Genomic DNA, 230,686 nt, shown 5'->3' with positions numbered 1-230,686 from the left:
CAGAGAGCCGGATGTCTTTTGCAGACGAATAACCGCTGTTTGCTTTGTCCACCAGTATATTTGTACCTGCAATGATTTCTTCAGTTGAAGCCGAGACTTCTTCAACAGAGACACTCAACTCCCCTGTGCCTCCGGATATTTCTTTTGTTGACTCATTTATGCTCTCCATAGCGGAGGTTACTTCTTCTATGGTGGCGGATAATTCTTCGCTTGATGAATTTATTTCAGTTGTATTTCTGATAATTTCAGAAATCAGGTGCCTTGTGTTGTCTGTGGCTTTGTTGAGTGCATTTGCAAGTCTGCCTATTTCATCTTTGGAGTCAGTTGTAATGCTCCTTGTCAAATCCCCGCTTCCGAGGGCTTCACTGAAACTTAAAACCTTGTTTATTCCTTTTAAAATGCTTTTGGAAATCAAAACCCCTGATAATATTGCAATTAAAAAACCTATAATTACAATGGATAAAATAGCCTTAAAGGATTTATCAAAACTTGCAATATTGTTCTGTTGATCCTTTTTTGCCAGATCAACGGTCAGAGATATGTCTTTATCCAGGATATCCGATATTTCATCCCTTATGGAAAACACGTGGGGATATAGCGCTTCTGCCTTTGAATATTCACTTTCATGGACTAAATTAATAATTTCTTTCCTGGCGCTTTCATACTCATTTAACAGTTTTTCAAATTGTGTAAATAGATCTTTGTTTGTCAAACCGGTTTTTTTATAATCTGCTATGAGTTTGTCATTTTCAGTATCTATCTGTTCAATTTCTTTCTCCAGAGAACCGATCCGTATTATGTCTCTTTCATAAAGAAGCCGTAAAATATCTATTTGTATTTTTAAAAGATTTTCTTTTAGATTTCTTAAGTGATTGACTCCCTGCAAGTTTGTTTCATACATGGCATTTCCCCGCAGGTTTATATTTTGCATTTCTGAAATGCCGATATATCCTACAATGCCTATGAGAACTGCAACTAAAATAAAACAGGACAATAGCTTTTGAGAAATTTTCATATTTTTAAAAAAGTACACTATTAATTCCCCCTACTTTTTTGCCTTTTAACTGCTAAAGCACGCTATTTCCCAAACTCTGCTATTTTATTGTAAAACCACCGTCTATAAGCAGATTGTGTCCGGTAATCATGCCGGCTGCACCACTGCAAAGGAATGCTATTGATCCCGCAATTTCATCCGGTTCGGCAAAACGTTCCGAAGGCATTTCTTTTTTAAATGCATCTCCTACAGGTCCTTCCCAGGCTTTTTTGCCCAAATCCGTAAGAACTACCGTAGGTGATACCGCATTTACTCTGATGCCGTATTTTCCCCACTCATATGCCATTACCTTTGTCATTGCTATGATACCGCCCTTGCTTGCACAATAGGCCACATGCTTATCCAGCGCAATTACACCCGCCTGTGATGCCATATTGACAATAGAGCCTTTTTTGCCCGCAGCAATCATATATTTTCCGACAGCCTGAGCCATCTTAAATGAGGCCGTAAGATTTATGTTTATCGTCTTTTCCCACATATCGTCACTCAAGGTTTCAGCATTGTCAAGAGCAACTATTCCGGCACAGTTCACCAAAATATCAACACTGCCGAATCTCATTACAGCTGCATCAATGACAGCTTGTCTGTAATCGGCTTTTGTAATGTCACCGGCAACCCCTATGCAATTCTGACCTAACTGATCAGCTATTTTATCTGCTTCCGGGTTGAGATCAGCTAAAACACAGTTAACACCTTTTTCTGAAAAAAAGCGCGCCGTAGCCAGCCCTATTCCGGCTGCACCTCCTGTTATTATTGCCGTCCTGCCCTGCAAGGAGAAATTTAAATCTGCTCCGCAGTATTCTAACATAATTAGCCCCCCATAACTATTTTTGTTTATCTTCAATATCTGTGATTATAAAGAAAGGGAGCTCCCTCCCCTTCCTTATAATCAATCAGCCTGAATTATTGTGCTCTCTGCTTGAATTCCGCTACATTATCCTTTGTAACAGGTTCAAAGTCGATCCAGTATTCCTTGTCAACATTTTCGCCCTTGGCTTTTGCAACCGCAATTTCCAGAGCCTTGCTTCCCTGTCCTGCACCATCCTGGAATATTGATGCTATCAAGGTTCCTTTTTCCACTGCATTCAAAGCATCTGTTATACCGTCAACTCCTATGGTAGGAATATCCAGCTTCTTTGCTTCTATTGCCTGCCTTGCACCCAGTGCCATTTCATCATTTTCACCTACGACCGCATCTATTTTGTCAAAAGCCTGCAGCCAGTTTTCCATAACTGTCATAGCCTCAGAACGTGACCAGTTGGCTGTTTTTTCTGCAAGAACCTTAATATCGGGATACTTCTTAAGTACATTCTGGATTCCCTGGCTGCGTTCCAGCTGGGCAGACTGTCCAAGAGGTCCGTCAAGTATGACTATGTTGCCTTTGCCTCCGAGCTTATCAGCTATAGCCTGCATTTCCAATTCGCCGGCATATACGTCTTTTGAGCCGACATAGCTTGTAAGTTTATCGCTGTCAACACGGGTGTTGACTCCGATGACCGGTATATTCGCCGCTGCCGCCTTATCAACCGCAACTGCACAGGCCTTTGCATCCTGAGGATTCAGAATGATAGCATCCACACCGTCTGAAATCATTGTTTCAACCTGATTTATCTGTGTATTCGGATCATAGTTACCATCATAAATTTTAAGCTCTACTCCTAATTCCTCTGCTTTCTTCTTTGCTGCATTTGAAAGTCGGACTGTGAATTCATTTTTGAGACTGTACAGGGTCATTCCGACAACAATTTTCTTATCTGCCGGTTTGCTTGTTTCGGTAGCCTTAGCTGTGTCTGCAGATTTGGTTGATTCGGCCGTACTCTGACTTGTACTTGAAGAACAAGCTGCAAAGGTAGTTAGCATTATTGCAGCTATTAGCAATACTACGAGTCTTTTCATTTTTTTCATAACTATTCTCCTTTAAATTTTTATTAGTAATAAACCGTCTTATAAACGGCTATTAGTCATTGGAACTGTTTAAGCTATCCATCATAACGGCTGCTATTATTATCAAGCCTTTTATGATCAACTGCCAATAGGAGGATACTGCCATCATATCCAGACCGTTATTTAAAACTGCTATTATCAGAACGCCTACAAGAGTTCCCCATAATCTTCCTCTGCCTCCCGCCAGACTGGTACCGCCCATTACAACCGCCGCAATAGCATCCGTTTCATAGTTTTGTCCTGCCATGGCCAACCCGGAAGATACGCGTGAAGTTAATACCACACCTGCAAGTCCCGACAGAACACCGGCTATCATATATGCAGACCATTTGATCTTTTTAACATTTATACCTGATACGCGGGCAGCTTTGGCATTTCCCCCTACACCGAATATATATCTTCCATACCTGGCCCTGTATATTAGGATACTGCATATTACAAATACTACCGCAAGTATTATAACGGGTATGGGTATGATCCCTACGCTTCCTCCTCCGATTTTCAGAAAGCCTTCACTCAACCCGGGTACCGGCTGTGCATTGCTGGCCAGATAGGTAACTCCTCTGGCAACGCTCAGCATACCAAGTGTAGCTACAAAAGCCGGTACTTTCAACCACGAGATTACTATTCCGTTTACACTGCCAAGTATAAAACCTATTCCCAATCCCACAAGAACCGCTACAAACCAGGGTATGTTTTGATTCTGGGCAACCAGCGCCGCAAAAATCCCTGATGCACCCAATATTGAGCCCACCGACAGGTCAATTCCCCCTGTCAATACTACGAAGGTCATCCCAAGGGCAAGCAAACCATTTATGGATGCCTGGCGCAATAAGTTGAAAATATTGTTTACATCTAAAAACTTGGGCTTTAATATTGCAAATATGGTTATTACCGCAAGTAATCCTATCAAGGTTGCAAATTTTTCGAAAAATTGACCTGCAGTCATTTTTTTGTAGTTGATTATCTTTTCCATTATTATGCCCATGCCCAGCGTTTCGCATAAACATCATGACAGAAACGACATGGGCTAAGGTAACCCCCTTCATTTATTAATTTTACTTCATTCCAGCTTCGTCCCGCTTGGACACGTTATTATCACATTTTAGACACGGCAAGTCTCATTATGTTTTCCTGTACGAATTCTTCCCTGTTCAGTTCTCCGCCTAATTTACGGTTGCTGAGCACCACAATTCTGTCTGCCATGCCCATTACTTCCGGCATTTCCGATGAAATCATTATGATGGAATTTCCCTTTGCCACGAAATCGCACATGATCTTGTAAATTTCAGATTTGGCGCCTACATCTATTCCTCTGGTGGGTTCATCCAGTATCAAAAGTTTTGGCTTCCTTATAAGCCATTTGGCCAGTACCACTTTTTGCTGATTTCCCCCTGAAAGTGATGTTACCAGCTGTTCCTTGCCATATGACCTTATACGCAGAGAAGCAATCTGCTTCTGAATTACATCGTCCTCGGATTTCATGTCGATTAAGAAGTTTTTGTCAAAATCCTTCATGGAAGCCAGCGTGATATTATGTGCCACGCTCATGTACGGTACAAGACCTTCACCTTTTCTGTCCTCGGTAACAAATGCCAGGCCGTTTTTTATAGCCTCTCTGGGTTCCCTGGGATTGAGCTTTTTACCCTCGAAGATTATTTCGCCTTCATCTGCGGGAGTGAGTCCGAAAAGAGCCTGCATTACTTCGGTACGTCCGGCTCCCACCAAGCCTGCTATCCCAAGTATCTCCCCTCTTCTCACATCAAAATTTATATTGTGGAATTTATTTTGAAGTGTCAGATTACGGACTTCCAAGACCTTTTCACCTATTGGCACGTGCACTTTTGGAAAAATCTCGCTGAGCTCACGTCCCACCATATTTCTGATAAGAATATCATTGTTGATATCCTTTGCCTTCCATGAATCCACGTATGCCCCGTCTCTGAGAACAGTGATTTCATCGGAAATACGGAAAACCTCATCCATTTTATGCGATATATAGATAATTCCTTTTCCTGCCTTCCTGAGGTTGTTTATTATTACAAACAGATTCTCCACTTCTTTATCTGTAATTGCCGATGTGGGTTCATCCATAATAATGATTTCCGCGTTATAGGAAATTGCCTTTGCTATTTCTATAAGCTGCTGGTCGGCAACCTGCAGGTTCTGAAGCTTTTCTCTGGGACTTATATTTTTAATATGAAGTCTGTCCAGCAATTCTTCCGTTTGCTTATACAACTGCCGGTAATCGACAAATACACTTTTTCCGGGTTCACGTCCGAAATAGATATTTTCAGCTACTGTCATTCCGGGGATAGGTGACAGTTCCTGGTGGATCATGGCAATGCCTAAATTTTGTGAATCTGAAGGAGAGTTGATTTCTACACTTTTGCCATTTATACAGATACTTCCTTTATCACTTTTCGTTATTCCTGCCAGGATTTTCATGAGTGTAGATTTACCGGCCCCATTTTCACCCATAAGAGCATGTACCGTACCTTTTTCCAATTTAAAATGTACATCCCTCAATACATTTACCCCGGTAAAACTCTTGCTGATATCCTTCATTTCCAGTAAGCTCAATAATTACACCTCTTTTCCCAACCTTCGCATTTCTTCTTTCATTTCATGGTTTAATTATATAATTGGATTACCGGTTTGATAGGTTAGTTATTTTAATATAAAGTTTGATTTTTTACGATTTTAGATACGGTAAAAGATACGGCAAAAAAAATACATGAACTATTTTCAGTCCACGTATTTTTTATATTTGCTTTACTGTAAGGAATTCTGCCTGTATGCGGCAGGGCTCATTCCAAAAACATTTTTAAAAGCCACGGAAAAATATTTGGGATTCAGATATCCGCAAAGACCGCTTACTTCACTGATTGGAATACCGGTATCCTCAAGCATTTGTTTTGCCATATTCATTCTTATATTGGTAATGTATTCGTTAAAGCCCATTCCCGTACCTTTTTTGAATAACGCACTCATATATGCCGGCGTACGTCCGAATTTTTCTGCAACTATATTCAAGTTAATATCCCCGGCGGCATTTTCCTTAACATACTGCAATACATCTACTACAAGTTTTTTATTGGATACATCGATTTTAGCTTGGCATGCTATTTCATACACCTGGTTCAGGTATCTGATGATCTCCTGTTTCATCTGCAAAAAACTCCACAATTCATAAAAAGGAGCCGGCTGAACAATATTCTTCATTCCGGTGCTGTTGTACTTGTTAAGCTGGCGGTCAACGGTTTTTATCAGCTGCGCATAGCTTTTCTCAACAGCCGAAAGCGACTGTATGGATGGAGGTAAGGTTATCAGTTTTTCAAAAACGTTTATGATTTCGGCAATCCTAATATTCTCAAGGGGATGAATTAACCTGCCCAAATCCTCTTCTTCATTCTTTATTGAAACAGGTATGTCTGAAAACAACTGTACGTTACTGCCCGTACGATACAACTTAAAATTTAAAGCCTCAGCCGCCAGATTAAAGGATTTGTACAGCAGTATCGAACCGTACACCACATCACCGACACCGGTAAATACCTCTACAAATAAATATTTACGGATCAAGCTGTTGATCTTGCCCAGTTCATGCTTTACCGAAGAAAGCATGGACTCTCTTTTAATACCTTCAAATATTGCTGCAATTCTTCCTGATTCATATTGAACTGAAATGAGAAAATTCCCGCTTACATCCTCTGTCAAAACTTCGTCTACTATATTTTTTACTGCAAAATCGATGAATTCTCTGTTTTCTTCAGTTACCTGATATTGTATAATGGCACACAATAAAAGATTTTCATTAAAACGGATACCTAAATCATAAAGCTCACCCAGGTGTTTTTTTGCCTCTTCAGAATCCGGACAGTCAAGTAAATATCTGAGCAGTTTTTGTTTTACATTCTCGGTCACTTTTCGGTTTTCACTCTCACGTACCAATTTTTCGTCTATCCGGTGTTTTTCAGTTGTCAGGCTCTTTACACAAGCTCCCACCATAGAAACAAATTCCTGCTTTTTAATAGGCTTAAGTACATACTCTTTAACGCCTAATGTAATGGCAGATTTTGCATATTCAAAATCTGCATAGCCGGAAAGGATGATAAACGTAGGTGAATATCCATTTTCCCTGATATTTTTAATCAGGTTAAGCCCATCACAAAAAGGCATACGGATGTCTGTAATGACTATCTGAGGCAAATGTTCCTTGCAGAGTTTATGTGCCTCAATTCCGTTTTCAGCCTCCAAATAGCAAATATCACTGTCCAGTTCCCTTTTGAGTATTGTGACAATACCCTTACGTATAACATCCTCGTCATCTGCCACCAATATCTTGAACATTTGCTTCCCCTCCGTTTTGCACATCCGGTTCAACAACTATGGTTACCGTGATTTTTGTTCCGTCATTCTGCCGGCTCTCAATGGACAGTCCGCTTCCTGCAGGACATATCATTTCCACGCGCTGCTTGACATTAATGATTCCAATTGAGTTCTTGGACCTGTTATTTGTATCGGAAATAGATTTGTTTTCCCTGATACAATTATAAATCTGATCAAGACGTTGTTTTTCTATTCCTTTTCCATTATCTTCGACACATATAATCAATCTGTCTTGTTCCATCAAAACATTAACAAATATTTTCCAGGGCGGAAGGGTATTTTTAAACCCATGAATAAAACAGTTTTCAACCAGCGGCTGTAGTATAAACTTGGGAATCATAAGATTTTTCAATTCCTCACTGCATTCCATTTCATAAACAAGCCTGTCGTTAAAACGCATTCTCATGATTTCTATATATTGTTCAATATTGTTAAGTTCTTCACTGACCTTTACTTCCGGACTCTCCCAGTGTAAGCTGTAGCGCAGCAGATCCCCCAGATTTGCCAGATCGCTTGCCACCGTATAATATTCGTCTATTTCACACTGCATTCTCATATTTTCCAGAGTGTTATATAAAAAATGCGGGTTGATTTGAGCCTGAAGAGCATGTATCTCTGCTTCTTTTTGGGCCTTTTCCTTCTGAATCATTGAAGTTATCAAGCCTTGAAGCCTTTCTGCCATATGGTTGAAGCTTTCTGAAATTCTTGAAATCTCATTAAAACCGTCCACTTTTATACGCACATCAAATCTTCCCGCTTCGATATGTGTAATCATTCTGTCCATCTCTCTGAGCCTTCTGAAGAAAAGACGTGCTGCAACATTTGTAAAAAGAATTATGAATACCATACTGCCAATAGCAATTAAAAGCAAGAGAGTATCAACGCCTGATGTGGACTCCAAAATTTTCTGCCTGTCCATTACGGCAACTCTCATCAAGCCTGTAACATCATCCCTGTCGTAAGCAATAAGATAATTTGCATCGCCAAGATTAATATCGGATACCCCGGATTTTTTCTGAAAATTAAGACGTGAAAATTCGTCGGCCCTCTGATCATCCGAAGCAAAAACCAGTTTTCCATTCCTGTCAAAAATGAGATATTTCACCTCGGAATCCTGACTTGCAAGTTCTCCGGCGTTGGCCAGCTTGCTGATTGTCATGTCAACTTCAATGAGTCCGATACATTCTTTGGTACGGATATCTAAAATTTTCTGATAAATAGGCAGCACCAATTCTTCTTTATTCTCAAGCTCTTCATAATTCACAAGATTGCCAAGGGATCTGTCGTATACACGTACATTTCCATAAATATGCTCGCTGCCGTTTTGCATAATTTCAGTATAATAGTCACGGTCATATAATCTGTCCATGTTATAGGACCAGTCCACATACTCATCGATCTGACTGTTTTTGGAATAAATGACCAGCCTGTTAAATTTATTTGTATACACATGGCGTATATTGAGAAGTTCATTCTGAACACTATATACATAGTAGTTCTTTTCATGTGCACTTAAGTTGTTTTCGGGATTTAAATAATACTGGAACTCCTGACTGAAAATCAACTGGTTGAGCGCACTATTCATAATGCCGATGTTGGCATTCATATTTGATTCAATTTTTTTAAGATTCTCCTGGACCTTTTTATTTGCTTCCTCCAGAAGATTATTTCTCACAATTTCAAAATATGATGTGGTTATAACTATAGCAGGAATTATCATTATCAATGAGAAAACAATTGTAACCTGCCATACCAGACTAAGACTGGTAAGCTTTTTCATCAATACTCTCATCTATATACATCATCCTATCTAATCATTTCTGAAATTCCGTATCGGCAGCTGGATTCATCATATCATCTGACATATGTGAGAATTTGTTTACATAAATTATATTATATATGATTTAACCAAAAAAATCATTAAAAACAATTGCTTTACTTTTTCATTCTACTATCATATTTTATTTTTTTCAATCGATTTTTTTTATATCTTGTTGAATATTTTCTTTTTTTATCATATTCAATATCTTTTTTATTGCTTTTTTCTGTTCTTTAGATTACACTATGCTTAAGTCAATTACCCCGGCTGATTACCCGTAATCCGGGACTGTAAACGGCTTTGCAAAAGAAAGGACGGTCATGCCATGTTAGCGATTGAACGGCATAACAGGATATTAAAACTGCTGGCTGATAACGTACATATTACTACTAATGAATTAAGCGAATTATTGGAAGTTTCGGCTGCAACAATCAGAAATGATTTAAACAAACTTGAAAAAGATAAATTAATTCTAAAAACCCATGGTGGCGCTACCTTACTTTCTCCAGCCATGCAGAGGCCTCAAAACATTTTTCCTTTTAATGAGCGGGAATTTAAAAACAGCAGTGAAAAAGAAGCCATAAGCAATATGGCATTGAGACACATTGAGGAAGGTCAGTGTATTATCCTGGATGCAAGCTCCACAGCTCTGGCAGTTGCCAGAAAACTGGGCCGTTTTTCCAGACTTACCGTAATTACAAACGGAATATACACCATGCTTGCCTTAAAGGATATTCCAAATATTACGGTTATTTTTATTGGCGGAATTGTGACAAAAAACTCAGGATCTACAGAAGGGCTGCTGGGTTATGATTTGTTAAACCATATCAATGCCGATACCGCTTTTGTATCAGCCCATGGATTTACTTTAAAAGAAGGATTAACAGACTTTAATATATATGAGGCAGAATTGAAAAAACAAATGGTCCTCCACTCCCGTAAACGTATTGCTCTTTTGGACCACACGAAATTTGAACATATATCCACGGCAAGCTTTTGTTTTTCCAAAGATATTAATTCAGTCATTACAGATGAACAAATCGATCCTCAATTGCTGTCACAGTATAAAAATAGCGGTATAAACATTGAGGTGTCACCGTTATCTTAGAGAGCTCAACGAAAAGCTATATTGGAAATATAGCTTTTCGTTGCACACATAAAAGACAATGTGATATTTCCCTATTAACTTCAATCAATGGCCGCACACAAAGTTAATTTATTTTATTGCGGCCTCTCCGCGTTCCTTTGTCCTGACACGGATTGCATCCTCTACATTATATAAGAATATTTTACCGTCGCCATATTCGCCGGTGGATGATACCTCAATAATACTTTGGATAATTTTTTCTACCTGTTCATCAAGTACTACCAACTCTATCTTTATTTTCTGCAGGAAATTATAATCAACTTCCGTTCCGCGGACGTATTCTTTCCAGCCTTTTTGGTTGCCGCATCCCATAATTTGTATGATGCTCATACCATTAAGATTGTATTTGTCCAAAACAGTCTTTATTTCTTCCAGCTTTTCAGGCCGGATATATGCCTCGATTTTTTTCATTGCGAAAACCCTCCTTAAATTCGTTAGTCCATACCATTAAATGCAGGATAAGCCGATTCCCCATGTTCCGAGATATCAAGCCCCAAATCTTCAGCCTTCTTGGACACCTTAATACCTTTGGTACAAAGTGAAGCAATTCCGCACGCAATAAGTGTTCCTACGATGGCAATCACTATGGTTATTCCAATTGCTGCAAGCTGACGGGCGAATAAATTCACATTTCCAAAAACAAGGCCATCCCAGGCTGCTGCGGAGTTAATTGAACTTTTTGCAAACAGGCCGGTTGCAATACCGCCCCATATGCCGCCCATACCGTGACAGGCAAAAACATCAAGGGCATCATCGTAACCCATCTTCGGTTTTATAACACTGATAAAGAAATAACTGATTGGGCTTACCAATGCACCGATTATGATCGAGGCCCATATGGGGACAAAACCGGCGCCGGGCGTAATTGCAACCAATCCGATAACTAAGCCGGTAGAAGCGCCCACAAGAGTAGGTTTTCCACTTTTGATCTTTTCGATCAAGAGCCACGATAGCATGGCTGCCGCCGCAGATGTATTTGTGGTCATAAAGGCATGTATTGCAAGCTCATTGGCTGAAAGCGCACTTCCGGCATTGAACCCGAACCAGCCAAACCAGAGCAGTGCAGCACCCAATACGACAAATGGTACATTATGGGGATGGTATACGGCCTTGCCGAAATTCTTGCGTTTGCCAAGAATAATTGCAAGGACCAGGGCACTGACACCTGAACTGATATGAACAACATTTCCACCTGCAAAGTCAACAGATCCGATCTTAAACAGGAATCCACCGCCCCATACCATATGTGCAAGCGGATAATAAACTATTATAGACCATATTGTAGTAAAAATTACTGTAGAAGAAAACTTCATTCTTTCAGCAATAGCACCGGTAATAAGCGCAGGCGTTATAATGGCAAACATCATCTGAAACACTGCAAAGGCAAGTGTATTTGGATATGCCAGAGTAGTATCGGCAAAACCGTCAAAATTTAAACCAAACCAATTAAGATTTCCAATAATACCGCCGATATCACCGCTGAATGATATTGAGAAACCTACAAGAACCCAGAGGATTGATGACAACCCCATAAGTATAATTGACATCATGATTGTATTAACGATATTCTTTCTTTTTACCAAACCCCCGTAAAAAAACGCCAGTCCCGGAGTCATTATCATTACCAACGCTGATGATGTTAAAATCCAAGCTACATCTCCGTGATCCATCTTAATTATCTCCTTTTTAAATAAAATAAAAAGCCAATAATACCTAAAGTATTATTGGCCTCATTGCCACAAAATAAATATTAAATTTTAATTACCTCTTCCGGAAGTATATATATTATAATATGCCGATTTTGAATATTTGTCAACTACGAAAATTCATTTTGTATTTTAAATTCTCAAAAACTACTAATCCCATTTAAGAGGAATACTTAATTTATATGCGGTGTGTCTCATTTTAATGCCATTGTATATTCAAGAGTATAATTAACCTGTAATTAAAAATATGCAAGTCTATCAAGCCCACATGTCATTTATTAAAGTCATTCTGCATATATACTGTTTGAATTATTGCAGAATGATTGAATTTTTTGCCTGAAAAGCCAGGGCATTTAAGAAAATACCCTGGCTTTTCAGATTTTGGGGTTGTATATTGACGATCAAACTGCATCCTGTTCTATCTTATATAACTGACTGCATATCAGATCGATTGTACCGTTTATTGTGGCCAGCGCACCATTTGTTACAGCCTCATCAGGTATTGAAATTCCAAATTCCCTTTCAATATCCATATAAATATAAACAAGATCCCTTGGTGCCAGCCTGAACACATTTCCCAGCAAATGCCTGTCAAAATCCTCATTAGCTACCGTTTCCAGATCAAGGCCAAATCTATTGATGAAAATATTGCTTAGTTTTTCATTTACACTTTGACGGCTTAATATATTTTTCATGCTTTACCCTTCCTTTCTCTTTTACGGCCAAAAATATATTATATGTTAAACCAGGTCAACCTCGCCATAGTATGACAAAGTATCAATCAGGCAGTTTGCAATATTAGTCCCGTCTTCCTTATTCAGCACATTGAAAACAGGTGTATTTAAAGTTTTGTATCCCGCCTTCTTTTTGTCTATAAAGCTTGAATCCATCAGCAAATAGGACTCGCTTCCTGTTTCTCTTGCCACATCCCAGTCGAATTTAACATTGGCTAAATTGAAACATGTGATATCAAAATCCAATTTATATTTCATCGATGTAAATAAATTATTGAAATATTCGGGCAAATATTCCTCATAAAAAGTACTTAAAACCACCGCATCGGCTGAAACAGCCTGAGATATTTCAAATGCAGTTATTCCGAACCGCCCGGCAAAATTTTCACTCAACCTCATAACACCACCTGGTATACCAATGATTATGATATCAGGTTTCTCATTGTTCTCCATATCCTTTATATAGTGATTAAAGGCCAGAATCTTTGTTCGCTCGGACCAGCAGGAATTGTACATTATTTGCGGAAATGAATGAAATCCCAGCATTTCGCAATAATTTCTTGTTCCTACCTGACTGACCCTGTACCCCGCGTTTATAAAAGCAGCTCTTAATGACAGTTGAATTTCGAACTTGTGTGTCTTTTCATGTACGCCGGTGACAAATACCACCGGAGTATTTATTTTCTGAAGCTTATAGTAATCGGAGTCCATGTTGAAAAATCTGTCCCCCATGTTGCTGAAGAACTTTAGCTTGACTTTGTATTTCAGGCATATTTCTTCTAATGCCTCTATATTTTCGTCCTCCAAATCAGACAGGAAGACTAAATCTTTACCTTGTTCTGCTGCAATCACAACTTTTGGCAGAATATTGCCTTCAAAATCCAGCTTGTGGTCTGATTCCGAGAACATTACCGTATCGCAGCAGGGCAAAAGTCCTTCAAAGTCATTGCTGACATTTATACCAAGCTTATCCCCTCCATCTGCACCAGAGGCATCTCTTCCATTGAAGCCCCAGCTCTGGGGTGATACCAATGCCACTATATTGTAGTCCGGCAACATTTCAGGATGTCTTAAGATAGGAGTGAATTCCACATCATAAGGATATACCAGTGTTCTCTTTTCATTCATTTTTAGATACCTCCTGTTTATATAGTAACCATCCACTTTCTTGCTCCGAAATCAAAATTGTTTTCCTTTAAAGTGCATATATCTTTCAGATCACTTTCGATATTATTACGGACTCGGACACAATTCCTGGTCTTTAATTCACTTGACAGACCGTTTCCTGTATCCGCACTGGCACAGCATAAAGTGCAAAATCTGAAAGCCCAGCAGTTTTTGCATTTTTCTTCGCTCAGAGCACCAACATTCAATAATTTTCTTATCTTACTCAAATCAAAACCCGTATTAATCTCTCCGATTTTCATTACCTCTGAAGATTCACTTACCCTTTCGCATGGAAACAAAGCTCCCTCCGCGTTGACAAACAACCTCTGCATTCCCGGAATACACGGTCCGCCGTGATGTGACTTATCAGGCAGGCCCTGGGACGGTTTCAGATGTTTATATGACTTCTCAAGACTTGTATAATCAGTAGCTACCAGTTTTGACAACTGCTTTTCATCAAAGGAAGTAACTTTTGAGAGAAGTACCTTAAAATGCTCATACCCCAATTTACTATTGTAGTCTTCTGTTTGCGCTATTTCATTTTTTGAATAGTAGTCAACAATTGATGATGCAAACAGGTTAAGTTCCTTTACGGTATCACAATCGGTAAAAAATTGGTTAATACAGGAGATGTCATTTTCCTGATCCAGAACAGTACTAAACGCAATCTTTTTATAATATTCAGGATATTTTTCCTTTATCATATCAATATTATTGATAACCTTGTCAAAAGTGCCGCAATTATTGAAAGCAAACCTCCTGCTCTTATCATGGATTTCCTTTGGGCCGTCCAGGCTGATTCTCAATACGACCTTGTGTTGTTCCAGGAATTGAACAATGTCTTCAGTAAGCAGTGTTCCGTTAGTGGTTATATTAAATAATGTCTCCTTACCCTCGGACATGTTCTCAACATAAGATATACATTTTTTAATCAGCTCAAATTCAATAAGAGGTTCTCCGCCATAGAACCCTATTGTAATGGTTTTACTGTCGCTGGAATGTTCAATATAAAAATCAATAGCTTTTTTAGCCAGCTCGAAGTCCATTCTCTTCTTTGAGTGTCCCCTGTTCTTGTACCCGCCGGAGTATACACAATAATCGCATCGCAAATTACATTGCTGTGTAACTTGCAGTGTAACCATTTTAATTTTTCTGTTCAAGTAATATACCAATATTTCGTCGGCAGGATGGATTATTTCACGGATTCTTTTTGATGACAGGAAACCATCCTCCAGCAATTTATCCGGTAAACCGATACCATCTTTCAATTCATACAAACCTGCCTGTACATATTTAAGGTTTTCCCATATCTGCCTGTCGGTTTTTATTATCACATTTTTATTCACATCATATATATAATAGCCTCCAGGTGTTCTGAAGAGATGAATAAAAGGTCCGCTTTCTTTCATAGAGGTCTCCTTTACTTTTGTTGAAGCTTACCCGTGATGTCAGGTAAGCTTCAACAAAAAAATTTAACTATATTGTTTTTTGCAACAGCTTTTAATAATGGCTATATGTACCGCCTGAACTTTGAGTACTGGATCTGGCACTATCCTTGGCTGAATAATCCCAGGAATACTCACAGGTCGGACAACCGCAAGAGCAATAAACCTGACAGGTTGCGTATGCTTCTACTGTTTCCTGTACGGCATTAAACTTCTTTCCGAGTTTTTTCATAGTTTTCACCTCCTTATAGTTTTTACCGGAACTAAAGTCCGCGATTTCTTTAGTTTCAGTATTATGTGAACCCCACTGTCCCCCAGGATGACAGCAGGATTCAATCCGGTTAAACTACTGCTTTGATAAACCTAGCATTTATTAATAAATCCCTGCAAAACAAGCCGGTACGTGCGGCTCAACACGGTTTCACATACCCTGCTAAACAACTTTCTCTATTTAAATCACAGTCTTATCAACCGTATCTTATGCCCGGCTTACAGCACAATAAGAATACACTCTACGGCCATAAAACTCCAATATGTTACTGATGTCTTTATTAGTATTATTCATGATATCAGCAAATTCAGTGTTATTAAAATAGGAGAGCTTGAGTTTTAAAGAATGATTGAATGCTGTTTTTAAGCGAGTGAATGGGAAAACAGATTTTATGTATGAGTAATAATTGGTTTCTATAAAGTCTCTGCATCTTACTGTTAACACCAGACCGAACACAGCCGCAGAAAGCACTGCAACCGTATTGCAGTTCGGAGCTGACACTCGGCCACCTGTTATTTTCATCCCAATCAGCGGAATAAAAATAGATATTCCCGACGATGCAATAATACAAACTGATACTGATATAATGCTTATCTTTCTTTCGCAAAGCTGTAAAAGTTCAATAAGTCCGATTAAAATTAATTTATTCTCTGTATTTATTAACATCTCAAAACACCTATTTTCTTTTATGGGTTTTGTTACTGTATGATATAAATATATAATATATGTCATAATTTGTCAACCATTATTTTCCTTTTAATATTTATTATGTTAATAATGTAACATATTGTTATGGTTTATGCCAAAAAATGTAATAAAAAAGAACTGTCCTTAAAACTTATTAACTCATAGTTTTAAGGACAGCCAGATCAGAAAATGTTATAAAGTATTAAAACTCATTAATTTATTGTATTATTGCTTAGCAGTGATTGTAAAACAATTGCAAACTTTCCTCTGCTGCAATTAAATTTCGGATTGAGCTGAGTGCTTGTGCCATCTTTTATTATTCCCGCTTCTACAAGCTGCTTAACAGTATTCACAGCCCAGGCGGACAGCTTATTCTCATCTCCGAAGCCCTTATATTCTGTCACAGCAGTGCCTGCTGCCGGCAACTCACCAAGGTATTTTTTCAAATTGTATACCAAGGTGTACAGCATTTCACGGGTTAGCGGCGCATCAGCATCAATTCTGTTATAGCCCACTCCGCCGGTGAGACCGATTTCCCTGGCTTTTGCATAATAGCCTGCAAATTCGCCTGCGGCATCCGAGAAATTATCCTCCGGCTCTGCAAGAGGCTTGATGTCATATGCTTTCATAAGCATTACTATGGCCTCTCCACGGGTTACAGCACGTTTCGGGTCAAAGCCGGTTCCCGTTGCAATCTCTCTGGCACCGAGATAAGTGACTGCATCATAGTAGCTGTCAGTTGATTTTACATCTGAAAAACTTACCTTGTTATAGCCTACGGCAAATTTTGAAAAATGCGCTGTTATAAACTCAACAGTTCCGTTATGATAATATCCCCTTACAGGAATCAAGCTGTTATTGCTGTCAATGTAATAAACCAGGACGGCATTAGGATCTTCATCCTGTTTAAGTGTATAAGGAATACTTACGCTTACCGCACTGCCATTAAAACCAGAAATTGTTGTGCCGCCCCTGGATACGGTAAATTCAAAAACAGGGCGGTCGGCTATTCTGTCAGCTGCATCGGCTGGTATACCGGCCAAATCGGCAGCCGCAGCCTTTGAAATTTTTATTTCAATTATGCCTGTTCCCGTTTCCGAAATTGTTTTCATAGCCCTGCTGTCAAACAAAAGTTCACCAATGCCTGCAGAAACCTTAATTGAAGCATTCCCGTCAGCTTCTAAAATCTTACCTAATGTATCTGCCGGAAGTTCAAGAGTTGCAGCATTGGCATTTGAAGGTACATTAACTGCAAATATGACGACTGTCGGCTTTACACCGTCCTTAATTTTGCTTAGATCTTTCAAAATATCTTCTACCGTTTTGCCGGTAACTTTAACATTTGCACTTCCATCAGCATTCACAGCAGCAGTTAATTTTACCGTAACATTGGATTCTGCCTTTGTACCTGCAGCCGGAGTGCTATTATATGAACTGCCGGAGTTGCTTCCGCCGCCCGATCCGGTGTTTGAGCCACCGGAATTGCCTGGATTGCCTGGTTCTTCTGGTTCACCGGAGCCGCCTTTGCCTGTGAGAGTGAGCACACCAAAAACCGAGGTGTCCTGATAACCTGAACCTGATTGATCATTCCAGGCTGCTACACTTTGGCGCGCACTATTTTGTGCATCATTGACCTGAGCGTCAAAACCGATTTTTATACCGTTTGCCGGAGTTAAAGTTTTAAACGGTATCTTCATTTCAACTGTATAATTGGTTCCTGATACCCTTGCAGCCGATTCAAAGCCTTCCGATATTTCAGCTGGGTTGAAGGAGGTCTCGTTGTCATAATTTACTCTGTATTGCCCGTCATCCTCCTGATAAAATGAAGTTTTACCGTTGTTCTCATCTACAAAGACTTCTACCGAATCCTGTTCATATTCATTTATGCTGCTTTTATCAAGCTGTTCATCACTGACCTGAATCAACACATACAGATTATTGTCGTCCCAGAGGGTCCTGGCAATACCCGTAGCTCCCTGCCATGCCATTTGATACTCATTGATTGCCAATGCAGGTGTATTACTCCATATTGAATCTATAGTACCGTCTATTACCGGAGTGCCGAAATTAGCTGTTGACTGTTTTGCACCTACCGGTGTGGTGGGTTCATGTTCCGACATGTATTTATCAGGATCAACTACGCCGTAGTATGCCAGCTTTGCCTGCAGATTCCTGTCAAACAGCAGTGGATTCTGGGATGACCTCCAGCTTGTACCATCGTCCATTCCCCATATTGTAACACGTTCAATATCCGCAGCATGGGCTTTAAAGATTTTAAACAGCTGCGCATATAAATAGCCCTGAGCTTCTGCAAGCTTCTCGGAGAGCTGGGAGTTTTCTCCTGCGGTAATGTCAAGCTCCGTTATACTTACTTCTACACCAAGAGAGATAAATCTTTCCAATGACAGTTCAACGTTAACAGGGTTGGTTTTTATGTTATAGTGTGCCTGCATACCGATTCCATCAATAAGAAGTTTGCCCGGATGATTTTCAGCGTATTTATCGTTGATTTCTTTTACCATATTGTAAATAGCCTGTGATTTCTTTTGATTATCTTCATTATAATCATTATAATATAGCTTGATATTCCAATCAGGATGTGCATCCAGAACTTCTCTGGCGGCTAAAAATGCCTTCTCAACGTAATCCGGACCGATAGCCTTCTCCCACATTGAGTCATTTCGCAGAGAGCTCCTCCAATCCGACGGATTGGGTGGATTGTCACCCATAGCTTCATTTACTACATCCCAGGATATAACCTTGTTGCCGAAGTGCTCAACAACCGTTTTTATATGAGTTGTCATATTTTGGAGAGCTTCTTCACGAGGCAGAGGTACCTTATTGCCGCTTCCATCTGTAGCGGTATTCATCCATTCACCGGTCTGATTATGCCATACCAGTACATGTCCATGCATTTTCATTCCCTCTGACAGTACTTTGTCAACCATTGTATCTGCTGCTGCAAAAGTATAGTTACCTTTTGTAGGCTGCAGATTTCCCGGCTTCATATCATTTCCTGCAGTTGCTGAATTATTATGCATTTTAAGAAGTTCCAGCCTTACTCCGCTGAGATCCTCTCCTGATATTGCAGTTCCTATTAAGAAGTCATCCTTATACACATCTTTGATGGGTGCAATATCCTTTTGTATTTCAATGGGTCCCGCTTGTGTTTTTTCAAAACTGATATCATCGATATAGAAAGATGCGGTAGCATTATTCGAACTTTCTATATATATAGTCAGGTATTCGTCAAGTACACTGTTGTAGAGGTGTTTTCCTTCGTATTTTACCCAGCCGTCATTTGTCGAGATTGTTTTTGCCTCAAATATAGAATAGCCAGGATTACTGCTTCCAACCTGTGTAGAAAGCTGGATCTGTGAGCTCTCCGGTTCTATCAGCTTAACCCATGCTGTAACTTTATATTCACTGCCCTTGTCAACATATTTTTCTACACGTAATGATGGTCCGTGCCAGGTATCCGTTCTGCCTTCAACTTTCAGCGAATATGTACCGCCCTCTGTATGATTTGCTTCATTTGTTACTGTTAATTTTTCTCCACCGCTTCTGGCAGCAAAACCTCCGGAAGTTTGGTTTTCAAAGGTTATTGTTTGAAACGGCAAAGCAGGATCCCTTGGGGGTTCTTCCGTATCTCCACCGATAACAGTTTCGGTAATCAATATATCTCCTATGTAGAATGGAACTGTTGCTCCTGTAACATTTGACTGGACTCGTACCGCGGAATCTTTAGTCGTATCGGCTGTAAACTTCTTTGTCAATGTGAACGCTTCCCCGGCAATCATATCAGCACCTGCAAGCCAGCCATAGCTATCTACGGTCTGAAGGTATGCCTGCGCTCCGGCAGGGACAGCCTCACCTGCGTCAACATAGCCTTTTACAGTGACGGTATAAGTTTTTCCATTCTGCATTCCGACATCAGCAAATTTAAAATCTGCTGCATCATAATTATTTATTCTGTTACTCACGTATAATGCTGCTCCGTCATCATTTCCCTCAAACACCTTATCAGTAACCTGAGTTAAATTGGCGCCGCCTGACTGTACTGACTTTCCAGCACCGGTTGCAAAATCTTCATGATATATTTCTTTTTCTGTCGTCGCAGGAGGTGTATTTTCAGCAGTAATCAATATATTCCCAATATAGAAAGGGACTGCTGCTCCTGCATCATTCGATTGAATTCTGATTCTATCATACGTGTTATTAACCGTATAATTGGAGGTTATGGTAAAAGCCGCACCTGTCGTTATTACAGCTTGACCCATGTAATCGTCATATGCTTCAGGTGACGGATTTACCGCTTGTGCTACTATAAGTCCTCCTGGAGATACTTCCACATTAGGATCAACATAACCGTTGATAGTAATATTATAAGTTTTGCCGTTTTCCAAGTGCAAATCAGCAAACTTGAAATCGGCCGCATCCCAACCATTAGCTCTGTTACTCACATATAATGCCGCTCCGTCATCATTTCCCTCAAACACCTTATCAGTAACCTGAGTCAGTTTAGCTCCACCGGATTGTACCGCTTTGCCGACTCCACCTGCAAAGGTTTCATGGTAAACAGTTGTACTCTCGGCATACACCATGCTGTTAACCGGCATAAGTGAAATAACCAGGCAAAGCACCAAAAAGACTGCCGCTGCCTTCCTCCAATTCCTGAAAATTGTACTACTCAACTTTAACCGCCTCCTCTAAAAATTTTTACTATATATTTATCAAGTATTTACCAGCTGCGACAGTTATCCATGACCGCAGTACGATTAACTACAGAAAGTTGCCATAATATCTGTAAATCCCCGTTCAGGCGGCTGTTCTCATAATTTTCAATATAATATTTGCCGGATTACCGTCAAAACTTTAGTGGTATTCCGCAAATATGGTAAATACAAACTTAATAACCATATCTTAAAAAATACATTGACGAAACTGTAATGATTATATTGAGAAATTTTTAAATCAATAGGTTGATTGTTAAAGCATAGAAAAGAAATAAATCATAAAATTTTTTACATAGGTTTTAAAACAAGTCTGGACTCTCGACTGAAATTCCGGGGTTTTGCTGCAGCCGACATAACCTTCAATATCTCGGCTGCAGCAATCTTGGGAGGTTATTATATTGCATTGTACCGGCTTTTGGAATGTCAAACAGCCACGGTGCGTCCGATACATAATTAGCATTACCAAATGCGGTAGTTCCCGCTAAGTGCCAGCAGCGCAAAGAAATACAAAAGATTATCATAATATCTGCGTTTTCCGGTTCGAAGAGGCTGCTCCCAAAACTTTCTGACAAAATATTCCCGGAACTCACCGCGTGAAGCAAGTGACGCCTGTGCCAGAGTCGCCAGCAATCCCACAGGGTGCAATACCCCTGCCGGTGTACCGTCAGCCTCGTGAACCAATTCACCGGAATTGGCAACCGGTGTTCCGTCAATATAATAGACAATATCTTCTTTACCCTTCGCTGTCTTTCCAAAAAACTCCTGGATATTTTCAGCTTGTTTACGGGACCACTCATCAGCAGCAAACCATTCGTAATCCAATGCAATATTGGCAGCAGTACGGTAGGCATCACTGTAAAACAGATTATGGTTTGCCTGGTTGTGGGGTGTACCGTCATACTCGGCATACTCAGCCGATAATCCGGTTATGGGGTGGCATGCTTTCTTCAGATATTCCCTGCTAAGCCTGGACGCCTCTCTAAAAAATCCGGAGTCCTCGGGATTTCCCCAAAGTGCGAATAATTCATAAAAATGTGGAAGATGATAGGAAGGATCTGTGAAATTACAATTTGGAATAAAACGAATAAGCTTTGTCTGAGGATCAAACATGGGGGCCTTAATTTTATGCACCATTTCGTGCAATAAACTTCTGGCTTCCCCGGTATAATTAAATATACCTTCCCCATCTCCCCACCGTCTTCCTGCAAATAAAAGTGCCATGGCAAAAAATTCTTCACCATCAGGTGCCGGGCCTTCGAAATTAAGTTTACCGTCCAATTGTGCCGACCATCCGAAATAACCTTTATATTCGCCATGGTCAAGATACATATAAGTTTTTGTCCACTTCCATATCCGGTCAAAAATATCCTTGCGGTCCATTTGAACGGCAATCATCATACCGTAGCTCTGTCCTTCAGTGCGGACATCCATGTTGCCGGTATCTACCAGATAGCCCATGTCCTCACCGGTTTCATGATAGATACGCTGATCCCCGCTGCCGAAAAACAACGTATTAAAAGTGGAATAAATACGCTGTTGTACCTTGTCTTTAGAGTAACCATACTCAGCAAACAGGTTTGAATAATTGCCTGTCTGAAAAGAATTTGACATATAGTATTTTCCTTTCCTTAACGAATTAAAAAACTACTATGCTATCGAAAGCCTTCTTTGGATTGTGCTCATCGTCAAACAGTAATGGCCAGTTCCTGCGTCCTTTGACCGGAAAATCCGATAACCAGGTGTCATCATCGGCTATACCCCAAAAAGTAACACCGGTAAACAAGTCCCTGTATTCCCTCAGGAGTTTAAAAATCTCTCCATATCTTTCTGCCTGCAATTCTAAAAGCTCGTTGTGGACTTTTTCATATGCTGTCCTGTCGTCGAAACGGAACATTGAAATGTCCAACTCAGTTATTTGCAGGCTTACACCCAATGATGCATAGAGTTCAACGGCTCTTCGTATTTTATCCGGTTCGGGCGCATATATATTCCAATGCCCCTGCATTCCGATACCGTCTACAGGTATTCCGCGGTCTATGAGCGACTTAACCAGGTCATAAATTTTCCTGGATTTAACAGGATCACATTCATTATAGTCGTTATAATACAATTTTGCCGCCGGATCGGCCTCACGTGCAAACCTGAAGGCATATTCGACATAGTCATCCCCAATAGCGGCAAGCCAGGGCGCCTGGCGGAGGACAGGCTCCTCCGCGTTGTCGGACACTGCCTCGTTAACCACATCCCACGCATAAGTACGGCCCCTGTAGTGTCCCATTACAGTATAAATATGCTCTTTCATACGTTTCAGCGCCAGACTTCGCGATACCGGCCCGCCGCCGTCTTTGAAAAACCAATCAGGCGTCTGGTTATGCCATATCAGTGTGTGGCCGCGAAGTGACAAATTATTTTCCTCGGCAAAATCAGCTATAATATCGCCTTGTTCAAAGTCGTATAAATGCTCTGTCGGATGAACAAATTACGGTTTCATCTGATTTTCCGGTGTTATGCCTGAAAAATGATTAACTATAAGCTCCTTATGAGTATTAATCGAAAAGGAATTCACTGCAGCTCCTATTGGAAAGTATTCCTTATAGGTTTTACAAAGACTTCCGAACATTATCCCTTAACTCCCCCCAATGCAAGACCATTAACAAAGTACCTTTGCAGGAACGGGTATACCAGAAGTATCGGCACGGCGACAACAATAGTAATTGCCGCCCTGATGGACTGAGGCGTCGTTACATTACCCGCTCCGGACTGTGCCGCCGCAGCGCCGACCCCTGCCGAAGTGTTGCCCGCATTCATAGCGCTTGCGAGAAGCTTTTGAAGTTCATATTGCAGAGTGGATAGACTCTGCTTTGCCGAATTGTACAGGAAGGTGTCAAACCACGAATTCCAGGAACCAACTGCAACAAAAAGTGCTATTGTGGCCAGGGTCGGAACACATAACGGCAGAATGATCTGGAGGAAAATCCTGAATTCCCGTGCACCGTCTATTTTAGCCGACTCGATAAAGCTCTCGGGTATTGATCTGATATAGGTTCGGATTACTATAAGATTAAACGCACTTATAATATTCGGCAGCCAATATACGGTAAAGGTATTTATCATATGCAAATCTCTTATAAGCATATAATTAGGTATCAAACCCGCATTAAAGTACATTGTCATAACAAAAAGCACAGTTATTGACTTCCTGAAAATAAACTCCCTGCGGCTTAGCGCATAAGCCAGCATAGAGGTAAAAAACAGGTTGGTGATGACTATGACTATGGTTTTTAAAACACTTATCATAAACGCTCCATAAATTGTATCCATGTGGAAAACAACACGGTAATTCTGGAGAGAGAATATTCTCGGCCATAGATATATACCTCCGCGCACGGTATCCATACCTTCATTGAAGGATATGGCAAGCGTGTTAAGCATCGGATATATCATTGCAACGGAAAGAAGTATCAGAAAAGTGGAATTTAATGTTGTAAATATAACGTTTTCAGCGCTAAGATTTTTTTTGCCTATTTTCATTCAGCTTCCCCCCTTATATCAACTTTTCTTCGCCAAGACGTCCGGCTATAAAATTCGCACCGGCGATCAGAATTATACTTACTCCGGTTTTGAAAATACCCGCTACGGTGGCTAACGAATAATTGCCCATCTTAATACCATAATTAAGAACAAAAATATCAATTGTCTCGGCTTTTTCGATTACCAGGCCATTTCCAAGGAAGTATTGAATCTCAAAACCGGCTTCCAGAATCCAGCCTATGCTCATAATGAGCAGAATAACAATAGTTGGCTTTATTGACGGAAGAGTTACGTTCCACATTTTGTGGTAGCGGTTTGCTCCATCAATCTCAGCAGCCTCATACAGGGCCGGGTCTATTGCTGTCATGGCGGCTAAGTAGATTATGGTATTCCAGCCCAGTTCCTTCCACAGATGTGAACCTGCCACCACACCCCAGAAATAATCCGGATTGGATAAAAACTGTACAGGTTCGTTAATAATGTGAAGTTTCATCAGCACTATGTTGACAATACCACCGCTTGAGGGAAGTGCTAGGGCACTGGAAACCAGTCCGGCAACTATAATCCACGATAAAAAGTGCGGCATATAAGTTATATTCTGTATTATTCTTTTAAATCCAAGATTTCTAACTTCATTCAACAATAGTGATAAAACAATTGCACCTAAATAACCAACTACAAGTGTAAGAATACTTTGCGCCAGCGTGTTACGTATATCTCGTATAAAGCGTTCTCCATTTATGCCGGTAAATAATTTGACAAAATTATCGAATCCAACCCATTGCTGATCAAATGTGTTCCTGATGGCAGGTTTGAAATTTTGAAAGGCCATTGTCCAGCCGGTTATCGGCACGTACGAAAACAGTATTTTGTATAGCAGGAGGGGCACACTCATAATAATCAGTTCACGCTGTGAGATTATGGTACCCCAGATATTCCTGCGATTTTTCGGAAGAGCCAGCGTTTTTGCCCGCATCTTTTCTACCTCCTGTTTATCTAAAAAAAGGGGACTTGCATCCCCTTTTTCCAGATTAATTATTGTTAAAACGTCAAGACTCTAAAATCACTTGAATTATTTTGTAGCCCAGTTTTTGATTCTGTCCTGGATTCCTGCATTTATGGCATCTTCATATGCTTTTACATTAATTTTGCTGATTGCAGTTGTGTATTCGGACCAAATACTTTCAAATTTATCCGGACTGGCCATTATAGCCTTTGGCAGGAACTGCAGTGCAGTATCCCTCAACTGTTTGTCTGCCATCTGAGCGTCGCTTCCGTCAGGAAGGGCTATATTCCAGGCAGGATAGTAAACAGGATTTTCCGGAGGCTGGTTGTTGAAGTCTCTCCAGGTCTTTTTGTTATACTTGGTCAGGAAATCCTGATCATACTGTTTCAAGGTAGCAAAGAATTCTTCCGGCTGATCTTCAGGACTATAAGCATTTCCATCGGAATAAGTACCGTTATGCTTTGGCATTATGTCTGTAAGAGCCATTAATCTGTTGGATGATCTCCAGATAAGGTCTGTTGAATTTGCACGCTGCTGTTCGTTTCTGGTGAATTTGCCGTCGGCGCCCTTCTGATAATCTTCACCTTCAACACCCCAAGCCAGGATCTTCTGCCAGTCTTCATTCATCATTGTGTTTATAAATGCAACTGCAACTTCAGGCTGCTTGCAGGATACCGATACACCAACACCCTGGTTGATGTTCATAACATCTCTGTCTGCATAGTAAGGAGCTTTTCCGTCAAGTGTAGGCATTGTTGCAACCCAGGTCCGTTCAACCTTGTTTGCTGCAACAAGAGCATCATGAGCATTACCGTAACTCCAACGCTGGTCATACATACCGAGTACACGACCGGTTGCAAGCTTTGCGAGGTACTGGTCAAGGGTCTGTGTGAAGCTTTCCTTATCAACCATTCCTTTGGCATTCATTTCATTCAGGTACTTATAGTATCTCTTGGCAACATCCTTATCGGCAAATATTGCCGCAACGTTGTTCTCATCAACTATAACACCGCCATTGTTAGGTGCGCCTGCAAGATATTCCGGCGGATTTGTCAATCCCCATTCTCTTCCCTGGGCACAAAGAATTTCAAAAGCAATGGTGTCCTGTCCGTCTATCTTTGGATATTTATTCTTGTAATCTTCCAGCATCTTGAAGTATTTCTCAAGAGTCATATTGGAAAGATCAGGATATCCTTGATCTGCAAGAACGGCTTTCTGAATCCAGAATCCGGATGCACTGTAGTTTACTCCACCCACTATATCTCCGTAAAAACGGTTATAGTTCGGAATCTGATATATGTGTTTTCCCTGGCCGCCATCATAAGCTATTTTATTCCAGTAAGGCTTAACATGCTCATACAATGCGCCTGCGGCTTCAGGCTTCAAGTAGTCGTCCAATGGTATATACGCACCACCGGTAACCAAACGTGCATTTTGGTCGGTTGAACCGATGATATCCGGGTATTCCCCTCCTGCAAGCATAACACCTATCTTCTGATCCTGGTTATCCGGAGTAATTATCTCATAGTTAAGCGTTACGCCAAGCTTATCCTTTAACATCTTTGTGAGCTTGTTGTCGGCCGATGGTGCCTGCTGACTGGTGGTAATCCAGATGCTCAGTTCTACAGGATTATCCGGTGAGAGCACCGGTAAAGAACTGCCCGATGAAGCAGTAGTGGATGGCGCACTGCCTGTTGGCGCCGCTGATTGAGTACTAGTTGCCGAGTCACTGCCGTTACCGCATGCGGACATTGCAACTGCAACAGCCGCTGCCAAAACTAGTGATGCAAACCGTTTCATAAATCATCCTCCTTAAATTTGTAATACGGGCACTAATAGCAGTCTATTTGACTGTCACACCCGCTTCTTGTATAATTGCATTATATTTAGAATTTAGTTTAAAGTAAATTATCAAATTAGGGATAAGTATAGGACATTTTTACAAGGGGCTGGTCAAAATATTCAAAGTAGTGCTTGTGGATGATGAGCCATCTGTGATAGAAGGATTACGCATTTTTGTAAACTGGAACAAGTTAGGCTTTGAAATAGCAGGAGAAGCACCTGACGGTGCAGCCTCCTTTTCCGTTATACAAAATATTCGGCCCGATCTGGTTATATGTGACATACGTATGCCTGGTCTAAACGGTCTGGAGCTTATAGAAAAAGTAAACAACGAAATAATCCCTGCTCCAAAATTTATAATTCTGAGTGGTTACAACGATTTCTCCTATGCCCAGAAGGGTATACAGCTGGGCGCGCTGGGTTTCCTGACCAAGCCTTTGGACTCGGAAGAAATTGAACGGGAACTGCTGCGGGTGGTAAGTATAATAGATAATGAAAGAACTGCCCGGCAGGAAAATCTTGAGCTTATCCGCTTTACTGCCAATCAGCTTTACAATGATATTATGGACGGCAAACGCAGTGAAAAAATCAAACGCAAGGCACGGTTTATTTTCGATATTCCTGATAATTCAAAAATCTGTATTGTTCAATTCATAACCGATGGGGGCGGTAATCCAACCAATTATCCGGTGAGCAATATCTATGACCTGCTTATGCGGATTACCGGAATAAAGAATGAGAACTGCATGTTCTATAACGGTAACGGGAGTTATATCATTGTCATACATGACGGTATGGAAATCTTCACATCTGAAGCAGCTCTTACCGAACGGTTGAAAAAACACTTAAGCAGCCTGGACCCGAAGAGTTACGGCTTTAGGTCTTTTTGGGCACTGGTAAGCGGAACAAGCACAGAGGGAGTCATTGACAGCATTTTTAACTGCGGTAAGCGGCTTGAACAGCTTCATACCTATTGTCTGCTTCATCCGGATAAAAAAGTAGTTTATTATAGCGGAAATGAAAAGAAGAAAAGCTTAAAAGACCATACTAAAGCCGATGCCGAGATTGATTTTCCCGAACTCCCCTTTGACAGGATAATCAATTCACTTAAAGGCAATGACATAAGCCAGGTATCGAATTCCGTCAATGAATTTTTTGACAAGCTTAACAATAGCGGTGTATCCCGCCGCCTTTACTGTATTTGCCTGTACAGGCTGGCGGATTTAGTCAGAAAAATGTCTTATGCGTATGGAGTTGACGGTAACAGTGTAATTTTGAAATTCACCAGATCCATCAACAGTATGAGTCCAAATTGCATAATCCTGGCTCATGAAATGTGCGAATTTATCTTTAAAAAGCAAAACATCAACAATGAAAAACCATTGTTTCTGCTGGAGAATGAAATTATTGACTTCATTAAGGATAATTACAGGGAAAGTCTCTCTTTACAAAGTATTGCCGAGAAATTCTCATTGTCACCCATTATTATCAGTAAAATAATTAAAAGGAAAACAGGCGAAAAATTTAATGATTATTTTAATTATTTACGTATAGAACACGCTAAAACACTCATAGCTTCCGAAGATATGAAAATAACCTCAATATGTGAACAATGCGGCTATTCCGATTATAGGTATTTTACTGAAAAGTTTAAAGAATTCGCGGGAGTCTCACCCTCGGAATATAAAAAGAAATACTCTTGATTATCAAGTGTTTTATAATGGAAAATATAATAAATAAAATTTCCGGGAGATGCAAGGAATATGAGAAAATTTTTTCTGCAATTTGACAATGTCAGTATAAGGCGTAAATTCATACTGGTTTATATTTTCTGTATTTGTCTTCCGGTTGTGGCCGGAACTATCATATGGATGGCTTTTACTTCACAATCCATGCAGCAGAATGTGATACATTATCTGGATCAGACCTTTGAGGGGGCAGCCAGTGATTTTAATATATTAACGCAAACCGCTGTTAATGTGGCCAACCAGGTAAATGCCGACAACACCCTGCTTAACGATTTGTCTAAAAGCTTTTCTACTCCGGTGGAGCACTATGATCTTTACTGGAGTTCCCTGAGGAAAAGATTCAACATGTACCTGGTGAGTAACCCGGAAATTGTGGAAGTATCGCTGTATATTGACGATCCGCACTTTATTAATACGGATTATTTCCGTGTTCTGGATGATAAAGCCCGAAATACCCAATGGTACAAAATGGCTTCTCAAACCGACAGCGATATTATGGTGTATCCCGGTTCCACTGCTATAGCTATCACCCCGTACAGCAACAGGTTAACGATTGTCCGTAAAATAAAATCTCCAACATATTTGAACAATGCCACAAATTACCTGCTAATAGAATTAAAACTGGACCGAGTTATTACAAAGGTCAAGGATGAGGGAGGAAGCGTAGATGTCTACCTGACTGCCCCAGGCGACAACATAATCTGGAGCAACCAATACACCAATAAATTCAATCTTAAAAATCCTTCGGTATTGCAGCTGCCGCCCGACAATAACTATTACATCCTTCAGAAAAGCATAGGCCCTGCTCCTTATTTTGAAGGCTGGAAGATAACCGGTGTTTATGATAAATTTGTAATTTTTAAAAAGCAAATTGTGGTTCTAATTTATATTCTACTGATTACCCTGTCCCTATCAGCGTTCTCAGTCTTTTTGATCTGGGCGGTATTGAATTCCATGCGCTACCGTTTGTCGGCCCTGTCCCGCCATATCAAAAAAGTCAGCGAAGACCACCTTGAACCCTTAATGCTTGAAAATACGGGCCAGGACGAGGTCGGTCTGCTGATTATAACCTATAACAAGATGATAGCTGAAATTAACGGTCTGATAAATGATGTTTACAAACTTGAGATGCAAAAAAAGAGTATAGAAGTTGAAAATATACGCGCCGAGTACCAGTATCTGCAGGCACAGGTCGACCCCCACTTCCTGTTCAATACTCTCAATGCAATACTTGTTTTCTGTGTAAAAAACGGTTACACTGAGCTTGCAGGTGTTATATCGAGCCTGTCAAAGCTCTTCAAGCGTATGCTGACTACCGGCGGCGATTTGATTCCTGTGACCGAAGAATTGAATTTTATAGAAAAGTACCTGGATATTGAGAAGTTCAGATTCGGTGATAAATTTGAATATGAAATTCAGATTTCCCCTGAAGTAATTGAGTCAAACCGTTTTATACCTAAAATGAGTGTTCAGCCCATTGTGGAAAATGCCTGCAAACATGGCCTCCAATCATCAATCGAAGATAACCGCAGACTGGTTATAAAAGCAGATATTATAGATATGGCCCTTGTTATCTCTGTCAGAGACAATGGCTCGGGCATGGATAAGGAAAAGGTTGCAGCCATCTTCAACAAGTTGGAAAATCCCAAATCCGAACTGAACCTGGAAGCGGACAGTTTCGATGAAACGGAAAGCGGTGTGGGCATACAGAATGTCTACCGCCGTATGATGATGAATTACGGTGAAAGATTCCATTTTAAAATATACAGTGCACCTGACCAGGGGACGGAAATCCTCCTCCGCATAGAGGAGGTTTGATTTTCTATTTCCGCTCGTATTGCGTGGGCTTTTTATCGGTGATTCTGACAAAATGCGAGAAAAAGTTATTGTAATTATTGTAACCGGTTGTAGAAGCTATATCGCTCAATTTCATATCGGTGGTTTCAATCAGCTCTATGGCTTTTTCGATTCTGAGGCGATGCTGGTATTCACTTATGCTGACTCCAAATTGCTTATTGAAGGCATCGCCCAGATATCCCGCTTCAAGAAAGACCATTTCTGCAAGAAGGGAAACGCTTATTTCTTTCTGATAATTATTATCAATATAGGTTTTTACTTCATAGAGGAAACTGCGGGAATTTCTTTTTCTCTCCTCCAGCATTAAACCCACTACCTGCGAGACAATATCGGTAATATAGCTCTTTAAGCTTTTAAAATCCCATTTGCCGCTCACTCCTGACGGCAGCACGGTATCAATGCCAATATTTCTTTTATAGGCAACGTGAAGTATGCGGTAAACACAGCTGTTTACCATAATACAGGCATTATTTATATTTATATTCCGGGAAACAAATATATCAAACAATTCATCAATTAGCTGCATGGCATCCTCATAATTCATGAGCTTAATAGCTGTGGTCAATTCCTCGTCAAAATTGTCCCGTACGGCTTTCCATACATGGTCTATTTCTTCGTTGACAAAATCATTGCTTTGGTCGGAAGCAGGCAAATTGCGGCTTGATTTAAAGGTTTTGATATCAGCCTGTGAAAAACCGTATCTGGTCAGGAACTTTTTATCAAGTTTGCTCTTGATTTTGCGCAGTACCGTAATTATTTCGTCCCTGTCCAGCGGTTTCAGCAAATAGTCCAGTACCTTGTGCCGCATTGCCTCCTGTGCATAGGAAAAATCCGCATAACCGCTTAAAATAACGAATTCGGTATCAGAATGGATTTTTTGCGTTTCATAAATAAGCTCCAGCCCATTTATACCGGGCATACGTATGTCAGTTATTATCAGGTGAGGGTACAGTTCTCCAACCTTTGAAAGGGCCTCCTGCCCGTTTGAAGCTTCTCCGCACAGCTCAAAGTCAAGCTCGTTCCAGGGTATCATAAGTTTCAGTCCCTCAATTACTGATGGTTCGTCATCAACTATAAACACTTTAAACATTAAAATGTACCTCCGAATAAAACTTGTCAGTACGTAATCACTTATTAATCTATACCATAATAAGACAAATTTCAACTTAAAAACTTACTTTTTTTACAAATTGTCTTCCTGCAGAGCTGCCCATCCTTTCAATAGCTTCATTTTATATTTTTGCCTAATATAATATTCTGCAATATGTAATTTTATTACATCAGAAACAGACTGTTTTCTCCAATAGAAAGACTGTTTCTTGAATTATTTTATGAAATGTGATATTATGCCATTTTAAAACAAATCCGTCAAATGTATATGTGTGTGATTCTTTTCATAACTTTGGCTATCATTTTATATTAAGAGGGTTGTTCTTTATGGAAAAAATTTTACTGGAAATTGCTCTTATTCTGATATTTACCAAAATAGGAGGACTTGTAAGCCGGAAGTTTAAAATGCCTGAGGTTTTAGGCGCATTGGTAGCAGGTGTTATTCTGGGGCCGGCAGTATTAAGTCTTGTTGAATACACTGAAAATATTAAATTGCTGTCCGAGCTGGGCGTTATAATGCTGATGTTTCTGGCAGGGCTTGAGACCAATGTGGATGAGTTGAAAAAAGCAGGTAAAACCTCCTTCGTTATTGCCCTGTCGGGTGTGATCATTCCATTGGTACTCGGTACGGCAGCAGCATATCTGTTTTTCACAAACTTCTGGGAAAATTTATTTGTGGGAGTAATCCTTACTGCAACAAGCGTCAGTATTTCAGTTGAGACCCTTACCGAACTGGGAAAGCTGAACACCAAAGCCGGAGTAAATATACTCGGCGCCGCAGTAATTGACGATGTGCTGGGACTGATACTCATCTCCATAGTACTTGCTGTTTCACAGACTCTGGGGAGCGGCGCTTCGGGTTCCTCGGCAGCTGTAAGTCTTATTTTGACCTTTGCCAAGATAATAGCTTTTTGTTTGATAAGCGTAATTATGATAGCGGTGGTACCAAAGTTTATTAATAAGATATCCTTCGGCAGCAGGCACAAAAGGGATCTGCTTCCCTACTCAATAGCCATGGCCCTGCTGCTGGCATTCATATCCGAAATATTGGGAATCGCAGCCATAACCGGCGCATATATTTGTGGTTTGACACTCTCACAGTTCATACATAAGGAGTACATTGAAAAAAATGTGAAAGCTATTTCCTCGGGTTTCCTCTCATTAATATTCTTCGCAAGTGTAGGTATTGCCGCCGATATTAAAGGCCTGGATGCGGAGGTTATACTGATCACACTGGTAATGTTTGCAATTGCAGTGATTGGAAAGCTTTTTGGCTGCGGCGGTGCTGCCAGGCTCTTTAAAATAAGCAAAAGGGAATCACTTCAGATTGGTGTCGGTATGATATCAAGAGGTGAAGTAGCAATCATAACGGCAAATATCGGTATGCAGAACCATATTATTTCCGAAGAGATATACATTCCCACTCTAATAGTTGTAATACTTACTACCGTCATCACTCCGGCGCTGCTGAAAATAGTTTTCAATTCAAAGAAAAATCCTAAAGAATCGGTTGCATAATTTAACGGGTTGTATTTTTATTTGGCTGCTTATAATATTCCCATAATTTTTGGGTACCATAAAAATGGATACTATCATTATATTTAGCGTGAACAAATCTTGCAGATTTTCACGCAGACGGGAGAATCAAATGCAGAACCTGATAGAAAAAACCCTTTTAAAACCTGTGGAATCTTACTGGATCGGTACAACACCCTCTACAGACTATCCCTCCCTGGAGGAAAATATAAAAACAGACATACTTATTGTAGGAGGAGGAATAACCGGATTGACCAATGCATATCTGCTTCAGCGGGAAGGTTTCGATGTAACTGTAATTGATTCCTTCCGGATAGCAATGTCCACCTCCGGGCACACCACGGCCAAGATAACCTCGCTTCATGATTTGAAATACTCATCGCTCAAAGAAAAAATTGGAATTGAGGGTGCCAAAAGGTATGGTGAGATAAATGAAGAAGCAATTTCCCTTATTGAGACTATAATAAGTGAAAATAATATACACTGTGACTTCAGTCACCAGTCAAACTATGTATATACACTTGAGGACAGGTATCTTCAAGCTCTGGAAGATGAAGTAAAAACCGCCCGGACTTTGGGGCTGCCTGCCGACTATGAAACCTCCCTGGAGCTTCCTTTTCAAGTGAAAGGAGCAGTTTGCTTTAAAAATCAGGCACAATTCCATCCCCGGAAATATCTTCTGGAGCTGGCAAACCTTATCGTGCAAAAAGGAGGGCATATCTTTGAGAACACCACGGCCATAGATATCCATGAGGATAAGGAATGCAGGACCTCGACCAGAGATGGCCTTACTATAATGTCAAGTAAAGTGATTATAGCAAGTCATTTCCCCTTTTATGACGGCGGCGGCTTCTTCTCTGCCAGAATGTACCCGGAGCGCTCCTATGCCCTGGCTGTGAAAGCCAAAGTTAAACTTTCAGGCGGAATGTACATTTCTTATGAGCAGCCCACCAGGTCATTGAGAACACATCCCCTGGAGGATGAAGAACAACTCCTGATCATCGGAGGAGAACATCACAAAACAGGAAAGGATGATGACGAGAGGGAGCACTATATAAATCTTATCAAATATGCCGAAGATACCTACAGTGCCCTGGAAGTTCCCTACCGCTGGTCGGCGCAGGACTATACCGCCATGAATGAAATACCCTTCATCGGCCATATTACCGGAACAAAATTAAATATATTCATTGCCGCCGCTTATCAGAAATGGGGTATGACCACAGGTACGGTCTCTGCAATGATTATCAGGGATATTCTCACAAAAGGTAAGAGTGAGGTTGAGGAAATATTCAAGCCTTCCAGGTTCACCCCGGTTGAATCTGCCAAAAATTTTGTAAAAGAAAATCTGGATGTTGCCAAGAGCCTCATATCCGGAAAAATCAATATGCCTCCCGAAGATGTAGATATTGAACCCGGTGAAGGTAAAGCCCTAATGTATAACGGCCATAAGGCAGGAGCTTATAAGGACATGGACGGCAATTTGTATATTGTGGACACCACCTGCAAACATCTCGGCTGTGAAGTGCACTGGAATTCTGCCGAGCACACCTGGGATTGCCCCTGTCATGCCTCACGCTACGGCGTAGACGGAACCGTAATAGAAGGTCCCGCGCTGAAGCCCTTGGACAGACTGCTGTAGGAACCGTGGCAAATATTAGATTCTTAACCTCTTAATAACAATAAATTAGCATAAAGTTAACTCCATAATGCTACAATAAATGACAAATACTAATATCCAAAGGTTGACTTATGACTAATAATCCAATTGAGGAAGAAATATCAAAAATACTTGATAATAAGCAGATTAAAACGGTATTCCAGCCAATCATCTCCCTGCGTGACGGCTCTCTGCTGGGATATGAAGCCCTGAGCCGTGTTAAAGGCGATTCCTTTATAAAAAGCCCTGATGAATTATTTTTCTATGCCGGGCAGTGCAACAGACTGTGGGACCTGGAGCTGCTTTGCCGCACCAAGTCCCTTGAGTCGGCCTTTTTGAACAATGAGCATCCGATGAATACAAAATTATTCGTTAATGTCAACCCCAATATCATGCATGATGTGAAATTCCGTCAGGGCTTCACAAAGGAATATCTGAGTCAATATGGCATAACGCCCGAGAATATCATATTTGAGATCACAGAGCGGAATGCGGTGAATGATATGAATAGTTTCAAAAGTACAGTAAACCACTACAAGGAACAGACATATAAAATTGCAATAGATGATGCCGGTGCAGGTTATTCAGGGCTTAACCTTATAAGTGACATAAAACCGCACTATATAAAACTTGATATGAACCTGATCAGAAACATCAACGAGGACAGTATCAAATTTGCATTGGTAAAAAGCATGATCGAATTATCACATATGGCCAACATCCATCTGATAGCAGAGGGAATTGAAACCAGGGAGGAAATGGCAACCCTCATAAATCTGGGTGTTCACTACGGTCAGGGCTACTTTATACAAAAGCCCGCTGAAGAAATGATTTCCATATCTTCTGAAGTCATTGAAATATTAAAGGATGTAAACAGGAAGAAAAATCATACCTTCGGTAACCAGGTAAACAGTATTTACATAGAGAATCTTACTACAGATGCTTATACAATCTCCCCGTCAACAAGCGTTGAGCAGGTATTTGAAATATTCAAAAAAAATCCCTCGATACTTGGTTTATGCATAGTAAAAAACAATACTGTCATGGGTACTATATGCAAAGCAAGGTTTACCCTGATGCTAAGCGGACAATACGGTTTCAGCCTGTATCAGAAAAAACCCATAACTGATCTTATGGAAACGGATTTTCTGGCAGTTGACAGCCAGACTCCCATAAGTGCCGTATCGCATATTGCAATGTCCCGGCCGGCAGACAAGCTTTACGACTTTATTGTGGTCACAAAAAATTCCGAGTACCGGGGTACTGTTACAATCAAGGACCTGCTGCAAAAGACCACCGAAATCGAAGTGGTAAATGCAAAGCATCAAAACCCCCTTTCAGGACTTCCGGGTAATTTGATCATAGAACAGAAGATAAATAAATGCATTCATTCCGATGATAAATATAGCATATTATACCTTGATATAGATAATTTCAAAGCTTATAACGATGTTTACGGCTTTGAAAACGGTGATTTGGTAATAAAGCTGCTTTCCTCAACAATCATGAAAAACGTCAGCGGCAGTCAATTTACCGGCCATATCGGCGGCGATGACTTTGTAATAATCCTGGATAATTACGACATGGAACCGGTATGTAAAGCTGTTACTGAAGATTTTGAAAGAGATGTCCTGAAATATTATACTGAAAATGATATTAAAAACGGCTTTATTATAACCCAGAACAGGCATGGGCAAACTGAGAAATTTCCTCTTATTTCACTGACCATTGTGGGAATTTCAAATAAAAATAAGAAGTATACCGATCAATACCAGATATCAGAGCAGCTGGCATACCTTAAAAAGCAGTGTAAACAGCATAAGGGTGGTTGTCAATATCTGCTGTAAAAGACAAATCTATTTTTGAAAAGCCGGCTGTTCCGTCAGGTAACGACAGAGGTATATCAGCCCGTTAAAACATGTTCCTTTTCTTCCTCTTTTACAGCAGCAGCCGGCATTTTGACGGAGTTTTTCACCTCTGCCCGCCTCAGAACCATAAACGGCAGATAAAAAATTATCCACAGGACGCAGCCCAGCATAAAAGTCGGTATCAGATACCATGGACTTCCTACTAATCCGGCAAAGCTCTCCATAGGAGACCCTGCCGCCGGATATCTCAGAAAAAAGTAATTCCCGCCGGTGAAATGGTTAACCGGTATCATCATCAGGGCAAAGCACACAAGGATGGCCATGACCCTGGGAAGTTTCCTTATATCCGGCCTGAAGTCCATGCAAAAAACCATAAACAGCGGTATAAGGCAGATAATGCCGTGCACCACCATTGTCTGCATATATATGAATGACACTGCCGGATAATAGTAAACGTCGGGCGTCAGCAGCGTCATCAGGGCAGGAGCCAGTCCAATGGCATAGGAGTATTCCTGCAGGAGGCTGTTCCCTGTGAAAGCCATTACCGGCAGTATGATTGACATCAGGCTGCATAAATGCAGGGGCAGGGTATAGCCCCAGGAAAACTCGCCTATACTTTTATACCATAGCATTTGAGCCAGTTCCAGGAGCGGAAGCAGCATGGACATGCATTTAATTGCCTTCCATTTAGCTTTTGTTGTCCTATTCTTAAATAATAAAATTATTAAAACCCAGGCACAGGCAACCATAGCCAGCGCCAGCAGGTGCTGTGCAGAAAACAGCTCATTTCTCGATTCCTTTGGTATCCGGTCAATATATGTAAAAAAGTACTTGAACATGGTGCCCCCTTGTACATGCTTCTATGGATATATATTCCATACATCTAAAATTTATTATAAGTAATTGCATTGATTGACACTTGTAAATATATTGCTTAAAATAATTATAGCATTTTAAAAAAATAATATTATGAGAAACCAAATTGTGCCATTGCGCATCTGATGAATATTCAGCTTTAAAATGCACATTTGGAGCGGAGGTCAAGATGAGACGAGATGAGATCAGTAAAGTAATTCTGCCTGAAAGCGAAATTCCCAGACAATGGTACAACATCATTGCAGATATGCCGAACAAACCGGCGCCCTATCACAATCCCGCAACACTTAAGCTAATAGAAGCGGACGATATGAAAGCCATATTCCCCGATGAAATTATAAAACAGGAAATGACTTCTGAACGTTATATTGATATCCCTGATGAAGTTCGTGAAATGTACCGCCAGTTCAGGCCCAGCCCGTTATATCGCGCCAGAGGTCTTGAAAAGCAGCTGGGTACCACGGCACGTATCTATTACAAATATGAGGGAACCAATGCCACAGGCAGTCATAAGCTGAACACCGCCATTCCTCAGGCTTATTATAATAAAGCAGCCGGAATAAAGAGACTTGCCACAGAAACGGGAGCAGGTCAATGGGGCAGCGCTTTAAGCCTTGCAACAAGCCAGTTCGGGCTTGAATGCTCGGTATACATGGTAAATGTGAGCTACCAGCAAAAGCCCTACAGGCGTTCCTTCATGAAAACCTTCGGGGCAAGCGTTGTTGCAAGTCCGAGCAGCCTGACCGACTGCGGCAGAAGTGTTCTCGCAAAGGACCCGGACTGTTCCGGAAGCCTTGGTATCGCAATCAGTGAAGCAGTGGAAGATGCCGCAACACATCCTGACACCAACTATGCACTTGGGAGTGTGTTGAACCATGTCTGCCTGCATCAGACCATAATCGGAATCGAGGCAAAAAAACAGTTGGAAATGCTGGATGAGTATCCCGATGTTATTTTTGCCTGCTGCGGAGGCGGAAGTAACTTTTCAGGCATTGCCTTCCCATTTCTCCAGGATAAGTTTAAAGGCAAGCAGCTGAGAGCTGTTGCAGTTGAACCGACAGCCTGCCCTACTCTCACAAAAGGCGTTTTTGCCTATGACTACGGGGATACCGTAAAAGTGGCACCTATAACAAAGATGTATACCCTGGGTCATGATTTCATACCTGCCGGTATACATGCGGGCGGCCTGAGATATCACGGAGATTCTGCCATAGTCAGTCAGCTCTACCACGACAAAATCATCGAGGCCAGGGCCTACGGACAAAAATCGGTATTTGAAGCCGCCGTCACTTTCGCAAGAGCCGAGGGCATCGTACCTGCCCCGGAATCAGCTCATGCCATCCGCGCAGCAATTGATGAGGCAATCCTGGCAAAAGAAGCCGGCAAGGAAAAAGTAATACTGTTCTGTCTGAGCGGCCACGGTTATTTTGACTTTGCCGCCTATGAAAACTACTACAGCGGCAAGCTTGACGATGTGGAGTATTCACCCGACGCAGCAGAAGCAAGTTTGAAGAACCTGCCAGCCATAGAGTAAGCCTTCACAGCAGGATGCCCCAAAACAATTTGCGTAATTGTTTTGGGGCATCCTTATTTTATTAAGTTAGTACCGAAGTTACCGGTCGATATAAAAAATTACACAAGTAATTTGTTTGTCTATCTGTCTAAAATCAAGGATTTGAAAACTGCCAGGTATTCTCTCAGCAATACGTTGGGATATATGTACCAGGGAGTACCTGCGCTGATCCCGTAAGGTTTGAGGCCTGCCCTGCGCGCCAGCAGCTTTGACCTGAACATATGAAAATCGTTTGTTATTATCATAACCCTGTTCAGTTGGGTGCCAAGCTCCTGTTCATATAATTTCTTTGAAAAGACCATATTCTCATATGTACTTGTAGAATTTTCCTCTTTAATTATAAGCTCCTCCGGCGTACCGTGCCTCACCAGATACCTCTTCATGGCCTCTGCTTCGGTTATGGTCTCACCCGTTCCCTGTCCGCCCGAAACTATTACTGTTGTTCCGGGGTTTTTAGCAATATATCCAAGAGCATTATCAAGGCGCTGTGTCAATACCAGCGTTGGTGTCTCCCCCTTAAGACCTGCCCCCAGGACTATGACACAGTCAACTTCTGCGTCCTTCTGTGAAATTGCGGAGGTCATCAGTACAGTTGTTACTATTATGAAAGAAATAAACCAAACAGCAAATACCCCCAGTATAAATTTACCGATTCTGTTATATAACTTTTCCCTTTTTTTATATAACTTGCTGTTTGTAAATATAAGTGCTGAAATTAAAGCCAATCCGCCCAGTCCGGGAAGCATTATTCCAAAATCCATACCCCCGCTTCTGCTTCGAATAATTATCGTATCCAGAATTCCTGCAACAGCAATAAGCAGCAAGCTTATTTTTGTCAGCCTTTTCTTCCCCACCGTATCACCTTTCCCCGTTGGTAATCAACCATCCGGTCTTTCGTGTCCTAATTTGCTGCCAATTCATACTTATTGCCGTCGGCAGATTTGACAAATATGCCGTTAAAGCTGAAATGATCGCTTTCGGTATTGGGCACTCCTTCAACAGTAACTTTAAGCTTGCTGATATCCGGCATATTCAGGATGGTCATGACCAATATATTGGTATAGGTTATGCCTCCGGCACTTCCTGCATTGAACCTGGCAGCAACCTCCCTGGACAGATCAACCGTAGCAAGGCCGTCTTTCAATTCCGCTTTTTTTATGCTCAGTCCTGTTGTTTCAAGCACCTTATTGATGGCAGCAGTAATGTCATCCTGATATAACTTTTTGTCCACGGTAACATTTACTATTTCCTTTGGATTGTCATAGTCATCGGCATCATAATTATAAAGCTTAAGATCAATGGTTTGCCCGATCTGACCGGCACTGTCCGTTCCTGTTTGCTCTGATGACGACGCCGTAGATGTTGAAGCTGCATCCCCGGAGGTCACTTCTGCGGAAGTGTTCACAGCAGGCTGGTCTTTGTCCTGATTATAAACCTTTGTAGTATACAACAGTACTCCTACAAGTATAATAATAAAAACGAACAGTATTAAAGTTAAGAACTTCAGTTTCTGAGTATTATTATTCATAAAATCCCCTCTTACACATCGTAATTTTTTATTTTAATGTAATACAGGCCTTAAAATAAGTCTTTGCTCCGGCTTCATCAGCACCCTCCACGTATACGGCTCCCGAGTCAAGTCCGGAAATGTCTTTATAGAACACTATGGAATCCCCTGCCAGGGCTTCGCTTATATAACTTACCTGAATTGTATCAACAGCGTATTGTCCATGTTTCTCTATGGAAAAACAATCTGTTATATAATCGATATATTTGGAATTGTTAAGATGTCCGTTTATATCAATATCACTGTATCCGATTGTCTTTTTATACACCTGTTGAAGCTGCCCGTTTGCCTTTATTTTACCCATCCGTCCATCAATGGCACGGATCTGGTTAAATTGAGGAAACCTTCCGGGAAAAAGCTCGGTCCTTCTGATCTCCCTGGACTCTACATCCATTATAACCCAGCTTGAAATGGCTCTTCCAATAATATTGCCCTCTGAATCCTTTACAAAAAAATCTCTTTCAAACTCAAGTTTTTTAGGCTCCAGCGGCCAGGTTTCAACCGTCAATTTTTCGCCGAGGGCCGGAAATTTTTCCATCTGAACAAGTATTTTTACCAGCACCCAGGTTACACCCTGTTCTGCAAGGAGCTTTTCGACACCCAACTCCAATTTTTCGGCATGAAGGCTGGCAACATCCTGAAAATAATTGAACAGGGAACTCAGTTTTATTTTTCTGTAGTAATCTGCATCACCATAGTCGACATGGTATTCTTTTTTATATATTGAAACAGTATCCATACCTCACCTAAAATCCCAATCGTAATAAATACTTGCCAAAAACATGGTCCATGGGAACACATCCTATCACTCTGCTGTCCTTACTTTCATTCCTGTTATCACCCATTACGAAAATACTGTTTTCAGGGACGGTTATCTTTTCATCCGACTGGTATAACATTGGCTCTTTTATGTAGGACTCGTCCAGGGCCTCCCCGTTTCTGACAACCTTTCCTTCTTTGAATTCAAGTACATCTCCCGGCTTGCCTATCACTCTTTTCACCCAGAAAATTTCATCCTCATTGCCGGTTATTTTTGATACTATCAGATTGTATTTGAGAGGATCCATTATATTATCTATAAATCTGCGTTCCCTGCCGATCCTGCTGTCAATAATGACAATATCCTCATAATTCGGAATGCCGTGAAAAATATTCTGAGTTTTATTTATTATGATCTTATCTCCGTTATGCAGTGTATTTTCCATGGATGGACCATTTACACTTGTGGGCTGAAATAAAAATATTATTACAAGAAGTGCCACGATTATTGAGATAAGTATTGTTCCCATCCAGCTGAATATTTCCTTTAGAATTTTCATATTATCTCCATTTCCGGTATGGGGAATGTTTCTATACCGTTTATTGTCATTTTGTCTTTCTCCCCATTTGAATAAAAAAATAGTGTCGTCAGTAAAAAAACATACCCCTTAGTATACGTAAATGCGACAAAATTGTTTGAATTCTGCTGACTGAGCCATCCAAATTATTCTAATTATAATATATTTGAACAGCTATTTATACACTTAAACTATTAATTTTTTTTTAATATTTGATGTCAGTATTGTAGCATGCCTGTAACAGTACCATACTATTCAAGCAATGGATTGCACACAAAGCGCTTACAACCAGCACATAATTTAACCTGTAATACTTTTTTACCATAAATAGACTTAATCATCAATACCAATTGGTACGCGAGGACAACTTCATAAAATAGGATGCACGGTTAAAAACAATTATGATAAATTGTTGACAAAACCACTTTGCATGAGGTGATACAATTTACATAATTGTTTTGGGAGCATCCTATTTTATGAAGTTAGTTCGAAGCTGCCAGTTAATATAAAAAGTTACAATGGTACCTGTTATTTCACTTTTATTCCAAAAATCTTTCTCGCATAGCTTCCCACAACGATAGTATCGTTATATATTGCCGGGGAGGATTCCACGTTGCCCTGCAGTGAAACAGAGTCAAGGGTTTTCCCGTTCATAGGATCTACAAGATGCATAAAACCGGCAAAATCACTGTAGACCATATAGGTTTTGCCGTCGGAGCTCTTAAAGTCCAGCGGTGAGCACCAGCTGTAAGAGGTAAGTTTTTTCTTCCATATTTCCTCTCCTGTCTTCTTGTCCAGTGCTACCATTGTACCGTCACTGTTTGAGCCGGTAAAACAGATATTGAAAATAACCATATTACTGATGTCATCTTTGCCGATAACAGGAGTCCCAAGTGCTCCTCCGTTAATATAGTAATTGTATACACACTGGTAATTCTTCTGCCATATCAATTCACCTGTCAATGCATTGAGCTTTCTTATATTACAGTCTGCAACCGCGGCCTTTCCGTTCTCTCCGCGCTTGTCAACCTGATTTGCCGTATAAAGGAATACTCCTTCTTTGGTTTCCTCAATAACTATTGATGCATCGGTATCGTCTTTTGCATCATAGATCCAAACCGGTTTCATAGTGTTCAGGTCAAGGCACTGGAGCGTTCCGCCATTGTCACAGAAGTACATGTAATTTTTATATATGGCAGGCGAGTTCTCTATGCCCTGTTCGTCATTAAAGGGACTTCTGTAACGGTATTTGGTCAACTGGGGAGCTATGGAAAGTGTACCTGCAGACTTGTCAAATTTAGTGTTAAGCTTCACTCTGTAAACCAGGCCGTTTTCTCCCACATTAAGCAGAGTATCGGTTTTGCGGTCCAGAAGTGCCGAAGCATCATTTGCGCCCCAGCCTCTGAAGGCAACTTCATCTCTTCCGAAAATGGAGTAAAGTTCCTTTTGATTAAGCAGGTTGATTATTCTGAATTTGTATTCTGTAAACTTTCCGCTGTTTTCGTTGATACCCATTCCGGTATACAGCACCGGATAGCCTCTCGGGTCTATCATACCGGTACCTTTAATGGGGTATCCGACTTGTATTTTTTCCCTTGTAGGCTTCCCCGTTTCAAGATCCAGGAAGTAAATATTACCGTCCAGAGCAGGGTAAATAACCTCCACCAGATCCTTGGACTTCATTTCCCCGTTTATATTCATCATTTTTCTGGTATTCTCAGGCCAGTGAACCAGAAGCGGCTGCCCGGTCCAGCCCGTTCCGGGCCAATAGCTGTTATGGGCTGAAATAGCACCCAGCCCGTCTTTCTCCCACACTATCTCAAGCTTTTTCTGACTGACTGTTCTGGTACCAAAAGAGGCACTGTCCCTGTAATTGTTGCCCCTGAAAGTTGTAACTCCCTCCAATTCCGAATACTCTTCCGAAGAACCAAAGGAAATTTTGTCCTTTTTCCCGGGTGTGTACTGCTTCAAAGGGGTATTAATCCTGAATATCCAGGATTTCATATCCAGACCGCCGGCAAAGGTATTGTCAATGGCAAAATCAGGGTATGCCTTTTTGCCTCCGAAATCCGACTCCTCAGTCCAGGAGGATTTTAATTTTTCCGGATCGGTCATCTCCTGGGGCATGGGATCTGCCACAGGTTCTTCTTCGGGCCCTTCCTCGATCTCTCCGGTAGAATCTGCAGAATTAACACCTGCGGAGGAATTTGATGACGTTTTTACGGTATCGGAATCGAAGTTAAACACCTTGCTGAGTCCGATCCATACTCCCGTCATAATCAGCGCCAGGACCAATATTGTCAATAATGCCCTTAACCTGTTTGTTGCTCTTCTTCTGTATCTTTTCATAACTTCCTCGCTAAGCCGTTTATTTTATTCTTACACCATATATTTTCTTTGCGTAGGTTCCTACAACTGCCATATTGTTATAGACTGCGGGAGAGGCCTCCACGTTCCCTCCTACTGATATCTTATCCATATCTTCCCCTGTCTTCGGATCGATCAGATGCATATCTCCTTTAAAGTCACAGAGCAGCATGTAGGTTTTACCCTCTTCAGACATGAAATCCACAGGAGAACTCCAGCTGTATGCCTCCAAATGTCTTTTCCAGACTTCCGCACCTGTCTTCTTGTCCAGTGCCACCAGAGTGCCGTCACTTGTTGAGCCGGTCAACGCAATATTAAATATTACAATGTCACTTATATCATTCTTGCCAACTACGGGCGTTGCTAACACACCGCCGTTAATATATGACTGGTATGCACAGGAATAGTCCTTCTGCCATACAAGCTCTCCGGTCAGTGCATTAATTTTGCGGATATTGCTGTTGGCTCTGGAACCTTCCCTGCCTCTCTTATCTATTTCATTGGCAGTGTAAAGGAAAACTCCCTCGTCTGTTTCCTCCAGTGTTATGGTACTGTCGGTATCGTCACCGCCTTTGTAAATCCATACCGGTTCCATTTTATTTATGTCCAGACACTGAATGGTACCGCCGTTGTCGGCAAAGTACATCAGATTGCGGTAAAAGGCAGGGGAATTTTCAATTCCCTGTTCTGAGCTGTACGAACTTTTGTAACGGTATTTTGTAAATGAAGGGTCTATTGATATTGTTCCTGCCTTGCTGTCAAATTTGGTATTCAGCTTTGCCTTATACACCAAACCGTTTTCACCGCAATTTATTAAAGTATCGGTATATCTGTTCAGCAGAGCTGAGGAATCGTTTGCCCCCCAGCTTCTGAAAGCGACAGGATCATTTCCCGGGAACGAATAGATCAGCTTTTGATTAATCAGATCAAAAATCCTGTATTTAAAAGCACCGGTCTTACCGTCATTCTCATTGAGTCCCTGGCCTGTATAAAACAGGGGATACCCTCTCGGGTCCACCATTCCGGTACCTTTTACAGTAAACCCTATATTCATTTTGGGTCTTGAAGGCTTTCCGGTCTCCATATCAAGGAAGTATACATTTCCGTCAAATACCGGGTAAATTACCTCAACCAGATCCTTGGATTTAAGCTCTGCATTTATGTTCATTATCCGCCTTACTTCATCCGACCAGTGAACCAGCAGTGGCTGGCCTGTCCAGCCGGCGCCCGGCCAATAGCTTCCAACACCTGAAACAGCGCCGATGTCATGTGTCCAGACTATCTCAAGTTTTTTTTCCTTAACCCCGGCTTTTCCCCATGATGGAGCCGTACGGTAATTATTTCCTCTGAAAGCCGTAACTCCTTCCAGCTCCGAATAGTTTTCCGGAGAACCGAAAGCTATATTATAAGGCGGCGCATAATCTTTTACCGTCTTGTTATTGACCAATGCCCAGTAAGTTATTTTGCCGCCATCCTTGTAGGCTTTCTGAGCTGAACCGTCACCCAGAGTTTTTTTGCTTATGAGACTGGCCGGATTTTTCCACGAGATAAGCAAGTCATTGGGATTTGTGCTTTCTGCAGGCTCCTTGACAGTTTCTTCAGCCTGGCCCTGGCTGGCCCCTGCTTGAGACCCATCGGCCGGTTTTGTAGTATTTACCGCACTAACATGTGCTTTTGACGAATTTGCAGAATTTGTGCCCGCTGCCGTATTCAGCCAGGGCAAATTCCCGCTGAACATCAAATATAGGGCTGTTAATGCAACAAGCAATATTGTAAAGAAAACTGTTATCGCCGGTAACAGACTGTTCTTTTTTCTTCCTTGTGAACTCATTTTTACCTCCGTAATAACGTTTGTCATGTTAAATTTACCTGACAAACCCTTTTGATATTATATCAGAATAGACTTCAAAATTATATTTCTTTTTGACTAAAAATTTCTTAAATATCAGTATGCATTTATTAAGATTTTCTAAAGGAAGCATCCTGCCCCATGCTATATAGTTTGTTAATTTATTGTAAATTGTTACATAAAAAAATTGTTAAAATTCACCTTGTTATGTATAATAATTTTTATCTTTCTATCCATTTCCGAATACATTTCCTAAAAAGAGTACAGATTAAAATTATCTTGTTTTATTTAAAATTAATTGTCATTTGAAATTGGTAAAGCTTATACATTTAAATATATTGACTGGTAGTATGCAACATCTAAAACGTATATTGTCCAATGTATGAATTTAGATGTTTCAGACCACCAGAAGGGGGAAGTCATATGAAAAACTATTACAATTACTCAGCCCAGGAGGTTTTAAAGGAACTGAATACCAACCTTAACGGTTTATCCGATAAGGATATCGCCAGCCTGAGAGAGAAATACGGTTATAATGAACTGCAGACCGGAAAAAAAGCAGGAGTCATCAAAATTTTTCTGGGGCAGTTTAAGGATTTTCTTGTAATAATCCTGTTGACTGCTGCGGTGGTTTCACTCTTTCTGAAGGATTATGAAAGTGCCGTCGTTATATTTGCAGTTACTATTTTGAACTCTGTTTTAGGGACTGCCCAGCATTTCAAAGCCGAAAAATCCCTGGAAAGTCTTAAATCTCTCTCTTCACCGGTCGCAAGGGTTATAAGGAACAAAATGCGGATTGAGATTCCCTCCAGGGAGGTTTTGGCGGGAGATATCCTGTTACTTGAAGCCGGAGACTTTATAAGTGCCGACGGAAGGATCATTGAAAATCACAGTCTGCAGGTAAATGAGAGTTCTCTTACCGGTGAATCCGAAAGTGTTATGAAGACAGCCGATACAATATCAGCCTCCGACGTGCCCATAGGGGACAGAAAGAACATGGTGTTTACCGGCAGTCATGTCACTTACGGAAGGGCTGTCGTAGCTGTCACACACACCGGTATGTCGACAGAGCTGGGGAAAATAGCATCTCTTATGGATGCTGCCGAAAACAAGCTTACTCCGTTGCAGGTCAGCCTTGACAAATTCGGAAAGAAGCTGGCTGTGGCCATTCTAATTCTCTGCGGTATCATTCTTGCAGCAAATGTTGTGAGGGGCTATCCGGTTCTTGATTCCTTCATGTTTGCCATAGCCCTTGCAGTAGCGGCCATACCCGAGGCACTCAGCTCCATAGTGACAATTGTACTTGCCATAGGCACCCAAAAGATGGCCAAAGAAAATGCCATTGTCAGGAAGCTTCATGCCGTAGAAAGCCTGGGAAGCGTGTCGGTCATATGCTCGGATAAAACAGGTACACTCACCCAGAATAAAATGGTTGCAAAAAAGGTATTTGTGGGCTGGAAGATATTTACCTCGGAAAAACTTGACATGGAGGACACACTCCAGCGTTCAATTGTAAAAATAAGCATTCTGTCCAGCGATGCCACCATTACCGACGGGACTGCCGTAGGAGACCCCACCGAGGTTGCCTTTATCAAACTGGCAAATGATTACGGCTATGAGGAGGAAGATGTCCGTGATGAATATGCAAGGCTGTCGGAAGTACCCTTTGACTCCGACAGGAAACTGATGAGCACCCTGCACAGCATTGACGGACAGTTCATGATGTTTACCAAAGGTGCTCCCGACGTTATTTTAAGCAGATCGAAAAGCGTTCTGACAGAGCATGGCGATAAACCCATAGAGCAGGAAAATATAGAATTTATTGAAAAGGTCAACAGGGAATTTTCCCAGGAGGGCTTGCGGGTACTGGCATTTGCACGAAAAGCCTTTGATTCCCATGTAAAGCTTTCAATGGAAGATGAAAAAGATTTGACCTTCGTTGGCCTGGTAGCCATGATCGACCCTCCGAGAGAGGAGTCAAAGCAGGCGGTAGCCGATTGCATACGCGCCGGTATAAAGCCTGTTATGATAACCGGTGATCACAAGATCACAGCATCTGCAATTGCAAAGCAGATTGGCATTATGGATGAAAAAAGCCATGCAGTCGAAGGTGTGGAAATAGAAAAGATGTCCGATGAAGACTTGAAAAGCAAGGTTGAGGATATTTCGGTCTACGCCCGTGTATCCCCTGAGCACAAAATACGTATTGTCAAGGCCTGGCAGGATAAGGGAAATGTCGTGGCAATGACGGGTGACGGCGTAAACGATGCACCTGCGCTCAAGCAGGCCGACATCGGGGTTGCAATGGGCAAGGTGGGTACCGAGGTTGCCAAGGATGCGGCTTCAATGATTCTTGTGGATGATAATTTCGCAACAATTGTCAAGGCAGTCTCAAACGGAAGAAGTATCTACACCAATATCAAGAACTCAATCAAGTTCCTGCTGTCAGGTAATACGGCAGGCATCCTGGCCGTACTGTATACATCGGTTTTAGCCCTGCCGCTTCCGTTTACAGCCATTCACCTGCTGTTTATCAACCTGCTGACCGACTCAATGCCGGCAATTGCACTTGGGCTGGAGCCGTACAGGAAAGATGCTTTGAATTCCAGGCCAAGGGATATAAATGAACCCTTGCTGAACAGGAGTTTTCTGCTGCAGGTTGTTCTTGAAGGTGCAGTAATAGCCGCAAGTGCACTTGCAGCCTTCTATTACGGTTTAAATACTGGGAATACTGCACTTGCCAGTACCATGGCTTTTGCCGTTCTGGCGCTGGCAAGGCTGATACACGGCTTTAACTGCCGTTCCAGGTATCCCCTGTTTAAAATCGGCTTCTTTTCAAACAGGTATCAATGGGGTGCAGTGCTTCTGGGAACGCTGTTACTATTCCTGGTTCTCACCATTTCACCGCTTCAGCTTCTGTTTGAAATAGATCCCGGTGTTATCAGCCACCTTGGAATTATTGGCCTGCTGGCACTGGTTCCCTTTGTTGTCATCCAGCTCTATAAGACAATACGGACCGGTATTACAAAATAAAAATCATACAAAAACAGGAGGAAATTATGGGAAATTCTATTGTGACGGTGCACACTCACCAGTTTCAATAGAATTTCCTGTATTGCATTTATCTTATCAGGTTATAAGCTTCATTTTCCGGGCCAGCTCCACAGCCTCCACACGGCTGCCCACATTCAGCTTTGAATAGATATTGATCATAAAAGTTAATTGAGGTACCAGTGCATTAAAGCTCTTTCCATGTTCAATTGCCTGCACCAGGCTGATTAAATTTTTTTGCGGCAGAATGGATATGATTTTTTTCATGACTTCATTACCATTGTCAAAGCTGTAGAAACAACCTGCCAGAAGAGATGTTAAAACTGCTATTGACTCTTAAAATCATCACTTCTGATTGTCTGAATCTCAAATTCTCCATCACCTCTGTCAATGACTGCCGCATCAATTTTTCCGTGGTCGATTATTGTAATGCGCGTTGAGATCTCTTCAACCTCTTCCATGTAATGAGTTGTGTAAATGATTGTCGCTCCGTTTTCTCTTAATTCCTTTATGGATTTTAATATGGTTTCTTGACTGGGGATCTATTCCCACCGTAGGTTCGTCCAGAATGATGATTTTGGGGTCGTGTGCTATGGCACAGGCTATATTCAGTCTTCTTTTCATGCCTCCAGAAAAGGTTTTTGCCCTATCCTTCTTCCTGTCCCATAACCCCGCAAATTTCAAGGACTCGTCCACCTTTACCCTCAATTCCCTGCCTCTTACCCCGTATAATGCTGCAAAAAACTCAACATTCCTTTCAGCCGGCAGCTCTTCGTACAGTGCAAGCTCCTGGGGAACAATTCCAAGATTTTGCTTGTAAGCCTTAGCTATTTGATTGATATTCCTGCCTTTGAAAAAGACATTTCCCTTTTCTCCCTTTAAGGCTGTAATCAGAATATTTATTGTTGTGCTCTTTCCCGCACCGTTTGGTCCCAGGAGTAATTGAATCCATCTGCGATCACCTTTCCTTTAGTGTTTTTCATTATACTAGCATTTTTTTTATGCCCCGGATTTTGCATATATCTTTTTTACGGCCAACTTACATATAATCGCCATAAATATATATATTGGAAAGCCGTAATAGCTTTTCCAGCTCAGAATTTGATATATCCCTATCCTTATGAATAACGGCTCCAGGATGAAACAAAATATGCCCGACATAAGCACTGTGACGGCAATAAAACCCTTCCATGCCCCAAACCGCTGATATATCAGGGAATATATCAGCGGCAGACATGCAATATCGATTGAGGACATTGGAGGAAACAACGGTATCAAATCATACGGGTAGTCCCAAAGCGTAAATTCTTCTCCGATCTCATCCAAAACCAGAGTAAATATGATGATCAATGAAACATATAGGACCATTTCGCTCAATCTTCTTTTGTCTACAGTTTTCCACCAAAAAGTCATGGAAAATAAGACAAGAGCCAGCAGCAACCACCATTTTCCGTGAAAAACGATTCTTTCAAGCCAATCGTCAATACGGGTATCTGTTAATTTTTCCTGAACCTTGGCAGCTGATTGAATAAATAAAACTGTATAAACCATTTCATTCTCCCGGGATAAACACATATTTTTTTATGAATTTCTTCAACTTTTTATACTTTCTTCACAGACCTTTCAATATTTATGATTTTATTTGTGATGTACCAAACAGCTGTGGAAGCTATGATATATAACAGGAAACTAAAATGATACTCCCATCTCAGCAAGCGGTAAAAACCTATCGTTGAAAGCACCGGTTCCACAATAAAACTGATAACCGCTGAAGCCGTTGCTGAGGCAGCCATAAACCTTCTGCCGGTCCTAAAATATTGATATATGATGGAATAAACCAAAATCATCAGGATCAGGTTGATTGACGACAGCGGAGGAAATATGGGAATAACGTCTATGGGATACTCCCACAAGGTAAGTTCCTCGCCGTATTCGTTTATGCCAAGAGCCGTAATCGACATCAAGCCCGCATAGAGGCAAATACCGTGCAGGCCTGCCCTCATAGCTGTCTTCCACCATATTATCCAAAGCAGTATCAAAAGTATAATTAATAACCACCATTTAGGATGAAAAACAACATTATTTAACCAGTGTTCAAGATGGAGCTCCGTTAACTGTTTTTGAATTTCCACGTCCTTCGGTATGCCGGACATTTTTGTCTCCTTTTGTGGATTTTATAAAATTATTATTAACTGAATTTGTATTATCTATAAATAAACCATATAAAATACATTATGGCAGAATACTAATTTTGGGATTAACATAATAATGAAAAAAAGACTGCGGTAAAACCGGTTCATTCACTGGTTTTACTACAGTCTCTGGTCCTGAGGATTTATTGGTCAATTATCTTGCTACATAATGGGTATGCAGCAGTTTGTGGGCCTTATGCGCACCTGCTTCGCCCAGGTATTCGGCATAAAGCTTCTGAATTTCAGGGTTTTCATGGGACTTTCTGGTGACACAAGCTTTGTCTATGTCGTAAAGTCCTTTTATTCTTGCAGCTTTTACTTCCTCGGTGGTGGACTTGTCTTTTATGATGGGCTGTCCGCCGCCGTTGATGCATCCGCCTTCACAGCCCATTACTTCGATGAAGTGATAGCCGGCCTCTCCCGCCCTTATTTTATCAAGCAGTTTTGAAGCGTTACCGGTACCGTTGGCAACGGCAACCTTGATATCCATACCTGCTATGTTTACAGTTGCCTCCCTGATGCCTGACAGCCCTCTTACAGCCGTATATTCTATACTGTCAAGAGATTTTCCGGTAAGCTTGTCGGCCACCGTACGAAGGGCAGCTTCCATAACGCCACCGGTGTTGCCGAAGATTGTACCGGCTCCGGAATAGGTTCCAAGGATGCTGTCCCTCTCGCCGTCTTCCAGCTCGGCAAACCTGATGCCGGCCTGGCGGATCATTTTTGCAAGCTCTCTTGTGGTTATGACGGCATCAATATCTTTCAGCCCGTCAACCTGCATTTCTTCCCTGTCGGCCTCATATTTCTTTGCCGTACATGGCATTACCGACACAACAAACACCTTTTTGGGGTCAACGTCAGCCTTTACAGGATAGTAGGACTTTGCAACGGCACCGAACATCTGCTGCGGTGATTTGCAGGTTGACAGATTTTCAAGGAAATCATGGTAGTTGTGTTCGCAGAACTTGATCCATCCCGGTGAACAGGAAGTGATCAGCGGAAGCTTTCCTCCGTTCTTGATCCTGTTTAATAGTTCATTGCCTTCTTCTATTATTGTCAGGTCGGCGCTGAAGTTGGTATCAAATATCTTATCAAAACCGAGTCTTCTTAATGCCGTAACCATTTTGCCTTCAACATTCGTGCCCGGAGCATAGCCGAATTCTTCGCCAAGGGCAACTCTTACAGCAGGAGCAGTCTGAACTACAACATGCAGCTCAGGATTTTCAAGGGCTTTCCATACCCTGGCAGTATCGTCTCTTTCCGAAAGGGCACCCACAGGACAGATCTTTATACACTGTCCGCAGTTGATGCACTCCTGCCCCGCAAGACCTTCCTCGTAAGCAGTAGTGACCGTCATATGTGCTCCGCGGTAAGCAAAATCAATAACTCCCACATCCTGCATTTTTGAACAGACACTTACGCATCTTCCGCAGAGTACACACTTGTTTGGATCTCTGACTATGGGACCTGAAGTATCAAGACATCCCTTGTCAACTTTTCCCCCGTAGGGAAGTCTGTCTATGCCATTTTCATTACAGAGTGTCTGAAGTTCACACTTAAGATTTCTGTCACAGGAGAGACATTCCCTGTTGTGGTTTGACATAATGAGTTCAAGGATATTCTTCCTTGCCTCCCTTACAGTACTGGTAGCGGTTTTAACCACCAGACCCTCGGAAACTTTTGTAACACAGGCAGGATGCAAACCTCTCCAGCCTTCAACCTCAACTACGCATACTCTGCATGAACCGGGCTCATTTATGCCTTTCATGAAGCACAGTGTAGGTATATTGATATTCAGCTTTTTAGCAGCTTCAAGTATTGTAGTATCCTTTGGAACTTCGACTGCAATACCGTCTATAGTAACGTTGATCATTTCCATATTATTTACCTGCCTTTCCGGTCATATGGCATACACCAGCTCTGCATTTACCGTTTATATGCTCAAGGAACTCTTCCTCAAAATACTTGACAAGAGTTAACAGAGGTACGGGAGCGCTTTGGCCCAGACCGCAGAAGCTGGATGTCTTCATAGTCTGTGCAAGGCTCTTGAGTTTATTGAAGTCTTCCATGGTTGCAGTACCTTCTGTAAACTTTTCAACAAGCTGCACCAATCTATAGGTTCCTTCTCTGCAAGGAGTACATTTGCCGCAGGATTCTTCTTCAAAGAATTCCATGGAATTCTTAAGGTAATCAACGGCACAGTGACTGTCATCCACCACTACTACAGCCCCTGAACCTAAAGATATACCTGCTTTTTTCAGATCGTAGTAACAAATTTTAGTATCCAGCAAGCTCTCAGGGAAGCAGCTTCCAGACTGTCCTCCAAGATGGACAAATTTCAGCTTCCTGCCGTTGGTAATTCCGCCGCCCAGGTCATAAATGAGTTCCCTTAAAGTCATACCGAAAGGAATTTCATAAACTCCTCTGTTCTGAACATTTCCCGAAAGACACATTAACTTTGTACCGCCGCTGAACTCGGTTCCCTTTTTGCTGAAGGTTTCTCCGCCGTCCTTGATTATCCAGGGAATACATGAGTAGGTTTCTACATTGTTTAATATGGTAGGCATCTGATACAAACCGCAATTCTTGATGTACGGCGGCTTCTGTCTCGGTCTGCCTGTCTTTCCCTCTATTGATTCAACAAGAGCGGTATTTTCACCGCATACATATGCCCCTGCACCTGAAACAACCTTAAGCGTGAAGTCAAAACCTTCTCTTCCGAGGATGTTCTTTCCGAGGTAACCGGCTTTTTCAGCGTTGGCTATTGCGCTCCCAACTATCCTTTGAATAGCTGCATATTCACCTCTGATGTATATATATCCCTCTTTGGCACCCATGATATACGCGCCTATGGTCATACCTTCGATGAGTTCAAAGGGGTCTTCTCCAAGAATGTGCCTGTCTTTAAATGTACCGGGTTCACCTTCGTCACCGTTACAGACCATGTATTTGGGACCTTTTTTGATAGCATAAGCCTGTTCCCACTTTATACCTGTCGGGTAAGCAGCACCGCCCCTGCCAAAAAGGTTGGCTTTCTTTATTTCTTCAATGGCATCAGCATGCTCCATTGACATTGTCTTCCTAAGACCTTCATAACCACCTGCCGCAATATATTCTTCAACACTGTCGGGTTTGATTTTACCGAATCTTGCACTCAATACCTTATCCATTATGACGGCCCTCCCTATAAGAGTTTACAATCTCATTCAGCTTTTGAGGTGTGAGGTTTCCATAAACCTTCTCACCGATTTTTACTGCCGGAGATATGTCACATGCTCCAAAACACGAGGACTGTATCAATGTGAAAACTCCATCTTCAGTTGTTTGGCCGGGCTTGACCTTCAATTCTTTTTCCAGCATTGACAATAGGCTGCCGGCACCCGTTACATGACATGGAGCACTCTTACAGACTTCAACCACATATTTTCCCCTGGGTTCAGTCCCAAACATTGCATAGAATGTAATAACACTGTATACCCTGCTTAAAGGCATATCCAGTTCGGCGGCCACAAATTCAACCCATTCGTGTGGCAGTGAATTTGTACCCGAAATATTCTGCAGCTCCAACATAACTTGAATAAGATTGTCTTTTGAATTGCCAAAGCGCTTCAACACTTCTCTAACCTTCTCCATCTTAGCCTCCCATGAGCCGCAACCGCGGCATCAAAATAATAATTATATATAAGCTCCTAAATCCGCATCAGGCGAATAAAGGAGGCTAAATAGCCATTTTCAAACCCGTTACAGGTACTTTGTATACAATCTCATCACATAAAAAAATGAGTTTGTTAAATACCGTATCTTTAATATGCGAATTTTTTAACATTCTCAACTATATTGTAAGTTCTTAAGTTCACATTGTCAATTAGAGTTTGATATTTTTTTCACAGAATTTATTATTTAACATTTATTTAAATATTCTTTGTTATTTATTTATCATTCAAAATACCCTCAAACACTGATGAAATCTCATGTATACATGCGTAAAGCCTTTACTATTGCTAAAAAATGTATTAAAATAAATACATAATAACTGATTGGAGTGGTGGTCAATGTGCAATACCTGTTCAACTGAAACTAAACATCGCAATTCACGCCATACCGAATGTTGTACCTGCATGAACGGATACCCGAAGAAATGCAGCTGCGGAGGTCTTATACATGTGGAAGAAACCGAGAGTGAAAGCTTTGGTACTCTGCTGGTTTTCAGATGTGACAAGTGTAATTTCGTTTTTGATATTCAAGAGGAGGAGTATTGATCTTGCAGTACAAATAGGGACTGGTCACAAGAAATGCTAACGGCATTTTTCTTGCGGCAGTCCCTTGTTTTTTCTGATATTTCTGTATTTCTGTATTTCTATATTTCTGTGTCTCTGTATTGCTATTACTATGTTAATTTACCGATCAGCGGTTTTGCTTATTTTTATAAGCTTTCCCCTGTCGGGAAAAAACCTGTTCCACTCATACTCCAGCTTTAAAGTGTTTTTATGTTTTTGATCTTTTAACAGATCACATATTTTAGCGATGTCTTCCTTAGAACATTCCAGTTCCATATTCAAAGCCTTTATGAAAATTTCATGGCTTTCACTTTTAAAAACACCTGATTTTGAATAAATATTATTTGCTTCAAACTGGTTCTGCTGGTATACCACAACTGTGTCATGCCGCAAATTGAATGTATACACTATTTTTATAATTAAAATGATCAATGCAAATACTGCCAAAAATTTTACTGTCTTTTTTATCAATACCACTTTTTCATCTTTTGTTCTTTTATTTGGATTTTTCCGGAGGGTTCTTATGCCTCCTAAAACCACCATTGCTCCAAGCCCTGCAAGCAAGACAAAAGTCAGGACCATCCCGAACAGCTGGTCCGGCCGTTCTAAATCGTCCACATCAAAGGAATACAAAAACATAAATGCCATAAAGATAAAAAAGAATGATCCAATTACAATAGCCAGCCATCCGTCAAACCTTCTATGGCTGATCAAAAGCTTTTCGAACTCCCTGTTTTCTTCATCGGTCAGACCCATTATTATAACCCCCGGAAATAAACAAAATGTTACTCTTCTTCCACCTTCACACCTGCCATCTTCATAAGGAATATGGCGTTCCTTGTGTCTGAAACACCTTCACGAAGCTGATAGTCAAAATGAATACTATTGTCCCTGTAATACTCCTTGAAATGATAATTGCGGATTCTTCTGCCGCTTTCCCGCTCCATGTCCGCCAGCTCCAGGTCATGAGTCGATACCATTCCCCAGGCTCCCTTTCTGTCCAGCTGGCTTATGAGCATCCTGGCACCGGTGTGCCTGTCTGAGGAATTGGTTCCTTTAAATATCTCATCCAGAAGGAAAAATACCCTTTCTTCCCTGTCAACTGCTTCAACAATCAATTTGACTCTCAAAAGTTCGGCATAAAAGGAGGAAACGCTCTGACCAAGATTATCGCTGGTCCGCATGCAGGCATATACCTTCATGACGGGGCAGCTGAACGCTTTTGCGCAAACCGGCAGTCCCATGTACGACAATATCAGGCTCAGTCCTACAGTTCTCAGGAAGGTGCTTTTTCCCGACATGTTGGAGCCGGTGATGAGAAGTATGGGCTGCCCCCGGTCTATGTTGATATCGTTGCATTTCCTGCCTTTGGTGAGCAAAGGATGCCCCAGCTGTTCTGCAACGATTCCGCCTTTGAGCTCTTCCGACACCCTGGGCATAATAAAGTCAGGATTATCGTGGCGCATAACCGCCAAACTGCTCAAGGCCTCAACCTCCCCTATGATGTCAAACCATTTTTCCACATATCTGCCGCTGGTTATTTTCCATTTTTCCAGAGCCGCCAAACAGTGGAAATCCCATAAGGTGACAGTGTTAATAACGGTATAGAGAAAATTATACCTGTTTGCAATCAGTTCCCAGAGCTTGGACAACCTTTCGATCTGCTTCCAGGCAGGTTCATGAGAGGCTCCTTTGAGCTGCTCCCTTAAATTTATCAAATGCCGGCTTTCAAAGCTCTCTGCCTCGAACTGTTTAAGTACCGACCTGTAAACTTTAAGTGTATTGGAATACTTTTCAACCAGTTCAAAGCTTTTATTTCTATAATTGATCTTATACCCCAGCATCAGGAACTGGATGACAAAGCCGGCAATGGGCAGGTAAAAGGGTACAAGCTTCAGTACAGCCAAAACGGTTAAAAGCAGGGTTATTACCGGAAGTGCAGTTATGAGCAGCTTAAACCCCGAGGCGGAATACCGGCTGTTTGTGTCCTTTGCCCAGGCGAATACGGCATCAAGTTTGTCTATGATATCAATCAGCGATTTGGTATGTTTTTTCCCCTGCACCTCAGCATCGGTCAAAATGATATCTTTGTTGGAAATAAGAACATTTGAGTACATCCGGTGCCTGAAGGTAAGCTTTTCCGCCAGTTCTGCAACGGCCTCCTGCCTCATGGCTATATCCTCAGTCTTATCCAGCGGCTGCAAAAACATACCGGCAAGTTTTTGCCTGCCCGAATAGGTGGTGGTCATATTTATCATTTGAAACAAGGAACCTTTTCCGAACAGATCAAGGTCATGGGTATAATTGTGGCCGGGATCCACAAACTCTTCTCCCGTATCTGAGAATGACGTCCATAAACCCTTTGCCCTTTTAAGACACATATTGTTTATTTGCAGCATTGCCTGTGAATAGTTCCTATTCTTTATTATCCTGTTGTGTATTATTGACAGGTATATAAACCCGGCTGCGAAAATTGCAAGTACTGCCGCCATCACTATATACTGTCTCATAATATATAAAATTACCGCAAGCGCCGCACCGGCAAAGAAAACCAACAGCTTGTAATTGCCTATGGTATTGCTCCGGCCTGCATATATATCCAATTTTTTGCCGTAGGCGTCGGCTCTCCTCTGATATTTACTTTCAGGCGTGTACATTGACTCCTCCTGTAATGCTTGTTAATCTTTAGCTGCATAAATATATTATAGTTCCGGCAGTGCCAAATAATACTATCAGGCTTGAATTTACCGCCGGAGCGTAATATCAGAGCAGATTTCTGATTATACCCGTACCTGCGATAAAGGTTCCGATGGAAGCACCGATATTGGACATTATAACCACCAGCAGGGTTTTCAAAAAACGGTTTTTTAACACACCCTTCAAGCTGAAAATATCCTCCTGGATATTTTGAACATCCTGCACGGTAGGTTTTTTTATTGTGGCTTCCACCAATCCTGCAAACCAGCCGCAGGCCAGCATTGGATGCAGGGTTGTAATTGGAGCTGCAATAAAAGAAGTAATGATGCTGAGAGGATGGCCTAAACATAGGGCAGTAAACAATGACGCCAGCAAGCCCGTCCATAAAACCCATGCCGATAATTGCTGCAAGCCTGTTTGGATGTTCATGATAAAAGCATAGACAAAAAGTCCTGTTATCAGTGCGGGAATAATCCATGCTGTTATTTTTGAAATTTTGCTTTTGGGAGGAATAACAGAGATACTTTCAATATCCTGTTCCTTGAATATTTCCTTTTTCACTCCCGGAACGTGCGCACCGCCTAAAACGGCCACTATCTTTTGGCCGGGAGCATTTTTGATTTTAAAGGCCAGATATTGATCCCTCTCAGAAATGAGAATTTGCCCGACAGCGGGAAATTGCTTCCGCAGCCCTGAAATAGCCGACTCCAGCATATCTTCCTTTAGCAGCTCCTGTAAATCCTCACTGGATATTTCGGTGTCTTCTCCGAAGGAGAAAGTCAGGCTGAAAATTAATTTAAGTTTTTCCCACAGGCTCAATTTACGCCATATACGCAGCAAGGTGGTTTGAATATTGCGGTCGGCAAGTACCAGTTGTGCGTTGACGTCTTTTGCGGAGGCTATTGCCTCAAGCATTTCTCCGCCCACATTTGTTCCGAGTTTTTTTGCAAGCTTTTTCTGATAGCCGCTTAAAATCAGATTAGCTATAAGAAAGCCCACTTTTTTTGATTTTACTACCTTGACAATATCGGTACTCTCCCACCTCTTTGGATTTTGAATACTGTCATATCTCTGTTCGTCAAGTTCGATGCACACACTGTCCGGAGTTTCTTCGGCAATAACCTGCCGTACAAGCTCTGTACTTTCCTTTGACACATGGGCAGTCCCTACAAGTATTATTTCTTTATCACCATACATCAGTCTGGTTACGTTATCCTTATCCATATTAACTATCATTCCTTTCGCTGTGCTCAAGGCACAAAAAGTGATGAAAACTTATATCCTTTATCGCAATGTGGCGAATAAAGGAGGTTAATTGGCCATGTGCGCTTTCAAAGTATTGCTAAAATACTTTGAATATTTCGCACGGCCATAAGTTCACAGGTTTGCTTGGAAGACGAACGCAAGTGAAGTCTTTCAAGCAAACCTCCTAAGCCATTTTATGGCTTTGACATGTTATGGCTTTGAGCCGCACAGCGGCCATAAAAACAATGAAATATGTTCACTCCAATATCCACTGTAAAGTGAATATTGGAGGTTAATTGACCATGGCTCTCACCCAGTTTGACACCAGTATACTTTTATGTACATTTTAAGTCAAGCGTCAATTTTGCTAATTATTGGGAATTAAAAACAGCGGCCAGTTTGCTATTAAATAACTGACCGCCAAATACCTTACACACTATTTACTATTTGTTATTTATTACTTAGTAATATTATTATCCGGCTTATAATTTCTTTTGACTTGATTATATTTTATTCCTTGCTATTTATAACTTCCTTGAGCTCAAAATGTATATGGCCGTTTGTAGCCATTGCCTGATGCTCACGTATGTAGCTCAGTTTGTCACCCGACCATTCTGTGATACAGCCTCCCGCTTCCTCCAGGATAACCGACGCCGCGGCATAATCCCAGGGCCGGAGCTCCATTTCATAAAAGCCGTCAGTCCGTCCGGCTGCCACATTGCATATATCAAGTGCTGCCGAGCCCGAACGTCTTATATCTCTGCATTTAAGAAAAACATTTTTTGTTATTCTGAAGGTTTCGTCAGCCTTCCCCTTGTCATAAGGAGAGGTTCCGATGGTAATCAGGCAGTTTTCCAGTATTTTATTGTCACTCACGGTTATGGTCTTTCCGTTTACAAAGGCTCCCTCGCCTTTGCGGGCTGTAAACAACTCCCTTAGATAAGGATTGTAAACTATTCCGGCATAGGGCCTGCCGTCTGCAACCAGCCCCAGTGCTATGCAGGAATACTTATAACCGTACATAAGATTGGTGGTGCCGTCCACGGGATCCAGTATCCAGGTGTACTTCCCCAGTGTAAAGTCATTTTCATTTGTTTCCTCGGCAATAATATTACTTTCCGGCAGGATTTCTTTTAAGCCTTTTATCATGATTTCCTGAACCTTTAAGTCTATTTCGGTGACAAAATTGGCATCCCCGCTTTTTGTCAGAACCTTTTTATCATCCATGTCACATAACAAATACTCACTTACTTCCCTGACAAGGTTTACAGCTTCATTTATTGCATTATCCAGTATTTTATCCATATGCTAATTGAATTAACCTCCTAAGCCAATGGCTTTGAGCCGCAATAGCAGCCACAAAAATGTAATGTAATTTGTTCACTCCTCATCCGCTATAAGGCGAATAAAGGAGGTTAATTGGCCATGTGCGCTATATGATTTACTCAAAAAATTTTAAGCTAGCTCCTGATATCTTTTTATCTTTTTGGTTGTTGTCTTTTCGAACTCGTTATCCCTTAGCGTAAATTCCTTAACATACTTGTAGGTAACCAGTTCCCTGTTAATTCTCTTAACCTCGGAACCGATTATTGCATTCACGTCTGCCTGTCCGATAACACCATTCTTTACATCCTCCTCAATCTTCTCCCTGTCCGGCACAATCTGGGCGCAGACAACCACGTCATCCTTTCCCTCAGTACCGTAAACAAGGGACTCCTTTATATAATCACTTCTGTTGAGGAGAGTTTCAATTTCTTCGGGATATACATTTTTGCCGTTTTTGGTAACAATGACATTTTTCTGTCTGCCGGTTATGTGTATGAAACCGTCAGAATCCATAAAACCCATGTCCCCCGTATAAAACCAGCCGTCCCGTATGCTGGCATCGGTGGCCTCTTTATTTTCATAATAACCCAGCATGACACTGGGTCCCTTGACCTTGATTTCACCGATACCCTCACTGTTGGGCTTATTGATTACGACCTGCAGACCCGGCAGCGGAAGGCCTGCCGCATCGTCCTTGAACCAGCAGTCCCTGTTCAAGCCCACTATGGGTGCACATTCGGTAAGGCCATAACCCTGTACCAGTTTTATTCCTATTTCACGGAAGCCTTTGGATACCATAGGATCAATTGCAGCAGCTCCGCTTATAAATAACCTCAAGTGGCCCCCAAGGGCATCGTGAATCTCGGCAAAGAGCTTTCTTCTGATATCCGCACCGAAAACTCCGGCTATTTTACTCAGTCTGATTCCCAGTTTGAGTTTTCCCGGTCCTCCGGGTTTCTTGGCAACCTGATTCATAAGCTGCTTGTAAATGGATTCGAACACAAGGGGAACCCCGTTCATTACGGTACAGCCCGATTCCCTTAAATTTTTCACTATATGGCGCAGGCCTTCACAAAAAGCCACCGTGCTGCCCCTGTACATCTGGCACAGGAAGCCGCAGGTACACTCATATGTGTGGTGCATGGGCAATACCGATAAAAATACATCCTTATCGTCTATATACAGCATAGAGCACATGGCCATGAGATTTTCCGCTATATTTCTGTGGGACAGCATAACTGCCTTGGATTTATCAGTGGTTCCCGATGTGAACAATAGAATATCCATAGCTTCATTATCAATGACTGCGTCCAGATACTCTTTTCTTCCCTGTGCCAGGAGTTCCTTTCCTTTCTGCATCAGCCTGCCGTATGAAAGCTGACCGTCGGTATCCTCCTCGATATCCATATTGATAAAGTATTTGCAGCTGGTTATATTCTTTAAAATGTTTTCGATATTATTGGATACTCCTCCTGAAAAAATTATGGCATCCGCATGGCTGCGCAGCAAGCAGTTCTCTATCTCATTCTGCGGGAGCTCCTTGTCCAACGGAACAATAATCCCGGTTCCATTGCAGACAGCAAGATAGGAGGTTGCCCATTCATATCTGTTTTCACCGATCAAAGCAATTTTTTTACCTTTAAGCTCCAGACTCAACAAAGCTGTCCCCAGGGCGTCAATATCTTCCTTGAACTTTTTAAAGGATACAGGGACATAATCTCCCCCTGTTCTCGGCTTGACAAGGAAAGCGGCCTTGTCGGCATAAAGCTTTGCACTCTGTTCAATCATGTCCTTGAGATTAGAGATCTTTCTCACTTCATACAACGGTTTGTCTTTCATGGGTGGTACCCTCCAATATGCAAATTATTCCGCTTTTCGTAAACTTCGTAAAATATTGTATCACATAAAATGTTAACTTGACAGCAGAATATAAAATTATGATCAGTTATTCTTTTGCCCTCTGAAATAGCCAAGATACTCCATGCAAAATTCATCCCTACCCGCAATCATTTCTGCAATAAATACAGTACTCCGTATCTGTTGGTTTGTTATATCCACAATACCGCTGTCAAGGCCGGCGTAAATAGCCGTGTTAAGAAAAGCGGCATTTATGTCCGGCCTTTTGGGAAGACCGAAGGATACGTTTGAAACCCCGCAAATAATATGAATATCCGGCTGTGCCTTTCTCAGGGCTGCTATGGACTCTATTGTTGTTCTGGCATTTTCGTTATCAACGGCAAGAGCTTCCGCCAGAACATCAATATATATTTTATCCTTTGCAATTCCCGCTTCCTGAAGTATTTCAACCAGCTTAAGCGAATTTTCCACCCGCTTTTCAGCTGTTTTTGGAATACCGTCCTTATCTATGGGCAGGCATACAACTCCTGAATTATAGGACTTTACAACCGGTAAAAGCTCATTTATCCTATCCTGGAGAGTTATTGAATTGATTATTACTTCTCTTCCCGATATGAGCCCGATTGCCTTTTCAATCACTGCCGGAGAAGGTGAATCCAGCATAATACCGCATTCTGTACTCTCAAGCACTATACCGAGAACATATTCCATCATTTCAATTTCCTGCTCTCTGAAAATCGCAGTATTGATGTCAAGAAAATCGGCTCCGGCGTTTTGCTGATCTACGGCAATTTTTTTGAGTTCTTCAGTATTTTTCGCCTTCATGAGCTCAAATATCCTCGGGATTGAACTGTTTAATTTCTCACCAACTATTATCATACCTTTTTCTCCTTAATCCTCTTTATTAATTCACAAACCACATGTATTCTCTTAAGCGGTGTCATTATATAAAATCCGGAAACATGTTCATACAATTTATTTATACACTTCATTGAGTGTTCTATACCAAGAATTTCCGATTCTTCCCTGCTCTTGTCCCGGAAGCTTTCAACAGTAGCTGCATCTATGTCTATTCCCGGAACCTCGTTATTTATAAACTGTGCGTTCTTATACCCCACAATGGGCATTATTCCTGCAAACACAGGTACCTTTAACACTTCAAAAGCCTTGACCGCATTATTTACGGCGGTTTCAGTATATATTGCCTGTGTCAGGAAGAAGCTTATTCCATTTTCGATCTTTTTAACAGAGCGTCTTAACTCGGCATCGAAATTAGGTGCATTTACGTTCAAGGCTCCGCCTATTTCAAAGGAAGCCTCACCGAATACGTTGTCATTCAGGCTTGACACGTAATTTGCCAGATTTGAGGAGTTCATACTGTAGACTCCCTTAACGTCCTTTCTTTCAATGATGGCAATGGGATCACCTGTTACAAGCAAAACATTTCTGATGCCCTCGATATTTAAGCCCAGCAAGGTTGCCTTTATACCCAGCAGATTCCTGTCCCTGCAGGTAATGTGAGGCATTGCGGGCAAGCCTGCCTCCCGCTGCAGCCTGGCAGCCATCATTGAACTGTCCGCTCTTGATTTTGCCAGCGGCGAGTCGGCAATTGTTATCATATCCGCCCCCGCAGTTTTCAGCAGGAAGGCATCCCGCAGCATGTACTCCCAGTTTGTATCAAAGGGCGGATCTATTTCAACCAGAATGGGCTTCTTTTCAGCTATGAGCTTTTGGATCAAAGGCTTTCTATTTGCAGGTAGAACCTGTTTATCAGCCTGCTGCCCGGTATTGCCTGCTGCACTTCCGCTGCCGGCCAGCAATTTTGCGGTAACGGCTATGTGATGCGGTGTTGTTCCGCAGCAGCCGCCCAGTATTTTCACACCAAGCTTTTTCAGTTCCAGCATTTTTTCAGCAAAGTAATGGGAATTGTCAACGTAAACCGTCCTGCCTCTTTCCGAGGAAGGATATCCGGAGTTTGGCATGACAGTGACCAGCCTGCCCTTTATATCCAGCTGGCCCACCAGTCTGCACATATGCGCCGGACCACTGATACAGTTAAATCCACAGGCATTGACCAGACCGCTGGAACTGACCTTTTTAAATATATCCTGAAAAAACAACCCCTCTTTGGAATATCCGTCGGGGTAGACAGCAAAGGAAGCAATTATAACGGCATCAGGCTTTTTGAGTCTGATATGGGCAGCCAGTTCAAGAATAATATCATAACGCGAAAAGGTTTCGAACAGAAAATTTTCAGCACCGCATTGAAGAAATATATCAGCCAGCTTTTTGTATTCCGTCTCTTCTTCCTGTCCCTGTGGTATTGGAACGGGACCGATATCCGCAAAAACGGCTGTTTCCCTGTCTCTCACGGCAGCATTGGCAATTTCCCAGCCTTTTTTTATGATTTGCTCCACCTCTGACTGCTCACAGGTCAAAGAAAACCTGTTGGCTGCAAAAGTATTTGTCTTTATGGCATTTGCACCGGCTTCAATATATTCCCTGTGTATACGTAAAATCGTCTGGCCGTCGTTCAGGTTGGCAGTCTCACATGCAATGCTGTTGTCATGCCTGGAGGAATAATAGGTGCCCATGGCACCGTCAAACAGAAAATAATCTTTATTTTCAAATAGTTTCGTAACATTTAATTTCATAATATTCATTCCTTCGGATAATAAGGGATACCCGTGCCGGGCCCTGCCGGCTCAAGTCCTATACCCTTTGAAATATTATACGTTTAGTTATTGTGTCAGTCAAGGAATACATTGTTATAGTTACCATAAAAAACAAGAACATATTGTAGTTTAATGTTGAAAGGTGTAAAATTATAATATGAGTTTAGATATATTTGAAATAATAAAGGAGTGGTTTTGAAATGGATATTGAAGCTTTATCTGTGCTGAAGTCACAAGCCGCAGTCAGCGAGAAAGCAAGCCTTGCCGTAACAAAACTCGCAATGAACGCTGCTGAAGAGGACTCACAGGCTCTTACAAAAATGATGGAACTCAGTGTCAATCCCAATTTAGGAGGCAATTTTGACCAAAGTGTTTGATTATTTAAGTTAAACCCTGCAGTCATATCCTGCATTGTGAATTGATTGTAACCTAAATGATTTTAAAAAACAGCAAAACCATAAGCCGGTTCCATCCGGTCCTATGGTTTTTTGTTTTGCCGTGCAGTACCATCCGCACAAACAGTTGAAAACTGCTATCTCCTGAAGATACCGTCGGCTATTTTTCCGGCGGTTTCAGTAGCGGCCAATCCCCCCATGGCAGTTTCCCTCAGCTGGTAGGGAAGCATTTTCCCCACTTTGTACATGGCCTCCACAACCTCATCAAAGGGTACATTGCTTTTTATGCCCGCCAGGGCCAGATCTGCAGAAGTTACCGCATTAACCGCCTGGGATGCATTCCTTTTTGCGCAGGGCACTTCCACCAGGCCGGCAACAGGGTCGCATATGAGCCCCAGAATATTCTTCAAAGCTATAGCTGCTGCATTGAGGCTCATCTCGGGTGTGCCGCCGGCCAGTTCAACCACCGCAGCTGCGCTCATGGCTGCCGCCACACCGCATTCGGCCTGGCAGCCTCCCTCTGCTCCGGCTACAGTGGCGTTCTTTACAATGATTGCGCCTATGCCGGAGCAGGTGATCAGTCCCCTGACGGCGCTTTCCTCATCCAGACCCAGTTTCTCGCACACCGAGATTATGACGGCAGGCACTATTCCGCAGGAGCCTGCCGTAGGTGCGGCGCACACCCTGCCCATGGAAGCGTTTACTTCGCAGGAGGAAAGGGCTCTGGCCATCATCCTGCACATAAAATCCCCTGACAGGGTCCTGCCTTCCTCCGTAAAATCATTTATTTTCCTGGAATCGCCCGAAATCATGCCTCCCACTGTCTCCTGAGGTTCTGACAGCGCTTTTTGTGACGAGTCCTTCATGACGTTATACCTTTTTCGCATTGCATCTTTTATTTCCTGCTCCGACCTTTCCGATATTTTCATTTCATTCTCAAGAATGACATCGTAAAGTCTCAGGTTCCTGCTGTTTGCGAGCTCCAAAAGCTCACGGCCGTTACTGTACATAAACTCTCCTTATATTTAAAGTGCTTTATTATCCATAAAATTCATAACCTTTACATCATCCACATATTCGATTTGGGACAGTTGGTCGATGATAGCATGAGATATTTCGTCATCGGTTTCAATGATGGTGGAGGCTTCCGTCCCTTTCTCCTTGCGGCTGACCCTCATGACTGCGATATTTATGTTGTTTTGAGCCAGCAATGAGGTTATCTCACTGATAACACCCTTCTTATCCTTATTCCTTGTAATGATAACAGGATTTTCAGCTGCTATTTCCACTTCAAAATCGTCTATATTTGTAATCAGTATCCTTCCTCCTCCGATAGACGCACCGATGACCTTATGATACTTGTTATTGCTGTCTATGATTTCAATCAGCACCGAATTGTCATGTGCATTAGTCAGATCGATTTCCCTGAACTGGTAATCCACACCGTTTAATTCGGCAATGGTAAAGGAATTTCTGATATTTTCATCATCCTCCTTCATCCCCAGCACCCCTGCCACAAGCGCTTTATCGGTACCGTGCCCTTTGTAGGTTTTGGCAAAGGAACCATGGAGTCCGAACACAACCCTTTTTACATCTTCATTGGCCACCGTCCTTGCAATGCGCGCTATCTTTGCGGCACCTGCTGTATGCGAGCTGGAGGGACCGATCATTATTGGGCCCAACACTTCAAAAATACTAATCTCTATTACAATCACCCTTTCAAGTTATAAATCCCGAATCATATATCAATATATCAATTATATAAGAATTATATATGAAAAATATAATAAAGTACAAAAATAGTATCTGTAATTTATCAATTATTAAAATTTTATTATTGCTAAAAAAAATAAAACAAAGTATAATGAACATTGTTCATATTAAAGAGGAGATAATTATGCCTAAAAATTTAACAAATGTAAAAGAGGATATTTTGGCCGTAACCCGTCAAATGATCAAAGAAACAGGCTATTCCGAATTAAACATCAGGAATATTGCGGCCAGATGCGGCGTTGCAACCGGTACGGTCTATAACTACTATAGTTCTAAAAACCAGATTATTGCCGAAATCCTTATGAACGAGTGGAAACTTATGCTTAGAAGGATTGATCAAAATACTAAAAATACATCCCAGATAATCGACAAACTGGAAATTATATTCAACGAATTAAATTACTTTATGATCAACGTTCATGGTAAATGGTTTCAAGATCATCCCATAGAAAATACTGAAGAGATGAATGTAAGTAAACTCAATGAGAAAAGAGTTCTGCTGAGAAATCAGATATCGGAAAAGGTTTTAACCCTGGTAAATTCCTACTGTGACATGCAAAAAAGCTCACCGGAAACCCTGGATATTTGTGATATTATCTCTCACATCCTTATTTCCTATTCAAACGAAAGTGCCGGATTTGCTAAAATAAAACCTTCGCTTTGTGCTCTTATAAACCAATTGACGACAACAAATTAATTCAATAAAGGAGCTTCTTATGGTTCGACTTAATAATTCCGATTCAAAACCAAAATTGGGTATGCTGATGCTGCTTTATATGCTGGGAGTATTTATGGGGGCAATTGACACCGGGATCATAACACCCGCCAGAACAGTCATACAGGCCAATCTTGGTGTTGAAGACAAACTCGGCATATGGATGATAACTATTTTTACTCTGGCTTATGCAGCTTCAATCCCTGTTTCAGGTAAAATTGCCGACAGGATTGGAAGGAAGCATGTCTACCTTGTATGTATAACTTTGTTCGGAACCGGTTCTCTTATCTGCGGTCTTTCCTCCAATTTCGAAAGCTTTCCGATGCTGCTGACCGGCCGTGTCATACAGGCAATCGGCGGCGGCGGAATAATGCCTGTTGCAAATGCCGAGTTTGGCACCACCTTTCCTGAAGAAAAAAGAGGAATGGCCCTGGGGCTTTTAGGAGGAGTATACGGTTTGGCCAACATACTGGGATCCTCCCTGGGCAGTGCCATACTTGACATTTGGGGTATGGATAACTGGCAATACCTCTTTTATATCAATTTACCGATCAGTGTTACTATAATTGTTTTTGGGATAATATTCCTGCCTGTTAACAAAACTGCTGAAAAGCCGGGTAAAATAGACTTACTGGGTACCGTAGTCATAGTATCCATGATATTGTCACTGATTTACGGCCTGAAAAATATAGACTTTTTTGATTTCGTAAACACATTAAAAAACACAAGTGTTTATCCGTATTTAATATTTTTTGTTATTTTACTGCCCGCTTTTATTTTTATTGAAAAACGGGCACAGGATCCCATTCTTAACCTGAAATATTTCACATCACCCCAAATACTTATTACTCTTATCACAGGCTTTTTTGTCGGTGTCTGCATGATGGGTATGATATTTGTACCTCAATTTTCCGAGAATGCACTGCACATTGCCACCGGAAAAGGCGGATATTTTGTAACGGTATTAGGAATATTTACAGCCATAGGTGCTCCTATGAGCGGTAAGCTGGTGGACCGGTACGGTGCCGGTAAAATACTGACAGGAGGCTTCCTGGTATCACTTGCAGGTTCGCTGTTCCTGGCTTTTGCGGCAACAGAGGCCAACAGCCTGGCAACGGTTTTGGTCAGTCTTGCTCTGATAGGAACAGGTCTGGGCTTCGTAATGGGTTCCCCTTTAAACTACATGATGCTGGGCAATACCAGGCAGGAGCAGGCAAATTCAGCACTGGCGGCACTTTCACTTGTTAGGTCCATCGGTACTGTTATTGCTCCCTCCATAATGATAGGGTTTATTTCACAGGCAGGTATTGTAGCTCAGCACGAACTTGTGAATCTGCTGCCGCAGCCTTCTGTCCCCGCTATATCCCAGGCAGTGGAATTGAACAAAACCTTTGAGGAAATGAAAATGGACCCAAGAATGGCAGATATGCTCAAGGATGTGAAAATTCCCGATCTGAGTATGAACGCCGGCATGAAGTTTGATATAAACAGAGGTGAAGGACTTCCGGCTGACTTGCTGAAGTCCATGCAGACAGCCGATGTCACAAATATAAAAGACAAAGCAAAGGAAATCTCCTCATACATGTTTGACCGGAATACACCGGCGGTTATTGAAGATATCCGTTCCGGCATAAAACAGGGCATTGACGGTATCAATAAAGGGATTACAGGAATTGATACTGCCATATCCAGGATGGAAGCCATGCCTGATGCATCCGGGCCGGGACAGGTCGGTCCAGATGTTCAGGGTAGGGATGCGGCACTAACCGCCATGAAGGCGCAAAAAAGCAAACTGGCCGGTACACTGGTCAAAATGGAAGAACTGAACAATGTAATCCCCGGTGAATTTGAAAAGGCTAAAAACGACTACCTTGCAAAAATAGACAGGATCGGTCCTCAGCTTGAACAATCGTTTCAGACTTCGTTAAGTACGGGCTTCAAACAAATGTACCTTACTGTGGCAGTTTTCTGCCTGCTGTCAATTTTACTGCTGTTGATGTACCGTGATCCTGTTTCACATGAGCCTGTTTTAAAAGATTAAAAAATATTGCATGAGTCATTTAATAATTGATTTTAATCGAAAAAGTAAATAGGTATTGACATACTTTTTACGAGGCAGACCTGGCTTACTAATATGGAACCGGTCTGCCCTTGCAATTTTTCCCACAGAGCTGTTTTTCTTGACTAAACAACACAGTATGCCTTAACATATTACCAGAGATTAATTTTATGTAAACCAACAATATATATTAGTTATTTATTTAGTTACTTATTTATTTAGTTACTTATTTATTTTCAGTTGTTTTTAGTTGTTTATGGGTCATATGTTTCCGGGGGTTATCATGCACATCAAGTCAAATTCTTACATACGCCTGTTCAGTCTGCTGTTTTTATGTTTACTCGCTTTGTCTATTACTTTTCAGTCCTTTGCGGCTGCATGGGATCCGTATCTGCAATATATTCCTGCGGCTACTCCGGTGACCAAAAGCCAGCTCCGCGGCGCCTGGATAAGTACCGTTGCAAATCTGGACTGGCCTTCCTCCAAAACCAGGGCAATTGCAGACACAAATCTCAGGATTCAAAAGTCCAAGGAAGAATTAATAAAATTATTGGACAAAGCCGCAGCCCTTAACATGAATGCTGTTTTTCTACAGGTACGCTCAACAGGCGATGCCTTATATAAGTCCAGCCTGGCCCCCTGGTCCCGGTATCTCACCGGTACATTTGGAAAAGACCCCGGCTTTGATCCGCTGCAATTTGCCATAGATGAGGCTCACAAAAGAAATATGGAGCTGCATGCCTGGTTCAACCCCTACCGGATTTCCATGGATACCGGTAACGCCACAAAAGCTTCCCTGAATATACCTAAGAGTGTTTATAAGGAACACCCCGACTGGATCAGGACAGCCAGCAACAGATTTGTACTTGACCCTGGCATTCCCGAGGCAAGGAAATGGGTTGAGGACTGTGTAATGGAGGTTGTCAGGAATTATGATATCGACGGTGTCCATTTCGATGATTACTTTTATTATGAAGAAGTTAACAATGAGATGGGAGACGATTCCACTTATCAGAAATATAACAATGGACAGTTTGCCAAAAAGGCTGATTGGAGGAGAAATAATACATATCTTCTGATAAAGGAATTATCGGCAAGAATAAGCTCGGAAAAACCCTGGGTAAAGTTCGGAATAAGCCCCTCCGCCATCTGGAGAAACAAAAAGGACGATCCCGCAGGCTCCAATACCAATTCCTCCTATACCAATTACGACAAATGCTATGCCGACACTAAAAAATGGGTGGATGAAGAATTGATAGACTATATATGTCCTCAAATTTATTTTACCTATGCAAATCCGGCCGCTCCCTATGGCGAGCTTGCCAGCTGGTGGTCAAATGCCGTGAAGGGCAAGAATGTCCACCTGTACATAGGGCAGGCACTTTACCGGATAAATGAAGGAAACTCCACAAATGACAGGGATTTTTCAACAGATAACGGAGTACCTGAAATGACACGCCAGATAAAGTATAACACCGTTAAACCTGAGATTCAGGGCAGTGTTATGTTCAGGATTAACCACTTTTTTGAAAGCCCCATGCAGGCAGTAGTTTCCGCTCTCCAAAAGGATTTGTGGTCCACCAAAGTCCTTGTGCCTGCCATGCCCTGGAAAGGCGGACGTGCTCCGGCAGTTCCGGAAAATGGTACAATCACTTCGGCTTCGGATGGAATAAGGCTGACCTGGACTGACAACGATACGTCAACTGCATATTATGCAATTTACAGATACTCAAACACTGAAACCATAGATATAAACTCAAATGAAAGCGCCAGAAAACTCATTGCCACAGTAAGACGCAAGACCGCGGGTCTGCAGCAGTTTACCGACACTGCGGGAACCGGTCTGAATGGGGCTGTATATGTTATCACCGCTCTTGACAGGCTCCATAACCAAAGCCAGGCCTTAAAACTAAGCAATGGCTCAAAATACTTTAGCGACGTGGGCCAAAATGTTTACTGGGCTGTGGACTCAATAGACTATCTATATGAAAAGGGCATCGTATCGGGAGTTGGACAGAATAATTTTATGCCGGCAGCCAATTCCAGGCGCGGAGATTTTATCCTTATGCTTGTAAAAACCGCCGGCCTGCAGGCCCAATTCAGCAGTAATTTTACCGATGTGCCGGCCAATTCCTATTATTACAATGCCATTGGAACAGCCAGAGAGCTGGGTCTCACCGCCGGGACCGGAAATGGATATTTTGATCCCAAATCAGGCATTACACGGCAGGATTTGCTGGTACAGGTGTACAAAGCTGCCCAGGTTTCAGGTATTCCGCTGCAGCCGGCCGACGGGAGCCAACTGGCCGCATTTTCCGATTCGTCTCAGATAAGCGGCTATGCAGCCGAGGCTATGGCCGTAATGGTTAAGAACGGGATCATCAGCGGTTCCGGCAACAGGCTCAATCCAAGAGCCCAGGCCACAAGAGCCGAAATTGCAGTAATATTGTCAAAGCTGCTGCAAAAACTTAATTAGACAGGCCGGGATGTATAGTGCTTTCAAGTACTTTTACTTTTTGAAATACTTGCTCATGACCTGTGAGGATATTTTTGCAGCTGCCGTTCCGCCGTAACCGCCCTCCTCCACTATAACCGCAACGGCTATTTCAGGGTTTTTATACGGTGCAAAGCCGATGAACCAGCTGTGTGGGTTTTTACTTTCAAGGTGCTGTGCCGTACCGGTTTTGCCGCAGACCTGTATCCCGCTGACCTGTGCCCTTGTACCCGTACCCTTTGCAACAACATCTCGCATAAACCTCTTTATTTCGGCTGCATAGCCCGGAGAAGTGATCCGATCTATTTCATCGGGCCTGAATTCTTTAACGGTATTCCCGCTGTAATCAACTACCTTGTCCACAAGCACTGGCTTCAGCATCACTCCGTCATTTGCTATGGTCTGTGCTACCAGTGCCATCTGTACCGGAGTGGCCAGCACTTCTGCCTGACCTATTCCGGCCTGGGCAAGATTTCCTTTTTCAGATACATCATATTTAGGGAATCTGCTGTTGTCAATGATTATGCCATCTGTCGGAATATTCCTGTTAAATCCGAATTTTTCGGCAGTCTTGAATAAATTCTTCTCCAGGCGTATCCCGAGATTTCCGAAAAATACATTGCTGGATTTAACCATGGCCTGTTCAAAATTTATTTTTCCCATGGCTTTGCCCTGGTCGTTGCTCAGCGTGTAATCCGGGCCCAAAACCAGCTTGCCCTCGTCATTAAAGGTTTCCTTCTCAATTCCGTCTATATTTTCAAGAGCACTGACCCCTGTCACTACCTTAAAGGTCGAACCCGGGGGATAGAGCCCCGAAACGGCTCTGTTCAGCAGCGGCCTTTGTTCATCAGTGCTCAGCTGCTTCCAGATTTCCCCTAGTTTGTTCGGGTCATATGAAGGCTTGGACACCATAGCCAGGATTTCTCCCGTATCCACCTTAATTACCACAACCGAACCGCGGGAGGAACCCAGGGCATTATATGCCGTCTGCTGAAGGCCCAGGTCAAGAGATGTATAAACATCATCCCCCTTCTTGTCTACCTCCTTGAAGCCGTTGCCCACCCACGCCATAAACGATGCGGATATGTTGCTGGACAGATAACTGTCATAAAGGTTTTCAAGTCCCGAGATGCCGTATTGAGGGTCGTAATAGCCAAGCACATGTGCGGTGGCCGCTCCGCCCTTATAGGTTCTCTTGTACTGATTGTTCTTTGCCTTTTCACTGACAGACAGTTCTTTTCCGTTTTTATCATAAATAGTTCCCCTTACCACCTTGTTTCTTATGTCCCACATTCTCCTGTTGTCGGGCCTGGTGGCGATTTCAGGCCCTCTGAAGAGCGTGAAATATGAGAGATAGCTGATTAAAACGATAAAAACTATCAGGAAAATTATCATTACACGTTTTATATTGGTTGTCAGATTGTCCATTTATTCATCACCTTCGGATACCTTCTGAATTATGCTTAATGACAGAAAGCTGATCAGCAGGGAGGTTCCGCCATAGCTGACAAAGGGCAGCGTAATGCCTGTCAGCGGTATAAAGCCGGTAACTCCCCCCACGATTACAAGAGCCTGAGTGGCCGTCATTACACTGAGCCCTGCCGTCAAAAGCTTTGTAAAATTGTTTTCGGCATGGAGAGCGCTCCTGATTGATCTGTAAAACAGCAGGAAATGCAGTATCAAAATGGCAAGTCCCATCAAAAGCCCCATTTCCTCACAAATAACCGAGAATATAAAGTCCGATTCATTAACTGCCACATACCCCGGATGCCCCATGCCAAGACCTCTTCCAAAGAGTCCGCCCATAGCAATGGCGTACATGGATTGTACGAGCTGGTAGCTTTCGTTATAAACATAATCCCATGGATTGAGCCATATCATAAAACGCTTCCGGATGTGCCCGAAAACCGCATAGCTGGCCGCGCCCCCTGCTCCGAACAAACCCAGGGAGATCAGGACGTAAAGCTTTTTTGAAGTTGCAAGATAAACCATTGTTACCGATACTGCAAATATGATAAGGGCCGTTCCAAGGTCTTTCTGCAAAACCATAAAACCCAGCGAAATTATTATGACTATTCCTGGTTCGATAAGCTGTTTTCTGGATCTAATATCCGAAAGAGCTGCCGACAGATAAAGTATAAGAAATATCTTTCCGAATTCCGAGGGCTGAAAGCCGTAAGGACCGATTTTCACCCAGTTTTTCGCCCCTAGTATTTCCACACCGATAAATGTGGCCATAGCCATAAATGCTATAGTTCCGGCCAGGAATACGTATCTGTAACCGGCGTATTTTACAAGTCCCTTTTTGAGATAGAGCACAACAAATAAAAACATCACTATCCCTATTATAAGCCATACAAGCTGTTTGAGAGCTATTGTCCTGCTGAGCCGGAACAACATTATCATTCCGATGGAACAAAGCAGCATGGCCAGCAGGAATATAAGCCTGTCTCCCATTGGATAATACTTTTTAAGTACCCAGGAGGTCACGGCTACTATAACCGTTATTACCGCAAAAAATACGCCGGCCATGGGATCGATGGGCTTACCCAAAAAAGCCAGATTAAGAAATCCAAAAAATATAAATAAATATATAAGAAACTGTAAAGTTTTAAGTCGTTTTGTCATATCAACTTTCCAAGCCATACCATGGCTTTAAGCTCACTCATCATCAGTTACCGTCAGCACGGTCTGAGAAATACTTATCTCATCACCGGGCTGCAAACTTTTTTTATCCACCACGATACCGTTGATAAACGTACCATTTGTTGAGTTCAGGTCCTCCAGCATGTAACGTCCGTCTTCGAAATATATTTTTGCGTGATAGTTTGAAACCGACGGTGACGGCAGCACCATCTGGTTAAACTTGTTTCTGCCGATGGTAAGCTTGTTTCCGATAGGTACGCTGTCTCCTTCAACGAAATTTCCGCCGTCTCCGGGGTAAACTATCCTGAGCTTCCAGCCAAGATTCTTCCCGCCCGCCAGACTGCCTCTCTTAACATCCCTGGACATGATCTTCAGGGCTTGAACAATTATTATATATATAATGACAATAAGTACTATTTTCAACAAAATGCCGAAAAAACTCAAGTCAAGTAAGTCGAATCTCATACATACCTCCTTTAACCAGATTTTAAACCTATTATATACAAATACTCGCCATTTTACAAATTGTCTGCAATGTCACCTCCGAATCACTGATTAAATGAACAAGAAATTCATTTTTAATTAGTATTTAAGAAAAAACTAGCACTCATGAGGTATAATATTGTATTATTATAATATAATACATCTTTGGATATTTAATGAGGTGCGTTTATGCAGAGTTTTATTATACCGCTGTTGTTAATTCTGAATATATTCGGATTTATACTGGTATCATTAGATAAGTTTAAAGCTAAGAACAAATTGTGGAGAATACCCGAAAGATCCTTCTTTTTGCTGTCCATTCTCGGTGGAAGCATCGGGGTGTACATCGGATTATTCGTATTTCATCACAAAACCAGGAACTGGTATTTCATGACTCTTATGCCGTTTATAATTCTGGCACAGTCCATTTTCATCTATTATCTGCTCAATAAATAGAGGATCTTTTGTTTAAAGGAAGATACCTCTTTTTTTCTGCCCAGGCGGTACAGCCAGTAATAAACCTGTCTCATAATGAATAAGCATTTATAATAAGGCTTAAACGATAATAAGACATAAATGGGGCTATGTTTAAATGGGACTGGACAAATTTTATAAAAACTCTGCAATTCTTACCATGTCGAACTTAATAACAGGATTCATCGGATTTGCTTTTTCCATAATTCTTTCTAAAAAGCTTGGGGCTGAAGGGCTGGGTTTGTACGGTCTGATTATGCCGGTATATTCCCTGCTGCTGTGCCTCACAGCCGACGGTCTGGTCACCGCAGTCTCCAGAACCTGCGCCGTCTATAACAGTAAAAAGGATTACCGCAACCTCATCAGAACAGTAAAGGTCGCAATGGGTTTTATCGGGCTGTGGAGTATTTGTGTAGCTCTCCTGGTCTTTTTGAACGCCTCCAATATCAGTAATTTTTTTATAAAAGACAGCCGGGCTGCCGATGCAATAAGAATAATCTGTCCGGCCCTGGTTTTCATACCCATGTCGGCCATATTCAAAGGGTTCTTTTACGGCTTTGAAAAGTTTACAATCCCTGCAGGTATTGACATTCTCGAAAAATGCATCAGGGTAACCATTCTTCTTGCCACCATGGCCATACTTTCTGTAAAAAACATAAAGGGCGCCGTAACCACGGCATATTTTGCACTGGCCGTGGGGGAAGCCATCAGCATGATAATGCTGTTTTCCGCTTATAAGCTGTTTTCCGGCAAGCTGGTTCCGGTAAAGACCAGGGTAAAAAATCCCCTGCAGCTGCTGGTTGACATTCTGGTGATATCATGCCCGCTGAGCCTGAACGGCTTCCTGTCCTCCATACTGAACACGGCTTCCACACTCATTCTCCCGAGAAGACTGATAAGTACGGGAATGAGCTATGACACCGCACTTGAGATGATAGGAAAATTTATAGGTATGTCCCTGACAACGGTAAATCTCCCCTTTATAATTGTGGGCTCCATGATGACGGTCATGATTCCGGATATGTCACTGAGCCTGAGCAAAAAGGACTCCTGGAGCACCGAAAACCGTATCTCCCAGGTGCTGCGCATATCCTTCCTGGTCGGCCTCGGCACATTGATTGTCTCAGTCTGCATTCCCCAGAAGCTGGGACTTTTATTCTACGGCAGGGACGACCTGGGAAAGATGATAATGGCGGCCGGAGTCTGCAACTTCGTAAGCTATGTTACCGCCGCCACCTTTGGCATTCTGAACGGTCTCGGGAAACAGAATGCCAATCTCAGGAACTCCATTATCGTTTCTGTGGAAAGTCTGCTTCTGGTAATAGTATTGACCGGAATTCCTTCTCTGAACATTTTCGGTTACGGTATTTCACTGGTAATTTCTTCGGTCACCGGACTGGTGCTGAATTTATATGAAATCAGAAAAGTCTGCGAGTTCAGGATATCCTTCCTGAGAAGCTGGTCCTTTGCCCTCTTCGGCCTGGCAGGTTACCTCTGTGTAAAACTCATCAGCAATATCATTCCCGACAATCTGATAGTATTTGACGTCCTGCTTTCCACAGGAGTTTGTTTCCTGGTGATATTCTATCTGACAAAAATTTATAATTTCAAGCATAACCTTCTGTAACATCCGAATTTCTTCAGTTTTCACAGACCTGCGGCAAATAATCGGTCACAGGGCCTCATTTAATGCTATAATAACAGATATGTTATATTTTTATCATTATATGTTGGAGGCCAATATGTTTAAATATGTTGTATTCGATGTAGACGGCACCATGGTAGATACTGAAGAAGCAGTAATGTATGCCTACCAGAGTGTCATTTTCCAAAAGCACGGCAGATATTTCACCGAAGAAGAACTTCTGAAGGGCTATGGAGTTCCCACGCCAAAGTCCCTTGAGAGGTATGGCTTCACTGATATTGAAAGTGCAATGGAGGACTATTATAAATACCTTGTTGAAGGGTTCAAACGCTGCAAGGCTTTTGACGGCATCAATGAGCTGATAGACACTCTCAAGTCAATGAACCTGCCCCTGGCAGTGGTCACCTCCAGGTGCGGCTATGAAATAAAAATTGACAGTTGTCTGCAGAGTTTCATAGACAAGTTTGATGCGGTAATATGCTCGGATGACACTGAAAAGCACAAGCCTGATGCTCAGCCGCTGCTCAAGGCCATGGAAAGGCTGGGTGCTTCCCCGGAAGAGACCATATACATCGGGGATACTCTTTTTGACAGTCAGTGTGCTGGAAATGCCGGTGTAAAGTTCGCTCTGGCCATATGGGGTTCAAATAACGCAGATAATATTGATGCGGAATACTATTTGAAGACTCCCTCCCAATTGCTGGACCTGCTGAAATAGTATTCTACACTTTTTCAACTGCTGCCCGCTTTCTGTTCGTGATAAGTCTGAAGGCCGTCAGCACTGCTCCTATCAGGGCAATGAGTCCTGCACATACATAGGTTACCCGCATGGCAAAAGCAAACTCCGCCTCTTTTCCTGCAACAAAGGTTGTAACCGTGTAACCCAGCTGACGGCTCATAACACCATATAATATCAGCGTGGATACCGAAACCCCCACTACCAGCCCGAGATTTCTGACCAGTGCATTTATGCTCCCTGCAATTCCAACCCTTTCCCTGGGCACCGAGGACATTACCAGGGAGTTGTTGGGGGACTGGAACATTCCATTGCCCAAAGCCATTACCGCTATGATCAGCACCAGCTTTACCGGCTGAAAGAACTGGTTCAGGGTAGCCATCATGAAGAAGGCAAAGCAAAAGGTAAGGAGGCCTATGAGCGTCAGAAGCTCCGATCCGATTTTATCCGAAATATGCCCGCTGATGGGAGCCACAACAAACAGTACCAGAGGGTATGTCATAAGGTAAAGCCCTGACATGGACGGTGACAGTTTGATCACATCCTGCAAATAGAAGGGCAGGATTATGTTTGAACAGTTCATGGCCACAAAAAGCAGGAAGCCGCATAAAATACTCAGTGAAAAAAGCTGGTTTTTAAATATATTCAATTGCAGCAGCGGGCTTTCCTCTTTCCTCTCCACCTTTAGGAATATTATGAAGGCTATGACCGCCAGAGCAAAACCTGCTAGAATCAACGGCTTTGTGAAACCGATCTGCTCCCCCACCAGAAGTGCCGCAAACAGCGCTACAATAAACACCAGGAACAGCAGCGCCCCCTTTACGTCAAAACGGGCTTTCCTTCTCTCTTCATCCCTGGGAAGGATCTTAAGCCCAAGAATAAATGCAAAAATACCTATTGGTATGTTTATAAGAAAAATATACTGCCAGGCCGCCGCATCCACAATAAAACCTCCAAGAGGAGGTCCCACCAGGGTCCCCAGTGCAACAAACGATCCGGTTATGCCCAGCGCCTTTCCTCTCTCACCTGATGGAAAAACCCTTGTAATAATTCCCTGATTGGTTGCCATAAATCCGGCAGCGCCCACAGCCTGAATAATTCTGGCCAGTATGAGGATATACAATGAATTTGATATGGCACAAAGTAAAGAACCCACCGTAAAAATAACCGTTCCGATCTGGAATATCTTTACCGTGCCTTTAATATCTCCCAGCCTTCCGAATATAAGTATGGTTGCCGAAATGGCAATCAGATACACCGATACTATCACCGAAATAGAATTCATTCCAACCTTGAAGTATCCTGCCATAACCGGCAGGGCAACATTTACTATGCTGCTGTCAAGGCATGCCATAAAGGTCAGAAGTACAATATTAATAAGGATTAATCCCCTGTTTTTGTATTGAAGCTGATTCTCCATAATGTTCCCGGTCTCTCCATCCTGTTTATATTTTTAATTATTTGTCAAAAATACATCTGTAAACCTGCATTCACAATAAATTCATAATAGAATAGCACATAATCCTTTATATGGCAATCGGCAAAAGAAACGAACACATGCAAAGATATAATAATATATTTTACTGAATTTTAAAAATTTAACTCATAGTGTTATAGTGTTACCTTGAATGCCTCCGATTTCATAATATTATGTACAAACATAACACCCGAAAACAAGGTAATTCCGGCTATAAGGAATATCATCTGCATACTCCCCACCGATAAATTCCATACCTTAAACTCAAGCTTTTCCGAAAGGGTCAGAAAATATGAACCTGCAAGAGTGCCTGTAAAGCCTATAACTCCATTGACAGCCGACGAAAAGCCCAGAAAGACCGTCTTGTTATCAGGAGGTGAAAAGGTATACTGCAGGTTATTCAAGGATATGTTGATGCCGCCGATAGCTGCCCCTCCCAGAATGTGTGCCATGGGAAGAAGTATGGCTGCCGTGCTCTTGTTAATGAAAAACCATATTAAAAAGCTTGTTATTTGTATGAGAATCATTAAATTCATCAGGTAGAGCCAGGATTTCCTGTCGGCAAGCCTTCCCCAGAAATAAACCGAAACAACACTTGTCAGCGACGCCAGCACGGCCATTACGGTTATTAATCCGTACCCCAGCTTAAGAGTTGAAACCATGTAGACAGAGGTAAACGGGAATGCAAGCTGATAGCCAAAATTCCAAACAGCCATCAATATGGATATGGTCATATACTTTTTGTTTTTTAAAGGTATTCTGAATATGTTAATCACCGATATGTCTGTTTTCAATATTTCGTTGGGCGGCTCCTTCATACCTGAAAAAATAATAAAGTTGACCAATGTTATAATTATTACAAATATATACAATATAATAAATCCTCTGAGCTGATATCCGGCTCTGTCAAATTTGTCAAGCACCTGGCCCATTACGAGTGTGACTATTGTCACAGCCCCCAGTACAATTGCTTCACGGCGCCCGTAGTATACCCCCCTTATGCTCTCCGGAGTGATCTTTAAAAGCCAGGTCGCGGCTGAGGGCATCATGGCCGCCAGAAACAGGTTTGCAGTCAGGAACATTCCTATCAGCAATGCAATTTGATGGGAATTTGGGATATCAATAAACGGGATAACAATCATGGTTCCCAGCATAAGCCTTCCCAAAAGACAAAATAAAACCGTGATAAATTTCCTGTTTGCCATTCTCTCAAACATCAGCGGCGAGAAAACCGTAATGATTCCCGCAAACACGGGAATTGCCGAAACAATACCGGCTATCTGGTCGCTTGCCCCCAGATAGCCGGCAAAGCCCACCAGAAAAGAGCCGCTGGTCAGAGTCAGTATACTTCTGGCCGTACAGCCCTCATAAATGGATAAATTTCTCGAGCGGGCCATTTCTATTTCGCTAAGGTCCTCTCTATTAAAATAGAGCCTACCGATTTTTTCTGACAGTTTCATTGAATTCCCCCGACTAATACACCCTTGCAACTTTAAGGAATAAGTACAAATTCAGCCTCAAATATTTTAAGGAACAAAGCTGCTTCTAAAAAAATATAGCAAAGCACGTGTTTGACACATGCTCTGCCATATTAACATAACATATTTATAAAGCTTTGAAAATATTACTGTAGGCCTTTCTGTCCAGAATAGCTTTCTGTAGGGCAATATTACTTCTTACCCGGCTACCACACCTTTTTTTAGGATAATGTTGGCATAGAGTGCAGCTTCACTTGTTGCTACAACTGCATATGCCTTTCTGGCCCTCTCGTAAAACGCAAAACGTTCTATATTTTCAACCCTGTTATTCACCGGCTCGTATTTATTTATAAGAGACTTGTAGACCTCCCAGATGGGAGTTTCAGCGGTATCTCCGGGAACAACCTGCATCAGCGCCGCCTGGGCTTCCGAATAAGGGTCCAGCGGAAAAAACTTCAATATGGCCTCAAGCACCTCCGGCACCCCGTGCCCATCCAGCCTTACCAGCCTTTGTGCACAGCTGCTTGCCGGAAAGTTTCCGTCGGATATTACCAATTCATCACCATGGCCCATTTCCATTAATATTTTCAGCAATTCAGGTGATAAAACATCAGGGATTCCTTTCAGCATATAAACCTCCGCTTATCGTACAAACTTATAATTATTATATAAACCTCCAATTATTTGTACAATGGGCCATAAGCCTGGCAAGCCCTGTAGTCGGCGCCCTCCAGGTCCTTTGTGCCAAAGGCTGCAAAGCTGTGGGGCCTGTAAATATCCCTGTCATCCACATTGTGCAGTGATACGGGTATCCTGAGCATACTTGCAAGTGTTATAAGGTCCTTTCCTATATGTCCATAGCTGAAGGCCCCGTGATTTGCTCCCCAATTGGCCATTACAGAGTAAACATCCTCGAAACCCTTTGTACCCAGTCTTGGTACAAACCATGTTGTCGGCCAGGTTCTGTCGGTTCTTTCGTCCAGGATTCTATGGGTTTCATCGTCCAGAGTGACTGTATGGCCCTCTGCGATCTGCAGCACGGGGCCCACTCCCTGCACGAGGTTTATTCTTATAAGAGTTACAGGCATCTCATTCTGTGTTTTAAAGTGGGATGAGAATCCGCCACCTCTGAAATATCCCAGATTTGCAGGACACCAGTCTGTGGCTGCGGTAAGGTTTTTGATATCCTCGTCGGTAATTTTCCACCACTGTTTGATCAGCGCCTTACCTGCCTCATCCCTGGCAAGTCCGGCTCCATCCAATGCAGCCGCTCCTGAATTTATCAGATGAATAAATCCGTTTTGTGCAAGGCCTTCAGGCTTCCTGCCGGTAACTCTTTCCACCGCTTCGGGACTCCAGTAGGTCCTTACATCTGCAAATACGCTTGCCGTTCCGGTGAGCAGTTTTCCAAACAGCATTGCCATACCGTTTAGAGTATCATTTTCAGTCGCAAGGATAGTAGGCTCCTTCTTGCCGTTCCAGTCAAAGCTGGAGTTAAGTATTGCTTCAGTAAAATCTCCGTTAGGCAGCCAATCGGTCCACATTCTCTGCCCCTGGAAGCCTCCCAGAATGGCATTCCTGCCCATTGCCTCCTCATGGAAGCCCATTTCGTCCAGCACGGGATTCCCATAGAATATATCCTTAACTATAAGGGTCATTTTGGCTATAAATTCCCATTCCTTGGCTTTTTCCTCTTTGGAATGTCTCACATCTTCCGGATTGGGGTCATAACCCTCTTTGCAATTTTCCCTGATCCAGGCCAGTGCCTTATCATATTCCTTATGGTCATAGATTCCTTTGTCAATCCTTCTGAGAATTTCAGTCAGATCCACCCATTCGGCCCTGATACCAAAGTACTTTTGCAGAAAAGCGGGATCGCAGAAGGAACCCATAATACCCATTGACACCGAACCCAGATTGACATATGCCCTGTTCTTCATGAGCCCCACTGCTATGGCACATCTGCCGAACCTGAGTATCTTTTCCTGAACGTCCTCAGGGATCTCAGTATCCTCCAGATCCTGAACGTCCTTTCCGTATATGGAGAAAGCAGGAAGTCCTTTTTGTGCATGTGCGGCCATTACTGCGGCCAGATATACCGCACCCGGCCTTTCGGTTCCATTAAAACCCCAAACCGCCTTGACGGTCAGAGGGTCCATATCCATGGTCTCACTGCCGTAGCACCAGCAGGGAGTGACTGTGAGAGTCGCACAAACCCCTTCCTTTGAAAACTTTTCGGCACACTTTGCCGCTTCCAGCCCTCCGCCGATAGTGCTGTCGGATATTATGCACTTTACCGGAGTGCCGTCCGGATAAACCAGATTTTCTTCCAGAAGCCTGGCAGCAGAATAAGCCATATTCATAGTCTGCTTTTCAAGACTTTCTCTGACACCTCCCCAACGACCGTCTATTGTTGGTCTTATACCAATTTTGGGATAGTTCATATCTTCTCCTCCTGAGTTTGATTATTATAGTCCCGGGGAATTAACCGCCGGTAATATGTGAATTTAGATGTTGCAGACTACCAGGTACGCGGAATAATAGTTATTCCAGACATTATGCTGTTTGGGTTTATATTCAGTAGTTTCAAAAGATGATCTAATTACTTTTCTTCCTTCCTTAATTCCGCTGATTTCACCTCTTGCTATAAGCTGAACTGCTATATTTCCAATAGCGGTGGCTTCCACAGGGCCTGCAACCACTTCAAGGCCCGTGGCTTCGGCGGTCAGCTGGCAGAGGAAACCGTCTCTGGAGCCTCCTCCCACAATATGAAGCTTTTTGTATCCCTTTTTCAGGCAGACAAGCAGCTGGTCATAGGTATGCCTGTATTTCATGGCAAGGCTTTCATAAATGCACCTGATTATTTCTCCGTCGGTTTCAGGAACTATCTGCCCGGTTTTATAAGTGAATTCCTTTATTCTGAGAGGAATGTTCCCCGGTGACATAAAGATGTCCTCATCAGTGTCTATGAAGCATTTAAAGGGTTCTGCCGCCCTTGCCATCCTTTCCATGTCATCGTAGGAATAGTTCTTTCCTTCCTTTTCAAACTGACTTCTGGTTTCCTGAAGCAGCCATGTGCCTGTAAGGTTCTTTAAAAACCTCGTTGTACCGTTCACTCCTATTTCATTGGTCAGATTATACTCCATGGTTTCCCTGGTTATTACCGGTTCTTCCAGCTCTGTACCAAACAGAGCCCAGGTTCCGCAGGACATGAATAAAAAGTCCTGTTCGGCCGGAACCGCGGCCACTGCACATGCGGTATCATGCCCGCAGACTGCTATCACCGATTTGCGTTCAATATTCAATTCCTTCGCCATATCTTCTTTTAACAGGCCGATTTCGGTTCCGGAACTTATCAGCTCGGGAAAAACAGTTTCCTTCAAGCCCAGACTGTTTAAGATATACCTGTTCCACTGTTTGCCATAAGGGTCAAGAAGTCCGGTGGTTGATGCTATAGTGATCTCGGCGGCTTTTTTGCCGGTCAGGAGAAAATTCAGCAGATCGGGCATCATTAGCAGCTTATCAGCCTTTTTAAATAATTCCGGATTGTTTAAAACCTCGGAATAAACCTGGAATATGGTATTTATCTCCATTATCTGATTCCCGGTTAAATTGTACAGCTTATCACAGCTAATATGCTCCGATACCCGCCCAATGATCCCCTTTGTCCTTGGATCTCTGTAATTAACAGGTTTCCTGACGAGCGTATCATTTTTATCAATAAGTCCGTAGTCCACTCCCCAGGTGTCTATCCCGATACTTTCGTAATCCCTGCAAATGGTCAGCGCCTTTTTTATTTCCCCCAGCAGCAGGTCAATATCCCAGCATAAAAACCCGTCTTCATTTACCGGCTCATTTTTAAACCTGTGCACCTCTTCCAATGTAATTCTGCCGTCGTGGTAGCTCCCTTTTACGGCTCTCCCGCTGGAAGCACCAAAGTCGAACGCCAGTACTCCTTTTGACATATATTGACCTCCTACCTGTTGAATTTAACATAACCCGGATGCCGTCCTGTGACCCTGTACGAACTTCTCATGTTTATGAGCCTGTCTATATTTCCCCGTGAAATCTCCTTTTCACCCCCAAGCATCTGTGCCACAAAACTCGTTTTTGCCCATAACTCAAGTGTTTCCATTCTGTAATAGGCCGTGGTGGGATCAGAACCCACAGTCAGAGCTCCATGGTTTTCAAGCAGAATAACGTCGTGCTTTGGCAGTAAAGGTGCTATGGATTCAGGTACCTCGTCTGTGGACGGTGTTCCATAGGGCGCTATGGGAACAGCACCGATTGCGATTACACATTCTATGAGAGAGTATGTATCCAGGGGCTTATGTGCAAGAGCAAAACCCGTTGCCGTGGGCGGATGTGCGTGAACCACAGCTCCCACGTCAGCTCTCTCCTGATAGCATCTCAAGTGCATCTTGATCTCACTGGAGGGTCTGTAGCCCTCCAACGCCTCTAAAACCTCACCTTTTCCGTTTATTTTAACAAGCTTGCCGGGTTCCATAAAGCTCTTGCTTATACCTGTGGGCGTTGCCAGGAAAGTGTCTTCATCCAATTTCACGGAGACATTTCCGTCATTGGCAGCTACCCAGCCCTGCTGCCACATCTTATAACAAATATCGCAAATCTGTGCCCTTATATTTTGTTCGCTCACCTTATCCTCCTATAATATTATAATTGTTTTGCATAAGACAATTATATTTCCTTTTTTATATTTTGTTTATATTTGAACATTTTTTTGGTATCATTTAATTAATAACATGTAAATTATTTCATTTTAATTCATAATCGTTCAAATTTAAATCAATTCAGGAGGCTTTCATGTATTCAAAAGAGAGATTGGATAAAATAATTGAAATATTGAAGGCAAAAAAACATGTATCCGCCGCATACCTTTGCCAGCAGCTGTACGCAAGTACTTCCACCATCAGAAGGGATATCCTTGAGCTTGAAAAATCAGGTATAGCCAAAAGGAGTCACGGCGGGGTTACTTTCATCCAGGGCATCAATATTGAATACTCCTCCATATTCAGAGAAATGGAGAATAAAAAGGAAAAAAGCTATATCTGCAATCTGGCCCTGGATTTCATATCAGACGGCTATGCAATATTTCTGGATTCCAGCAGTACCGTCAGCAATATATGCCCCCTGCTTCAAAACTACACCAACCTCACCGTGGTGACCAACGGTGTAAAAACCGCCCTGGAGCTGGCACAGATGGATTCAGTGACCACTTTTATAGCAGGAGGCCAGCTGAAGCAGGGCTCCACCTCTGTTATCGGCGAACTGTCAGGCAGCTTTATAGATAACTTTCACGCAGATCTGTCCATCATATCCTGCAGGGGCATAAACGAAAACGGAGCATATGAGGCAAATCAGATGCAAGCCCTTGTAAAACAGCATATGATAAACAACTCCAAAGCGACTATACTTCTGTGTGACAGCAGTAAATTCGATCAGCCGCACTTTTACAAATTGAGTTCCTTCAGGAGTATTACCACCGTTATAACCGACAAACAGCCATCCTCAAAAATACTTAACAGTATTCTTGAAAATGGCTGTGAGGTGTTGTATTAGTATTGCTGTTGATGACGCTATTGTCGAAATCATAGAAATAGGTTTCGAGGACACCGGCAGCAGGGCCTTCTGCCCTGCTCACAGCCATACCTAGAGTTGAACTACGTAATATCCGGAGAATTGATCACTTATTTCGGCGAAAAAAAGATAACTTTCGGATCGGGGACATATAATGAAATCTCGGAAATATCAGGCTTTTCCAGCCAGTATTACTTTAGCCGGCTCTTTAAGGAGAAATACGGCGTAAGCCCCGGCATTTACAGGAAAATGATTTTAAAACAGCCTGAGTGAACAAACCGGACTCCAGTATCTCTGATTTTCATATCAGCCGTACATAAAAAAAGAACATATACCTTAACCACAAGGGTTAAATATATGCTCAAATAACTCAAACAGTATTGGAGACATCATTTTGCAGTATATGCCTTATCAGTCTTCAGAATATGTTCTGCTATCCAGTTTAAAACAAAGTCAAGGATTTCCAGCAGGTATTGTTCGTGATCCATGTCGATCTTTTCAAGGTCAACATTATTTATCTTCTCGATAAAATCATTATGTTCAACTTTGTGACTGAACAATTTTTTATACCCTATACTCATCATATACTCCTCTTCAGAAGTAAAGTGAAAAATGGTATACTCCTTTAATTCAGCCAGGAGCTTTAGTATACGGTCATACTTGTCAATAATGAGCTCGTTTCTGATGAGCTCGTGAATGTCTGTAGCTATCTTGAATAACTGTTGATGCTGTTTGTCGATTTCCTCAATCCCAAGCAAATAATCATCTTTCCATGTAATCATGTATAGACCTCCAATCTCTAAATGTACTCCAGCCTCTAAACGTATATATGCCAAATTATACTTATATATAATCCTTAAATCAACATCCAAATTACGACACGCCAATATATCTAGAACTCGTGTTCAGTCCCCCATACCTTCCTTTTCCGGCTATTTTTGTGATCATACATTTTCAAGTCTATTTCATGTATAAACTGTTCCATACTCATATCATTTTTATATGTGCCGTGTGCGCTGCTGTACTTCAGCATATATGGTTTTCCGCAGCGGATGTTATATTTTTCAACCATTTTTGCCATTTTAGCAATCAGCTCGCTTACCTTTGCCGGCGAAAGATCGTAAATTAAAATAAGGAACTCATCTCCTCCCATGCGGATAACAATTCCATTGTCGGAGTACACCTTTTGAAGCAGCCTGGCAAAGGTCCTCAAAGCGTGATCCCCCTCCATGTGCCCGTAGGAATCGTTTATATTCTTGAAATAGTCCAGGTCGATCAAAATAATGGATAATTGTTCATCCGGTCTTCTGCCATATGAATCCAGGCACTTTTTAAGAACCACCCTGTTTCTCACACCTGTAAGAGAATCTCTGTAAAGCTCTCTTTGCTGGATTATAATGAACATCATGATTATTGTGAAGCTGCTGCTGCACCAGATAAATGCCGTCTTCCCTAAAAACAGCTGTACAAGCACGCCCGCATTGGTCATAAGACTTATGGCCAGGATATAGGCATATTCAAATTTGAGAAGCATTTTTTTGCTCATGACGATCACATACACGCTGTATACAAGAAAGATAATGGAAATGACAAAAGGAATTATGTACCTGGAGAAACTTGCAGCTTCAAAGGTTCTTGTTCTTGAGGATATGATTGACGTGACGGTATTAAAAACAAGCATTATGTAAAAAGCATATCTCACCGCTTTTTTCAACTTGATGGGGGAAAGAAAATAAGCACATATAAACTTCAGGAATAAATAGGATAAAAGCGGGGACAAAATACATAAAAGACATGATAAAAAGCCTACCCAGAACAGCCCTACAGAGGCTTCGGTCAACACATTCAGCACTATTTCCAGGGTGATGAGAAATAAATTTAAGAAAAGGGAGGCAATATATATCTTGTTTATCAGAGCCTTTTTATCCAGCACACTTAAAGCGTATATCCCAAAAAGGAATATAACGGCACCGGATAAAATATTCATCTGCTGCTGAATTAAAAATTGCATAAGAATTGCTCCTTAATCCTGCACTTTTTTGCATAAATATAATAATATTTTACATTATATTTCAAATTTATTCAAACAAATTATTGTTACTTTTTACCACTTTTAGGGTATATTAATAGTTACCCGGAAAATAAAGCCCTGACGGGCAAATTTCATAACTTTTGTGCCTTGAGCACAGCGAAAGGAATGATGGCTAATATGAAAAATAAATCAATAAACAAAATTGCAATAGTCGGCACCGGCTTTGTGGGATCAACCACAGCCTATACCCTTATGTTAAGCGGACTGATTTCAGAGCTGGTGCTTATAGATATAAACGCCCGGAAGGCCGAAGGCGAGGCCATGGATATGAACCACGGAATGCCTTTCGTCAGGCCTGTCAAAATATACAGCGGAACCTATTCCGATTGCAGGGATGCCGATATCGTTGTCATTACCGGAGGAGCCAATCAAAAACCCGGTGAAACCAGAATCGACCTGGTGAATAAGAATACCGCCATTTTCAAGGATGTTGTGGGAAATATAATAAAGTACAATACAGATTGTATCCTGCTGGTGGTGACAAATCCCGTGGACATCCTTACCTATGTAACCTACAAGCTTTCAGGCTTTCCCAAAAACAGGGTCATCGGTTCAGGGACGGTTTTGGATTCGGCCCGTTTCAAATACATGATAGGGGAGCATATGGGGGTGGACCCCAGAAATGTCCATGCCTATATTATCGGAGAACACGGGGATACCGAAGTTCCCACCTGGAGCCTTGCTTCAATTGCAGGAGTGCCCATGGATGCATACTGCAAGGACTGCAACTCCTGTGACAGTGAAAGCTTTAAGGAAACCACCTATAACAATGTAAAAAATGCCGCCTATGAAATAATTGACCGCAAAGGTGCGACCTACTATGCCGTTGCCCTGGCAGTCAGAAGGATAGTTGAAGCAATCGTGCGGAATGAGAATTCCATTCTGACCGTGTCCAGCCTGCTTGAGGGAGAATACGGCCTGAGCGATATTTGTCTCAGTATTCCAAGTCAGGTTAATTCCGACGGTATCGCCAGAATTATTAAAGTACCTCTCAGCGAGGATGAAACAGCACTTCTGAATAAATCGGCGGCAGCGCTGAAGCAGGTTATTGAGGGGCTGAAACTGTAACCTGTTTTGCCAATTAATTTAATGGCGTTGTGCCGGTTAATTTAAATTATACTTTACATTTGTATTTTTTTATATCAACTGGTAACTCCCGTACTAACTTCATAAAAAAAGAATGCACCCAAAACAATTGCGAAAATTGTACCGCCTCATTTAAAGCGGTTTTGCCGTCGCTCAAACTCGACATCCTGTCTCGATTTGAAGCTCAAAGCAACGTCCTGTTGCTTTGCCGGCAAAACCACTTTACCTTCGTCGGCAATTTTATCGCAATTGTTTTTAACCATGCATCTTTTTTATGAAGTTATACTCGCGTATCAGTTGATTCCGATTAAATCCTTCTGTAAAGTAAAACAAAATCTTTAAGTCAGTATTTTCTTCAGTATCTCATTGTTCCTTAAAAGTTCCTTTGCCCTGTTCCTGTTCTCCTCAACATGAATGAAGGTATACCTGTTGGGTTTTATGGAGGGAGCAATGTCGATTGCCTTCTCAAAAGCCTCAGCCTCCATACCGAGAGTTGCAACATGGTCAAAGAAGCCTGTATCGCCCAGGAACTTTTCCACACGCTCAAACCTGTGCTGCTGAACCAGACTCATCAGGTATGTTGCAATTCCCACCTGGATTCCGTGGAGCTGAGGCTTGTCGAGTATTTTATCCAGAGCATGGGATATGAGGTGCTCACTTCCGCTGGCCGGTGAGCTGCTGCCCGCTATTTCCATGGCAATACCGCTCATGGTCAGCGAGTCAACCATCTCTTTCAGAAAAAATTGTTCGGTTATATTGGTGTAGGGCATTCTCACAATGCTGTTGACCGACTTTTTAGCCAGCATGGCGGCAAAATCGTCAACCCTTGCCGCATTGTTACGTTCTTCAAAGTACCAGTCAAATACTGCCGAAATCTTTGAAACTATATCTCCCAGCCCGGAATATATGAATTTGACAGGAGCATTTTTTATAACCGCAAGATCAACGATGATGCCAAAAGGCATTGCGGCATGCACCGAGGTTCTTTTGCCGTTTATGACCAGTGAACAGCCTGAGCTTGAAAAGCCGTCATTTGAGGTTGAAGTGGGTATGCTTATAAAAGGAAGGTTATTCAAAAAAGCGATATACTTGGCGGTATCCAGCACCTTCCCCCCTCCCACTCCGATGACAGCATCAGCTTTTGAAGGAATGGAAAAAGCATGGGGTATGAGCTTTTCAATGGTTATATCATCAAAGTCATAGGTTTCCAGAAGTGAAAGTGTCGTTTTATTCTTAATGGAAGAAATGATTTTTTCTCCAAAAAGCTCTCTTATGCCCTCTCCGAATAGCACAATAACCCTTGAAATACCGGCTCTTTCAACATATGAACCGACATTTTCCAGAATGTTGCTGTTTACCTCCATTATTGCAGGAATATCAATTCTGTGTATGGCTGTTTTCATATTGCCTCCAAATTCTTTACTTACATGCCGGCTGTTTATACGGTTTTTGAGGTTGTCTATTTCAGCATCCCCTGCCGGACCATATACTCATCAACCTCATTATATTTGTTAAAAGGAACAAATGGTACATTTTGTTCTGATAAATGCTTTTTCAGATCATTTCTTGCAAAAGCGCAATCGGCAGCTTTTGCCGCCCCTATATCAGGTTCGCTGTCCCCGGCAAAATATACTTTTTCATATCTTGCCTTCAAGGCTGCTACCACTTTCGCCTTATCTATGCCCCAAATACTGGAGTAAAACTCATTCTTTGGATCGGGCATTATGGTAATTCCTCTGTTTTGGTACCTGCCCTCCATGGAAATTACCGTGACATTCCGAATATTGAAATGTCCCAACAGCTTTTTGATATAATATGAGGTCCCGGCACTCAATATATAAAAATCCCCTCCAGAAGCCTCAACTTTTTTTATAAAGTCCATTGCATAAGGATCAAGCGGAAGCTCCAATATATCCTCCAGGATTTCTTCCTCACTTCTGTCCATGGAACCGAAAATCCTGTTCAGAAAGTCCACGTTTATCTTTTTTGTCTTTTTCCATTCCTCATAATAATCCCAGGCCCAATCTTTTAAATACTTATCCATAACTATATGGTAAAAGTCCCTGTCTGTGAGTGTTCCATCAAAATCAGATACAAATGCGAATTTTTTCATGATGTTTATCCCCCAATAGTTTGAATAAGACTAATTTGGACGGTCTTTTCCAGTGCTGCTTTTTTTGCTGCCAATATTCTTAATGTTCCTATTATTTTGATTTTTGATGCCCAAATTTGCTTTAAGCTTGCCAGGCCTTTCCCTTTCAGGCCTTTTTGAAATAGTTTTTGGCTGAGGCTTTATATGATTTACCCTTGGTTCGGAATTCATTATTACAGCAGGAGTATGATTTGCAATTGAATATTTATGTTCCTCAACTACAGGTATACGCTTTGATATTAATTTTTCAATATCTTTCAGATACTTCCTTTCCTCTTCATCACAAAAGGATATTGATACACCTTCCTGCCCTGCTCTTCCCGTACGGCCGATTCTATGAACATAGGTTTCGGGAGAGGCCGGCAGATCAAAATTAATAACATGTGAGAGTTTTTCCACATCAATTCCGCGGGCGGCAATATCAGTGGCCACCAATACCCTGATTTTCCTTCCCTTGAAAGAGTTCAATGCCAGCTGTCTGGCGCCCTGTGATTTGTCTCCATGTATGGCCTGCGCTTTAATTCCCGCTTTGACAAGTGTTTTTGCCACTCTGTCCGCACCGTGCTTTGTACGGGTAAATACCAGAACCGATTCAAATGTTTTATCCTTTAACAGATGTATCAATAAGGCTCTCTTGTCTTTCTTTTCTACAAAGTAAAGGCTCTGCATAATAGTATCCACAGTTGATGAGACAGGCGTAACCGATACTTTTACCGGATCTGTCAGCAATGAATTTGCGAGTTTTGCAATTTCCTCCGGCATGGTAGCTGAAAAAAGCAGAGTTTGTCTTTTGGAAGGTAAAATTTTTATTACTTTCCTCACATCGGGTCCAAACCCCATATCCAGCATTCTATCGGCTTCGTCAAGTACAAAATAACCGATATGTGATAAATCAATATATTTTTGATTGATCAGGTCAAGCAGTCTTCCCGGAGTGGCTATTAAAACATCAACGCCTGCCTGTAATTGATCTGTTTGCGTTTTCTGTGCTACTCCTCCAAAAACAACACAGTATTTTAACCCGGTAAATCTCCCGTAAGCTGCGAAGCTCTCCATAATCTGCATTGCCAATTCTCTTGTAGGGGTGAGTACAAGAGCCCTTATGGGCCTTGATTTCTTTCCTGCAATCTCTTCTGAAAGCAATTGAATTATGGGCATTGCAAAAGCCGCCGTCTTACCCGTTCCGGTTTGTGCGCATCCAAGCAGATCCTTTTTTAGCAGTATTGGAGGAATAGCCTGTTCCTGAATACTTGTCGGCACCTCATATTTTTCATGCTCTATGGCCTTTAAAATAGGCTCGTTTAAATTTAAATCCTTAAATATCATATGTCTCCTTAATATATGTTGGTTTTATTACTCTATAATATATCGGAAATAACATATATCTCCTTTATATTACCAATCTATAATAGCATAGCAGCCAGGTACTGGCAAATAGTGTTGCAGCCCGTGATTATTTTGTTAAGGCAATCTTAAAAATATACCGGGTTCAGGCGTCCAAACCTTTACCACATATTACCATAAAATAAATAAACATTGCAAAAACAGTAAATAATAATTATTATTGTATAGGTATGATAAATTTTAAGATTATAAAGTAAAGGAACAAAAATGGAAAATTTAAGTTTTAAGGATCTCAACCTTTCAAATGAAGTACAACATGCAATAGCCGACATGGGGTTTGAGGAGGCCACTCCCATTCAATCCCAATCTATTCCCCCAATTCTTGAAGGTAATGATTTAATAGGCCAGGCTCAGACAGGAACAGGAAAGACCTGTGCTTTCGGCATACCGGCCATTGAAATGATTCAGCCCCAAATTGATACCATACAGGTTTTGGTGCTTTGTCCCACAAGAGAGCTAGCAATACAGTCCTCGGAAGAGCTGAGAAATGTATTGAAATATAAAGACGGAATAAGAATTTTACCTGTATACGGCGGTCAGCCCATAGACAGACAGATATTGGCGCTGAAAAAGCGTCCCCAGATTATAATCGGAACTCCCGGACGTGTTATGGACCACATGAGACGCAGAACCATAAAGCTGGAAAATCTGAAGATGATAGTTCTGGATGAAGCGGATGAAATGCTGAATATGGGTTTCCGCGAAGACATTGATACCATATTGGAAAAGGTTCCTGAAGACAGGCAGACAATACTCTTCTCGGCCACAATGCCAAAGGAAATTCTTGATATAACCAGGAAATATCAAAAAGACCCGGTTCATATAAAGGTAGCGCACAAACAGCTGACTGTTCCCAGTATTGAGCAGTATTATCTGGAAGTCAAGGAATCTGCAAAGCTGGAGGTTCTTTCCCGCCTGATTGATACAAACGACATCAAGCTGTCCCTGGTATTCTGCAATACTAAAAAGAGAGTCGATGATCTGACCTCAAGTCTCCAGTCGAGAGGTTTCTCAGCCGAAGCCCTCCATGGCGACATGCGCCAGGAGCACAGAGACAAGGTCATGTCCCAGTTCAGAAAAGGAAACTTTGACATTCTGATTGCCACAGACGTAGCGGCAAGGGGTATTGATGTGGATGACGTGGAGGCCGTATTCAATTATGACATTCCAAGTGATGAAGAATACTACGTTCACAGAATCGGCAGAACAGGCAGGGCGGGCAGAACAGGCAAGGCTTTTACCTTTATTTCAGGAAGGGAAATTTATAAGCTCAGAGATATTCAGCGCTATACAAAATCTACTGTAAGCTTGATAAAGCCTCCCACAATAAATGATGTTGAAGAGAAAAAGATGTCAAATGTTCTCAAATTACTTAGGGAAAATCTGGGACATGAAGGATTATCCAAGTATCTAAGCCATATTGAGAGGTTTGTAAATACAATCAATTCCGATACTGAAGATCAGGATGATAGTTTCGTAACTTCTCTGGATGTAGCTGCCGCATTGTTAAAGATGTACGCCGAGCAGAGCGGAAATTTTCCAAATACCGTAAGTGAAATAGACGAAGCATCGGATTTCGATTCGGATTCCGGCAATGATATGGTAAGGCTGTTTATCAATATCGGCAGTGAGAACAAGATCCAGCCCAAGCATATTATTGAAGGCCTTGTGGAATCTTCCGGCCTTCCCGGCAAAATGGTGGGTTCCATAGATATTTTCGACAGGTACTCCTTTGTTGAAGTACCAAAGGAATTTGCCGCAGAGGTCCTGCGGTCCATGAAGAACCATACCATCAAGGGCAAGAGGATTAATATTGAGAAATCAACCCCGCGTAAAAAAGCCGGAAGAAGCAGTTCCGGTTTCGGCAGAAGCAGCGGCACCTACAACACCTTTACCGGTCATGGCGGCGGGAACGGAGGCCAGGGGCCGAAAAGAAAGTCGGGTCACCCTGGTTTTAAAGCTGCGGGCGGTAAATCCTATAGAAAAGACCGGTAATATATGTTTAAAATCGCATTTAAGTGGTAAATCTTATTTATGTAAAAACATTAAGGAGGATTACCAATATGTCAAAAGATTTTTATAATGCGGTTAAAGATAGACGTTCTTTTTATGGAATCAGCAAAGAGTCAACTGTTTCAGATACAAGGCTTCAGGAAATTGTAAATGATGCGGTTAAATACGCTCCTACTGCGTTTAACAGTCAGAGCGGCAGGGTCATGGTTTTACTCGGCGGACATCACGATAAATTATGGGACCTGACAAAGGAGGAACTGAGAAAGCTCGTACCTCCAGAAAACTTTAGTTCAACTGAAAGCAAAATTGATTCATTTAAAAACGGTTATGGTACGGTATTGTTTTTTGAGGATCAATCAGTGGTAGAATCACTGCAGCGCCAATTTGAACTGTACAAGGACAATTTTCCCGTCTGGTCTTTAGAGTCCGGCGGAATGCTGCAGTATATAGTTTGGACCGCACTTGAGCTGGAGGGTTTTGGTGCTTCGCTGCAGCATTATAATCCCCTTATAGATTCCAGTGTAAGCAGGGAATGGAATATTCCTTCCAACTGGAAGCTGCTGGCCCAGATGCCTTTTGGAAAGCCTACCGCTTCTCCCGATGAAAAGCAGTTTCAGCCGCTGGATTTCAGAGTAAAGTTTTTAAAGTAAAGTTTAAAGTTAACCTTATTGTGCACATATTTTAAATTTAAATAATCTTTAAGCAGACGGGGCCGTCTCAAGAGAATCAATTGAGACAGCCCCGTTTATATTATTGCCGGTTTTGTAATCCCGCCATTATGGATTTGGCCTTTTATGCCGCATTCTCAGTATTATCAACAGCATTGCCAGGAACAGCACCACCATGACCGAGGTTCCTGCAAGTGCGAACAGCAGGGAGCTTCTGTTTTCAAATATGCTCTTTGCCAGGGTGGGTTTGGTTTCGGTAAGCTCTTCATTTTGAAACTGATAGGATTTTATATTGCCCTTGCTGTCAATCAGGACAAAATCATTCTTAAGGTTCCAGCTCATTTTTTCATTGCTGACCAGCTTCGTCACCCTGCCAAGAGCATTGGGATCAGGCCCTGTCAGGACCAGAAGTGCTCTGCCGTCGGCATAGGGTGATTTCAGCAGCTGCAGCGTCCCTATGGATCTTGCATAATCAGAGGTAAGGATTAATTTGTCATTTGTCATAAATTCCGACCCGCTGCTGTTATACTTAAAGTAAAGTTTGTCGTTAATTTTTGATATGAGGCTGTTACCGGCAGGAGTTCCCGATGTGATGATATTATAGTTTGCCTCCTGCTCGTTGAATTCGCCCGCCTTTTTAACTGTCAGGCTGCCATAGGCATCGGCCGCAGCCGAATACAATGAAAGTGTTCTCCCCAGCAGTGTCAGTTCTGCTGCAGTCGGTTTGTCCGACAATACCAGCAAAACGTCGTTCAGGCTGCCCCCTTTCTGAAAAGGAGCCGGCCTGCTGTCAAAGCTGAGTCTGGTACTGTTGTCGGGGGGCAGGTAGATGGATGTATTCTTTGTGATATATGCCCATGGCATCTCATCCCGCCTTGTAGTACAAAAAAGGTCGGGTATTTCCAGATCAAAAGCAAACTTCATGCTGCTGCCTTTTGTGCCCACCACATCAGCAGGCATGAAGAAGGTTAGTTCGTCATTGTCGGCGTTCTCCAGCGCCAGCTTTTTGCTTCCCACAGGTATGTCTCCCCAGTAGACGGTGAGCATTGATCTATTGAAATCCAGATTTTTGCTGTACCTGAAATTTACCGTCACCTTACTTGCCGAGGATAAGATATAATCGGCAGGCAGGGGTAAAAACAGTGTTTTTTCCTGGCGGAAGGGCCCTATGAACTCAAAGCCCCCGCCGGTCATCTCCTGAAGGTTATATCTGTCGGCTTTCATATCACTTTGCGCTCTGGCATTCTTCCTTATTTCCGCAGTACCCTTCCTTATGAAGGTTATATTATCGCTTTCCTGACTTACACGCTCACTGTCTCCCAGGAAATAACCCGCTTCGGCCAGACAGTCGGCATCCTCGGAGGTAATGAGGAGCAAGGGATTGCCCCGGTCATCATTTACAAACAGGAGCATGACCTGCCCCTTTAACTGATTGCGGTAAGGCTGAATATATTTAGTGAGCCCGGCAGGCATATCCTTTGTCAGTCCGACCAGTATATGCCTGCTTTTACCGCCGCTCTGGGCTTCCTGCCAGGAACTTATTTCAAGATTATTATTATTTTTTGTATTCTTGCCCAGCCCGGTCATAATCATCATGGCAGCGGCTACCTCTTCATTCTGAGCCGTATCTGCAACGGTGACCACCGTATCCGCCCCGCTCTGGTTATCCGAAGATATGAAGGGATACGGATAAAAGTCGATACGGTTTTGGTGGGCCAGCAGATCATAGCCTACTTCCACACCGGAGGCTTCGGAGAAGGTAATCCAGTTTGCATTGCTTTCATCGTCTATGCAGCCCTGGTCATTGTAAAGCCTGGCATAACCGGATATGGTAAGGGTGTTTGTGCTGCTCTCCCTGTCATTTTTGATCAGGTTTGCCGGTATTAAAACATATATAAAATTCTTTTCATTATTTTTGTAGGTCAATTGGCAGGAATAAAAGGGTTGTTTGTTTATTGCAAAGGTCAGCGTGCAGGGTATGTCTTTTATCAGCTGGCTGACCCTGTATTCCAGCTTTACGCAGACATATTTCGTACTCCAGTATTTAGGCAGGCTGAAATACAGGTCTGCCGAAGAGTATATGCCCTTCAGTATCTGCGGTGCATCCCATGTAAAATCCGCAGTCAGACCGGCTTTGGGAAGTTTGGGTTTTGTGGATGCAGGCGCGCCGGCATTTTCGAGCATACTGCCGACACTGGACAGCAAAGCATCCTCCGAAGATATTATTTTATCCTTGTTATCCCGGCCGGAGACATCAGTTGCGGCCGCCTCGGCGATGGATGCTTTTGCGGCAGAGGCTGCACAGACGTCCCGAGCTGTTCCGCCTGCCGCAAAAACTACTGTTATCAATACAAAAATAGTTACTCTGAAGAATTTACTCCTTCTTCCTTTTAACACGAACATGAACATTGGCATTCTCCCCCGGTTCTCTATTATTTTCTATAGATCGTTCAGTTTTATACCACTTTATCTCTCTTTTAAATATGGCATCGTTTGCACTTTGTATTAAAGCATTCAATACTACAACCACCCATAGCTTGGAATAGGTAAAAAGCATCAATAGTATGAGCAGTGCCGACTCCATATTGAACTCATTTTTCTCAACTGCCAGGGTTATCAGCACATTTAAAACAAATACGAGTATGGCCATAAGCCAGAGCACACTGGAAAAGCCCCCCAGGGTGACATGTGCAAAACCCAAAACCGACAGGATGAATATCAGATCGGAACAGACAAGTGAGGACAGCATAAGGATGTAAACCAGTCCGTAATACAGGACATCCAGCCGCATAGCTCCAGCTTTCCTGTCAAATACATACTTGAAGTTTTCCTTCAGTACGTATATATTCCCTTTTGCCCATCTTGTCCTCTGCTTGAGCCATATGCGCAGCAGCTGCGGTTCCTGTTCCCAGGTCACCGACAGGGGCATCAGTTTAATTTTATATCCCATCCTGTATATTCTGAAGCTTATTTCGGTGTCTTCAGACAGGGCTTTTGTATCCCAGCCTCCGATACGTTCAATAATACTCCTGCGTATGACAAAGTTTGTGCCGGGTATTGTGCACAGCTTGAAGAAAAACCATCTGCCTGCCTGGTTCATACATTGATAAGCCAGGGTTTCTATATTTACAAAGCGGGTCATCAGGGAAGCATTCCTGTTCCTGGTTCTGAACTTTCCTATGACGGCGCCCAGCTTATCGTCCGACATGAGATTTTCCACCAATAGGGTGAGTGCATTGGGTTCGGGGGTATTATCGGCGTCATATATTGCGATTACACTTCCGCTGCTCACCGAAAATCCGATATTGAGAGCATTGGACTTTCCCTTGCCGCCCGAAACGTTATCGGTATTTATTACTATCAGCTTTCTGTCAGGATTTTTTTCCTGTATTTTTTTCAAAACCTCCGCAGAGTCATCAGAGGAATTGTCGTTTATTACTATGATTTCGTATTTATCCTTTGGGTAATCAAGAGCCAAAAGCGCCTGAACAGTCTTTCTTATTACAATGCTTTCATTATGAGCCGGAACCATTATTGAAACCATGGGATATTCCTTCAGCTTTATGTGTCCGTCGGTACGGTTGACCCGGATGTAATAGAGAAAGCCTCCTATGGACAAAACCACATTTATCAGCATAAGTCCCCAAATAGCAATAATAGCGTACAATGACAATATATCTATCAGTGTCAATCTGTGTCCCCCTTATCGGTATTTTGACCTGAATTGCTTTTGAACAGGAACCGCCTTCTGTTTTGATAGCGTGCAACTGCTATAAAGATAATAAACAGAATGGAAATTCCGCTAACAATTATCAGAAGCCTTTTGTTTTCCCTGGCCATGCTTTCGGCCAGCCGTCCTACCACTCCCCTGTTATATTCAAAATTTTCCTCATAAGTGAAAGGAGTGTATTTCAGGGACTGTACTCTGCCATTCAGAGTCAGTATATCTCCCCTGGAGTTGATTACCCTGTCATCGGTATAGACCGTATGAGCTATGGATCTCAGGCTTTTCAGCGGCACTGCAGAATCCTCAATGAGCTTTATCTGGTTTTCTATGGTACCCGTATCGTCATTCATATCCAGATACAGAGCCGTGCTATAGGTATTGACCATATTACTGCCTGTATCCCCGTTGAGGAGCGCCGGAGCTATAATATGGTGTCCGTCGGAATAAACCGTATTGTAGCCGTCAATATCCGACCAGTTGTTTCTGTCCTGGCCGGCGTACAAAATAACCGTACTGAATCTTCTCAATATATCCAGTCCCAGTTTTTCATGAATCCAGTTGTTTGGAGCCTCAATCGCCATGGGAAATACGCCGTATTTGTTATATGCCTCCACCGCAGAGGTTATTTTCCTGTTGACTTCCTCAAGGGAAGGCTCGGCAGTGTTAATCAACGGAGCTTTCAATATTATTCCGGCCCCCTTTGACTGGGCATATCTGAGTATCTCACAGAAATGCTTCATTGCGGGATATTCACTGTTCCGGTATACAGGCATTACGGTTATGGAATACGGAGTACCTCTTTCTGCCAGCATTTCTACAACCTTCAGCAGCCTCTCACCGTTAAAGAACGGGTACACATTATCAAAAACTATATACTGGGGGTAACTGTTGGGCAGATTTTCAAAGGGCCATTTCCACTTTGAAATCTGGTCTGAGAATGCTGCTTTCAAAATATCATTTTCATAATCAAAAACTCCCATACAGCTGAATCTGCCCGCACTGACAGATAATTCCGAAGCTTTCCCGTCTGCTTCGATATAACCGGCACTGTTTGCAAATGTACCCTGAACAATTGCCGCCCTCTCGGCCTTGAGCATACCTGAGCTTTCCTTCCCGGAACTGAAAGCATAGGAAAACCGCACTACAGCATCCTGTACCTGAAAAGAAACACAGTTCAGTTTCAAAGCCTTGATTATATCAGTAACATCTCCCCCGCCCACAACCATTATTTTATTGTTCAAACCCTGAAGCTCCCGTATAAACATAGGGTTTATACTATCGCCTTCATGATAAAACAAAATGCTGTCAAATTTATCAAGCCTTCCCCTGCTTTGGTCAACAGTACTGTAGGTGGTCCCATATCCCATGTAAGTCAGTATGTCGGCCATAGCCGCAACATTTTCATATGCCCTTTGAGTCATATCCTCATCATAGACAAAAAGTATGTCTTTTGCTTTCAGAACATTGACCTCCCGGGCATAAGCCCCCTTCAGCGGCATCATGAAAGATATGCAGAGGCATAAAATAAATATCAGGGTTCCTTTAAACGTCATACTGCAGTTCCTTCTCAACACTCTGTTTAAAGAAGACTCCGTCGTTTCCGATCTCCTCCCTGTATTGAACAAAAGCAATCTGCACCTCAACTTTGATCGAGGTATCGGTAATCCCGTCAAATGCATCTTTTTCACCTACCATAGACCTGATCCGGTTGCGGACCAATTCTCCTCCGGCGTCGTCACAGGTCAGAATAATTGCAAGACTTCCGTCACTATCTATACTGTATTGGTTGTCCTCCACCCTGATGGCATCACCAATTACCTCGGCAAGCCGCTGTTTAAGTTTATCAAAATTCTTTTTTGAAAGTATTCTCTTCAATTCCTGGGCATAGCGCAGCTTTATCAGCATTAGAGTCAACGGAAGCTTATTGCGTCTTGTATACCTTATCTGCTTATCAATATCGTAATAAAAGCTTCTCAGATTATACAGGCCTGTCAGTGGATCTATCATTACAAGCTCCTCAACCTGCTCTCTCAATATGCTGTTTTCCAGTTCAAGTTTGCTGCGGCCGAATATAAACAGTCTCATTGAGCCCACCACCAGTATTGGCAGTACAAGCCAGGCAAAGGAATAGCTACTTATAACCGAACCTCTTTGATACAGCATAAAAAGTTTGTAAGCCGTGAAGCAGATTATTTGGGACCCGACAATTATAAAGGAGGCCAGGTCGGCCGAAAACGTCACAAGTATGATGGCAATAACAGTGACAAACAGCATTACAGCGTTTTCAATCCGGAATTCCGAACCTCCGGCAAATAAAACCGCCAGGCTGAAAAACATAGATATTAAAAATGCTAACAATCCCAAATCCTGAACTAAAATTTCAAAACGTTTACTGGCCATTTCTCCTCCATGTACCTGCACACATGCTGCAGGCTACAATATTTTAAGTCTGTGCAGCACTTCCGCTAAACTGAGATAGATTATAAGGTCAAGGGAAACGCTGAAAAGAAAAAGGTTCTGAACCATTTCAGCATCTCCGCTGTTAACTATCGTAATAATAGCATTTGAAACACCCACGAAGAATATTACAAGCATAACCTCCAGGGGTATTGAACTTCTTTGCCGGTATCCTTTTATGATTTTAACCGACTTCTGTTTGAAGAGCAAAACAATTGCCACCAGTAAAACTATCAGGAATCCGATGGTTTTCGGTATGGAATTGGTTTTAAAACTGCTCCATAAGGACCAGAACAGGCTTTTTGCCATTCTGGGCATCCCTGCACCTTTCTCATAATTTCCGCTGAAGTCCCTTCTGATATTAAAAGCCGCTTTCACCGAAATATCCAGCATGGCAACCAGCGATCTGGGATGCTTAAAATAATAATAGGCTATTTCAGCTGAATTATACCTGTCATAAAATCCTTGTTTCAAGTCTTTGTTTTCGGGGTCCAACAGGGGATATTGTTCATTGCTGCTTGTGTCTGCAAGTATTGAATAGGAGCCGTCAATGCCGAATTCCCTCAAGGTCTCTTCGGGATCGGTTGACTGCAGCAGCACTCCCCTGGTCATTGCATTGTATTTCCCCGACAGAGTAAAGGAAGAAGGTGCGTATGCGGCAGAAAACATTACGCTCAAAAAAAGCAGAAGCACCGCCGCTATACAGCCTGTTCTCCAAAACAGGCCTTTATCGATAAACACAAATTTTACACCCAATATTCCTAAAAATAAACCTGTTATGGCGTATTTATTTTCAATAGTTGTCAAAACAATCCCAAAAATTGTATATATAATAAGATAAAACATATTATGTCTTTCCTGCTGCAATGCCAAAGCAGCACCGGCACAGAAAATTATGGAAATCAGCACCAGCGGTTCTGTATAAAAGGAGCTGAAGTAGGTTATGTAGGATACATCTGCAAATATGACCACACCTGCCAAACCTATTACAACACTTTCGGTAAAGGTCTTTACCCTGTATGCGGCCTGCTTTACCAGCAGAAAGATTGCAGGGATATATAACAAGCCGTATATTAAAGCCAGAAATCTCAAATCAAAAATATTGTCACGGGTAAACAACCCATCCAGCCCTTTTGCAGCATATATCAGGGCGCGCTGACCTGTCAGCCCGGCAAAAAAACCGCTTTCCGGGGCCAGGGACAGATACTCCCTTACGTAGTAATTAAAATACAGGTTTTCACCTGCGTCCTCTCTGTGGTATATCCCCATCGGATTAATCCTGCGGGCGAAGGAACCGTCATCCGACATGCCCAGAAACGGCGGCACAAACAGCATGATTACAAGCAGCAGCAGTACCAGCGCTCCTGCTCCCAGCCCAATGACAGTTATTGAGTACTTTCCCTCTCTGTTTTTGTTCAAACCTGCTACGGTTTTTTTTGAAAAGGCTGCAAGCCTGCTCAAGCCTGAAAAAATAAATCTTGCTGTTTTCCATTCATCTTTATTGTTTTTCATATTCATAACGCCTGCCTGGTGTCTTTTCCGGCAACGCTGTAAGAAAGCAGTGCGATGCATTGGTCAAAAGAATATATTCCTGTTCCGTCAGGATTTCCGAACGCACCGTTTACTTTGTTACCCGAATCAAATACACGCATTGTCTCCATTCTGGCTTGTGCCCTGTTTGCCAGTTCCTTGTCGCCGGCCGCTGCGGCTATCATGCCAACCAGCCCGTATATTGCGGTCGATTGGTAATTATAGCCGTCAACCACCGTTCCGTCGGCTCTATATCTGGCATATATCCCTTCACCTTCAACAGCTGTTTTTAACCATTCCAGAGTTTGTGGCTTCAATTGTCCGATTTTCGCAAGATGAAGAAGTGTGACCATTCCCTCAGCCATATTGATATCCTCTTTTTTATAGGTTTTCCCGGCAATAACATATTCAGGGTAATACACGGGAAAGCCGTCACCTATATAACCGTCCCTTACTATTGCCAGGGAATTGGTGTATATCTCCTTCCAGCGGGGATTTAGTTCTGCAAGGTATTGCATGGCCTCAAAATCTGCAAAACACAGTTTTAAGCTGTCCGATTTTTTCCGGTATTTAAAATCATATTGGTTTATGAGGTTTTGCTTATACGTATTGTAACGATAAAGTGCCCTCTCATAATTCCTAATGGTGTCGGCATAGCCTCCCCATAATTTTTCAGCGTTATACAGTGCCCGGAATATTCTGAGGTCATCCAGGGTCGAATTAACTTTTGCAGGCCCCTTGTCAGTGACCACCCACGCAGCCAGAGGATTATCGTGCATATTTTTATTTACATAATTGAAACTTTTTTCAAAAAGACTTTTATTTTCAGTGTTTACAGCATATTCCATCAATAAGCCCTGGGATTCGCTCAAAACATCGGTATATCTCAAATCCGACACTTTTTCGGGCAGGTAATTGGTCCTGACACCGCCGTCCCTGTTTATCATCTCCTTATCCAGAAAATTAAAAGTTTCATAAGCACTGCCGTGTACCGCGTAATCAACCATTGATTTCAAAAGCTCCGGCTTCATATCCTTCCCCGCATGCCACGCTCTCAACAGCCCCTGACCATCAATAACAAGGGTTGTAGGTATGACCTTGAGTCCCAGCTGGTCATATACCTTCAAACCCTCATCATATACGTTTTCAAAGGGTATTTGATTTTTTTTCAAATAATCCAGAGCCTGGGCTTTGGTTTCCTTATTATTATCAAGTTTATTTACCAATAACATCTCAACATTTGAGTATTGGGAAAGCCGTTCCCTTATATCACGCCACTGTTCCAGCTCACTGTTGCAGTATGGGCACCAGCTGGCCCAGAAATTTAAAATAACTGTTTTGCCCCTCAGGCCGGATAAAGCAATTTTTTCTCCGTTTTCCCCTGAAAAGGTCAGATTTGACAAATCCATATTAAGTGTGCATTTATCCGGGAGCAGATCCAGCTTGTCCGCCAGTCGGGTATTTGATGAAACTTCATTTTGTTCTGCCACCCCTCCGAGGGAAACATCAGGCTCTTCTTTTTTGTTTGCCGAAAGCAGCCATGCCGATATCAGACCTGCCGAGACAATAAGCATTACAATTAAAGCAATCTTAACTACCCTTTCAAATTTCCTTAAAAGATCCATTGTACCCTCCATGTGCCCTATAGCTTTCAAACCGGTATCCTTCCTGTATGGAGGAATAAAATTTACTCTTTATTATCCTCCTTGAGCTTTTCTTCTTTTTCCTTCAAATATGCCTCTGTTACGGTAACAGTGACATGACCCTTTTGTATTGCATCCAGCATGTCAAACCGGTTACCGGCAGCAGTATTTTTATCTTTGCCGGTAAACACCGGGGCTTTGCTCTCCTCAATACCGTGTTCCTGTTTTTTTGATAATTGTTCTCCAATTAACCTGTTTTCGTGTTCCAGTCCGGCTGCTTCACTTTGACTCCCGCAGCTCTGCTCTTCCCAGTGCCGGTGAAACCTGAATATTTCTGCCGCACCCACAGCCGCCAGTATTGCGAATACAGGCAATATACTGTAGTGATATCTGCTCTGGCTTTCGACTACCATATGAAGAAAAGCAATGCCGACAAAATACAATACCAATATATGCACGGTGCCCGCCTTTTTTCTGAACCACAGGAATATTCCGGCTATAAGGGACATATAAACACATATGATGTAATATATATTGTTCCAGATTGCCACACTATTTATAAATTCTTTTCTCTCGGGAGTTAAATTGTGCTGCTGTTCCATGAACAGTAAATTCCAATAGGAACCATAATCATCATTTGCCCAGAGAAGAGCATATTTTTGAAACAGCAGGTTGGCTATACCCTCAGGGTCTTCATTTATCCGCTTGAGGGCCTGCTCCAGAGATGCCTTGTGGGCTTCAACGGCTGAACCTGTTTCTATAAACCTGTCGTTGAGGAATTTTGCATCCTGCTCATTCCAGGCTCCTTTTGCTTCAACATTCAAACCCACCATCAGATTATATCCGAAGGATACGGTAGTACCCGGAAGCTTTCTGTCAATTGCCCGGGCGGTAGCCCCGCTGATCAGCTGGGAGCAGATTAAAAAACCGGCCAATAAAAAAATTGCCCTGATCCATCCCCTTGCCATGCAGGTCTTTATCAACCCGGCTTTTGTATTTGAGGCTTCAGCATTTCCGGCCTTATAGGTTATTGTACAGACTATTATGGCTATAAGCAGCACCACCGACACCGGACGTACTCCGCCTGCAACCGCCAGCATAATACCTAAAAGGATGTTCAGCACAAATATCCTTATATCCCTGTCCGAAGAGGAGGGACTGAACAAATATGCCGTAATCCATATGCAAAGCAGGGACAGGCAGGTGAAAAGCGGTTCGGAGGCCATCTGATTTATAAAGAGCACCTGTGAAGGCCAGAAAGCAGCCAGCACCATTGCCAGAACGCCCGCCGCCCTGCCGCAGACGAGTCTCGCAATCCTGTTCACAAAAAATACACTCAAGAGGCTGACAGCCAAATTAAAATGCAGGCCCGTTGTAACAGAGGCTCCAAACATCTTGAATATCAGCGATAGAATATACGGGTAGCCAATGACATGGGGAAACTGTGATATATAATCGCAGTATCCGGCTCCGTCTCTTTTAAGAGTGCCTTTTGCCAGCAAATCGGCCACATTGTAATAGGTTTGAAAGTCAGATTGGGGTTGGACCGGCAAATAACGGATAATCCATATTCTGACGGCTCCGGCGGCAAGAATCACAGCAGCAATAATCACAGCTTCAGCTATGGTGCCGGGTATTCTGCTCCGGAGCCTGAATCTGTATATATCAAAATGAGAGAGTATAATTGCCGCAGAATTGGATATGAGCCACAAACCGCCCATGGCTAAAAGGATTCCCCCATACCACAAAAACGGATATTTTGTTGAAACTCCTATGTTCAATATCCCGCCGAACAGACTATAGCATACAAATATACCAAAAAAAGTCAAGTATATATAAGTAAACCAGTTCCTGCGTGTCTCCATAATATACTTCCCCTAAACGTTTAATACCAACAGTTCTAGACAACAGTCTACCATAATTTACTGCAATTGAATAGTTTTAAGATTTGACAAAAATTTTCTTTTTTAGTCTGGATAAATGTCTCATTTGCTTATGTTTTGTAATACCGGGGCTAAAAGCGCATCAGAGCTTTGACTCCAGTTCGGCAAGAAGTTTAATATATTTTTCCTGAATATGCTCCCTTTCGGCTTCCTGCTCCAGCTGCTCGCCTTCGGCATTCAATTTGTCCATTGTCTCTTTGACCAGATTGTTTTGGGCGTACTTGTATACCACCCCATCCTCCTTGTCAATATGCCTGTGGAGCAAATGGGTGTAGGATATGGCATTTGCTATGACATCCAGACGGGCTTCATCGTCTCCCTCCATCACCTTTTTGAGAGCAGCTTCCAGCTCCTGCATGTGAAGTCTTCCAAGATCATGCTCCACCAGCATGCCATGGCGTACAAGCATTTCAGCAGGACGTCCCAATTCATTCATCATTCTGTCAAAAAGCAGTTTCTCTTCTTTTCCGTGATGATGCCTGTCGGCATAATTTCTTACAAAATCAATCATTTTGAAAAAGTCCCCGTACTGGATCTGTTCACCTTTCATTACCCTGTAACAGTACTTCCTCATCACCGCCAGCATTCTTTTTATATATTTGTGCTCTTCCACCATTACTTCAATCAAATCCATCGTATCTATCTCCTCTCTATCCTGTGCACTCCTTCAGACGCCGTACTGTATTGATAGTCATGGTTAATGGCGTTCACAAAAGCAGCGACCCATTCTCTCCTCAAATCATAAAAATGTTTGATATCCCCATTGACCCTTTCCCAGTACGGTGTATGCAGGCAGGTTGTCGTCCTCCAGACAAATTCCTTTTCGTTTGAGCTCATCACCTCATTGACCCTGTCACAGGGCATGCCTTCAAGTATAAAATCATTCAGGGCGTTGAATATCTCCTCCGGTGTGGCGGGCTTATCCTGATAAGCGGCAGCCGCACTTTCCCCCTGTCTTCTGAACAATTCCAGCAGTTCATTTTTATATGACATATCCTCTGACAAAATTAAAGTCACAAGTGATGCCTGGCGCAGCTCGGCACTTTCTATCCTTTCCTGCAGCCAACCGTGAATATTGGAGGTGTCTATAATATTTTCCAGAGGCTCCTTCCCCATGGAGGCACCATATTTCTCGCTGTTTTGGCCTGCCCATTTATCAGAAGGCAGACCTTTGTCCTCAGCCCATTTCATAATATCTTCCTCGACTTTCTCGGTCCAAAGGATTTTATTATATAACCAGAAATGAATCTTCCCTAAAAATAAACTCATATTTTTTCCCCTCTCAACAGGTAAATCAGCTTACCCGTTCCTCCTCACTTATTTTGAAAAGTACATACTGCTTATTCTTCACAAATAATGATAATTTATTATTTGATCTTTTCCCTGAATTATATACTCTCATTCAATTATGTAAATCAGCTTTATAAAATATAAACTTTATACCACACAAATATTTTTCAAATTGAATATTATATAAATATATTAAGTACAGAGAAGGTGTTTTTTTGGAATATTACATTAGAACCGAGGCCGATGTTAAAATATTTGTCCATGATATCAATCCGGGGGGCAAAACGACGATACTCTTTATACATGGCTGGCCCTTGAGCCACCGTGCTTATGAATACCAGTTCAACAAGCTCCCCGCCATGGGCTTCAGATGTATCGGAATGGACACAAGAGGTTTTGGAAAATCCGGCAAGCCCCACACGGGATACAGTTATAACCGCATTGCCGATGATATAAGGGGAGTGGTTCATGCGCTGGATTTAAAGAACTTTGTATTGGCAGGACATTCCATGGGCGGCGCCGCTGCCATCAGATATATATCCAGGTATAATGGATATGGAGTCTCAAAGCTGGCCCTTTTCGGCGCTGCTGCCCCAAGTCTTACAATGAGGCCGGGTTTTCCATATGGTCATCCCAAAGAGGACATAACCCAAATAATAGAGAGTTCTCTTAAAGACAGGCTCCAGATGCTGAGAGATACTGCTCCCATGTTTTTCTCCAAACCTATAACCCAGCCTCAATCCGACTGGTTTTTCCTGATGGGCTTTGAAGCCTCGGGCATAGCTACCGCAGCATGTGCAGTGACCTTCAGGGACGAAGCCCTTTTCAACGATCTGGATAAAATCCGGGTACCCACACTCATCCTGCACGGAATTCATGACCAGGTCTGTTTGTTTCCTTTAGCCGAAGTCATGCACCAGAGCATCAGGAATTCAGTGCTGATACCTTTTGAAAACAGCGGACACGGTTTATTTTACGAGGAGCAGGATAAATTCAACAGTGAACTGGCAAGGTTCATAGGGCAGGTGTAACATTGAAAACGGAGCTGTCTTAAAGATAAAACAATTTATTTTATTGCCTGGATCACATAATCCTCTATCAACCTTTGAGTGTCGGCACCGTCCCTGGATCTGGCATTGATATCTGCCGTAACTACTATAACCATATTGGTTTCAGGTATCATAACTATCTTTTGTCCCCCTGCTCCGTCAGCCCGGTAGGTATGATAGGTCTTTCGGGCGGTTTTGTTCTCCATGTCCGAAATCCAGAACAAATAGCCATAATCCACACCCTTACCGGCTTCAACCTTCCTTGTGATCGAAACTGCTGCCCACTCTTCAGGTATGAGCTGACTGCCGTCCCAATTGCCTCTGTTCAGATATAAATATCCGAATTTAGCCATATCCCGGGCTGTAAGATACAGACCTGTACCCCCTCCGTAGCAGCCCGCCGGGTCCATATCCCATCTTTTGACTTCAATATTTAATGGCTTGAATAAGTACTTATCTGCAAAGTCTTTTGTTTTCATGCCGGATTTTTCAGATATAACGGCCGACAGAATCTGGGTCAGTCCGGTGTTATAAACAAATTTGCTCCCCAGTTGGTCGGTAAGCGGCTTGTCAAGTGCATACCGGAGCCAGTCTGAGCTTGAAAAATAACCGTTATAGTTATTGTCAATGGACTCAAGTCCTCCTGTCATGGTCAGTACGTTTTCGATAGTAATGTCCCTCTTCTTTGTATTATCGACCGGGTCAAAATACTCCGGAATGAGTTCCGCAGCCTTTTGGCCGGTACCGGCAACCAGTTTTTCACGTATTGCTATGCCGGTCAAGGCCGACATCACACTTTTGGTTACCGAATAAACCGGATAGTAGCTGTTCTTTCCCGCACCGTTATAATACTCCTCGAATACAAGAAAGCCATTTCTTATAACCAGCAGGCTGTATACATTGGGATAATTCTCTTTTATTCTTGTATGGGTCCTGGCAAGCTGCCGCTCATCAAGGTCCTGATTTTCAGGAGTCGATGTGCTCCAATTCCCCGCAGGCCATTTTGCCGCAAGTGTGCCGGCAGCCTCAGTGCTCAAGCTCTCTGCCGGGATACCCTGCCCTTTGCTTTCCTTATTATCGCTGCAGCCTGCACATGTATAAACCAGGCTTGCCATTAAAATTATCAGGATGGTTCTTTTCATACCAACCTCCATGACCTTCAGCGGTCTGCTTTTTTAGCTCTAATTTAATATTAATTATAAAACCGGATATTTACAAGCAAAATATGGAAATCCATATTGTAAGGATTTGGATAATAATAGCTGTAACTATTCAAACCCATCGTACTCCTCAGCCTGCTTCTGTATCTCATTCAGCTTATCTGCATCAAGAGCTTTTAAAAATTCCAAAAAATACTCCTGCCACTCATATTCCGCAGTCTTATTCTGAGAAACAATGCAATTCAAATTCAAACTGCCGTCCCGGAGCTCCCCATGAAATAGTAAACTGGCCAATACAGCCAATTCAGACTCCTCCAACCCGGCAAAAAGCTCTTGATATTCATTTCCGAAAAAGCAATCGGTGTTCATAATATCAAGGAAATCATACAAAGATTTGATACCTGTTTTTATATGACTTATTTTGTCATCCATATTATCAGTCACTGTCAATTTGTTTACCAAAGCGTTAAACTCGTCATCCTTGATCCTTTCGCCAACTTCCAGCCACACCGAGCTTTTCCTCCGGTTTTCTTCATTATCGGTAATAATTATACTGTTTAAGGCATGATTTTGAGCCGAAAAAACAAGCCGTTCTTCAAACAAGGGCTTATACCGGTGTATATATTCAAGCATCCTGTCATCTGTGAGCCGAAATCGGGTTATCATTTGCTCCACAGCCTGTTCGGCCTCATTGCGGATACCCTCCGCACTTAAACATGACAATTTTTTGTCAAGAGTATGAGATTCATCTGCCCGGATGCTCAGGTTACCCGCCCTTTTACCTGCCATTATTGACAGTACGGCATTGTTGAATACCAATTCAAAAACGTTTATCAATTCAATTTTATAATTTAACTTCATAGCGGCGCCAAAATTTTGCAGCAGCTTATTTATTTCGTCTGATTTGAAATTCCTGCAAAAATCTGTTTCTATTTTAAAATTCTCTAAATAGTTTTTAATGTACAATACTCCCTGAATGCTCATATCATCAAACACCAGCGGATAATCAATGCTTCCCGCACCGTCATGGGCGCGGAAGATTATATTATAACTTTCCAGGAATACGGGAATTGCTTCGTTAAGGGTGAGATTATATGAATCAAGCGTTATGTCCAGTTTGTTTTTCCGTACTTTAAGGTATAAGGCTTTTATTTCGGCAAACCACTTTGCGGTCTGTTCCACGCCCTGTTTATAAATATCCTCCGTTACGCCGGTTTTCAGCTTGAATACAGCCTCTTCGGGACTTCGGCAGCCGAGGGCAAAAGCATCTATGGCATACAGCATGGAGCAGAACAGGCTTTCTGCCGTGTCCATCGCCACAGAAGTGCTGTTTCCATTTGTGTATCTTAATATCAGGTCTTTGAGCAGATTCATCAGATTTAATTGAATGCGGCTGATTGTGTCATGGTCCAGCATTTTGGTACGGTAGGCTTCGTTCAGGAGGGATACGGTATACTGATTGGCCTTAAGCCTTGTTTTATCAATATTATTTTTGAGATATAGTTCATTGAGTTCATCGGTTTTATTATTAATCAATGCTGAGCATCACCTTTCTCTAAAATATCTCTTTTTTGTTCCCGCTTTCTGAAAGCTTCGGCATATTCCTGCACCACACCTTTCAGAAATTCAACAGAACCCCAGCAGTAATTTTCAAATAATTCCCTGAGCAATGTTATCAGCTCGTCATCCGGTATCTTTTCCTCGGTCTCATTTTTTAAATAATAGAATAGCTCCTGTATTTCATTGATAATATAAAGATAATTCCCACTGTCGATAAAAGAAGAGGTGCAGAATTTCTCCATTATCTTCCCTGTCGCAGCAATGCCCAGGTCAACCCTCCCGTAATTGCGCAGTACCGTATTTCTCACTTCAACAATATTTTTGGCATCCTCTGCTGTTATAGTCAGTCCGTATTGCTTGGAAGTATTATTAATGTTCATCAGTATACCCGCATATTTTTCATTAAGCAGCGGATTGGCGGAATTTAACACCATGGGTAAAAACATATACATTTCTCCTCCTAAAAAATAAAAATTTTGCTCCAACCTATTGACATCGGTTTTAAATTATGCTATTATTAAATTAATTATAATGTTATATAGTAATGATATTATAGGCTTCTGCTGTGATATAGTCAAGAAGTTTTTTTATTGCAAAAAAACCCCGGCTTTTGCCGGGGCATGAGATATGGAAATAATCTTAAGGAATCATTTGTATCCTGGTTGTGGAATATATTTTTAATGAAACCCACAATGTGATTTGCCTGAGAATCAGACTACTTCCTGCCCCTTTTTCTTAAGCTGGTTATGTATGATTTCAACTATCTTATTGAAAGTATTAAACTTGCCGTCTACTATAACCTCCTCAGGTATGGTTATATTGTATTCTTTTTCGATATCAAAAAAGAGATAAAGCAGGTCTCTCGCTTCCAACCCTATTTCCTTATATAACAAGTTTCTGTCAAAAAAAGTACTTTCTTTTTGATAAACATCAATATTAAATCTTTCTTTAAAAATAATTTTTAATCTAAAATAAACATCTCTAGAATCAAATTTGTTATTCCTTCTCATTGTTTTCACTCCTTCAATTCATAATAATTACTCATTCATATAAATTTGCACCCTATCATTAATTGATTTTGCAGTTTGCACTTCATTTTGCCTTCCTGCTAAATATGCAGCTACCTCTTCATCTATTATACCCATTATGTTATTATCAACGTATGCACAATCTTCAATACTGTTAATTAAACTATCAAATCGATTTAAAGTTTTTTCTGATAAAGGTAGAGAAGTATATGGTATTTGCCCTGAAGAAAAATTTGCAATGCTCTTATCACTTCCGTTTTCTCCAGCACATTCATTTATAATATCTCTATATGCTTTTATATTCACAGGTAATCCAAAAATATCTTTTCCCGAATTCTGATACTTTTCAGATATAATCAATTTTATAAATTCAAAGGCTTCATCTTTATATTTACAGGATTTATTTATTGCTACAAACTTTTTTACATGAGCACTGGGTTGCTGTGTCAAGCTTTCAGTAGGATACGGAAAACAACTCATATCTGATTCAAGAATCTTGTTAACAGCAGTGTTGTTTATCCACATGTAGTAAACACTAATATCACAATTTACTAATAATAAAGAATTATTCTTTAAAAATTCAAAAAATAATTCTGGTGCTTTTAATTTAGTATCAGGTAAAATTGATAAGTAAGTTGACTTATATACTTTTAGCAATCTAACAAATTCATCTGTATCAAAGTACGATTCCTTTTTTGAATAATTGACATAATTTTGCCAGCAGCTTTCCATGATTGACTGAAAACTAAAAGAGTTACCAATAAAATATTTTTCTTTATTACTATTTATATCTATATACTTATTGCATAGCTTACCATATTCTTCCCATGACCATTTGTTTTCATTAATTTTAATATTATTCTTATGCAATAAACTATCGCTCGACCATATAAGTGGAACTGAAAAGGTAACTGGAATAAAATATCTCCTATCATTTATTACTCCGCAGTCTATTACTTTAGAATTATATTCTGATAAATTAAAGTCCTTATTCTTCCTTATGTATTCGTTCAAATCACAAAATACATCATTCTGAACAATTTTCCACAGAGAAGGATATACTGACGCATAATCAATTATTATATCCGGACCCTCCCCTGCCAAAATAGATGTTGAAGTTTTCTTTATGTTATTGTCAATATCATTTTTATCATTATCATTTATTAGGTTTGGATTAATAGTAATTTTGCTTGACTTGTTAAATTCTCCTATTGCATTCAAAGTAATTATATCGTGAGAGTATACATACATTTGAAGTATTTTTTTACCGTCAGAAGAAGATACTGAATCCTTTTCGTTTGAGCATCCGATAAGATTAACAAGAATAGCTAAAAGGATCAGAATTAAATAGATTTTATTTGTTGTTTTAAACTTTTTTAGCAATATTTCACCTCGTATTATATAGTCATAGCCATCCTTTACCTTTTCAATAGATTAGGCTATGCTGTTTTAAGATACTGTGGATTGTTTTTTTTCACCTACCATATGATGGTTTAAATGAGGCTCCAACCACAGTCTCTTTGTTTATTTGTTAATCAGTTAGATACCTCATGACGGTTTATTTAGAACGAGGTTACAATCGCAAGGAGCACCGTGGTTCTAAAACAGTATCAAATACATTTCAAAGGAGTATTTCTATGATTTACGTAGGAATTGATGTTGCAAAAGATAAGCATGATTGCTTTATCACTAACTCTGATGGTGAAGTGCTTTTTAAATCCTTTACCATTCCAAACAACCTAGACGGATCCAATGAGATTTATCAGAAAATTTCATCCGTTACAGAAGATTTGAATAATGTAAAAGTAGGGCTAGAAGCCACTGGACACTATAATTACAATCTTCTGGGATTTCTCATTAATAAAGGTTTGCCCACCTTCGTTATCAATCCGTTACATACCAATCGTACAGAAAAAGTTTAAGTCTTAGACAGACAAAGACGGATAAAGTAGATGCCCATACAATTGCTCTTATGCTAATGTCTGATGTGAACTTAAAGTCCTACTCAAACACATCTTACCACAATGAAGAACTCAAATCACTAACTCGTTATCGTTTTGATAAAGTGAAGGAACGGGCCAAACTGAAAACATCTATATCACGTCTTGTAGCTATACTGTTCCCTGAATTAGAAAAGTGGCTTCCGTCTCTTCACATGGCATCTGTTTATGCTTTGTTATCTAAGTTTCCTAGTGCTTCTTCAATAGCTTCAGAACACCTTACTCGATTAACTCATCTTCTTGAAGAAGCCTCAAAAGGTCGCTATCGCAAGGATATAGCCATTCTCTTCCGAAAAACTGCCAGAAAATCTATTGGCTCAAATATACCTGCAAAATCTTTGGAGCTTAAACACATAATCAATCTTATTCAAGAACTTGATACTGAGATTGATGAAATTGAAAAGGAAATCAAAGTCATTATGGATGAAATCGATTCTCCAATCCTTACTATTCCTGGGATCAACTATCGTATGGGTGCTATGATTATTGCAGAAATCGGTGATTTTAGTAGATTTGATTCTCCGGATAAAATACTTGCTTATGCAGGATTATCTCCATCTACGTACCAATCCGGGCAACTTGATGGTTGTTATTCCCATATGGAAAAACGAGGCTCAAGATATCTGCGCTATGCATTGTTCAATGCCACAAGATTTGTCTGCCATTGGGATTCAGCCTTCTCCGCTTATCTTGCAAAGAAACGTTCTGACGGTAAACACTACAATGTTGCTATATCCCATGCTGCGAAGAAACTTGTTCGTGTAATCTACCAGTTGGAAAAGACAGATCAACCATATATCAAGGCTGCCTGATTAACTAATTCTATATCTCCTTTTGAGCACCTGTTATGATGCTCTATTCGTCATGCAGTTTTCAAGGTACTGATTTACTAAAAATGCATTTCTGCACTTTATTCAAAAATTCGCCTTTTAGACTTGACTTTTAATAGTTAGTCTCACTTTCATACATTTCACCCTTATCCAAATCTCGCTATAGTATTTTGTATAAGGTATTTATTTGAATTCTTATTAACCATTACGCGCGCACTGTTAATAAAAAAATCAAATTTACTATTAAATTACACTCTTTCTCCAACAAGATTAATATTACCACTATTCAACTTCAAAACCTTATCAACCCTTTTTAAAATATCTGGTTTATGGCTTATCACAATTACCGTTCTATTCCAACAAAAGGATTATTGCTATTCTTTTGGTATACAGATTTAAGATTAAGGAGTCTTACTAATGAATATATCAGTTTCACATGCTAAAGAATATAAGCATTTATAAATGAACGTAAACAACAGCCCTCAAGCCATTGTTTTCCTTACAATAGCTTAATGATTCGGTATAGCTCTTATATTATTACTCAGGACTTATGCAATTGGTGCCAATAATTGATCGAGCCTTCTTCCAAAGAAAAATTATAATAATTAGACTAATTTCTCTAATGAAATTTGCATTGCTCACGATATTTGTGTAAAAATAGAATTGGAGTATGCTTCTCCATACGATTCAATTGCTGGTTTTATTATCTCTTGAGTAGTCGTAAGTGAGAATATTAGTGCCCTCTTTAGACCGTTGTTTATTATATTACTTTTTACCCATTGCAAAGGAGTTACAAGTCCAATAACCCTAATCTAGATTAGCTAGAACCCCAAAAAATTAAAAGCAATCCTGTTTCTTGAATAATTTAATTTTGCAATATAACTGTGAATGCGTATTTTGCTTCTGACTGCTCTCCACCAGTTAAAATCCTTGCTAAAGACCTGCTATGGGCTGATTAACTTAATGGAGTAAGATGAATAATCGGCGATTTTGAACAGTATTTAGCTTTTTTACAGAACTGCAATTTCTAAATAGATCTGCAATATATGCAAACACAAATTTCTAGGTTGATAGACCAGATTACTTATTAATGTTTAAAAGCAAGTAAGAAAATTCAAACTTCTCCCAAATAGTTCTTAAAATCAGCGTTTCTACTCCATCTCTATGATTTTCAAAGTTCGGATTACTTGCTTTTTTCATAGGACCATCCATAATTTCAAAAAAATAACAGTAAGTAATAATCATTCTTTTTATCATTCGGGCATTTTGAAAAAGTTGCCTGTTAGTGAGATTAAAAAAGCGAGTAATTAGTCTAAATTTCTCAACATTCAGTTTATTATTATTATTGTTCATTTTTACATATTCTGCCGTCTATAAAATTATAATTTAAATTTATGGAATAATCAACCATATTATTCCATAAATTTCTATTAATTTACACTTTTTTCGACCCTTATGTAAACAAAAAAATAATTTTCAAATTAATAATAAATGTGATATAGATTTGGTACTATCTCTACCAAATTTCTGTTAAAACAGAGAAACAGCGTAGCCTTGCGGCCACACTGTTCCATGTTAACAATACTTCCTGATTAAAACCCCGGCTTTTGCCGGGGGTTAATCATTTTTATCTTGATTTTTTATGAGCTTCATCTTTTATTTCTTCACGCATTCCCTGAAGAGCGTCCCTTCTTCTGTCATTCTTTTCTTCAAGCTCACTTTTCTGGGTCGGGTCATCCACTTTTGACATCATATCTTCAGCAGCTTCCATATTTCTGATGGTATGATTGATATTGAATTGTATCCTGTCTGCGTTGTTACTTCTGTTATCCGGTTTAGGCTTGTTCATCCGTTATCTCTCCTTTGTCCTAGTTTTCGTGAACTTTTATTTCAGCTGCTCCCGATTGCTCCATTATCGACTTTACTTCCTGTGCCTTATGCCTGGCAGCTTTTACATAGACTACAATGCCGGCGTCATCATGCAAATCGCTCAGGTCATTGACACTTTCCACAAATGCTTCCAATTGGCCGGGATCGTCCTGGTCGGTCTTTACCACACTGCTTGCCCGGTTGTCTTCCACATCATTCCGCATGCTTTGGAATTTTTCTTCATCCATGGCGCTGATTATCATGTCTCTCCTTTGGATACCGCTGTTTTTGAGAGAGTCAACCAGACCGCCAACCTTGCCAGGGTCAAGGAACCTGCCAATTATATGAATAACAATCCCTCCCTTGAACTACTAAAATCTTTTCATTCTTTTATATTTTGTCCGAAAAATAATTTAGTAGTCAGGAAAAAATTTTAATCAAATATGAAATCTTCGAGTCATCTCTTTTTTAAATTTTTTATTGGCGAAAACCAGCATGCCTATGGTCGTCAGAAAAGAATACAGTGCTGAAACCGCACTTGCCCATATTTCATCCGCCACACCGGTAAGGTATAGAAAAACAGGCAAAAAGCCTAAAAAGATCATGGCGATAATGTATCCAACATACTCGTTCCATAACATTTTCCGCTTTATGACAATCACCGTTATCAGAAATGTACCTGCTATCAGCAAAAATGGTATCACTATATTTACCGACCACCTGTAAAATCCCGAAAGCAGGTCTATGAAGAACAGAAAGCAGGATGTTCCCATGACCTGTAAAAGTATTTTTGTTCCTGCACGCATTTTCGAAAAAATGGTGTTGTTGATGAGAAGCTGCAGGTACAATACCGGAAAGATTACAAACAGCGACCAGGGATTTCCTATCCCTGAAAGTATGTTTATAAGTATACAAATACTCATTACCGCAATTGATATAAAGAAAAATACTTTACCTGCAAAATTCAATTGCGGAACTGTTTCAGTTTTACCGTAGGATGGGTACCACACATTTTTAGCCCCTTCGCCGGCTTCCCCGATATTTCTGCTGCAAAGAGGGCATCTTTTTTCCTCCTCAATAAAAACACCGCAGTGCTTACACTTATTCATACACTTTACCCCAATTATTTGAATAAACTTTTATTTCAAGTCCGCTTTCCCGTGAAAGAAAGCTGAAAAAACATCTGATAATATCGGCTTCCAGAATGGTTCTTGAAAATGTCACTGTCAGACTGTCGTTAACGGTACAGACCCCGCAGTTGACAGGGCTTTTAAATGTGGGATATATGATGACTTCCCCGTGGTCCACAAATTTGCACATGGAGCCGGGCAATTTTATGCTTCCGATATTTGAGAGAGTGATGGTTTTGGAATTTTCGCCAAAGTTCTCAAAACCGTACCGCATGGCCATATTTTTTATAAATACCGGAATAAATCTGGCTACCAGCAGTTTTTCCAGCTTTACGTTACTCACCATCACACTGTATAGATTATCTTTTTGCAGTTTATTCCTCAATTGTGAGGACACCTTTTCCAATATAGTCTCAAAACACAGCTCCTCAGAGGGCTCAACCCCCACATTGACCACCGTGAAAAAATTCCTGAGCGTCCTGGAAGGAAAAATCCTTCTCAGATTGACAGGTATTGTCACTCTTATGGGCTCTTTGTAGATGCCGAACTGCATGCTTCCGGTATAAATTGAATATATCAGCGCCGAAGTCAAATACTCCGTTATGGTTGAACCCTTCTGTTTTGCAATTGAATTAAGCAGGGATGAGGACATAACCCCGTGGATAACATTATTGCCGAAGGGCTCCAGCGGTGTCCCTTTAATATGAAAGGCCTTTGTCTCTGTGACCCGTCTGGCAGGCATGCTTTGATAATATTTATCAAAGCTGTCCTCCATTTCGTATTTATTGGGCAATTCATCCGGGTCCAGAATCAAACCTTCATTCTCAATTTCCTTACCTGCAAGGCATAAATACTGATAAACAAGTGTTTTCAGAAATTCCACCGCCCCGGTACCGTCGGTCAGGGAATGGAATACCTCCAACGCTATACGGCAATTATAATATAAAACCCTCAGAAGGAAGCCGTTGTTCTCATCGGCTTTTAAGGGACAGCAGGGGTATTGCTCCTCCCGTTGAACCAGCAGCTTTTGATTATTCTGATTCAGATAATCCCAGAAAACACCTTTCTGCAGTTTGACCGACAGGGTGGGAAAACGCACCAGAACAGTATCCAGAGCTTTCTGAAGCAGCTCCTTCTCAACAGGCTCACTCATAATCATTGAGATTCTGAAAATCGAGGTGTTGGATTCTTTAGATACCGATCTAAATATTTTTCCGGCATTATCTATTTTAAACCACCTATCCATATTTTTCTCCAGTATAATTTTTTAAAATTCCCCTTTATTATCATAGTATTATACTGTTTGAAGAGGTGTTCTGTCTGAATACTTTTTTCTTGTGCTCCCTGCTGTTCCCCGATTCATCCTGGAGGCACCGCCGGCTGCCTATGTGACCAGGAAAAGTCCTATTGAACTGACAGATATGAAAGGCTAAAGGGGAATAATACCTCCTCCGAAATCCTCTCCCACGGCGGGCTGGAAATAAACACTGCCTCACATAGAGTGTTTGTCAACGGAAAGGAGATACAGCTGACCTCCAAGGAATATACGACGCTTGTGTTCCTTGCCACCAACCCCAACATTGTTTTCACAAAAGAACATATATTTGAGAGGGTATGGGGCGATGACATATATGGTGACACGGCCACAGTTCCGGTGCATATCCAGAAAATCCGCAAAAAGATTGAAAAGGATCCTGCAAATCCTGAGTTTATTGGGACTCTATGGGGAACCGGCTACAGGTTTAAGGCCTGACGCTGGGCAAAGTGAAGGTTGAGCCTGCCGTCCTCATATTTTGCACCGGTTATTTCCAGCGGCTGAAGCTTTGCCGGCAGTACCAGACATCTCCTTTCATTCTTGATTGAGATGGTTATTTCATCACCCTTTTGTGAAAGCTTCAACTCCTTTTTATCCACAAAAGGCATATTGATTGCAAGGATGTAACCATTGTGATCTTTCTCAACCGAGAATATTTTTTCATTGAAAAGAACCTTTTGGGGATCTGTTTTCCTGTACAGCTGCTGCGCTATGGTATTCAAGATGTCAAGCCTTCTCAATTCACAGTTGAGCAGTTCCAGCTTGAAAACGGGAATTCCTTTAAAACTGTCGGAAATATCCCTGATACTGTCCTTCTGAATTTGAGCCCACTTCTCGAAATAGCCGCACAGGGAAGCCTCTGAGAATATTCTGTTTATGATTATACAGTCAACATTGTAATCAAAAAGATGAAGGTAGGAAAAGCTCCTCTTTGCCTCCTTGACTACTATCTTCTCAGGAGTAGTAACTATTCTTATGCTCACCGCCTCTTTATTCATCATCAATTGATGCAGTTGATCAATTTTGTCATATAATCTTTCAATCTCATCGAAGGTTTCTTCAGACGGCATGGGTACTTTAACGGTTGCCTGTATAATGGGCCCTGCTATTTTTGCCCCCTTCCGCTTAATGGGGAAAAGCTTTTCCATCCACCATTTGAACAGATCCGGAAATTTGAGCAGGGACATGGTTTCCCCTGTCGGTGCACAGTCAACTATCAATACGTCGTATATGCCCTCGTCATGGATATCCTTTATCTTCAACAGGGACATCAGCTCATCAAATCCGGGAAACACCAGTAATTCTTCGCTTTCAACAGTTCTTTCCGACTTGAGCATCATAAGCTTTTCCAAATATCCTTTTACTTTTCCCCAGGACTTTTCATTTTCCAGTACCGAGTCAATTTCCATGGCATATAGATTCCTGCTTATTTCAGCAGGTTCATTTGACAGCCTGACGTCGAAGGAATCACTCAAGCTGTGTGCCAGGTCAGTACTGACTACAAGCACCTTTTTTCCATCGGCGGCTATTTTGCAGGCAGTTGCAGCCGCGATGCTGGTTTTGCCCACTCCGCCTTTTCCTGTATATAATATTATTCTCATAATGCTTGCTCCTTTTCAATAATTTTTAACTTTATGCACCAGATTAATCCATTGCGCCGGTTAACTGATCAGTTAAAGTCGACGTCAACCCGCTTTACAGCTTTCTTATCCTCAGTTTTCCCGGTATTATCCTGATCCGGCCGGCTTACGTTCTCCTGCCGTGAAAAATTTTCCGAAATAATTTCCATAGCAATATCCTTCAATAAATTGCCTGCATCCCTTTCGAGGGTCTCAATCCCATGTTTCATACCCTCGGGCAGTATTTCCTTTATAGCCTGGTATCTGAGGATTTCAGCCTTTATCAGCTTTTTTGCAAATTCTTTATTCATAATAGTACCTCCGCCTTTCCGCACAAAACCTAAATAAATCACTCAAAATATATACTCAGAGTTCCGGCATCCAGCTTGGCCGATGCCATCTGATATTTTCTTACGCTATTTGGAATTGGAATATTTCTTTTAAAGTTTCCAATTTTGATTATTATATCTGTGCCTGATTCAAAGAGATCAAATGCACCCTTCCCGGCCAGCGGCACATACACGTCCAGCCGGTATCCCCTGTCAGTCTTATTAAAAGTTTCATTTACAGTGGTTTTCAGCACCTTGAATAGATTCCGGTCGTCAAGAGCATCGGCTGCCACCCTTTCCAGGCCTTTAATTCCGTTAATATCCTCTTCATACCATTTGATCCTATAAACGGGTATGTTTGCAAATACAGCTTCAATTTCTTCAAGGTAATTGGACTGAATCTGCTTCCATTGGTCAAAAAAGCTGTTGTCGACATCCTCGGGAATTATTCTGTTGATATAAAGACCATCCACATTAAAATTGTACAGGTTCAAATACATATAGTTTCTTTTGGTTTCTTCCACAACCATTTTCTCAGGAATGGTGACAAGTCTGATACTGCATGTATCCCGGTCCTTTAACAGCGTTTGAAGGGTTCCCAGCTTGACATACAGCTTCTCTATGTCATTCATTGCCCTGTCATCGGGCATTTCAATTTTGAATGCCGCCCTGGAAATGGGCCTTAGAACTTTTAACGCCACCTTTCCGATGGGAAAGAGCTTTTCCATATACCAGGAAAGCAGTTCGGGAAACTTCAGCAGGGACAGCGTTTCCCCTGTGGGAGCACAATCCACGATGATCAGGTCGTATGTGCCGGAATCAAACAATTCTTTTATCTTCAGCAATGAGAAAAGCTCCTCTATTCCCGGAAAAACAACTATATCGTCAAAGATCTCACTATCGGCCCGGTTTTCAAACGTCAGCATATTCTTGAAGGCTTTGGATATTGTCCCGTAATATCTCTCCATCTCATAATTTGAATCAATTTCAAGGCCGTCCAGATTCCCAAGGATTTCAACCGGCTCCTCCTTCAGCTCCTTCATGAACAGATCACTCAGATTGTGAGTCATATCGGTGCTCACTATCAGGGTCTTTTTCCCCTCCCCGGCCGCTTTTACGGCATGTGCGGCAGCAGTGCTGGTTTTGCCCACTCCGCCTTTTCCTGTAAAAATAATTATTCTTCCCATAACAGCCTCCATTTCCAATGCAACATTTATTATTTCGGTCACACCAGTTTTATTTAACTTCCCTTCGAGAATAGTTCTTTTATCGAAGTATTTTTGTAAAAAAATTTGCCTTATTCTTAACTATTACTTAATTATTACTCAATATTAATCCTTTTAACTCTTTTAACTGTACCATTATCTTCACCCTGCCCCGGTTTTCCCTTTTTCAGTATACTGATCACCTTGCCTATAATATTGATTCCTGCTGCCCTTTCTTCCTCTGTCAGTGCTTTATAAATCTCACCGAAATAATAGGCGGCAAGCTTTTTCTCTTCGTCAATAAAAGCCTGGGCCGCAGGTGTCAGCACAATGTTTACCACCCTGCGGTCTTCATTTCCTCTGATTCTTTCAACCATATTCTTTTTTTCAAGCCTGCCCACCACTCCGGTTGCCGTATTCAGGGGTGCACAAATATACTCGGAGAGCTCGGTCATATTGGCCGTCTTCTTTTTATACAGGTAAAGAAGCACCAATATCTCGTTCTTGGAATAATCTAAAAAAACCGCATTCCACTGTTCCGGAAAAAACAAAAACTTAAATTGGTCTATATAATCGAATATTATTGTCTCAATATCAAAACTCTGACTGCTGATTATCACACACCCCTTAAAATAGTTCTTTGCTCGAAGTATATTTTTATTCTATACCCGAAGTATTGAATTGTCAAATATTTTTCGTAAATATTTTTTGGAGGGTCTTTTGTCACCATCTCATTAAACCGCACTGACTCCATGCCCCTCATATATACGGGTAATTATTTTTTCCATGGGCAGCTCCTTTATTGATATATCGGAGAATTCACACATGTTGGTCAGATTTCTTATAAAAGTATTGATGGAGCTGTTGGCCAGATTGACTTCAAGGATATATTCATAATCCGATTTCTTTTCAGCCACCTCGGTACCCTCAATTTTTATATCCGTCCTGGGGCTTGTCAGCATCAAGTGAATAATTTTCTTTGAGCCCAGTACAAGCTGCAGGTTTTGAAGCTTGTCATCGAAAACCTTCTGTCCGTGATTGATAATCACGACCTTCCGGGCCAGCTGCTCCACATCCTCCAAATCATGAGTGGTAAGTATGAAGGTGGTGCCCTGGGCATTCATTTCCTTTATAAAGGTTCTGATCCGCTGCTTTGCAATCACGTCAAGGCCTATGGTGGGCTCGTCCAGAAATACCACTTCAGGTTTGTGCAGCATGGCCATTATGAACTCACACTTCATCCTCTCACCCAGGGAGAGCACCCTTGTGGGCTTTGATACTATGTCCTCCACTTCAAATAACCCTGTAAGCTTATCAAGAGTATATTTAAAATCCCTGTCTGATATGGAGTAAATAGCCTTGTTCATGTTAAAGCTGTCCATGGGGGGAATATCCCATATGAGCTGGGATTTCTGTCCGAACACCGCTCCGATATTATGTACATAGGCCGCTCTCTCCTTATGAGGAGTATAGCCCATCACATTAATGGTACCACCGGTTGGAAACAGTGTTCCGGTCAGCATCTTGATGGTAGTGGATTTACCCGCACCGTTAGGCCCCAAAATCCCGGCGATCTCACCCTCCTCAACAGTAAAGGAGATATCCTTTACCGCCTCAATAATGACCTTCTCCCTTTTGAAAAAGCTTTTAAAAGTTTCGGAGAATTTGCTGCCGCGCCTGTAAGTCTCATAAGTCTTATTCAGATTTTCAACCGTAATAATGTCCATAAATCCTTAACCTCCAACTCCCTCATACAGACGGATCATATATTTATACAGGAATATGCCTGAAAGTGCAAATAATACGCAGGGAATTACCGCCGCAAACATCGGCATGCTTGCCTTTCCCAGCAGGGCTGCTGCCGGAAAGCATCCCACCATGGCCACGGGGATGACGAATGCGGCAAAGGCGGCAGCCGACTTGTTAAGTATACTTTGGGGATACTTCCCAAAAGATTTGATACTCTCAAATATCTCGGGTATCCTTGAATTGCCCACCCATTTAAAAGAGGTTGCAGCCATGATAAATGAAATTCCCATCATTACCAGAAGTCCTGCAAGAAACAGAGCAAGGAACTGAAGCCACATCAATAATGAAATGGCGCCTGCATTTCCAGCTGCAATGGCAAACATTATGCAGCCCCCGGCAATAAGGCCAATGCTGTCGGGTTCAAAGGTAGACGCCACCAGGTAAAACAGGCAATCCACTGGCTTGATCAAAACTATTTCCAGGCTCCCCTCTATTATGTGGCGCATGGTAACCCACAGGATTCCGTTGAACAATGCACCGGAGATTCCGGCAGACAGTGTAAACACAGCCTGTATGAGCAGCACCTCATAGAAGGACCAGCCCGGAAAACCGGCTCCCGACCCGTAAATGAGAATAGTGACCAGTGGAAAAAGTACATTGCTTACCAGCATAATAATGGCGTTTAATACAAAATTAAACCTGTACGTGGCGGCAGTGGCAAATGAAACCTTTATACACTCCCTGTAGATACCCGGGTAATTTGATTTCATGCGCCCACCCCCGTAAACCTTTTCATTGAAGCTCTATACACCGCTTCACTTGCCAGTGCCGCCAGCAGAACCGCCGCTGCCTGAATCCCGACTATCTCAGGTATTCCCATTTTTATGCCGGCCAGTGAATATTTACCGGTAAACACCATGGTCGGAACATAGGAAACGTATTGAAACGGCAGGAAAAAAAGCAGTTTCTGCAAATATACCGGAAAGAAAACCAGAGGGATAAGACCTCCCGAAAATATACCCAGGAGCAGCTGATATACCCTCCGTATACTTGTGGATTGCACAAGCCAGAAGGCAGTCAAGCCGATAATGTAATTCAGATAAAAGTTCATCAGGAAGGCGAGCACTATTGAAAGAACTGTCCACCCCGGGCTTGCGGGTATCATATTAACCTTAAATATAAATACGAAAATAAAGAGGCAGGGCAGAAATTCAAAAAGTAAGCCCAGAATACGGTGTCCTATTTTTTGCGACAGTGCAAAAAACCTGTGATGTACCGGCCTTAGTGCAAAAGTCAGGAACTTTCCGGTCCGGACCAGCATTTGCAGATTCCAGTCGGCAAAATCCATGGTGAGATATCCGATTAATGCCGTAACGCCAAAATAGGTCAGAATTTGAGAAAGCTCCATGCCATTTAAGACAGAATTTCCCGAATACACTGCCTTCCATATAAAGTACTGCACCATGAAATAAACCGGACCTACAAAGATGGAGACCATTGAGTGGGTGCGATAAGCACTCCACTCCTTGTAAGTTACCATTGATACGGCTTTTACCACCTGTATCTTATTTTTTATGTAATTCATTATCTCAACCCCGACCATATAATGGCAGATACATTGTTTATTGCATGTGCGTACCAGCTGTCACCCGCAAAGATTGCAAACCAGACTGCCACAAGCTTTTCCGCAGGATCAATGGTTAAACAGCAGGTTCCATAGCCCTCATGGAAAAAGACTCCATGAAATCACTGGCTCCACTGCTTCACCGTCTATTCCAGTCCCGACCACATAACGGCGGCTGCGTTATACAACGCATGGGCGCGCCAGACATTGTTGACAAAAGGAACAAACCATGCCGCCACCAGCTTTTCTGCCGGATCTATCAATATACAGCAGCCTCCGGCACCTTCATGAAAAAATGTACCTTTTGTATACAGAGATGCAAGATTATGCCGCATATCAGGTCCCAGTCCATACTCTCTTGATACTCCTCCCGCATTCCAGCAGTAATCCTTTACGTCAGGAGTTGTATGCAGGGCTGTCATTTTCTCAACCGCTTTTCTGCCCAATATTCTTTTACCGTCATATGTACCTTTATTCAGCAGCATGGTACCGAATTTGCACAGATCAAGGGCGGTTGAATGCAGTCCGCCTCCCGTAGACGGGATTTTGGACCAGCTGTCCTTGGCTTTTGTTTTGCCGGCAAGAATGGAATCAATTTCCTTTTCCATTTGCGGATTTCTTACAGCATGCCGCACGGCAGTTTCGGCAGTGAGGTCAAAGAAGGTATCCTCCATCCCGCATGGCCTGACTATATTTTCCATAATATAATCATTTGCAAAGGTTCCGCTTACACGGGATATGACTTCACCCAGAATAGCAAACCCGAAGCTGCAGTAAGCCCATTCCTCCCCCGGCTGTTTCCTCATTCCTGAAGCCAATGCGGCCTCTATCCAGTTAGTCCCCTTCATTTGCCGGACAAATTCCCAGGGGGATTTGAAATATTTATTGTCAAAACAGCCGGGATCAGGCATCATACCCGAGGTATGTGTGAGTAAATGGGCAAGGTTGATCTTGTTAAAAGGCGGAGCTTTGAACTCCTCGATGAATTCTCCCACGCATTGGTCAAGGCGCAGCCTACCATCCTCCACAAGTTTAAAGATGGCAGAAGCACAGAACAATTTTGTAACAGATGCTATGTTTTGTATGGTATCGGGCTGAACAGGCCTCTCATCCTCTTCCTTATACGACAGTTTCCCCATTGCAGTATTTGCGAAGATCTTTCCGTCTCTTGAAAGGCAGTAATTTGCCGACTGAAGCTCATTGGCTTCCAGCATTTTTGCAAAATGCCGGTTCAAAACCTCCAGTCTTTCACTGTCATAACCCACTTCCGACGGTAAATAAGGTGTTTTAAAACTTATCACAGCCATCCCCCTTGTATAAATTGACATTTTACTTTTTGATAGCTAATTTTACCATAATATTACTGGCAGGGACAAGTTAAAAAACTACTATTAACCGATTTTACCCTTTATATGTTTCTGTACCACCTGAACAATAAAAACCCCTGCGGCAGCAGGAATTATTTGTCCTATGCATAAACCCGGTGCCAGCACGGAATATGGGATATTTAAAAGTTTTGAGAGCCATATGGGTACCAGCAGGCCCGGGCCCAAAACCAAAGGTATTGTAATCAGCCACATATTCCAGTTAAATTTGCGTACCAGATAAACCGCCCCCGAAGTTATTATTCCTGCTAAAGCTCCTCCTAGCATATCCAGCGGTCCAAGCCCTCCCATTACGGTATTGCTGAGGAAGTTGGCCAGGCCCAGAGGTACTATGAGGAATGGATATACGTAGCTCAATGAATACAGGGAAGTGGCTATTCTTATCTGATACTGCCCAAAGGCAAAGCCCTGTGATACAAACATTATTACAACGTACAAAGCAATAATGACTGCTGAAATGGTTATTTTTTTTACTGTTTTCATAAAGTCCCTCCTCTTGTCGGAATGAATTCCGCATACGCACAGCAGCCTATGGCTCCGTTGAACTGGGGTTCGGCCATGTGAACAATACTGTCAAAATCCTCCTCAAGATATTTTTGCAGGGCTTTGTTTCCTGCAACTCCCCCGGATAAGACCAGCTTTTCCCCTTTAAATCTTGTCAGCATGGGGCTGAGTTTTTTATACAAGGAATAATTTACACCTGCACAAAGCTCCTCAATTCCGATGCCCTCTGCTATCTTTCCTATCAGTTCCGATTCGGAAAATACCGAACAGGTGGAGTTAAGCGGCACAGGGGCTTCAAAATGCCGTGACATTTCCTCAAGGGGCACTTCCAGTACGGCCGCCATATTTTCGAGATACCTCCCGCAGGAAGCCGCACATTTTTCATTCAGCTCCAAATCGGTAACAAGACCCTTTTCAACCCTCACCACCTTTACGTCCTGCCCTCCGATATCCAGTAAAATAAAGTCCCTTAGCTTTGTTTGATACATTGCCCCATATGCATGGGCCTTTATTTCAGTTATTGGCTTGAAGCTGCACAAGTCGGTGTTGTTTCTGCCATAACCGGTGGATACGGCTTTATCCGGCTTGCCGAAGCCGATACGTTCCACGTCGGCCAGCAGCCTGCCATCTTTATTTATACAAAAGCTCTTATAAAAAGTCATGGTGCTGATTTTTCTCTTTTCAACCAGCGTACCGCTATCCATATAAGCGATCTTCACCTCTCTGCTGCCCATATCAATGCCCAATACTTTCACGCCGGCACCCCCTTGAGATCCGAAAGCATATCCAAAAATGCCTCCAATCTGAGTTTCGTTCTGGAATCAAGCCGGTTGGACTTATCTCCCTCAATTGTCAGAACAGGTACTTCAAGTTCCCGTTTGATTACAATATCCTCTATGGCCCTGTGACAGAATGCCTGGGTGTAATGTATCAGCCCGTCAAGCTTCCTGAGCTTTATCTGCTTTTTTATCTCCAGAAGCCTGAAATCCAGATTATAGGGATATGTGTAGTCATAATACTGCAGGTAGATACTCTCTGCTTCCATCGCCCTTGGAAATGCGAATTCACGCTGAACCTCATTGTATACTATTCTGGCGTCATAGTCTTCCACATACCGGTATAGATCACCGGTCATGGGGGGCACACCTATATATCCCAGACGGAGCGCCTGGGTATGCGGGGTTCTCCTATCTATTTCAGATATTTTTTTCTTCAGCTCTTCAAGGCATTGTACCGCATCTCCATTGAAATCACTCAGCGAAACCTGGTATAAATGATTTTCCAAACCTGTAGCTTTGTTATCAATATAGGTAAGTTCATCCATTGTCCTGGCATACTGCCGAAGTTCGGCTAAATCCTCTCTCACTGCTTCTGCCTGTGGAAGTGCTACTCCGAACCTGTCCATAAATTTATTTATTTCGGCAGTGACACTTTCCGGCGTGTGTTCGGAGGGGTAGGAAAAATCATATGTCTTAATTCCCCTGCCCCTCAATACCTCCATTAATGCCCTGGTATTGGAGCAGTCCCCCTCCAGCACCCCGACAAGCTCATCTATCCCACAGCGCAGGCAGGCTCCGTAAATCCCTTTTATCCATGCGCAGGAGCTCTTTGGAAAACCATCCCTTTCAGCTCTCTCTACGTCCTGCGCGTAAGTTTCGGATGATATGAAAACATTGTTCAGATCAATAACCCTGTAGCCCGCCGCAAGCAGCACCTCAACCGGCACGGTTGTGGTTATTCCGATATTTTTCATTGGTTCCCCCTCACAAGTAAAAATATAAAACAACAAAATTAAAAATTATATTTTTTGTACGTTTCCAGATAATAAAAAAAGGGCATAAGCCCCCTGTAAACAAAAATAAGCCGTCCTCCGACAGCCGGTCCGTAGTTTTGTTTATAGACAGGATGGTTACGAACTGTCTTATTAAGTTAAGCTGGAATGATTGTATCACGTAATAACTCTCAAAGTCAACAGAGCGTAACGGCCCTTTATAAAAAAAATTTTATGTTTAGAGTTTATTTAAAGAGGTATATATTAAATACAATCATTGATGGTTGATAAAATAAAGTAATTACCGGAAGGAGATGGGTCCGCCAGAAATTTAATATGAGGTTCGGATCAAAGGTAGTAGAAAGTATGAGGTTAATTGGAAAGCATGAGTAGAAATTGTTTCGCGAAACCGGTATAACGGTCGGATTATTAGTTGCATATCCGGCCGTTATTACTGTTTTCCGGCATTATATCCGCTCAGAATTACCAATGTTCCGATTTGCAGGCCTATCCGCTGCCATACCAGATATATCAGCTACTGCATGGATTATCCGGCTCCTGTTCCTTGTGGAAGGTAAAATATTCATTATTCTCAGGAACAAACTCTGCCGCTTTTTATTAAAATCACCTATACTCCAATTTTCAACAAGCCTGATTCCAGAGTGAAGGCCTGTTATTTCCTCAGCCCTGTCAATTCCCCAAACAAATGGAGAAGTGATTGCCTTACCTACAAAATAGCTGTGAATTACATCAAAGTATAAATCTGCGCCGGGAAAACAGTCACAAATATATTCAAAAACACCTTTTACCTGTTCCTCACTCAAATACATCAAAAGCCCTTCAGCCAGTATCAGCACCCGGTCTGTCCTTGTCGCACCTGTTTTTTCAGCCCAGCGCAGGTCTGCAACAGACTCGGGAATAAATCTGATTCTTTCATTTTCTGTAAAAAACATTCTCCTGAGCCTGATAACATCGGGAAGATCCACCTCATACCACCGCAGCCTTCCATTGTCGAATCGGCTGGATCTGGTGTCCAGGCCCACTCCCAGGTTGATAACAACCCCTTCGGGATTTGATTTTATAAATTCGGTTACGGCTTTGTCAAACAGCTGAGTACGTGTAAGTATTCCCACACCGGCTATACTGCCGCCGTCAAATCTTTTTGGATGGGTTCCGATACTCCTGGCTATTTCAAAGGCCTTTTGGTCTTTGACTATCGGTGCCTTGCTGACAAACTCCTCTGCTTTGACAAACAGAGGTATAAACAGGGTCTCTTCAGGTGACCCTTTCTCAAAACAGTAGTAATAATCCTTATCTGCGTTTACCATTTTAACCTCCATGAGCCGCAATAGCGGCCATAAAATAGTCAGGATTTAGTTCACTAAATTCCCTGCCACAGATAAAATTATTACAAAATATCTTTATCAGGTAATCTCTGATCTTGCTTTTTAATATACAATTCTTGCTATTAGTGAATAATGGACTGGATTTTTGATCAACAAGGGTATATGGGTATCATAAGTTCTATGAAAATATGGCCGTTTTCATGGTTTTTATGATACCGTTCAATACAGGGTCTATCCTCTGGAAAATAACCGTTCTGCGGCATCCAGCAGCCATATATGTAATCGATAGCCTTAAAGAAGGATTTGCTGAAATCCGGTTCCTCGGCATCGAAGTCACAGGCCGCATATCTCCCCGCAGAGCTTATTATTCTTATGCCGATATTTCCATCGGGTTCAGCCTCCCTGCTGATTGTAATACATGTATCATGTCTGCATTCCGTGAGAGGGACAATTTCCGGGTTGTCCAGGGTTATTCCCAGGACATGGGTATCAGGGCTTATCAGTTCTCTGGCGGCAGCCCAGGTATAAAGTTTTCTGAAAGAGTCCTCAATTTTTTCACTCTTATGTTCCTCAGAAAGTCCTGTATTACGGATATACGCGACAGTGTAATCCTCCAGCCTGCATATGTTGATATCATATTCAAAAAAATCTTTTCCAACCGATGAAAAAAGTTCTTTCCCAAAGTCGGCATAATGCCAGGACAGACCGTTTTTTAACCGCCTTGTCTCTAAAAACTCCGAAGGGGTAATTTTAAAAAAACTTTTAAAGGATCTTGAGAAATCAGATTGTCCGGAGAACCCAAACTCATATGCGATTTGTGAAATTTTAACTTCAGGAAAATGATAGATTCTGTTTGCTGCAGCAATTATTCTGCGTTTTTTCACGTAGACGGCAAGGGTTTCTCCCGTTATGGAGCGAAACAGCCTGTGAAAGTGATAGGCGGAAAAACAGGCAACTTTGGATAGAGTCTCCAGATTCAGCTCGGAGCCCAGATTATTTTCAATATAATCTATTACCCTGTTTATTCGTATGTAATATTCCTTCAAAGTTTGATTCCTGTTTGATAATATTTCGGTTTTCATGTAAATATTTTAACATTCAAAAAATATAAAATAAAGTAATTAATTTACACGAATTTTTAAAATCTGCTCGGGCACATTATGTAAAGTGAAATAAATGATGGCAAGAAATTATCCGGTTATCGTTGGAGGTATTACTTTGCATAATTTTGTACTCAAACTGAAAACGCTGGCTTATACCGTGCTTGCAATATTTTTTTCATTGATATGGGTGCTGGCCCTTCTGCTTCACGGGTGGGCCTCGCCGTTTCCGAGGCTTTCACCTCAAAAGCCCCTGTTGCTTGCAGGCCTTGCATTCCTTGTTTTTGTTTTTTTCATGCTTGTCAACAGAGCTTCCCATGCCCTGTCAAAAATAAACGGGAAAAAGTTTGTATTCCGGATTCTTTTATTATATACCTTTTTACAAATTTCATTTGTACTGTTCTTCCCGGTCAATGCCTATGAAGATGCCAGAATAGTCAACAATATAGCCCTGCAGTTTCTGGAGGGCGACTTTAATGCCCTGGGAATAGGAAAATATCTGGGGTATTACCCCAATAATATAGGTATTACAATTTTCATTGCCTTTATATATATGATTCTTCCCAAAAGCTATATCACTCTCCGGATCATCAATACCCTGTGCAATACCATAACGGCCTGGCTGATATACAGCCTGTACAGGGAGCTTTACCCTGAAAAGCGTGAAAAGGCCTGCGGCATACTCATTCTCGCCGTAACCTTCCTTCCGCCGGTAATATTGAATAATTTCACCTACGGAGATATATTGTGCAATACCTTTTGCCTGGCCGCCATGCTAAACGCCATCCGCTTTAAAAAATACGGCTCGGGCAGATATGCCGCCTGCACCGCAATATTTCTCATGTCGGCAAATTTTATGAGAAGTGTTGCTTTTTTGTTTTTGGCTGCAATCATATTTTACTGGTTAATGAACTTTAAGACCAAAATCGCCCTTACCCTGAAAAACATGGCATATGGCATTCTTACACTCCTTATATTTACGCTTCCAATGAAAGTTTTCAGTTTTGCAGCTCTAAAAGCCGGAATAATCCCCGAGCCGGTGGGAGTGCATGCCAACCCGGTCTGGCGCTGGATAAACATGGGTTTTCCCGGAAAGAAGCTGGGCTACTGGGACGGGGGCAGAAACATAGGTATTTTTGTCAACCGGTTCAAATGCAACAAGCACGATGCCTCAATCTATTTCATCAATGAGCTCCTGGACAAATACAGAATAACCGGAATGAAAGAAGTTTTAAAAGCCTACACTAAAAAAACTTTTTGGCTTTGGACCGAAGGGACATACAGTGTTAACTATTATGGGCTGTCACAAGCCGTGGACAGCAGCCGGTTCATGCTGTACAGCACTCCGCTCTTAAAACTTGTGGAGCCCTGGGACAGAGCCGCAAGACTTTCCCTGGACTGGATGCTTCATTCCTATAACTGGCTGTTAATAGGACTTACCTGTTTGTATTTATTTGATGCTGCCAGAAAAAAAGACTTCAGGCTGGAACTCTTTGTATATGTAATATATCTTTATATAGGCTTTTACATGTTTTGGGAGGTCAAATCCAGGTATATCTTCGGTGTATACCCCATTCTTCTCATAATGGGCTATTATTACTCCGGGCGGCTTTATTCCTTATTTTCAGGTAAAATCAGAAAAATAACATAAGATGTGTCAGCAAATCAAAAATAAATCAATTCAGGAAAAACAGCTTGCCTTTAAAAATCGGCAAGCCATTCTTCTCTTCCGGCAACTCCTGGCAGCAGTCTGTATACAGGTCCGCCTGCAAAAGCGCCGTCACTCCGGTATCCGGTCACCACATTTTCCGCATTTTCGGCAGCAGAAGTGATATAAAGCTCCTCAAGCCCCTTTCCTCCGAACATGACACTTGAAGGCTGTCTGGCAGGCACCGCCAGCTCTGAAACTACATTTCCGGCAGGATCGATTCTCCTGACGCAGCCGCCGCCCCAGAAGGCCGCCCATATATTATCCTGTGAGTCGAGTGTTATACCATCGGGCGAACCCATTCCGTCAGTTCCCTGGAAATAAACCTGCGGATCACTGATTTCACCGGTTTTATAATCGTAACGGTATCTGGTTATCCTGTGTACGTTGCTGTCGGTATGAAAAAAGTACTTTTTATCCAGCGAAAAAGTCATACCGTTGGTGCAATAAAGCTCCTTTAATACCACTTCGGGTTTTTTCCCCTTTTCAAGACGGTACAGGGTTCCGTGCTTAAAATCAGGTCTCAACAGAGTTCCTGCAAAAATACGTCCCTGGGGATCGACTGTTATGTCATTGAACATTTCATTTTTCTGTAAAGGTATCTCAAACAAAATTTCAGGCTCCTGCTCCGGAATCCCTTCCGGGCTCAAATTCAAGAGGAATACTCCCCTGTCGGTACACAGGACCATATTGCCCGTCCGGGTAAAGGCAAAACCGCCCACTTGATATCCTCCGTTCCAGAAAACCGTGCTTTCGCTCTTTTCCGGGTCATAGGCCCATATCTTCCTGTTATAAATATCGGTCCAGAAAAGCTTTTGCAGCCGGGCATTCCATATGGGGCCCTCCCCCAGATGGCATATTCCCCTGTGAACTATTTCAACACTTTGATTACACATAATCCGCCTCGATTGTAATATTTATTTTTAATGCTTTTAGTAATATACTACTACATACCATTTCAACTTAAAAGCAAAAATAACCGGCTTTTGCATCAATTCTCCCTACAGTTCCTTCAGCCACCTTTTCATGATCTTCCCGGTACTGTTCTTGGGCAGGCTGTCTATGAATTCTATTTCTCTTGGGAGCTTGTACACAGCAAGTCTTTCCTTCATATAGCGAAGGAGCTCCCTTGGAGTACATTCTTCTCCCTCCTTGAGTACTACAAAGGCCTTGACATATTCTCCCCTGAGCTTGTCCTCCAAACCGATTACGGCAGCTTCCCTGACTTTGGAATACTGGTAGATTACCTCTTCAACTTCTCTGGGATAAACATTCAAACCACCTACAATCACCATATCCTTTTTCCGGTCTACAATGTAAATGTAGCCCTCCCTGTCCTTTTTCGCCATATCCCCTGTAAAAAGCCAGCCGTCAACCAGGGCCTTCTGTGTTTCCTCTTCCTGTTTGTAGTAACCCAGCATTACATTTTCTCCCCGGACAGCCAGCTCTCCAACCTGTTCGGCAGGGAGTTCATTGTTGTTTTCATCCACAATCCTGCACTCCTGATAAGGCAGCGGCAAGCCTATGGAGCCCTCCTTCTGAACGCCGTCCAAAGGGTTGAAGCAAACTGCAGGAGCTGCTTCGGTCAGTCCGTAGCCTTCGACCACAGGTAACTTCAATATTTCCTTAGCCTGCCTGAAAATTTCCACTGGTAGAGCAGCACCGCCCGATACTGCCAGACGGAGATCCGGAAAGCCTATACTGTTTTTTCCCGCTTCCAGCAAAACCACATACATTGCAGGAACACCCATAAACACAGTTATTTTATCCCTGATCAGAGCTTCCACCACTTCCTTTGGCTGGAAGCTTTCAATTATGGTTATGCAGGCACCCGACCAAAGGGGCATCAGGACACAGGCTGTGAATGCGAATACGTGGAACATTGGGAGCACGCACATATAATTATCCCCGGGCACACCCTTTAGTCCCAGCCTGCATTGTTCAGCATTGAACACCAGGTTTTTATGTGTCAGCATGGCTGCCTTCTGTTTTCCTGTGGTACCTGAAGTATACAAAAAAGTTGATACTGCATTCCGGTCGTCAAAATCCTCAAAACCGGTGCCTGAAAGCTCCGAAATATTTTGTTTGAGTTCTTCGTCAAGTACAATGACTTCAATGTTCAAGGCATTTTGTATGGTATCTTTTGTGATTTTGGCCTTTTGTAAAATAAGGGGGTGGACAATCATCATTTTAGCTTCGGAGTCCTTAATCAGATAAGCTATTTCCTCCATAGTAAGCAGCAGATTGATAGGTACAATTATTCCACCGTTTCTCACAACACCGAAATAGGAAAAGATAAATTCAGGCGAATTTGTACAGCTTAATATGACCCGTTCTCCAGTCCTGAGTCCCATTTTCCTGAAATAATCGGCATACCCTGTAACACTTTCATCCAGCTGCTTGTAGGTAATGGTGCTGTCCTTGAATTTAAGAGCCGCAGCCTCCGGATTGTAAACGTTTTTATATATGGTACCTACCATGTAAACCCTCCTTGAAAATTTATTTATTATCAGATTTTATCACCAGATGATATTTAATATATTATATAGTATTGTACTAATATTTGTACAGGCAGTTTATGATTTTTTTATTAAAAATATTTACCCTGAAAAAACAGACCCGCAACCCCCTGCTGGTATTGCCGATCTGCCTATTTGTACATTTTCAATTGTTGAAGATAGTGATTTGCTTCTCTCAGGACATGGTCAGCCAGCAGCGGAAGGATAACCGATCTGATTTTACAGTCAACGATGCCTTCCGTTCCCTGTTCCTTGAAATTCCTGATATCTGTGGTGGCATTCAAACTTTCCCGGATTATGCGGGGCAGTTTCTCCGGATTTTGATATGCCTCTACGGCAACAGCCGTCAGCTCATCGAATTGTTCGGAAAAACCGTTGGCCACCCTGATCAGCTCAGCCTCTGCAGGGTCAAACATGCCTCTTACAAACTTTGCATGTTCACCCATGATATCATTCCAAAAAGCCAGCTGTACGGCCTTTTGGCCGGGTTCATCACCAATATCCTCCCTTTTCTGCAGCAGCTGCAGCTGCTGCAGATACTCCCCGGCCTCCCGGATGACATGATCCAGCAGCATCGGATAGATATGAGTAAACATTTTACAGTCCAGAACCTTTTGAAGGATCTCCTTCTGTGACTTCACAGCAGCCTCCAAAAGGGCAATGATCCTATCGTTCAACATATCAACCGAATGTTCGAGGGAATGCTTCCGGCCCCTTCCGGGATAGTTCAGCAATCTGATTTCCTGAAGAGTAATTTCAGTGTTTATGGCAAGTCCCGTATACTCCATTGTTTTCAATTCAGCCTTATATGTATATTGAGTTACAATATCCCCTGCCGAAATGGTTTTTGGGTCAACCGTACCTCTTGCCAGTAAAATCGTCTCCTCCAGCAGTCCTTCAAATCTTTCCTTCAGTTCTGTCAGTTTCGGAACCAGCCCCTCATCCTTCAAGGTCAGAGCCGAAGCAGCAAATATAATGTGTTCCTTCATGATTCTTAAGAAAAACAGATTGGTTTCCACAGACTGCCTTATGTACTCAACTGAAGTCAGCATAATATTTCTCCGCCCCTTTTACGAAATTCCGCAATACTATATACTATGTTGACTTCAAATAAATAGGAACTTCATAAAATGCAAAACATGCCGGCTGACCAGGTTGAAAGTTATTGCCTAAATATAAAAATGCATTTGCTTAAGAAGTTCAAATATTTTTTTATCAAATTTATGCTGTTCCTTTTCCATTATTTCAATGGCTTCTTTTCTGGTAAAGGCTTTCCTGTAGCACCTGTTTTCAGTCAGGGCATCAAAAATGTCGGCAACTACAATAATCTGTGAGAACAAGGGAATGTCGGTTTTTTTGAAGTATCCCGAACCATCCAGATATTCATGGTGATATAGGATATAATCTGAGACTTCCTTAAGATTTTCCCTGCTTTGTGCATACTGGTAGCTGTAAAATGCATGCATCTTGACCTTTTTGAATTCCTCCGGGGTCAATTTGCCGGGTTTGTTCAATATTCCGGGATCAATATACAGTTTGCCCACATCATGGTTGGCCGCTGCAAGTCTTACCTTGCTGCATTCCTCCTCCGACAGGCCATAGGCTTCTGCCAGTGAAGTACATATGGCTGCCACCCTTTCACTGTGTAACATAATCTCACGGTAAGCATCCGAATGTGAAAACATATCAAATGTGAGAAAATCAAATTTTGCGCGTGCCAAAGCCTTCTTGATTTTCTCCCTCATGAGTTCCAGGGGTATCTCATTATCCGACAGCACCACGAAGGCCAAAGAAACCGAATCGTAAATGTTGTCATACTCTCTGAAGCATGATGCAATACATCTCCTGAGCCTGTTATATTCCTCAGTGGAAATGAGCCGGGTGCTGCTGAAGTTGATTCTGTAGATTCCTCCCACCGTATTAAACCGGTTATATTTTGAAAGATATTTTGTAATATCAAATGAGACATTTTCAAACAGCTGGGAATCTTCATCCGACAACACAACAGTGTTTTTTCCTATCTTCTTTGCAATGTAAAGCGCACTGTCGGCAGTGCGGATAAGCTCCATATGATCAGTCACCTTGCAGGATTGCCCCAGAATTGATACTCCTACACTGACACTTAAGCTGCTCTCCTGAAAATTCAGAGAATTAAATTCCTTTCTGATATTCTCGGCAACATTTAATATATCTGTATTTTCCATATTTTTCGTCAATAGCAAAAACTCTTCCCCGCCATACCGGATTGCCAGAACCGGCAAATTTTCTATAGAATCCTTTATGGCTTTAACAAGCATGTTGATAACCTTATCTCCATTTAGATGCCCGTACCTGTCGTTTATATGCTTGAAATTATCTATATCAAGGATGATGGCACCGTTGATATCGGACATCTTGTTTTTCCAGTCGTCCAGCAGCTGGGAAAGGAACAGCCTGTTATACAGGCCTGTCAGCCCGTCTCTTTCAGCCGAATCCCTGACTTTTGCAAAGAGGTCCGCATTCTCAAAATATATGCATATCTGGCTTTTTATTAATTGTAACAACTCTTTCTTGTCATTATCTATCATATCGGGCCTTTCGTGGTGAATAACCAGGTAACCGTATATATGTCCCCGCTTTGACAGATTCAGTATACCCAGGCAGCCTGAAATGTATCCGAAAATTTCATCACCGGCTTCTTTCACATCCGGCAGATAGAGTTCATTATTTATAAGGTATTTGGGGTTTAGTTCCATCCGGGATATTTCGGCCGGTGTATATATTTTACAATTCAGCCCCAATACGCCGGCTATAACATCCTTTAAATAGCTGATTATGTCAGAGAAGCTCAGTATGTTTCCCATATACTCATTGATATCAATCAGCACAGATACCGCTGCCAGCCTGTTTTCAAGACTTTGTACCTTGGAGGTGAGATTTGCATATTCGGAATTCATTTTCATAAGAAGATCCATGATTTGCTCAATGGAAGAACCAATATTGACTTTACCTTCATTTGTATACATGATTTAGCGCCTTCCCTTTAAAAATTATGAACATTATCAGCAGCATAATTACATTTTCTGGAACAGCATCTATCTATTTTTCTAAATTATAGCACAAAAGTTTATGCATTTACATAATTTCTCGTTTTTTAAAGTATAATGCAGAGGTTTGTATTATTTTCTGCAATTCTGTAGGAAATTGTACATTTTTACTATATTTAAAGATGAAAAAAGGAACTGCTGCCCAAGATTTATTCATTGCGCAGCAGTTCCTTTTCTTGTCCTTCAGCAGCTCCCGAAGCCTTTCAAACCAAAATGAATACTTCGGGTGTACTGCTCATAATGGATTGGTCCTTTAATTAAGTTTGAGCTTATAAAGTTTATAAAGAATTTGTGCCGCCTCGGCCCTGGTAACAGCTGCCGTGGGATTCAGCCTGTCTCCGCTGACCGTGAACATGCCGGAGCCAACCATGGCTGCAACACTTTCATATGCATATTTTGCCAGCTTTGAAACATCTTTAAATTGACCCATGTCCTCCGCCGTCTCCTGTAACATATCTTTACCGGACAACCTCAGAGCCTTTGCCGCAATTGTCAGCATCTCCTGCCTGGTTATGGGCTTTTCCGGACTGAACCGGTTATTGCCGGTACCCTTCACCAGTTCAAGCGCCTTTGCTATTCCCAGTGCATCATAATATTTATCGTTTTTGCCGATATCACTGAAATTGTCACTGTATCCGGCAGTTAACCCAAAAGCATTGATAGTCCACATTGCAAACTCTCCTCTTGTTATACTTTTTCCGGGACTGAAAAGATTATGGGCAGTACCCTCCAGTATTCCCCTGGCTGCCAATACCTGTACAGCTTCTTCTGCGTCAGGGTTCTTCTCCAAGTCTGTAAAGTTTATTTTGGAATATACAACTGCATATTGGCTGAAATGCGTAACTGTAAATATCACCGAACCGGTACCGGAATCATATCTTCCGCTTGGAACTGCTTCAGCTTTCCCTTCTTTATTTATATGCCAGATCACTATAAAGTCCGGAGCAGCCATTTCTCCGGCCGTGGGGATATATGGCACCGAAACCGTAACCGGTGTATAAGGGCCGCTCCATGAGAATTCTTTTCCGCCGGATTTAAAACTCAAATCAATAACAGGTCTGTCACCTATAATATCCTGAAGCTCCCTGTCAAGCTTTGACCTGTCCGCCTTTGATATACTCAGGTCAATATTGGAGTTATTGTCCAAACCTGAGTTTTTCAACAGGTTTGCAGGAAGTGTGATGGTCCCCAGCACAGTTTTTACATCAATACTGTCTTTTGAATTTCCTGATGCCAATGCCGAAACCGGAAGCTGCTGCGTATAGGCGGTTGCCGTGGTGACCTTTGGAATCTCCAGGGTGACCTTTCTGTTTCCGGCCTCATCCTTAACCGCCGAGTTAAATGCCTTTCTCAGGGTATCACTTGTGGCAACGGCCTTTGTTGTTCCGTTCAGTGTGGCAGTTCTTTGTCTTACGGTTACACTTCCGTCTTTATTTATTTCGGGTACGGGATCATTGTCAGTGCTGCCGCCGCTTCCTCCCGAGCTCCCGCTGCTTCCGCCCGTGCCTGAACCATTCCCCCCATTGTTACCGGGATTTTCAGGGTTTCCGGGATTTACCCCCGTCTCTTTTTCAAACCTTACATTATCCATGTACATGGTTCCGGAAAAGTCGCTCCCTGCATCTCCCATAGCAATTATTATGTCCCTCAGATTTGTATCTGCAGCTATCACCTTGCCGTCATTGAGCTTATCCAGATCAAATCTGGCCTGGAAGCGGTAAAGTCCGTCTGGTGTCTTTTCCATACCGTTCAGCGATGCCAGCGGAATATCGCAGCTTTCCGACACCTGGGCCCAATAGCCAAGGCTTGGAGGTGCAAAAGCGAGATTTATTGAAATGACTCCATAATTTGCACGTACCGGCTTCAGATAAAAATCAAAAGAAAGGTACTTGCCGTCACCGCGTGTTGTATTGATATCACCCAGCTTGAGGCGCGGTGCCGATGCCCAGCCGTCCGAAGGCTTCTCATCAGGATATGTCACCTCCCAGGATATTGCCTTTGACCCGTTTGCTTCCTTTATTGTCAACGCAGTTTTGACTCCTGACGCAGCATCCCAATCCCAGCCCTGACGCGTGGAATCCTCAAAGCCGGAGGGAAGTGCCGCCGTGCCCGGCGGTGCGTGTAAAACCGGCTGTTCAACAACTTTTCGGTTCCCCGATACGCTGATGTTATCCAGGTATATTGTACCGGACGTTGCGGACGCTCCCACAAACAGTATTATATTCGTCATTATGCTGTCGCTGCTGTCATTCGCAATGGCCTCAAGGTTTGGAGAATCCTCTCCGGTTATTGTCACCAACGCCTTATATGTATTGTCAGCCTGCAGCTCAAAGGCACCTGGCGTGACAACTACCGCACGTTTCGGATTTGCCCAGCTGTGACCGGCACTTTGCGGTATTGCCGCTATGGCAACTGCCGAAGGTGATGTAACTATGACATCCATAGTCAGCTTTTGAGCCCCCAGGATATCAGGTCTGGCGGAGGTACCATCGGCCGATAAACGGAGATTTGCCCAATAGTTTCCCTCGGATATGTCCCTGCTGGCATCAATGCCTTCAATTTTCAGTGAATTATTTTCATTGGAAACTGTTATATCTTTTACAGGACTGTCCCCGTTGACATCGAATCCCTGGGTAGTGCCGTCGTTAAAATCCCATATGTTTATTGTAAAATCTTCTCTGACTGTACGGTCTATGGGCGTATAGGGAATTCCCTTTATACGTGCGCGGGCATATTCACCTGACACGCTGAGTTCTTTTATATCCCAGACCTCATCATCACCCGGATCAAGGCTTGTTTCCTGTGACTTGCCCGGTTCGAAGGGAATAAATGCACCGGAGGTCTCGTTCTTGTTGGTCAGCGACCAATTGCACCAGCTGATATTGTTTTCATTGAGGAAATCGAGCCATTCATCGGCTTTATCAAGGAAGGGCCCTCCATCCCCGCTGGCCTTGCTGGTTCCCCATTCAGAGGCAAAAACAGCTGCGCCATGTTCCAGGGCATAGCGTACATTACTCATAACATTTGATCTGTCCGAGCTGTCTTCACCCGGCATATGAGTGCCGGTATAAAAGTGCACCGTATAAATGGTGTTATCGTCGTCAATAGGATCATCAGCTGCCAGATCAGGGCGCTGGCTCCAGTTCGGATTTCCGACCATAACCAGGTTCCTGTTCCCTCCGTCACGAAGCATTTTTATTATGGGCTGGGCATAAGACTTGACCTTGCTCCAGCCTGCCGCATCGTTTGTCACTCCGGGACTGCCGCTGTTGGGTTCATTACACAATTCATATATAATATGAGGATTATCAGGGTACATTTGTGAGATTTCAGTAAAGAAATCCATTGCACCGGAATACACTCCGGCATTTGGATCTCCCGGTTGAAGAACATGCCAGTCGACTATTACATACATGTCGTTTGAAATAGCCAGATCGATTCCGTCAATTACTCTCTGTTTGATAACAGCAGGAGCTTTTGCATATCCGTCTTCACTTACATACATAGCCAGACGGATAACATTGCTTCCCCAATCCCTTGAGAGCGCTGCAAATGCATTATTGTTCAATATCTGGGGGAACCATTGCAAACCGTGGGTGCTCATACCGCGCAGCTGAATCGGATCACTGTTTTGATCACAGAGAGTTTTGACCCCGTTCTTATCGAGAAGCTGCAGTGCTCCGCCTGTCGACGGCTTTTCTGCGGCATTCACCACCAGGTGGGAATAATCCGGCTCTGCCGCCGAAACCGTTACGGGTAAAAGTATCATCAACATGGCAAAAACAATAACAATTGCCAGAAGCTTTTGTTTTATGTTTTTGTACATTACCATTCCTCCTTCGCTTTATTATTTATGAAATACAGCTTCAATCTGTGGAACCTGTAAAAAATCCCATTTTTTCTTTCGGCCGCAACAGATTTTCTGTCGATATAAATAATATAATTATTAGAAATATTTGTCAATTATAGATTTGATTCCCATTAATTGCTATGTGTCTTTTCCCTCTTAAAGTAAAAGTGTATAATTTCCAAGGATTTATTTTTGATAAATTGCAATTATAATAATAAAATAATTTTTCAGGTGATATGATGGATGATAAAGTAAAGCGGAAATACTGGCTGCGTGTCCTTTTATTCGGATTTATTATTTATGCGGCCACAGTTATTACATTGATATTAACCGGCAACATCAACCTGTTTCCCAGTATTGTGCTGATTGGAAACTTTTTGGTACCCGTGGCCTTTGTCTCCTTTTTCTATGAAAGAAGGGAAATGTTCAGCGTTAATATGCCGGCCACTGCCATGTGCTTTTTCTTTGGAGGAGCACTTGGTACTATTGCAGCATCTCTGCTGGAACCTATCTTTATCCCTGAGCTTACATTTATAACTGCTTTTACGGTGGGTATCATTGAGGAATTTACAAAACTTATAGGTGTTTTTCTGATTGCAAGGAACAGACGGTATAATTCCATGCTGGACGGAATTATTCTCGGTTCTGCGGCAGGTATGGGGTTTGCAGCCTTTGAGAGTACAGGTTATGCATTTACCTCTTTTCTCCAGAGCGGGGGCAGCCTGTCTCAAACAGTTTTCGTTACTTTGATACGCGGGATAGCATCTCCGGTGGGCCATGGAACCTGGACCGCAATACTGTCAAGCATACTGCTGAGAGAAAGTGTACAGGGCAGATTTCATATAAATATTCATGTGATTAAAGCATATATTACTGTTGTTGTACTGCACGGTTTATGGGACGGCTTTCCCTTGGTAATCAATTATATCTTTCCCTGGGCGTATTCGGTCCTTATAGGTCAGTTGATATTAGGGACGGTGGGATTATTTATCCTTTACAGGCGCTGGCAGGACTCAAAACTGGAATTCAGCCATAAAAGTGCATCCTGAAAAAGAAACCCAGTATCCTGACAATACTGAGTTCTTTATCAGACAGGTCTTCTACTATTTTTGATCATGACAGACCATATCTATTACGATTGCCAGAGCCAAACCAACTACTTGATCCTGTCCGTCATCAATTTCCACACCGTATGTATCCGACATTGAGAAGAATTTTTTGGATATCATAGCAACAACGGTGTTTCCATTTTTAATTTTAAATTCATGGCCGGTGTAGTTCCCTTCCACTGTGAAATCTCCGCCGGTACCGTTAATAACAAAACTATGCCTTAATAGTGAGAACTTCTTCTTAACAGTGGCGATCTCCTGTCCCGAAATTATTATTTTATATTCGGGCATGAATTTTAATAGTTTTTGTTCTATATTGCAGAGTTCGTTGCCGGACAAGTCCAATATTTTGAGCTTGTTTCCTATTGATAAGAGCTGGCTCTTAACGGTATAAACATCCTCTCCGGCATCATTCTTGATTTTAAATCCGTCACCGAGGGAAAAAATCTTTTGTTTGATCTGATATTTCACTTTCATTACCTCCCAAATTTTATTTGCTATAGCTATATTATATTAATAAATTTGTTATTTCAAGTAAAATCGACTTTAAAATGTATATTATTACATTTAACTCAAATTTATTTAAACCCTATATACAAGCTGCTTGTTCCTTCAATTAATATATGGCAGTCAATTGCAATTTCAGCGGTAATCGGGCATGAATCCCCCGAGAGTGGTGATACTAAAATAAGTTTAATTTAATATAAGTTATTTTCATTCCGTAAGAGGTTTATTAATATTATCTGTGTCGCTGTCCGTCAGGCAGCAGAATGGAGCAAAAAATGGAGAATAAAACTGTTGGCAGCTTTTTATATGATTGTTTAAGCAATGAGGGAATAGCCGATATCTTCGGTGTTCCCGGCGACTACAATTTCTCGCTTTTGAATGCCCTGGAGGAATACGGCAGCATCAAATTTGTCAACTGCTGCAATGAGTTAAACGCCGGCTACGCCGCTGACGCGTATGCCAGGGTCAAAGGGATGAGCGCTCTTATAACCACCTTTGGAGTCGGGGAGTTAAGCACCTGCAATGCCATTGCAGGCTCCTACTGCGAAAGTGTTCCGGTTATCCATATCATTGGCGGGCCTAAAACGGCAGTACAGCAGGAGCATAAACAGATGCACCACACTCTTCTGGACGGCGATTTTGAAGTTTTCAAAAATCTCTATGGGTTCATATCCCAATACACCGCCAAAATAACGCCGGAAAATGCAGCCGTTGAAATTCCCACTGCCATTGCAGCCGCAAAAGAATCAAAAAAACCCGTATATCTGCTGATTGCTTCCGATATTGTCAACAAGACGGTTGTACAAAGGGATGTGCACATCTCAAAAAAGCAGACAAGCCAACCCTCCCTGCAAGCTGCTGTTCAGCATATCAGCAGTATGATGGACCAATCGCAAAATCCGGTGCTGCTTTCAGGAATCCATGTGTCAAGGTATAATCTGCAGGCTCAGGTACAACAGCTTGCTGAGAAAATAAACCTCCCTGTGGCAACAATGATGATGGGTAAGGGTTCCTTTGATGAAAGACATAAAAATTTTATAGGGCTTTACGCGGGCAGCCTTGGAAATACCCAGGTGCAAAACATTGTTGAAACCTCGGACTGTGTGCTGGCAGTTGGCACCAATTGGTCGGACTATAATACCGGCATATTTACAGCCAGGATAAACCCTGTAAAATTAATAGATATTCAGCCCGATAAAGTCAGCGTCGGTATGACGGTATACGAAAATGTATTAATTCAGGATATATTGAGTGAACTTCCGGGCAGGATAAACAAACAGATGCCCTCCCTCCCACAAGTCAACTTTTCATATGAAAATGATTACCCTTATATGGAGGAACCTGTCACCGCCAGGTATTATTATCCCAGAATTCAAAAAATGCTCAGGGAAAATGATATCCTGGTTGCAGATGCCGGGAGCTTTCAATTCGGAAGTGCTCTGTTCAAACTGCCCAGGGGTGCCACCTACATCACCCAGGGAGGCTGGGGCAGTATCGGTTATGGAACTCCTGCCACCTTCGGCGCATGTATGGCCGATAAAAACAGGAGGGTCATATTATTCGTGGGTGACGGTTCCAATCAGATGACTGTCCAGGAGTTCAGCTCCATGCTGGTCAATAAGTGCAAACCCATTATTTTTTTAGTCAACAACAGTGAATATACCATTGAAAAATATCTTAATACCGCTCCAAAACCCGCCCCCTACAATAATATTGCCTCGTGGGACTATGCAAAACTGCTGGAAGCCTTCGGAGGAGATTTCTTTTCAGCCAAGGTTCATACAAATAAAGAGCTTGATGCTGCCATAAAGCAGGCAGAAACCTTGTGCAGCCAAAAGCTGTGCCTCATTGAGCTCTTTGCTCCCCAAATGGATGCTCCCGAGATTGTCCACAAAATAAAAGGTGTAGTGGAGCAAATAGCAAAGCAGATGTGATATGGATAAGAAAATCCTCCTGCCCATTATGTGTAGGAGGATTTTCTTATTTTTTATTGCAAACTCTTGTTTTATTGGATTTCAATATAATCCAGTTCTGCATAACCGGCAGCGCCTTTGCCGAGCTTAATGGTATTGGAGCCTGCCTTGAGCGTGACGTTTACTGTCGTGCTTCCAAACTGTCCCCAACCGGAAGTGGGCGTGTATGTAACTGTGCTTGCAGCTCCGCTGTTCACTGAAAGATTCTGGGTCGAGTTGGCACCGGTGCCGTTGGCATACCGGATGGTCATGGTATAGGTTTTGGCTGCTGCTGCGTTGACAGTGAAGGCTACATAGCTGTCGGAATAATCAATACCGCCTACATATTGGTTATTGGAGGCATCGGAACCGCTGTAAATACTGGCGTTGTTCACAGTTGCACCTTCTGCTTCATACCTGCTGGCGGAAGGTCCGGAACTTCCCTTGATAAAGGTTATGCTGCTGCCGATGGCACCGATGCCGGAAATGGATAATCCGGAGTTTGTACCGTTCCACCACTTGGCACTGGGGGATGTAGTGTCGTTGAAGCCGGTTTTATATCCTGCATGGAACAAGTCGCCATCTGCTCCGCTGTTCCCATTTCTCTCAAGCTGAAAAAGATTATCTGCCTGTTCAACGGACACAAGGAAATGCTTTGAAGCGGTCATCTGGTTGAAACTGTTGTCTCCATTTTGGTCCACATGCCATATGATAAGCCCTTCATCCGGCATATTGGCATACCTGCCGGTCTTTCGTATGTTTTCAATGAGGAAATATTCTTTGGCTTTTGAACCCGTCCAGCGATATGCCTGTTGAGCACCGGTGCTGTTGGACACCATTTTCCCCGCATTTGTTTTGTATGAATATTGAATCTCTTACATATTATAACACTATCTTTTGTAATAAAAAGTGGAAAATTTCCATATTAACTCAAATATTTCTATATTATATATTTAAAACACGAAAAAACAGATGGATTCCAGCAACAACAAATAAGGCCGGAATAAATACCTGATGTAAGTATTCTTCCGGCCTTAATAATTTTGTATCTTAATTTAATTTGCTTCTTATTGCTCTTAACTTCTGATACTTGTCTTTCCCATAAGGAACCTGTCAACTTCCCTTGCGGCCAGCTTTCCTTCCTGGATTGCCCAGACTACCAGACTCTGGCCTCTTCGCATATCTCCGGCGGCAAATACCTTGTCGGCACTGGTCTGATGCTCTTCAAACTCAGCCTTTATATTGCTTCTCGGATCTCTTTCCAAACCGAGTTCGTTTGGTATGGTATCTTCGGGTCCAAGGAATCCCATTGCCAGAAGGATCAAATCAGCCTTCCAAACCTTTTCACTGCCGGGTACGGGCTGCGGACCGAATCTGCCCTGTGCATCCCTGGCCCAGGTGACTTCAACCGTGTGGACCTCTGCAACCTCACCCCTGTCATTACCGACTATCTTTGTAGTGTTAATGAGATAGTTTCTCGGGTCCTCACCCGCAAAAGCTATAGCCTCCTGCTGACCGTAGTCCACTTTCAGCTTCTTTGGCCATTCGGGCCAGGGATTTGATTTTTGCTCCCTCTCCCTAGGAGGCTCAGGCATGATTTCAAACTGGTGAACACTCCTGCAGCCATGTCTCAAGGCTGTGGCCACACAATCGGTTCCGGTATCGCCGCCCCCGATGATAATAACATTTTTATCTTTTGCGCTGATGTAATTTCCATCCTGGTGTTTTGAATCCAGAAGGCTCTTTGTATTGGCTTTCAGGAAGTCAACAGCGTAGTATATTCCCTTCAGATCACTGCCCGGCACATTAAGACCTCTGGCCTTTGTGGCTCCGCCGCACAGAACAACCGCATGATAGCCGTCCACCAGCTCCTGTGCGCTGATATCCCTGCCTACTTCAGTGTTTAGCACAAATTTGATTCCAGACTCCTTCAGGAGATTTATTCTTCTTTCGACAATGCCCTTGTCGATTTTGATATTTGGTATTCCATACATCAGAAGTCCTCCGGGCCTGTCATTTCTTTCATAAACCGTAACCTCATGTCCCACATGGTTCAGATAATACGCAGCCGACAAACCTGACGGCCCTGATCCCACAACGGCAACTTTTTTTCCCGTGGGCCGGCTCTTCTTTGTTTCCACCCAACCTTCGGCAAAGGCTCTTTCAATTATTTCATATTCAATCTCGTGTATTGTAACCGACTCCATATTGTAGCCTTCTGTACATGAGCCTTCGCAGGGAGCAGGACACACTCTGCCTGTAAATTCCGGAAACGGATTTGTCCTGATCAGCCTCTTATAAGCTTCCTTCCACTGTCCCCTGTATACCAGGTCATTCCACTCGGGAATAAGGTTGTGAACAGGGCAGCCGGCAGCCATACCGTTTAAAAGTACCCCTCCGTGACAGAAGGGAATTCCGCAGTTCATACACCTTGCGGCCTGGGTTTTTATCACCTCAGGATCACGCTCAATGCGGATTTCATTCCAGTCTCCTATTCTTTCCTCCGGAGGCCTTTTTTTAGGGTCTATTCTTTCATATTCTAAAAATCCAGTAGCTTTTCCCATCGTAATCCCACCTTACTCCATTAATTTTTTAAACTCTCTTGAAATGCCGCCATCAATGCCTCGTCACCTGTCAAGCCCTTCCGGTGGGCATTCTCGATGTTCTCAAGCATTTTCCTGTAATCCTCAGGTATCACCCTGGTAAACCTCTGTGAATAATTCTTCCAGTCGTCAAGAACCTTTTTACCTAAAGGACTTCCTGTATATGAAACATGTTTTTCTATCATCTCTTTAATATTGTCCAGCTCGGCGCCGTCAGTGAGCTTTTCGGTCAATACCAGGGACTGGTTGCAATATGCCTCATCAAAGTCCAGAACATATGCTATACCGCCCGACATACCTGCCGCAAAATTTCTTCCTATCCCGCCGAGTATTACAACTCTGCCGCCGGTCATGTATTCGCAGCCATGATCTCCCACGCCTTCGACTACGGCTTTGATGCCGCTGTTTCTTACGCAGAATCTTTCACCTGCAATACCGTTGATATACGCTTCACCCTCAGTTGCACCATAGAATGCCACATTGCCTATGAGTATGTTTTTCTCAGGTTGGAAATCTGAGGCTTTAGGAGGATAAACAATGATTTTTCCGCCTGAAAGACCCTTTCCGATGTAGTCATTGGAGTCCCCCTCCAGCTCAAGAGTCATCCCCTTTGGTATGAAGGCTCCGAAGCTCTGTCCTGCCGAACCTACGAAGCTGAGCTTGATAGTGTCCTCCGGAAGGCCTTCCTCACCGTATCTCCTGGATATTTCACTGCCTATCACAGTCCCCACAACCCTGTCAACATTCTCAATCTTGAGCTTGGCCCTGATTGGTTTCTTTTCTTCCAGGGCAGGCTTGCACATTCTCAGAAGCTTTTTGATTCCCAGTGACTTATCCATCATGTGGTTCTGCTCCCGCATCTTGTATCTGCCCACATCGGCACCTGCATAAGGCTGGTAAAGTATTGCCGACAAATCAAGCTGGGATGCCTTCCAATGCTTTATATTATCCTTTGCCTTCAGCCTGTCGGTGCGTCCCACCATTTCATTTATGGTTCTGAAGCCCAGTTTTGCCATTATCTCACGCATTTCCTGAGCAATAAATCTCATGAAGTTCTCCACATATTCGGGCTTGCCTGTAAAATTCCTTCTCAGCTGTTCATTCTGGGTAGCTATGCCCACAGGACATGTATTCAGATTACATACCCTCATCATTACGCAGCCCAGTGCTATAAGAGGAGTAGTGGCAAAGCCGTACTCTTCTGCTCCCAGCAGAGCGGCAACAACCACATCCTTACCGGTAAGCAGCTTTCCGTCGGTTTCAACCACAACCCGGTCCCTCAACCTGTTAAGTACCAGAGTCTGATGGGTTTCGGCAAGCCCAAGCTCCCAGGGAAGACCTGCATTTTTAATACTTGTCCATGGGGATGCCCCTGTTCCTCCGTCGTATCCGCTGACAAGTATTACGTCAGCCTTCCCCTTTGCAACACCTGCGGCTATGGTTCCGACACCCACCTCTGAAACAAGCTTCACATTGATCCTTGCCTTATTGTTGGCATTCTTGAGGTCATGTATAAGCTCCGCCAAATCCTCAATGGAGTATATATCATGGTGCGGCGGCGGTGAAATCAGGTCCACGCCCGGAGTTGAGTGTCTGACCTTTGCAATTTCGGGATAGACCTTACGTCCCGGAAGCTGTCCGCCTTCTCCCGGCTTTGCACCCTGGGCCATCTTTATCTGTATTTCAACGGCATTTGCCAGGTAGTTGCTGGTAACACCGAACCGTCCCGAAGCAACCTGCTTGATGGCACTCTTTTTGGAGTCTCCGTTTGCCAATACCTTGAATCTCTCAGGATCTTCCCCGCCTTCACCGGTATTGCTCTTTCCTCCCAGCCTGTTCATGGCAACGGCCAGACATTCATGAGCTTCCTTGCTTATGGAACCGTAGGACATGGCACCTGTCTTAAATCTCTTAACGATTGAGTCAACTGATTCAACCTCTTCAACAGGAATTGTATCCCCTATATTATAGTTAAATTCAAGTATACTTCTTAATGTTATGATTTCTTCTTCATTTATCTTTTTGGAATATTTCCTGAACAGCTGGTAATCTCCCTCACGGCATGCCTTCTGGAGCATGTATATGGTTTCGGGATTATACATGTGAACCTCACCGTCATCTTTTGACTGGAAGGTTCCGCCCACTTCAAGAGTGTCGCTGTACGGGGACTCAACATAGGCACTTTCATGTCTCATCTGATTTTCCATGGCAATTTCATCTATGCCGATACCTTCAAGTCTGGAGGGCGTATGTGTAAAGTAAGTGTCTATCAGGTCCTTTCTAAGGCCTACCGCTTCAAAAATCTGGGCACCATGGTAACTGCGTATGGTAGAGATACCCATCTTTGTGAGTACCTTGAGCACACCTTTTACAGTCCCTTTTATAAAGTTCTTTCTGGCTTCCTCATAGGTCAGGGAGCCAAGCAGGCCCTTGTCGGAAAGCTCCTTTATCGTTTCATAGGCCAGATATGGATTTACCGCAGTTACACCGTAACCTATAAGGGTACAGAAATGGTGTACTTCCCTTGGCTCGCCTGATTCCAGCACAATACCCACACTTGTTCTTATCTCTTTTCTTATCAGGTGGTGATGAAGTCCTGAAGATGCCAATAAAGCCGGTACTGCCGCATATTCCCTGTCCACTCCCCTGTCTGAAAGAACAATAATATTAACTCCTTCACTTATAGCCTTGTCAGCTTCCTTGAAAATTCTTTTCAAGGCCTTTTCCATTGCCATGGGGCCTTCAGCCACTTTATAGAGCATTGAAACGGTAGCTGCCTTGAATTTTTCATTATTTAAATTCTTTAAGGTATTGAGCTGTTCATTTGTCAAAACAGGATGTTCAAGGAAGATACTTCCGGTCTTTTCCTGGTCAGGCTCAAGCAGATTTCCCGCCGTTCCCAGCAATATGCTGCCGGAGGTTACTATTTCCTCTCTGATACCGTCAATAGGCGGATTTGTAACCTGGGCGAACAACTGCTTGAAATAAAGGTACAACATCTGCGGCTTTTCGGACAACACCGCCAGAGGAGTGTCCATACCCATTGCTCCCACAGGGTCGGCACCTGAAGCCGCCATGGGCAGTATATACTTGTTTACATCTTCAAAGGTATATCCGAAAGCCTTCTGCTGCTGCAGCAAATCCTCTCCTGCTTTTTCCTCCCCGGCTTTTTCAGCAGGCATGTCACTGAGTTTGAATATATGTTTTTTAACCCATTCACCATATGGGTGCATTTTAGAGACGCTTTCCTTTATTTCCTCATCGGAAATAATCCTCTGTGCCCTGGTATCGATAAGAAGCATTCTGCCCGGTTCAAGCCTGCCCTTATACCGTATGTTTTCAGGTTTGATATCAACTACTCCGACTTCGGATGCAAGTACAACCTTGTCATCTTTTGTCACATAGTATCTTGATGGACGAAGTCCGTTTCTGTCAAGCATTCCGCCTATCACATCGCCGTCGGTGAATGCCATGGCGGCAGGTCCGTCCCATGGCTCCATTATAAAATTCTGGAACTCATAGAAATCTTTTTTGGTTTTGGACATAAGCTGGTTCTTTTCCCACGGTTCGGGAATCATCATCAATATTGCCTGGGGAAGGGATTTTCCTGTGAGATACATGAATTCAAGGCTGTTGTCGAACATGGAGGAGTCACTGCCCGATTCATCAACTATGGGATATATCTTGTTGATGTCATCAAACAATTTGGAATCCATGCATTTCTGACGTGCCTTCATCCAGTTTACATTACCTCTGATGGTATTTATTTCTCCGTTGTGTACGAGATATCTGTTTGGATGTGCTCTTTCCCAGCTTGGGAAGGTGTTTGTACTGAATCTGGAGTGGACCATTGCCAGTGCCGACACAAAGTCCAGGTCCGAAAGATCGAGATAGAAATTTCTCAACTGCTCGGCAGTGAGCATACCTTTGTAAACAATGGTTTTGGAAGACAAACTTGCAACGTAGAATATGCTTCCCTTGTCTTCGCACATGGGTCCGATAACCCTTTCAGACCTTTTTCTGATGGTATAGAGCTTTCTTTCAAAGGCCATTTCATCTGCCAAATCCAAAGATTTTTCAATAAATACCTGAATAAATCTGGGCATAACAGATTTTGCGCTGTCACCTATTGTTGTCTTGTCTATGGGCACTTCCCTCCAGCCCAGGATTTTCTGCCCCTCTTCCTTTACGATCTTTTCAAAGGCCTCCATTTGAGTTTTTCTGAAATCCTCATATTTGTGGGCAAAGATCATACCTACGCCGTAATTGCCTTTTTCAGGCAAATCAAACCCCAGAACTTCACATTCTCTTTTAAAAAAGTCATGTGGGATCTGAACCAGTATTCCTGCACCGTCACCTGTGTTTTCATCTGCTCCGCTGGCCCCTCTGTGATTTAAGTTTTCCAGCACTGTCAAAGCGTCGGCAACGATATCATGGGATTTTTCTCCTTTTATGTTTACGACAAACCCCATTCCACATGCGTCATGTTCTAATGCCGGGTCGTAAAGCCCCTGCTTGTTTGGTAAACCATATTTTTGCATATTTCACACCCTTATTTCTATTTATATATTTTTTATACAATTATTCTAACACGGAACATGCAAATTTTAAAAGTAATTATTTGGAATTTTTCATATTTTTTTTGTTTTTAAAACCAGACTTTTTTATTTTTAAGCAGCAGAACCCAGTAAATAAGCTACTTTTGCAAAGAAGATTATTAAGTTTGAAATTTAAATCAATAAAAAATTTTTTTTGCAAATATTTACGAATTTGCAACTTTGGATATTAAAACTTTCAAATTTGATATTTTATTTGATATTTTTAGTTAAAATTTTACCTTTCCAATCCTTTTATATTTTACTAACCTGAACAGGAAATTTTTAGAGGCCAAATTCAATGACAAGATCTAAACTTCTTGCGGAACTATATTTTTCAAAATAGTTCATATCTTCGCTTAATTGTATTTCAGTTGAATTTCATAGGATTTGCTTAACTTTGATCTGGATTCCAACTATATTACTTTGTTATAAGAAGCTCATTTTGTATGTAAAATGAGCTTCTTATATTCTTCTTCGTAATTCTGTATTCTATTTTCGACATTTTTGGAATCAAATAATTGAAACAAATTTATTTTATTCATAGAAATTATATCATTCTCAATATACCAGTTTTTATTGTGTCTTTTTAGGAAAGTTAGCCTATTATATTCATAATGCCCCTTAGTAAGTTTTATATCATAAGAAATTGTTGTAGTATATTTTGATCCTATAATACATAGGTTTCCAAAAATAAAAACTTGGCGCCATGAATTTCCTGAGCTTATTTTTTCAAATTTCATACTATTGCTTTCTACATATAATTTGTTATATTTATCTCTTAAATCAATTAACTTTAATAAATCACCATCTTTAATTAAATTTGAATAATGATGTGATTTTTTATAAAAAATTACATCATTATATTTTAAATCATATTCATGTATAGTTTTCTTTACTAAATTTGTATTAGGAATATAATATAAAAAAGTGAAACCTAAAGTGGCAAGAATAATAAAGCAAATAATGCAACTAAATAATTTTCTTCTAATCATAATATTTCCTTTTAATTGTATTTATTGAATATTATATAACATATTATGGGAGAAATAAATATACGCACATTGACATATTATGGAAGTTAATATATATTGAAAATGTAAATACTGTTAGAAGTGCACATTTGACATTTTTACATTTTATTTTTACTATACAACAAAGGGAGGCTTAATTATGAAATTAGTAAAAAAGATTTTATCCTTGTTTTTATGTATTACATTTCTTTTTTCGCTTACAATTGTCAGTTCCGCAACTGATAGCGATGTTTCTAAAAACCAAAAAAAATTAATATCAACCATAAAGATCACTGAATATGAGATGCTACAGCAACTGCAAGGCCAAAGTGACGAAGCTTTAAAGGAAAAAGGGTTAACAGCCACAGAAATTAAAGAAATTAAAAATTTTAACTATTTTGATGCTTTGAAAAAAAGAGCTGCTATTAAGAATAATAAAGAATTAGAGGGTATGGGCTATAGCGAAAATGATATTGAAATACTTAAAGATCCTAATAGTTCAGAATCAGAATTAATAGCCTTATCTGCAACAGTAACTTTTTCAGTATGGGAATATGGTCATTTCTTACAATCCGCATTGTCTGAAGTATATTTAGAAACTGATTGGAGTTGGGATATATGGCCTACTTTTGGCAGTACAGATATTGTTGCTATATGTTGGAGTAACAATCTCTATTGTAATACTAACACCCAAAAACCTTATGAAACATATGCTGAAGTAAGTTATTATGATATAGGGTCGACTTATCGTGGATATAGTCAACTAACTGTTATAGCTGAAACAAACTTAGGTGCTCATGTCAAAATACCCCTAAGAAAAAAAATTGGCAACTATGAATGCTTTGCACTAAATGGGTATATGCAAACATATATACAAAAAAAGGCTTATGTTCCTCAGGTGAGTGTGTACGCCAAATACGGACATTCTACAGTTACCGTAACACCTACAGTTTCTTTCAAGGGGTATCCATCAATTGAATTTGCTCCGACAATGACTGAAGCTGCTGAAGATGATGAGTATATTGATCTTACGATACCTTATTAAGTAATACTCTAATATGTAATTTATACATACTGGGTTGTCTAAAAATATATGTCATTTTTTTAGACAACCTCTTTTTATATAAAAATTAAAAACTATATTATTAAATTACAATTTTTTTTGAGCTAAATTTATCTTTTTCAAACATTATAATCAAAATATTTATCACATACAGCTGATTCTTGCCAGTATAACATCCCATTGCTATGTGTCGAGGAATACTTTTAACATTTCCTTGAACTTTATATTTTTAGTCATGAGATCGCAGCCTGCAATTGTGTTCGCAAATACAGAAGTTGCAGAAGCTATATGTTCCTGCGGATTTTCCAGCGCAGGGCTGAAATGTGTCAGCCAGAGTTCCTCCACCTCACCGCGCTTCGCGAGCAGGGCAGCCTCTGAAAAAACCATATGTTTCTTTTGAACCGCTTTTTCCATATCCCGGTTATCACCATACATTCCCTCACATATAAAGAGGTCGGAGTCTTTTATAAAATCAACAAGTCCTTCCACGGGCCTGGTGTCTGTACAATAGGATACCTTTATCCCTCTTCGCTGTTCACCTATCACCATTTCAGGTTTAATCCGTCTTCCTTCAAGGTCAACGAGTTCACCCTTCTGCAGCTGCTTCCAGTATTTCACCGGTATCCCCAGCTGTTCGGCTTTCCTGCGGTCAAACCTACCCTGCCTTTTAATTTCAAAGCTGTACGCCAGGCATGGCATCCAATGTTCAACAGGAATACTTCCGACGTAAATATCCCCCAATAAAAATTCCGCACCTTGATCATGGGGCAGTTCCAGCAGCCTGATTTCGTAAGGCAGCCGGGGAGCTATAACCAGGAGACCTTCCACAACGGTTTTTAACCCGGCCGGTCCTATCAGGGTCAGCGGCTCTTCTCTTCCCGAATTGCCCAGGGTTAAAAGAAATCCCGTCAGACCTGCAACATGATCGGCATGGTAATGGGTAAATAATACCGCATCAATTGCCTTAAAGCCCCAACCGCATATTCTCAGAGGTATCTGTGCAGCTTCACCGCAATCCACCAGGAGCATCCGGCCCTTGTATCTCAACAGCAGAGAGGTAAGCCATCTGTCCGGAAGCGGCATCATTCCTCCTGTTCCCAGCAAACATACATCCAGCATACAACAAACTCCTTTCAGGTCGTTAAATAGTAATTCAGCAGAAATATCAACAGTATGCGAGCGGCAGCCATTAATTAAAATAACAGGCAGCCGGGTAAAATCATGTGGCTGCCTGTTATTTTATCTCAACTTACTTGAAAAGAGCATCCGGCTTTGTTCAAGGTAAAGTGACGAATTATAATTATTATGATTATGATGATTGTTATGATTGTTTTTATTATTGTTCCTTGCCGATAAAATCCTGCCGCTCCCCTCTATACTCTCCCAATGCTCAAGCGAAATTGTTCCGATCTTGAGTTTGTCTCTTTTGTTTCTGCTCTTTGATATATATTTTTTCACATTCATTGCCAATGTATTCATATTTTGTCTCCAATTCTGCCGGATAAAGTATTCTATTCATCAGCTTACCCTCGTATCGCGGCTGTATCTGTTTGCATAGCTGCTTGCAACAAAAGCTTCCGGCTTGATTTTTGCATCTACCGGCATACCTTCGAAATATCCGACCATCTCTTTAATAAGTTTACGGGTTTCTCCCCTTGTTCCAACATCGATGTGAGCTTCAAGTCTGCAGTCAAAGTTTTCATACCTGACTGCAATATCATACAGCGAAGTCAGCAATTCCTGATTAAGCATGTTAACCATCTCATAAGTAAGGGAAGTTTCCTTCGTTATCTTTTCTCTCAAATTTGTGTATTGTCTGTTCAGTATCCTTTTACATACGCAGCCCCAGGCTCCCCGGCCCTCTCTGTGTATATAGATACCTGTTGCAAAACAGGTGATTCTGCCTTTTAACTGGGAGTCCGTCCCCACTGCCAGTCTGTACCTGCAGTCAGGGTCCAGTCTGATAAAATATTCAATGCTGGCTATCACATCAACAAAGCTCATATTTTTTTGTACCGTATTAAAAAATCTCATTATTTCACCATCTTTCTCATTTATTCCGCCTCAATATCTTTCTGAATACTGCTTCCGGCTATTTTTTCATATTATTTTCTTCAAGCATCCTTTGATAAATTTTAAAAATAAAAAAGTGATTAAATCCCACATACGGGCTTAATCACTCTTGTTTGTAAATGCTTATCTGTAAATATCCGAACCGGCCTTTTTAAAATACATTATAAAGGAAGTTCCTTCTGTCACATTTATTCAACAGAGGATCAAGCCAATGCAGATTATTATTCATGCATGGTTTTTCCTGTGCAATAACTTTGTTAAGTTGTTTCATACATGAATTCATTAAATACATGGTTAACCCCCCTTTCGTAATTTTGATCGATTTTATCAGTATTGTTTATGAATTGCCATGCTGCAGCAGTTCAGTCCCAGCCGCCTTATGAATTTTACAACACATATTCAGCTGTGTCAATATTTTCCCAATTATGTAATTTTATTGTAATACCGACGTCACATAAATGATATATCCGGCACAGTAACGTTAAGTATCAGGGACGGACAAAACAAAAAGCAGCCAGGCCATATTTTGCCCAACTGCTTTGAACTTTTATCGCTGATTTATGATTAACTTGTAAAAATAATCATCACGTAAACAGAGGTCAGGCCAATGTACCATTTTCCCATATGTATAAGGTACAACAGTATTATTTGGTTTTTGTTGATTAATATTATTTAATTTGTACATTACAAGACCTCCTTTCATCATTAATAATAATTATTTTACTTTCCAGCCATAATTATGATATCATTGGTAAATTTGTACCGTCAAGGTAAAAAATAATTATAATCATATTCTAGTAGTTTGTGACATCCAAATTCATACATTGCCGGCGGTTAATTATGTTATAATAGGATTTGACGGCCTTTCGGCCATGTGGCCAAACTTATTTAAACGGGGTAGTAATCATATGAGTAAACTGAGATATATAAGAGACCTTCTCTCTAAAAATAAATACAAATATGCCTTGGGAATCGTGTTCCTGCTGTGCGTGGATATACTGCAGCTGGTTTTGCCCAAAATACTCGGCGATGTGACCGATTTCCTTGAAAGCGGTACCCTTACCAGAACCAGACTTGCCCAATACGCTGCTGCCATTTCTCTGATAGCAGTCGGTGTCGCTGTTTTCAGATTTTTGTTCAGGTATACTCTTATGAGTGTATCCAGATCCATAGAGCTCTCCCTGAGAAACCGTTTCTATGCCCATCTCCAAAAGCTGTCCGTAAACTACTTCAATACTCATAAAACCGGGGATCTGATGGCTCATGCCACAAATGACATGGGCAATGTCACCATGGCCTCCGGACAGGGTATCATATTTGTAATTGACAGCTTTTTAATACCGGTGGTAGCTCTGGTGATGATGCTTTCAACCGGAGGCCTCAAGCTGACGGCAGCCTGTTTCCTTCCTCTTTTGCTGCTTGGCATTGCGGTGGTTTTCTTTATGAAAATAATGCAGTCCAGGGTACAAAAACAGCAGGAAGCTTTTTCAAACCTTACCGAAGCTGCACGGGAAAATTTCTCAGGAATAAGAGTAATAAAGGCCTTTGCACAGGAAAAAAAGGAGATATCAAGATTTGAACGCATAAATGCGGTTAACCGGGAGGCTAATCTTAAATATGTCAGGCTGATGAGTATGATGTTTCCTACAGTCATGTCCATATCGGCGCTTTCCTTTGTAATTGCGCTGTGGTTTGGCGGTGTGCTGGTTATCCAGGGTGCGGTGACCCTGGGCGGTTTCGTAGCCTTCAACAGCTACCTTGGCATGCTTATCTGGCCCATTACAGCCATAGGCTGGGTAGCTAACATGTTCCAGAGGGGCTTTGTATCCCTGGAACGAATAAATACCATCATGGATGAAACACCTGAAATAACCGATGAGAGCGTTGTTGAGAAAGCTTCCGTAAAGGGATTGGTTGAATTTAAAAACCTGGACTTCACCTATCCCGGTACCGAAAGGTCTGTCTTAAGCAACATCAACATAAGCATAGCAGCAGGTAAAACCCTCGGAATCATCGGGCGTACCGGCAGCGGTAAAACGACACTGATAAATCTTATTTCAAGACTGTTAAAGGCCCCCGAGGGAACTCTGTTTATAGACGGCATCGACATAAATAAAATTCCATTGTCGGCTCTCAGGAGCAGTATAGGGAGTGTGCCCCAGGATACCTTCCTGTTTTCGGATACCATAGCTGAAAATATTGACTTCTTTAGAAATAACACTTCGGAACAAATAGTTTCAGCAGCAAAAACAGCACGTATTCTGGACAGCATCAACGAATTTCCCGACAAATTTGAAACGGTACTGGGTGAAAGGGGTGTAACCCTTTCCGGAGGACAGAAGCAGCGCGTGGCCATAGCACGTGCAGTCATAGGTTCTCCGGCCATGTTGATACTGGACGATTGCCTTTCGGCAGTGGATGCCAGTACCGAGGAGGAAATCCTTAAAGACCTGAAAAACATTATGAAAGAAAGAACAAGTATTATTGTTTCGCATAGAATATCTGCAGTCAAGGATGCCGACGAAATCATCGTCCTGGAGGAAGGAAGGGTTTCGGAAAGAGGAACTCATGATGAACTGCTGGCTCGGAACGGGTTTTATCATGAACTTTATAACAAGCAATTACTCATAGACCAACTGGAACAGAGCTAAGAAAACATATATTTGGAGCCGCTGCGCGCTCATGGAGGTTAACAATGTCGGAAGAGAATAATATAATGCAGGAAGAGGAAATATCAGAAAAAGCTTATGATTCCAGATTAATGAAACGCCTTTTAAAATTTGCGAAAAAATACTGGTATCTTTTTCTGCTTGCAGTAATCTTTTTGTTTGCAGCAACACTGGTAGACCTGGCCAGACCCTACTTGATGGGTATAGCTATTGATGACTATATTAAAAAAAGCAACATATCCGCCCTGAACAGGATGGGTGTTTATTTTGTGCTGCTGGTTGCAGCAGGCTTTGTGTTCAACCTGCTGCAGATATATGTATTAAGTTACGCCGGGCAGTACATTATCTACAACATCCGGCAGCTTGTTTTTTCACATCTTCAAAAGCTGCCGCTGTCCTATTTTGACAGGAATCCCATCGGCAGGCTTGTCACCCGTATAACCAATGACACCGAAACCCTCAATGACATGTATACCAATGTTCTTATAACATTGCTCAAGGATTTTGCCATATTGCTGGGGGCTGTCATAATAATGTTCCGGCTGAACAGCTCCCTGACGTGGATCACGCTGGCAGCCATGCCGGTGGTACTGATACTGACCGTTATCTTCAGACTGCGCATAAGAAAGGTTTACCGAAATGTCCGCACCGCAATTGCCAGAGTAAATTCAGCCATATCCGAAAATATTTCAGGTATGCGCATAATACAGCTGTTCAATAAGGAAAAGCCCAATTTTGAAAGGTTTGACAAAATCGGCAAGGCATATTATAAAGCTTCAATGAATGAGGTTGTGACCTTTGGTCTTTTCAGACCCGTGATTGAAATGGTCGCCTCCCTCACTATAGCTCTGTTAATATGGAACGGAGGAGGCAAAGTTATTGATAACTCCATGGAATTCGGAGTCCTGTATGCACTGATAAACTATATTTCTCTGCTTTTCCAGCCCATTAACGATCTGGCCGAAAAATACAATATCCTCCAGTCCTCAATGGCTGCTTCCGAAAGGATTTTCATGATCCTTGACACGCCTGCCGAGGAGGATGCCGGAAGCCTGGAATTTGACGCTGAGGCAGCAGCAGGTGATATTGAATTTAAAAACGTATGGTTTGCCTACAATGATGAAAACTGGGTTCTAAAGGATGTGAGCTTCAGGGTTCCTGCAGGCCGTGCCATAGCTATCGTCGGTCATACCGGGGCCGGAAAGACTTCAATTATCAATCTTTTGAGCAGATTTTATGAAATACATCGCGGTGAGATTTTAATAAACGGTATCAATATAAAAGATGTACAAAAAGCCTCCCTCAGAAAAGCCATAGGTGTTGTGCTGCAGGATGTTTTCCTGTTCAGCGGCAGGCTTAACGATAACATCCGTCTCAATGAGGAGAGCATAACCGATGAAAAACTCCAGGAAGCAGCCCGCTATGTCAATGCTGACGGCTTTATAAGCAGGCTTCCAAACGGCTATAATGAGGAGGTCATGGAAAGAGGCTCCACTTTTTCCTCTGGTCAGCGCCAGCTTCTGGCCTTTGCCCGTGCACTGGCCTTTGATCCTGTCATTCTGGTGCTGGATGAGGCAACCTCCAATATCGATACCGAAACCGAAATACTGATACAGGATGCACTGACCAAACTCACAAAAAACAGGACAACAATTGTTATTGCCCACAGACTTTCCACCATCCAGCACGCAGATAAGATCATCGTCCTGCACAAGGGAAAGGTTCACGAGAGCGGAACCCATCAGGAGCTCCTGGCGGCAAAAGGTATGTACTACTCCCTGTACCAGCTCCAGTACCAGCAGCAGAATGCCTGAAGCACAAAATACAAGCAGGTAATTAACAAAAGTCTTATAATAAATTATTCATAAGGGATATGAGCTTTTGTTCATCTTCCCCATCTCAGTGAGAATGTAGTGCTCATACTTTATTTTTTCCATATCCCGGTGAGTTTGATATATCCTGGGAACATATTTATTCTCGGGAAAATACTGCTTTAGTAAGCTTTCGGGGTTATATGCCATAGAAAGAGTACTCCCCGTTCTTCTCCCTTGATACGAAAGGAATATTGCTCAAAGCATTATCCGCATTGTCAATCACTCCCTGCAGGATAACCCTGGTCAAATCAGGAACATCGGGCGCTTTGACAGCCTCATTTATATCCATGAAAAGTGCCTCGCTGTTCTCTCTGTTATCGGAATTGGGAGTTCCTGAAACATAGTCCATCAGGAAAACCGCATACCAATCCTTTAAATTGAACCTCACACCCAACAATTTTACAGGCTCGGCAGCAATGGTAGTCTCCTCCATCACTTCCCGGCGCAATGCAGCCTGTGGTGTTTCCCTCATATTCACATATCCTCCCGGAATGATCAGTCTTCCCTTTCCTGCGCCATAAGTGTGCCTTACCAGTAAAACCTCGTTCCCTTTCAGTACCACTCCGCCTACAGACTGGCACCAGTTTGTATTTTCCTCTTTATTTGCTTCGTTGACCGCAGTGTTATTAGCATCCAATTTTCCATCCTCCAGGTATAATGTAAACAAGTAAATTAACTTGTTGTACTGGTTAGTGCTCTCAACTTTGCGTTAATTATGTTATGTTGATTATACCTGTACGTGAGTGCAACTTCAAGCAATGGAAAGCACGGTAAAAGTGCTTGCTAAAATACTTGTTGTGAACCGTACTATTTCAAGTAAGCGCTTTGTGTGCATCCATTGATTGAAGTTAGTACGGAAGTACCAGTATAATCAGTAGCAATTTTTTCTGGCAAAATTGAGTAACTAATTAACCCAACGCGTTAAATTATTTTTTAATAGCCTTTTTCCTTATCAACCACATTCATCAGAGCCTTGCCCTCGATGAGCGACTTCAGATTATGGGCGGCTATTCTTACGATACGCTCTTTTGTTTCATTCAGGCTGAACCCTCCCGAAATATGCGGAGTTATAACCGCATTCTTCATCTTCCACAGCCTGTGTTCCCTGGGAAGCGGTTCAGGATCGGTTACATCCAACGCAGCCCCCAGAAGCTGTCCGTTTTCGAGGGCATCACACAAGGCCTCGGTATCTATGGCACTTCCCCGCCCGACATTTATTAATACCGCATCCTTCTTAAAAAGCTGCAGTGTGGATTTATTTATCACCCTGTTTGTCAGCTTTGTTTCAGGAAGGCTGAGAGCAACTATATCAGCCCGGGGCAGAAGGTCTTCAAGCTTATCCATAAGATACAGCTCATCCAGGTAATCCGGCTTTTTGCTGTCTGTTCTCCTTATTCCGATTGTATATGCACCAAGTGCCTTCAGCCTTGAAGCGAATTCCCCTCCGATGTCTCCCAAGCCTACAATCAGAGCAGTAGAGCCAAAGATACCTTTGACATTGCCGGCATAGGACCAATTTCCTTCGGCCTGGTTATCCCTGTATATATGCAGATTTTTGTACAATTCAAGGAGTACTCCCAGCATATATTCCGATATGGCAAGGCCATAAGCACCGCTGGCATTTGCAAGTCTGGCTCGGTCTGGCAGAACGCCTTCTTTTGCATAATCTCCCACACCTGCACTGAACAATTGCAGCAGCTGGAGTTTTTTTGACAGCTTAAGCATTTCTGAAGGCGGATTTCCAATTATAACACCGGCGTTTTTCAATTGTTCTTCACTCAGCTGTTCATTCTTTGTATAAATAAAGTTGCAGCCGGGTGCTTCAGATTCTAAAAACCTTTTTTGCTCATCATTAAGTTTCATAAGTACAACAATATCCATATAGTATCAGCTCCGAATCATAAAATTTTAATATAATATGTACCCATATTCGGATATATCAAATATAAATATTATGATACCATAATCTGGCGGCCTGTGACACCTAAATTCATGCACCGTCAAATTTCATCAGGAGGCTGCTGCCCTTAACAGTAATAAAGAATTATACCGGCGCACGACAAAAGTGCTTACTGAAAATTGCAAATGGAAAGCTCATTCAAGCAAGCACTTTGTGTGCAATCATTGACTTAAGTCAGTTTACCGGTTAATTTTTTTAAATCCTCTCCCTCTCCTCAAAATGTGTGTGAAGGAGCTCATGGGCCTTTTCACCAAAAGGTTCACCCAGATAGGTTTTATATAGCTCCAATATTTCTTTGTTCTCATGGGATTTTCTTATCTTTTTGCTTCTATCCTCTTCAAATATGGCTTCCCTCCGTTTTTTAACAATCTCGTCATTGCCATGGTGGTAAGGCTGTCCCCCTCCGGCAATACAGCCGCCCGGACATGCCATTATCTCAATGGCATGGTAATCTGCCCTTCCGTCACGGATATCCTCCAGAATATGCCGTGCATTGCCCAGACCGCTGGCTATACCTATTTTCAGTTCCTTGTCCCCTATTTTTACAACAGCCCTGCGAACTCCATCCATACCCCTCAGATCCTCAAATTCTATTTCTTTGAGAGGTTCACCCGTCAGCCATTCCGAGGCTGTGCGCAGGGCGGCCTCTATAACACCCCCGGCAGTGCCGAACATTACGGCTGCCCCAGAGGATTCACCAAGCGGACTGTCAAATTCACCGTCAGGCAGCTTTGCAAATTCTATTCCGGCCTCATGTATCATGGCTCCAAGCTCCCGGGTGGTTATTGATATGTCCACATTGTTCCGTTCGTCCTTTGTGAGCTCGGGGCGTCTGGCTTCTGCCTTCTTCGCTATACAGGGCATGACTGATACCATGACAATACTGTCCGGGTCTATTCCCATTTTTTCGGCATAGTAGGTTTTAGCCATGGTTCCCAGCATTATATGGGGTGATTTGCAGGTTGACGGTACATGAATCAATTCGGGAAATTGATGCTCGATGAACTTGACCCATGCAGGACAGCAGTTTGTGAGTATGGGAAGGGTTTTACCGTTTTGGAGCCTGTAGATAAGCTCTGAGGCCTCCTCCATAATAGTCAGGTCAGCGCCGAAATCAGTATCGAATACAGCATCAAAGCCCATTCGCCTCAGCGCGGTTACCATTTTACCGGTAACTACGGTACCCGGCTCCATTCCGAACAGCTCTCCCAGGGCAACACGGATTGCCGGCGCAGTCTGTACTATTACATATTTGCCTGGAGCATTTATGGCCTCCCATACCTTATCGGTGTGATATACCTCAGTGAGCGCCGCCGTGGGGCAAACCTGCACACACTGTCCGCAGTAGGTGCAGGAGGATTCCACCATCGAAATGTTGGCAAAAGGGCCCACAAAGGAATTGAAGCCCCTACCTATCCCTGAAAGGATGCCGCAGGTTTGTACTTCATTGCATGCGGTTTCGCAGCGTCTGCAATATATACATTTATTTGAGTCCTTAACAATGGCATCACTTGAGATATCTTTGGGATAGGTCATTCTTTCCCCTTCCCAGCGGATCTCTCTGACATTCAGCTCCTCAGCCAGTGACTGCAGCTCGCATTCAAGGTTTTTGGGGCAGGTAAAGCATTCATTCGGGTGGTTTGAGAGCAGCAGTTCCACCGCCATCCTTCTGGCGGTAATAGCTCTCCTTGTATCAGTTCTTACTGCCATGCCTTCCTGCAGCTTTGTTACACAGGATGGGACAAGTTTATTCCGGTTGTTCCTCTCATCAACCACCTCCACCATGCAGACCCGGCAGGAGGCGGTTTTGTTGTAAAGCTGCAAATCGTGCAGATCCAGGTGGCACAGTGTGGGAATCTTCACTCCTGCCCGGTGTGCAGCCTCCAGGATTGTAATTCCCTCGGGGACGGTCAAATCCTGGTCATTTATCCGTACATTTATCTTTTTCTTGTCAGGCACCATTAAATCGCTGTTAATTTCGCCATTAATATCACTGATATTCTCATGTTTATATTTATATTTCTCACCTTTTGCATGTTTTCTGCCCGGTTCAATTTTTATATGCATTCCGGTACACCTCCTTCATGACTTCACACCTGTTTTATTTTTAGAAGCATATTTACCTTCCTGGTGGGGGTGGTCCTCCTTCTGAACAAAATTGAGATACTCGTGCCAGAAGTATTTCATTGTGCTGATGACAGGATTGGGAGCTGTCTGGCACAATCCGCACAAAGCACTGTCCTTAACCATGTAAGCCAGCTGTTTAATAGCATCCAGATCAGCCATTGTCGCTTCTCCGGAAGTTATTTTGCAGAGCATTTCATACAGCCTCTTTGTGCCGATCCTGCCGGGACCGCACCGCCCGCAGGCTTCATCCATTGTAAATTCCAGATAGAACTTTGCAATATTGACCATGTTGTCATCTTCATCCATTACTATCATTCCGCCCGAGCCCATCATTGTCCCTATCTTGAGAAGTCCGTCATAATCTATGGGTGTGTCAAGGTTCTCCTCGGTTATAACACCTCCCGACGGCCCCCCTGTCTGGACAGCTTTGAATTTCCTGCCGTGAGGTATACCCCCTCCTATATCAAAAATGATCTCCCTGAGAGTAATTCCCATTGGTACTTCCACAAGGCCCACATTGTTTATTTTCCCCGCAAGGGCGAATACCTTGGTTCCCTTGCTTTTTCCGGTTCCCATTGAGGCGAACCAGTCTGCGCCGCGGTTCATGATAACGGGGATATTTGCAAAGGTTTCCACATTATTAACACAGGTGGGAAATCCCCAATAACCTTCTTCGGCCGGATAGGGAGGCTTATAGTTGGGTTCTCCCCTTTTTCCTTCACAGGAATTTATAAGAGCCGTTTCCTCCCCGCATACAAAAGCGCCCGCCCCGTACTTAAGCTTCACGTCAAAACTGAAACCGGTGCCGAATATATCTTTGCCCAGCAGTCCCGTATCCCGGGCCTGCTGCAGAGCATTTGTAAGCCGGGCTATAGCAAGAGGATATTCCGCCCTTATATAGACAATTCCCATATGAGCGCCTATTGCATATGCCCCTATAGCCATAGCCTCTATTACACTGTGGGGGTCACCTTCCAGGATGCTTCTGTCCATAAAGGCACCGGGATCACCTTCATCAGCATTGCAGATGATATACTTTTGGCTGTTCTCCTGCTTGCCGGTTATTTCCCATTTAAGCCCGGTAGGAAAACCTCCGCCGCCTCTCCCCCGGAGCCCTGACCGCTTTATTACATCTATGACTCCCGTGGGTGACATCTGTGTAAGTGCCTTTCCAAGGGCCTGATAACCGTCCAGGGCAATATATTCGGTAATGTCTTCCGGGTTTATAAGGCCGCAGTTTCTGAGAGCAACACGGAGCTGCTTCCTATAGAAGGTCATATCCTCCTGGTTGTGAACCTTCTCCTTTTTCTGGGGATCTTCATATAGAAGCCTTTCCACCTGGCTCCCCTTGATAAGGTGCACATCCACAATGTCCTTTGCATCCTTGGGCCCGACTCTTACATAAAATACATTGTCCGGCTCGATTTTTACAATTGGACCCTGCTCACAAAAGCCAAAACACCCTGTTCTGATAACCTGGATCCTATCACTTAAACCTCTGGCCTTTAAAATCACTTCCAGATTTTTTGCAACTTTATCGCTGTCACTGGCAAGGCAGCCGGTACCGCCGCAGACCAAAATATTTTTATTTGTTTGCACAGCATCCCTGTGCTGTCGTATTTTCACTTTTTCCGAAGCCTGCTGTTTAACCTTATTTAACTCCTCCAGGGACTTTATCAGCATGCTGTACCTCCTTTGTACGATATGAATTTAAAATGCCGTCAATATCCCCGGCCTTGACCCTGCCGTATACCTTGCCATCCACCATCACCACGGGAGCAAGTCCGCAGGCTCCGATGCAGCGGACATCCTTTAGGGTGAACAGGCCGTCTTCGGTAGTTTCATTGGTTTGTATCCCAAGCTTTTCTCTGAATTCCTGAAGAATTTTGTCGGCACCTCTCACAAAACATGCCGTTCCCATACAAACGCTTATAGTGTGCTTTCCCCCCGGCTTTGTACTGAAATAGGAATAAAAACTGACCACACCGAAGACTTCCGCTCCCGGAATACCAAGTTTACGGGCAATATAGAGCTGTACATCCCTGGGGAGATAACCGAAAATATGCTGTGCCCTGTGAAGAATTTCAATCAGCGCACCCTTTGTTGTTTCCAGGCTCTCTATGAACACATTCAACTCATCGTATTTTTCTTTTGGAAATTCTTCTCCGGCAGGTTTCATTACATCAATTTCCTGGGGCTTTGTTATAGTAATCACCAACTTTCAAATATTAGAAATGCAAAATTTATTCCATTTATAACATTCCAAGGAAGCCGGTGTTTAATACTTAAAAGATTTGCAATTTATAACTCTGCAGTATTGAGAGATAATTTGACCAGCATAGCGGGTTAATTAATAAGATATGTGTAACAGAAAAAATAAAAAACCGGATACCTGTAATTTGTTAAGGTATCCGGAGTACTATTGATAAACAATCATAAAACAACATTTATATGCTTTTTAGCCTTGATTTTCCTGTTTCTGCTTTTGGTCAATGCCGCTTCTTCAATCTCCTGCTTCATTCTGTTGCGTCTGCTGCGGGCAGCTACTTCTGCGGCGGCAATACCGAATTCCCTTGACTCCCTGAGATCCCTGTCGATATCCTCCAGCTTCTGAACAAGCTTATCTCCGTGAGCCTTGCCTTCAGCCGAAATCCCTCCTGACAGAGTAACCGAAACTCCCGGTCCGACCATGGTTCTCATTTCACGGGCTTTTCCGTCGGCCGAAAGTAATTTGTTGAAACTGTACCTGTAAAGCACACCTTCATGCCTGGCCAGAATTTTTTCCCTCTCCCGCAGATTCTTTGCCGCTGCTTCCTCTCTTTTCAATCTTTCCAGTTCCAGCTTCCGGGTTTTTTCCTCATAGATTTCCGCCTGTATCTGCCGGTCAATCTCACCCAATTCCATAAGAACCTGCTTTATATCACCGGGATTTTTATCACCTTCACCGGGATTCCCAGCCACAGGCGTATTCCGATCCATTCTTTTTAACAAGGCTTCCCGTCTTTCTCTCAGCGTGTCCAAAGAATTTTTAGGCCGCATTATGGATAACAGGTCATTCAAACTCTTTTGATCTATATTCATGATATTTCACTCCAACATTTATTATTTATTGCCTTTTACTAAATATCGGAATATTTATTAAATAATTAACAGCTTACTTAAAAACATTTACTGCTGCTCCCTGCATTGTATCCACATGCTGCTATTTGGCTATTTTATAGCCATTTTGACTAAAGGAGGCCGACAATATATTTTTAATTTTAAAAATCCTGTTTTGATTTCTCAAAAAACAGAATGCCCTGACATTACCATTATTAATCTCAAATACCTTTATATTTCTTTCGGTAATTTCATCATCCTTCATATAAATAATGGTTATGGGCTGGTTGCGTTCAAGTGAGGCTTTAAGAAAATAATTAACCATAAATATCACCTGCTTAATATGATACTTATATCATACACCGAACATATGTTCGTGTCAAGAGCGAATTATCAGCATACGGGAGCCAGCAACACCCTTCCTGTTCCACGGTACACATTGACAAACCCTTCGCCTGAAACAGCCGAGCCAATCAGGCTTTTACTTGACTTTTCAACTCTGAAATCAAGAGTATCCGACCATGCGATTGCATAATTTCCATCAATTCTCAGTTCATCATTTTCCAGAACAAATTCCATAAGTTCATCCCTGGGTACCGGACTCTCAAGCACTGCAACCCCGTTTCCTCTGAGACATAAGTTGAAGAGGCCTTCCTTTCCCAAAACAGCCGAGGACAGATTTGATCTTGCAACTACTGTTTGATGTATTCCGGATTCACATGCCAGAAAAAGACCGTCATCCAGTACCAGGCCGCCCCAGTCGGAAACCTCTTCCAGCAGGATATGCCTGTATGTGGGTTCCAGCATTAAAAAGCCGTTACCCTGATATTTGGGTTTTATAGCCGATTCTTTTGTTACTTTGGAGGACAGGGCTTTCCCCAGCAGGTCACCCAAACCCTTGACATCGGCAGCCATGCTGACCGCACCTGCAGTCCACTGCATAGCTCCGGCGCTTATTGTATACGCACTGTTGTTCAGTTCAATCAAGACCTGTCTCTTTCTTACATTCATTTCGGATGCATAGTACATGGCCATTGCATTAGCCGCATTTACGCTGATATCCTTTTTGTATTCCAGTACCTTGACAGCCCCCTTGCTTTCAATTACCTCAATATTTTTGTTCTCAAAGAGATTTTTACATGTAAACATTGTTTACCCCCTGCTTTACTTATTATGCGTCATATGATGCTGTTTAGTGAGTAAATTCATTAATATTTTCACTAAATCCATATAATATATCGGTATAATCCCTCTTTGACATAATAATTTGAAGGAAATCAATAAATCGGATAATGCTTTTCAGCCCTGACAAACAGAGGTATTTCATTTAACGGTGCGTCAACGGTAACAGTTTGACCGCCTTCAAGTACTTCACCTGTTTTTGCATTTTTCCAGGCCTGCTTTTCAGGCAGGTAAACCTCACGGCTTCTCTGTCCCGGCTCAAATACGGGAGCTACCAGGATATCAGGTCCGAACATATACTGTGATCCGGTATTCCAGCATTGTGCATCCTCGGGGAATTCATAGAACATTGTCCTCATTACAGGTGTGCCTTTAATATGTGCTTCCTTCATACATTCCCTTATATATGGACGCAATCTTTCCCTCATAAATATGTAGTTTTTCATAATTTCATAATTCTCTTCGCCATAGCTCCATATTTCATTTGAACTGCCTGAAGACATCTGGGCAACTCCGTCAATAACTGCCTGTTCCAGCTTAATGTAAGGAACACGCTCTCCATGGAGGCGGAATACCGGTGAAAACACCCCGAACGCAAACCAGCGCAGCAGTAATTCGTGGAAATTTTTGTCCTCCACAAAGCCCCCTAAAAAGCCCCCGATATCGGTGGTCCACCATGGAATACCCGCAATACCCATATTAAGACCAATTTGCAGCTGCTCTTTCATAGCCCTGAAGGTGGAGGATATATCCCCGGACCATACAAGCGCTCCATAGCGCTGGCTTCCGGCCCATGCCGAACGGACCAGATTGCATATGTTTTTTTGACCCTCTGCCGTCATACCGTCGAAATAACCTTTTGCATACATAGCGGGATAAATATTCGTGCACTGCAGCGCAGGACCCTGATGATATCTGTATAGATCAAAATCATACGGGCCATACTCGGGTTCTGCTTCGTCCAGCCAGAAAATCCTGACGCCCTTGTCATAATAATTCTTTTTGCAAACCTGCCACACATAATCTCTTGCCTCCGGATGTGTCGCGTCAAAAAATACAGTTTCACCCATCCAGTTCATATTTATGTTCATACCTCTGTCGGCAGAAATCAGGTACCCGCTAGAGGCCATCTCCGGATAGTTTTCCGACCTGCTGTCAATTGTGGGCCAAACCGATACCATAAGTTCCATGCCCAGTTCCTTTAATTCGGATATCATCGCCTCCGGATCTGGCCAATCCCTTGGCTCGAATTTGAAGTCCCCCTGTTTGGTCCAGTGGAAGAAATCTATGACAATAACATCAACGGGAACACCGCGGCGTTTATACTCCCTTGCCACGCTCAAAAGCTCCTCCTGTGTACGGTATCTGAGCTTGCACTGCCAGAAGCCCATTCCGTATTCTGGCATCATTGGTGCCTTTCCTGCCGCATTGGCATATTGCTCTTCAATTTGAGCCGGAGTTCTGCCTGCTGTTATAAAATAGTCCAGCTTCCTTGTGCTTCTGGCGGTCCATTCTGTGCGGTTGGTGCCAAAGGTAACTGTTCCGACGGCAGGATTGTTCCACAGAAAGCCGTACCCGCGGCTTGACAGCATAAAGGGAACACTGGCCTGACAGTTGCGGTGTGCCAGCTCCAAAGCGGCACCTTTTTTATCTAAAACTTTTTCCTGGTACTGCCCCATACCAAATATCTTTTCATCCTCATATGCTTCAAACCGCATGGTCAAAGCATAATCGCTTGTTCCGGTGACAGGTTTCATTTCCCTTGCTTCAATACGAAGCGGAACGCAGTATCTGTCAATGCGGTTTCTGTCACGCCAGTACTCTTCAAGCAGTATTTTCCCCTCACTGTTTTTGAAGGTCAGCCAGCCTTCTGCGTTAAAAGAGGCTGTAATCTCACCGTTTTGAATTGATGCAATCTGGCTTTTAAATGCTCTTTCCTCTTTTTCAGACTCGTCGACCCAGGGTTCCACCAGTTCGACATCTTCAATAACAATGGTGGTTTCCACAACTTCAGGGGCATCTATAAGTGCCCAATCATTTGGGTCCATAACCGCCTCTTTTGTCATCCGGACACGCAGGGAATTTTGTCCCCAGGGTTCCACCCATATGGTTTCAACACCAACCTTGCCAATCAGGCGATTTCCGTTTTGAGTAAATTTCATATTAACCTCCCAAGCCATACTATGGCTTTGAGCCGCATTGCGGCCACAAAATAGTAATGAATATTGTTCACACTTAATGCTATAATTGTATTATATTCACCATTCAGTCCCCATACTTTAAGTAAATTGACCATTATTAACACAATATTGCTAGAAAACTGAAATACAGATCTGAAATGAGGAGATAAATTGAAAGCAAAAATACTGTTAAAAGAAAAAGTTACCCATGGCACGGCTTTACTTCCGGTTGCAATACACCATTTAAGCTATGGTCCCAATGAGGATATTTTCTTTTACCTTCACTGGCACTATGAATTTGAGTTTATTGCAGTACTTGAAGGCGCAGTTGTTTATACGGTGGAAGAGCAGGAATATTGCATAATGGCGGGAGAAGGACTTTTCGTGCATTCAAATGAGCTGCATGCCGCCAGGGCCTGTAACGGCATGCCCTGCGAGGCATGTGTTGTTCTGTTCCATCCCAGCTTGTTCGGTGAAAACAAGCTGGGTACGGCATATTCAAAATTTGTTTACCCCATCCTTAACGGTAAAATGATATTTGACAAGCATTTTAAATCAAGACAATGGCAGCAATCAGTAATTGAACGTATTATTGAAATAGACGCTTTGAGAAATGAAAATATTACGGAAAATGAATTGTTATTGAAGAGCAGGCTGTTTGAAATATGGCATCTGTGCTTTAAAAATTCAGCCCCGGAAGCCCCTCACTGTCAAGGCAGAAGAAACTACAAGCTGGAAAGGATGCAGCCGGTATTGGATTTTATTCATTCAAATTACAGGGAAGACATTGCTCTCAGGGACCTGGCCCGAATCATACCAATGAGCGAAGGCCAATTTTGTCATGCCTTTAAGGAAGTTGTGAATACACCTCCCATTGCATATGTAATCCGTTACAGGATATTGCAAAGCTGCACCCTTCTGATGGATACCGATAGAAAAATAGCTGATATCGCCAAAAGTGTAGGCTTTAACAATATCAGCTATTTTAACAGGGAATTTATAAAGGCCATAGGCTGTCCGCCCGGCAAATACAGGAACGAAGGCTGAGGTCATCCGGTCATCTCCCAACCCGCATCAATTCGTCAAAGGCGGAATTCAGGTCTCCGGGTCTTACAGCTGCCATTACCGGAATACTGATGAAGCACTCATCAGGAGCTATAATTTTCTGCCACCCTGAAGAGCGGTCAGGACCACCTACTTTTAGATAAAAGGTTTTATCATATTCACCGAATTCCCAATGCCGCAAGCTGTTGTCACCAATTTGAAAACACAGGCCTTCAGTATGCTCCCTTTGCACAAGCAAGCCCAGGCCATTCTTTACATAATTGGAAAGCAGGCATATATCTATCTCTTTATTAAATGATTTCAATTTATAGTTTCTGGGCCAATGCAGGTTTAGGGATGAGACATACTTTAGTAATCTTGACAGGGTCCCTCCGTTATAAACCTCGCTCCAGCACCTGACTGCAGAAATATCATTATAAAACTGAAAATGCAGTGTTATTTCAAGAGCTTTTTCTTCATCAATTGTGACAAACTCAATTTTTCTCCCCGTCGGGTTCCTCATATCGGTATGATAACGGTAACATAGTCCGTAATTATGTATCAGGCTATTAATCCTTTTAGTTTTTTGTTCTTCATAGTATTCAGCTTCTGATATCACAAGCTCCACCGGATTAAAAATTCTATAATCAAAGTCATTAAATTCCAGATTTCCATAGGGCAGTGCTGAAAAATACAACAGGCTGAGACAATGCTCCCCGGAGACCGAGAATACCATATATATCCCATTTTCACAAAACGTAATGTATTCCATTTTATCAACCCTTTGTTTTAAACAGTTATTTGAAGGATATTTCGGTTAAAGCCCCCTCACGGAAAAATACCGGAATAACGTCTATGGGCGCGCTGGAAGTAAAAGTTTGCCCTCCCTCATGGATTTCTCCCGTATTAAGATTACGCCAGCGGCAGCCCTTTGGCAGGTACACCGCTCTATTTCTTTGACCCTCGTACAGGACGGGGCATACAATAATATCATCTCCAAAGCAGAATTCATCATTAATATTCCATGTATCCATATCCTCCGGAAAATTATAAAACAGGGTACGCATTACAGGTGTACCTTTTTCATGAGCCTGTTTCATGGTATCTGCAATATAAGGTCTGAGGCTTTCACGGAGTCTCATGTATTTCCTGCAGATTTTATAAACCTCTTCACCATAAGACCAGACCTCGTTTTCGGCCCCGCTTGGAGTAGCTCCCCCGCCTGTGGTACCCAATGGTTTCTTATGGGGCTCCCTGTCACCATGCAGGCGGAAAACAGGACAAAAAGCGCCGAACTGGAACCAGCGTACAAGGCATTCCTTGAATTTGGGATCGTTTATATTCCCCCCGTGGAAGCCTCCTATGTCTGTGGTCCACCAGGGTATACCGGCAATACCCATATTCAAACCTGCTGCCAGCTGATATCGCAGAGAACGGAAGCTGGAGTCTATATCTCCAGACCAGACCAGCGCACCGTAACGCTGGGAACCTGCCCATGCACAACGCACCAGGTTAAGTATATCTTCCTGCCCCTCCAAACTCATACCTTTATATGCCATTTCAGAGTAACAGCGCGGGTACAGGTTTCCGATTTCCAGATCAGCTCCCCGCTGATAACGGTAATGGCTGAATTCATATTTTGTAAATTCGGGTTCGGCTTCATCCAGCCAGAAAACTTTAATGCCGTATTTATAGTAATTTTCCTTTATTTTTGACCAGACATACTCCCTGGCATCAGGGTTTGTCATATCCACAAAACACATGTTTCCCAGCTGATTCATTCTGGAACCTGCCTCAGTACGGGTCAGATACCCAAGTTCCTTCATTTCCTCATAATTGACACTCCCCCTCTCCACAGTGGGCCAGATCGAAACCATGAGCTCAATACCCATTTCTTTCAGTTCCCTGACCATGGCTGCAGGATCGGGCCAATACTCGGGATCGAAACACCAGTCTCCCTGGTGCGGCCAGTGGAAGTAATCAATGACAATAACCGAGATGGGCAGATCGCGTCTTTTATATTCCCGGGCAATACCCATCAGTTCTTCCTGGGTCTGATAACGGAGTTTGCACTGCCAGAAGCCGGTTCCGTAATCCGGCATCATTGGTACCTTGCCTGCCGCGTCTGCATAGGCTTCCTCTATTTCGGCAGGAGTATCCCCGGCGGTTATCCAGTAATCCATTTGTTTTGTGGACTCCGAATACCACTCGGTCAGATTTTTCCCAAAGGTGACTTTTCCTATGGCAGGGTTGTTCCACAGCAAACCATAACCACGGCTTGAAAGCACAAACGGCACGCTGGCCTGGGAATTTCTCTGGGCCAGTTCAAGAATGCAGCCTTTGAGTTCCAGATCGGGCTGCTGATACTGTCCCATACCGTATAATTTTTCATCCTTTGCTTCAAAACGTACCCACAGCTTGTAGTTATCGGTCCCTGTTATCGGAACAAAAGTACGGGGCAATATTTCCAGGGCGCTGTTGAAGCCCTCATCATCGGCACGGAAGCGGTTACGGTCATATTCCTCCAGAAGCGGCTCGCCTTTCTGATTATAAAATCCAAGTTTTCCCGACGGGAATACTTCACAGCGAAGCTTTCCATTCATAATGGATGCCCGGTTCCCATTTATGGATATCCGAGCAGGTATTTCATCAGGCTCCGGAAGAAGTGCAAAATCTTCATTCGGCAGTATATCCGGCTGGAGAGAAGCACGGACACGGAAACTGTTTTCTCCCCAGGGTTCAATACAAAGCAATTCTGCATCCGATCTGCGAAGCAGCCTGTTATTTTCTTGTCTGAGCATATTCGTTATCTCCTTTTGCAACTAATATTCCTGGATATAATACTATTCTTTAACCGCACCCAGCATTATACCGGTTACAAAGTATTTTTGTAAAAACGGATAAACAACCAGCATGGGGATCATGGCAATAAATACTTTTGCCGCATCCAGGGATTTGTTTGAAAGTTCGTTCATCAGTTTTGCCTGATCGGGGGACATACTGGCGGCCTGGACATTTACCACCATTTGCTGGATATATGTTTGCAGCGGGTAATGCTTGTCACCGCTGGAAAGCACAAGTCCCTGAAAAAACTCATTCCAGTAACCCACACTTGTAAAAAGTACAATGGTGGCCAATACCGGCTTGGAACAGGGCACCACAATTCCGAAAAGGATTTTCCAGGGTCCTGCGCCATCCACAACCGCAGCCTCCTCCAGATCCTGAGGCAAATTGCGGAAAAAATTCATTATGAGGATAAGGTTAAACACCGGCAGGCCGCCGCAGAGAACCAATCCCCAGATATTATCGATCATTTTATAATTAACCATGGTCATGTACCATGGGATAGTGCCGCCATTAAACACCATACAGAATATTACCACCCACATAAGTATATTGCGCGGCTTATACTGTTCCTTTGTCTTTGAGAGCGGATAGCCCATCAAAATCATTACAAGCATGGATACAACGGTTCCAAGACCTGCTCTCTGGATTGACACCCAGAACGAATGAAAAAACTTCCAGTCCCCCATGATCTCGGTATAGGACCTCAGTGAAAATCCTACGGGATACAGTGTTACCATACCTGAGTTTGAAGCCACCTTTGACGATATGGAGAGACAGAAAGCATACCAGATAGGATATAGACAGCTAAGTGTCAAAACTGCCATCAATATATACAAAAAAACCTTAAAAATCTTTGAACCCAGGGTTTTACTCTGAACCATTCAAGTTCTCCCTCCCTAAAATATTTTGTAATCTGCCAGCTTATAAGCAGCCCAATAAGAAATAACAATCATAATGAAGCTGATGGCAGACTTGAATAAACCGGCGGTGGTTGCCAAGGAGAATTGAAGATTGACAAGACCAATGCGGTAAACCCACGTATCCAATATGTCACCGGTTGAATACACCATTGGGTTATAAAGGTTGTATATCTGGTCAAACCCTGCGTTAAGCACATTACCCAGCCCCAGAACCCCCAGCAGTACAATTGTTCCCGTAATACCGGGTATGGTAATATACCATATGGATTTCCACTTGCTGCAGCCGTCAATGGTAGCAGCTTCGTAAAGATTCGGGTTTATGCCTGTAAGTGCTGCCAGAAAGATTACTGCATTAAAGCCAAACTCTTTCCATACATCCGTCCCGATAACCAATTGGCGGAAATAAGAGGCCATACTGAACCAGATAACCGGTTTGGCACCAAACAGTCCTGTAATTTGATTGACAATTCCGTCCAGACTGAAGATATTCAATATAACACTGGCAAGAATAACCCAGGATAGAAAATGAGGCAGATATACCGCTGTCTGCACAAACTTTTTATACCTCATATTTGTAACCTCGTTCAAAAGCAAAGCAAATGCCAGCGGAATTACAATATTCAATACAACCTTCGAGCATGCAATAATCAGGGTGTTGATTATTACACGCTGTGCATCGCTCATGGAAAACAAATACCTGAAGTTTTCAAGGCCCACACCGGGAGATTTCCATAACCCCAGACCCGGGTTGTAATTTTTAAACGCCATCACAACACCTGTCATTGGAACAATGTTAAATAATATCATCCAGAGAACACCTGGTATAACCATAATTGAGTAATGGGTCTGCAGCTTTAAAGAAGACATTCTCTTGTTCAAAATTTTCACTCCTCATTCATATACAAACAGCTGTTCATGCACTTCTTCAAGCAGAACAGCCGTTTGTGGGATAGATCAGTAAATGCCGGTTAACTATTTTTTTGAATCCATTTCCTTTTGCACCTCGGCAAGTATTTCAGTTCCGCCTTCATTGTTCCACTTTTTGACATACTCATCAAAAGTACTGGTGCTGTCCTTGCCTGTAATAATCTTCAGAGACATTTCCTTCTCGGCGGTCTCCAGGTTTGCCCATTTGGCTTCCATAGCGGGAGTCTGGCTGTAAACCTCGCTGTAGATCAATTTATCCGGTGTAGCCAATGCAGTGGGGCGGGCACCTATAAGTATTGAATACAGGCGGGCAAAATCAGGACTGTTGACGTCAAAATTCGAGATTGAAAGCTGCTTATCCTTTGAATAGTCCTTTACCACTGTTGTTACATTTTTTGCATCATTATACAGAAGCTTGTAAGGACTTGAAGGATCGTTGAAATCTTCGGCCTTTGCTTCACCGTCAAGAACCTTGATCAGACTTTTATATGAAGTTTCACATTCATCCAGGGCACCCATGGAATTCCGCAGGGGATACCAGTATATGGAGGTGTTCTGACTTCCCAGCTTGTTTTCGTCACGGACCCAAATGTTATTCATAATGACAGCCGCTTTCGCAATATCTTCTGAGATATTCTTGTTGAAAATAGTGTAGGAAGCAACGGGGCACTGCATACGCGTATACCATTTGCCGTCATCGGCCTTTACAGGGTATGCCTGCCAATTTGCACCGGGGGTTTTCTTGTAAGCATCGGTAGTACCATAACCAATGGACCACCATGCACAGAAGTACATACCAACATTGCCCGAGTTAACCAGCTCGGTTGAACTGTCACGGACACCCATTTCAGGATCGATCAGGCCTTGCTTGTACCAGTCGGCCAGTCGTTCGAGAGCTTTTTTGCTGTTTTCGGTATTGGTTCCATATACCGCCTTGCCGCTTCCGTCCTTGATCCAGTACCCCGGGTAGGCATCATAAGCTGCAAATACAGGTTCAAAACCTGCGAACATAACACCTGCCTGCAGGAAGTTTGTATATACCGAGCTCTTCTTATCCGGTCCGGCTATTGGAATAGTGGAGTTTCCTGCCGGCTTTTTCTCCTTGAATACCTTTGCCACCGCTTCAATTTCGTCAATGGTGGTAGGGGCTTTGAGATTGTACTTATCCAGCCAGTCCTGACGGATGTTAAGCATGGACTGTCCTGACGGAGCAACGTCCACCCCAACCATACTGAGCTGTTTTCCGTTATATTTTGCATATTCATAGGCAATACCGTCACCGGAATCCATGATGGCCTTTACCTGTGGAGAGACATACTTTGGGAATATCTCTGTGAAATCATACAGCATATCGGATTTGGCTGCGCTTAGAAATGCCTTGCGGTCAACCTGCATGCCGTCAGGCAAGGTATTGCTGGCTATACAAAGGTTAACCTTCTGGTTGTAATCGTTACCTGTAGCAGCCGACCAGTCTACCACAATTTCAATATTGAAGTTGTCCTTAAGATAGCGGGTAAACACATTATCTTCATTTGTATCACCCTCCGGGAACTTCTGGGTCGGGTAAGCCTGCTGGCCAACGTGAATGGTTACCGGCTTGTCAAACTTCATGAACGGGTCAGTCTTTTCATCTGCTGCTGCCGTACTGCCGGAAGACGGGACGGCAGAACCGGTGCCTGCAGCTCCGGAATCATTACTGCTGCCGCAGCCTGCGAAAACAGAAGTCAGCATGGCAGAAGCCACTACAAACGCACCAAGCTTTTTGTAAAACGTAGACATCTAAATTCCTCCTTGAACCTTTTTTTATGGCAAGTAAAGGATAACAAAAAAAGTATGGGGGAACAACTTGGATTTGTACCATTTGCACAAAACAGTTATTCAGTTTCAACAGTTTTCTGTAGGAATTTAATATATAATTGGCCTAAATCCTGTTAATAATCCTCATCCTTTTTTAATTTGGAGGACATTTGTTTTATGTATTCAGAACAATTGACCCCTGTCTGTGTAAGGAATATATGCGAAAAATACTTACTGTCTTCATAACCAACGGCTTCTGCCACCTCTGACGGTTTTACCTTCCGCTGCTGAAGCAATTTTTTGGCAAGCTCCACCCTTTCATAACGGACAAAATCATTAAAAGTATAGCCCGTAACATTTTTAAAGCTGGTAGAAAAATAACTGCGGCTCATATTTACTTTCCGGGCAACCATTTCTACTTTCAGGCGTTCTGTAAGATGTTCCTTTATATACTTAACAGCGTACAGCATACATATCGGAAGAAAAGAAAAATCCGTGATGCTGTCAATTATCCCATACAAATTTTCATAACAGCCGGTTAACCAGTCCACACCTTCAGATTTCTTCGAAAGAAACGGTACCCTGTTGGTAAATTGAAATACTCTTTCAATCTCCTGGGAAATTGACATAAGGAGCCGTTCCATTTGCCTCAGACTGATGGATGACTTGACAACCTCATTCATTTTTTTTATAAACAGGCCTTCATCATAAACCCACCGGCAGCCCTGCCATGAGGCAAGCATTTTTTCAAACTGTTCGGGCTCAAAGCCTTCCGGGTTTATAACTGTTAACTCTTCAGCCTCAATCGTGGCATGGGATATTTCATCAGTTTTACCCATGATTTTTGCTATTCTCTGAAAGATTTCGGTGCAATCCTCTTCTTCCATTCTGAGCTTGGATATATAATCCAGCGCCCCCAGCCGAAGGGCACTCTGTACATACTCAAAATCCTCATGAAAGCTTAAGGCAACATATTGCAGTTTCGGGTAGGTTTTACGGCTTTCCTTTATAAAATCCAGTCCGCTTAATACAGGCATGGAAAGATCCACAACGGCAAGATCCACCTCCTGCGTCTTAAGAAAATTCAGTCCAAGCAAACCGTTTGCAACATCCCCCACAACAGTCATTCCGCATTTTTCCCATGGCACCATTGAAATCAGGCCTTTTCGTGCCAATTTGTCATCGTCAATGATCAGTACCTTATACATATGGCTCGTTTCCTTTCCGGACAGGCAATAACAGAGTTACGGCCGTCCCTTCCTCAGGTTCGCTTTTTATACTTAGATGTGCATCACTTCCATAGAAAGAAAGCAGACTCATCTCCACATACCTGAGACCAATACCCTTGTTTAAACTACCTTCCGTCTGCATATCATTTCGGTACCCTTCAGGATTGAACCCATGTCCGTCATCCTTTATGGATATCATGACATAGCTTTCGTTTTCAAGCCTGATTTCAATCCATAAGTTGCCGAATTCGTTGATATTATGGCATACGGCATTCTCAGCCAGGGGCTGCATTATAAAGCGCGCGCAGGGAGTGTCAAGATAATCCCCCTCTTCAATATTGAGCCAGACTTCGAAATCATACCTTTCCTTTTGAAGTTCAAGATACAGCTTCAAATATTTAAGTTCTGTCCGGAATGTGGCTTTTGTATTTGTCTTTCCAAGGCTGTAGCCAAGTATATAATTTAATTTATATATGAACCTTTCAATTTCAGGCTGTTTGTTTATGGTTGCCATACAATGGACAGAATGCAGTACATTCATAAGAAAATGAGGATTTATCTGATAATAAAGCTTGTCTATTTCCAGCTGCTGTTTTTCCTTTTCCTGCTGACGCACATTCTCCAACAGCTGTACAACCTCCTGCTTCATGTCATCAAATCTATTGAAAAGATTGTCAAATTCATCAATCTGAAATGAATGCTTTCCCGGAACAATATTGCCTTTTCCAACCTCCAGCATGTCTCGGCCAAGGATTTGCAGCGGCCGGTAAATCAAGTGGACCAGCAAAAAACCGGTAATTGACACAAGTATAACCGCGGCGATAAAAACAAAAAAAACACTTAACTGCCAGGAATTCATCTGCTTGTGATAGCTGGTTTCAGGCACCAGCAGCACGTTGCTAAAACCAAACTTGCTAACGGCCGAAAGATATGTGAACTCGCCGACCACTTGAACAGTACCGCTTTTGGCATCCTTATCCACATTGATTGTATCTCCGACCTTGAATGCATCACTGCTGCTGAAACATATCCGTCCGTTATTATCAACCTGCAGCAAATCATATGACACCTTACGGATTTGTGAAAGGGATTGGATGTTTTTTTTCGCGCCCGTAAAAATTTCCCCATAGATAAGATAATCCTTGTCATCACTGAAACGTACCCTGCGGGTAAGAGAAACCACATCCTTTGACGATGAATAATTTAGACTCCTATGTATTGAATTCAGACTTATTGCATTTGTTTGGACAATGGTGCCCAATTTCAGAGGATTTGAATTTTCTTTAACAGGCAAGCTGAAAAACAACATTTTTTCGGGTTTATCCACTGCCGTGCCGTCGCTGAAGTAACCGACAAGAGATATGTTTTCATGGCTGAACAGCATGGTATTTATATCGCTTGTGATTCTCCCGGATATTTCGATACGTTCATATCCGCCGCTTTGAGTGACATAATTGTTGACCAGCCTGCCAACGCTGCCCTCAAGCGACATCTGCTGCGACAGCTGTACCAAAGTATAGTAGTCCGAGTCAATTTGCCCGGTCAGTTGAAGCAGATCAGCCTGCATCGTGGTCTCTATCCGGTTTTTTTCAGCCGCCTGCAAGGATATATAGGATACCGATACTACCAGTAAAAAGCATAATATCATACATACACTCAGAATCAAGCTCATCCTCTGCCTCAAAGTACGGATGTGAAACATGGATTTCTTACCTTTTTTATTCATTGTAACTGCTCCTTACATTGATTTTGATAAAAAATTCCAAGTAAATTAATATAAACATTACCAAATTTATAAATATCTTAAAGAGTCATATGTGTAATTTAAATTTTAGCCTGTTAACATATGTATAGTCAAGTAAAACGGGAAAAGCTGGAAGCATATAAAAAACTGATTGGTTATCCGATCAGTTTTTATATGCTTCCAGCTTTTATGCATAAATTTATGCTCCGGACCTTACTCCTGTTTTATGAATTGATTTCATCAAGAGTCCTGCCCTTTGTCTCAATACCTGCTGCGGCAACAACAACAGCCACTATGGCAAATACTACTGTCAATATCAGAAATACATTGTTGAACCCTGCCTGCTTGCCGTTTTCCTGATAAATCCTTCCCACAATATAGGGAGCCGCAATTGCACCGATACGTCCTATTGCAGCCGCCCAGCCTGTTCCGCTGCCCCTCACTTTCGTCGGATACACTTCGGGAGTATAGGCATACACCGCCCCCCATGCTCCAAGACTGAAAAAATATAACAGGCAGCCTGAAATAAGTATGGCATTTACGCTTTCCCCATGGCCAAAAAGATAAGCAGACAAAGCAGTACCTGCCAGATAAATGACCAAAACCGGCTTACGTCCTATTTTTTCTATCAAATAGGCTGAGCTGTAGTACCCGGGCAGCTGGGCAATACACATTATCAATGTAAATTCAAAACCCTTTACAAGGCTGAAGCCCTTTCCGACCAGAAGAGTCGGCGTCCACAATACAAAACCGTAATAGCCGAAATTAATACCCAGCCATAGTATCCACAGAACAACAGTCCGCCTTAAGTATGTCCTGGACCATAATTCCCGTAACATTACCCGCTGCTTTTTGGCCTGTTTATTCGGGTTTTGGGGCGTTGTACCCTCATCTTGGATTCCGGCCTGCTGTTCCATTTTACTTACTATTTCATCAGCTTCCTTCAAAAGTCCTTTTTGTTCCAGATATCTTGGAGATTCCGGAATTCCTTTTCTCAGGTAAGCCGCATACAAGGCAGGAATCCCTCCCAGCAAGAACCCGATTCTCCAACCGTATACCGGCAGCAGCAGGTAAGCTATCAATGCGGCCACAATCCATCCCCAGGCCCAGAAGCTTTCCAGAAGCACCACCATTTTTCCCCGTGCCTTTGCCGGAGAAAACTCACTTACAAGTGTTGAGGCGGCAGGCAATTCTCCGCCCAAACCAAGCCCTGTCAAAAATCTGAAAAACAGAAGAAGTTCAAAATTCGGCGCAAACGCAGACATGGCACTGGCTATCCCAAACAATATAAGCGTATAGGTGACAACCGTTCTCCTGCCCCATCTGTCGGATACCATGCCGGCTGCGGCGGCCCCCACAGCCATACCCACAGCCGAAGCGCTTCCCAGCAAACCCAGATCTGTGGCAGAAAGCTGCCATTCTTTTCCGATTGATGCCATAACACCCGACACCATACCCTGATCCATGGCATCAAACATCCAGCCTAAACCGGTTAGGAACAATACCCTCCGAAGCATGGGAGTAGCAGGCAGTCTGTCGATTCTTTGTGAAATACTGCTCATTTATTTCCTCCTACATGAATACATAATATCTGACTTATACCATTTTTTATGCAATATATCAAGACTTAATAAACCCGGTCGCCATTAAAGATTGAATTCTTTACTACCACATAATCGACATTTCTAAGCGCCTCGAGTGAATTTCCTCCTGCGTAGGAAATAGATGACTGAAGGTCCTGCTCCATTTCTGTCAATGTATTTTTCAACGGTCCTCTGTATTCGACAAACATTTTTTTGCCTTCTATATTCTTCCTTTCTCCTTTTTGAAATTCGGAAGCCGAACCGAAATATTCCTTATAAAGCTTTCCGTCAATAGTGATTGTTTCACCGGGGGATTCTTCATGTCCCGCAAATAAAGAACCGATCATTACCATTTTTGCGCCGAATCTTATGGATTTAGCTATGTCCCCATGCGTTCTGATCCCTCCGTCGGCAATAATAGGCTTGTTGGCGGCTTTTGAACACCAACGGAGCGCCGCCAGCTGCCAACCGCCGGTCCCGAAACCCGTCTTGATTTTTGTTATGCACACCTTTCCGGGACCTATTCCGACTTTGGTAGCATCAGCACCTGCATGTTCCAGTTCTCTGACAGCTTCCGGAGTCCCAATATTTCCTGCAATAACAAAACTGCCGGGCAAAAGCTTTTTTATATGCCTGAGCATTTTCAATACGGCATTGGAATGCCCATGTGCAATATCAATCGTAATGTATTCTGGTGAAAGTCCTTCATCCGCCAGCTGCTGAATAAATTGATGTTCTTCCTCCTTTACCCCGACGCTGATGGAAGCATACAACCCTTTCGATTTCATATTTTTAATAAAAGATAGCCGCTTTTCAGGACAGAAGCGGTGCATAATATAAAAGTAACCATTTTGAGCCAAATACTTAGATATATTCTCATCAATAATAGTCTGCATGTTTGCAGGCACCACCGGCAGTCTGAACTTTATTCCACCCAGCTGCACCGACGTATCACATTCCGCTCTGCTGCCAACTACACATTTTGCGGGAATCAGCTGAATATCTTCATAATCAAATACATTCTCCATGTTAATACCTCAAGATAATTGTTTACAATAATTGAAAGTTACAAAATAGTTGTAATTTTGCCTGGCATAAACAAACTTTGGAATTACAAGGTTTAGTATTTCACAGTTCTGCTGTAATATATCCTTTTATGTACTATAAAAACATTAAAGAGGTAAAATGTACTCCGAGCCAGCTCTCATGGATACATTTTACCTCTTTTGCACGCTATTTTCCTTAATTAACATTGCCGGTTAAAATTGGCTTTCAATTTTGCATTTAAGTAGATTATTGTTATTTTACAGGTACGCGAGTACAACTTCAACCAATGCTTAGCTGTTTTCCCATCATCCTCCATGTAAATGGAAATCTTTATTTTATCCGGCGGCAGTTGATCTACATTTTCCGGAATACGCTTGCCAAAGCAGGTGACTGCCTGGAAACAAGCGTATTCCAGAGATGTATTTAATTCCTCTCTGGTGAATAAGAAGGATTTGGAGGGTTTATGTAAAAAATTGATTTCTATATACCTGGTTTCAGAATCAAACATAAGTAATATATATTGTTTTTTTATTAAAGGAAGTATTTTAAAATAGTAATCCTGCATGAAGCCAAACCATTAAAAAAACTGTAAATTTAAGGGGTAAGCAGTCTGACGGAATCCATCCTTTTGATTATTCCACGGAAAAGCTTATTTGCCCTGGCTGTTGCCGTTACGTCAAACAGGTCATGGTATTCGTACTTATTAGAAAAAAAACGGTGGCCTGGATTGACATATTTCACCTATGGGAGGAAATTCAAATACACCTTTTTTGTTTTTATTCCAGGCACACCAGTTGGGATCAACCATAAAACATCTGTCTCCGGATGTACTGTCCTGGCTTCCTGCAGCTCGCAGGCAACAATATCCAGGGACAATCCCCTTCTCCGGAGTTGTGGAATTTTGGACCTGTAGGTTCCCATTCCCCAGCCGACTCCATGGATAATAAATCTATCCGGTCTCTGGGAATAGGGTAATGGTTCCTCTTTTGAAACAGAAATCTGGTATTGAAGTTTCATGTTTTCAAAATCGTAGAGCCAAAATTCACTGAAACGGGTATTATAACCGGGAACATACTGCTGCAGGCCCTTTCATGAAGGAGGCAAATCACAGCCTACATACAGTATTTCAGCATTCAGGGTACCAGGGGCTGTTCTGGTTCGGTATTCTTCCATAATATACAGCCAGTGCCCTGAAAGAATGATGAAATTCCGTCTGTTCTCTTTAACTTCCACACAGGTTGGAATGTTCTTTTCCTCACGTCTCCGGGCAGCCAGCAAACCGGGTATGTATAACCCCAGTCCAAAGCCTGAGCAGAGTATCGTAACAGTTCTTTTTTCCATTTACTCACGCTCCTTGACTTAAAACGCGTTCATACTTTTTTTTAATCAACCGAATTTTGCGTCAAGGAATCTGTTCATACCCTCTGCTTTGCTTTTATCTATACTCAATATTCTATTTACGTTAAATAGACGTGTAAAGAAATCAAATTGCCATTTTGACGGTTCTTTACTCTCAACTGCATATTTAAATCTTTCAAACTGGCTATCCATATCATGAGGCAGGCTTCCTTGTATAAGGTGGCAGCAGCACAGCTGAATGATGTTATCTATATAATCCAGCATATAGCCTTCCACCGCTGTCAAAAGCACCAGCTGTCTTTCGATTGATATATCTTCCTTCCTCATCATATAGCCTCCTGTCTGGTTATTAAACTGCGGTACAGGTCTTTTATATCTTTCTTGCTGATTTTTTCTATTACATTTCTCGGTATCCCGGGAATAATGTATATTTCCTTTGGAACCTTCCTGTCTTCAAGCTGCGCGCCACACACCATTTATATATATCCTTTACCTCTGCCTGACACTGCTCCTTCAAAACCACCAGAGCAACTATTTTCTGCCCCAGTCTCTCGTCGTCGCCCCCTATAACGGCTGCTTCCTTTACAACAGGGTTTTTCAGCAGCACTTCCTCAATATCTATGGGATAAGCTCTGCTCCCTGCATTATCATGTCGTCATTCCTGCTGAGCACGGAAAACCTGCCTTCTTCATCCCTGTAGCCCAGATCTCTCACGCGGAAGCCCTTAGATCCCAGTACCTCTCCGGTCAGCTCAGCCGATTTGTAATAACCGTCCATCATATAATCGCTTGTTATGTACAATTCTCCGGTCTCACCGATGGCGGCTTCAGTCCCGTCCTCCCTGTAAATCTTGATACCGCAGCCCCTCATTGGCTTTCCGATCACACAGGGCAGGGAAATAACATCCTTATGCTCTCCGAAGGTAACTCTGTCAGAAGCTTCCGAGGTACCATATGCGTTAAATACCCGCAACCCGGGAAAGGCGGCGGCTGTTCTCTGATATATTGTCAGCGGATTTACCATTCCTCCTATAAGTATTCTCCTTACGGAGCTCAGATCATAGTTTTTTAATTGGGAATACTCAAGTATTTGCGGGAGCATGGTTCTGACGATATAAAAATTCGTTGCCCGGTATTCCTGTACAGCCTTCAGGAATATGGCCGGGTGAAATACATTATTCAGGAGTATGCTTCTTCCTCCCCGGCTTATGTCCATCGGAACGTCTCCTGAAATAGGGCTCGCCTGGGCCAGTGATCTCGGAATAATTGTCCTTTCTTCTGATGAAAAACCAAGATGTTGGGCAACAGCAAGTGCATTGCCGGTTATAGCTGAGTTGGACAATACTATTCCCTTTGGTTGTGATGTCGAACCGGATGTAAAGCATATACCAAAGGTATCTTCTGAAATCCCAGGCAAATCCCTAAACTTTTTGTTCTCATATTCATTAATGATGAAGGAGCCGTTTTCCTGCAAAACAAGTACAAGCCTTATGTTCATTGCAGCCATGCTGTTGAGGAGTTTGACTTTTTTCAGTTCCTCATAGCCGTCTCCGCCGTTGTAAAGGTAATATTTGTGGCCACCTTGTAATACTTGTCCTTATCCAGTGCACTGCCGTCGGAGGTGGTAATGATCACCAGCCTTTTTCCGGCCGGTATACTCTCTCTAATACCTCCTCCGTTCATAAGGGCTATATCGGCTTCGCCCGTCTCACGCATGGCGTCTGTGAGCAAATCGGCAAGAGTTGTTTCTTTGGTCCTGATATTGGATCTGAAGCCGTCAAGCTTATCTTTAGTTTTTGCCACGACTTCCTTTGCAGACTCAAAAGCAATGGAATGATACTTCTGTGCAACCGCATCCAAAACAGGATCGGCTTTGGATTTATCCTTGATATTTTTTGGGGTCCAGTCAAGCTTGGCCAGTTTGCCGTCCTTGAAATACATATCTGCCTGGCCCACATGAGTACTATATCCGCCCGAATCCACAAGGTATGTATTGTTCACCTTATCGGCCTTTTCATACAGGAAATGGTGATGGCCGTACAGAATCAGGTCTATACCGTCAACTTTTTTTTACAAGCTCCCTATCATCATCTCCCAGGTGCTGCCCCCTTATTTCCAGCAGCCTGTCAAACCCGAAGTTAAAATCGTGGTTCCCAGGTGTCATTGCATCGTACCCCCTGAGATTGGCTACTTCAACCACACCTTTTCCCTTCTCGATATTGGCTTCGTTTGTTCCGTGGAACAAATCCCCCGAGTCCAGCAGAAGAGTATCTTTATTTTCGTTTCTGACCTCATCGATTATATGCTTCATCAATGGCATACCCACCATTACACTGACTTCATCCAGGGTATAATAACCTCCGGTCTCCTCATCGTAAACTATATGTCCATGTATATCGGCAGTACTTAAAATTGTTATCCTCTCCTGGTAGTATCTCGCGTTCACAAGTACAGAATCAAGGTTTACAAATTTTGCAACCAGAAATACCGCTGCGCCCGAAGCAGCGCATTTTTTCTCCTGTCCCTGTGAGGTGACAGCCCTCCTATTGAAATTTGACCGGAAGTAGGCACCAGAATCCCTGTCAGCATCTTTACCGTTGTGGATTTTCCTGCTCCGTTGGGTCCGATAAAACCCACCATTTCACCTTTATCTATGGAAAAACTGAGGTTGTCGACTGCTCTTTTCATTTTATATTCCGGAACAAGCAAGCTGTGTATTGAGCCTAATAAACCTTTTTTTCTCACATTCAGCTTATAATCCTTTACAAGGTTGTTTACTTCGATTAGCGGCATTTTCGACATCCTTCTCTCCCTTATTATTATAAAAGCCGGTTTGAATTGCTAAAATAAAGGTTTCTTGAAAATATATGTTTACTCTTGCATAATTTTGTAACTTATGTGTGTTAATACATATTTTAACAGTAATCGTATTCACCGCCACTATGCATTCGGGTAGTTAAATGCAAAAAGTACGTAAAACTACTCTTATAGGTAGGCCGAAAATACTCCCAATTCATTAACAATCTATCTCATCTATTCTTAAAAGGTTTAGCTTGATACACTTTATAACAGCCTGGGCAGTGCACTCCACATCCAGTTTTTTAAATATAAATTTTTTGTGGTATTTAACTGTATTTATGCTTACAGCCTGGTTTGAGGCGATAATCTTGTCAGGCAGACCTGTAGCCATAAGCTTTAGAATTTCCACTTCCTTTTTTGTTAGGGAATAAGTTTTTCCGGATGAAATAAGTGAATTGTTCATTTCAGTTTTAAACTCATTGACCATCTTGTAAGCCGTATAATCGGTAACAATCTTAAGATCGATTTCTATTTTTTCATTTAATCTGCACAGTACCAGATATCCCAATACCTCTCCCTTAAAAAACAACGGAACGGCATAAAGGAAAAATTCCTTCAGCAGATCACTATAATGATGCTGAGGAATAGTATAAACCGCTTTTTTTAACTTGATTGACAATGCAATGGCATTTGTGCCGATTGCCCTTTCTGAAAAAGACATTCCTTCTTTAATTCCCAGTTTTTCAACTTTTCTTCCTAACTCCCTGCAGCATTTTTTTTTAATAGTAAACCCTCAGAATTAACAAGTAAAAGAACTAAATTTCTTTCGAGGGATAAATCCTCGAAATCGCTTTCAAGATTTACGAATATTGATACCAGTTCTTTGTTTTCATTCTGCGCATTTTGTAAACCCTCCTCATTAATACTGCTGCTCATAACACTTGCTGAATTGTCAACCCCAATATTCACGCATCTCCTCCAGGAAGCGAAAATTTCATCTACCGGCTGCAGTGTTATCATATGTATACTCCTCTCATTTTAATATTGCATTCTAGAACCACTTTCAACCATTTCTTATATACAAATTGTAGTAAAAGATTTAAGTCAATACTAAGAAAAGGAATAATATCTTTTATATACCAATATATTACCATTTTTAACATACAATTACAAATTATTTTGTTTTTTGGTAAAATTTTCACATACTGCAGCTATATTTTTCCTCATAACCGGAGAATCCAGCCTTTATTGCATAAAAAAACAGAAGTCTCTTTAGAATGGCTCCTGTCTTTTTATTTTGTTAGTTGAAAATTTTTATCAGGTTTTCTTTACTTCCTGCTTTCCTGTGACCTTGCTGTCACCATCCATTTTAAACGTTTTCTTGGCTTCCTCGGTGGTAAAATAAACATTGCCTTCAACTTTCGTGTCTACTAACTGGAAATTCTTAACGGTAACATACAGATCTCCCTTGAAGGTCCCGTGCTGAATACTGGCTTCCGGGCTGTTTATTGTAAACTTCGGTGCTGTCAGGGTATACCTTGCAGTAATTTTACGATCCTTATCCTGGGCGTATAAAGCAACCTTTCTCTGGATAACATCCTTACCGGCGGTATCTTTCTTTCCGTTCTTGTACTCACCGTCAAGCGAGATGTCCTTATTTATGGTGAGATCCTTTGTAATTGCAATAATCCAGGTCCCTCCACTGCTTATGGCCTTTTCAAAAGCTGCCGCATTATCCACTATCGAAGCGGAAGTTATTGCATCGGCGGTAGAGGTAGCTGCTGCTGTTGATCCGGCGGCTGTCGAACCTGCAGCTGTGGTAATTGCTGCTGTTGTCGGCGTTGTTGTTTGCTGAGTGGTTGAAGTACCGGGCAGCTGTTCCTTCTTTGCACAACCTGAAAATAGCGAAATTGTAAGTACTAATACTGCTGCAACCAATAAATTTCTATTTTTCATATTTAATACCTCCTAAATATTATGGTATTTACCAATGTTTAGTATGACCACTAATCTTGAAATTATTAGGGAAAATGAAAAATATATGAAAATTTTTTTGGCTATTGTTTTTATCCCGATAACTGTATATCATTTAGAATGAATTAATTCTAGAATCAGAGGAGTAACAACAACATATGAACCTTTATCTGGCCCCGGTTCAGGGAATGACCATAGCAGGCTACAGAAATTCATTTGCAAGGATATTCGGCGGTATTGACGCGTTTTATTCACCGTTTGTTGCCACTGCCGATCACAAAAAAATCAGCACTTCACTACTAAAGGATATTCTTCCTGAACATAATGCTGCTCAGGTTAAGGTCATCCCCCAGCTTCTGGGCAACAACGGGGACGATTTCCGTATATTTTCCTCGGCCATATATGAAATGGGCTATAAAGAAATAAACTGGAATATCGGCTGTCCCTTTCCCATGGTAACAAATAAAAAAAAGGGTTCGGGCATCCTGCCTTATCCTGATATGATAGAAAACTTCCTTGATATTGTCTGTGCCCACAAGCCCTACACTTTGACAGTTAAAATGAGGCTGGGGTTAGAAAGTTCCGAAGAAGGGCTGCGCGTAATGGAAATTCTCAACCGATATCCTCTGGGAGGTGTCATCATACATGCCCGCACCGGTATCCAGATGTATACCGGCAGCGTTGACCCTGATTCCTTTGAGGCTCTTGCCTCGGCATGCAGACATCAGATAACCTATAACGGCGACATATTCACTTATGATGACTATATACGTGTAAGTAAACGCTTCCCATATATAAAGAACTTTATGCTGGGCAGAGGTGCGCTGAGTGATCCTTTTCTGCCGGCCCTCATAAAGGGAAAAACCGTTCCTCCCGCCCATAAAATGAGCATGATAAAGGAATTTCACGATGAAATTTACACGTATTATCAAAGCATACTCTCGGGAGACAAACATCTGTGTGACAAGATGAAAGAGTTCTGGTCATATATTTCGGTTCACACCGACAGGGACGGCAAGCTTATGAAAAAGATAAAGAAATGTCATACCTCTGCCAATTATCTGCAGGCTGTAAACCAAATCCTCTGCTCCCCGGACGGCTGGAGCGGCACTCCTTTGCGATGATGCCTATAAGCCATGCCCGGATCTGATTTTTCCTTCTGATCGGGCATGGCTGACTGCTGTCAACTTTCTTATTTAAAAGGCAAAGTTGCCCGAGCGGAATACCGGTATCTCTTCACCCGAGGATTTTATTCCGGTAATCTCCAGATCGGCAGTCCCCACCATAAAATCCACGTGCTCAAGAGAATCATTCACTCCCCGCTCCTCCAAATCCTTCTCATTCAGTTCCGGAGCATCTTTGAAGCAGGGATATGCCTTCCCTATGGCCAGGTGGCAGGAGGCGTTTTCATCAAAAAGTGTATTGTAAAATAAGATTTTGGAATTTGATATGGGCGAATCATAGGGAACCAGAGCCACCTCACCCAGATAATGTGAGCCTTCATCGGTTTCAATGAGATGTTTAAGGGCCTCATATCCTTTTTTTGCCGAGAAGTCCACTATCCTCCCATTCTCAAAGCTGAGGGAGAAGTCCTCAATTAGGCTTCCGTTGTAGTTCAATGGCATTGAACTTACAACCACACCGTTGACTCCGGTCTTTACAGGCAGTGTAAAAACCTCTTCGGTGGGCATGTTGGGAATGAAAACCTGACCTTCGGGAGTATTCTCCGAGCCCGCCATCCATGCATGATTTTTGGGAAGCTCAATCTTTAAAGCAGTTCCAAGAGAATTTTTATAAGCAAGGTATTTAAAATCATTGGAATTTAAAAATTTCAGACTTCTGCTGAGCTTCAGCTTGTGTTCCTCCCACGCTGCAACGGGATCTGCCACATCTGCCCGGACCGAAGCCAGTATGGCACCCCAGAGCTTCTCCACCGCCTCTTTTCCCGGTACTCCCGGGAAAACCTTTTTGGCCCATTCAATTGTCGGAACCGATATGACGCACCAGGGGTTCTTACTGCTCATCAACCTGTTGGAATATTCCTTAAGGGCGGTGCTTTTAGCTTTATTTGCCCTGGCAATGCGTTCTGAATCCACATCCTTCATGAGCTCGGGGTCGGAAGCCGAGATGCTTAAAAACGCAGCTCCCTCCCGGGCATAGGACATATATAGCTCTTTATTCCACTCCGGGAATTGTTCAAGTGCCTTCTCAGGAGCATTCACCAACCGGATTTTTGTAAAAAGCTCATCCCTCCAATTGATCACTACATCCCCGGCACCGGCAGCATAGGCTGTCCTGGCAATTAACCTTGTAAAATCGGCACACTCGATGGGTGAATTGATGAACAATACCTGATTCTTTTGAATGTTTATACCGGCTTTTACCACCAGCTGTGCATATTTTTCTATCATTCCATAATCCATTTTTGATTAATCCCTTTCCATATTCTATATTTATCTATTGAAATTTTATCATAAATTATGTATGGCAGAGATAATTTTTTCGAATAACTTCTGAATAAAGAGAAAGTGCCGCAAAACTAAAACAATCATTTTGCGGCACTTTCGTGTACAATTCGTATAAATTTTAAGTATTTATTTCTTCAGCTCCATCAGGAACCGGAAGCTGCGGTCGTTCTGACCGGGCAGCGCCTCATGCCCGTAGTCCGGAAAAATCACCGCTTCCTTTTTTGAAATTATTTTGTTAAATACTGCAAATTGGGTTGACGGAGGACAAATATTGTCCATCAATGTAATAGCCATCAGCACTTCACCCTTTATACGCGGCACAAGGTTCTGAATATCTATATAACCAAGCTTTTCAAAAATTTCGTTTTCTCTGGTATGAAGCGGATCAAAAAAGCGGAAATGTGTCCGCAGCTCTTCATAGGCATCCTTTGCCAGATCCATGTCCCACACCCGTTTGTAGTCACTCAGAAAGGGATACATCACAGCGCTTCTGCTGATGCGTGGTTCCAGGGCTGCACAGGCAAGAGAAAGCCCTCCTCCCTGAGAAACACCATATGTACCGACCCTTGTTTCATCAACCTGCTCCATTTCCATAACAATTTTTGCAAGCTGGGCAGTATCCAGAAAAATATTGCGCATCAGCATATTGTCAGGCTCTCCGTCAATACCCCGGATGAAATGTCCGCGCATGGTATTTCCCCTGACTCCTCCCGTATCCTCCGATCTGCCTCCCTGTCCGCGGCAGTCAAGAGCTGCCACCACAAATCCCGCAGCGGCAAAGGGCAGCTTATCGAACCAGTCGCCCGAATGTCCGGTATATCCATGGAAATTCAGTACCGCAGGGCACTTGCCCTGTACATTTTTGGGAATCAATAATTTTGCATAAACCCTTGCATTCTTAACACCTGTAAAATATAAATGGTAACAGTCTGCATATGGAGATTTAAATTCAGCCGGAACAAGCTCCACATTGCTGTCGGTTCGGTTCATCTCCTCCACTGCCCTGCTCCAGTATTCGTCAAAGTCCCTGGGCCTGGGCGTACTCCCCTGATAGCTTCGGAGCTCCTCCAGCGGCATATCCAGCATTGGCATAAAAAAAGCCTCCTTTGATACTTAAATTTGGATTATTAATATATAATTTAGGCTTTTATAACTTTACCATATTTTAATTCCATATTCAAAGCTTTGTTTCCTATGGTTTTAAACCTTTTACCTTTCACTGCTCCCTGTTTCTTCCGTACCTGAGCGGAATGGCAACCTTCCGGTTGAATACCGCAATGACAGGTCCCATGAAAAAAGCAGTTATAAGTGTCCCTATTCCCACAGTTGCACCAAATAAGTATCCGCATACGGTACAGATGAAATCTGAACCGATTCTGCAGAACTGAAATCTGGCAACCTTCTTTTCAGACAGGATAAGCGCCACCGCATCATAGGTCGAAACTCCAAGGTCGCCTGTAAAGTATAAGGAAGAACCAAAACACATGATCACTATAGCGATAATTAAAAATAACAGCTTGATTCCAAATGACGGCTCGGGCATCCATGAATCAAATAACCAGGATGAAAACTGTACCACATATCCCAGCAAAAAAATATTTATAAAGGTTCCAAGACCGATTTTGCGCCGGTCCACAAAAAATATAACAATTAACATAAGTAAATTCAAAATTGAATAAAAGGTCCCATAACCCAGCGGCATATGCACTGAAATACCATGCGCAAGTACCTGGAACGGATCCATCCCAAAAGCTGAAAAATTGAACATTCCTACACTGAAGCCCGCTGTCAGCACACCGAACACGGTCATTACAACTCTTCTGTATTTCTCACTCATTTACATTTCTCCCCGTTTTAACTCCGAATCATTACTTTATATAAATCCAATTCCAATACATATTATATTTGATCATATCTGCGGGAAATACATATGCAATATCTTTCACCGGTTTGCTGTTTCATGGGCTCACGGCCATAACAATTATAAACAAAAAGGCGGCCGAATACAACCTTCTCTTTTACTATCCCTAATCACCGCGTATTGCCGCAGCAAGCTGATTTGCCATTAGTTCATGGGGTTTAAAGCTTGACAGTCCCCCTTATCAGATCTTTATCACAGGAGCTTGTTCCGATATACAATTCGTATTCCATGTGTTCAAGCTCCATTTGATTTGTTTTTTCATTGAAGTAGCACAGCTTTTCTACAGGGCAGGAAATACTTACATGCCTTTCCTCGCCCGGCTTCAGCGTCACTCTGGCAAACCCTCTGAGAACCTTTGCCGGCCTGTCTACGGAGGAATTCCTGAAACCCGCATACAGCTGGACAACCTCTGTTCCTTCCAGATTGCCGGCATTCTTCAGCCTGCAGGAAGCGGTCACCTTATTGCCTTCGGCCCCAAAAGAGGCATCCGATACGCTGAAAGTGGTATAGGACATTCCAAAGCCGTATGGCAGGAGCGGTTTGACACCCTCTTTCTCAAGCTTTGTATAGCCGTGATAATAGTCATAATATTGGGAGGTGGTATCCCACTCAACCTTTGGCAGGTCACTTTCCTTATATGGAAGAACAAAGGGGAGCTTTCCGCTTGGATTGACATCGCCGAACAAGATTTCAGCCATAGCCCTTCCCCCTTCCATTCCAGGGTAATATGCCATAAGTATTGAGCTGACACAGTCCTTCCACTCTGTTATCATTATCATGTTTCCGCCGAACAATACTGCGGCCGAATTACTGTTTACCGGTCCTACAGCCTTTATCAGGTCTATCTCGTTCGGGTGGAGTCCCAGTGAAAATCTGCGGTCTCCTCCCATTGTGCCCGTATAGCCTTCAGCTTCATCCTCGGAAACAAATTCCCCTTCATCGTTATGGTCGTAACCTACCACAAATACTACCGCATCTGCTTCCCCGGCGAGCGTCTTAGCCCTTTCGAGGTCATCTCCCCTGTCATAGGTAATCTGTGTTTCGGGCGAAACCATTTGCAGACCCTGAACAGGTGAAATTACATATGGGGGACGTACCCAGCTTGAACCGTGGTCTCCTATAGGCTCCAGTTCGCCCAGTACCCCCAGTACCAATAAATTCTTCACCTGCTTTTTATTGAACGGAAGAACATTGTCTTTGTTCTGGAGCAGCGTTATTCCCTTTCTTGCACTTTCCAGAGCAAGTGAAATATGCTCCTTGCATGCCAGCACCGACTGGTCTGCAGCTGTTTCATGCCGGCTGGCAAATGCCAGCAGGGTGCGGATTATACGCAATGCCGCATCGTTTATCCTCTCTTCGGGTACCAAGCCATCCTTTACTGCCTTGACAAGTTTATCCCCAAAGTACATGGTATGTGCCATTTCAATGTCCTGACCGCCATTTGCCGCCTCAACGGTATCCTTTACACCCCAGTAAAAGTCACTCATGACAAAACCGTCAAAACCCCATTCATCCTTCAGTACTTCGTTGAGAAGATAATTGTGATGGCCGCACTGGATACCCTTGTACAGGTTGTAGGAACTCATTACACTGGCAGCTCCGGCGTCAATGCAATCCTTGAAGTGGGCAAGGTAAACCTCCCGCTCGGTTCTCCTGTCACACTCCACACTTACCTTGAAGCGGGAATTTTCCATCTGGTTAAAGGCATAGTGCTTGATACAGGCTATTACATCCTCTTCCTGCACGCCGCGAACCAGCGCCGAACCCATCTGCCCCAGATGGAAGGACTCTTCCCCATAAGTTTCCTGACTTCTGCCCCAACCGGGATTGTAGGGCAGGTTTATACAAACCCCTCCGAAAAGATTGCCTCCGAAAGCCCGGATTTCCTTTCCTATGGCATGCCCTATCCTCTCTTCCAGCTCGGTGTCAAAGCTTGCTCCCCTTAACATGGATACAGGGAAGCAGGTGGTTTTACCATTGCCGCATACCACACCTCTGGGTCCGTCGCAAAACAGCATGGGCGGAAGCCCCACACGCTCAATACCCCCTGCCGGATACGGAAAATAATTATAGTGCAGATTATCCGGGTCTTTTTGTATGTTGGCCAATTCATCCTGCAGGTTTATCTGCCCGCTCATCAGCCAAACCTTTTCTTCCAGAGTCAAGCCTGACAGAATTGTCCGGGCTTTTTCAGTGAATCCTAAACGGTACTCCTTGTTACACTTCATCTGGTATCCTCCTTAAAAAAATCATTGATATAATTAATATAGCTTCAATTTCATAAACTATCTCGCAATATATTAACATGATATGGACATACATTGCTGTGCAATGGTATATTTAAAATACAGCAGACAAAGTAAATGGGCCTTTAAAAGCCATTCAACGGAGGTAATTCATGTACCCCTATTATGAGACGATAAGTACCAGGGAACCTGATGGTTTCACCATAATATTTGAAGAAAACTTTACTTTTCCCGCCCATCTTCATTCCCACATGGAGTTTGTCTACATTCTTGAAGGTGAAGTGACGGTTTCGGTAAACGACATCAGAAAGGACCTGGAAAAAGGCGATATAGCCGTATGCTTTCCCAATGATATTCACAGCTATAACAGCAGTGCCCCGTCAAAATTAATGATTCTTATTTTCTCTCCGGATATTATAAGGGGATATTTGAGCGAACGGACCGGCAAGACTCTGGAGTGCCCCTTTTTTGAAAAAGGTTCCTTCGGTGACGATATTAATATCCTGCTCGACATGATTGTTGCAGAAAATTCAGGCAATAGAAATGAATATGTTGTAAAAGGCCTGCTATATACCATTTTCGGCAAGCTGGACAGGATTTTTGTATTTAAGGACGGCAGGCAGCTGCATGACACAACAATCCAAAAATTATTAAGATACATTGGCAGCCATTTCAACGAAAATATTACACTTGACAGTATTGCAAAAGACCTGGGTTTCAGTAAGTTTCACATATCCCGCCTGTTTAACAGCAAGATTGGAGAACAGTTTAATGATTATGTAAATAAACTTCGTGTCAACATGGCCCAGAGCCTGTTAACCGGAACTGATTCCAGCATTTCCAACATAGCCCTGGAGTGCGGTTTTGAAAGTATCAGAAATTTCAACAGGGTATTTAAGGCATACAGCAGCATGACCCCTAAGGAATTCCGAAGCAGCAGGAAAAGGTAGCTTTACTTTTGTCCGGCAAGTTTTCTCATGTCGGCACTCAATTTCCCAATATTTTTTATTATATTTACCATTTCACCTATTTTCATATTCTGTTCATCCATAGTTCCGGTGATCTCTTCAGTGGTTGCGGAATGCTCCTGCATTATTGCCGCATTATTTTCGAGATGCAAATCTATTTCACTGAATAAACCGGCAATTTCATTTACAGATTCAAATTCAGACTGTATGTAATTCTGCATCCTTCCAAAAGACTCCGCCATATTATCAATACTATGGTTAAGTTTTTCCACTGCAATGCTTCCTTCAATTACAGATGCATTTCCCATACGTGCCGTTTCCACTGCAACACTCGCTTTCTTTTGCAAAGCCGTTACAATTTGACCTATTTCATTGGCGGTTTTATTGCTTTCATCCGAAAGTTTGCGTATTTCATCAGCCACAACGGCAAATCCCTTACCGGCCTCTCCCGCCCTGGCGGCTTCAATTGCAGCATTTAACGCCAGCAGGTTTGTCTGTTCTGCAATTCCTGTAATTGAAGAAAGGAAATTGCGTATGTGCTCCATGCTCTCCCCCAGTTCACTGACTGTTTGCAGCCCCTGCTCCACCGCCGAATTAATTGTTCCCATGCCCTCCTTCATATCGGCAATTTCTCTGCCGTTTTCCTGTGCAATGCCGTCAACTTCCCTGGATATGGCTTCAATGGCTTTGGACTGCTCATACATGTATTTAAGTTTATCACGGGATTCCTTCATCATAATGGAAATTGACGTAACAGCATTGGCTTCCTCCTCGGTGCCTTTGGCCATTTCATGCATACCCTTCGTCACAGCCTCACTGCTCTGTAACGCAAGCTCAGTATAGCCTGTGAAGTTTGAAAGGTTTTCATTCAGGGTAACGGCTGTCTGCTCAACCATGTCAAAAGTCTTCTTCAGCTCTTCATAAAAAGTCATGGCTTTTTCCTCGTTTTTGGAAGCCGATTTCAGATAGTCATTACCCCATTTTGTAAGAAAATACAGGACAATCATACCGATATTTATCATGCCAAGCTGGATAATTGCTTCCTTTGCCGGAATTGTACCTCCCATCAGAGGACTGTTAAAAGCAAAATTACATGTAACAACGATAATATCAAGTATTACAATATATATCATCAGCGTCATCCTGTTAAAATATAGTGCCGCCATACAACAGGTAACCATGTAAACAATAAAAATCCTCAGGGAACCGCCTTCTATAATTGTCAGAATGGTTACCGCCACAGCCGGACACAGTGGAATGATTATTGCTGCCACCCTGGTATGCACTCTGAATAGATGGACGGCAGAAGCAACCACACCTGCACCTGCCGTTGCTGCAAACACAAGCAGCCCTCTGTTTGTTCCGGCTAATGCAAAGGCCTGAGCTGTCAATAGAAGAGTAAATATCCATATTAAATAAATGTTGAATCTGCTAACCCGCCGTATATCCATCCGTGAATCCTCCATAGTTTTGACTTCCCTTTACAATAAATCGGCATTTTTAAGTTCTGTTTTAATACCCTTTATTGATTTTATATTGCAATTAATTTCATGTTAACAGTATGTTTTTCAGCAATGCATCCACGTGCAGCTTCAGTCCTTCCCTGACAGAGGTCCCGGGCATTTTTGCTCCTGCGGCCTTCAATTCTGAAAGGTCATATATTCTGTGACATACCGAAGGCACTGCCTCCGGGTGGGAAGGCAAAAAATCCTCTATGGGGATATCCTCGATTTTAATATCAACCTTTAAAATATCGGCAATAATCTGATAATATTTTCTGCACTCTATTACCTCCGGGCCGCCCACGCAAAAAATCCGGTTGCGGGCTTTTTGATTTCCAAGCAGGTCCAGCATCAGCTCGCACAGGTCGGTCACATATACCGGGTGCAGAAGGAAATGTCCTCCCCCGACCAGGGATATTGGTTCATGGGCTATAAGCCTTTTAATCAGTTGGGGATCACGCTGGTGCAAAGGCAGGCAGCCAAGCTGTGAACCAGGCCCGAATATATGCCCCGGCCTGAGTATGGTCCAGGACATGCCACCTGTATCGGCATTTAAAAGCTCCAGCTCACAGAGACGTTTGTTTCCCGCATAGCCATCCGCAACCCAGTTTTCACATTCCTCTGCCTGGGGGAACTTTCTTGCCGCCGGTTCATATACTATATCGGTAGAAATGACCAGAAGCTGCTTTGTTCTGTCCCTGAACACCTCCACATCCTGCCCGGCAGCTTCGGCATTCATGCATATGCAGTCCAGGACAGCGTCCCAGCCGATACCCGCATCCTCAATCACCTTTTTGAAGGCCCGGCTGTCGGAACGGTCGGCCTGCAGGGAAATTGCCCCGGCCGGCACAGGTTTGCTGCCTCTGGTCAACACCCATACTTCATGCCCGTATTCCAGTGCTTTTTGGACAAGGTGGCCGCTGACAAAACCACTGCCGCCCAGGATAAGTAATTTCAATTTATTTTTTTTAGTCATGCATAGTTTTTTCAGGGTAGTACGGAAATTACCAGACTGAAAACTAATATTCAAATTACAGCAAATCGGATATAGATCAGCAGGCTATGATTTCCTTGATGACGAACTCTTTTCCGCAGAGAATCTCCCAGCAGGTACTACCGCATTTGGGGCATTTGCCGCTGTTTTCAACAAGGTTGAATACCTTGCCGCACTTTGTACAGATGGCATTGCCTGGCAGTACCTCTATTTTCAGTTTTGTATCCTTCAATAGCGTACCGTCGGCGGCAGCGGGGTAGCAAGCTTCAATGTATTTCGGAATCATTGAAGACAGTTCACCGATCTGGATAACCAGCGTATCAATTTTTGTCAATCCATTGCTTTTAGCAAAGTTCTCTACTGTCTTAATAACTTCAAGTATAACTCCCAATTCGTGCACCTGCCATCCCTCCTGTCATATCCAAGCCGGCCTGGATAAGCTCTCCCGGCCGGCCGTATTTGTCCTTTACTTTCCCCTGCCCGTGCTTTGACCTGCAAAAACAGCTTTGAAGGACCGCTTTACCTTTTTAACCGCAATCCTTCCCTGCCGTTTAATGACATGCTTTATGACAATGGGTTTCATTTTATTGAACTCAACACCTGCGCTGTCATATTTCCTCACCAGCGAAACAGCGTCAAATTTGCACCTGGTGGTACAGACGCCGCAGCCTACACACTGATATTCGTCCACAACCACGGCGCCGCAGCCCAGGCAGCGTTCTGTCTCCCTTTTGAGCTGCTCTTCGGTAAAGGTCCGCCGCAAGTCCTCAAAGGTCTCTCTGGCTTCACTGCCGTCTATGTGCAGAGCCCTTTGCCTTGGCAAACGGTCGTAGCCCTCAAGGTTTAACTGCTCCCTGTCCAGTGCATGATATTCCCTCTCCCGGCCTATGGTCAAATTGTCCCCGTTGACATAGCGGTGAATGGAAACGGCACCCTGCTTGCCCAGTGCTATTGCATCTATGGCAAATTTGGGACCGGTCAGGGCATCTCCGCCTGCAAATATGTCGGGCTGGCCTGTCTGGAAAGTCACGGGATGGGCTCTGACTGTTTTATTGTGATTCAATTCCACTGCCGAAGCATTTAACATTTCTCCCCATTCAATGGCCTGACCTATTGAAATCAAAACATTTCCGGCCCGGACTACAGTGGTTTCATTTTCATCAAAAGAGGGATTGAATTTCCCGTCTTTGTCAAAAACTGATGTGCATTTCTTGAATTCCACACCTGAAACCCGCCCGTCTTCTGTAAGAATCCTCTTTGGGCCCCAGGAATTGTTTATGATAATTCCTTCCGACAGGGCCTCCTGGATTTCGTCGTCAAGGGCAGGCATCTCACTGCGGCTTTCAAGGCAGTACATATCCACCCGGGCTGCTCCGGTTCTGGCAGCAGTTCTTGCCACGTCGACAGCCACATTCCCTCCGCCTATAACTATGGTTGGTCCCTCCAGCTTCAGAGCATCGCCAAGATTTACCTTCCGCAAGAATTCAACTCCGGTCATGGCCCCTTCGGCAGTCTCCCCCTCCAGGTTCAGGCCTCTGCCGGCCCCGGCTCCTATGGCGGCATAGAATGCTTTATAGCCCTGACTCCTGAGTTCGGGTATGGTAACATCCCGGCCCACCTCGACACCGGTCCTGAATTCAACTCCTATTTGCTTCAAAATGTCTATCTCGGCATTAACTACTTCCTTTCCCAGCCTGAAGGATGGAATCCCCAGTGTCAGCATTCCCCCCGGTACTATCTCCTTTTCAAATACGGTGACCTGATAACCCTCCACCGCCAGGAAATAGGCACAGGACAGTCCGGCAGGCCCGGCTCCTATCACGGCTATCTTTATCTGCCTGCCGGGTCTCTTTTCGGGAATATACCGGTGCTCTGCCTTCAGATCCTGGTCTGCGATAAATTTTTTGATTTCATCCACGGCCAGAGGCTCATCAACACCCGCTCTTGTACAGGCCGACTCGCAGTTTCTGGGGCAGATGCGCCCGCAGACGGCAGGAAAGGGATTTTCCTTCTTTATAAGCTCCAGGGCCTCCCTGTATCTGCCCTGGGATGCCATTTTGATATAGCCCTGGATGGCTATATGTGCCGGACATTCCGATTTGCAGGGGCTGGTGCCGTCCTCGGTGACCACCTTCCTGTGCCGGTAATCGGGATCCCACCTGTCGGGTCCCCAGGCCGTATCATACGGTGTGTCTTTTTCCCGGGCCCCGGCAGGCTTCTGCTCTTTGCACAGATTTTCACCCAGCTTCAATGCATTTACCGGACAGTTTTCTACGCATTCACCGCAGGCCACACACTTGTCCCTGTCCACCTTCGCAGCATAATTTGACCTTGAAAAATCAGGGTTTCTGTACAGGTTGGCATTTCTCAGCCCAAAACAGGAGCAGCCGCAGCAGTTGCAAATGGCAAGGGCCTTTCCCGGACCTGAGAGATTTGGTATCTGATGGGCCAGGCCTTCTCTTTCAGCCTGCCTGCAGATGGCGATTGCCTCTTCCCTTGTGATTTGCCTGCCCCTTCCTGTGCGGATATAGAAATCGGCGGCTGGTCCCAGCTGGATGCACATGTCTTCAATGGTATGACCGCAGCCCTGTCCCATGACTCTCATGGAGGTGCGGCAGGCACAGTCGGTAACCGAGAATATCTCATGTTTATTGAGCAGCTCGGTAATTTCCTCATAGGAGGCTTTTCTTGTGTCGGCTTCAATGGCACTGTCAATGGGAATAATCCTCATAACTCCCATCCCCACCGGGAGGTTTCCAGCCAGCACCACACCCAGTTTTCTTGTGTATTCCTCAAAGCACTCTGCAATCACAGGATACTTTGCAACATTTTCCTTGTTTGCAACCATGTATTCCATTACACCCGGAACGTAAAGCTCCAGAAAATACTTATCCTCACCGTTTTCTTTTTCAAACTTTACCGAGCCGTCCACAGCCATCCTGTATAATATTTTTTCCACCTCGGCTTCTGGTCTCCGGCAGAGCGCAGCCACTTCCCCGATGCTCCTGGGTTTTCGTATTTCAAGGCATAGTGCCACTTCTGCCATTTCATCGGTGGTGACCGGCTCAAGGATTTTATATTCCGGGTCTGTGGGCCTGACTTTTACCAGCCCGCCTGTAACACCTCCGGCAATCTTGTTGGCCAGCTCCAAAACTTTTGGTTTTACCATGTCAATTCCCCCTGTCTTTCCAATTCTCCACCTGTTCACGCAACCAGGCTGCCCATTCGTCCATACCCTCTCCTGTCTTTGCCGAGACAGGTATGACCCGGATATCCGGGTTCAACTTTTTTACACGTTCCTTCACTGCCTCAAAGTCAAAATTGAAATAGTCTTTTGCATCTATTTTATTGATCAATAAAACATCCACAACAGAAAACATCAAAGGATATTTCAGAGGTTTGTCGTCCCCTTCGGGCACACTCAAAATCATGGCATTTTTTACGGCTCCGGTGTCAAATTCGGCAGGACAGATCAAATTCCCTATATTCTCCAGTATCACAAGGTCCAGCCCCTCTGCTTCAAGCCCGTTAAAGCCCTGTCTGGTCATATCGGCATCCAGATGGCACATCCCGCCGGTGTGCAGCTGTATGACCTTTGTGCCTGCACCGGCCACGGTACCGGCATCCACATCGGAGTCAATATCGGCCTCCAGCACTCCTATTTTCATTTCCTCCCTCAGGGCTTCTATAGTTCTGAGAATTGTCGTTGTCTTGCCTGAACCGGGAGACGACATTAAATTCAGCAAAAAGGTCTTTCTCTTTTTCAATTCCTCCCGGAACATATCGGCCTGACGGTTGTTGTCTTCAAAAATACTTTTCTTTATCTCGATAACCTTATATTGTTCCATTGCATCACCACCTCATTAAACCTGCTCTGCCGGCAGTTTCACGGCCTGGGGCAGGTTTGCCTCCGCAAGTGCCTTTATTTCCTTGTACTGCTTCAAATCGGTATAGAGCTCTCCAAGATACGGATTTCTTCTTGTCCTGACCACTTTGTAAATCATGTAGGCAAATACTGCTATATTTGAAGCCAATGCGGCTATGCTGAAGGCGTACAACGGCACTTCACTATAAGAGGACGCTACGGCAAAGGCACCTTTATCAATAAATGCTGGGAAAGTCTGTGCAAACATGCACCAGATGGCAAGCGTCTGGGCACGGTGCTGGAGCCATGCTCCCTTTCCGACGGTAAAGGAGCAAAGTGTGGCTGCCAGAAGGAGAGCGAAACCACAATACCAGGAGTGGCCCGGCAGGCAGTTGTATGTATAGTCAAAATTCCACAGGTCATAGGCTATTATCCAGAACCACAGCATGTCGGGCCACAGCATATCCCTGCTGCCGTCCTTTGCAGTCTTCTTCCTGATGCATATCCCCAACCAGCCGGTTATGGTTATGATATTCAGGATTCCGGCAATACCGTTCATGAAATTCCAGGGCCCGCCCAGAACATACATGGCTTCGTCAGCCAGTGTTCCGCCCCCGCGGTATTGAATTCCCACCTGGAAATCCCGCAGTACCGCCTCAAGAATATTTATGGCAAGAATCAGGGGCGGAAAGCACAAGGCCCATTTCTTGTCGGATAATCTCCATTCCCTGCCGGTATGCTTGTTTTTGAAGCTGACATGTCTGATGCACCAGAAGCCTATACAACCGGCTGTGGAAGAGTAAACCTTGGCCAGGTGGAACCAGTCTGTATAGGTTGTATCACTTAATACTGTAAACCAAAGTATTGACAGGATCAGAGGTAAAATAACAAAACTTGCAAATCCAACATATTTCCATCTCCGTGCTGCTTCATTGAAGCCAAAAAGTACCGCAAAGACGATTATCCAGACACCCCATACGCCTAATGCCGTTGCACCGTCCGCATAGTTGAACACAAACATACTACAACCCCCAATTTTATTAATTTTTAGTATAATTTCAAATTCATTGTATAATTTCATCCAAATACTGTTCAATAGACAAAAAAAAGAAAGTGTCTATTTCACACTTTCTTTTTACATACGCTTCTAGATCAATCGTTAGATCAATACTTTTCTATCAGGCTTTATCCCATTTTCCCCTCTTCCGCAAAGGCGGCAACCGAACGGGGGATGCTCCCCGTTATCATGACAAGCAGCTTCCTGAGTATGAGTTCGGGCTCTTCTTCCATTCCTTCATTTACCCATTCCATCATCAGCCCGTTGAACACATGCCTGTAAAAATTCACGATAAACCTTCTGTCATTGTCCTTTAATTCTACTTTGAGTTTGACGATGCACTCCTCCACTACGTCATCCAGCAGTCTGTTGGAGATGTTTATAAAAAAGGTATTTGCCTCTGACCTGTAGGAAGAATAATACACATGCAGTATCATCTTTGAATTTCTTTTCAGATAATTCATTGTAGCCAGAAATCCGCCGCTCCACGTATCAAAAGTCCTGTTCTGGGCAATTTCCTTTGTGATTTCTCCATAGAACACAAATTTAAAGATATCAAAAATATCGTTGAAATGATTGTAAAAGGTTTGCCTGTTTAAGTCACAATGTTCGCAAATTCCCTTTACCGTGATCTTATCTATGGATCTGGTTTTAATAATTTGTTTAAATGCTTCAGCTATTGCAGCTTTGGCGGTCTGCTTCATAGATTTCTCCTCATCTGAAAAAATATAAGTTTTTCAGTTTCATTCAAACATCCATTCAGCCGGAATATTCCGTCGTTTTTAAACATTTAGGTGTTGTTCCCAACAATAGTATAATATATAAACCAGTAGAACACAAATATGGAAATGAAATATTATTCAGCTTGTTTTTCCCAGTTGCAGATAATGTTATTGATCCTGTCCACCAGCATTGAAAAAGCCACATTGTTCATACCGCCCTCAGGAATAATAACGTCGGCATTCTTTTTGCTGGGCTCAATAAAGGCCTCGTGCATGGGTTTTACCGTATTCAGATACTGGTTGATTACCGAATCCAGATTTCTGCCCCTTTCGTGAATATCCCGCATGAGCCTTCTGGCCAGCCTGATATCGGCATCGGTATCCACAAATACCTTGATGTCCATAATATCGGCCAATTCAGGATTCTCAAAAATCAAAATCCCCTCCAGTATAATGACACGTTTGGGCTCCTCCCTTACGGTCTCATCCAGCCTTCTGTATTCCACAAAAGAATAGGTGGGTCTTTCCACAGGTTCAAATCTCTTAAGCTGTTTTAACTGTTCTATCAGGAGCTTTGAGTCGAAAGCGCCGGGATGGTCGAAATTAAGCAGTTTTCTTTCCTCATAGGAAAGGTGGTCAAAGGAATTATAATAAAAATCCTGGCACAGCAGAACTACATCATCGCCAAAGGTAGCCTTCAGCCTTTTTGCAAGAGTGGTCTTGCCGGAGCCGGTACCGCCGGCTATTCCAATAAGTACAGCATGTTTCATGTCGCTTCTCCAAATTATTTGTAATGTGCTTTCTTCAAAGAATTATACCACTGTTTTTTTCCGGCCTCAAGGAAGTATGCTTTACGTCGGTCATATATATTTTACAGACAGCAAAAGCCGCACCCTGTGCGGCTTTCTACTTTACTCGCCTATTTGGGACAGGACAAACTATCTGATTTCCGCCACTTTGATTTTTTGAGGTCCCTTTCCAATACCCTCAAAAGGCCCTACGGTCATCATTCCTGCCTTACGTATACTTCCAAAGAAATCCTTTTCTATGCACAGAGGTGTTCCGTCGGAATTTTCGAAGGGTACTTCAGGTTCAAAAGCAATTCCCAGCAAGTCTGTGGTAACGGTAACAGTTTCAACCTCTGCCAATTTATCCTCAAAATCAAAGGTTACGTAAACATTACCGCCTTCAGTCACTATATTTACCAATGGCTTTATATAATTATAGACCAGAGAATTTTTCTCTTTTCTATATGGTTTTGCATCATAAAAGTAAAGGTTGGAGCCGCAGTACATAGGAAGCCGGACATTTGCGAATTCATCCACCGTACGCAGGCCCTTGTTCCAGGTTTCATCATAAGCGGGACATTCGTCGTAGATTGCAAGTCCTTTTGGTACACTGCCGTCTTTGTTGGTAACAATTCCGGGGTGAATCCAGTCATTTACGTCAATTTTCTTCTCAAGCTCTTCATTTTCAGGCTGTGTGCCTGTGAATATATTATTATAATACCTGTTGTCACCTCCAAGAATGGTCATAAGGCCATGAACACCTGTTTCATGGGGATAATGATATGGTGTGAAGCGGTTGGTTACTCTTGCAAAGGATACAAATCCGCTGAACAGGTTATGAACATAGGCTCCCCCCTGGGACAAATCCAATATATTCTTCATGGAAAGCATTATATTATTATCCACCAGGTAAGGACCGTGACTTACCTCTACGAATAAATCCGCAGTATCGTTATCATACAGCAGATTGCCTGAAATCCGCGTCCCTTGTGTCTGCCAGTCCATCCACATACCGCGGTCGCTGTTATGAATGTGATTGCCGTATATCTGACAGTCCAGTGCGGCATGCAGTTTTATCCCTGCCACTTCAGCTCCGTTAAACATTCTTTTGTGGTGGATATTGTAAATATGGTTGTTGTATATTTGGCTGAATACTGCTCCCAAATGCCCGCAAATACCTGTTTGCTCGCAGTCGTGGATAACATTGTTACGAACAATATGAGAACCGATGTTTTCCTTGTTCCAGCCAATATGTATTGCGTTGAAGATAACATCTCTCTCTCGCTGCGCTCCCTGCTTTGTCCCAACGGTTGTCCATTCATTATGCCCTGTGGATATTTCCTTGCCCAAACTGATACCTGAATTCTTAGCATTGCTTATTACGTTGTTTTCTATTATCCAGCCCTTGCTCCAATGAGGGCCTATAAGACCTTCCTGAAGTGCAGTGGGCGGTGCCCAGTTGGGAGCAGCCATTGTCAGGTAAAAACCACGGACAGTAATATAGTTGATGCCGGTTTTTTCGGGCCAGAGGCAGAATCTCCGCACATTAATTTCAATTATGTTTTTCAAGGGATCATACTCACCGAAATTTGCATAAATAGTTGTATTTTCGTCATCTGTTTCACAGAACCAGGTGCGTAATGACCATTCGGGTTCCCTTGCCTTCTCAAAAGGCACCGGATTCAGCACACCCTCCAGAGTGGCGGCTTCAAACATGGATTTACCGTTTATATACACTTCGCCCAGGTGAAAAGACCTTTCGGAATTTATAAACCAATCACCCCAGACAATTTCCTTGTACGGATTGAAATCACCAAAGAAAGCATTGGGTATTACCGTCTTATAAACACTCCCCTGAACCTTTATCCAGTCTTTAATCTCTTCTCCGCCGGAAATTACAACCTTCTCGCCGGCTGCGGCTTCATAGGTTATACGCAGGTTGTCACCTGTGCCTCCATTTTTTGGATTTATGTATTCACGGTAAATACCTTCGTGAACAGTAATGGTATCCCCCGCCTTCGCCAGACCGGCCGCCCTTCCGATAGTCCTGAAAGGTCTTGTGGCAGAGCCTGCCCATGTATCACATCCTGTTGCGGAAACATGAAAATGATTTTCCATAACAATAGCCTCCTTTACTTTTTCTTTATTTTTCCTGCAGCATCCGCCAGTTCAAGCCGTCCTCAGAATACAAGAGTCCAAAGGTTGTATTGTTCCCGGCATCCTCTCCCATAAGTATCATAAGCCACCTGTCCTTTTCCTTCCAGACAAAAGGAGCTCCGTATCTTGTTTGAACCCACTTCTGGGATTCAATATCAATCCGGCCTTTCAGTTCCCAATTATATAAATCCTCCGAAAGGGCGTATGCCAGATGCTGCTCCTTTAACCCTTCGCTGTATATCATGATCCATTTGCCGGCCTGACGTATTACAACAACATTTTCCACTCCGTCGGGTGCATCCTTTCCAACACCTATCAGGGGCTTATCCACTGTGAGGATCTCCCATTCCCGAAGCTGGGTATCCCTGGTCACTGCGTGGCCTATAAGATTTGTATGGCCTGAATAATTTATCAAATCGGTTCCAACAAAATAGCAGTGCAATGTATCTCCATCCACAACAAAAGTGGGATCTATTGTTCTTTGAGCCTGGTTCCACGGCAGCCTCACCGCTTCTTCCAGGAAAAATTCCGGCTTTGTCCATGAAATCAAATCCTCAGACTGGCTGAAGCACAGCTTTGTTGGCTGTTCGGGGTATGCCTGGTAAGGAAGTATATATCTCCCGCCCCAGAATATAACATCTCCCGGTGAAGCAAAGCCCTTTGGCGAAATATCACTGTCATTCTCATAGGTAATAAAATCTTTTGTAAATACATGTCCTATTGACCAGTTTTCAGGCTTACTCCAGTCCTTGTTTGAATAACGTGAATAAAACAGATGATATCCTTCCTCTGTTTTATATACAGAAGGATCGCGAAGATTATCAGATCTCTTCCAAACCGGATTTTTTAATTTTTCCAAATTCAACATATCAATACCTCACTAATATAATAAAGTTTAATTTAAATCAAAAATCACTTCGAAAAAATGATAACCCATAAAGTACAAGCCTGAAATTTGTATGCTCATCACCTACAATCCCAGGCATGTACTTTTATAATAGAGCTTTACAGTTTATTTATTGTAGCGGTCAAATGCAGTCTGCTCAACCTTAAGCACTTCGTCGATTCCCATATCCTGAATCTTTTTAACAAATTCATCAAATTTCTCAATTGGTTCCTTACCCATTATAAATTTGTCGATCATTTCATCCTTGTAAGTCTGAATTTCAGTATACTTATTGTTTATTACATCTCTTTCGTCCTCAGTGAAGGAAAGTGCGGGAATAGTCGGCCTGATATACTTTTCCATATCATTTCTGGCCTGTACATATCTTGCATCCAGCATTGCATCCTCGTAGCCTATATCCTGCCTGTAAGCCCATTCTCTATGTCCAAATACATTTAGCATTGAAAGTATCGATCTGCCTTTGGTATCCTTTGCTATAGCATCGGTATATGTGGGCTTACCATTTACCATTGTGTAGGTCTGTCCTTCTATTCCGAAGTTCATTAACAGGCTTCCTTCCTCAGAGTAGAAATAGTCAAACAGCTTAACTATTTCCTCTTTATGCTTGGAAGTTACGCTGATTGCGGTGTACCCCCTTACAGGCTGCATCTGGCTGGTAGTCATCTGTACTCCTGTAGGTCCCTTCGGCGGCGGAACTACAACAAGATTTGCACTTGAATTTGAACTAGCCTGCCTGATAGCATCTCCCAATGAATACGCACGGGCTGTTGTATCCTGGCAGGAGCCTGCAATTTCACTTGTAATTCTTGAAAGCCAAACCTTCGTGTCATTTGTAGCATATTCCGGATCTATGAGCCCTTCTTTGTAAAGCTTGTTGATAAATGTAAGGGCATCTTTGCATCTTGGATCGGTATAGGCATATTTTACTTTATTGTCTTCTATAAAAAATTGTTCGTTTGCCTCAAATCCGCTGATTCCGAAAGCTTCCATAAATGACAGCACACCAGCCTTTGTGTTTCTGGTGGTATAAGGTATCTCATCCTGCTTTCCGTTTCCATTTGGATCTTTTTCCTTAAATGCCTTCAGCATGTTATACCAGTCATCAAGAGTTTCAGGCTGTTTGAGGTTAAGCTTCTGGAGCCAGTCTTCCCTGACCATCCACACTTTAAATGTCCTTACGGCACCGATGAAAGGCAGGAAATAATCCTTGCCGTCCGACGACCTCAAATCCTTGATATACTCAGGATGTTCATCCAGAATTTTCTTAAAATTCGGAGCATTGTTTGTAATGTGTTCATCCAGAGGTTCAAAGATTCCCTGTTCGGCCACCTTAAGCATGTCATCTCTGTATGGACTGACTATAACATCCGGTATACTTCCTGATGCAATTATTACATTGAACTTTTCACGGAACTGGGCCTCTGTTGCAGGTCCCGGAATAAAATCAAACGATACGTTTGTTCTGTCGGTGATTTCTTTAATAATTGGCAAATCGGGACTGATTGCCTGATCTGCCGAATCCTGCAGGAACATGCTGATTTTAATTGGCTCTCCGATCAATTTTCCGCCTGACGCCGTTGTTTCTCCTGATTGGCTCGTTGATCCGCCGGCCTGAGCGTTTTCATTTTTCGAACCACATCCAGCCAATACCGACATAAACAGTGCAGCCGATAAAACTAATGATACTGCTCCCCTCCATTTTAACCTAATCATAAAACTCCTCCTTGTTTTGTAATTTTAACTACAAATACATCTATACAAATTTCCTTATGTAAACAAACATTGGAAATTTATAAGCCAGATAATATATTTATCCTTTTACCGAACCTACCATGATGCCTTTTATAAAATACTTCTGCACAAAAGGGTAGACAAGCATAATTGGAATGGTTGCAACCATAATGGTCGCATACCTGATGGATTCACTGACCTGATCCGAACCCTTGACCAGGTCAATTGACAAATCATTTGTTTGATTCTGAATAACAATGTCTCTGAGTATTATCTGAATAGGAACCAATTCCCTGTCCCGAAGATAAATCATTGCAGGGAAATAGCTGTTCCATTGATAAACCGCATAGAATAATCCTATGGTGACCAGTCCGGGTACAGCCAGAGGCAGGATGATTATAAAAAGTGTCTGCAGGTGGTTACACCCGTCAAGTGAAGCAGATTCTTCCAGTTCATACGGAATTTGTTCAAAAAAGTTTTTGAGAATTACCAGGTTAAAGGATGATATTGCCGTAGGAAGCAATATGGACCATACCGTATTATAAAGGCCTAACCCCCTTACTACGAGAAAAGTAGGTATCATGCCGGCACTGAAAAGCATGGCTATTACAACTACCTTTGTAAGAAAGTCCTTCCCCGGAAAATATCTTCTGGATAAAGGATATGCTCCTAAAATACTGAGCAGGAGGCTTATTGAAGTTCCAGCAACCGTGTAAAACAATGTGTTGATATAAGATCTGCCAATCATCGGATAGGTAAGTACCCTCTTGTAAGCTTCCAGATTTAAGCCCATGGGAATAATCCCCACCCTCCCCTGCGCCAGAAATTCATAACTGCTCAAGGATGCCGCCAATACATATAGTACAGGATATAAGGCAACAATCATGCAAATAATGAGAATAGTATAGTTGATACATTGAAAAATTATCCGGCCTTTTGTCTCTTTCATTATGTTAAATCCCTCCCATTACCATAAACTTGTCTCGGTATACTTTTTAGCCAGCTTGTTTGCGGTTATTACAAGTACAAGCCCTATTACCGACTGGAAAAAGCCTACTGCCGAAGCAAAACTGTAATCTCCGTTGAGTATTCCGCGACGGTAAACATATGTACTGATAACATCAGCAGTTGAATAGATACTTGGATTATATAGCAGTATTATGGATTCATACCCTACCTCCAGAAGACTTCCGAGCCTCATAAGCAACAAAATGACTATTGTGGATGAAATACCCGGAAGCGTAATATGCCATAACTGGCTCCATCTGCCTGCACCGTCTATTTTCGAAGCTTCATATAGTTCAGGATTAATTCCTGTGAGTGACGCCAAATAAATAATTGCACTGTAGCCGGTTGTTTGCCATATTACCATTAAGGTATAGATTAACCAGAAGTACGAAGGTTCAGTCAAAAAATTAACCTTTTCCATCCCAAGTTTTGAAATGATACTGTTCACCACACCTGTGGTCGGAGAAAGGAAAACAACCACAATACCAACAACAACTACGCTGGAAATAAAGTTCGGCAAATATGTAACCGACTGTACCAGTCTTTTAAATTTTGACGACCCTATTTCATTAAGAAGCAAGGCAAGAATGATAGGGGCGGTAAAACCCAATATCAATTGAAAAAAATTAATAGCAAGTGTATTCCTTAACAGCCTCCAAAAGAATACGGAATCTATAAACTGAGTAAAATACTCAAGCCCAACCCATTTGCTGCCGATTATCCCCAGGGCCGGCTGATACTTCTTAACCGATATGATAAGTGCCCCTATCAAAGGAATATAACGGAAAACAACATAATAAACAAATACGGGTAAAAACATCAGCAGCAACGGATAACTTGCTTTTAACATCTTTAACCTACTTGACCTGTTGCTTAAATTATTGTTACTCAGATTATTATTACTTGACTTTTTTGACTTGACTTTTGCCACGATAGCAGCAGGTGTGATACGCATGTCAATCCTCCATTCAGATTTGTTCTTGTGGTTCGCTATGTCGTTACTTTACTCCCAAATCGCCTCTTGAGTAAACCATTCAATTTTTAGATTTCGGGTTTAATTTATAGATTTCATATGGATTTTTTTACGATTGTAAGCCTGAAAAATGCTGAATTTATCCGGATAAGCCGGAATATGCCGGTATTCCGTATTTTCAGTAAAAACAAAAAACAGCCCCTATGAGGCTGTTTTTGGATTTTAAGATTATCCACCTGCGAAATGCTACATTCCCCTGAATTGTCCGGGGGATACACCGATATATTTCTTAAAAGTCTTGCTGAAGCTGTTAGCATTTATATACCCTACGGTTTCAGCTACCTGGGCAACACTCATTGACGTACTTGTCAATAGTTCCTTGGCTTTTTCCAATCTAAATTCATTAATAAAATCTACAAAGTTCTTACCTGAGATTTCTTTAAAAATAAAGCTAAGGTAAGATGGAGACAGGTTGACAACTTCTGCAGCTTTTTCAAGTGACAGCTCTTTATTGTAATTTTCGGCAACAAATGCATTTATTTTATCATATACCTTGGTATTTTGGCTAAGCTTCCTATCACCTGCGTACATTGCAATGGATTTGAATATAAAATAAATATAACTCTTTTTTTCCTCAACAATACTTTTCTCCGCCATCCCGGCATAAATATCAGCTTCTTCGCCGAAAATCCTTGTTATAGTAGCCTGCATTTCATAAATAGATCTGATGGCAGTACCAACCAATGCACTGAATAAATTATTTATCATCTCAGGAGTCATGGGCCGCTTATCCAGATTATCGGTAAATATCTGCAGAAGAATTTGATTGGTAGCTACAATGTCACCGGATTTAAGAATGGTTACCAGTTGTTTTTCCTTTTCTATGGGGTATTCAAAAATATTCCCTGAAATATTCTTCACCTCATCAATATAAATGACGGTGTTTTGGCCTTTTACTATCTTGTATTTCAGAGCATGAAGCGCTTCAATAAAGGACATGGGACATTCCTCAATGCTTGTGTAACGTCGCCCTACCCCAATAGTAAATGTCAGCTCATGATTGAACTTAAAATAATCTCTTACTTTATTCAAGTATTCATTAATACCTTCAGATTCATAAAAACTTTCATTGGAATTTATTATGGAAACCAATATATTTTCGTCTTTTTGTATGGAATAACATCTGGCATTTTCATTTAAAGCATCACCTGCAATTTCATACATTTTGGGTATAAAATCGGAGGGCTTTCGATATCTTTTTAATACCTCCGGCACATACTCGTCTATTTCAAATACAATGACCTGAAATAGAGGGAACGGCATATCAATCCCTATATCACTTCCAATCTCTTTGTAACGTTCCTGAGTTACACTGCCATTTGCAATATCATTTAAAAACTTCTCTCTTAATATTGGCTGGCTTTTATTAAAGGAGTCCCGCAAGTTTTCGTTTTCATTATAAACAAAGCTTATAATCCTATTTATAAATTTCAGTTCATCCTTACTGTCTTCTGTTTGTTTATCCAGCTTTTTATTATTCATGATACTTATGTAGTTTAAAATATCATTTATTGGGCGGTAGAGGCGTTTGACCAAAAAGTATGCCAAAATAATGCTAAGAATCATACTAATCAGAGCCACCCATATAGTTACATTGCGGATACCGTTGGCCTTCTCGGAAATATATCCGGTAGGTGTTATTGAAATATAATTCCAATCATTTGCTCTGGACTTTATATATTGTATTGTGTAAGGTTTTCCGTCAAATTTTGTATCAAAAGTTCCTTTGTCGGAACCCATACTGTTAACAGAATTGTCCAAGACAGATCTGGCTGACTTTTGATCCTGATTCTCCTGGTAGAATTTCTCATTAGTAAAAATAATATTTTTATGAGAGTCGACAACATAGTTGATAACAACTTTTCCGTCCTTATTTCCTCCCATTTTATTATGGAAGAACTGCTCGCTCAGATTCACAACCAGAGTACCTTTAGGGGTAAACTCATTGATGGGCATTGACTTTATAAATACCACCACCGGCGTCCTGTTGAGGTCATACTCCACCTCCTGTCTCCCTGCCGAACGAAAACCAATGTTCTTTTGAAAGACATTTTCCCAGTCAATGTTTGAATAATATTTGCACACATTGCTGAAAAACAGTTTTGAATCATACTTGCCCTCACTTCCCAAAACAATATCAGCTTTGTTAAAATATACCCAAAGATCGGTTATATAGTCATTATTTGCTTTAATTGAATTTAAATAAGTAATAATATCGCGGTAAATTTCAGCTTCATAATAAGAATCCTGCCGGGAGATATAAAGTGCCTTAAGCAGTCTCCGGTCCAGAGCTGCCTGCATGGTGCTGCTTTCAATTGATTTTATCTCCCGGTCAATACTTTCCTGGGCTTGTTCCAGAATCAGCATGTTATTACTTTTTACTTCACTGATCATCATTTTGGTGGAATTCCAATAGGAAAGGCTTGCTACAATAAGAACGGATGCCAGGACAAGGCCCATAATGGAAAAAAATATTCGTATGTAAATACTGTTCATTCTGAAACTGGTAAAACTTTGTGGCAAAAGCTTCATAAGAACCTCCCACAAGAATAGATTAAATATAATTGAAATATATTAGAAAATGCAATTATGCCTTTTTATTATCAACTCATATTTATTTTTTGTCAAGCCGAGTTGCTATATAACTTTTAAAAATCATAATTCGTCTTCCAAATTAAATCTACCCTGTTGTAAACAGACCTATACATTCATATACTTCCATCTGCCCCTGTTCATCCTTACCAGATACATGACCGATCTTATGCAAAAGTCAAAGAATATACCAACCATAACTCCAAACAAGCCCATTCCGAAAAAGTGGATGAGTACAAAGGACAAACCCACCCTGAACGTCCAAAGTCCTACGAAGGAAGTGACCATAACATACTTGATGTCACCCGCTGCCTTCAAGGTTGCCGAGCACAGATTCAAAACCGCAAGCAGCGGCTCTATTAAGCCGAATGTGCAAACTATGGCCACCGATTCCTCTATTACGAGATGATCATTGGAGTACATGGCCGCCAGCTGTTTTGAAAATATGACCATGAGTATGCCTATGACAAAACCCACAGCCATTGTTATCTTCAAGCTGTCATAAGCATAGGTTTCGGCCTTTTCATAATCCCTTGCCCCAAGGCTTTGTCCCACAAGGGTAGTGTTGGCAATGGCAAACCCGAATATGGGGAAGAAAGCAAGGGCATTTATGTTTAATCCTATCTGGTATGCAGCCATAGCAACAGTTCCAAGGGAGACGATTATGATCTGGAGCACAAGAAATCCTCCCTGCATGACGGCTTGCTCTATAAAGCCCGGAACGCCTATGCTGACTATCCTCTTCATCATATCGGGCCTGATTGTGTAGTCATCCTTCAAACTCAGGTTGAGTTTGAGCTTTTTGCGGTTGTACAAAACCAGCACTCGCACAGTAACACCTACAATTCTCGAAACCGTTACCGCTATAGCCGAGCCGACTATACCGTAGGCAGGTATATGAAGTACCGGAACGCCAAATATAAGTACGGTATTCAATATTATGTTCAAAATGTTGACTCCGCCTGTAATGACCATTGGAGTTTTTGTATCCCCGGCCCCTCTCATGGCGCCTGATATTATGATATCAAGCACAAGAAACGGCAAATTGAAAAGCACAATATTGAAATAGCTCATTCCTGCTTTTAAAACTTCCTCTTCGGCTCCCCCGAAAAACAAACCCAGAATATTAAATGAAAACAACCTGCCTGGGATTACCATTATCAATCCCACAACAATTGCCATGTAGCCCGATTGTATAAGTGCTCTTTTGGCATCTTCCCTGTTGCCTTCACCTGTGACTCTGGCGATAACCACCGTTGTACCTATTGATAATCCCGAGAAAACCGTCTGCATGAACCCCATCAGCATATTAACCATGCCGACCGCTGCAACTGCATATGTGCCTATACGGCCCATGAATATTGTGGAAACCATTCCAACCATCATTTCAAGTATCTGCTCTGTTATTGAAGGCCAGGCCATAGATATGATTTCTTTATCCGCTTTAGCGTTTAGTTTGTACCATTTTTTCTTCATCATTAACCCCATTTTTAAACTGTCCTGAAAAAAATATCCTACAAAATAATAATTATAAGAGAATTTATAATATTGTGTCAAATGCCATTATTGGAGTTGAAGCACCATTATATATGGATCAGCCCTGAATTATTGAATTGTTGTCTGGAGACGAGCAAAGTCATAATTTTCTGTTTTGAACAACACTTCAAAAAATCATGGACAGCATAATAATACTGCATACCCTTCAAAGGTATGCAGTAAAAAATCAAATTGCATATCATTTTTTAACCATAGCCAACAATACGCTTTAAAAAACATTACCTGGAGTTCTCATCATACGGCTTCTATGCCGTCCTTAGCCCGGGAAATTAGTTATCATGCCCAACAAATATTTTTTCATAACTGCAAAGTCCAGTGCATCTACCTGCCCATCCCCGTTGACATCTGCATTGGCAAGATTCGTTCCGGTAAGCGGAGCGGCGCCCATCAAATGTGCCCGAAGTGCTGCGAAGTCAAGCGAGTTGACATTTCCATCCCCGTTTAAATCACCTTTTGTCTGAGGGTTGCCGATATTAATCGACATGCTGGTTACATCAGCTCTTCCGCTGCTTTGATATCCCTCAACCACAAGCGAGACTTCATACATCTTCCCCATTTGCATTCCCCGGCTTTCCCATGTCTTAAAGTGATCGCTGACAGATATGGTTCCGCTGGTGCGTTTTGATGTCCGGACACTCCAATACTGCTGGAAAGTTGCAGTGCCTTTAATGGATGGCTGGTTGACCCGCGTGGTCTCGTATAAGTCATATGTTGCGCCATCAACTGTAATGGTGCCCTTTGACGTTGCTCCAGGCGGTCTCCAGCTGCCCCAGCTCTCTACGATGTAATATTCTACAAGAGGACTGGTGGTCCACCCATAGACAGCCAGGTATGAATTGCCGGAGGGCTGGTAGTTGCAGGCATAGTTCATTGTTATGTTACCAAGCTGCTGGTGGGTCTGGGTCTCATTGTATTTCTTGCCTGTCCGGAACAGTGCATTATTGATATTGCTCCACTGGCAGCTGAATGTTCCGCCGCCGTTGAGAGTCATGCTTGTTGTCCCGCTGTCCTTCCACAGTTCATAGTTGTACCCGTCAATTGTGCCGGTTTGATTTGAGGTGATTGTTATTGCCGCATGTACATTCAATACAAACATGGAAAGTAAAATGGCAAAACACATTATGATCCGTGTGGTTACCGTCATTTTCCGTTTCATTTTTCACACCTCCTTTCTTTAGCTTATTAATAAAATGCATTTTATTTGATAATTATATCATATTTTGTTAAATATTACCATATAGGAAAACAATATATCCCACAGGTTTGTATTTGCCATGCACCAAAGGAATTAGAGGGCGGAAAAATGAATAAGGAGTCTACATATGTAAACTCCTTAAAATTATTCGTATAAAGTTTTCATTACATCAACTTTCTGAACAAGCCGATTAAATCTTCCACACAGGTATCCTTCGGATTGCCCGGACGGCATATCATGCGGGTCAACACAGACAAACTTTCTTTTCCGCTCAATATCGGTAATAACATAATTTATTGTAACCTCGGCTGCAGTACCTGCAGTGGTAGGGACCGCAATAATAGGTATGCTCGGCTTTTTAGTAGGAGCCACTCCCTCCAGGCTTCTCACATCTTCAAATTCAGGATTTGCTATGATTATGCCGATAGCTTTGGCGGTATCCATGGAAGACCCTCCGCCTATTGCAATTATATAATCTGCCTTGGAAGCCTTAAATGCCGCCACACCGCTCTGTACATTTTCAATTGTGGGGTTTGGTTTAATGTTGGAATAGATTTCGTATTTCAAGCCTGCTGCTTCCATTAAACCAGTAACTCTTGATGTAATATTCAATTTGACAAAATCCGGGTCACTGCATATAAAGGCTTTGGAAAAGCCCCTTGTTTTAACCTCATTTACAATTTCATTAACCGCACCCGACCATGGTAGGATGTTTCATTTAACATAATTCTACATGGCATGATATATTCCACCTCGCTATATTTACTTTACAGCAGCTGCTATATACGCCATCATTATATACATATTCATATTAATTATAAAGTTACAAAACAGCCGGGCCAATTTTTCAGGAACTGCATATCCTCCTCCAGAGGTTTCCCGGTTCTTTCCCGGGTTCTATCTGTATAAAACTGCAATATCAGGTGGAAATCATATTCTTTAAGACAGTTTTGTTCGGCCAGCTTGAAGGCTTTTTTAAAGAATTCCTGCTCCTGCTTTATAAACCTGAACTTTTTGACGAGCCCCTCATAGATTGTAGCACCTTTGCCCATTTGAGCAAAGGATTCAAGCAGCAGCATTTCAAAATACCGGTTTATTAAATCATACTTGTCCTGAAAATAACGATAAAAGGTCTGCCTTGTAGTACCACATACTTCCACAATTTGCTGCACGGTGATTTTTTCTATGGCGGTTGTTTTCATGCATTGCATGATAGCCCCGGCCAACCGCTCTTTCATTTGAATCTGTTCTCTCCTGTCCATTACCCGTTACCCCGCTTCAATCAAAATCAGTGATAAAAGGGTCATATCAATATATCCAATTTCTCTTTTTCCTTATCAAGTATTTCAATACACATTTTAAAAATTATTTTTTTTCTTTTGTCATATTGTTGTGACGTCGAAAAAATATCCAATAGACATAATATATATATCACAACTCCGCAAAATAAAAGATAAATAAAAATAGTGCTTATCCCAATTTGCATAAGAGCTATTAAAATAAACATCAAAGCCAGTCCGGAAATAGTTAATGAGGATACTCCGCTCACCCTGGCTATAGAATCACTCGTATCCAGATTATCTATTTCAGACGACAGGGTGATTTTTAACTTGTCATGATCGTCAAATTCAATCCTGTAAGTGTACATAAACAGCTGCAGCTTGACCATGACCCTGTCATACAAATATGATAAATCATTAATATTTTCCTTACTCAATGCTTCAAGGGAAGCTTTCAGTTCGGAATAACAACCTGTTAACTCCATATTAAAACTTCAGATATTATATATATTAGATTCAGTATGTTATAATATCTGCCTCCTATTATAATATATAAAAGACGAATTTCTTTTCATTAAAGCTCCGAACAGATGGACAAAGACTAAAATTTCCCTAAAAAATTTTAAGCTCCTATTATATTATCGGAGTTATGAGCAAGAAAATTAAGGAAAAATATCATGTATAATAAAATCTCCTGAAAACAACTTAACTTTTTTGCTTTCAGGAGATAAATAATATTGATAAAATTTGTTGTAACAATTAACCGTAATCATTATTTGTTGCAATTATTTATTGTAATTATTAACATGAATTCTCAGATTTCAGCCCCGGAGCCAAAACTGCAGCCTCTGCAGCACCCGCATTCGGCACAGCTCTTCTGCTTTTGAATATCATCCGTTCTTCGCCATAAGTGTTCTGCTGCCACCGACCAGTTGTCGGCTGCTTCCCTGCATTTACCGGCAAGCTCGGTTACATCCTCGGGAGCTCTCATATCCGTAGACACGGCTCCGGAGACTTCTACCATATCTACCAGTCTGTCGGGATTATCCAACAGTGGACAGGGTCTCAGAAGATTTTCATTAAAAGGCTGATTCCTGTAATATTGCATGAATAACGGCGATTTCAGAGCCTCCAATAAAGTTTTGTCCCGGATATTGGAGTCGGAATAGTGAATGAATGCACATGGCTCTATGTCTCCGTTTGCATTTATGTGGACATAATAACGTCCGCCGGCTACGCACCCTCCGACATACTCCCCGTCATTCCAGAAATCCAGTGTAAAAATGGATTTTGTAGACCTGAAGCTGCGTATCTGCCGGTACATAAATTCCCGCTGTTCAGCCGTGACCATAAGATCGGTCGGTGCACCGGTTCCTATGGGCATATAGGTAAAGAACCATGCAAATTTTGCCCCAAGTGAAATCATTTCGTCAAAATATTCTTCACTGCCTATTATTTCGGTATTCTCACGGGTGTAGCAACAGGATACTCCGAACAGGAGCTTTTTATTTTTCAGTATTTTCATAGCTTCTGTGGCTGAATTGTATACTCCTGATCCTCTCCGTGCATCCGTCTCCTTTTCAAAGCCTTCAATACTGATAGCCGGAATGAAATTTTTAACGCGAAGCATCTCATCTGCAAATTCTTCATCTATAAGTGTGCCGTTTGTAAAAGCTAAAAACAGACAGTCACCATGTTTTTCGCATAAGCGGACAATATCCTTTTTTCTTACCAGAGGCTCTCCGCCGGAAAATAAAAAGGTGTAAACACCCATTTCCTTTGCCTGCAGGATAATGTCATCCATTAAATCATAACTCATTTGGAGACCATTTTTGTACTCAGCCGCCCAGCAGCCTATGCAATTCAAATTGCATGCCGTGGTGGGGTCCATCAGTATGGTCCATGGTATGTTGCAATTGTTAGCTTCTCTGGTTTTATCCTGTTTTGGACTACCTATTATTGTAGAATTGATGACGAGATTTTCAAAGACCTTTCTGCGCACTCCCTTGTCTATATCAGTCCAAAGATTCATTATTAATTTATACCAGTTTCCCTCTTTATCCTCCATAGCATTCCTGACAGTTTTAACCTGTCCCTTGACAATTTTGGTTTTGTCAAATTTCTCAATCCACTTTAGAATTGCAGGTATGCTTTTTACAGGGTCGCTTTCCATATATTTAAGAACTTTTTTAATAAATAGAATCTTAAAAAAGTTTTTTATTTTTTTGAACATGATGAAATACCTCCGGAGACAAATATTACTGTATCATATGCATAGGAGGTACGAAACGTCACAAAATCAGGAACAATTTTACATTTAATCCCATATATCAGTTTACATAATCTTAAATTATTGCACCCTGTCATTGATCAAAGCATAATATATTATAGTATATTATGGAACAATATGCAGGAGATTCGATAAATATGAAGTATATAAAACTGCTTATTTTATTTGCAATCGGAGGATTTTTCTACTATTTTATTGAACGTATGTATAATGGATACTCCGCATGGCCCATGATCATTGTGGGCGGTGTTTGTTTTGTACTCATAGGGCTGATAAACGAACTTTTCACATGGTCGATACCCTTATGGCTGCAAGGCATTATATCAGCCATTATGGTTACCGTCGTAGAATATGTAAGCGGCGTTATCTTAAATATATGGCTGAAGCTGAATATATGGGATTACAGCAATTTACCGTACAATCTTCACGGACAGATCTGCCTTTACTATGGAGTACTCTGGATTTTTATAAGCCTCGGAGCTATTATATTTGATGATTGGCTCAGGTATTGGCTTTTTGACGAAGAAAAACCCAAATACAAATTGTTTTAAACCATATGTCTTAACCGGGGCAGGACCGGTATGCCTGAAAAGACCAGAGCATCCAAGCCGCTCTCAAGCCGACTGGATGCTCCCATGTTTGCAATTATTGCCTTAATCAATATTTATATTCAAATCCTGACTCTTCTTTTTCTCAAGTAATTTCTTGGCGATGTATACTGCGCCCCCGGTACCAATGGCAGTTGCTCCGCCTAACAGGCATCCTTTGGCAACATCATTTTTCCGGACTGCCTGGCTCAAGCTTAATATTAATTTTAAAAATTCCATTTGTTTACCCTCCAGATAAATGTAATTAATATATTATATTAATCTTTATCCAAATCAGTGAACATAATTGTGAATTGTTCCCTTCTCTGGTTCTGATTGCGGTAAAACGCGGCAGTCGCCAGTACACCCAGCAGCAGCAGGGCAATACTCAGAACAAAGGGCAATGCCCTGGAGATATCACTCAGCAGTCCGCCTATGTATCCAAATGGCACGCTCACCAGCATAACCACCGTCTGAAGCAAAGCCATAATTCCCGAACGCTCCTCGGGATTGACATGTATGGCAACCAGCGACTCCCTGAGTGTGCTTAATACGGCCGAACCCAGGGCTTCAAACAATATGGATACCGAGAGGATTACATACCCCCAGACCCCGGTGTTTGATATGGTAATCAACAATACACAGCTGATAATGGCGCTGAAAAATCCCCCGTATAACGGCCATTTCAGATTTGATTGCTTGATTCGTGAAATTATCGTGAAAAAAAGCAGGATAGCCAGCATGCTCCGTACCATCGGAAAGATAGGCAGCAGCGTATCGGGAACTCCAATACGGCGGGATGCAATAATCTGCCAGAAGGTCATTCCAAGCATTGCCACAATCTCAACCAGCACACTGATAATTATGGCAAATATCGTGCCCTGGGAGGCAAGTATCATGCGTGCCGCTCCTCTGTATCCCGACAGCATTTCTCCCCATGACTTTTTCCGGGCCGTCTCACGCCTGACTTTTCCAATAGCCGTTTCTGTAGAAAATTTGTACAGAATGAGCAGTTTTGCCGTCATAATAATAAAGGCATTGATATAGAGTATTCTTATGGCCGGTGTCAAAGTCAGCTTTGCAACCAAAACCGAAGATATCGGCGCAAAGAGTGCCGAGAGATTTCCGCAGATAATAACCCATGAGTAGATATGCGTTATCTTATCCCTTGGTGCGTCCTCCACCAGCAGGCAATCCCATGATACCGTGGTTATCTTCATCGTACCGTTTAACAGCGCCGCTACGGCAAAGAACCAGAAGCCCTGACTGGATGCCCATATCAGACAGGGAAGGCTCCATGCCAGAAAGTCAAATACCATGGTGCTCAACCTGCGTCCCATCTTATCGATGATGATACCGGACAGGAAGGCAAACACCATTTGAGAAAACATATAAATCGATGTAACTATTCCCACCTGTATGTCGCTCATGCCGAAGGTCAGCATGTATACCGTGGCATATGGCAAACAGAGATTCATTGACAGCCCCCACATGGGTTCTGTATATACACAAGCCCGGGGATTGCCGCGAAGTTCCACAAGTGTACGCAATAAATGGTGCTTTAATAAGAAATTTTTCATATTCCCTCCTGGACAATATAAGAAACACCTGAATTATTACATAAGATAGGGGGCCTGTCAACCGATAAACCCTCTAAATTTCCAGCATGTTGTCGCCCCTGCACTTCAGCGCTGAAAATAATATGCCGGGTAACAATCGAAAGGGAGAACTGCCAACTTTAAGTAGTTTGCAGTTCTCCCTTTTCTTCAATGCCTATTGTCCGGTTCTCATTCTAGCCTGCTTATTGGGCTGGCTTGAACACCTGGTATATAATTACCGCTGCTTGAGCTCTTGTTGCATTATTCTTCGGAGCAAAATTGTCATTACCCACTCCATTGATTATTCCTGACTTCCGCATAGCACTTATTGCATTTACAGCATATGACGATATCATGGAGGAATCCTTAAACTGTACCGGACTGCTGCTTTCTTTCATCTCCACTTTTAACAGTTCCGAAACCTTGTATGTCATTACAGCCATATCCTGTCCTGCATAAGCAAACAGAGGTCCTAATTTAACATAAGATTCTTGAATATCGGCCTGTTCGTTGGTTAATTCAATACTTGAACCTGTAGTTACCGTATTGCCCGGTGTCGTGATGTTCATAACAGGCTCACTGCCGTTAAGTTTTTGAAGCTCTATATTGGAATCATAGCAGTGCAGTGTTCCATCTACCAACTTAATTAAAGGTGATTTTGTCGGGTAATGCTTCCGGGCTTTCCGCTGTATTGGTCAATTTTGACACACTGATACTTTCACCTGCCCCAAGCCTTGCACCTTCATATACAGAAATTTCTTCAATGGTATTATTATCAAGAAAATTAAAATAATCTTTTATGTCAATAGTTGCTATATAGGTTTCCTTGTTATCTTTAAAGCGTGAAATATTCAGGGTATTGCCATTAACCTTCAGTCTCACAGAATATGGGGGATTTTCTCCGAAAACCGAAAAACTCTTTGTGTAAACTTTTGCTCCATTTTTATAAATATCTGCATAGCATGATTCTTCAGTCTCCTGATATTGTTCAGCTTTAGAAATACTGACACTTTCTCCGGTATTTAACCTTGCTCCGCAAAATGCAGAAAAACTATCTAAGACCGATGCTTTGGTCAGATCAA

At 42.3% G+C, this 230,686-nt stretch carries 187 protein-coding genes and 5 pseudogenes (2 of these 192 cut by a window edge); 33 read left to right on the top strand and 159 right to left on the bottom strand.

Annotation, left to right across the window (positions count from 1 at the left end; translation table 11 throughout):
- The 7 genes from T344_RS0103670 to T344_RS0103640 all read right to left on the bottom strand — a co-directional run.
- Nucleotides 1–1,033: the 5' portion of a methyl-accepting chemotaxis protein gene (locus tag T344_RS0103670; protein WP_027627591.1), read on the bottom strand. Its footprint begins 674 nt before the window's first position; only the first 1,033 of its 1,707 coding nucleotides appear in the window; its start codon is at nucleotides 1,031–1,033; the stop codon falls past the left edge of the window.
- 61 nt (nucleotides 1,034–1,094) lie between these two features.
- Complete coding sequence (locus T344_RS0103665) at nucleotides 1,095–1,862, bottom strand: GolD/DthD family dehydrogenase (RefSeq protein ID WP_027627590.1); 768 nt, start codon at nucleotides 1,860–1,862, stop codon at nucleotides 1,095–1,097.
- Between the two features lie 95 nt (nucleotides 1,863–1,957).
- Nucleotides 1,958–2,959, bottom strand: a complete 1,002-nt coding sequence (locus T344_RS0103660; RefSeq protein WP_004625907.1) for a substrate-binding domain-containing protein — start codon at nucleotides 2,957–2,959, stop codon at nucleotides 1,958–1,960.
- Nucleotides 2,960–3,011: 52 nt separating this feature from the next.
- Entirely contained in the window at nucleotides 3,012–3,974 is a 963-nt protein-coding gene (locus T344_RS0103655; RefSeq protein WP_027627589.1) for an ABC transporter permease, read from the bottom strand.
- Between the two features lie 122 nt (nucleotides 3,975–4,096).
- A complete protein-coding gene (locus T344_RS0103650; protein WP_207641818.1) occupies nucleotides 4,097–5,566 on the bottom strand; it encodes a sugar ABC transporter ATP-binding protein in 1,470 nt (489 codons plus the stop codon).
- A gap of 207 nt (nucleotides 5,567–5,773) precedes the next feature.
- Nucleotides 5,774–7,351, bottom strand: a complete 1,578-nt coding sequence (locus T344_RS0103645; RefSeq protein WP_027627587.1) for a response regulator transcription factor — start codon at nucleotides 7,349–7,351, stop codon at nucleotides 5,774–5,776.
- Nucleotides 7,326–9,182, bottom strand: a complete 1,857-nt coding sequence (locus T344_RS0103640; RefSeq protein WP_027627586.1) for a cache domain-containing sensor histidine kinase — start codon at nucleotides 9,180–9,182, stop codon at nucleotides 7,326–7,328. Before T344_RS0103640 ends, T344_RS0103645 begins: the two co-directional genes overlap by 26 nt.
- 352 nt (nucleotides 9,183–9,534) lie before the next feature.
- Between T344_RS0103640 and T344_RS0103635 the strand changes: the two genes are divergently transcribed.
- The gene (locus T344_RS0103635) at nucleotides 9,535–10,317 is read left to right on the top strand and encodes a DeoR/GlpR family DNA-binding transcription regulator (protein ID WP_027627585.1); all 783 of its coding nucleotides are present in this window, start codon (nucleotides 9,535–9,537) and stop codon (nucleotides 10,315–10,317) included.
- 108 nt (nucleotides 10,318–10,425) lie between these two features.
- Here the strand turns inward: T344_RS0103635 and T344_RS0103630 are convergent, their stop codons facing one another.
- The 13 genes and pseudogenes from T344_RS0103630 to T344_RS0103565 form a co-directional block, all read right to left on the bottom strand.
- Complete coding sequence (locus T344_RS0103630) at nucleotides 10,426–10,767, bottom strand: P-II family nitrogen regulator (RefSeq protein ID WP_027627584.1); 342 nt, start codon at nucleotides 10,765–10,767, stop codon at nucleotides 10,426–10,428.
- Nucleotides 10,768–10,790: 23 nt separating this feature from the next.
- Nucleotides 10,791–12,026 (bottom strand): ammonium transporter, encoded by a 1,236-nt coding sequence (locus T344_RS0103625; protein ID WP_034860575.1) that lies wholly within the window; start codon nucleotides 12,024–12,026, stop codon nucleotides 10,791–10,793.
- 437 nt (nucleotides 12,027–12,463) lie between these two features.
- Complete coding sequence (locus T344_RS27495; protein ID WP_034860573.1) at nucleotides 12,464–12,757, bottom strand: peptide maturation system acyl carrier-related protein; 294 nt, start codon at nucleotides 12,755–12,757, stop codon at nucleotides 12,464–12,466.
- A gap of 45 nt (nucleotides 12,758–12,802) precedes the next feature.
- Nucleotides 12,803–13,924 (bottom strand): TIGR04066 family peptide maturation system protein, encoded by a 1,122-nt coding sequence (locus tag T344_RS0103610; RefSeq protein WP_027627582.1) that lies wholly within the window; start codon nucleotides 13,922–13,924, stop codon nucleotides 12,803–12,805.
- A 17-nt stretch (nucleotides 13,925–13,941) separates the two neighbouring features.
- A complete protein-coding gene (ccpM, locus tag T344_RS0103605) occupies nucleotides 13,942–15,372 on the bottom strand; it encodes a Cys-rich peptide radical SAM maturase CcpM (protein WP_027627581.1) in 1,431 nt (476 codons plus the stop codon).
- A gap of 91 nt (nucleotides 15,373–15,463) precedes the next feature.
- The gene (locus tag T344_RS30215) at nucleotides 15,464–15,640 is read right to left on the bottom strand and encodes a CLI_3235 family bacteriocin precursor (protein WP_004625954.1); all 177 of its coding nucleotides are present in this window, start codon (nucleotides 15,638–15,640) and stop codon (nucleotides 15,464–15,466) included.
- A 246-nt stretch (nucleotides 15,641–15,886) separates the two neighbouring features.
- Nucleotides 15,887–16,345: an ABC transporter ATP-binding protein/permease gene (locus tag T344_RS0103595; protein WP_154669416.1), complete on the bottom strand. Its 459-nt coding sequence runs from the start codon at nucleotides 16,343–16,345 to the stop codon at nucleotides 15,887–15,889.
- Nucleotides 16,346–16,578: 233 nt separating this feature from the next.
- Entirely contained in the window at nucleotides 16,579–21,060 is a 4,482-nt protein-coding gene (locus tag T344_RS0103590; protein WP_051571552.1) for an endo-1,4-beta-xylanase, read from the bottom strand.
- Between the two features lie 501 nt (nucleotides 21,061–21,561).
- The gene (locus tag T344_RS0103585) at nucleotides 21,562–22,713 is read right to left on the bottom strand and encodes a family 8 glycosyl hydrolase (protein WP_027627578.1); all 1,152 of its coding nucleotides are present in this window, start codon (nucleotides 22,711–22,713) and stop codon (nucleotides 21,562–21,564) included.
- A 25-nt stretch (nucleotides 22,714–22,738) separates the two neighbouring features.
- Nucleotides 22,739–23,563 (bottom strand): annotated as a pseudogene (locus T344_RS27490) (endo-1,4-beta-xylanase); the annotation flags it as partial.
- Between the two features lie 158 nt (nucleotides 23,564–23,721).
- Nucleotides 23,722–24,633: a carbohydrate ABC transporter permease gene (locus T344_RS0103575; RefSeq protein WP_004625919.1), complete on the bottom strand. Its 912-nt coding sequence runs from the start codon at nucleotides 24,631–24,633 to the stop codon at nucleotides 23,722–23,724.
- A 13-nt stretch (nucleotides 24,634–24,646) separates the two neighbouring features.
- A complete protein-coding gene (locus T344_RS0103570) occupies nucleotides 24,647–25,609 on the bottom strand; it encodes an ABC transporter permease (protein ID WP_027627577.1) in 963 nt (320 codons plus the stop codon).
- Nucleotides 25,610–25,705: 96 nt separating this feature from the next.
- Nucleotides 25,706–27,439, bottom strand: coding sequence for an extracellular solute-binding protein (locus T344_RS0103565; RefSeq protein ID WP_027627576.1), 1,734 nt, complete (start codon nucleotides 27,437–27,439; stop codon nucleotides 25,706–25,708).
- Between the two features lie 170 nt (nucleotides 27,440–27,609).
- On the opposite strand from T344_RS0103565, the gene T344_RS0103560 reads away from it, so the two are divergent.
- Together T344_RS0103560 and T344_RS0103555 are read left to right on the top strand one after the other, a co-directional pair.
- The gene (locus tag T344_RS0103560) at nucleotides 27,610–29,184 is read left to right on the top strand and encodes a response regulator transcription factor (RefSeq protein ID WP_278246136.1); all 1,575 of its coding nucleotides are present in this window, start codon (nucleotides 27,610–27,612) and stop codon (nucleotides 29,182–29,184) included.
- A 60-nt stretch (nucleotides 29,185–29,244) separates the two neighbouring features.
- The gene (locus T344_RS0103555) at nucleotides 29,245–31,047 is read left to right on the top strand and encodes a sensor histidine kinase (RefSeq protein ID WP_027627574.1); all 1,803 of its coding nucleotides are present in this window, start codon (nucleotides 29,245–29,247) and stop codon (nucleotides 31,045–31,047) included.
- 4 nt (nucleotides 31,048–31,051) lie between these two features.
- On the opposite strand, the gene T344_RS0103550 is transcribed toward T344_RS0103555, so the two are convergent.
- Nucleotides 31,052–32,176 carry a response regulator transcription factor gene (locus tag T344_RS0103550; protein ID WP_027627573.1) on the bottom strand — a complete coding sequence of 375 codons (1,125 nt, stop codon included), beginning with the start codon at nucleotides 32,174–32,176 and terminating at the stop codon, nucleotides 31,052–31,054.
- Nucleotides 32,177–32,523: 347 nt separating this feature from the next.
- Between T344_RS0103550 and T344_RS0103545 the strand changes: the two genes are divergently transcribed.
- From T344_RS0103545 to T344_RS0103535, 3 genes are all read left to right on the top strand, one after another.
- Nucleotides 32,524–33,714 (top strand): cation:proton antiporter, encoded by a 1,191-nt coding sequence (locus T344_RS0103545; protein ID WP_027627572.1) that lies wholly within the window; start codon nucleotides 32,524–32,526, stop codon nucleotides 33,712–33,714.
- Between the two features lie 130 nt (nucleotides 33,715–33,844).
- Nucleotides 33,845–35,374 (top strand): FAD-dependent oxidoreductase, encoded by a 1,530-nt coding sequence (locus T344_RS0103540; protein ID WP_027627571.1) that lies wholly within the window; start codon nucleotides 33,845–33,847, stop codon nucleotides 35,372–35,374.
- A gap of 110 nt (nucleotides 35,375–35,484) precedes the next feature.
- Nucleotides 35,485–37,239 carry a GGDEF domain-containing protein gene (locus tag T344_RS0103535; protein WP_027627570.1) on the top strand — a complete coding sequence of 585 codons (1,755 nt, stop codon included), beginning with the start codon at nucleotides 35,485–35,487 and terminating at the stop codon, nucleotides 37,237–37,239.
- Nucleotides 37,240–37,295: 56 nt separating this feature from the next.
- On the opposite strand, the gene T344_RS0103530 is transcribed toward T344_RS0103535, so the two are convergent.
- Nucleotides 37,296–38,099, bottom strand: coding sequence for a YwaF family protein (locus T344_RS0103530; RefSeq protein WP_027627569.1), 804 nt, complete (start codon nucleotides 38,097–38,099; stop codon nucleotides 37,296–37,298).
- 206 nt (nucleotides 38,100–38,305) lie between these two features.
- On the opposite strand from T344_RS0103530, the gene T344_RS0103525 reads away from it, so the two are divergent.
- Complete coding sequence (locus tag T344_RS0103525; protein ID WP_027627568.1) at nucleotides 38,306–39,670, top strand: TrpB-like pyridoxal phosphate-dependent enzyme; 1,365 nt, start codon at nucleotides 38,306–38,308, stop codon at nucleotides 39,668–39,670.
- A 119-nt stretch (nucleotides 39,671–39,789) separates the two neighbouring features.
- Here the strand turns inward: T344_RS0103525 and T344_RS0103520 are convergent, their stop codons facing one another.
- The 6 genes from T344_RS0103520 to T344_RS0103495 form a co-directional block, all read right to left on the bottom strand.
- Entirely contained in the window at nucleotides 39,790–40,563 is a 774-nt protein-coding gene (locus tag T344_RS0103520) for a YdcF family protein (RefSeq protein ID WP_027627567.1), read from the bottom strand.
- 47 nt (nucleotides 40,564–40,610) lie between these two features.
- The gene (locus T344_RS0103515; RefSeq protein WP_027627566.1) at nucleotides 40,611–41,237 is read right to left on the bottom strand and encodes a GerMN domain-containing protein; all 627 of its coding nucleotides are present in this window, start codon (nucleotides 41,235–41,237) and stop codon (nucleotides 40,611–40,613) included.
- Nucleotides 41,238–41,265: 28 nt separating this feature from the next.
- On the bottom strand, nucleotides 41,266–42,015 hold the full coding sequence (locus T344_RS0103510) for an acyl-[acyl-carrier-protein] thioesterase (RefSeq protein WP_027627565.1): 750 nt from the start codon (nucleotides 42,013–42,015) through the stop codon (nucleotides 41,266–41,268).
- Between the two features lie 7 nt (nucleotides 42,016–42,022).
- Nucleotides 42,023–42,595, bottom strand: a complete 573-nt coding sequence (gene lepB, locus T344_RS0103505; protein ID WP_004626105.1) for a signal peptidase I — start codon at nucleotides 42,593–42,595, stop codon at nucleotides 42,023–42,025.
- Between the two features lie 546 nt (nucleotides 42,596–43,141).
- Nucleotides 43,142–44,962, bottom strand: coding sequence for an outer membrane protein assembly factor BamB family protein (locus T344_RS0103500; RefSeq protein WP_027627564.1), 1,821 nt, complete (start codon nucleotides 44,960–44,962; stop codon nucleotides 43,142–43,144).
- Nucleotides 44,963–44,981: 19 nt separating this feature from the next.
- Nucleotides 44,982–46,811, bottom strand: a complete 1,830-nt coding sequence (locus T344_RS0103495; protein WP_027627563.1) for an outer membrane protein assembly factor BamB family protein — start codon at nucleotides 46,809–46,811, stop codon at nucleotides 44,982–44,984.
- Nucleotides 46,812–47,252: 441 nt separating this feature from the next.
- Between T344_RS0103495 and T344_RS0103485 the strand changes: the two genes are divergently transcribed.
- Nucleotides 47,253–49,862 (top strand): cation-translocating P-type ATPase, encoded by a 2,610-nt coding sequence (locus tag T344_RS0103485; protein WP_027627562.1) that lies wholly within the window; start codon nucleotides 47,253–47,255, stop codon nucleotides 49,860–49,862.
- Between the two features lie 96 nt (nucleotides 49,863–49,958).
- Here the strand turns inward: T344_RS0103485 and T344_RS0103480 are convergent, their stop codons facing one another.
- The 14 genes and pseudogenes from T344_RS0103480 to T344_RS0103405 all read right to left on the bottom strand — a co-directional run bounded on the left by T344_RS0103480 (nucleotide 49,959) and on the right by T344_RS0103405 (nucleotide 66,128).
- Nucleotides 49,959–50,147 carry a hypothetical protein gene (locus tag T344_RS0103480; protein WP_027627561.1) on the bottom strand — a complete coding sequence of 63 codons (189 nt, stop codon included), beginning with the start codon at nucleotides 50,145–50,147 and terminating at the stop codon, nucleotides 49,959–49,961.
- Nucleotides 50,148–50,278: 131 nt separating this feature from the next.
- Nucleotides 50,279–50,816: pseudogene (locus tag T344_RS30210) on the bottom strand (ABC transporter ATP-binding protein); the annotation flags it as partial.
- Nucleotides 50,817–50,879: 63 nt separating this feature from the next.
- Entirely contained in the window at nucleotides 50,880–51,431 is a 552-nt protein-coding gene (locus T344_RS30705; RefSeq protein ID WP_027627559.1) for a CBO0543 family protein, read from the bottom strand.
- Between the two features lie 50 nt (nucleotides 51,432–51,481).
- The gene (locus T344_RS0103460; RefSeq protein ID WP_027627558.1) at nucleotides 51,482–52,033 is read right to left on the bottom strand and encodes a hypothetical protein; all 552 of its coding nucleotides are present in this window, start codon (nucleotides 52,031–52,033) and stop codon (nucleotides 51,482–51,484) included.
- Nucleotides 52,034–52,226: 193 nt separating this feature from the next.
- The gene (locus T344_RS0103455; RefSeq protein ID WP_004625959.1) at nucleotides 52,227–53,951 is read right to left on the bottom strand and encodes an NADH-dependent [FeFe] hydrogenase, group A6; all 1,725 of its coding nucleotides are present in this window, start codon (nucleotides 53,949–53,951) and stop codon (nucleotides 52,227–52,229) included.
- Between the two features lies 1 nt (nucleotide 53,952).
- Nucleotides 53,953–55,242, bottom strand: a complete 1,290-nt coding sequence (locus tag T344_RS0103450) for a complex I 51 kDa subunit family protein (RefSeq protein WP_027627557.1) — start codon at nucleotides 55,240–55,242, stop codon at nucleotides 53,953–53,955.
- A complete protein-coding gene (locus T344_RS0103445) occupies nucleotides 55,235–55,705 on the bottom strand; it encodes an NADH-quinone oxidoreductase subunit NuoE family protein (RefSeq protein WP_027627556.1) in 471 nt (156 codons plus the stop codon). The genes T344_RS0103450 and T344_RS0103445 overlap by 8 nt, the downstream gene beginning before the upstream one ends.
- A 764-nt stretch (nucleotides 55,706–56,469) precedes the next feature.
- Complete coding sequence (locus T344_RS0103435; RefSeq protein ID WP_027627555.1) at nucleotides 56,470–57,105, bottom strand: hypothetical protein; 636 nt, start codon at nucleotides 57,103–57,105, stop codon at nucleotides 56,470–56,472.
- 29 nt (nucleotides 57,106–57,134) lie between these two features.
- Complete coding sequence (locus T344_RS0103430) at nucleotides 57,135–59,006, bottom strand: MutS-related protein (RefSeq protein WP_027627554.1); 1,872 nt, start codon at nucleotides 59,004–59,006, stop codon at nucleotides 57,135–57,137.
- 106 nt (nucleotides 59,007–59,112) lie between these two features.
- Nucleotides 59,113–60,270, bottom strand: a complete 1,158-nt coding sequence (locus T344_RS0103425) for a TraB/GumN family protein (RefSeq protein WP_027627553.1) — start codon at nucleotides 60,268–60,270, stop codon at nucleotides 59,113–59,115.
- A 531-nt stretch (nucleotides 60,271–60,801) separates the two neighbouring features.
- On the bottom strand, nucleotides 60,802–61,596 hold the full coding sequence (locus T344_RS0103420; protein WP_027627552.1) for an inositol monophosphatase family protein: 795 nt from the start codon (nucleotides 61,594–61,596) through the stop codon (nucleotides 60,802–60,804).
- Nucleotides 61,597–61,746: 150 nt separating this feature from the next.
- Nucleotides 61,747–63,456 carry an AMP-dependent synthetase/ligase gene (locus T344_RS0103415; protein ID WP_027627551.1) on the bottom strand — a complete coding sequence of 570 codons (1,710 nt, stop codon included), beginning with the start codon at nucleotides 63,454–63,456 and terminating at the stop codon, nucleotides 61,747–61,749.
- Nucleotides 63,457–63,558: 102 nt separating this feature from the next.
- Nucleotides 63,559–64,353 (bottom strand): dihydropteroate synthase, encoded by a 795-nt coding sequence (locus tag T344_RS0103410; RefSeq protein ID WP_027627550.1) that lies wholly within the window; start codon nucleotides 64,351–64,353, stop codon nucleotides 63,559–63,561.
- Nucleotides 64,350–66,128, bottom strand: coding sequence for a bifunctional homocysteine S-methyltransferase/methylenetetrahydrofolate reductase (locus T344_RS0103405; RefSeq protein WP_027627549.1), 1,779 nt, complete (start codon nucleotides 66,126–66,128; stop codon nucleotides 64,350–64,352). The genes T344_RS0103410 and T344_RS0103405 overlap by 4 nt, the downstream gene beginning before the upstream one ends.
- Before the next feature lie 221 nt (nucleotides 66,129–66,349).
- Here T344_RS0103405 and T344_RS30205 point away from each other — a divergent pair, with 221 nt between their 5' ends.
- Nucleotides 66,350–66,526, top strand: coding sequence for a YjfB family protein (locus T344_RS30205; protein ID WP_004625936.1), 177 nt, complete (start codon nucleotides 66,350–66,352; stop codon nucleotides 66,524–66,526).
- Nucleotides 66,527–66,681: 155 nt separating this feature from the next.
- Here the strand turns inward: T344_RS30205 and sdaAA are convergent, their stop codons facing one another.
- Both sdaAA and sdaAB read right to left on the bottom strand, forming a co-directional pair.
- On the bottom strand, nucleotides 66,682–67,554 hold the full coding sequence (sdaAA, locus tag T344_RS0103390) for an L-serine ammonia-lyase, iron-sulfur-dependent, subunit alpha (protein WP_027627548.1): 873 nt from the start codon (nucleotides 67,552–67,554) through the stop codon (nucleotides 66,682–66,684).
- Between the two features lie 15 nt (nucleotides 67,555–67,569).
- Nucleotides 67,570–68,259, bottom strand: coding sequence for an L-serine ammonia-lyase, iron-sulfur-dependent subunit beta (gene sdaAB / locus T344_RS0103385; protein ID WP_034860569.1), 690 nt, complete (start codon nucleotides 68,257–68,259; stop codon nucleotides 67,570–67,572).
- A 182-nt stretch (nucleotides 68,260–68,441) separates the two neighbouring features.
- Between sdaAB and T344_RS0103380 the strand changes: the two genes are divergently transcribed.
- From T344_RS0103380 to T344_RS0103370, 3 genes are all read left to right on the top strand, one after another.
- Nucleotides 68,442–69,014, top strand: coding sequence for a TetR/AcrR family transcriptional regulator (locus tag T344_RS0103380; RefSeq protein WP_027627546.1), 573 nt, complete (start codon nucleotides 68,442–68,444; stop codon nucleotides 69,012–69,014).
- A 19-nt stretch (nucleotides 69,015–69,033) separates the two neighbouring features.
- Nucleotides 69,034–71,073, top strand: coding sequence for an MFS transporter (locus tag T344_RS0103375; protein ID WP_027627545.1), 2,040 nt, complete (start codon nucleotides 69,034–69,036; stop codon nucleotides 71,071–71,073).
- A 301-nt stretch (nucleotides 71,074–71,374) separates the two neighbouring features.
- On the top strand, nucleotides 71,375–73,567 hold the full coding sequence (locus T344_RS0103370; RefSeq protein ID WP_027627544.1) for a family 10 glycosylhydrolase: 2,193 nt from the start codon (nucleotides 71,375–71,377) through the stop codon (nucleotides 73,565–73,567).
- A gap of 33 nt (nucleotides 73,568–73,600) precedes the next feature.
- On the opposite strand, the gene T344_RS0103365 is transcribed toward T344_RS0103370, so the two are convergent.
- From T344_RS0103365 to T344_RS0103355, 3 genes are read right to left on the bottom strand one after another with little or no spacing between them, the layout of a single operon-like run.
- On the bottom strand, nucleotides 73,601–75,013 hold the full coding sequence (locus tag T344_RS0103365; protein WP_027627543.1) for a peptidoglycan D,D-transpeptidase FtsI family protein: 1,413 nt from the start codon (nucleotides 75,011–75,013) through the stop codon (nucleotides 73,601–73,603).
- Entirely contained in the window at nucleotides 75,014–76,213 is a 1,200-nt protein-coding gene (locus tag T344_RS0103360; RefSeq protein WP_027627542.1) for an FtsW/RodA/SpoVE family cell cycle protein, read from the bottom strand.
- 33 nt (nucleotides 76,214–76,246) lie between these two features.
- Nucleotides 76,247–76,696 (bottom strand): FHA domain-containing protein, encoded by a 450-nt coding sequence (locus T344_RS0103355; RefSeq protein ID WP_004626010.1) that lies wholly within the window; start codon nucleotides 76,694–76,696, stop codon nucleotides 76,247–76,249.
- Between the two features lie 207 nt (nucleotides 76,697–76,903).
- On the opposite strand from T344_RS0103355, the gene T344_RS0103350 reads away from it, so the two are divergent.
- The 3 genes from T344_RS0103350 (at nucleotide 76,904) to T344_RS0103340 (ending at nucleotide 79,551) form a co-directional block, all read left to right on the top strand.
- Complete coding sequence (locus tag T344_RS0103350; protein ID WP_004625981.1) at nucleotides 76,904–77,170, top strand: DUF1294 domain-containing protein; 267 nt, start codon at nucleotides 76,904–76,906, stop codon at nucleotides 77,168–77,170.
- 136 nt (nucleotides 77,171–77,306) lie between these two features.
- A complete protein-coding gene (gene spoVB, locus T344_RS0103345) occupies nucleotides 77,307–78,815 on the top strand; it encodes a stage V sporulation protein B (protein WP_027627541.1) in 1,509 nt (502 codons plus the stop codon).
- Between the two features lie 115 nt (nucleotides 78,816–78,930).
- Nucleotides 78,931–79,551, top strand: coding sequence for an HAD family hydrolase (locus T344_RS0103340; protein ID WP_027627540.1), 621 nt, complete (start codon nucleotides 78,931–78,933; stop codon nucleotides 79,549–79,551).
- A 4-nt stretch (nucleotides 79,552–79,555) separates the two neighbouring features.
- Here T344_RS0103340 and T344_RS0103335 read toward each other — a convergent pair whose 3' ends face one another.
- From T344_RS0103335 to T344_RS0103310, 6 genes are all read right to left on the bottom strand, one after another.
- Complete coding sequence (locus tag T344_RS0103335; protein WP_027627539.1) at nucleotides 79,556–80,989, bottom strand: MFS transporter; 1,434 nt, start codon at nucleotides 80,987–80,989, stop codon at nucleotides 79,556–79,558.
- Between the two features lie 191 nt (nucleotides 80,990–81,180).
- Nucleotides 81,181–82,506 carry an MFS transporter gene (locus T344_RS0103330; protein WP_027627538.1) on the bottom strand — a complete coding sequence of 442 codons (1,326 nt, stop codon included), beginning with the start codon at nucleotides 82,504–82,506 and terminating at the stop codon, nucleotides 81,181–81,183.
- Between the two features lie 216 nt (nucleotides 82,507–82,722).
- Nucleotides 82,723–83,154, bottom strand: coding sequence for an RbsD/FucU family protein (locus tag T344_RS0103325; RefSeq protein WP_027627537.1), 432 nt, complete (start codon nucleotides 83,152–83,154; stop codon nucleotides 82,723–82,725).
- A gap of 50 nt (nucleotides 83,155–83,204) precedes the next feature.
- Complete coding sequence (locus tag T344_RS0103320) at nucleotides 83,205–84,968, bottom strand: L-fucose isomerase (RefSeq protein WP_027627536.1); 1,764 nt, start codon at nucleotides 84,966–84,968, stop codon at nucleotides 83,205–83,207.
- 63 nt (nucleotides 84,969–85,031) lie between these two features.
- Nucleotides 85,032–86,489, bottom strand: a complete 1,458-nt coding sequence (locus T344_RS0103315; RefSeq protein WP_027627535.1) for a rhamnulokinase — start codon at nucleotides 86,487–86,489, stop codon at nucleotides 85,032–85,034.
- Between the two features lie 11 nt (nucleotides 86,490–86,500).
- Nucleotides 86,501–87,133 carry a class II aldolase/adducin family protein gene (locus T344_RS0103310; protein ID WP_242842025.1) on the bottom strand — a complete coding sequence of 211 codons (633 nt, stop codon included), beginning with the start codon at nucleotides 87,131–87,133 and terminating at the stop codon, nucleotides 86,501–86,503.
- A gap of 215 nt (nucleotides 87,134–87,348) precedes the next feature.
- Between T344_RS0103310 and T344_RS0103305 the strand changes: the two genes are divergently transcribed.
- Nucleotides 87,349–88,104: a DeoR/GlpR family DNA-binding transcription regulator gene (locus T344_RS0103305; protein WP_027627533.1), complete on the top strand. Its 756-nt coding sequence runs from the start codon at nucleotides 87,349–87,351 to the stop codon at nucleotides 88,102–88,104.
- A 96-nt stretch (nucleotides 88,105–88,200) separates the two neighbouring features.
- Nucleotides 88,201–88,395, top strand: coding sequence for a helix-turn-helix domain-containing protein (locus tag T344_RS31885; protein ID WP_027627532.1), 195 nt, complete (start codon nucleotides 88,201–88,203; stop codon nucleotides 88,393–88,395).
- A gap of 116 nt (nucleotides 88,396–88,511) precedes the next feature.
- On the opposite strand, the gene T344_RS0103295 is transcribed toward T344_RS31885, so the two are convergent.
- Both T344_RS0103295 and T344_RS0103290 read right to left on the bottom strand, forming a co-directional pair.
- Complete coding sequence (locus tag T344_RS0103295) at nucleotides 88,512–88,904, bottom strand: bacteriohemerythrin (RefSeq protein WP_004625938.1); 393 nt, start codon at nucleotides 88,902–88,904, stop codon at nucleotides 88,512–88,514.
- A gap of 110 nt (nucleotides 88,905–89,014) precedes the next feature.
- Nucleotides 89,015–90,133: a GGDEF domain-containing protein gene (locus T344_RS0103290; RefSeq protein ID WP_027627531.1), complete on the bottom strand. Its 1,119-nt coding sequence runs from the start codon at nucleotides 90,131–90,133 to the stop codon at nucleotides 89,015–89,017.
- Nucleotides 90,134–90,331: 198 nt separating this feature from the next.
- Between T344_RS0103290 and T344_RS0103285 the strand changes: the two genes are divergently transcribed.
- On the top strand, nucleotides 90,332–91,282 hold the full coding sequence (locus T344_RS0103285; protein ID WP_034860567.1) for an L-lactate dehydrogenase: 951 nt from the start codon (nucleotides 90,332–90,334) through the stop codon (nucleotides 91,280–91,282).
- Nucleotides 91,283–91,638: 356 nt separating this feature from the next.
- Here T344_RS0103285 and T344_RS0103280 read toward each other — a convergent pair whose 3' ends face one another.
- From T344_RS0103280 to T344_RS0103270, 3 genes are read right to left on the bottom strand one after another with little or no spacing between them, the layout of a single operon-like run.
- Nucleotides 91,639–92,703 carry an iron-containing alcohol dehydrogenase family protein gene (locus T344_RS0103280; protein WP_027627529.1) on the bottom strand — a complete coding sequence of 355 codons (1,065 nt, stop codon included), beginning with the start codon at nucleotides 92,701–92,703 and terminating at the stop codon, nucleotides 91,639–91,641.
- A 56-nt stretch (nucleotides 92,704–92,759) separates the two neighbouring features.
- Entirely contained in the window at nucleotides 92,760–93,413 is a 654-nt protein-coding gene (locus T344_RS0103275) for an MtnX-like HAD-IB family phosphatase (protein ID WP_027627528.1), read from the bottom strand.
- A 30-nt stretch (nucleotides 93,414–93,443) separates the two neighbouring features.
- On the bottom strand, nucleotides 93,444–94,778 hold the full coding sequence (locus tag T344_RS0103270; protein ID WP_027627527.1) for a DEAD/DEAH box helicase: 1,335 nt from the start codon (nucleotides 94,776–94,778) through the stop codon (nucleotides 93,444–93,446).
- Between the two features lie 285 nt (nucleotides 94,779–95,063).
- Here T344_RS0103270 and T344_RS0103265 point away from each other — a divergent pair, with 285 nt between their 5' ends.
- Nucleotides 95,064–96,851 carry a DEAD/DEAH box helicase gene (locus T344_RS0103265; protein ID WP_027627526.1) on the top strand — a complete coding sequence of 596 codons (1,788 nt, stop codon included), beginning with the start codon at nucleotides 95,064–95,066 and terminating at the stop codon, nucleotides 96,849–96,851.
- A gap of 68 nt (nucleotides 96,852–96,919) precedes the next feature.
- Nucleotides 96,920–97,519 carry a nitroreductase family protein gene (locus T344_RS0103260; RefSeq protein ID WP_027627525.1) on the top strand — a complete coding sequence of 200 codons (600 nt, stop codon included), beginning with the start codon at nucleotides 96,920–96,922 and terminating at the stop codon, nucleotides 97,517–97,519.
- A gap of 126 nt (nucleotides 97,520–97,645) precedes the next feature.
- Here T344_RS0103260 and T344_RS0103255 read toward each other — a convergent pair whose 3' ends face one another.
- From T344_RS0103255 to T344_RS0103215, 9 genes are all read right to left on the bottom strand, one after another.
- The gene (locus T344_RS0103255) at nucleotides 97,646–99,946 is read right to left on the bottom strand and encodes a cellulose biosynthesis cyclic di-GMP-binding regulatory protein BcsB (RefSeq protein WP_027627524.1); all 2,301 of its coding nucleotides are present in this window, start codon (nucleotides 99,944–99,946) and stop codon (nucleotides 97,646–97,648) included.
- Nucleotides 99,912–101,228, bottom strand: coding sequence for a glycosyltransferase family 2 protein (locus T344_RS0103250; RefSeq protein ID WP_027627523.1), 1,317 nt, complete (start codon nucleotides 101,226–101,228; stop codon nucleotides 99,912–99,914). The genes T344_RS0103255 and T344_RS0103250 overlap by 35 nt, the downstream gene beginning before the upstream one ends.
- Entirely contained in the window at nucleotides 101,225–102,817 is a 1,593-nt protein-coding gene (locus T344_RS0103245) for a DUF2334 domain-containing protein (RefSeq protein ID WP_027627522.1), read from the bottom strand. The genes T344_RS0103250 and T344_RS0103245 overlap by 4 nt, the downstream gene beginning before the upstream one ends.
- Nucleotides 102,807–103,664 carry a GGDEF domain-containing protein gene (locus tag T344_RS0103240; protein WP_004626073.1) on the bottom strand — a complete coding sequence of 286 codons (858 nt, stop codon included), beginning with the start codon at nucleotides 103,662–103,664 and terminating at the stop codon, nucleotides 102,807–102,809. Before T344_RS0103240 ends, T344_RS0103245 begins: the two co-directional genes overlap by 11 nt.
- Before the next feature lie 33 nt (nucleotides 103,665–103,697).
- Entirely contained in the window at nucleotides 103,698–105,233 is a 1,536-nt protein-coding gene (gene wsfD / locus T344_RS0103235) for a glycan biosynthesis hexose transferase WsfD (protein WP_154669415.1), read from the bottom strand.
- 2 nt (nucleotides 105,234–105,235) lie between these two features.
- On the bottom strand, nucleotides 105,236–106,876 hold the full coding sequence (locus T344_RS0103230) for a TlpA family protein disulfide reductase (RefSeq protein WP_027627520.1): 1,641 nt from the start codon (nucleotides 106,874–106,876) through the stop codon (nucleotides 105,236–105,238).
- A 62-nt stretch (nucleotides 106,877–106,938) separates the two neighbouring features.
- Nucleotides 106,939–108,759 carry a glycosyltransferase family 39 protein gene (locus tag T344_RS0103225; protein WP_027627519.1) on the bottom strand — a complete coding sequence of 607 codons (1,821 nt, stop codon included), beginning with the start codon at nucleotides 108,757–108,759 and terminating at the stop codon, nucleotides 106,939–106,941.
- Nucleotides 108,760–108,919: 160 nt separating this feature from the next.
- On the bottom strand, nucleotides 108,920–109,471 hold the full coding sequence (locus T344_RS0103220; RefSeq protein WP_027627518.1) for a hemerythrin domain-containing protein: 552 nt from the start codon (nucleotides 109,469–109,471) through the stop codon (nucleotides 108,920–108,922).
- Between the two features lie 5 nt (nucleotides 109,472–109,476).
- Complete coding sequence (locus T344_RS0103215) at nucleotides 109,477–110,106, bottom strand: hypothetical protein (protein ID WP_027627517.1); 630 nt, start codon at nucleotides 110,104–110,106, stop codon at nucleotides 109,477–109,479.
- A gap of 236 nt (nucleotides 110,107–110,342) precedes the next feature.
- Here T344_RS0103215 and T344_RS0103210 point away from each other — a divergent pair, with 236 nt between their 5' ends.
- A complete protein-coding gene (locus T344_RS0103210) occupies nucleotides 110,343–111,158 on the top strand; it encodes an alpha/beta fold hydrolase (protein WP_027627516.1) in 816 nt (271 codons plus the stop codon).
- A 35-nt stretch (nucleotides 111,159–111,193) separates the two neighbouring features.
- On the opposite strand, the gene T344_RS0103205 is transcribed toward T344_RS0103210, so the two are convergent.
- The 5 genes from T344_RS0103205 to T344_RS0103185 form a co-directional block, all read right to left on the bottom strand.
- Nucleotides 111,194–112,318, bottom strand: a complete 1,125-nt coding sequence (locus T344_RS0103205) for a serine hydrolase domain-containing protein (protein WP_027627515.1) — start codon at nucleotides 112,316–112,318, stop codon at nucleotides 111,194–111,196.
- 126 nt (nucleotides 112,319–112,444) lie between these two features.
- On the bottom strand, nucleotides 112,445–113,872 hold the full coding sequence (locus tag T344_RS0103200) for a DUF6179 domain-containing protein (protein WP_027627514.1): 1,428 nt from the start codon (nucleotides 113,870–113,872) through the stop codon (nucleotides 112,445–112,447).
- Nucleotides 113,869–114,348 carry a DUF6323 family protein gene (locus T344_RS0103195; RefSeq protein WP_051571550.1) on the bottom strand — a complete coding sequence of 160 codons (480 nt, stop codon included), beginning with the start codon at nucleotides 114,346–114,348 and terminating at the stop codon, nucleotides 113,869–113,871. Before T344_RS0103195 ends, T344_RS0103200 begins: the two co-directional genes overlap by 4 nt.
- Nucleotides 114,349–114,606: 258 nt before the next feature.
- Nucleotides 114,607–114,906 carry a peptide maturation system acyl carrier-related protein gene (locus T344_RS0103190; RefSeq protein ID WP_027627512.1) on the bottom strand — a complete coding sequence of 100 codons (300 nt, stop codon included), beginning with the start codon at nucleotides 114,904–114,906 and terminating at the stop codon, nucleotides 114,607–114,609.
- Nucleotides 114,907–114,933: 27 nt separating this feature from the next.
- Nucleotides 114,934–116,307 (bottom strand): ABC transporter substrate-binding protein, encoded by a 1,374-nt coding sequence (locus T344_RS0103185; RefSeq protein WP_027627511.1) that lies wholly within the window; start codon nucleotides 116,305–116,307, stop codon nucleotides 114,934–114,936.
- 254 nt (nucleotides 116,308–116,561) lie between these two features.
- Between T344_RS0103185 and T344_RS27480 the strand changes: the two are divergent.
- Nucleotides 116,562–117,736 (top strand): annotated as a pseudogene (locus T344_RS27480) (IS110 family RNA-guided transposase).
- Between the two features lie 1,645 nt (nucleotides 117,737–119,381).
- Here T344_RS27480 and tlp read toward each other — a convergent pair.
- From tlp to T344_RS0103155, 4 genes are all read right to left on the bottom strand, one after another.
- Nucleotides 119,382–119,603 (bottom strand): small acid-soluble spore protein Tlp, encoded by a 222-nt coding sequence (gene tlp, locus T344_RS0103170; RefSeq protein ID WP_004626134.1) that lies wholly within the window; start codon nucleotides 119,601–119,603, stop codon nucleotides 119,382–119,384.
- 19 nt (nucleotides 119,604–119,622) lie between these two features.
- Entirely contained in the window at nucleotides 119,623–119,886 is a 264-nt protein-coding gene (locus T344_RS27475) for a hypothetical protein (RefSeq protein WP_027627509.1), read from the bottom strand.
- Between the two features lie 174 nt (nucleotides 119,887–120,060).
- Entirely contained in the window at nucleotides 120,061–120,732 is a 672-nt protein-coding gene (locus tag T344_RS0103160) for a DUF6320 domain-containing protein (RefSeq protein ID WP_027627508.1), read from the bottom strand.
- Nucleotides 120,725–121,999: an alcohol acetyltransferase gene (locus T344_RS0103155; protein ID WP_027627507.1), complete on the bottom strand. Its 1,275-nt coding sequence runs from the start codon at nucleotides 121,997–121,999 to the stop codon at nucleotides 120,725–120,727. Before T344_RS0103155 ends, T344_RS0103160 begins: the two co-directional genes overlap by 8 nt.
- Before the next feature lie 171 nt (nucleotides 122,000–122,170).
- On the opposite strand from T344_RS0103155, the pseudogene T344_RS27470 reads away from it, so the two are divergent.
- Nucleotides 122,171–122,506, top strand: a pseudogene (locus T344_RS27470) (winged helix-turn-helix domain-containing protein); the annotation flags it as partial.
- Here T344_RS27470 and T344_RS0103145 read toward each other — a convergent pair.
- The 13 genes from T344_RS0103145 to T344_RS0103085 form a co-directional block, all read right to left on the bottom strand.
- The gene (locus T344_RS0103145; RefSeq protein WP_027627506.1) at nucleotides 122,488–123,669 is read right to left on the bottom strand and encodes an ArsA family ATPase; all 1,182 of its coding nucleotides are present in this window, start codon (nucleotides 123,667–123,669) and stop codon (nucleotides 122,488–122,490) included. The pseudogene T344_RS27470 and the gene T344_RS0103145 overlap by 19 nt on opposite strands.
- 68 nt (nucleotides 123,670–123,737) lie before the next feature.
- Entirely contained in the window at nucleotides 123,738–123,998 is a 261-nt protein-coding gene (locus tag T344_RS0103140; protein WP_027627505.1) for a hypothetical protein, read from the bottom strand.
- A 38-nt stretch (nucleotides 123,999–124,036) separates the two neighbouring features.
- Nucleotides 124,037–125,203, bottom strand: coding sequence for an ArsA family ATPase (locus T344_RS0103135; RefSeq protein ID WP_027627504.1), 1,167 nt, complete (start codon nucleotides 125,201–125,203; stop codon nucleotides 124,037–124,039).
- A 134-nt stretch (nucleotides 125,204–125,337) separates the two neighbouring features.
- The gene (locus T344_RS0103130) at nucleotides 125,338–125,841 is read right to left on the bottom strand and encodes a MarR family winged helix-turn-helix transcriptional regulator (protein WP_027627503.1); all 504 of its coding nucleotides are present in this window, start codon (nucleotides 125,839–125,841) and stop codon (nucleotides 125,338–125,340) included.
- Nucleotides 125,842–125,955: 114 nt separating this feature from the next.
- Entirely contained in the window at nucleotides 125,956–126,948 is a 993-nt protein-coding gene (locus T344_RS0103125; protein ID WP_034860563.1) for an ABC transporter ATP-binding protein, read from the bottom strand.
- Between the two features lie 6 nt (nucleotides 126,949–126,954).
- Nucleotides 126,955–127,740 carry an ABC transporter permease gene (locus tag T344_RS0103120; protein ID WP_027627501.1) on the bottom strand — a complete coding sequence of 262 codons (786 nt, stop codon included), beginning with the start codon at nucleotides 127,738–127,740 and terminating at the stop codon, nucleotides 126,955–126,957.
- Nucleotides 127,737–128,555 (bottom strand): ABC transporter permease, encoded by an 819-nt coding sequence (locus T344_RS0103115; RefSeq protein WP_027627500.1) that lies wholly within the window; start codon nucleotides 128,553–128,555, stop codon nucleotides 127,737–127,739. Before T344_RS0103115 ends, T344_RS0103120 begins: the two co-directional genes overlap by 4 nt.
- A gap of 185 nt (nucleotides 128,556–128,740) precedes the next feature.
- Complete coding sequence (locus T344_RS0103110; RefSeq protein WP_051571548.1) at nucleotides 128,741–129,895, bottom strand: serine hydrolase domain-containing protein; 1,155 nt, start codon at nucleotides 129,893–129,895, stop codon at nucleotides 128,741–128,743.
- Nucleotides 129,896–129,985: 90 nt separating this feature from the next.
- Entirely contained in the window at nucleotides 129,986–130,462 is a 477-nt protein-coding gene (locus T344_RS0103105) for a QueT transporter family protein (RefSeq protein ID WP_027627498.1), read from the bottom strand.
- Complete coding sequence (locus T344_RS0103100; RefSeq protein ID WP_027627497.1) at nucleotides 130,459–131,238, bottom strand: acyl-CoA dehydratase activase; 780 nt, start codon at nucleotides 131,236–131,238, stop codon at nucleotides 130,459–130,461. Before T344_RS0103100 ends, T344_RS0103105 begins: the two co-directional genes overlap by 4 nt.
- The gene (locus tag T344_RS0103095; protein ID WP_027627496.1) at nucleotides 131,235–132,236 is read right to left on the bottom strand and encodes a 2-hydroxyacyl-CoA dehydratase family protein; all 1,002 of its coding nucleotides are present in this window, start codon (nucleotides 132,234–132,236) and stop codon (nucleotides 131,235–131,237) included. Before T344_RS0103095 ends, T344_RS0103100 begins: the two co-directional genes overlap by 4 nt.
- A gap of 485 nt (nucleotides 132,237–132,721) precedes the next feature.
- Complete coding sequence (locus T344_RS0103090) at nucleotides 132,722–133,582, bottom strand: class I SAM-dependent methyltransferase (protein WP_027627495.1); 861 nt, start codon at nucleotides 133,580–133,582, stop codon at nucleotides 132,722–132,724.
- Between the two features lie 167 nt (nucleotides 133,583–133,749).
- The gene (locus T344_RS0103085; protein WP_034860561.1) at nucleotides 133,750–134,646 is read right to left on the bottom strand and encodes an AraC family transcriptional regulator; all 897 of its coding nucleotides are present in this window, start codon (nucleotides 134,644–134,646) and stop codon (nucleotides 133,750–133,752) included.
- Between the two features lie 172 nt (nucleotides 134,647–134,818).
- Here T344_RS0103085 and T344_RS0103080 point away from each other — a divergent pair, with 172 nt between their 5' ends.
- A complete protein-coding gene (locus T344_RS0103080) occupies nucleotides 134,819–136,351 on the top strand; it encodes a glycosyltransferase family 39 protein (protein WP_027627493.1) in 1,533 nt (510 codons plus the stop codon).
- Nucleotides 136,352–136,401: 50 nt separating this feature from the next.
- Here T344_RS0103080 and T344_RS0103075 read toward each other — a convergent pair whose 3' ends face one another.
- The 5 genes from T344_RS0103075 to T344_RS27465 all read right to left on the bottom strand — a co-directional run bounded on the left by T344_RS0103075 (nucleotide 136,402) and on the right by T344_RS27465 (nucleotide 145,839).
- Nucleotides 136,402–137,304 carry an SMP-30/gluconolactonase/LRE family protein gene (locus tag T344_RS0103075; protein WP_027627492.1) on the bottom strand — a complete coding sequence of 301 codons (903 nt, stop codon included), beginning with the start codon at nucleotides 137,302–137,304 and terminating at the stop codon, nucleotides 136,402–136,404.
- A 105-nt stretch (nucleotides 137,305–137,409) separates the two neighbouring features.
- Nucleotides 137,410–138,888 (bottom strand): long-chain-fatty-acid--CoA ligase, encoded by a 1,479-nt coding sequence (locus T344_RS0103070; RefSeq protein WP_051571546.1) that lies wholly within the window; start codon nucleotides 138,886–138,888, stop codon nucleotides 137,410–137,412.
- A 170-nt stretch (nucleotides 138,889–139,058) separates the two neighbouring features.
- Nucleotides 139,059–139,979: a DUF2935 domain-containing protein gene (locus T344_RS0103065; protein ID WP_027627490.1), complete on the bottom strand. Its 921-nt coding sequence runs from the start codon at nucleotides 139,977–139,979 to the stop codon at nucleotides 139,059–139,061.
- Nucleotides 139,980–140,096: 117 nt separating this feature from the next.
- Nucleotides 140,097–141,932, bottom strand: a complete 1,836-nt coding sequence (locus tag T344_RS0103060) for a bifunctional diguanylate cyclase/phosphohydrolase (protein ID WP_027627489.1) — start codon at nucleotides 141,930–141,932, stop codon at nucleotides 140,097–140,099.
- A 334-nt stretch (nucleotides 141,933–142,266) separates the two neighbouring features.
- Complete coding sequence (locus T344_RS27465) at nucleotides 142,267–145,839, bottom strand: carbohydrate-binding domain-containing protein (RefSeq protein ID WP_034860559.1); 3,573 nt, start codon at nucleotides 145,837–145,839, stop codon at nucleotides 142,267–142,269.
- A gap of 263 nt (nucleotides 145,840–146,102) precedes the next feature.
- Here T344_RS27465 and T344_RS0103045 point away from each other — a divergent pair, with 263 nt between their 5' ends.
- Complete coding sequence (locus T344_RS0103045; protein ID WP_027627488.1) at nucleotides 146,103–146,912, top strand: PrsW family intramembrane metalloprotease; 810 nt, start codon at nucleotides 146,103–146,105, stop codon at nucleotides 146,910–146,912.
- Between the two features lie 54 nt (nucleotides 146,913–146,966).
- On the opposite strand, the gene T344_RS0103040 is transcribed toward T344_RS0103045, so the two are convergent.
- Nucleotides 146,967–147,449 (bottom strand): LURP-one-related/scramblase family protein, encoded by a 483-nt coding sequence (locus T344_RS0103040; RefSeq protein ID WP_242842022.1) that lies wholly within the window; start codon nucleotides 147,447–147,449, stop codon nucleotides 146,967–146,969.
- Between the two features lie 305 nt (nucleotides 147,450–147,754).
- Here T344_RS0103040 and T344_RS0103035 point away from each other — a divergent pair, with 305 nt between their 5' ends.
- Nucleotides 147,755–149,413: an alpha-keto acid decarboxylase family protein gene (locus tag T344_RS0103035; protein WP_084331083.1), complete on the top strand. Its 1,659-nt coding sequence runs from the start codon at nucleotides 147,755–147,757 to the stop codon at nucleotides 149,411–149,413.
- Between the two features lie 71 nt (nucleotides 149,414–149,484).
- Here the strand turns inward: T344_RS0103035 and T344_RS0103030 are convergent, their stop codons facing one another.
- The 4 genes from T344_RS0103030 to T344_RS0103015 all read right to left on the bottom strand — a co-directional run bounded on the left by T344_RS0103030 (nucleotide 149,485) and on the right by T344_RS0103015 (nucleotide 157,624).
- The gene (locus T344_RS0103030; protein WP_027627485.1) at nucleotides 149,485–150,270 is read right to left on the bottom strand and encodes a CBM35 domain-containing protein; all 786 of its coding nucleotides are present in this window, start codon (nucleotides 150,268–150,270) and stop codon (nucleotides 149,485–149,487) included.
- Between the two features lie 237 nt (nucleotides 150,271–150,507).
- A complete protein-coding gene (locus T344_RS0103025; protein ID WP_027627484.1) occupies nucleotides 150,508–151,995 on the bottom strand; it encodes a glutamate synthase subunit beta in 1,488 nt (495 codons plus the stop codon).
- 20 nt (nucleotides 151,996–152,015) lie between these two features.
- Entirely contained in the window at nucleotides 152,016–156,575 is a 4,560-nt protein-coding gene (gene gltB / locus T344_RS0103020; protein WP_027627483.1) for a glutamate synthase large subunit, read from the bottom strand.
- Between the two features lie 494 nt (nucleotides 156,576–157,069).
- Nucleotides 157,070–157,624 (bottom strand): hypothetical protein, encoded by a 555-nt coding sequence (locus tag T344_RS0103015; RefSeq protein WP_027627482.1) that lies wholly within the window; start codon nucleotides 157,622–157,624, stop codon nucleotides 157,070–157,072.
- A 178-nt stretch (nucleotides 157,625–157,802) separates the two neighbouring features.
- Here T344_RS0103015 and T344_RS0103010 point away from each other — a divergent pair, with 178 nt between their 5' ends.
- Nucleotides 157,803–158,687 carry a hypothetical protein gene (locus T344_RS0103010; protein ID WP_027627481.1) on the top strand — a complete coding sequence of 295 codons (885 nt, stop codon included), beginning with the start codon at nucleotides 157,803–157,805 and terminating at the stop codon, nucleotides 158,685–158,687.
- Nucleotides 158,688–158,888: 201 nt separating this feature from the next.
- Here the strand turns inward: T344_RS0103010 and T344_RS0103005 are convergent, their stop codons facing one another.
- From T344_RS0103005 to T344_RS0102995, 3 genes are all read right to left on the bottom strand, one after another.
- Complete coding sequence (locus tag T344_RS0103005) at nucleotides 158,889–159,824, bottom strand: ribonuclease Z (protein ID WP_027627480.1); 936 nt, start codon at nucleotides 159,822–159,824, stop codon at nucleotides 158,889–158,891.
- Between the two features lie 120 nt (nucleotides 159,825–159,944).
- Entirely contained in the window at nucleotides 159,945–160,184 is a 240-nt protein-coding gene (locus T344_RS0103000; protein WP_027627479.1) for a hypothetical protein, read from the bottom strand.
- Between the two features lie 39 nt (nucleotides 160,185–160,223).
- Nucleotides 160,224–160,739, bottom strand: a complete 516-nt coding sequence (locus T344_RS0102995; protein WP_027627478.1) for a ribonuclease H-like YkuK family protein — start codon at nucleotides 160,737–160,739, stop codon at nucleotides 160,224–160,226.
- A 947-nt stretch (nucleotides 160,740–161,686) separates the two neighbouring features.
- On the opposite strand from T344_RS0102995, the gene T344_RS0102980 reads away from it, so the two are divergent.
- A complete protein-coding gene (locus T344_RS0102980; protein WP_027627477.1) occupies nucleotides 161,687–163,429 on the top strand; it encodes an ABC transporter ATP-binding protein in 1,743 nt (580 codons plus the stop codon).
- A gap of 44 nt (nucleotides 163,430–163,473) precedes the next feature.
- Nucleotides 163,474–165,261, top strand: coding sequence for an ABC transporter ATP-binding protein (locus T344_RS0102975; protein ID WP_027627476.1), 1,788 nt, complete (start codon nucleotides 163,474–163,476; stop codon nucleotides 165,259–165,261).
- 196 nt (nucleotides 165,262–165,457) lie between these two features.
- Here the strand turns inward: T344_RS0102975 and T344_RS0102965 are convergent, their stop codons facing one another.
- From T344_RS0102965 to T344_RS0102925, 9 genes are all read right to left on the bottom strand, one after another.
- Nucleotides 165,458–165,958, bottom strand: a complete 501-nt coding sequence (locus T344_RS0102965) for an NUDIX domain-containing protein (RefSeq protein ID WP_027627475.1) — start codon at nucleotides 165,956–165,958, stop codon at nucleotides 165,458–165,460.
- Nucleotides 165,959–166,254: 296 nt separating this feature from the next.
- Nucleotides 166,255–167,202, bottom strand: coding sequence for a D-2-hydroxyacid dehydrogenase (locus T344_RS0102960; RefSeq protein WP_027627474.1), 948 nt, complete (start codon nucleotides 167,200–167,202; stop codon nucleotides 166,255–166,257).
- A 274-nt stretch (nucleotides 167,203–167,476) separates the two neighbouring features.
- Entirely contained in the window at nucleotides 167,477–169,243 is a 1,767-nt protein-coding gene (locus T344_RS0102955) for an NADH-dependent [FeFe] hydrogenase, group A6 (protein WP_027627473.1), read from the bottom strand.
- A gap of 120 nt (nucleotides 169,244–169,363) precedes the next feature.
- Nucleotides 169,364–171,091, bottom strand: a complete 1,728-nt coding sequence (locus T344_RS0102950) for a NuoF family protein (RefSeq protein WP_027627472.1) — start codon at nucleotides 171,089–171,091, stop codon at nucleotides 169,364–169,366.
- Nucleotides 171,060–171,587 (bottom strand): NADH-quinone oxidoreductase subunit NuoE family protein, encoded by a 528-nt coding sequence (locus T344_RS27460; RefSeq protein WP_479692228.1) that lies wholly within the window; start codon nucleotides 171,585–171,587, stop codon nucleotides 171,060–171,062. Before T344_RS27460 ends, T344_RS0102950 begins: the two co-directional genes overlap by 32 nt.
- Nucleotides 171,588–171,841: 254 nt before the next feature.
- Nucleotides 171,842–172,489 (bottom strand): hypothetical protein, encoded by a 648-nt coding sequence (locus tag T344_RS0102940; protein ID WP_027627471.1) that lies wholly within the window; start codon nucleotides 172,487–172,489, stop codon nucleotides 171,842–171,844.
- Between the two features lie 121 nt (nucleotides 172,490–172,610).
- A complete protein-coding gene (locus T344_RS0102935; RefSeq protein ID WP_027627470.1) occupies nucleotides 172,611–172,832 on the bottom strand; it encodes a WYL domain-containing protein in 222 nt (73 codons plus the stop codon).
- A gap of 68 nt (nucleotides 172,833–172,900) precedes the next feature.
- Entirely contained in the window at nucleotides 172,901–173,656 is a 756-nt protein-coding gene (locus T344_RS0102930; RefSeq protein ID WP_027627469.1) for an AIM24 family protein, read from the bottom strand.
- A 128-nt stretch (nucleotides 173,657–173,784) separates the two neighbouring features.
- The gene (locus tag T344_RS0102925; RefSeq protein WP_027627468.1) at nucleotides 173,785–175,851 is read right to left on the bottom strand and encodes a glycoside hydrolase family 31 protein; all 2,067 of its coding nucleotides are present in this window, start codon (nucleotides 175,849–175,851) and stop codon (nucleotides 173,785–173,787) included.
- 189 nt (nucleotides 175,852–176,040) lie between these two features.
- Here T344_RS0102925 and T344_RS0102920 point away from each other — a divergent pair, with 189 nt between their 5' ends.
- The gene (locus tag T344_RS0102920) at nucleotides 176,041–176,916 is read left to right on the top strand and encodes an AraC family transcriptional regulator (RefSeq protein ID WP_027627467.1); all 876 of its coding nucleotides are present in this window, start codon (nucleotides 176,041–176,043) and stop codon (nucleotides 176,914–176,916) included.
- 10 nt (nucleotides 176,917–176,926) lie between these two features.
- Here the strand turns inward: T344_RS0102920 and T344_RS0102915 are convergent, their stop codons facing one another.
- From T344_RS0102915 to T344_RS0102815, 20 genes are all read right to left on the bottom strand, one after another.
- Nucleotides 176,927–177,685 (bottom strand): hypothetical protein, encoded by a 759-nt coding sequence (locus tag T344_RS0102915; protein WP_027627466.1) that lies wholly within the window; start codon nucleotides 177,683–177,685, stop codon nucleotides 176,927–176,929.
- A gap of 25 nt (nucleotides 177,686–177,710) precedes the next feature.
- Nucleotides 177,711–179,714 carry a glycoside hydrolase family 31 protein gene (locus T344_RS0102910; protein ID WP_051571544.1) on the bottom strand — a complete coding sequence of 668 codons (2,004 nt, stop codon included), beginning with the start codon at nucleotides 179,712–179,714 and terminating at the stop codon, nucleotides 177,711–177,713.
- Nucleotides 179,715–179,756: 42 nt separating this feature from the next.
- The gene (locus T344_RS0102905; RefSeq protein WP_004628117.1) at nucleotides 179,757–180,641 is read right to left on the bottom strand and encodes a carbohydrate ABC transporter permease; all 885 of its coding nucleotides are present in this window, start codon (nucleotides 180,639–180,641) and stop codon (nucleotides 179,757–179,759) included.
- A 15-nt stretch (nucleotides 180,642–180,656) separates the two neighbouring features.
- On the bottom strand, nucleotides 180,657–181,568 hold the full coding sequence (locus T344_RS0102900; protein ID WP_313561394.1) for an ABC transporter permease: 912 nt from the start codon (nucleotides 181,566–181,568) through the stop codon (nucleotides 180,657–180,659).
- Nucleotides 181,569–181,652: 84 nt separating this feature from the next.
- Nucleotides 181,653–183,386 carry a type 2 periplasmic-binding domain-containing protein gene (locus tag T344_RS0102895; RefSeq protein WP_027627463.1) on the bottom strand — a complete coding sequence of 578 codons (1,734 nt, stop codon included), beginning with the start codon at nucleotides 183,384–183,386 and terminating at the stop codon, nucleotides 181,653–181,655.
- Between the two features lie 152 nt (nucleotides 183,387–183,538).
- Nucleotides 183,539–184,612 carry a response regulator transcription factor gene (locus T344_RS0102890; RefSeq protein WP_027627462.1) on the bottom strand — a complete coding sequence of 358 codons (1,074 nt, stop codon included), beginning with the start codon at nucleotides 184,610–184,612 and terminating at the stop codon, nucleotides 183,539–183,541.
- The gene (locus T344_RS0102885) at nucleotides 184,605–186,359 is read right to left on the bottom strand and encodes a sensor histidine kinase (RefSeq protein WP_027627461.1); all 1,755 of its coding nucleotides are present in this window, start codon (nucleotides 186,357–186,359) and stop codon (nucleotides 184,605–184,607) included. The genes T344_RS0102890 and T344_RS0102885 overlap by 8 nt, the downstream gene beginning before the upstream one ends.
- Before the next feature lie 242 nt (nucleotides 186,360–186,601).
- Nucleotides 186,602–187,939: an MFS transporter gene (locus T344_RS0102880; protein WP_027627460.1), complete on the bottom strand. Its 1,338-nt coding sequence runs from the start codon at nucleotides 187,937–187,939 to the stop codon at nucleotides 186,602–186,604.
- A gap of 65 nt (nucleotides 187,940–188,004) precedes the next feature.
- Nucleotides 188,005–188,988, bottom strand: a complete 984-nt coding sequence (guaC, locus tag T344_RS0102875; RefSeq protein ID WP_027627459.1) for a GMP reductase — start codon at nucleotides 188,986–188,988, stop codon at nucleotides 188,005–188,007.
- 760 nt (nucleotides 188,989–189,748) lie between these two features.
- Nucleotides 189,749–190,024 (bottom strand): hypothetical protein, encoded by a 276-nt coding sequence (locus tag T344_RS31335; protein WP_207641812.1) that lies wholly within the window; start codon nucleotides 190,022–190,024, stop codon nucleotides 189,749–189,751.
- 72 nt (nucleotides 190,025–190,096) lie between these two features.
- Nucleotides 190,097–190,348, bottom strand: a complete 252-nt coding sequence (locus tag T344_RS31330; protein WP_027627456.1) for a hypothetical protein — start codon at nucleotides 190,346–190,348, stop codon at nucleotides 190,097–190,099.
- A gap of 45 nt (nucleotides 190,349–190,393) precedes the next feature.
- On the bottom strand, nucleotides 190,394–190,696 hold the full coding sequence (locus tag T344_RS0102850; RefSeq protein ID WP_242842021.1) for a hypothetical protein: 303 nt from the start codon (nucleotides 190,694–190,696) through the stop codon (nucleotides 190,394–190,396).
- A 67-nt stretch (nucleotides 190,697–190,763) separates the two neighbouring features.
- Complete coding sequence (locus tag T344_RS31480) at nucleotides 190,764–190,973, bottom strand: AMP-binding enzyme (RefSeq protein ID WP_242842020.1); 210 nt, start codon at nucleotides 190,971–190,973, stop codon at nucleotides 190,764–190,766.
- 11 nt (nucleotides 190,974–190,984) lie between these two features.
- Nucleotides 190,985–191,863: a class I adenylate-forming enzyme family protein gene (locus T344_RS27450; protein WP_242842019.1), complete on the bottom strand. Its 879-nt coding sequence runs from the start codon at nucleotides 191,861–191,863 to the stop codon at nucleotides 190,985–190,987.
- A 32-nt stretch (nucleotides 191,864–191,895) separates the two neighbouring features.
- On the bottom strand, nucleotides 191,896–192,366 hold the full coding sequence (locus tag T344_RS31475; protein ID WP_027627454.1) for a 5'-nucleotidase C-terminal domain-containing protein: 471 nt from the start codon (nucleotides 192,364–192,366) through the stop codon (nucleotides 191,896–191,898).
- A 58-nt stretch (nucleotides 192,367–192,424) separates the two neighbouring features.
- Nucleotides 192,425–192,811 (bottom strand): metallophosphoesterase, encoded by a 387-nt coding sequence (locus T344_RS31470; RefSeq protein WP_027627453.1) that lies wholly within the window; start codon nucleotides 192,809–192,811, stop codon nucleotides 192,425–192,427.
- Nucleotides 192,812–192,828: 17 nt separating this feature from the next.
- Nucleotides 192,829–193,167: an ATP-binding cassette domain-containing protein gene (locus T344_RS0102830; RefSeq protein ID WP_027627452.1), complete on the bottom strand. Its 339-nt coding sequence runs from the start codon at nucleotides 193,165–193,167 to the stop codon at nucleotides 192,829–192,831.
- Nucleotides 193,168–193,381: 214 nt separating this feature from the next.
- Nucleotides 193,382–193,885: a helix-turn-helix transcriptional regulator gene (locus T344_RS0102825; protein WP_051571543.1), complete on the bottom strand. Its 504-nt coding sequence runs from the start codon at nucleotides 193,883–193,885 to the stop codon at nucleotides 193,382–193,384.
- 35 nt (nucleotides 193,886–193,920) lie between these two features.
- Nucleotides 193,921–194,184, bottom strand: coding sequence for a hypothetical protein (locus T344_RS0102820; protein ID WP_027627450.1), 264 nt, complete (start codon nucleotides 194,182–194,184; stop codon nucleotides 193,921–193,923).
- A 297-nt stretch (nucleotides 194,185–194,481) separates the two neighbouring features.
- Complete coding sequence (locus T344_RS0102815; protein ID WP_027627449.1) at nucleotides 194,482–195,120, bottom strand: hypothetical protein; 639 nt, start codon at nucleotides 195,118–195,120, stop codon at nucleotides 194,482–194,484.
- A 176-nt stretch (nucleotides 195,121–195,296) separates the two neighbouring features.
- On the opposite strand from T344_RS0102815, the gene T344_RS0102810 reads away from it, so the two are divergent.
- A complete protein-coding gene (locus tag T344_RS0102810) occupies nucleotides 195,297–196,262 on the top strand; it encodes a tRNA-dihydrouridine synthase family protein (RefSeq protein ID WP_027627448.1) in 966 nt (321 codons plus the stop codon).
- Between the two features lie 72 nt (nucleotides 196,263–196,334).
- Here T344_RS0102810 and T344_RS0102805 read toward each other — a convergent pair whose 3' ends face one another.
- The 4 genes from T344_RS0102805 to T344_RS0102790 form a co-directional block, all read right to left on the bottom strand.
- On the bottom strand, nucleotides 196,335–197,561 hold the full coding sequence (locus tag T344_RS0102805; RefSeq protein ID WP_027627447.1) for an aminopeptidase: 1,227 nt from the start codon (nucleotides 197,559–197,561) through the stop codon (nucleotides 196,335–196,337).
- A gap of 171 nt (nucleotides 197,562–197,732) precedes the next feature.
- Nucleotides 197,733–198,698, bottom strand: a complete 966-nt coding sequence (locus tag T344_RS0102800) for an alpha/beta fold hydrolase (RefSeq protein ID WP_027627446.1) — start codon at nucleotides 198,696–198,698, stop codon at nucleotides 197,733–197,735.
- 124 nt (nucleotides 198,699–198,822) lie between these two features.
- Nucleotides 198,823–199,443 (bottom strand): YczE/YyaS/YitT family protein, encoded by a 621-nt coding sequence (locus T344_RS0102795; RefSeq protein WP_027627445.1) that lies wholly within the window; start codon nucleotides 199,441–199,443, stop codon nucleotides 198,823–198,825.
- A gap of 242 nt (nucleotides 199,444–199,685) precedes the next feature.
- Nucleotides 199,686–201,755, bottom strand: coding sequence for a beta-glucosidase (locus tag T344_RS0102790; RefSeq protein ID WP_027627444.1), 2,070 nt, complete (start codon nucleotides 201,753–201,755; stop codon nucleotides 199,686–199,688).
- A gap of 170 nt (nucleotides 201,756–201,925) precedes the next feature.
- Here T344_RS0102790 and T344_RS0102785 point away from each other — a divergent pair, with 170 nt between their 5' ends.
- Nucleotides 201,926–202,723 carry an AraC family transcriptional regulator gene (locus T344_RS0102785; protein ID WP_027627443.1) on the top strand — a complete coding sequence of 266 codons (798 nt, stop codon included), beginning with the start codon at nucleotides 201,926–201,928 and terminating at the stop codon, nucleotides 202,721–202,723.
- 2 nt (nucleotides 202,724–202,725) lie between these two features.
- Here the strand turns inward: T344_RS0102785 and T344_RS0102780 are convergent, their stop codons facing one another.
- From T344_RS0102780 to T344_RS0102680, 20 genes and pseudogenes are all read right to left on the bottom strand, one after another.
- Entirely contained in the window at nucleotides 202,726–204,192 is a 1,467-nt protein-coding gene (locus T344_RS0102780) for a methyl-accepting chemotaxis protein (protein WP_027627442.1), read from the bottom strand.
- A gap of 97 nt (nucleotides 204,193–204,289) precedes the next feature.
- On the bottom strand, nucleotides 204,290–205,219 hold the full coding sequence (locus T344_RS0102775) for an NAD-dependent epimerase/dehydratase family protein (RefSeq protein WP_051571541.1): 930 nt from the start codon (nucleotides 205,217–205,219) through the stop codon (nucleotides 204,290–204,292).
- 76 nt (nucleotides 205,220–205,295) lie between these two features.
- Nucleotides 205,296–205,637 (bottom strand): hydrogenase maturation nickel metallochaperone HypA/HybF, encoded by a 342-nt coding sequence (locus T344_RS0102770; RefSeq protein WP_027627440.1) that lies wholly within the window; start codon nucleotides 205,635–205,637, stop codon nucleotides 205,296–205,298.
- Nucleotides 205,638–205,703: 66 nt separating this feature from the next.
- On the bottom strand, nucleotides 205,704–208,406 hold the full coding sequence (locus T344_RS0102765; RefSeq protein ID WP_027627439.1) for an FAD-dependent oxidoreductase: 2,703 nt from the start codon (nucleotides 208,404–208,406) through the stop codon (nucleotides 205,704–205,706).
- 1 nt (nucleotide 208,407) lies between these two features.
- Nucleotides 208,408–209,085: a hydrogenase nickel incorporation protein HypB gene (gene hypB, locus T344_RS0102760; RefSeq protein WP_027627438.1), complete on the bottom strand. Its 678-nt coding sequence runs from the start codon at nucleotides 209,083–209,085 to the stop codon at nucleotides 208,408–208,410.
- A gap of 15 nt (nucleotides 209,086–209,100) precedes the next feature.
- The gene (locus T344_RS0102755) at nucleotides 209,101–210,123 is read right to left on the bottom strand and encodes a DUF5692 family protein (RefSeq protein ID WP_027627437.1); all 1,023 of its coding nucleotides are present in this window, start codon (nucleotides 210,121–210,123) and stop codon (nucleotides 209,101–209,103) included.
- A gap of 164 nt (nucleotides 210,124–210,287) precedes the next feature.
- Nucleotides 210,288–210,863 carry a TetR/AcrR family transcriptional regulator C-terminal domain-containing protein gene (locus T344_RS0102750; protein ID WP_004628125.1) on the bottom strand — a complete coding sequence of 192 codons (576 nt, stop codon included), beginning with the start codon at nucleotides 210,861–210,863 and terminating at the stop codon, nucleotides 210,288–210,290.
- Nucleotides 210,864–211,015: 152 nt separating this feature from the next.
- On the bottom strand, nucleotides 211,016–211,651 hold the full coding sequence (gene udk / locus T344_RS0102745) for a uridine kinase (protein WP_027627436.1): 636 nt from the start codon (nucleotides 211,649–211,651) through the stop codon (nucleotides 211,016–211,018).
- Between the two features lie 168 nt (nucleotides 211,652–211,819).
- A complete protein-coding gene (locus tag T344_RS0102740; protein ID WP_027627435.1) occupies nucleotides 211,820–213,787 on the bottom strand; it encodes a right-handed parallel beta-helix repeat-containing protein in 1,968 nt (655 codons plus the stop codon).
- A 25-nt stretch (nucleotides 213,788–213,812) separates the two neighbouring features.
- Entirely contained in the window at nucleotides 213,813–214,694 is an 882-nt protein-coding gene (locus T344_RS0102735) for a glycoside hydrolase family protein (protein WP_242842018.1), read from the bottom strand.
- 144 nt (nucleotides 214,695–214,838) lie between these two features.
- Nucleotides 214,839–216,446 carry an extracellular solute-binding protein gene (locus tag T344_RS0102730; RefSeq protein ID WP_027627433.1) on the bottom strand — a complete coding sequence of 536 codons (1,608 nt, stop codon included), beginning with the start codon at nucleotides 216,444–216,446 and terminating at the stop codon, nucleotides 214,839–214,841.
- Between the two features lie 97 nt (nucleotides 216,447–216,543).
- Nucleotides 216,544–217,413, bottom strand: coding sequence for a carbohydrate ABC transporter permease (locus T344_RS0102725; RefSeq protein ID WP_027627432.1), 870 nt, complete (start codon nucleotides 217,411–217,413; stop codon nucleotides 216,544–216,546).
- A gap of 18 nt (nucleotides 217,414–217,431) precedes the next feature.
- The gene (locus T344_RS0102720; protein ID WP_084331077.1) at nucleotides 217,432–218,427 is read right to left on the bottom strand and encodes an ABC transporter permease; all 996 of its coding nucleotides are present in this window, start codon (nucleotides 218,425–218,427) and stop codon (nucleotides 217,432–217,434) included.
- Nucleotides 218,428–218,691: 264 nt separating this feature from the next.
- A complete protein-coding gene (locus T344_RS0102710) occupies nucleotides 218,692–221,037 on the bottom strand; it encodes a helix-turn-helix domain-containing protein (RefSeq protein WP_027627430.1) in 2,346 nt (781 codons plus the stop codon).
- A 168-nt stretch (nucleotides 221,038–221,205) separates the two neighbouring features.
- The gene (locus T344_RS0102705) at nucleotides 221,206–222,585 is read right to left on the bottom strand and encodes an MATE family efflux transporter (RefSeq protein ID WP_242842017.1); all 1,380 of its coding nucleotides are present in this window, start codon (nucleotides 222,583–222,585) and stop codon (nucleotides 221,206–221,208) included.
- Between the two features lie 325 nt (nucleotides 222,586–222,910).
- Nucleotides 222,911–223,810: a glycoside hydrolase family 11 protein gene (locus T344_RS0102700; RefSeq protein ID WP_027627428.1), complete on the bottom strand. Its 900-nt coding sequence runs from the start codon at nucleotides 223,808–223,810 to the stop codon at nucleotides 222,911–222,913.
- 267 nt (nucleotides 223,811–224,077) lie between these two features.
- Nucleotides 224,078–224,589 (bottom strand): annotated as a pseudogene (locus tag T344_RS27440) (iron-containing alcohol dehydrogenase); the annotation flags it as partial.
- A gap of 75 nt (nucleotides 224,590–224,664) precedes the next feature.
- On the bottom strand, nucleotides 224,665–225,111 hold the full coding sequence (locus tag T344_RS27435; RefSeq protein ID WP_242842016.1) for a TetR family transcriptional regulator: 447 nt from the start codon (nucleotides 225,109–225,111) through the stop codon (nucleotides 224,665–224,667).
- Nucleotides 225,112–225,152: 41 nt separating this feature from the next.
- Complete coding sequence (locus T344_RS0102685; RefSeq protein WP_027627426.1) at nucleotides 225,153–225,614, bottom strand: hypothetical protein; 462 nt, start codon at nucleotides 225,612–225,614, stop codon at nucleotides 225,153–225,155.
- Between the two features lie 329 nt (nucleotides 225,615–225,943).
- A complete protein-coding gene (locus tag T344_RS0102680) occupies nucleotides 225,944–227,362 on the bottom strand; it encodes a radical SAM/SPASM domain-containing protein (RefSeq protein WP_027627425.1) in 1,419 nt (472 codons plus the stop codon).
- A 194-nt stretch (nucleotides 227,363–227,556) separates the two neighbouring features.
- Between T344_RS0102680 and T344_RS0102675 the strand changes: the two genes are divergently transcribed.
- The gene (locus T344_RS0102675; RefSeq protein WP_027627424.1) at nucleotides 227,557–227,970 is read left to right on the top strand and encodes a putative ABC transporter permease; all 414 of its coding nucleotides are present in this window, start codon (nucleotides 227,557–227,559) and stop codon (nucleotides 227,968–227,970) included.
- Nucleotides 227,971–228,072: 102 nt separating this feature from the next.
- Here T344_RS0102675 and T344_RS30925 read toward each other — a convergent pair whose 3' ends face one another.
- The 4 genes from T344_RS30925 to T344_RS0102650 all read right to left on the bottom strand — a co-directional run.
- Entirely contained in the window at nucleotides 228,073–228,246 is a 174-nt protein-coding gene (locus T344_RS30925) for a hypothetical protein (protein WP_154669414.1), read from the bottom strand.
- Nucleotides 228,247–228,284: 38 nt separating this feature from the next.
- The gene (locus T344_RS0102660) at nucleotides 228,285–229,586 is read right to left on the bottom strand and encodes an MFS transporter (protein WP_027627423.1); all 1,302 of its coding nucleotides are present in this window, start codon (nucleotides 229,584–229,586) and stop codon (nucleotides 228,285–228,287) included.
- Between the two features lie 221 nt (nucleotides 229,587–229,807).
- The gene (locus tag T344_RS0102655) at nucleotides 229,808–230,173 is read right to left on the bottom strand and encodes an S-layer homology domain-containing protein (protein WP_154669413.1); all 366 of its coding nucleotides are present in this window, start codon (nucleotides 230,171–230,173) and stop codon (nucleotides 229,808–229,810) included.
- Between the two features lie 73 nt (nucleotides 230,174–230,246).
- Nucleotides 230,247–230,686, bottom strand: partial view of a hypothetical protein gene (locus T344_RS0102650; RefSeq protein WP_027627421.1) — the 3' end only. 631 nt of this gene lie beyond the right edge of the window; only the last 440 of its 1,071 coding nucleotides appear in the window; its start codon lies beyond the right edge, outside the window; its stop codon occupies nucleotides 230,247–230,249.

It is taken from the genome of Ruminiclostridium cellobioparum DSM 1351 = ATCC 15832 (assembly GCF_000621505.1).
Taxonomy (GTDB): domain Bacteria; phylum Bacillota; class Clostridia; order Acetivibrionales; family DSM-1351; genus Ruminiclostridium; species Ruminiclostridium cellobioparum.
This window is presented reverse-complemented; position numbering and strand designations above follow the sequence as displayed.

Coding starts and splice junctions, on each gene's coding strand:
- T344_RS0103070 (WP_051571546.1), bottom strand. CDS start 138,888: ATGGTAGGTACCATATATAAAAACGTTTACAATCCGGAGGCTGCGGCT.
- T344_RS0103500 (WP_027627564.1), bottom strand. CDS start 44,962: ATGAAAAGATACAGAAGAAGAGCAACAAACAGGTTAAGGGCATTATTG.
- T344_RS0102940 (WP_027627471.1), bottom strand. CDS start 172,489: ATGAATATAGATCAAAAGAGTTTGAATGACCTGTTATCCATAATGCGG.
- T344_RS0103000 (WP_027627479.1), bottom strand. CDS start 160,184: ATGAATACATTGGCAATGAATGTGAAAAAATATATATCAAAGAGCAGA.
- T344_RS0103575 (WP_004625919.1), bottom strand. CDS start 24,633: ATGAAAATAGGCAAAAAAAATCTTAGCGCTGAAAACGTTATATTTACA.
- T344_RS0103585 (WP_027627578.1), bottom strand. CDS start 22,713: ATGTCAAATTCTTTTCAGACAGGCAATTATTCAAACCTGTTTGCTGAG.
- T344_RS0103375 (WP_027627545.1), top strand. CDS start 69,034: ATGGTTCGACTTAATAATTCCGATTCAAAACCAAAATTGGGTATGCTG.
- T344_RS0103025 (WP_027627484.1), bottom strand. CDS start 151,995: ATGGGAAAAGCTACTGGATTTTTAGAATATGAAAGAATAGACCCTAAA.
- T344_RS0102975 (WP_027627476.1), top strand. CDS start 163,474: ATGTCGGAAGAGAATAATATAATGCAGGAAGAGGAAATATCAGAAAAA.
- T344_RS0103145 (WP_027627506.1), bottom strand. CDS start 123,669: ATGAGAATAATATTATATACAGGAAAAGGCGGAGTGGGCAAAACCAGC.
- T344_RS0102750 (WP_004628125.1), bottom strand. CDS start 210,863: ATGAAGCAGACCGCCAAAGCTGCAATAGCTGAAGCATTTAAACAAATT.
- T344_RS0103650 (WP_207641818.1), bottom strand. CDS start 5,566: ATGAAGGATATCAGCAAGAGTTTTACCGGGGTAAATGTATTGAGGGAT.
- T344_RS0103015 (WP_027627482.1), bottom strand. CDS start 157,624: ATGATTAGAAGAAAATTATTTAGTTGCATTATTTGCTTTATTATTCTT.
- T344_RS0103270 (WP_027627527.1), bottom strand. CDS start 94,778: ATGATATTTAAGGATTTAAATTTAAACGAGCCTATTTTAAAGGCCATA.
- tlp (WP_004626134.1), bottom strand. CDS start 119,603: ATGAACAAGCCTAAACCGGATAACAGAAGTAACAACGCAGACAGGATA.
- T344_RS0102830 (WP_027627452.1), bottom strand. CDS start 193,167: ATGTCGAAAATGCCGCTAATCGAAGTAAACAACCTTGTAAAGGATTAT.
- guaC (WP_027627459.1), bottom strand. CDS start 188,988: ATGGAGAATGTATTTGATTATGAAGATATTCAGCTGATTCCCGCAAAA.
- T344_RS0102730 (WP_027627433.1), bottom strand. CDS start 216,446: ATGATTAGGTTAAAATGGAGGGGAGCAGTATCATTAGTTTTATCGGCT.
- T344_RS0103565 (WP_027627576.1), bottom strand. CDS start 27,439: ATGAAACGGTTTGCATCACTAGTTTTGGCAGCGGCTGTTGCAGTTGCA.
- T344_RS0103135 (WP_027627504.1), bottom strand. CDS start 125,203: ATGGGAAGAATAATTATTTTTACAGGAAAAGGCGGAGTGGGCAAAACC.
- T344_RS0103525 (WP_027627568.1), top strand. CDS start 38,306: ATGAGACGAGATGAGATCAGTAAAGTAATTCTGCCTGAAAGCGAAATT.
- T344_RS0102655 (WP_154669413.1), bottom strand. CDS start 230,173: ATGAACATCACGACACCGGGCAATACGGTAACTACAGGTTCAAGTATT.
- T344_RS0103065 (WP_027627490.1), bottom strand. CDS start 139,979: ATGCTGACTTCAGTTGAGTACATAAGGCAGTCTGTGGAAACCAATCTG.
- T344_RS0103530 (WP_027627569.1), bottom strand. CDS start 38,099: ATGTTCAAGTACTTTTTTACATATATTGACCGGATACCAAAGGAATCG.
- T344_RS0102705 (WP_242842017.1), bottom strand. CDS start 222,585: ATGGGGTTAATGATGAAGAAAAAATGGTACAAACTAAACGCTAAAGCG.
- wsfD (WP_154669415.1), bottom strand. CDS start 105,233: ATGAAAAACAATAAAGATGAATGGAAAACAGCAAGATTTATTTTTTCA.
- T344_RS0103420 (WP_027627552.1), bottom strand. CDS start 61,596: ATGGATAAAATACTGGATAATGCAATAAATGAAGCTGTAAACCTTGTC.
- T344_RS0103360 (WP_027627542.1), bottom strand. CDS start 76,213: ATGACAAAACGACTTAAAACTTTACAGTTTCTTATATATTTATTTATA.
- T344_RS0103220 (WP_027627518.1), bottom strand. CDS start 109,471: ATGGATTTGATTGAAGTAATGGTGGAAGAGCACAAATATATAAAAAGA.
- T344_RS0102735 (WP_242842018.1), bottom strand. CDS start 214,694: ATGTTGAATTTGGAAAAATTAAAAAATCCGGTTTGGAAGAGATCTGAT.
- T344_RS0103040 (WP_242842022.1), bottom strand. CDS start 147,449: ATGAAAGTGAAATATCAGATCAAACAAAAGATTTTTTCCCTCGGTGAC.
- T344_RS0103405 (WP_027627549.1), bottom strand. CDS start 66,128: ATGAAATTAAATGTTACGAAACTATTTGAAAATAAAGATTATTTTCTG.
- T344_RS0103120 (WP_027627501.1), bottom strand. CDS start 127,740: ATGAAATCAAATTACCCGGGTATCTACAGGGAGTGTATAAAGGTTTCA.
- T344_RS0103640 (WP_027627586.1), bottom strand. CDS start 9,182: ATGAGAGTATTGATGAAAAAGCTTACCAGTCTTAGTCTGGTATGGCAG.
- T344_RS0103570 (WP_027627577.1), bottom strand. CDS start 25,609: ATGCGGGCAAAAACGCTGGCTCTTCCGAAAAATCGCAGGAATATCTGG.
- hypB (WP_027627438.1), bottom strand. CDS start 209,085: ATGGAACAATATAAGGTTATCGAGATAAAGAAAAGTATTTTTGAAGAC.
- T344_RS0103365 (WP_027627543.1), bottom strand. CDS start 75,013: ATGGACAATCTGACAACCAATATAAAACGTGTAATGATAATTTTCCTG.
- T344_RS0103485 (WP_027627562.1), top strand. CDS start 47,253: ATGAAAAACTATTACAATTACTCAGCCCAGGAGGTTTTAAAGGAACTG.
- T344_RS0103445 (WP_027627556.1), bottom strand. CDS start 55,705: ATGGAGAAGGTTAGAGAAGTGTTGAAGCGCTTTGGCAATTCAAAAGAC.
- T344_RS0103305 (WP_027627533.1), top strand. CDS start 87,349: ATGTATTCAAAAGAGAGATTGGATAAAATAATTGAAATATTGAAGGCA.
- T344_RS0102995 (WP_027627478.1), bottom strand. CDS start 160,739: ATGAGATTTTTTAATACGGTACAAAAAAATATGAGCTTTGTTGATGTG.
- T344_RS0103075 (WP_027627492.1), bottom strand. CDS start 137,304: ATGTGTAATCAAAGTGTTGAAATAGTTCACAGGGGAATATGCCATCTG.
- T344_RS0102825 (WP_051571543.1), bottom strand. CDS start 193,885: ATGTCTTTTTCAGAAAGGGCAATCGGCACAAATGCCATTGCATTGTCA.
- T344_RS0103450 (WP_027627557.1), bottom strand. CDS start 55,242: ATGGATAAGGTATTGAGTGCAAGATTCGGTAAAATCAAACCCGACAGT.
- T344_RS0103295 (WP_004625938.1), bottom strand. CDS start 88,904: ATGATTACATGGAAAGATGATTATTTGCTTGGGATTGAGGAAATCGAC.
- T344_RS0103435 (WP_027627555.1), bottom strand. CDS start 57,105: ATGGGTCTGACCGATGAAGAAAACAGGGAGTTCGAAAAGCTTTTGATC.
- T344_RS27465 (WP_034860559.1), bottom strand. CDS start 145,839: ATGTACAAAAACATAAAACAAAAGCTTCTGGCAATTGTTATTGTTTTT.
- gltB (WP_027627483.1), bottom strand. CDS start 156,575: ATGCAAAAATATGGTTTACCAAACAAGCAGGGGCTTTACGACCCGGCA.
- T344_RS0103140 (WP_027627505.1), bottom strand. CDS start 123,998: ATGAATAAAGAATTTGCAAAAAAGCTGATAAAGGCTGAAATCCTCAGA.
- T344_RS0103105 (WP_027627498.1), bottom strand. CDS start 130,462: ATGAAAACAGTAAAAAAAATAACCATTTCAGCAGTCATTATTGCTTTG.
- T344_RS0103285 (WP_034860567.1), top strand. CDS start 90,332: ATGAAAAATAAATCAATAAACAAAATTGCAATAGTCGGCACCGGCTTT.
- T344_RS0103645 (WP_027627587.1), bottom strand. CDS start 7,351: ATGTTCAAGATATTGGTGGCAGATGACGAGGATGTTATACGTAAGGGT.
- T344_RS0102980 (WP_027627477.1), top strand. CDS start 161,687: ATGAGTAAACTGAGATATATAAGAGACCTTCTCTCTAAAAATAAATAC.
- T344_RS0103510 (WP_027627565.1), bottom strand. CDS start 42,015: ATGGATACTGTTTCAATATATAAAAAAGAATACCATGTCGACTATGGT.
- T344_RS0102765 (WP_027627439.1), bottom strand. CDS start 208,406: ATGGTAAAACCAAAAGTTTTGGAGCTGGCCAACAAGATTGCCGGAGGT.
- T344_RS0103010 (WP_027627481.1), top strand. CDS start 157,803: ATGAAATTAGTAAAAAAGATTTTATCCTTGTTTTTATGTATTACATTT.
- T344_RS0102910 (WP_051571544.1), bottom strand. CDS start 179,714: ATGCTCAGACAAGAAAATAACAGGCTGCTTCGCAGATCGGATGCAGAA.
- T344_RS0103195 (WP_051571550.1), bottom strand. CDS start 114,348: ATGTATATGTTTTTACCCATGGTGTTAAATTCCGCCAATCCGCTGCTT.
- T344_RS0102775 (WP_051571541.1), bottom strand. CDS start 205,219: ATGACTAAAAAAAATAAATTGAAATTACTTATCCTGGGCGGCAGTGGT.
- T344_RS0103555 (WP_027627574.1), top strand. CDS start 29,245: ATGAGAAAATTTTTTCTGCAATTTGACAATGTCAGTATAAGGCGTAAA.
- T344_RS27495 (WP_034860573.1), bottom strand. CDS start 12,757: ATGAAAAATATATTAAGCCGTCAAAGTGTAAATGAAAAACTAAGCAAT.
- T344_RS0103160 (WP_027627508.1), bottom strand. CDS start 120,732: ATGAATAAGTGTAAGCACTGCGGTGTTTTTATTGAGGAGGAAAAAAGA.
- T344_RS30705 (WP_027627559.1), bottom strand. CDS start 51,431: ATGGTTTATACAGTTTTATTTATTCAATCAGCTGCCAAGGTTCAGGAA.
- T344_RS0103610 (WP_027627582.1), bottom strand. CDS start 13,924: ATGAATGAAAAGAGAACACTGGTATATCCTTATGATGTGGAATTCACT.
- T344_RS0102955 (WP_027627473.1), bottom strand. CDS start 169,243: ATGGTGCCTGACAAGAAAAAGATAAATGTACGGATAAATGACCAGGAT.
- T344_RS0102820 (WP_027627450.1), bottom strand. CDS start 194,184: ATGATAACACTGCAGCCGGTAGATGAAATTTTCGCTTCCTGGAGGAGA.
- T344_RS0102660 (WP_027627423.1), bottom strand. CDS start 229,586: ATGAAAAATTTCTTATTAAAGCACCATTTATTGCGTACACTTGTGGAA.
- T344_RS0103090 (WP_027627495.1), bottom strand. CDS start 133,582: ATGGTAAACGCAGATAAGGATTATTACTACTGTTTTGAGAAAGGGTCA.
- lepB (WP_004626105.1), bottom strand. CDS start 42,595: ATGAAAATTCTAAAGGAAATATTCAGCTGGATGGGAACAATACTTATC.
- T344_RS0103370 (WP_027627544.1), top strand. CDS start 71,375: ATGCACATCAAGTCAAATTCTTACATACGCCTGTTCAGTCTGCTGTTT.
- T344_RS0103045 (WP_027627488.1), top strand. CDS start 146,103: ATGGATGATAAAGTAAAGCGGAAATACTGGCTGCGTGTCCTTTTATTC.
- T344_RS0103320 (WP_027627536.1), bottom strand. CDS start 84,968: ATGAACTATCCCAAAATTGGTATAAGACCAACAATAGACGGTCGTTGG.
- T344_RS0102810 (WP_027627448.1), top strand. CDS start 195,297: ATGAACCTTTATCTGGCCCCGGTTCAGGGAATGACCATAGCAGGCTAC.
- T344_RS0103495 (WP_027627563.1), bottom strand. CDS start 46,811: ATGAGTTCACAAGGAAGAAAAAAGAACAGTCTGTTACCGGCGATAACA.
- T344_RS0103415 (WP_027627551.1), bottom strand. CDS start 63,456: ATGAAAGACAAACCGTTGTATGAAGTGAGAAAGATCTCTAATCTCAAG.
- T344_RS0103255 (WP_027627524.1), bottom strand. CDS start 99,946: ATGTTCATGTTCGTGTTAAAAGGAAGAAGGAGTAAATTCTTCAGAGTA.
- T344_RS0102720 (WP_084331077.1), bottom strand. CDS start 218,427: ATGCGTATCACACCTGCTGCTATCGTGGCAAAAGTCAAGTCAAAAAAG.
- T344_RS0102785 (WP_027627443.1), top strand. CDS start 201,926: ATGTACCCCTATTATGAGACGATAAGTACCAGGGAACCTGATGGTTTC.
- T344_RS0103545 (WP_027627572.1), top strand. CDS start 32,524: ATGGAAAAAATTTTACTGGAAATTGCTCTTATTCTGATATTTACCAAA.
- T344_RS0102725 (WP_027627432.1), bottom strand. CDS start 217,413: ATGAAAGAGACAAAAGGCCGGATAATTTTTCAATGTATCAACTATACT.
- T344_RS0103155 (WP_027627507.1), bottom strand. CDS start 121,999: ATGGATAGGTGGTTTAAAATAGATAATGCCGGAAAAATATTTAGATCG.
- T344_RS0103425 (WP_027627553.1), bottom strand. CDS start 60,270: ATGGATAAGGATAACGTAACCAGACTGATGTATGGTGATAAAGAAATA.
- T344_RS0102790 (WP_027627444.1), bottom strand. CDS start 201,755: ATGAAGTGTAACAAGGAGTACCGTTTAGGATTCACTGAAAAAGCCCGG.
- T344_RS0103245 (WP_027627522.1), bottom strand. CDS start 102,817: ATGACGTTTAAAGGAACCCTGATATTTATTTTATGCCTCTGCATATCT.
- T344_RS0102780 (WP_027627442.1), bottom strand. CDS start 204,192: ATGGATATACGGCGGGTTAGCAGATTCAACATTTATTTAATATGGATA.
- T344_RS0102915 (WP_027627466.1), bottom strand. CDS start 177,685: ATGGAATACATTACGTTTTGTGAAAATGGGATATATATGGTATTCTCG.
- T344_RS0102960 (WP_027627474.1), bottom strand. CDS start 167,202: ATGGATATTGTTGTACTTATGAAACTTAATGATGAGCAAAAAAGGTTT.
- T344_RS0102850 (WP_242842021.1), bottom strand. CDS start 190,696: ATGATGAGGAAGGAAGATATATCAATCGAAAGACAGCTGGTGCTTTTG.
- T344_RS0103030 (WP_027627485.1), bottom strand. CDS start 150,270: ATGGTGTCCAACAGCACCGGTGCTCAACAGGCATATCGCTGGACGGGT.
- T344_RS0103350 (WP_004625981.1), top strand. CDS start 76,904: ATGCAGAGTTTTATTATACCGCTGTTGTTAATTCTGAATATATTCGGA.
- T344_RS0103540 (WP_027627571.1), top strand. CDS start 33,845: ATGCAGAACCTGATAGAAAAAACCCTTTTAAAACCTGTGGAATCTTAC.
- spoVB (WP_027627541.1), top strand. CDS start 77,307: ATGGGACTGGACAAATTTTATAAAAACTCTGCAATTCTTACCATGTCG.
- T344_RS0102930 (WP_027627469.1), bottom strand. CDS start 173,656: ATGTTTACATGTAAAAATCTCTTTGAGAACAAAAATATTGAGGTAATT.
- T344_RS0103205 (WP_027627515.1), bottom strand. CDS start 112,318: ATGAAAAGAACCATCCTGATAATTTTAATGGCAAGCCTGGTTTATACA.
- T344_RS0103225 (WP_027627519.1), bottom strand. CDS start 108,759: ATGGAGACACGCAGGAACTGGTTTACTTATATATACTTGACTTTTTTT.
- T344_RS27475 (WP_027627509.1), bottom strand. CDS start 119,886: ATGATAATCAGCGCCATGGATGAAGAAAAATTCCAAAGCATGCGGAAT.
- T344_RS0102740 (WP_027627435.1), bottom strand. CDS start 213,787: ATGGAAAATCATTTTCATGTTTCCGCAACAGGATGTGATACATGGGCA.
- T344_RS0103625 (WP_034860575.1), bottom strand. CDS start 12,026: ATGGATCACGGAGATGTAGCTTGGATTTTAACATCATCAGCGTTGGTA.
- T344_RS0103630 (WP_027627584.1), bottom strand. CDS start 10,767: ATGAAAAAAATCGAGGCATATATCCGGCCTGAAAAGCTGGAAGAAATA.
- T344_RS0102675 (WP_027627424.1), top strand. CDS start 227,557: ATGAAGTATATAAAACTGCTTATTTTATTTGCAATCGGAGGATTTTTC.
- T344_RS0103275 (WP_027627528.1), bottom strand. CDS start 93,413: ATGAAAAAATTCGCATTTGTATCTGATTTTGATGGAACACTCACAGAC.
- T344_RS0102895 (WP_027627463.1), bottom strand. CDS start 183,386: ATGTCTACGTTTTACAAAAAGCTTGGTGCGTTTGTAGTGGCTTCTGCC.
- T344_RS0103380 (WP_027627546.1), top strand. CDS start 68,442: ATGCCTAAAAATTTAACAAATGTAAAAGAGGATATTTTGGCCGTAACC.
- T344_RS30215 (WP_004625954.1), bottom strand. CDS start 15,640: ATGAAAAAACTCGGAAAGAAGTTTAATGCCGTACAGGAAACAGTAGAA.
- T344_RS0103125 (WP_034860563.1), bottom strand. CDS start 126,948: ATGGACATTATTACGGTTGAAAATCTGAATAAGACTTATGAGACTTAC.
- T344_RS0103335 (WP_027627539.1), bottom strand. CDS start 80,989: ATGGAGAATCAGCTTCAATACAAAAACAGGGGATTAATCCTTATTAAT.
- T344_RS0102805 (WP_027627447.1), bottom strand. CDS start 197,561: ATGGATTATGGAATGATAGAAAAATATGCACAGCTGGTGGTAAAAGCC.
- T344_RS0103035 (WP_084331083.1), top strand. CDS start 147,755: ATGGAGAATAAAACTGTTGGCAGCTTTTTATATGATTGTTTAAGCAAT.
- T344_RS0102800 (WP_027627446.1), bottom strand. CDS start 198,698: ATGCCAATGCTGGATATGCCGCTGGAGGAGCTCCGAAGCTATCAGGGG.
- T344_RS27435 (WP_242842016.1), bottom strand. CDS start 225,111: ATGGACAGGAGAGAACAGATTCAAATGAAAGAGCGGTTGGCCGGGGCT.
- T344_RS0102950 (WP_027627472.1), bottom strand. CDS start 171,091: ATGCTGATAAAGTCCCTGGAGGAGTTAAATAAGGTTAAACAGCAGGCT.
- T344_RS0102885 (WP_027627461.1), bottom strand. CDS start 186,359: ATGAATAAAAAAGGTAAGAAATCCATGTTTCACATCCGTACTTTGAGG.
- T344_RS0103355 (WP_004626010.1), bottom strand. CDS start 76,696: ATGAGATTCGACTTACTTGACTTGAGTTTTTTCGGCATTTTGTTGAAA.
- T344_RS0103665 (WP_027627590.1), bottom strand. CDS start 1,862: ATGTTAGAATACTGCGGAGCAGATTTAAATTTCTCCTTGCAGGGCAGG.
- T344_RS0102880 (WP_027627460.1), bottom strand. CDS start 187,939: ATGAGCAGTATTTCACAAAGAATCGACAGACTGCCTGCTACTCCCATG.
- T344_RS30925 (WP_154669414.1), bottom strand. CDS start 228,246: ATGGAATTTTTAAAATTAATATTAAGCTTGAGCCAGGCAGTCCGGAAA.
- T344_RS0102755 (WP_027627437.1), bottom strand. CDS start 210,123: ATGTTTGTGTTCAACTATGCGGACGGTGCAACGGCATTAGGCGTATGG.
- T344_RS0102905 (WP_004628117.1), bottom strand. CDS start 180,641: ATGGTTCAGAGTAAAACCCTGGGTTCAAAGATTTTTAAGGTTTTTTTG.
- T344_RS0103325 (WP_027627537.1), bottom strand. CDS start 83,154: ATGCTGAAAGGAATCCCTGATGTTTTATCACCTGAATTGCTGAAAATA.
- T344_RS0103240 (WP_004626073.1), bottom strand. CDS start 103,664: ATGGCCAGTAAACGTTTTGAAATTTTAGTTCAGGATTTGGGATTGTTA.
- T344_RS0102795 (WP_027627445.1), bottom strand. CDS start 199,443: ATGAGTGAGAAATACAGAAGAGTTGTAATGACCGTGTTCGGTGTGCTG.
- T344_RS0102700 (WP_027627428.1), bottom strand. CDS start 223,810: ATGAAACGGAAAATGACGGTAACCACACGGATCATAATGTGTTTTGCC.
- T344_RS0102890 (WP_027627462.1), bottom strand. CDS start 184,612: ATGTATAAGGTACTGATCATTGACGATGACAAATTGGCACGAAAAGGC.
- T344_RS31330 (WP_027627456.1), bottom strand. CDS start 190,348: ATGGAAAAAAGAACTGTTACGATACTCTGCTCAGGCTTTGGACTGGGG.
- T344_RS0103550 (WP_027627573.1), bottom strand. CDS start 32,176: ATGTTTAAAGTGTTTATAGTTGATGACGAACCATCAGTAATTGAGGGA.
- T344_RS30205 (WP_004625936.1), top strand. CDS start 66,350: ATGGATATTGAAGCTTTATCTGTGCTGAAGTCACAAGCCGCAGTCAGC.
- T344_RS0102710 (WP_027627430.1), bottom strand. CDS start 221,037: ATGAAGCTTTTGCCACAAAGTTTTACCAGTTTCAGAATGAACAGTATT.
- T344_RS0103115 (WP_027627500.1), bottom strand. CDS start 128,555: ATGAATTACATAAAAAATAAGATACAGGTGGTAAAAGCCGTATCAATG.
- T344_RS0103095 (WP_027627496.1), bottom strand. CDS start 132,236: ATGAAAAATATCGGAATAACCACAACCGTGCCGGTTGAGGTGCTGCTT.
- T344_RS0103410 (WP_027627550.1), bottom strand. CDS start 64,353: ATGATAATAGTTGGTGAGAAATTAAACAGTTCAATCCCGAGGATATTT.
- T344_RS0103340 (WP_027627540.1), top strand. CDS start 78,931: ATGTTTAAATATGTTGTATTCGATGTAGACGGCACCATGGTAGATACT.
- T344_RS0102685 (WP_027627426.1), bottom strand. CDS start 225,614: ATGGAGTTAACAGGTTGTTATTCCGAACTGAAAGCTTCCCTTGAAGCA.
- udk (WP_027627436.1), bottom strand. CDS start 211,651: ATGAAACATGCTGTACTTATTGGAATAGCCGGCGGTACCGGCTCCGGC.
- ccpM (WP_027627581.1), bottom strand. CDS start 15,372: ATGAAAGAAAGCGGACCTTTTATTCATCTCTTCAGAACACCTGGAGGC.
- T344_RS0103635 (WP_027627585.1), top strand. CDS start 9,535: ATGTTAGCGATTGAACGGCATAACAGGATATTAAAACTGCTGGCTGAT.
- T344_RS31335 (WP_207641812.1), bottom strand. CDS start 190,024: ATGAAACTTCAATACCAGATTTCTGTTTCAAAAGAGGAACCATTACCC.
- sdaAA (WP_027627548.1), bottom strand. CDS start 67,554: ATGTACAGTAACGGCCGTGAGCTTTTGGAGCTCGCAAACAGCAGGAAC.
- T344_RS0103290 (WP_027627531.1), bottom strand. CDS start 90,133: ATGCAATTTTTAATTCAGCAGCAGATGAATATTTTATCCGGTGCCGTT.
- T344_RS0103330 (WP_027627538.1), bottom strand. CDS start 82,506: ATGAAACTGTCAGAAAAAATCGGTAGGCTCTATTTTAATAGAGAGGAC.
- T344_RS0103215 (WP_027627517.1), bottom strand. CDS start 110,106: ATGAGTTTATTTTTAGGGAAGATTCATTTCTGGTTATATAATAAAATC.
- T344_RS0103190 (WP_027627512.1), bottom strand. CDS start 114,906: ATGAGAAGGAATAACAAATTTGATTCTAGAGATGTTTATTTTAGATTA.
- T344_RS27450 (WP_242842019.1), bottom strand. CDS start 191,863: ATGAACATAAGGCTTGTACTTGTTTTGCAGGAAAACGGCTCCTTCATC.
- T344_RS0103430 (WP_027627554.1), bottom strand. CDS start 59,006: ATGTACACGCCTGAAAGTAAATATCAGAGGAGAGCCGACGCCTACGGC.
- T344_RS27460 (WP_479692228.1), bottom strand. CDS start 171,587: ATGAAACCTGCCGGAGAAGAATTTCCAAAAGAAAAATACGATGAGTTG.
- T344_RS0103480 (WP_027627561.1), bottom strand. CDS start 50,147: ATGAAAAAAATCATATCCATTCTGCCGCAAAAAAATTTAATCAGCCTG.
- T344_RS0103310 (WP_242842025.1), bottom strand. CDS start 87,133: ATGTGGCAGCAGGGCTGGGTAGCTGCCAATGACGGAAATGTCTCCGTG.
- T344_RS0102925 (WP_027627468.1), bottom strand. CDS start 175,851: ATGAAATTTACTCAAAACGGAAATCGCCTGATTGGCAAGGTTGGTGTT.
- T344_RS0102815 (WP_027627449.1), bottom strand. CDS start 195,120: ATGAAAAATAGAAATTTATTGGTTGCAGCAGTATTAGTACTTACAATT.
- T344_RS0103595 (WP_154669416.1), bottom strand. CDS start 16,345: ATGTTAATAAATACAGAGAATAAATTAATTTTAATCGGACTTATTGAA.
- T344_RS0103655 (WP_027627589.1), bottom strand. CDS start 3,974: ATGGAAAAGATAATCAACTACAAAAAAATGACTGCAGGTCAATTTTTC.
- T344_RS0102680 (WP_027627425.1), bottom strand. CDS start 227,362: ATGTTCAAAAAAATAAAAAACTTTTTTAAGATTCTATTTATTAAAAAA.
- T344_RS0103460 (WP_027627558.1), bottom strand. CDS start 52,033: ATGTCCGGCATACCGAAGGACGTGGAAATTCAAAAACAGTTAACGGAG.
- T344_RS0103265 (WP_027627526.1), top strand. CDS start 95,064: ATGGAAAATTTAAGTTTTAAGGATCTCAACCTTTCAAATGAAGTACAA.
- T344_RS0103455 (WP_004625959.1), bottom strand. CDS start 53,951: ATGGAAATGATCAACGTTACTATAGACGGTATTGCAGTCGAAGTTCCA.
- T344_RS0103315 (WP_027627535.1), bottom strand. CDS start 86,489: ATGTCAAAAGGAGTACTGGCGTTCGACTTTGGTGCTTCCAGCGGGAGA.
- T344_RS0102935 (WP_027627470.1), bottom strand. CDS start 172,832: ATGGTTAATTATTTTCTTAAAGCCTCACTTGAACGCAACCAGCCCATA.
- T344_RS0103280 (WP_027627529.1), bottom strand. CDS start 92,703: ATGAAAACAGCCATACACAGAATTGATATTCCTGCAATAATGGAGGTA.
- T344_RS0103230 (WP_027627520.1), bottom strand. CDS start 106,876: ATGGATCTTTTAAGGAAATTTGAAAGGGTAGTTAAGATTGCTTTAATT.
- T344_RS0103660 (WP_004625907.1), bottom strand. CDS start 2,959: ATGAAAAAAATGAAAAGACTCGTAGTATTGCTAATAGCTGCAATAATG.
- T344_RS0103515 (WP_027627566.1), bottom strand. CDS start 41,237: ATGAATAATAATACTCAGAAACTGAAGTTCTTAACTTTAATACTGTTC.
- T344_RS0103260 (WP_027627525.1), top strand. CDS start 96,920: ATGTCAAAAGATTTTTATAATGCGGTTAAAGATAGACGTTCTTTTTAT.
- T344_RS0103005 (WP_027627480.1), bottom strand. CDS start 159,824: ATGCTGGATGTATGTTTGCTGGGAACAGGAGGAATGATGCCGCTTCCG.
- T344_RS0103535 (WP_027627570.1), top strand. CDS start 35,485: ATGACTAATAATCCAATTGAGGAAGAAATATCAAAAATACTTGATAAT.
- T344_RS0103060 (WP_027627489.1), bottom strand. CDS start 141,932: ATGTATACAAATGAAGGTAAAGTCAATATTGGTTCTTCCATTGAGCAA.